Origin of the sequence: uncultured Sulfitobacter sp., from assembly GCF_947499945.1 — a bacterium.
Taxonomy (GTDB): domain Bacteria; phylum Pseudomonadota; class Alphaproteobacteria; order Rhodobacterales; family Rhodobacteraceae; genus Sulfitobacter.
Window position 1 is genome coordinate 970,663 of sequence record NZ_CANMQD010000001.1, and the last position, 221,679, is coordinate 1,192,341.

The window sequence follows — 221,679 nt, forward strand, 5'->3', positions numbered from 1 at the left end:
TCACGTTCTGTTGCTGTCGGCTCATAAATTTCAACCATCGTGCGGCACAACTCGGCCAGATCAACATGCTTGAATTGCCCTTTGAGCGTGCCATTCTCGACCTGTGCCAGTTGCAACAGCGACGCGAAAACCGCCGATATTCCATCGACCTCCTCACGAGTCCGTGCCACAAGGTCGGCCCCCGCCCCCTCATCAACAACGTCGGCCAATGCCTCGAGTTGCAATGAGACACGCTGCACGGGTGTTTTCAGATCGTGGGCAATGTCAGAGGAGACTTGCCGCAAGGTCGCGACATTGCGCTCTTGCGCGACTGCCATCACATTCACGGCCTCGCCAATATTGCTCAGGTCATCCGACCAGCGTGGCGTTCGTACCACACGCGCCCCCAGATCACCGCCCGTCAATCGCTCAAGTGCTGCACGTATCACCTCTACATGCCTTTGGGAGCGCCGTGCAAGAATGAGCCCTCCCGACAGCGCAATGAGAACAGTGGGCAGCAAGCTAATCCACAAAATATTCAGAAACACAGGTTGCAAGGCTTCGATCTCGGCGCGGCTGCGTGCGATGGTCAGACGCCCACCATAAAGCCGCTCACTCAGCGCGAGGTATTCACCGTCCAATTCGGCCCGCCCTTCTTCAAGAGAGATGATGTGGAACCCCTCATCATCTCGGGCCACTGCACCGTTACCGTAAATCCGCCCCGTGCGCGTTATATAGCTCAGGACAAGGCGATCTGGGTCAGTCTCTTGAGATTCGGCCTGTACCAAAAGAGCAACCGCACGGGCCGAAGGAGCAGCGCGAAACCCTGCCAAATCTTGGGCCAGATCATCGCGGATGGACTGCTCAAACGCCGCACGGGTCACCGCATAACTCGCGGCCAGGCTCAGCAGGCTGACCGAGCCGAAGAGCACAACCAGCACCAGCGCCAGTCGCAGCGGCATGGAGCGCCACAGCTGTTTCATCCGTCTATCCGATAACCTGCACCGCGCACAGTTTTGATCAGTTCGGTCTCGAACGGTTTATCGACTTTGGCCCGCAGGCGGCTCACGTGGGTCTCGACCACGTTTGTCATGGGGTCAAAGGACAAATCCCACACACCCTCAAGTAGCATCGTACGGGTCTGCACACGCCCTTTGCGGCGCAGCAAAAACTCCAGCAGCGCGAATTCGCGCGGCAGCAGATCAATCTCCTGACCGCTCCGCATCACTTTGCGCGTAAGCAAATCCATCGTCAGATCGCCAACCTGAAGCACTGTTTCCTGCTCAACTGCTTGCGGCCTGCGGCCAAGGGCGGCGACCCGCGCGGACAACTCACCAAAGGCGAAGGGTTTGACCAGATAATCATCGCCCCCCGCGTTCAGCCCGCCAATACGGTCCTCCACAGACCCCATCGCCGTGAGGAAAAGCACAGGCGTTGTATTGCCCGCGCCGCGCAGGGTTTTGACAAGGGTGAGGCCATCCACATGCGGCAGCATACGGTCCACGATTAGCACATCATGCCCGCCGCCCGTTGCGGCAACCAGCCCCGCACGCCCGTCTGTTACCAGATCGACGACATGACCCTCCTCGCGCAACCCGCGTGCGATGTAGGTACCCGTTGTCGTGTCATCTTCAATCACAAGTATTTTCATAGCATCCATATAGCCGTTCGGGACCAGCTGTGCATCCCGCCTGCGTATTACAGTTTTGTATAGCTGCGCAGGGCTGTCCCGTAACCTTGGACCCCCATCTTTGCTGCAATCGAAAACGAATGCACGAGGAACAATTATGACATCTTTACTTACAAAATCCGCACCCCTTGCTCTGACCTTGGCGCTATCCCCTATAGCCGCTTTTGCTGTACCAGCTGGCGGTTATGGAGATCTCGTTGAACAGGTCGCCCCCGCCGTCGTCTACATTGAAGTCATCAGCGCGGCACAACCTGCCCACGCCTTGCCAGACAACATGCCAGACGCATTGCGCAAACGATTTGAACAACGAATGCCGCAAGCACGCCCGCAAGGCGGGTTGGGCTCCGGCTTTATCATCTCGGAGGAAGGCCAGATTGTCACCAACCATCACGTTGTTGCGGGTGCTACAACGGTGAAGGTCAAAATGGCTGACGGGCGCACATTCAATGCTGAGGTAATCGGCAGCGATCCCGCCACAGATATCGCACTGCTCTCGATCAAAGCCGATGTTGATCTGCCCTATGTCAGCTTTGGCACCTCAGAGGAGATGCGCGTGGGCGATGAAGTTGTCGCCGTTGGCAATCCCTTTGGCCTCAGTTCAACCGTGACCAGCGGGATCATTTCTGCCAAGTCGCGTAACATCAATGCAGGTCCCTATGACGCGTTCATCCAGACCGATGCCGCGATCAATCAAGGCAATTCTGGTGGGCCTCTGTTTAACAACGAAGGCGATGTGATCGGCGTGAACACAGCAATCATTTCACCGGGTGGCGGCTCTGTCGGGATCGGATTTGCCGTACCTTCCGATATCGTACGTGATGTTGTCGCAGATCTATCGGATGACGGGATAGTCACACGTGGCTGGCTCGGAGTGAGCATTCGCCCAATGAGCGAGGAAGTGGCAGAGGTTTTAGGATTCGATAACGCTACAGGTGCCGTGGTCGAAGCAGTAGCAAAAGACAGCCCTGCGTCCAATGCGGGATTGGAAAAAGGTGATATTATTCTCAGCTTTGACAGTTCCGATATCAAAGAGCTGGGCGATCTGACCCGTGCCGTAGCCGCGAAAAATCCGGACGACAGCGCAACAGTCACCGTATTGCGCCGAGGAAAGGAAAAGACCCTCACTGTCACGATCGGAACACTTGCCCCTCAAGAGGCCTAATCCCTCAATACGCGTGTCCCCACATGCGTAGCCCCCCTTGTGTCTACCACATCCCGGGGGGGCAGCCCCGATGCCCCCCGCATCGGGGCATTTTTATTTCAGGCGCAAATAAGCGCACAGCTGGATGTCGCAACCAAATGCGCTGGCCCAGCGCAGACGCGGAGTATATAGCGTTGTGCATGACACGCATTAGTCAAACATATCTGGGACGTTTGCTGCTTGCCGCTGTAACACTGGCATTGCTCAGTTTGCCCTTTGCACATCGGTCTAGCGCAGCACCTGCATCACCGGAAATGGTGCAGTTTCTTGCCATGGGCGGAAGCTTTGCCGATATCTGCGGGGACATTGACACAGCGACAACTGGAAATTGCGAAAGCTGCCGGGTCGTTGCCGCCATGCACCTTGCTCCGCCCGTTCAGGTGGCGCATCCTGTATTTATTGCGGTAGAGGTACAGGCAACTCCGAACCCGTATGTCTTTGTGTCGGGCCCTGCCCTTCACCGCTCCCCTCCTGTGCGTGCGCCCCCACGCGCCTGACGTTTGCCCAAATCCTACGTCACAGATATCTGCGGGCTCTTGCCTGCACAGCTTCACAGGAAAACAACATGAATATTTTTACAAAATCCGCCCTCGCGGTTCTTCTTTCTGCCGGCATTGCGCAGGCTGGCAACTATACGCTTGGTGATCTGAAAATCGAACACCCCAGAGCATTCGAGACCGCAAAAAATGCCAAAGTAGGCGGCGGCTACATGACACTTACAAACAATGGCGGTGTAGATGACACCCTCGTTGAAGTACGCGTTGCCGAAATCCCCCGCATTGAACTGCACCTCTCCGAGACGGACGCCAATGGCGTCGCAACCATGACCGAGCAAAAAGGCGGTATCCCTGTCCCCGCAGGTAAAACGGTTATGCTTATGCCTGGTGGTCTGCATGTCATGTTTATGGGACTGGGCGGCGATCCATTTGAGTTAGGCGAGCAGATCAACGCCACACTTGTTTTTGAGCAAGCAGGCGAAATTGACATTGCATTTGACGTTGTAGCGCGCACCGCGGGCGACCATGGCACCATGAAACATGGCGATCACGGTACAATGGATAACTCGGGCGAGACAAATTCCGACTAAGGCACAATGAACAGGCCGGAGCAATCCTTCGGCCTGTTCACAACTTTGATATCTTTTCGAGACAGCGGTTCAAAATCTCCCGCTCCTGCGCTGTGAAATGCGCCGACAGCTTTGCATCGTAGGATTTTGCCGCCTCAAACAGATCACTATAGACCACCTGACCCTGACGGGTGAGCGCCAGCGTCTCGTGGCGGCGGTCCTGCTCTTGCGGTGTCCGAACCAGAAACCGCTTCTGCTCAAGTGCGTATACAGCGCGGCTCACCTTGGTTTTGTGCAGGCTTGCGCGGTCACAAATGCCCTTGGCCGTCATTGCACCATACCGCCCTAGATGGAACAGGACCCGCCATTCGGTACGCAGCATGCCATAGCGTTGGCGGTAGTACTTCTGAAACCCGATACTTGTCGCCTCCGCCGCCTGATTGAGGGCGTAGGGCAAAAAGCGGCTTAGATCGAAATCATCATCAGTCATTTTGTAAAGTTATCTGTTGTTAGTTACAAATCAAACTAATATCTCATGTCTGATCGTAAAGGGGGAAATCCGATGAACAAAGAGCAGTCGCCACATGGTTTGCAAACTGCCGCGACGCCCGTGGGCACCACGGATGGATACATGCCCGGATTTGGCAATGATTTCGAGACGGAAGCCCTTCCCGGTGCGCTGCCGCAGGGAATGAACTCCCCGCAAAAGGTCAACTATGGCCTTTATGGAGAGCAGCTAAGCGGGACTGCCTTTACAGCGCCGTCGCACCAGAACGAGCGGACATGGTGCTACCGCATCCGCCCTTCGGTGAAACACACTCATCGATTCACGAAAATCGACCTGCCCTACTGGAAATCCGCGCCCCATGTTGATCCTGATGTTGTGTCCCTCGGCCAGTATCGCTGGGATCCTGTACCCCATTCCGATCAGCCGCTCACATGGCTAACAGGCATGCGCACCATGACCACGGCAGGTGATGTGAATACCCAAGTGGGCATGGCAAGCCACATCTACCTTGTCACCGAGAGTATGAAAGACGCCTATTTCTACTCGGCTGATTCCGAGTTGTTGGTGGTCCCCCAAGAAGGCCGCCTGCGTTTCGCCACCGAGTTGGGCGTGATCGACATCGAGCCGCAGGAAATCGCGATCATCCCGCGCGGGCTGGTCTACCGTGTCGAGGTGCTGGAAGGGCCTGCGCGCGGGTTTGTTTGCGAAAACTATGGCCAAAAATTCCACCTGCCCGGTCGTGGCCCGATTGGGGCGAATTGCATGGCAAATCCCCGTGATTTTAAAACGCCCGTGGCGGCGTTCGAGGATCGCGATGCGCCCTCCACCGTGACGATCAAATGGGCTGGCCAGTTCCACGAGACCAAGATCGGACATTCGCCCTTGGACGTAGTCGCATGGCACGGCAACTACGCGCCATGCAAATACGATCTGCGGACCTATTGCCCTGTCGGTGCGATCCTGTTTGACCATCCCGATCCATCTATATTTACCGTCCTGACAGCCGATTCCGGCGTGGAAGGCACCGCCAACATCGACTTTGTACTGTTCCGCGACCGTTGGATGGTGGCTGAGGATACGTTCCGTCCGCCGTGGTATCATAAAAATGTAATGTCAGAACTGATGGGCAATATCTTTGGCATCTATGACGCCAAGCCAAAGGGCTTCATCCCTGGCGGCATGAGCCTGCACAACATGATGCTGCCGCACGGCCCTGACAAAAACGCATTTGAAGGTGCATCGAATGCTGACCTCAATGCGGAAAAGCTAAGCAGCACTATGTCCTTCATGTTCGAGACCCGCTTTCCGCAGCACCTCACGGCATTTGCTGTAAATGAAGCGCCTTTGCAGGATGACTACATCGATTGCTGGACCGATCTTGAAAAGAAGTTCGACGGCACACCGGGTAAGAAATAATGGAAATTGTTCTCTCCATCATCTTCTTTATCTTCATCTGCGGTCTGCTTATGTTTTTTGATATGCGTCGTGGTGCACGCCCACCGCGTAAGCATGGCGGCCGCTCGGACGGCTCGGTTGGCGGAAGCAGCGATAGCGGATGGTTCGGCGGCGATTGCGGCGGCGGCGGTGGCGATTAAAAATTGGTGCAGCACCTCTGCACCCAATCTAAGGAAGTAGAATGACATTGATGAAATCATGGGTCGAAAGCGCGAACAGCGCCGACACCCAATTCCCGCTCAACAACCTGCCCTACGGCGTATTCACGACCAACGCGCTTGAGCCTCGGTGTGGTGTAGCGATCGGTGATATGATCCTCGACATGCTGGCCGCAGAAGAAGCAGGATTGATCGAGCTTGCCGATGATCCTGTGTTCGACGTCCCTTACTGGAACGATGTGATGGAGCTTGGCCCAGAAGGCTGGGCCGCGCTGCGCGAGCGTTTAACACAACTGCTAGCGGATGGATCGCCCGAACAGGCGACTGTGGCTCCCATGCTCGTCCCGATGGCGGATGCCCGCATGGAAATGCCATTTGTTGTTGCCGAGTTTACCGATTTTTACGCAGGCAAACACCATGCCACGAATGTGGGCACAATGTTCCGTGGTGCTGAAAATGCCCTGCCGCCCAACTGGTTGCACATTCCTATCGGATACAACGGGCGCGCGTCGTCAGTCATCGTGTCAGGCACAGACGTGATCCGCCCCAATGGCCAGACCAAAGCACCCGATGCGGATATGCCTTCTTTCGGACCCTGCAAGCGCCTCGATATAGAGCTTGAGATGGGCGCGATCGTGGGTACCGCCTCCGAGCTGGGCCATCCCGTTACAGTCGCTCAGGCGGACGAGATGATATTCGGCTACGTCCTGCTCAACGACTGGTCTGCACGCGATATCCAGGCGTGGGAATACCAGCCGCTTGGGCCGTTCCAAGCCAAAGCGTTTGCGACTTCGATCTCTCCGTGGATCGTTACGCGCGCGGCACTGGAGCCGTTCCGCACGTCCACGCCCGCGCGTGAAGTGACACTTCTGCCGCACCTCCAAGAGCCTAAGCCGATGCTCTATGACATTGACCTGAGGGTTACGATCAAGCCCGAAAGCGGCGAAGCTAAAACGATATGTGAAACAAATTTCAGCGAGATGTATTACTCAGCAGCACAGCAACTCACACATCATGCAAGCTCCGGCTGTGCGATGACACCGGGCGATCTCTTGGGCTCTGGCACCATTTCTGGCGCCGAGAAGCACCAGCGCGGTAGCCTGCTTGAGATGTCTTGGGGCGGTAAGGAGCCGATTGATATCGGTGGCGGCCAAACCCGCAGCTTCATCGAGGATGGCGACACCCTCACACTTCATGGCGCAGCGAAAGGCGACGGCTACCAGATCGGTTTCGGCATCTGTACCGCCACGATTAAACCCGCTGTCAAATTCGGTTGACCCGCCTTACCTAAAAGGACGCCCATCATGAATAGAATGATCAATGCCGCAGCCTTTGTGCTGCTTGCAACACCTCTATTTGCCCAAGACACACAAGAACTGGCCCTGCAATACAGCCAAATGCCGGAAATACAGAAGATGATGGATGAGATGTTCTCGCCAGCATCCATGAGCGCGCAACTTGCGGCAAGCCTGCCGCCCGGTACAAAAATGACGACCTCCCAGAAGACGCGGATCGGTGAAATAATGTCCAAGGCTTTGGGCGGGCTGCGGCCACGCCTTGAGGAAATTATGGTCGCCAGCAGTGCCGAGACTTTTAGTGCTGACGAACTCAAAGCCTTGATCGCGTTCTACAGCTCTGAACATGGCGCTTCTGTTATGACCAAGATGTCACCCTTTATGGCAAGCGTGATGGGCAGTCTGGCCCCCGAAATGCAAGCTGCGCAGGCCAAGATGGCCCCGCAAATCATTGAAATTATGCAGGAGTAATCACTATGGCCAAGGCATTTGCCTCACAAGGCGACATGACTGAGAAGAAAATCACCTTTGACGAAATCGGCCGCGATCTATGGGCCTTTACCGCCGAAGGTGACCCGAACTCTGGCGTGATCATCGGCGACGAGAGCGTGATGATCGTGGAGGCGCAGGCCACCCCGCGTCTGGCGAAAAAGGTCATAGAGCAGGTCCGCAAAGTCACCGACAAACCGATTAGCCACGTGGTGCTGACCCACTACCACGCTGTGCGCGTGCTCGGTGCGTCCGCTTATTGCGCGGACCAGATCATTATGGGCGAAGCCGCGCGCGGCATGGTGATGGAGCGGGGACAGGAGGATTGGGATAGTGAATTCCAACGCTTCCCGCGTCTGTTTGAAGGGTATGAAAGCATTCCAGGGCTGACCTTCCCCACCACAACCTTCAACGACCGCATGACAGTGCATTTGGGCAAGCGTCGCGTTGACCTCATGCACCTCGGCCGTGCGCATACGGCGGGTGATATCGTGATACACGTGCCCGACGAGAACGTGATGTTTACTGGCGACATCGTCGAGGACCACTCCGCATGCTATTGCGGTGACGGACATTTCGCCGAATGGGGCACCACACTGGATGCAATCAAAGCTTACGATGTGAACTCCATTGCACCCGGTCGTGGTGGTGCGCTTATCGGCAAAGAGGCCGTGAACCGTGCGATTGAGTCAACGCGTGATTTTGTCAACTCCACCTACGCTCCCGCCGCCCGTGTCGCGGCGCAAGGTGGCACACTTAAACAGGCATGGGACGCTGTGCGCGCCGAATGTGACCCCAAGTTCGCCGATTACGCAATCTATGAGCACTGCCTGCCCTTCAACGTCGCCCGCGCCTATGACGAGGCCCGCGGCATTACGCATCCGCGCATCTGGACCGCCGAGCGTGATCTGGAGATGTGGGCAGCTTTGCAGGGCTAAAGCCAAAAGAGAGAATCGGGCGCATTCAGCGAGGATCGCCCGGTCGCATGAAATTGGGGGAATGAAATATGGTCGCCACACGGTACAAAACTGCCTTTCAGCTTTATCCTTACGCAAAAGTTCCAGCACAGGATAATGCGCCCATGCGTCATCCTGTTGTGATTGTGGGGGGAGGTCCTATTGGCCTGTCTCTTGCACTTGATCTGGGGCTCAAGGGCACTCCGGCGTTGGTGCTTGATGATCATGATGGCGCAGGACTGGGGTCCAAGGCGATCTGTTTTGCCAAACGAACTCTGGATATCGCCAACCGCTTGGGCGCGAGCCAAGCGATGGTGGATAAGGGTATCGTCTGGAATGTCGGCAAAGTATTTCATGACGATCACAAGATATTCGACTTCAATCTGCAACCCGAAGCAGGCCACCGCAATCCTGCCTTTATAAACCTGCAACAGCCCTATTTCGAGAAATACCTCGTTGATGCAATCAACACCGCCAAAGCAAATGGTGCGCCAATTGAAATTCGTGGCCGTAACTGTGTAACCGCGCTGGAAAACCATGGCAGCTACAGCACACTGACGGTTGAGACGCCCGATGGTCCTTACCAGCTTGAGGCCGACTACCTCATCGCCTGTGATGGCGCGCGTTCACCGCTGCGCGACATGATGGGGCTAAGCTTTGACGGGCGTGTGTTCGAGGACAACTTCCTCATCGCCGACGTGCATATGAAGGCCGATTTCCCGACCGAGCGCTGGTTCTGGTTCGAGCCGCCCTTCAAGAACAGCGGCCAATCAGCGCTGCTGCACAAACAACCCGACGACATCTGGCGCATCGACTTCCAGCTGGGCTGGGACATTGACCGCGAAAAGGAACTCGACCCAGACCGCATCCGCGCCCGCGTTGATGCGATGCTCTCAAGCCAAGCTGGCCATGTGCCTGAATATGAGTTGGAATGGACATCGATCTACACCTTCCAATGCCGCCGGATGCAGAAGTTCCGCCATGGCAATGTGATCTTCGCAGGTGACAGCGCACATCAGGTCTCGCCGTTTGGCGCACGCGGGGCGAACTCTGGCGTGCAAGACGCCGATAACCTCGCGTGGAAGCTGGATCTGGTGCTCAAGGGGCTGGCCGATGACAGCCTGCTCGACACCTACGCCACAGAGCGCGAGCACGGGGCGGATGAAAACATCTTGAACTCCTCGCGCGCGACAGACTTCATGACACCCAAATCGGAGGTGTCCAAAATATTCCGGAACGCCGTGCTGGAGCTTGCGAATAAACATGAGTTCGCCCGCCCATTGGTGAACTCTGGCCGCTTGTCAGTACCTTGCAACTATGTAGGTTTTGCCTTGTTCGGGGAAGATACGGTTGGCGGTCCTGAAACCACCCGCCCCGGCATGACTTGCCCCGATGCGCCCTTGGGAGACGCGTTTTTGCTTGATCAACTCGGCGGCGGCTTTACTGTTCTTGCGATTGGCACAGATGCGCAGGATATTTCAGCCCACGGCATCGACGCAAAAGCGATCACGATTGCCGCGCCCTGCCATACAATTAAGGTGCGCTATCTGGGCGATGCCGAGCAAGCGGTCTATCTCATACGCCCCGACCAACATATTGTCGCCCGTTGGGCCAACTTCGACGAGACCGCAGTCAAAGCAGCCCTTGGCACCGCAATCGGAAAGGCATGAACATGTTAATTCTTACCCCCAATCTGCCCGATCCGGACGGTTTCTATAACGAACTCATCCAAGCACATGAGGGTCTGACCAAAGAGCAAAGCGATGCGTTTAACGCGCGTCTCATTCTGACTTTGGCAAATCACATTGGTGACCGCACCGTTCTGACCACTGCACTGGAGGCCGCAAAATGAGCGATGTCGTCTTGTGGGATTATCCGAAATCTTCTGCCAGCTACCGTGTGCGCATCGCGCTCAACCTCGCGGAAATCGACTACCGTATCGAAACGGTTGACCTATTGGCAAAACACCACATCAGCGCCGACCACCTTACCCGCAATCCGCAAGGCTTCGTTCCGGTGTTGGATATCGATGGACACAGACTGACACAGTCCTTGGCGATTCTCGACTATCTCGACACCACGCGTGGCCTTGGCCTTCTGCCTGCCGAACCTGCAGCGCGCGCCCGCCAGACTGCACTGGCTCATGCCATTGCTGTTGATCTGCATCCTGTGTGCAACCTTTCCGTTGCAGGCTACGCCACCAAAGGCGAAGAGCCTGCACGCACGGAATGGATGCGCCACTTCATTTCACCACGTATGGCAGCGTTTGAGACAATGTTGGCAGGCTTTATCCAGTCGCCTTACTGCTGCGGAGATGCACCAAGCCTTCCCGACGTCGTGTTGATGCCGCAGATTTACAACGCGCTACGCTGGGGCGCGGATTATGCTGGATGTACTCGCATAAAAGCCGTTGCTGATGCCTGTGCAGAACATCCAGCTTTTAAGCAGGCACATCCCGACCGCTAATGAGACCTGTTACATAGGCAAAAATGAAAATCTATGATGAGCCAGAGGCACAACTGCATTCATCGCAAATAATGCGCTGATCATAAATGAAAAAGTGATGTTGGTGCACCCAGAGCGATTCGAACGCCCGACCCTCTGATTCGTAGTCAGATACTCTATCCAGCTGAGCTATGGGTGCACTAAGGGCGGTTTAATATTAGCGACGGAGTAATGCAAGCCCTCTAAGGGCGCAAAATTAGCTCTATCTGAAATTTCCCTAAATCGCGCCATCACCCTTGGGCAAAGTGATCAAAAATTCGGTTCCCTTGTCGTCCGTATGCACCAACTTGATATCACCACCATGACCGCGCACCAACTCCGCCGAAATAGTGAGGCCAAGACCCGACCCACCCTTCCGCACAGATCCTTGAAAGGCCGAAAACAGATGTTCCTGCGCTTTGGCAGCCAATCCAGGGCCTGTATCGCGCAGCCGGATCAACCATGCAGCATCCGTTTGCGTGGCTTCGACCGTGATCTCGCCTGCGCGCCCCGTTGCCATAATCGACTGGCGCGCATTACGCACAAGGTTGCCGAGCACACGGTGCATTTGTTCGGGGTCGGCCCTAATCCGCAATCCATCAGGTATATCAGACGACAAGGTCACATCAGCATCCGCAGCCGCTAGTCGCTCGGCATAAAGCACATCGTCCACAACATCCGCCAACAGCATTTGCGTCAAGGTCGGTCCAGGCTCTTCCGCCTTTCCGAAAGCCAACGTCGACTCGCACAAATGTACCGCGCGAGTGATAGAGCCCACCAACTTAGGCGCCAGACGCGTGACAACAGGGTCTTCGGACATTTCGATTCGGTCGGTGAAAAGTTGCGCAGACGTTAGGATATTGCGCAAATCGTGACTGATCTTGCTTACTGCAGACCCCAATTGTGCCAGCCGTTCTTTTTGTCGCAAGGCGCTTGTCAGCTCTGTCTGCAGGGATTTCAAAGCTTCTTCCGCTTCGCGCAACTCTGTCACACCCGCCGAAGGCTGAATGATCCGCCGCGCATCTTCGGGGGCGGCTGCATATCGTTGCATATGACCCACTACACCCTTGATTGGCTTAACCAGAAATACCCGAAGCGCCACAAAAAGTAACAGCGCTGTAATAACAGAAATGACTGCCGATAGGACGAGAATACGCAAGCCATAGTCAATCATCGCCGCCCGCATTGGTGCTGTTTCCATCGTTACCTCGATGAGCAAGCCCGCGTCTCGCACAGGCGCACCAATGACGCGGATCACTTCGTTTTGCGGAGAAATCAGGCGTCGCATTGCATCACCGATCAACAGCAGCGCTGAGTTATTTCTAAGATCGACAGTACTTGTAATGACCTGTGGCATAGGAGAAGACAGTACCAGTTGCCGTACTTCATCACGTCTCAAAACGACGTTGAACACTTCAGCATTGCGCAACAACTCTGCCTCAAGCTCGGCATCGATCATATCATCAGCCAAAAGCGTCAGGGATGCAATCTGCGCCCGCTCCAACCTATCCAGCATGTAATCCTCGCGAAACCGCGCAATCGACGGCACAAAGATCAGAATTTCCGCAATCATTACAAAGATTGTCGTCAGGATCAGCAATCGGCCGGAAAGGGAATTGATCATACTATTGACCCGACTTCTTACGGGATGGCGGGTGGGGCGTCGTCGCAGACGCGCGCCATACCATCACGGCACAAACCGCTGCACAAATCCGACCACCCGCTTCACCAGATCACTCTCAAACAGGCGCGGGCTGAAATACGCACCTGCCGCACGTTTGTTAATTTCACCAATCGTCGGATAAGGCGCTATCATAGCGGCAATCTGACTCATTTTCATTTTATTTGCCAGCGCCAGCGCCCAAAGGTTAATCAACTCCCCCGCCTGATAGCCGACAATAGAGGCCCCCACGGGCCGCCCTTTAACTACCATAACTTTGATAAAGCCTTTGGTCTTACGCTCTGCAATTGCACGGTCATTATGGGAAAAGTGGAACCGGACAACTTCCAAAGCGATGCCATGCTTTTTCTTGGCCTCTGCTTCGGTCAGGCCCACCTGCGCCAGCTCTGGATCGGTATAAGTCGCCCACGGAATATGCGCCGTCTTGGCCTTCGACGGCAGGCCAAATAGCATGGAACGAATGATCACACCCGCATGATATCCCGCCACATGGGTAAATTGCAGACCACCTGCAACATCCCCAATTGCATAGACGCGTTTATTGCTCGTACGCAGGCTATCATTCACCTTTATCCCATTACGGGTTGGCTCAACTCCACCAGCTTCAAGGTCAAGCTTGTCGATATTGGCCCTGCGCCCCACCGCCATCAGCAGATGCGAACCTTTGAAGATGCGGCCATCCTTGGTCTCGACCTCAATAGCTCCTGCTTTGCCGCGTATTTCGGCAGCAAGCGCATCTTCGGCAATCTCGACACCTTCTTCTTTGAGCGATGACAGCACGACTTCGGCTAGCTCAGGGTCATCTTTGCCCAGCGCCTTTGCCCCTTCGATCACTGTCACCATACAGCCCATGCGAATATGCGCCTGCGCCATCTCCATCCCGATTGGACCCCCACCGATGATCAGCAAATGCTCGGGCGTCTCTCGCAGATCGAACAAGGTCTCATTTGTCTCGTACGGAACATTCTCCAACCCCGGAATCGGCGGCACCAAAGGCGACGATCCTGTGGCAATGACAACGCGCCTCGCTTTTATCACAGTGTCACCTGCCTGCACTTCGGTAGGTGAAATGAATTTTCCGAATTCACGGATGACATTGATGCCAAACCCCTCGAACCGCTCCTGACTGTCCACAGGGGCGATGGTGGCGATGACATCATGCACATGATCCTTGGCCGCAGCGTAATCCACCGCACCCGCTGCATTCGCCACGCCAAATTGCGCGCTGTGCTGCTGGCCGTAAGCAGCTTTGCCCGTAGCGATCAACGCTTTGGACGGGACACAGCCATAGTTCAGGCAATCGCCGCCCATCTTGTGCCCCTCAAGCAGGACAACATCAGCACCCATCTGGGAAGCCCCCGCCGCAACGGACAACCCTCCAGAGCCAGCACCGATAATCAGGATATCTGTTTTGATATGTTTCATTTCAGGATTTCCTTTTTGCCAGTAACGGCCTTGATAATCACGGGAAGGACGGACAACACACACAGCCCCAAAATCGGCAGCAGAATATGCGGCTCGAATATAATGCCAAGGTTTGGCGTCTCACCGCGGGCAAACACCTCGCCAAGGCCTGCGCCCACTGAGGTATAGACCAGCGATCCGGGAATGATTCCAACAAAGGTCGAGATCATGAAGCGCCGCAAAGGAACGCTAAGAAACGCAGGGATCAGATTTGCGACAAAGAACGGCACGGCAGGGACCAACCGTATGAAAAACAACATCGACCACTGATTCTCATCCAGCCCCTTCTTGATCTTTGCTACCATTCCATCAGAAGCATCCATCCGCGCCTTTAGCTTGTCACCCAGCCCCATCCGCGCAGCTGAGAAGATCAACGTGGCCCCGATCGTCGCTGCTGTGACATTCACTGCAGCGCCGAACAACGTTCCGAACAAAAAGCCGCCGGTCAGCGTCGCAATCAGCGCCCCTGGCAAGGAGAACGTCACGATCAACACGTAACACAGCACAAAACCCAGCACTGTGAGCACAAAGTTTCCGTCCCGAAACGCGATCAACGCCTCTCGGTTCTCGCGCAATGCATCAAAGCTGAGGTAATCGCGAAGTGCAAAAGCCCCGACAAGAGCTACCACTCCGATCAATGCCAGCGGCGCATATCGCACTAAGGGCGATTTATTGCTCGTGTCTTTTGCCATATCTGTCATGTCCTGCGCCTCAATCTGTGTTCGGTTTCTCTCTAAATGCGCCTTTACAGAACGCAGCGACAGTCACCTCACGCGCGATTGATCAACCGTGTGAGAATTTGAGTCTGTTTGCGCCCTATTGAGGCTGATTGAAACATATCAGCGTCTTCCATGTGAGATTTATTGCACATCAGGGGTGTTTGGGGCATTGCAGGGTTTGACTTGGGCGCTGCAGCGCTTTAGGGGACAAGTCTGAATTGACGCGCATCTGCGAATCCGCTGTGCGCAAACTATACTAGATGGAGACGGAGCGATGAAACGCACCTTTCAACCCTCGAACCTCGTCCGCAAGCGCCGCCACGGTTTCCGTGCACGCATGGCAACAAAAGCTGGTCGCAAGATCATCAACGCACGCCGCGCCCAAGGCCGGAAAGAGCTGAGCGCGTAATACGCGTCTTAGGCTTAATACTATGACACCGCCGAAGACCGACCTGATTGGCACAACTGCCATCGGGGCAAAGTCTCCGGCGGTTTTGTCGTGTTCACCCCCCATCGTTTTAACCCAACGTCGCGACTTTCAACGGGCGTCACGGGGAAAACGGGTGGCCATGGCTGGGTTCATCCTCCAAATGGTGAAGCGCCCTGAAGGCGAAGTTGGCGGGATTCGCGTCGGCTATACCTGCTCCAAAAAAGTCGGCAATGCAGTCGCCCGCAACCGTGCCAAGCGCCGTTTGCGCGAAATTGCACGCGCGGTATTACCAGTAACGGGCAAACAGGGCCACGACTATGTCCTTGTGGGACGCAATACCGCCACGGCAACCATTCCCTTCGCCCAACTGCTGAATGACATGGAAAAAGCGCTCGGCATCCTGCACGGCACGCGCACGTGAGCCTGCTCGCCAAAATCGTCGCCCTGCCCGTTCACGCCTACCGCCTTGTGTTCAGCCCATGGGTCGGTTTCAACTGTCGGTATCAACCGACGTGCTCGGCGTACGCGCTCGAAGCACTGGAACGTCACGGCGCCATCAAGGGCAGCCTTTTGGCCGCGCGGCGGATTGGACGCTGTCACCCCTTTGGTGGTGATGGCTATGATCCGGTGCCTGAAAAGGAATGAATGATAGACACGGGATTTTTCAAATGGGTATGGCGATTTAACGCATTGGTGATCGCCGCCGCCGTGACGCTCATGCTCTGCATTGTTATCTGGGAGATGACCTCATCCCTGCGCCGCAGTCTCTTTCAACCGCAAACCACGAATACACTTATCGCACCCATCATTCAGACAGATCAAAGCGAGGAAGACGGTCAGACTGACCCCGCTGAAGTCCGCCGCTACTTTGGCGCACCGCTCGAATACTCTGCGGGGTCGCCTTATGCCCTGCCCCTTCGGGTTGAGCAGGAATACGACAATCGCGGCATCAGCAAATCATCCGTCGGTAATACCATCAACTACAGGATTATCGATACAGTAACACAGACCAGTAAATGGCTTTTTCCAAAAGGGAATCGCCTGATCCTTGACACCATGCCTGTCCGTTTTTTCAAACGCGGCCAGCCCGAGCAGAACCTCGGCATGATTTTGAGCGTTGTCGAGAGCGATACCAACGGCGACGAACGGCTTTCAACCCGCGATAAGATGAGCCTTTATCTGGTGGACACAGATTGGACCGAAGCGACGAAAATCACCGAAGGTGTGAGATCGGTCTTGAGGATACACACCGTGAGCCCAAGCCAGATTGACCTGATTTTCAACACTGATGATGGCACCCATGCAGCTCGGATCGACGCGGTCTCAGGTTTGATCCAGAACGAACAGGTAGTCAACGCGCAGGAATAATCGCTATTTCTGAAAGGTGATCAGCACTTCGCCAATATCGACACCGTATTTCTTCATGTAGGCACGGTTCAGCACTTGGCCGTCGCCCATATCCCACATCCAATCGTCAAAATTCACCCGCAGAGTGCCGTCCGGCACAGGCAAATCTATGCGATATTTCCAGTTGAACGTGTCGCCGCGCTCCTCCCCCGTGGCCACGCCCAGCACACCATCAGCAAAACCTGTCCACATTTGGTCCGCCACAATCGGACCTGTCTTATTCAGCTGCCAGATGCGCTGCTCCTTGGTGCCGTCCTCATAGTCGAAATCCTCAACTAGTCTGAGCGTTTCGCCATCCCACGTACCGGTCACAACAACGTCAAACCGTCGCCGCACCGTGCCAAACACGTCCTGAAATTGCCCCTTCGCTAAAACTCTACCGTCAAAAAACTCTTCAAGATTAAAGTTCTCCCCAGAGAGTTTTTCATCGTCAAGCGCAGGCTTGCCGACACACGCGCCGAGCGCCATCACAACCGCAAATATCGCTAACCGCATCGTAAACCTCCTAATTATAATACTGGAACTAAAGCAATTCAGGCAAAATCAACCATTACATCGCACAAGGTAAAATCCTGAGCAGTTCAAACCTTTGTTTTTGCGAGGGTTGCGGCACATTTATTGAAAATTCGAGGGCGTATCCGTGATACCAACAATTTAACGCAATCTCAGCCGAGTTATTTGAGGCGCGTTAACCTCCAGTTTGGCTGTTGTCCCCTAGGGTCTCCATACCGGATCAATTTTGTGTTCCGGATCGGAGGATTGCCAGTGCCGCACGATAACGAAAAAAAGAGTGTTCTGAAAATCTTGGCGTATCGTCAACGCGCACTGGATTTGCTCACAGGGCCGCCCGCTCTGGCGTTTGTTCCCGCAATCTCGCTTGCTGCATTCTGGTTTGGCGGCGAAGGGGCACTCCTTGTCATGGCCGCTTTGGTGCCTGCCGCCTATCTGCTGTCAGGCGGAATTGGTGCTGCCGTTGAACAGTTACAAAGCGCAAGTTTGAACAGCAATGGCATTCTGGCGAGAGCGCCGATGACTGCCAAATGTGAGGATATTTTTGCAAAGACTTCTGCCGCAGAATTGGCCGCCTGCATCCATGTCATAGAGATTGAAGGTTTTTCTGATCTGATAGACCGTTTTGGCCCCGCTGCGGGCGACACAATTGTCCAACGGATGGGCGAGCGTTTGATCGGCATCATGCGCGATGGCGATTCTATTGGACAAATCGGGGATGCGCGGTTTGCAGTCTGTACCAGTCCCGTGCGCCAACTCCCTCTCGAATTGTGTATCCAGCTAGCAGGCAGGGTACAGGCCGCTGCTGAGGAGCCGTTCTCCATCGACGGGACCGTCATTTATACAGACGTCTGCATCGGATTTTGCCAACATTCTCGCGCCCCCGACAAAAAAGCAACGGCGTGGCTTGAGGCAGCTTGTATTGCGCTGCGCAGCGCCCAAGCAAACGGAGCATCCAGCATCCGCGCCTACTCCGACCAGATGCATCAAGAGCGCAAAACGCGCCGCGCCCTGCATGAAGATGTTGTCGCAGCTTTGGAAAGCGGCGAGATCACACCTTGGTTCCAGCCGCAGCTTTGCACGGACACTGGACGCATTACGGGATTTGAGGCCCTTGCACGGTGGACCCACCCGATACGTGGCGTCATTCCTCCGGCCCAGTTTCTGCCTGCCATTGAAGCCGCCAATCTTCTGGAGCGGCTCTCTGAAGTAATGATGTACCATAGCTTTCGAGCACTCAAGCAATGGGACGCAGCTGGAGCGGACATCCCTCAGGTAGGTGTCAACTTCACAGGCTCAGATCTTAGCAATCCAAGGCTTTTGGAGAAGGTGAAATGGGATTTGGACAGATTTGAACTTACAGCCGATCGGCTCGCTATTGAGGTTCTAGAAACAGTTGTCGCCAGCGCACCCGACGATATGATTACACGCAATATTAATGCCCTAGGCGATTTGGGGTGCCGTATTGACCTTGATGATTTTGGCACCGGGAACGCTTCTATCGCCTCCATTCGCCGATTTTCTGTCAGTCGCATCAAAATTGACCGTAGTTTTGTTATGAAAGCGGATCGCGACCCGGAGCAACAACGCATGATCAGCGCAATCCTGACGATGGCAGAGCGACTACAAGTTGAAACGCTTGCCGAGGGTGTCGAGACTGTGGGAGAACATGTTTTGCTTGCACAATTAGGCTGTCATCACGTTCAAGGATTTGGCATCGCCCGCCCGATGCCGTTTGACCAAACCCTTGATTGGATCAATTCACACAATGCCAAATTACAAGATGTTCCCAAGATAATGCAGGGGCGCGGAAAATAGCCCAGAACTGTTATAATAATATGACCTGAACAGACGTGAAAACCCGAATCCGCTTGACCTTTGACCGCCCCCGTTGTGTACCCACCCAACAGTTTTCAGACATCAGGTGGCCGTGCTCATGGACAACGATCAGAACAAAAACCTCATCATTGCAACAGCGCTAAGCTTTGTAGTGATCCTAGTTTGGTTTGTACTTTTTCCCCCACCAGAAGCGGAAACAGCAATAGACGGGACAACTGCATCTGAAACCACGCCAGTTGAAGGCTCGCTGAGTACCCCGACCGCCGATCTGGCGACTACCCCGCCACCAACAACCGCAAGCACGGAAACTGTCCCGAATGCGCTTGAAAGTGCTGGACGCGTTTCCATCGAAACCCCACGGGTCAGCGGTTCACTATCACTGCTTGGTGGTCGGATCGACCAGCTGTCCTTAAACGACTACAGGACAAGCTTGGAAGACGACGCCACAATTGTTGAAATCCTTTTCCCTGCTACAAAGTCAAATGCACAATATGCGTTGCATGGCTGGGCTGCCGATGCTGGCGTTGACGCAACTGGCGTTCCTGGCCCCAACACACCTTGGACACTATCAGGCGGTGAATTTCTGGGCGTCGACAGCCCTGTCACGCTGAGCTGGGACAACGGCGCTGGATTGCTCTTTACGAAGCAGATTGCGATTGATGACCAGTATATGTTTACGATCACCCAGTCAGTTGAAAACACCGGCACGGGTGCTGCGACAATGGCACCTTATGCCATTCTGGCCCGTCACGGTGTGCCCACTGACCTCAAGAACTTCTTTATTCTGCACGAGGGTGTAGTCGCCATGACAGACGGCGAATACTCCGAGACCGACTGGGACCAGATGCCCGATTTCGAGTTCAACCAACGCGCGGGTGCTCGCACGGATGAACGACAGATCACAGAGAACGGCTGGATCGGTTTTACCGATCACTATTGGATGAGCGTTTTGATTCCGACCCAAGGAACAGCCTTTAAATCCGTGGCGAAATACGACGAACGCCGCGATATCTACCAGACAGAGGCTTTAAGCCCCGTCCAAAGCGTTGGGCCCGGCCAGACCATCACAAACACAACACAGTTTTTTGCTGGTGCAAAAGAGTGGGATGTTTTGAAATCCTATGAAGACGCAGGTGTTTACAACTTTATCGACTCAATTGATTGGGGCTGGTTCGCCTTCCTGACAAAACCGATCTTTTGGCTTTTACACCAGTTCAACCTGCTCATCGGCAATATGGGTATTGCAATTATCGCGCTTACCCTCCTGATCAAAGCGCTCCTGTTCCCACTGGCGTATAAATCCTATGTATCGATGGCCAAAATGAAAGAGCTTCAGCCAAAAATGGAGAAGCTCAAGGAAGAGGCTGGCGACGATAAGCAAAAGATGCAGCAGGGCATGATGGCCCTCTACAAGAAAGAAAAGGTGAACCCCGCCGCAGGTTGTCTGCCGATCCTGATGCAGATCCCAATCTTCTTTTCCTTGTACAAAGTGATCTTTGTAACGATCGAGCTGCGCCATGCCCCCTTCTTTGGCCCGTTTCAAGACCTCAGCGCGCCTGATCCAACGTCGATCTTCAACTTCTATGGCCTCTTGCCGTGGGGCACACCTGACGCGGGCAGCATCATGGCGCTCGTCTTTATCGGTATCTTGCCTCTGTTGCTTGGTATTTCCATGTGGCTCCAGCAGAAACTGAACCCGGCACCCACTGATCCCACCCAGCAAATGATCTTTGCATGGATGCCATGGGTCTTTATGTTTATGCTTGGCAGCTTTGCTTCTGGTCTGGTTGTATACTGGATCGCGAACAACACGATCACCTTTACCCAGCAATATCTCATCATGCGGTCGCAGGGGTATAAGCCCGACCTGATGGGAAACATCAAAGGTGGCTTTGGCCGTAAGTCAAAGACCGAGCCGAAGAAGTGATGAAGGTTACGGCGCTATGGCGCCACCCGATAAAAAGCCATGGGCGTGAGGCGCTAACGCGTGTCACGCTGACCCGAGGCAAGTCTATGCCTTACGATCGCTTGTGGGCCATTGCTCATGATGCCGCCAAATCCGATGGAAGTGCATGGGCCGCCTGCCAGAACTTCAATCGAGGCGCTCAATCTCCCGCGTTAATGGCAATCACTGCCAAGCTGGATGAGCTGTCTGAAACAATCACACTTCGTCACCCTGCGCGGCCTGATTTGACAGTTCAGCCCGATACTGAAAGTGCTGCCCTATTAGCATGGATCGGTCCTCTAATTGACCCGACGCGCGCCCAGCCTGCACAGGTATTCCGCCTTGATGGGCGCAGTTTTACCGACACGCCTTTTGCCTCGGTTTCGCTCTGCAGTCATGCGTCACATGATGCAGTTGAGACCCTAATGCTACGCCCACTGCAAACAGAACGCTGGCGCGGAAATATCTGGTTTGAAGGTGCTGCACATTGGGAGGAATTTCAATGGTTGGGACATGAGTTGCGCATCGGGACTGTTCACCTCAAAGTGGAAGAGCGTATTCGCCGCTGCAAAGCCACTACTGCTAACACCGATACAGGTATTCGCGATGTGGATACGCTCAAGGCCTTGAACACACTTGGCCATCAGGATTTTGGCATATACGCCACCGTAACTCAGACCGGCACGATTGCAGCTGGCGACCAGTTGGAGCTTGTTTAATGCAACTACCTTTCCCACTCGCTGAAGAACCCGACGCACAGACGATGGAAAAAGGCCGTCTGCTGTTTGCAGGCCCGACCGAGTTTGTCAAAGGCGTGGTCGCTATGTCCGGCCTGCCTGAGGCGGACCGTCTTGAGGTCTGCTTTGCCGGTCGCTCGAATGTTGGGAAATCGACCTTGATCAACGCGCTCACAGGGATGAAGGCCCTTGCGCGCGCCTCGAACACGCCCGGACGAACTCAAGAGATCAACTATTTCACAGCGGGCGATGACCTCTACCTCGTTGACCTTCCGGGCTATGGCTATGCCAATGCACCATTGCCCGTAGTGGAAAAATGGCAGCGCCTGCTCAAACAGTTCTTGCAAGGACGGCAAACTCTACGCCGCGCGTTTGTCCTGATCGATGCCCGCCATGGCGTCAAAGCCGTTGATGATGAGATCATGAGCTTGCTCGATAGTGCTGCTGTTACGTTTCAGGCGATTCTCACCAAAGCTGACAAAGTCAAAGAGATTGAGCGTGAGAAAATCCTCGATCAGGTGCGCGGCGCACTTGCCAAACATCCCGCGGCCTACCCCGAAATTATTGTGACGTCTTCGGAAAAAGGTTGGGGAATTTCAACGCTACGCTCTGTTATTGCCACGCTTGAATAACCGCCTATGATCCCTACAGACATTGGGATCACTGATATGAGAAAACAGCAAATGAACCGCGATTGGGCCGCTACTGCCGCCACACTCTCACAGGCCCTGCCCTACATGCAGCGCTATAATGATGCGACGGTAGTGATCAAATTGGGCGGTCACGCCATGGGCAGTGACGAAGCGATGGTCGAGTTCGCCCGCGATGTTGTCCTGATGCGCCAAGTGGGGGTAAACCCTGTTATCGTGCATGGTGGCGGTCCCATGATTAACGACATGCTTAAGCGGCTAAACATCAAATCCGAGTTCCTGAACGGCAAACGCATCACCGATGCGGCCACAATGGAAGTGGTCGAGATGGTCCTTTCAGGCCTTGTGAACGCAAAGATCGTTCAAGCCATTTCCGAGCAAGGCGGCCGCGCCGTTGGTGTGTCTGGCAAAGACAGTGGACTGATTATCTGTGAAGCAGAAAACCCCGAATTGGGCCTTGTCGGCAAACCCGTCAAAGTGAACCCACGTCTGCTGCTGGATATGGCAGATAAGGAACTGATCCCTGTGATTGCCCCCCTTGGCATGGGTATGAAGGGCGAAACGTTTAACATCAACGGTGACACCGCTGCTGGGGCCATTGCGGCCGCACTAAAGGCTGATCGCCTTCTTTTACTCACAGATGTCTCAGGCGTAAAGAACGCCGCTGGCGAGGTGCTCACGGAACTGACGCCCGAACAAATTGCGAAAATGACTGCTGACGGCACAATTGCCGGAGGCATGATTCCCAAAACGCAGACAGCGCTCGACGCCCTTGCTGCGGGTGTTCGGGCGACTGTTATTTTGGATGGTCGTGCGCCTAATGCTTGCCTGCTAGAGTTGTTTACCGAGCATGGTGCAGGCTCAATAATCCGCAGTGCTTAACGTGATCACCTCCTACAAAAAGCCGCGCATATGAAACGTCTCATCCTCATGAGGCATGCGAAGTCGGGCTGGGATGATTTGTCAGCGACAGACCACCAACGGCACCTGAACGGGCGTGGCGTCAAAAGCGCTAAAGCCATGGGCCACTGGTTGCGTGACGAGGGCCTCAGGCCTGATCACATTCTATGCTCGGACGCAGCCCGGACGCAGGAAACGCTTTCTGGGCTGGGCCTCGCCGATATTCCAACAACGTTCACGCGTGATCTTTATCTGGCCGAGGACGCTGTGATGGTGCGCATACTCATGCGCCAAACCAGCAATTGCGTTTTGATGGTCGCCCATAACCCTGGGACGGCTCTCTTGGCTGCGCGCCTGCTCGGGACCGAGCCTGATCATCCTGATTTTGATACCTATCCCACCTGTGCCACATTGGTCGCAGACTTTGAGATAGAGACATGGCGTGACCTAAAGATGGGGACGGGCCGGTTAGTCCACTTTGCCGTTCCGCGCGATATAATAGAATAAGGGCGGAGATTTCCCCCCGCCCTCGAAATTCAAAGCAGTTTGAGACGCTTAGTGACCCAAAATTTGGCTCAAGAACAGCTGTGTGCGCGGGCTTTGTGGGTTGTTAAAGAACTCTTCCGGCTCGTTCTGCTCAACGATCTGGCCTTGGTCCATGAAGATAACGCGGTTGGCCACCTGACGGGCAAATCCCATCTCGTGCGTTACGCAGATCATTGTCATGCCTTCTTCAGCAAGCTCGATCATCGTATCCAGAACTTCCTTGATCATCTCGGGATCAAGGGCGGAGGTGGGCTCATCAAACAGCATGATGCGCGGCTTCATGCACAAGGACCGCGCAATTGCCACACGTTGCTGCTGACCGCCCGAAAGCTGTCCGGGGAACTTGTCCGCCTGATCCGGAATTTTCACCTTCTCAAGGTAGTGCATTGCGATCTCTTCGGCTTCCTTCTTGGGCGTTTTGCGGACCCAGATCGGCGCAAGCGTCAGGTTGTCGAGGATGCTCAGATGCGGAAATAAGTTAAAGTGTTGGAAGCACATGCCAACTTCGGAGCGTATTTTATCAATGTTCTTGAGATCCGAAGAGAGCAAAGTACCATCGACTTCGATAGAGCCCTTCTGGTGCTCCTCTAACGCATTGATGCAGCGAATGAGCGTCGACTTACCAGAACCTGACGGGCCACAGACGACGATACGCTCGCCCTGATAAACCGTCAGATCGATGTCGCGCAGCACGTGAAAGGTGCCATACCACTTGTTCATGTTTCGAATGGAAATTGCGACTTCGTCGGACACTTTAAGTTTTGTATCAGCCATGGTGATATTCCTTAACGATGATCTGTCGCGAGACGGCGTTCCAGCCACTGCGAATATTGTGAAATGCCGTAACACACGACAAAGAACAGAACGGCAGCAAAGCCCAATAGCTCCCAATACACCCCGTTCCAATCGGTGGAGGCGAGGATAGGACCGCGGATCATGCCCACGAGGTCGAACATTGAAATGACCGAAACGAGTGTGGTGTCTTTAAACAGACCCACCGCGATGTTCACGATGCCGGGGATAGATATCTTGAGCGCCTGTGGCAGGATAATCAGCCGCATTGCTTGGGCATAATCAAGGCCAAGGCTGTCAGCAGCTTCATACTGCCCCTTGGGCAAAGCAGCGAGACCACCGCGAACCACTTCGGCGATATAGGCAGCCGAGAAGATGGTGATCATGATCACAACACGCAAGAACAAGTCAACGGTCGCGTCAGGCGGGAAGAAATACGCCAGCATTACACTTGCCACGAAGAGCAGCGTAATAAGCGGCACACCGCGGATGAATTCGATGAAGACCACACACATCCATTTGATCAGCGGCATCGAGCTTTGACGACCCAAGGCAAGTGCAATCCCCAAGGGGATCGACAGCGACACGCACGTCAGGCCCAACATCATGTTGAGCATGAAACCACCAAGATCACGGGAAGGAACGGAAGCTAGCAGCGGTGATTCTGGTGCAAGCATGGACACAACGAACCCTGCAACATACCAAACGACGGCAGCAGCGGCGACACCTCCAAAAAAGCCAAGCGCAAAGTTTTGCGCAACGAAACGCGCATAAACAAAGTAACCAGCAATGAATCCGAGCAGCGCAAACACCGGAACCCAAATCGTGCCACCCCAGATCAACCAATAGGCTACAAAAGGATAGAGCAATGTCATGATCAAAAGCTTGCGCGGCAGGTCAAAGAACAAGACCGGTGCAAGAGCAAAAAACATCAAAACAAGGGCAAGAGTTGGCCGCCAGTAAAACTCCGACGGGTATTTAAAACCGAACAACAGCTGGTTCCATCTGTCCGTCAGGACCGAGAAGCACGCAGCAGATTTTCCCTGAAGGACTTCACGACATTCGGCGAGCGATGATGTGTTCCAAAGCCCCCCCAATATCCACGGCAAAGTTGCCGTGAGAATAAGGTAAATGACGTAGGCAGAAGCCACAGTCAAAAGCGCGTTCGGCCATGTGGCAAAAAGATTATCACGCATCCACTTTACCGGACCAGCAGCATTTGATGGCGCAGGCTGTTGTTCAATATCCGTGGTACGCACGAAGGCGACGGAGTGTTCATGTGTATCTGACATCTCAGCGCTCCTTCAATTTCATTGAGTTGTTGTAGACGTTCATCACAGCAGAGATTGACAGCGAGATGATCAGGTAAAAGGCCATGAGAAGGAGCACACACTCAATCGCGCGGCCCGTCTGGTTCAGCGTAATACCCCCCAAAGTAGCAGTCACATCGGCATACCCGACCGCAATTGCCAGCGACGAGTTTTTGGTGATGTTCAGATACTGTGAGATCAATGGAGGAATGATAACGCGCAACGCCTGAGGTAGGACAACAAGGCTCATCACACGGCGGGGGCGGATGCCCAACGCAGCAGCAGCTTCGGTCTGGCCTTTTGAAACAGCCTGAATACCGGCCCTCACATTCTCGGCGATGAATGCACCTGTGTAGACTGAAAGGGCGAGCCAAAGGGCGATAAGGGGCGCACCGATCTGGATGCCGCCACGCAAGTTAAATCGGTTGGCCAATGGATCAGGCATGTCCCATGAAAGCCCCAATAGGAATGCCAGAATAATCAGCGGCACAAACCAGATGGCGAGATTCACAAAGAAAGTGTTGGGTCGAACACCTGTTTCACCTTGGATTTTGTCGGCACGTGCGGTCATAAATCGTGTACCAAAGAAGGACGCCACCAGCGCAGCAATAACCAGCAGCCAGTTCAGTCCACTGCCTTCGGCGCCACCAAAGCCCGTCGTGAAAATTGGTGCGGGGGTGTATACGCCCCTGTTGGTGAACGCGAAAAGGCCACCAAGCAGACCGCGTTCAGGATCCTCGCCCAGATAAGCCCGCGCACCCGGCATCACCGCAGTCATGATGGTGAAGATAATGATAATCCAGATCAGGATCGGGATGTTGCGAAAGATTTCGACGTAGACGGCCATAAGCTTGCGCACAAGCCAGTTGTTCGAAAGGCGTAAAACACCGGCAAGAACTCCCAGAACGGTCGCCGTGATGCAGGCCAGAAAGGCAACCAGAAGAGTGTTGAGAATACCGACTATCGCCGCTCTGAAGTTTGAGGCCTGACTGTCATATTCAATCAACGTCTGGTTAATGTCATAGCCAGCAGAACTGCCCAAAAATGCGAATGAGATATTCAAACCGGCTGCTCTAAGGTTAGCCGCGAGGTTTGAATAAAGATAGGCCAAGGCCAAGGCGAGCAAGATCGCCGCGATAACCTGCAAGGTCATCGAACGGTACCTCGTGTCGTTCAACAGCATAGAAAGCTGGAACGAGCCCTTAGGTGGGTCCGAGAGTGTCGACATGTGTTGTATCCCCGTTGTCCCGGTTTTTTTCTTCATGCGTCTTTTGACGTCAGTACCGGGTCATTTATTTGGTCGTCAGGTCGTGGTCGTATCTTAGGATGCGCAAAGGGCGCGGAGATTTCCGCGCCCTTTGGCAATTGTATTTAGCGGAAGGGTGGGGAGTACAGCAGGCCGCCGTCTGTCCACTGTGCGTTCAAACCACGCGCCAGACCGATTGGTGTCTCTTCGCCGATGTTCTTGGCAAAGATTTCGCCATAGTTACCCTCGGATTCGATTGCGCGCTTGGCCCAATCTGCGTCAAGACCAATCATCCCGCCCAATTCACCTTCGGTGCCGAGCAAACGCGCGACTTCCGGGTTTGTCGTGGATGTCGCCATTTCAGCAACGTTTGTGGAGGACACGCCCAGCTCTTCAGCTGTGATCAGTGCGTTCAGTGTCCAACGGACAATGTCGCCCCATTCGTTGTCACCGTGACGTACCAGCGGGCCGAGTGGCTCTTTGGATACGATTTCTGGCAGCAGAACGTGGTCGCCCGGGTTCTCGAATGTGGCACGTGTAGATGCCAGACCGGATGCGTCTGTTGTGTATGTGTCGCATGCGCCGGCGAGGTACTGCTGTGTACCTTCTGCGTTTGTCTCGATTGGCACTGGCTCATAAGAGATGTTGTTGGCGCGGAAGAAGTCGGCCAAGTTCAGCTCTGTTGTTGTACCAGTCTGAATGCAAACAGTTGCACCATCGAGATCTTTTGCAGAAGATACGCCGAGTGCTTTGGGGACCAAGAAACCTTGACCGTCATAGTAGTTCACGCCAACGAAATCGAACTTCAGGTCCGTGTCGCGGGAGAATGTCCATGTGGTGTTACGCGCCAGCAGATCGATCTCGCCGGAGGAGAGAGCAGTGAAGCGTGTTTTACCGGTTGTTGGTACGAACTCTACAGCAGTAGCATCGCCCAGAACTGCGGCAGCAACTGCGCGACATACGGATACGTCAAAACCGACCCATTCGCCGTTTGCATCTGGTGCCGCAAAACCGACGAGGCCGGTTGTAACGCCACAGTTCAGCGTGCCGCGTGCTTTGACATCGTCCAGCGTACCGGCGGCTGCTGCACCAGCAGACAGACCCGCGATCGTGAGCGCGCCAAGAATAATTGATTTCTTCATTTTAACCTCTTCCTGATTTTCCACCACTTTCGGGTGGATAAAACCGGCACTTTGCACGCCGGCGGTGATACGTTGCAGGAATACCCGCATCGTGGCGGTGAGTGTGGGCGGATTCTCGCGTGAAGGTCAAGGGTTTCAGGGGCAAAATCGGGAGAGATATTCCCCTTGACCAAAGGTAAGGCAAAATGCCGTGCTAGTGCCTCTGCGCAAGATCGAACATGCGCTTGGCATGAAGGAACGCGTCACGCTTTATCAGTGCTAGCGCAGTTGCATCCTCATCCTTACCCCACTGTTCTTCCTGCCACAGCTCGTCCAATCGCGAAATGGTCCATAGTTCTTCAGCAGGTCGCGCATCAAGGGTTGCCGCAAACCCCAGAACAAGCGAGCCAGACAAGCTCACCAAATCATGAAATGCAGCAAGCTCGAACGCGTCAAGTGCATGTGTTCTCCAGGTCAAGGCGTCAACAGCCAAAGGATCTTGTGGGGCATGGATAACCCCAGTGCGTGGCTCAAGTCGCGCACCCAGCGCATCGGCGGCCCATTCCAGCATCGGGTTCCAATATTGGTTTTGCCGCTCGACAAGTTCTTCTGGCGCGTCCGCGCGGTAGCATAACAGGTCGCTGTCGCCATATGCCGCAAGCATCTCTGCCACTTCAGCGTGCTGTACTGTCACCTTATCAATCGCTGCATTTGCAGTCTTGGTTACAGGCATTGTGTTAGGATTAATGATGTCGATTTGCGCATCCCACTCCTGCGCAATCGCCGCCGCCATTGCATGCGTTGGAACGCGCATTGCCTGTTTTGCAGGCGTTTTGACACCGCGTCCATCCAACTCAATGGCAAAAAGGCCCTCGACTTCTACAACCGAGGCCGCTTTCCAGAACCGCTTTGCTTTCCATTCACTCACGACTTCATTTCTCCCAGATCGTACCCAGCAAGGCTGGTAAGGCATCAAACCTGTCCAGCGTATGCAGCGCTGCCGTCAATCTTTCCACAGGATGATACCCCCAGCCAACACCAATTCCCGTAATGCCGGCGGATTGTGCCATCTCCATATCAAAACTGGTATCGCCTACCATCACTGCGTTTGCCGCATCCACACCTGTCTCGCTGAGCGCCTCAAGCAGCATCGCTGGATGTGGTTTGGACGGGTGAAAATCTGCGACCTGCTGTGTTACAAACATACCCTTCAGTTTGTGCGCCTCAATCAGCTTGTCCAACCCGCGCCGCGACTTGCCAGTTGCAACCCCAAGCAGTGTTTCAGGCTGTGCATGCAGCGCTTCAAGCGTCTCACGTGCACCCGGATAGAACGGTGAAGAAATCTCACTTCCCTGCTCTGCGCGAAGGGTCATGTAGGCGTCCTTATACCCCTGAACCAACCGCGCGCGGGCTTTTGTGTCCACTTCGGGAGCCAATTCACACATAAGCACATCCAGCGACAAACCAACTACGCCCAAAACTGCCTCACGCGGCGGTGTCGGCAGCCCCTCAGTCGCAAAGGTGAGGTGCATTGCACCCAAAATATCGGCCTGACTGTCGACCAACGTGCCGTCGACATCAAAGATCACCAGCCTCAAGGGCGTCTCGGTCATCCCCAGTCATCCCCGAACGGATTATCAGGCGCAAACTTTGTATGCCAGTCGAATGTATCCCATGTGCGCTGCATATGCTCTGGCAGCGGCGCCACAAGATTTAGCATTGCCTTGGTCGCGGGGTGTTGGATCGTCAGACTACGCGCATGCAGGTGCAATTTTTTAGAGATGTCGCCCCCAAGTTGCGCACCCCAACCATCGCCCATGTTCTCTTGACCCGAGCCACCGTATTTACCGTCCCCGATTATCGGATGCCCGATCTCGGCCATATGTACGCGCAACTGGTGCGTGCGTCCTGTAACAGGGCTAAGCGCCATCCATGACGCACGTGTACCAACCTGCTCAAGCACTGAATAATCCGTTGTCGCACGCTTGGCGCCTTCGGTGTTATCCACGTCACGTGGATGCACGGCGATCATCTTTTCGCCTTCACCGCGAGGGCCGTGACCGCCAGCCTTGACCAAACCGAACTTGATCGTGCCGTTACGCGGATGCGGTGCTCCGGCGACGGCGGCCCAGTAGATCTTGCGCGTCTCGCGGTGGCGGAAATTCGCAGTGAGCGCCTTGGCCGCCTCACGTGTGCGCGCCAGAACCAGCACACCTGACGTGTCCTTGTCCAGACGGTGTACAAGGCGTGGCTTCTCGTCCAGATCAAACATCAGCGCTTCGGCGAGGGCATCCACGTGCCGCTCCCCCTGACCAGAGCCGCCTTGCACAGGCAGTCCCGGCGGCTTGTTCAATGCGATCACATGATCATCGCGGTAAATGACGCAGGCGCGGATCATCTTGGCCTCGGCCTCGGTCACTTTGGTCCGCTTTGGCGGTGGGGGGGCATCACCTGTAGGCAGTGGCGGAATGCGAATTTCCTGACCGACCTCAACACGAGTAGAACCCTTTACGCGGCCCCCATTTACACGGATCTCGCCCTTGCGGCACATCTTCTCGATGCGGCCCTGCGGGATCTGCGGAAAGACACGCTTGAACCAACGGTCAAGCCGCTGGTCTCCGTCACCTTCGGCGACTGTAATCATCTGTACTTGGCTCATGCGAATACCCCTCTGGCGATCCATAGCCCCAACATTAATCCACCGATGCTCAAGGCCACCGATAAGCCCACATATGCCCCTGCCGCCGCGATCTGACCACGTTCTATCAGAGTCACCGCCTCAAGCGAGAATGCCGAGAACGTGGTGAAGCCACCAAGGATGCCCGTCATCACAAACGGGCCTAGATGTGTCAGCCCCTTTTGTGCGGCAGCGACCACGAAAACGCCCATTAGGAACGAGCCGATAACGTTAACGGACAATACCGCGATGGGAAAATCAGCAGGGCCCGTCAAACGCATCATGCCAACGCCCATAAGGTAGCGGCACGCAGCGCCAATAGCACCGCCAAGGGCGACAAGGGAGACAGTTGAGATCATCGCTCCCCATCGCCCGCACAGGGGCCAGAGTCAACTGTGTGTCAGCTTTCCCGCTGTGCACGCAGCTTTGCAAAATACTCTAGCCGCTTCTTCAAATCCCGCTCGAAGCCGCGCTCGACAGGCTGGTAAAGCGCTGGCCGCTCCATCCCTTCGGGAAAGTAGTTTTGACCTGAAAATCCGTCTTCGGCATTATGATCATAGGCATAGTCTTTTCCGTAGCCCATATCTTTCATCATGCCCGTAGCCGCGTTCAGGATATGTTTCGGCGGCGGTGATGATCCAGTCGCCTTCGCCGCGTTACGTGCCCCTTTGTAGGCTACGTAATTCGCGTTGCTCTTGGGTGCGAGGGCCAGATAAATCACCGCCTGCGACAGGGCCAACTCCCCCTCGGGAGAGCCAAGGCGTTCATACGTGTCCCATGACTGCAAGCAAACCGCCTGCGCTTGGGGATCGGCCAGCCCGATATCCTCAACTGCCATGCGCACGATGCGACGGGCAAGGAAGCGCGGGTCTTCGCCTCCCTCCAACATCCGCGCAAACCAATAGAGTGCTGCGTCAGGGTCACTGCCCCGCACCGATTTATGCAACGCCGAGATCAGGTTGTAGTGCTCGTCCCCGCCCTTGTCATATTGCGCGGCACGCTTGCTCAGCCGCTTACCAAGCGCCGCAGTATCCAGCGGCGCGTCCACTTTCCACGCAGCAACCTGCTCGATCAGATTAAGCAACGCCCTCCCGTCGCCGTCCGCCATATCCAACAAAGCCTGCCGTGCGGAAGCATCCAGTGGCAATTCAACTTTCAATTCCTCTTCAGCGCGGGTCATCAGCTTTTTCAGATCATCCTGATCCAACCGCTCCAGCACCAGAACTTGAGAGCGGCTCAATACAGCGCGGTTCAACTCAAAGCTTGGATTCTCGGTTGTGGCCCCCACCAGCAGGATGGTTCCATCCTCCATATGCGGCAGAAACCCGTCCTGCTGTGCTTTGTTAAAGCGGTGGATTTCATCCACAAACAGCAGCGTGCCCTGCCCATTTTGGCGTCGGATCTTCGCGGCCTCAAAGACACGGCGCAATTCTGGCACACCGCTGAAAATCGCACTGATTTGGACAAAATGCAGATCAGTTTCATCAGCGAGCAGTCGTGCAATCGTCGTTTTGCCCACGCCCGGTGGTCCCCAGAAAATCAGCGATCCCAGCGTCCCAGACCCAAGCATAACAGTCAGCGGCGCGTCTGGTCCCAGAATTTGGGATTGCCCTATCACTTCGCCCAACGCCTTGGGTCGCAAGCGGTCTGCCAACGGACGATTACCGCTTTCCATTTTGACAGCCGATGCGCCAAACAGATCAGCCATTCTTATCTCCTGAACCGGATTGCAATGCGCCGCGCGCCGCGCTGGACCACCATCTCGATACCGCGGACACCACCTGCTAGGATCGCCAACGCCTCCTCCGGATGGGTCAGCGGCACACCATTCAACTCAGTGATTACATCCCCGGTCCGTAACCCCGTTCGGCCGGCAAAGCGCCCGACATCCATCACCGCGACACCTTCAATCTCAAGCGGTAGATTCAACTCCGAAAGAACGGCCGGATTGATCCGCGCCAGAGTCAATTCCGGCAAGAGACTGCCGCGGGGCAGCGTGGTCTGGTCACGTGTCGGAACTTCTGGCGCTGCGATCAATGCCACCTTTGTTCTTTGCTCAACACCGTTTGAGTTAAATGTCACATCAGCCCGCGCCCCGAGCCCTACAACGCTCATGCGGTAAATCATCTCTGACGGGGTGTTTACCTGCTGGCCTCCAACGCTCAGGATCACATCACCAACTTTCAGACTGGCCTCCAAGAATGGACTTACGGGATGCAGACCCGAAATGATGATCCCGCCCGAGCGGTCAAAACCCAAGGTCGCCGCCATATCTGAATCCAATGGTTGACCGTTAATGCCTGCCCAAGGTCGGCCAAACTCTGTCATCCCGTCTTGGGACTGCGCCACAAAGGCAGCTACAAGATCAGCGGGAATGGCAAAGCCGATACCGTTCGAGCCACCTGAACGCGTCAGGATTGACGTATTCACACCAATCAACTGTCCATTCATATCAACAAGCGCGCCACCCGAATTACCCGGATTAATCGGCGCATCGGTTTGAATAAAATACCCTCGCCCCCGACCGGCCGAGCCACCTGAACGCGCCAGCCCCGAGACAATTCCACTGCTTACTGTTTGACCTACTCCGAAAGGGTTCCCGATGGCCAAAGCCAGCTCTCCCACCTCAACTGTGTCGCTTGCGCGGAGCGGCAGATATGGCAACGGTTCTGGCGCATCAATCTTGAGGATTGCAAGATCGCTTTCTTCATCCCCCAGCAATACACGGGCGCTGAATTCCCGACGATCATTCAGGACGACGCGAATATCAGTGGCCATACCAACGACATGATAATTGCTCACGACAATGCCGTCCGTTGACAGGATCACCCCCGATCCAAGCGAGTTTTGCACACGCGGCTTGGGATCTGCGAGCGGGTCGCGAAAAAACCGCTCGAAAAACGGATCTGACTGCAAAGGCGTCTGCCGTACCTCCCGAACAATCTTGGCGTAGATGTTCACAACTGCAGGTGCAGCCTGTTTAACAACAGGGACAAAACTGAGCTGCACCTGCGCTTGGGATTGTGGAATCTGTTGGGCACTGGCAACACCAGCGACTAACATAGCGATAAGAATGAGTGTTTTCATCCTCTAGATATGCGGGGCTGCCTTGCCGCTTGCAACCCCGTGCCTGAACCAAATTGATATCAAACATGGACGATCCTTATAGCTCTTATGCGATACATAACTGTGCAAAGAGAAAGTCTCGAAATAAGAAACCCTCCTAGAAATATATCATTAGCCGCATGCTTCGGCCTACTGGCAGCCTGTGTCAGTGAGACGGCTTTTGCGGACGTGGCGAAATACGGGGTTCTTGACGGGCCTCGTTTTGTGCATCGCGTGACAATTCAAAACTGTATCCTGACCGAGACGCAATGGGAGAAACAAAATGATGGATCGCGAGTATTACGGGAAGAAACTAGAATCCCTTTTGCGCGGGGCTTCGTTGTTTGATGTTACCGCACTTTACCCACTAAGCGACGGCGCGAAGCGCACGTCAACCATGCTGGACGCAACCAATCATCCGGAAAAGCCGTCATCAAGCATCACGTTAACCGCACAAGAGGGCAAAACTCGGGTGGTTCAAGCGCTTGCAACGCATATGATTGCCCGCTCGAAGATCAAGCGGAAGAAAGCTACCCCATCGCTCCGCAATGGCGGCACCACACATGTGACCTTTCCCGCTCCTCAGGTTCTGATCCTTTGGCGAGGGCGAGATGTGGCACCACATCGAGGCAACTTAGAACAGTCAATAAGCAATGCCATTTCAGATTGTAATCCGACATCTTGAGCACACAAAAAAAGCCCCGCCAAATGGCAGGGCTTTATTCTTAGAAATGTAACAAAATTTATTCAGCGGCGTCTTCTGCTGCAACGCGGGCTTTGTCTGCGGCGCCTTTGGCGTCACGGTCGCGGTCCACAAATTCGATGATGGCCATTGGCGCCATGTCACCATAGCGGAAGCCAGCCTTGAGCACGCGCACATAACCACCTTGGCGGTCTTTGTAGCGGGGGCCGAGGATGTCGAACAATTTTGTGACATACTGGTCTTCTTTAAGGCGCGCGCGGGCCTGACGGCGGGCGTGCAAGTCGCCACGTTTGGCGAGCGTGATCATCTTTTCGATGATCGGACGCAATTCTTTTGCTTTTGGCAATGTTGTCTTGATCTGCTCATGCTCGATCAGCGAGCCGGCCATGTTGGCCCAGAGCGCCTTGCGGTGCTCATGTGTGCGATTAAGACGGCGGTATCCACGTGCGTGACGCATGTTAAGTCTCCAATAGATATGCCCTCTACGGGCGGTTTTACTTTGTCTGGCTGACGTGCGTAGCGCCAACTCTCCTTGGGGCAGTATGCCCAGTCGTTTATTTGGGCGGAACTTTCGCCCCGCCCGAATACTTTAGAAGTTGTCTTCAAACTTCTTGGCCAGATCTTCAATGTTCTCTGGTGGCCAGTCTTCGACGTCCATACCGAGGTGCAGACCCATGCCTGACAACACTTCCTTGATCTCGTTCAAGGATTTGCGGCCAAAGTTCGGAGTGCGAAGCATTTCGGCTTCGGTCTTCTGGATCAGATCGCCAATATATACGATATTGTCGTTCTTTAGACAGTTCGCGGAGCGTACAGACAGTTCCAGTTCGTCCACTTTCTTCAGCAGAAGCGGGTTGAACTCAAGGCCGTCATCGTCGTCCTGACGTGAAGCAGACTCTGGCTCGTCGAAGTTGACGAAGATGCCCAACTGGTCCTGCAAGATGCGTGCGGCAAACGCCACGGCATCATCGGGCGTCAGGGAGCCGTCGGTTTCGACCTTCATTGTCAACTTGTCATAGTCCAGCACTTGGCCCTCACGGGTCGGCTGTACGTCGTAGCTAACTTTTTTCACAGGCGAGTAGATCGCGTCGATCGGGATAAGACCGATTGGCGCATCTTCCGGCTTGTTCTTGTCGGCAGAAACGTAGCCTTTGCCCGTGTTGACCATCAGCTCCATGTAGATGTCTGCACCATCGTCGAGGTGGCAGATCACATGGTCGCGGTTCAGGATTTCGATGCCAGCGGATTCGCTGATATCGCCAGCCGTCACAACGCCGGGGCCTTTCGCGGAGATCGACAGGCGCTTTGGCCCTTCGACTTCCATGCGGATAGAGACACCTTTGAGGTTCAGGATGATGTCGGTGACATCTTCACGCACGCCTGCAACGGAGGAAAACTCGTGCAAAACATTGTCAATTTGTACAGATGTGATGGCAGCGCCCTGAAGCGAGCTCATCAATACACGACGCAGCGCGTTGCCCATTGTGAGACCAAAGCCGCGCTCGAGCGGTTCTGCAATCACTGTGGCCTGACGTGCAGGATCGTTGCCGGGTTTTACGTCAAGCTGTGTTGGCTTGATGAGTTCGGCCCAATTTTTGTGGATCATTAGTCCCTCCATTCTTGTTCGCGTCCGTATGTCCGTCCGGAGCAAACTCCCGAGGTTTCAGAAAGTCGAAAGAGGTCCGCGCCCAAAAGCGCGAACCCCGAGTAAAACAATCGTCGCTTAGACGCGGCGGCGCTTTGGTGGACGGCAGCCGTTGTGGGCCATCGGTGTCACGTCACGGATTGATGTGATGTTGAAACCGGCAGCGGCCAGAGCGCGCAATGCACTCTCACGGCCCGAACCTGCGCCCTGCACTTCAACTTCGAGCGTTTTCACGCCGTGGTCTTGTGCTTTTTTGCCTGCATCTTCGGCAGCCATCTGAGCAGCATAGGGCGTTGATTTACGCGACCCTTTGAAGCCCATAGTGCCTGCGGAGGACCATGCAATCGCATTGCCCTGCACATCGGAGATGAGGATTTTTGTGTTGTTGAAAGAAGAGTTCACATGCGCAACACCAGCTGCGATGTTTTTGGAGACCTTCTTTTTGGTGCGTTTTGCTTCGCGTGCCATTAGCTGAGCCCTCCCTTATTTCTTCTTACCGGCAATGGCCTTTGCAGGGCCTTTGCGCGTGCGTGCGTTGGTGTGTGTCCGCTGACCGCGTACAGGCAAGTTACGACGGTGGCGCAGGCCACGGTAGCAGCCCAGATCCATCAAACGTTTGATGTTCATCTGTGTGTCACGGCGCAGGTCACCTTCGACGGTAAAGTTTTCGTCGATATGCTCGCGGATTTTCAGGATTTCGGCGTCGGACAGCTCGTTGATACGGCGTGTGCGATCGATACCAACAGCTTCGCAGATCAATTCTGCAGAAGAGTTACCGATACCGGTGATATATGTGAGGGCGATTGGAACCCGCTTTGCAGTCGGGATGTTTACGCCGGCAATACGTGCCACGTGTGCAATTCCTTTTCGTTGCGGGTCCGTCATACCGGACCCTTTTTTCACAACGTAAGCCCGAGGCGATTAGGCCAACGGGCTACAGCTGATTAGGTAGCTTTGCAGTTCGGGAGCGACCCAGTTCCACAAAATGATTCTCTTGCGAGATAGCGCTGACTATGGCGTTTTTACCAGAGCGTCAAGGCAGCAGACCCCCGCAAAAGGCAATTAACAGGCGTGGATGCCTTGGCCGCTTTTTGAAAAAAAACGGACCGGAATTTTTAAAAATTCCGACCCGCGTTTAATATGCAGTTATAGCACGATTAGGCGTCGAGGACTGTTGCGATCTCGGATTGGACTGCTTCCATGCTGCCCAGCCCATCAACAGAGTTCAGCATACCCTTGGCGTAGTAATAACCAATCAGCGGGGAGGTCTGTTTGTAGTAGGCCATGAGACGAGTCTTCAGGCTTTCCTCATTGTCGTCTGCACGCGCGGTGCCACCAGCAGCGACGGCATCGGCCGCACGCCCGAGGATACGCTCCACAAGAATTTCATCATTCACTTGCAACTCAATCGCGCAGTCAAGAGACTGACCCATCTCTGTCAGAAGGTCACCAAGTGCGTCGGCCTGCGGCAGCGTACGAGGGAAGCCGTCAAAGATAAATCCGCCATGGTCTCCGCCCGCCTCAAGCTGTTCGCGGATCAGGCCGATCACAATCTCGTCTGTGACCAGATTGCCTGCATCCATAACAGCGGCAACTTTATTACCCATCTCGGTTCCGGATGTGCGTGCAGCGCGCAGCATGTCACCCGTGGACAACTGAATCATGTTGCGGTCCTCGACCAGCTTTTGCGCTTGTGTGCCTTTGCCTGCCCCTGGGGGTCCAAGAAGGATAATATTCATTTGCGTGCTGGGCTCCGTTTTTTGCGTCCTTTGCCAGATTTGCCGCGCAGCTGCGACTTCTCCAGCAGACCTTCATATTGATGTGCCAACAGGTGGCTTTGTACTTGTTGGATCGTATCCATTGTCACGGAAACCACAATCAGAACCGACGTGCCGCCGAAATAGAACGGGATCGCAAACTGACCGCGCAAAATTTCGGGCAGAATACAGACCGCCGCCAGATAGGCAGAACCCAAGACCAGCACACGGTTGACCACATACTCAAGGTATTCAGCGGTCTTTTTACCGGGGCGGATGCCAGGGACAAAGCCGTTCTGGTTCTTAAGATTGTCGGCAACGTCATCGGGTTTGAACGCAACGTTGAACGTATAGAAATACGCAAAAAAGACGATCATCGCAATAAAGAACAACAGATAGAGCGGCTGACCCGGTCCGAAGTTGGCGAGCAACCATGACATCACGGGATTTGTCGAGTTGCCAGAGAAGGTGCTGATCGTGACGGGCAACAGCAGCAAGGAGCTGGCGAAGATCGCGGGGATAACACCGGCTGGGTTTACTTTGATCGGCAAGTGGCTGGAGCCACCGTCATAGACCTTCATGCCGACCTGACGGCGCGGGTACTGAATGTGGAGCTTACGCAGGGCGCGCTCCATAAAGACCACAAACATGATGGTTGCGATCACCATTACCAATACGGCCACGATCACAGCGGGAGAGATTGCGCCCGAACGGCCTGAGGCAAAGAATTGTGCGATGGCCGCAGGAACTTCGGCGATGATGCCGACGAAGATGATGAGCGAGATGCCGTTACCAATGCCGCGTGCGGTGATTTGCTCACCGAGCCACATCAGGAACATTGTACCACCAACAAGCGTGATCATACAGGCAACGCGGAAATACCAGCCCGGATCAGCGGCGATATCGCCGGCCTCCAGCGAGACGGCCAGACCGTAAGACTGCACTGTGGCAAGGGCCACGGTGCCCCAGCGGGTGTACTGGTTGATCTTTTTGCGGCCCTGTTCACCCTCTTTTTTGAGCTGCTCCAGCGACGGCACCATGGACGTCAAAAGCTGCACAATAATCGAGGCCGAGATGTAGGGCATGATGCCCAGAGCGAAGATACCCATGCGGCCCAGAGCGCCACCTGTGAACATCGAGACCATGCCGCCGATGCCTTGGCCTGCCTGCTCCATAAATTCGCGCAGCGCGCCACCGTCGATACCAGGCACTGGAATAAACGTCCCCAGACGGTAAACGATGAGCAAACCAAGCGTAAACAGGATGCGGTGGCGCAAGTCGGTCGCCTTACCAAAGGCGGACCAGCTTGAATTGGCGGCCATATTCTCGACGGCAGATACCATGTGAGGGCTCTCTTTTTTTAAATCGAAACGCCGCCCGAACCGTTCTCCGGTGGGCGGCGTTTGGGAAAACTTAAAGCTTTATGTAAGCGGCTTGGCCGTCGCTCACAAGACCGAAGGCTTATTCGGAGGCTTCTGCCGCTACTGCCGCTGCTTTGATCTTCAGGCTACCGCCTGCTTTTTCAACAGCTTCGATGGCGGATTTGGATGCGCCAGTTACGTCGAGGTTCAGCTTGGATGTCACGTCACCTTTTGCAAGGATACGGATGCCATCGCGCTTGCGACGTACCACACCTGATGCGACCAGCAGATCTTCGGTGATCACTGCTTTGATGTCGATCTTGCCTGCGTCAACAAATTTCTGGATCAGACCGAGGTTGATCGCGGAATAGGATTTGCGGTTCGGCTTGGTAAAGCCGCGCTTTGGCAGACGTTGGTACAAAGGCATCTGGCCGCCTTCGTAACCCTTAATCGCCACACCCGAACGGGATTTTTGACCTTTGATACCACGGCCACCCATTTTACCGGTGCCGGAACCAGGACCACGGCCAACGCGCTTGCGTGGTTTCGTTGCGCCTGCATTATCAGAAAGTTCGTGAAGTTTCATGTCGCTTCTCCTTTTGCCGGAAATACCCCCCAGCGACGGGAGCGGGTAGACGCAGCGTTACGATTCTTATGCGCACAACCGTGCACACGTCGGGCGTATAGGCGATGGAAAGTGGTGAGGCAATAGGGATCACGGTGCTCGCGCATTGGATTAACGGGACGTGCAGTGCAGTATGGACACTTCCCGTAGGTTTGAGGCCATGGTACCTTGACGCATCGACCTGATCTAAATAGCATTTTTCCTCGTAAACAGGTGGCTTCAATGAAACAATACCTCGTCGGAACGGGCGTTGGACATTTCCTTCTTCAAGCAGCCAGCTTCTTTTCCCTGAAGTCCATTTCACGCAAGAACCCCGAAAATGCCTCTATGCGGGCCAATGCCGTACTTGCCGATACATTGATCGCGCGATTGTGTCCGTCCAAGGGTACGTTCGTTGATCTGGGGGCACATATCGGGTCGGTTTTGGCGGCAGTTCATCATTTGGACAAGAGTATCCGTATTATTGCTGTCGAAGCAGACCCAGCGAAGGCGATCAATCTATCCCGCCGCTTCCCCTATTGCACCCTGCATAGCTGTGCGATCGCGGAGACCCCCGGCCAGATCGAGTTTTATTTGAACCCCGAGGCCACGGGATATAACTCGCTTGTGAAAAAGGCCGACGGGAAACAGGAAGCGATTTCTGTTGAGGTCAAAACGCTGAACGGCCTGCTAAGGGACGAAAAGCCGGACCTGATCAAAATTGACATCGAAGGGGCGGAGCTGGGTGCGCTGCGCGGAGGTGCTGAGGTCATTCGCACGCATCGCCCCACCATTATGTTCGAGAGTACGGACAAAAACGTAAATTCTCTTGGTTATTCTCCAGAGATATTATGGGCATGGTTCGATGAGATGGGATACGGGATTTATGTGCCTGACAGGCTGGCCCATGATGCACGGCCCATGGATTTATCTACTTTTATCGACGGCCACGACTATCCCATGCGGACGCTGAATTATTTTGCGGTGCACGAGGCGAAACGGATAGAGGTGCGGGACCGCGCCCGCCGCATTCTCGATATCACGCCCGCCATGTGAAAAGGGCCACCCAATGGGCGGCCCTTTCAATCTTGTTAAGAAGATAGTCGGCTGATTTAGCCTTTTTCTTCGATGATCTCTACCATGTGGCTGATCTTACGAACCATGCCGCGCACGGAAGGTGTGTCTTCCAGCTCACGGGTTTTGTGCATTTTATTCAAACCCAGACCGATCAGCGTTGCACGCTGGTCTGCGGGGCGGCGGATAGGCGAACCTGTCTGCTTAACTACGATTGTCTTAGTCATGATTATGCTTCCTCAGCCACTTGGGTGGACGAGTCAGTTGCATCGTCACGCTTTGGCAGAATGTCAGCCACTTTCTTACCGCGACGCTGCGCGACGGAACGTGGTGACTGTTCTTTTTTCAATCCGTCCATGGTGGCGCGGATCATGTTGTATGGGTTTTGTGAACCGATCGACTTGGACACAACGTCTTTGATGCCGAGCATTTCGAACACGGCACGCATTGGACCACCAGCAATAATGCCGGTACCTTCCGGTGCGGTGCGCATCACAACTTTACCAGCGCCGTGACGGCCCTGCATGTCGTGGTGCAATGTGCGGCCTTCGCGCAGCTGAACGCGGATCATCTGGCGCTTGGCTTGCTCTGTGGCTTTGCGGATGGCTTCAGGTACTTCTTTTGCTTTACCTTTACCAAAGCCTACGCGGCCTTTTTGGTCGCCGACAACGACGAGTGCAGCAAAACCAAAGCGCTTACCGCCTTTTACAGTTTTGGATACGCGGTTGATCGCGACCAGGCGGTCAGCGAATTCGGGCGCTTCATCACGCTGGTTGCGACGGTTACCGCCACGGTTTTCATCTCTGGCCATGCTGGCCTCCTTAATCTGCGGGCTAATGCCCATGTGGTCCAACCAAAGTGCCGCGTGGCGGCCTCGGTCATCGACGGTGCGCAGTAAATGCACACCCTACAGTGTGGTGGGTAGGGTGCGCATTTACTGCGCACCGCTGTTCTTAGATCTTCAAACCACCTTCACGGGCTGCGTCGGCCAAGGCCTTCACTTTACCGTGGAAGAGGAAACCGCCGCGATCGAAGTAGGCTGTTTCAACACCGGCAGCTTTCGCACGTTCTGCGATTGCTACGCCCACTTTCGTGGCCGCTTCGACGTTGTTTTTGCCGACTACGCCAAGAGCTTTTTCAAGCGACGAAGCGGAGGCGAGTGTTACGCCGTTCACATCGTCGATCAGCTGTACGCTGATGTTCTTGTTGGAGCGGTGCACGGAGAGGCGCATGCGCCCACGGTTCGTGCGACGAAGTTTGTTCCGAACGCGCAAGCGGCGTTTGATGAACAGTTGTCTTTTGCTGTTTGCCATCTGTTGCGTTCCTTACTTCTTCTTGCCTTCTTTGCGGAAGACGAACTCACCCTTATAGCGGATGCCTTTGCCCTTATAGGGCTCGGGCTTACGCCATGCGCGAATGTTCGCAGCGACTTGACCAACAAGTTGTTCGTCAATGCCTTCCACAATGATTTCGGTCTGCTTTGGAGCCGTTACAGTCACGCCTTCTGGCGGTGTGTAATCGACGTCGTGAGACAGGCCGAGGTTCAGTTTCAATGTGTTGCCAGTCATGGCAGCACGGTAACCAACACCCTGAATTTCAAGCTCTTTCTTGAAACCTTCGGTGACGCCGGTGACCAAGTTCGCGATCATTGTGCGGCTCATGCCCCACTGCTGACGCGCGCGCTTGGACTTCCCGCGTGGTGTAACAGTGACGTCGTTGTCGCCAACAGTCATCGTTACATCATCAGTTGCTGAGAAGGTCCGGACCCCTTTGGGGCCTTTCACTTCGATGGTCTGGCCGCTGACAGAGGCAGTAACGCCGCTGGGCAGATCGACCGCTTTTTTACCAATACGAGACATCAAATTCTCCTTAGAATACGGTGCAGAGCACTTCGCCGCCAACATTGGCCGCCCGTGCGTTTGCGTCCGACATCACACCCTGTGGGGTGGAGACAATCGACACACCCAAGCCCTGACGGACTGCTGGGATGTCTTGTGAGCCCATGTACACACGGCGTCCGGGTTTTGAAATCCGTTTCAGCTCGCGAATAACAGGTTCGCCTTCGTAATACTTGAGGCTAATCTCGATTGCGGGGTGGCCGTCGGCGCCCGTCATCTTTTCATAGCCTCGGATGTAGCCCTCATCGGCGAGCACGTCCAACACCCATGCACGCAGCTTGGAAGCTGGGGTCATGACAGTGGATTTGCCGCGAAGTTGGCTGTTGCGGATGCGTGTCAGCATATCTGCGATAGGATCGGTCATCTAATATGCTCCCTTACCAGCTCGACTTGACCATGCCGGGGATCTGGCCTGCGGAGCCAAGATCCCGCAGCGCGATGCGCGAGATTTTCAATTTACGGTAATATGCGTGTGGACGGCCGGTCAGCTGGCAACGGTTGTGCAAACGCACAGCCGAAGAGTTGCGCGGCAGTTTTGCCAAGTCGAGGGTCGCGCGAAAACGCTCTTCCATCGGCTTTGTTTGGTCACTGATAATATCTTTCAGTGCCGCACGCTTGGAGGCGTATTTTTTGACCAATGCTTCGCGCTTCTTCTCGCGAGCGATCATGGATTTCTTAGCCATATCTAGGTTCCTTCCCGCTTACGAATTGAAGGGCATGTTGAAAAGCTTCAACATTGCCTTCGCTTCAGCGTCGGTTTTCGCTGTCGTAGCGATTACGATGTCCATGCCCCAGTTTTCATCGATTTTATCGAAATCGATTTCGGGGAACACGAGATGCTCTTTCAGGCCCATGGCATAGTTGCCGTTACCATCAAAAGATTTACCAGGTACGCCGCGGAAGTCACGGATACGGGGCATTGCAACTGTGATCAGACGATCAAGGAATTCATACATGCGGTCTGCACGAAGAGTTACTTTCGCACCCAGTGGCATTTCTTCCCGTACGCGGAAACCAGCGATGGATTTCTTGGCGATGGTGGTCAATGCTTTCTGGCCCGCGATCAGTGTCAGATCTTCCTGAGCGGATTTGGCTTTCTTGCTGTCACGGACAGCCGCTGCGCCACAACCGATGTTCAGAACAATCTTGTCCAGACGTGGGATTTGCATGTCGTTCTTGTAGCCGAACTCTTCTTTCATGGCCGCACGAATGCGGTCATTATAGTCGGCCTGAAGGCGGGGTGTATAAGCTGCAGTATCAAGCATCAGATTACGTCCCCTGTGGTTTTGGCAAAGCGCACTTTTTTGTCGCCGTCCATTTTAAAGCCTACGCGTGAAGCTTTGCCATTGGCATCTTTAAACGCGAGGTTGCTCAGGTCCATCGGCATCGACTTGGGGATGCGACCGCCCTGTGATTCTTGTGTCTGGCGTGTGGCACGAACGTAAACGTTGATGCCCTCAACGACGGCTTTGTTGGATTTTGGATCAACGGAGGCGATTTTGCCTTCTTTGCCTTTATCCTTACCGGTCAGAACGATGACAGTGTCACCTTTTTTCAGCTTAGCAGCCATGGTTACAGCACCTCCGGAGCGAGTGAGATGATTTTCATGAAGTTCTTGGCGCGCAGCTCACGAACAACTGGCCCGAAGATACGGGTACCAACTGGTTCGTTGTTGTTATTCAAGATAACAGCAGCGTTGCGGTCAAAACGGATGGCTGTGCCATCGTCACGACGAACTTCTTTTGCGGTGCGAACGACAACGGCCTTACGGACGTCACCCTTCTTTACACGGCCGCGTGGAATGGCTTCCTTGACCGAAACGACAATAATGTCGCCTACGGATGCGTACTTACGCTTGGAACCACCCAGGACCTTGATGCACTGAACACGGCGAGCGCCGCTGTTGTCAGCTACATCCAGGTTGGTCTGCATCTGGATCATTTGGTTTCTCCCGACCTGTAGGGGGCGATGCGTGCCTGATCCCTAGGGTTTCGATTAAGTTGTTATCCGGAATGGATAACGCACCGAACCGTGAGGTCCGATGCGTGAGTGCTTATGCTTCCGCAGTCAACACTTCCCAACGCTTGGTTTTGGAACGTGGTGCACATTCGATGATGCGAACTTGGTCGCCCACTTTGAATGTGTTTGCTTCATCGTGCGCCCGATATTTCTTGGACTTACGAATGGTCTTTTTCAGAACCGGGTGTGTAAAGCGGCGCTCTACGGATACGGTTACTGTTTGTTCGTTGGCGTCCGAGGTTACGGTGCCTGTCAGGATACGCTTTGGCATTACTCAGGCTCCTCTTACGCGTCTGTAGCTGCGGCTGCAGCTTTTTGATTCAGAATTGTTTTAACCCGTGCTGCGCCGCGCTTAACGTCACGCAGGCGCGCAGGGTTTTCCAGCTGGCCGGTAGCCTGTTGGAAACGCAAGTTGAACGCTTCTTTCTTCAAGTTAACAAGCTCGTCGCGGAGCTGGTCCGGCGTCTTGTCACGTAGTTCATTGGCTTTCATGCCGTCTTCCTTTCAACATCACCAGCTGGCCCCGGTAGGGTGACCATGATTCTGATGGAGTTCATGATGAAGGTGTCACTTAGGCCCAAAGTAGCTAATACGCAACCCTAAAGGCGGAGGAATACGAGGGTTCTACCTTGTGAAGCGCGCGAGTGCCATACCATCTACTGTGATGCTTGGTAACGCTCGGCTGCGGACGCCAAGGGAACACAACTTCGGGAACGATTGAAAACAATCCTGATGATGTTTGCGCTCTGTTTCCATAGGATCAACAATCCGCATTGATGACCCGTCATTTCAACACAATTTGAAATCATATCAGTGCTTTAGAATATAGATACTTGACCATTCAATAAGGGGGAGCAACCTTAGGGTGTAATTTCGGCAGGAGAGCATTGATGGAACTGGGTATTTTGTCACTTTTGATGGGTGTCGGGCTGTTGACCGCATTTTCGAGTGGAAGTGATGATGTGGAGGCAGAGCAGGAGCGTCCTGAGCCGCCTGATGTGGAGCCGCCTACCCCGCCCGCCTCCTCTACTGTTTTGGTCGGGTCCGATGCAGATGATCAATTGGAAGGGAACAATCTGGTTAACCGGCTTTTCGGGCTGGGCGGTGATGATGATTTGAGCTTTGATAATTACAGATTTCCGGATTTTATTTCTGACGAGTCAGGAAACTTCGTTCAGCCGGACGTTCCCCCCTTTGTGAGCGAGGCATATGGCGGAGAGGGCAATGACACGCTGTCTTCCGAGCTTGCGCTGGATGAGCGTGAAGATGGCACAGTACGTCTGTTTGGTGGCGCGGGCGATGATCATTTGCAGGCGAGCGACAGGTTGGGCCTACCCGATCGCTCCACCGTAGTCCAAGAACTAACAGGTGGGAGCGGTGAGGATGTTTTCGAAATCCGCCTTAGTACCGAAAGTTTTGATCGCGTGGGTTTAGATGCAGAACTAACCGACGTGCCGCGCATTTTCCTGACCGATTTCACGCCCGAACGCGATACGCTCGACATCGTTGCCAACGAATTCCCCACACCGCCGCTGGACACAGCAGAATTGACCCGCGACGACAGCGGCCTGACCTTACTGCATCTGCGATTTATGCCGTTGGGTGATGCCCCTGCCAGCACCAGTACGGTTGCTCTTGGCAATGCCGAGGGGATCACCCTTGATGATATCAACCTGCCCGGAGAGGGCAGCCTCTTGCCCAATGAGAACAACGAAGTTTTTGGCACACAGGGGGATGATGTTTTGAATGAGGGTATAGAGAGCGGGAACTATTGGGACATAAACCTTGGCGCGGGCGATGATCTGGCAGAAATACAATCCGCAGGTCCAACAGTCCGTGGCGGGGATGGCAACGATACAATACGCGGCGGTTTTCAGGGTTTCATTTATGGTGAAGCGGGCGATGATCTGCTTGAGGGTGCCCAATTCGCCGATGGCGGCACCGGCGACGATACGCTTAGGTCTACGAATGGGATGCGCGGCGGTGAAGGCAACGATGTTCTTGAGGGGCGTGCGGATAGTTATGCCGATCAATACGGAATATTCAAAAGAATGTCAGGCGATGCGGGGGATGACACCCTGATTGTGAACACAAGCACCTCGCAGAGCGGAAGCGGCGGCTTTTTTGTGATGGATGTTTTGGGGAATGAGGGCAGCGATACGTTCGACATTCAATTGCAACTGGCCAATACCGACATGAGTGCATCGGATGCCATGATCGCATTGCCCGACTTTGACCCGCGTGAAGACACGCTCCGCATCCAGATCAACCGCGCAGACGGAGACGGCCGCGTCATGACGGGTGCGCAAATTGTCACGCGCGACTTTGGGTTTGAAGAATTGCGGCAGACCGAAATCCTGCAAGGGCTGCAAATGGATTTTGCCGCGTCGGCGACCGCGCCCGCACATACAGCGTTTTTGCGCCTGAACTCCGACAATGTGATTACAATCGACGATGTGTTGTTTGTGCAAAACTAGTCTATCACTCGCGATAATGTGGCGATAAGAGAGGGCATGAGCCATATCAAATCCCTCTTCGTGACCCGCCTGTACCAAGCACCGCTTGGCAATATCGACGCTGCCGAGTTAGAGGCGTCATGCTATTCGATTGCCGAGGATGACGAGGCTGGACAGGCGTGGTGTGAAGAGAACGATTTTCCCGGATATACCTCCTATGCATCTCTTACAGATCTTGGCTGGCGCTTTCCGATCTTTGCCGACGTGATCAAGGCGCTGGATGCCCATATCTCTGCCTTCGCAGCCGATCTGGAATTCGATCTGGACGGGCGTGAGTTGAAGCTGGAAGATATATGGATCAACATCCTGCCCGAAGGTGGTACGCATTCGGGACATATCCATCCGCATTCAGTTATCAGTGGCACGACCTATGTCGCGATGCCCGAGGGGGCCTCTGCGATCAAGTTCGAGGACCCGCGACTGCCGATGATGATGGCGGCCCCTGCCCGTCGCAAGGACGCGCGCGAGGAATTGCGCACCTTTGCCTATGTCGCTCCTGCGGTGGGTGATGTCCTGCTGTGGGAGAGTTTCATCCGCCATGAAGTGCCGATGAATATGTCGGAAGAAGACCGCATTTCGGTGTCGTTCAACTATAGCTGGTCGTAACGGTCTATCGCGTGGCGAAGGGTTGTGCGCCTACGGCTTTGGATACTTCTTACGCGCCTCTTCCTGCTCCTTGACCAAGGCCTTCTCCTCCTTAGTCATCTTGTTGCCCCACTGGTTGTTGGACAGGCCAAGATCAGCGGGCATTGGCTTTGTCTTGCCCTTCTTGATGGAGCCGCCCTTGTTGAGGAACTCCTTGATGAGGTCGTCGTCGGTGGTGGGTTTGGGAACTTGTTTCATGGGAGGGGTTCCTTTGGTGTGGCTTAGTTTGGATATAGCCTTAACCCTAAAAGCAATTCTCCTAAATGAAAATGCACCCTGTACTTTTCTTATTACCTTGATTGGGTCATCTTGAACAAGATCAGCATGTTAAGGTGACTTCAATGGAACTGTTCTTTCTATTCCTCATCCTTGCTGTGGCCATTTTTTTCATCTATGGCGCGAATAGCCAGGGCCATGATAACGAAAAAGGTAGAACTCGGCCTGTTCAAAAGCGCCGTTCCCAATCTCAGCGTCGACCACGTCAAAAGCCTCAAAGCGCGGGCGATTACAATGACGAGGATCATCTGACACGCACTAATGGCATTGATCACGCGGCACCACCTCACTTCCCCCTCTCGATGCTGCTTGAAGGACCTGCTCATGTCATTGATGGAGACACCATTGTTGTAAGAAAGATCAAGATACGCCTGGCTGGAATCGATGCTCCCGAGCTCGACCGCCCTTGGGGCCAGAAATCAAAATGGAATATGGTCAGGATTTGCAAAGGGCATTCTGTCCGTGTCGAATTGACGGGAGACACTTCCTATGACCGTTTGGTCGGCACCTGTTATTTGCCTGATGGGACTGACATCGGTGCGGAGATTATTAAGGCAGGTTTAGCGCTTGATGGAGGTTATTATTCTGAGGGAAAATATCGTCATCTTGAGCCTGCTGGTATCCGCAGGAAGCTAAAGCCATACGGTAATCAAATTAGACGTTGAGCCTTGAGCAAAAAGCCCCCGCTGTTTATCACAGCGGGGGCTTTTCTATCTCGATAGGTCGGTCAAGGAAGGTGCGCAGCAAGTGCGCACCCTACGTAGGGTGCGCATTCATGCGCACCGCTTACCAATCTTCCCGAACAACTACGCGCGTTTTGATCGGCAGCTTCATCGCTGCGAGGCGCAGGGCTTCGCGGGCGATGTCGTCGTTAACGCCGTCGATTTCGAACATCACGCGACCAGGTTTGACCTTGCATGCCCAAAAGTCCACGGAACCTTTACCTTTACCCATACGAACTTCGACAGGCTTGGAGGTGACAGGTACGTCTGGGAAAATACGGATCCAGACGCGGCCTTGACGTTTCATGTGACGCGTCATGGCACGACGTGCAGCTTCGATCTGGCGCGCAGTTACGCGCTCAGGCTCGATTGCTTTGAGACCGTAAGTACCGAAGTTCAGGTCAGACCCGCCCTTCGCAAGGCCCTTGATGGACCCTTTGAACTGCTTACGGAATTTCGTACGTTTTGGCTGTAGCATCTATTCTACTCCTTAACGCCGACCGCCGGCACCGCGAGGTGCTGGGCCGTCTTGCATTTCTTGTAACTTACGATCGTGCGCAGCTGGATCATGTTCCATGATCTCGCCTTTGAATATCCACGTCTTGATGCCGATGATGCCATAGGCAGTCATTGCTTCAACATGTGCATAATCGATGTCCGCACGCAGTGTGTGCAACGGAACGCGACCTTCACGGTACCATTCTGTACGCGCGATCTCGGCACCGCCGAGGCGACCCGCGAGGTTCACACGGATACCAAGGGCACCCATACGCATGGCGTTCTGTACCGCACGCTTCATGGCGCGGCGGAAAGAAACCCGACGCTCAAGCTGCTGTGCAATGCTCTCACCAACAAGGGCTGCATCCAGCTCTGGCTTGCGAACTTCAACAATGTTGAGGTGCAATTCAGAGTCGGTGAACGCGGCAAGTTTCTTGCGCAGACCCTCAATGTCTGCACCTTTCTTGCCGATGATCACACCGGGACGGGCTGTGTGGATCGTAACGCGGCACTTTTTGTGCGGACGCTCGATGATCACACGAGAGATACCCGCCTGAGCACATTCAGTCTTGATGAACTTGCGGATCGCGAGATCTTCCAGAAGAAGGTTCCCGAAGTCCTTTGTGTCGGCATACCAGCGGCTATCCCATGTACGGTTAACCTGAAGGCGCATGCCGATTGGATTGACTTTATTACCCATTATGCTTGCTCCTCAACCTGACGCACGACGATGGTGATTTCCGCAAACGGCTTTAGAATCTTGCCGAAACGGCCACGCGCACGTGGACGACCACGCTTGAGTGTCATGTTCTTGCCTACATAGGCTTCGGCTACGATCAGCTCATCCACGTCGAGGTTGTGGTTGTTCTCGCCATTGGCAATCGCGGACTGAAGGCATTTCTTCACGTCAACGGCGATACGCTTCTTGGAGAAGGTCAGGTCCGTCAATGCACGGTCGACCTTCTTGCCGCGGATCATTGCGGCAACGAGGTTAAGTTTCTGCGGCGACGTTTTCAGCATGCGCAGTTTTGCACGTGCCTCATTGTCTGCCACGCGGCGGGGATTTTTATCCTTGCTCATGGCTTATTTCCGCTTCGCTTTTTTGTCGGCTGCGTGGCCATAATAGGTCCGCGTTGGTGAATACTCACCAAACTTCTGACCAATCATGTCCTCAGTGACGTTTACTGGGATATGCTTGTGACCGTTATAGACGCCGAACGTCAGGCCAACAAACTGTGGGAGAATCGTGGAACGGCGCGACCAGATCTTGATCACTTCGCTGCGACCGCTCTCGCGGGAGGCTTCGGCCTTTTTGAGGACATAAGAGTCAACAAAAGGACCTTTCCATACTGAACGAGACATTCTTAGCGTCCCTTCTTCTTGGCGTGGCGCGATCTGATGATCAGAGCACTTGACGCTTTTTTCTTGTTACGAGTCTTGGCACCTTTGGTCGGCTTGCCCCAAGGGGTAACCGGGTGACGACCACCGGACGTACGACCTTCACCACCACCGTGTGGGTGGTCGATCGGGTTCATGACAACACCACGAACACTTGGGCGGATGCCCTTGTGACGCATGCGGCCCGCTTTACCGTAGTTCTGGTTGGAGTTGTCGGGGTTGGACACGGCACCAACGGTGGCCATGCATTCCTGACGGACCAGACGCAGTTCGCCCGAAGACAAACGGATCTGGGCGTAACCACCATCACGGCCAACAAACTGAGCGTATGTACCAGCAGCACGGGCGATCTGGCCGCCTTTGCCTGGCTTCATCTCGATGTTGTGGATGATTGTACCGATAGGCATGCCGGAGAATGGCATTGCGTTGCCTGGCTTGATGTCTGCCTTGGCGGAAGCCACGACCTGATCACCAATGGCGATACGCTGGGGGGCAAGGATGTAGGCCTGCTCACCGTCTTCATATTTCACGAGCGCGATAAACGCGGTCCGGTTCGGGTCATATTCAATGCGCATGATCGTCGCAGTGACGTCCATTTTGTTACGCTTGAAATCGACGATGCGGTAGAGGCGCTTTGCACCACCACCCTTGCGACGCATTGTGATCCGTCCGGTGTTGTTCCGTCCGCCGTGCTTGCTAAGTCCCTCAGTGAGGGCCTTTACAGGGCGACCTTTCCAAAGCTCCGAACGGTCAATCAGTACCAGCCCACGCTGGCCTGGCGTCGTCGGTTTGTACGACTTGAGTGCCATGTTCTCTGTCTTCCGTTTTGCTTGTATGCGCCCCCGTAGGTGCGCTGTGGTTAGAGGCCCCCGTAGGTGCCAGTAGATATGTCCTTACAGACAACAACGAAGCCCCAGACGAATCTGGGGCTGTGCCGATGGTGTCTGTTAGGGTGTGGCGGGTGTGGGGTCAAGGTGACGGCGCAATTTAGATGTGATAGTCGCCAACAATCCATGCAAGAGTCAGCCCCGCCTTCATCGGCCTACGTCAAGCCTGTTCAGCGGCCAGCCTTGTTGTGAGATTTTGGACCGAACTGTCGGACGCTTTGGGAACGATCCGATATGCCGCGTTTACAAAACACACGAGGCTGAAGGCAATCAATCCCAGACACAGTGCAACAACAAGGAAACGACCATAAGCCTGATTGTGCAACCACTCGAACGCAGCGCCCAGCCCTCCTGCCTTTGATGCGTCAATGGTCAGCGCAGCATAGAGGATCAAGCCACCGATGATGCCCAAGCTTATCCCCTGCGCCGCTAGACCGATACGCAGAACAGGGTTCCAATGGACGGTAAAATGGTTCGCCTGAAGGCTGTCACGATAGCTGCCAGAGATGCTTTTATAAAGATAGATGAGTCCTGCAATCATCGTGGAAATACCTACACAGCCGACAATCCACGGCCCGATTGACGACTGCATTAAGTCCGACATGCTATACTCGCTCTGCCCCTCCGACCTCACAACACCCAGTGCTGCAATAGCAATTGCACCAAGTCCCAAGTGGACCACACCAATAACTAACAGCCCTGCGCGTACAACAAGGCCCTTTGCGTCTGTGCCGTACTCCTCAAGATCCCAAAAGCACGAAATGAACCGCCAAGCTGCAAAGGAGAAAAGACCTACTGCAATGGTCGCAACCAAAATGCTGCCAGCGATACCGTTAAGCGATTCTAGCGCAGACTTGGTTCCTTCAGCCTCACCGCCCCACCATAAGGACCAGAACGAAACGCAGGCGATAACAGCGTAAACCAGCCCTCGACCACTATATCCAATGCTCATGATGGAGAGAGCCCAGACATAATCCTCGAAATCGCTCGAAGACTTCACGTCGCCTTGGCTCTTCGACGTTGAACTGGATGATTTTTCAAAATTCGACATGGACCGCCCTTACCAAGCTCGTCACCTTCAACCGACACAAATTCCGGATTGGCGCTGACACCTCTCCCTTTTGAAATAGAGCAGTAAACCCGATTTACGAGAGAGCATAACAGCTTTGCCGCCCCGCTCCTTTTCTGGATCTATATCTTTACGGGCGCATTCATATCTCAGGGTAGGCGACTGCGATGCAGGTTTTAACCCAAATCAAACGTCATCTGGTCTTCGCGCTCGCCGTTGGCCTGCATACGGGCCCGCATGAACATCACACCCACCTGCCCCCCTATCGTGCATAGGATGAACCAGCCTGCTGCGGCGGGGAGGAGGACTTCCCAAGGGGCGGTTTTGAGATAAGTGCTGGCGCCGAGCATCATGCCTGAGGACCAGCCGAACAATGAGGCTGCGGCGATGGTTGTGGCGATGCACATTTCTTTGGGAGCGATTTCGAGCATAGAGCGGCCGAGGTTGCGGCGCAGCATCGGCAGCACGTAGAGGCCGATCAGAACTGCGTTCCCGCTCATCAGGGCCATCAGGCTGACCTTTGTCCAAAGCTTGGGGGAAAAATTGACAAGGTCGAACGATGTGCGCACGTAGATGAGGATGAGGCCCGTGACCCAAAGGCCTGCAAATGCAAATCTGATCCAGTTGTGGAGGGTTTCGATGGAGGTGATCTCGGATTTGGTGATCGGGTCAGCCATGCTGCGGAAGGTCAGGAAATCGTGAAACAGGCAAGTTCCCATTCCGGCGGCAAAAAGGGTGAGGTGGCTTATGCGCAGCATATCGAGGAGGATCGGATCGAGCACCATTCGGGGGCTCCTTTACAAATACAGGTCGTGTCGCGAAGGACTGACCTCATCCTAGGGAGCGGATGGCATGCGCAACAAGGCGATGTGTCGGGATAACCTTAGGTTGAGACTTTGGGGGCACAGCCTTCCCATACGTTAACGAATTGTTGAGAATTTTGGGAATGGCGCACTATCCCTTGGTCAAGAGATTTTCCAACCAAGGCTCAAAATAGTTCACAGGTTAGGTATCAGCTTCCGTTTCCGAATTGAAAACAATGAGAATCGAATCTCCACATGCACAAAGGGCGCACCCTTTCGGATACGCCCTCTGATAAATTTCTGATCACTCCCCTAGGGGAGAGCTGGCTTATGCCAGTGCGATGTTTGTCGCAGATTCGCGACCGTCACGGCCGGCTTCGATGTCGAAAGTAACTTTCTGATCATCGGACAGACCTGTAAGGCCTGCCTGCTCAACGGCGGAGATGTGTACGAAAACATCTTTGCTGCCGCCATCGGGAGCGATAAAGCCGAAGCCTTTAGTTGTGTTGAACCATTTTACTGTACCAGTGGCCATTAGAGTATTCCTTATTTTAACTGCCCACGAAATGCGGCAGGTCGGCTAAGTCGTTTAAAGATCGTAAGACTGAGCCGTAAGGAGCAGTAATTCCGATAGATATAGTAACGTCGCACCTGCTATGTGCGCTTTTGACATCCCAATAGCAAGTGGTTTTCGTCGTTGCATCCGAACAGGCGGTTTCCCGTAACCTTATGCCTCGAGCCAGTCGATAAATCAGGTGCATCTAACGCCAAACGGATTACCTGACTGAACAGGGCCATTTTAGCCACTCTGGGTTTTGCAATGCGTCATTTTCAAGGTTCCTATGTCTACATGCGGGCAGGAACGGATCCCTGTTTCCTACGTACAGCAGGCCAGGTCCGATCATCGCATCAAAATATCCGTTGCAAGATCCCTTTTCCTTCCAAAGCCCAGCCTCTTCAAGTGTTTCGCGGTTACTTGACAGGGTCAGCAAGCGGCCCTCCTGCTCCGCGTAGTTGAGGTTCTCGCCATCAATATAAGAAATGACGCGGATATGGGTATCGTTGAAGCAGACGAACTCGATATCCTTGGCAATGACCGTCTTGCCGTCGGGCGCAAGCAAGTTGCCCAGATGACGCCGCTTTAGATCAAGTTGCTGCTTGATGATCATTCCGTTGGGCAGCGTCGCCTGATCGCGCTGCACCGCGATCAAGGAAAGACCGGCAACTGATACGCAAAGCGCAAGTAACACGGAAATGAACTTCATCAAACTGCCTCCCCTCATAAGCTTTCATTCTCAACATTACCTAATCTGGTTAAAATCCACCACTTCAACGAAAAAGGCCCCCGCGTTAAGCGAGGGCCTTCTCAGTGTCTGCGTCAATCGGACTTACAGACCGGTAGACACGTCGATGGTGTTGCCTTCTTCCAAGGTCACATAGGCTTTTTTCACGTCTTTGCGTGTACCCAACTGACCGCGGAAGCGCTTTACCTTACCTTTGGTGATGGACGTGTTCACGGCCTTCATCTTGACACCAAAGAGAGCTTCAACAGCTTCTTTGATCATTGGCTTGTTCGCAGCGATGGCCACTTCGAAAACAACGGCATTGGCTTCAGAAGCCATTGTTGCTTTTTCCGTGATCAGCGGCTTGCGGATGATATCGTAATGTTCTGGCTTCGCGCTCATTTCAAACGGGCCTCCAGTGCTTCGAGTCCTGCCTTTGTGATGACAAGAGTATCACGCTTCAGGATGTCGTATACGTTAGCGCCCATTGTTGGCAGGATATCCAGACCTTCAATGTTGCGCGCGGCTTGCAAGAAGTTCTCATTCACGGTTGCACCGTCAATGATCAACGCGCGCTTCCAACCCAATGCAGATACCTGCTTGGCCAGTGCGGATGTTTTACCGTCAGACTGAGCATCGTCGATGATGACCAACGCGCCGGCTTTTGCCTTTGCGGAGAGCGCCATGCGCAGACCCAGTTTACGGAACTTCTTTGTCAGCTCGTGGCCGTGGCTACGAGGAGTTGGACCCTTGTAGATACCGCCCCCACGAAAGATCGGTGCCGAGCGTGCGCCGTGGCGTGCGCCACCGGTGCCTTTTTGGCGGTAGATCTTCTTGGTGGAATAGCTGACTTCGCGACGTGTCTTTACCTTGTGGGTACCGGCCTGTGCGTTGTTACGCTGCCAGCGGACCACACGGTGCAGGATGTCGGCACGTGGCTCAAGGCCGAACAGAGCCTCGTCCAGGTCGATCGATCCAGCATTGCCGCCGTCGAGTTTGATGACATCTAGTTTCATGCGTCACCTTCTTTCTTGGTTTCATCAAGCGTTTCGCTTTGATCACCAGCTTCTGCTTTATCCGCTGCGATATCGGCTTCGGCTGCTTTCAGCGCTTCGGCTTCTGCTGCGGCTGCTTCTTCAGCAAGACGCTTTGCTTCTGCTTCTGCTTCGGCGGCTGCGGCTGCGGCTGCTTCTTCGGCTGCTTTTGCAGCTTCACGAGCGGCGGATGCCAAGGCACCGGGAACGATTGCGTTCTCGGGGAACGGTTTCTTAACCGCGTCCTTAACAGTAACCCATCCACCTTTGGAGCCTGGTACAGCGCCTTTGACCATAATCAGACCGCGAGCGGTGTCAGTTTTGACAACTTCGAGGTTCTGAGTGGTTACACGAGCGGAACCCATGTGACCGGCCATTTTCTTGCCTTTAAAAACCTTACCGGGATCCTGACACTGGCCCGTGGAGCCGTGTGAGCGGTGAGACACGGAAACACCGTGTGTCGCACGCAGACCGCCAAAGTTGTGACGCTTCATCGCGCCCTGAAAGCCCTTACCGATGGATGTACCCGCCACGTCAACGTACTGACCTGCAAAGTAGTGATCGGCAATGATCTCTTCGCCAACTGGAAGCATCGCTTCCGCGTCAACGCGGAATTCAGCAACCTTGCGCTTTGGTTCAACCTTTGCTGCTGCAAAGTGGCCGCGCATCGCTTGTGACGTGCGTTTCACTTTTGCTGTACCTGCACCGAGCTGAACAGCAACATAGCCGTCCTTTTCGATGGTACGCTGTGCAACAACCTGAAGGTTATCGAGCTGAAGAACGGTTACAGGAATCTGCTTACCGTCTTCCATGAACAGACGGGTCATGCCCATCTTTTTTGCAATAACGCCTGAGCGCAACATACTATTACCCTCCTACGCTTATGACTGCAGCTTGATCTCGACGTCCACACCAGCGGCGAGGTCGAGCTTCATCAGCGCGTCAACGGTCTGGGGGGTCGGATCAACGATATCCAGCAGGCGCTTGTGCGTGCGGATTTCGAACTGGTCACGGGATTTCTTGTCAACGTGGGGGCCACGCAAAACAGTGAATTTTTCGATTTTGTTCGGCAGCGGAATGGGGCCGCGAACGGAAGCGCCTGTGCGCTTGGCGGTGTTGACGATTTCCTGAGTGGAGGCATCAAGCACCCGATAGTCAAACGCCTTGAGGCGGATGCGGATGTTCTGGCTAGCAGCCATAATACAAATCCCTTATCTTCGGGATGAAGTCGGAGAGGAGGACGCATGCTCATCATGAGCCCTCATCGCGCTGTTGTCTAACGAAAGCAGGGCGCGCTTAAGGCACACCCCGTTCAATAGGGGGCGTATAGGTGGAGTCGCATTGTCTGGCAAGGGCCGAATGGCGGTTTCTCAAGCAATCGAACAGGCCTGTAAATCGTGCGGATATTGAGTACAATGCTCCGCTTTTGAGCCGCCAATCGGCCCCAGCGTTAAAGACCTACCCGAAACACCCTGAAACCAAACAGATTTAGCTTGGGGTGGTGATATGCCGCAGAGGCCCGTAAGAGCGTTTATTGACCATCTTTCGGCGCTAAAACACCCAAAATCACACCAGAAACTCCCGAAAAGGCGCGGTATTTCACGCAGTCATAAAATCTTAGGGAACATAGCTTCATTATGTGTTGTTCAGCGGGGGCATTGGTTTATCAAGGCGACATTACTTACGAGAGCAGACGTATGAACCAGTATTCCGCCCACTTTGATCCCCTTGTGGACAAAACCATCGAACCAGCCCGTGCACGCGATTGGATCAAGTTACTTTCCAACTACCGCGAACCAAGCACATCGCGCAGCTTTTACGAGCTTGGCGTGACGCTTGGACCCTTCATCGCCCTCTGGGCGCTGGCTTGGTGGTCCCTTTCAATTAGCGCGTGGCTTACATTGGCCATCTCGCTGGTGAACGGCGCATTCATCTTGCGCCTTTTCGCGATCCAGCATGACTGTGGCCATGCATCGTTCTTCAAGAACCGCACGCTGAGCGATTGGGTCGGCCGAGTGATCGGCGTCCTGACACTAACGCCTTATGACGTCTGGCGCCGTGCCCATGCGATCCACCACAGCTCCTCTGGGAACCTGTCGCGCCGCGGTATTGGTGATGTGGATACCCTAACTGTTGCCGAATACGAAAAGCTGTCGCCTTATCGCCGCTTTCGCTATCGCCTGTATCGCCATCCTATCGTCCTGTTCGGTTTGGGACCTGGATACCTCTTCTTTCTCGATAACCGTCTGCCGTTTGGCATGATGGCGAAAGCGCGGTACTGGGTCAGCGCAATGGGCACCAATATCGCTATCATCGCAGCTCTATCGGTCATCTGGTATTTCGGTGGTCTGATGCCGATCCTGTTGATTTTTGTGCCGTCTACACTGCTTGCTGCAACGGCGGGTGTCTGGCTGTTCTATGTGCAGCACCAGTTCGAAACGACGCATTGGGAAGAAGAACCTGAGTGGGATATGCATGACGCGGCCCTGCAAGGCAGCTCGCACTATGTGATGCCTTCCGTGTTGCAATGGCTGACAGCAAACATAGGTATCCATCACATTCACCACCTTTATAGTCGCATCCCTTTTTACCGCCTGCCACAGGTCTTGAAGGATCATGAAGGTCTCGCAAAAATAAACCGTATGACAATTCGCGAAAGCATCGTAAACGCGCGATTACATCTGTGGGATGAGGACAGCAAGCGACTGCTGTCATTCGCAGAGGCAGAGGCTGCCATCGCTGCACGCTAACCCTACAAAAAAGGGAGCCACGGCACAAAAAAGGCTACACCCCGTAAAGGGTGCAGCCCTTTTGCATGGTGGACAGACCTTGTCACAGGCCAAATATAACATTCATTCTTGGGGAGCTGGTAAACGGGGGGTTAAAGCAAATAGCTTGGGATCGATGGACCATCCTAATCCGCGAACGCATCAAATTCTACCGTACGGCTGAAAGGATCGACACTTGCGCAGTTAAATTGAAAAGCACCGTCAGAATAGGTTTGAAGGCCCGACAACATCGCCAAAACTGACTGCGGCTGACGACATGTGCACCTTATGGGCATACCGTCTGTGTAAACGACAATGGAATGCTGAGCTGCTTTGGATTGTCTAAAGCTGTCTTGCCTAGTTGATCACATAATTGGCGCTTTCGGCCTCAAAGGAATCTGGGAGCGAAGCTGTTCTTATCTTTTCCCCCGCAAAAAAGCATCACATCGCCAGAATACAGAATACCGTCGCTATATTAATAATAGCGGTTAGAACTGCTGCTTTGGAATGACAAAGGCCCCTCCTTTCGGAGAGGCCTTTGCATTAACAGGTTCGCGTATTAGCCTTGCGGCCGATAGGCTTAGTCTGTGATTTTCGATACAACGCCCGCGCCAACGGTGCGGCCGCCTTCGCGGATCGCGAAGCGCAGACCCTGCTCCATCGCGATTGGGGCGATCAGCTCTACGTCGAACTTCAGGTTGTCACCTGGCATTACCATTTCCGTACCCTCGGGCAGGTTAACAGTGCCGGTCACATCCGTTGTACGGAAGTAGAACTGTGGACGGTAGTTCGCGAAAAATGGCGTGTGACGGCCACCTTCCTCTTTGGTGAGGATGTACGCTTCGGCTTCGAACTTGGTGTGTGGCAGGACGGACTTAGGTGCGCAAAGCACCTGACCGCGCTCAACACCTTCACGGTCGATACCGCGCAGCAATGCGCCGATGTTGTCGCCTGCCTCACCACGGTCCAGCAGCTTGCGGAACATTTCAACGCCTGTGCAGGTCGTTGTTTTGGTGTCGCGCAGACCAACGATTTCAATGCTGTCGCCAACGTTGATCACGCCACGCTCAACACGGCCCGTTACAACAGTACCACGACCAGAGATCGAGAATACGTCTTCCACAGGCATCAGGAACGGCTGATCTACAGCGCGTGCTGGTGTCGGGATATACTCGTCCACGGCTGCCATCAGCTTCTTGATGGACTCTTCGCCGATTTCGGGCTGTGTCCCGTTCATCGCGTGCAGAGCGGAACCAGGGATGATCGGGATATCATCGCCAGGGTACTCGTACTTGGAAAGCAACTCACGGATTTCCATCTCAACCAGCTCGAGCAGCTCTTCGTCGTCGACCTGGTCAACTTTGTTCATGTAAACAACCATGTACGGGATGCCAACCTGACGGCCGAGCAGGATGTGCTCACGCGTCTGTGGCATTGGGCCGTCTGCTGCGTTCACAACCAGGATCGCGCCGTCCATCTGTGCCGCACCGGTGATCATGTTCTTCACATAGTCAGCGTGGCCCGGGCAATCGACGTGCGCGTAGTGGCGTGCTTCGGTTTCGTACTCAACGTGCGCTGTGGAGATTGTGATACCGCGTGCTTTTTCCTCAGGCGCGCCGTCAATCTGGTCATAGGCTTTGAAGTCACCAAAATACTTGGTGATCGCAGCTGTCAGTGTCGTCTTACCGTGGTCAACGTGGCCGATTGTGCCGATGTTGACGTGCGGTTTGTTACGTTCAAACTTTTCCTTTGCCATGGTGTTGGCTCCTTAATGTTCAATGTGAGTTTGGCAGGCCCGCAGTGCTGCGGGCCGCCGTTGTTATGCGAATTTGGCTTGGATCTCGTCGGAGATGTTCTGTGGAACAGCCTCATAGTGGTCGAACTGCATGGAGAAGTTCGCACGACCAGAGGACATGGAACGCAGCGTGTTGATGTAGCCGAACATGTTCGCGAGAGGTACGAAACAGTCGATGGCAATCGCGTTACCGCGAGTGTCCTGCCCCTGTACCTGACCGCGACGCGATGTCAGATCGCCGATGATGCCGCCAGTGTATTCTTCTGGTGTGACAACTTCGACCTTCATGATCGGCTCAAGCATCTTGGCGCCCGCCTTTTTCATGCCTTCGCGCATACCCATACGAGCAGCGATTTCGAACGCCAGAACGGAGGAGTCAACATCGTGGAATTTACCGTCGATCAAGGCAACCTTGAAGTCGATGACGGGGAAGCCCGCGAGCGGACCGGAGTCCAGAACAGATTTGATGCCTTTTTCAACGCCCGGGATGTATTCCTTTGGAACAGCGCCACCGACGATGCGGGACTCAAACGAATACCCTTCGCCTGGCTCGGTCGGCATCAGAATCATCTTCACTTCGGCAAACTGACCGGAACCGCCGGACTGCTTCTTGTGGGTGTAGGTGATTTCTGCTTCGCGTGAGATGGTCTCACGGTAGGCAACCTGAGGCGCACCAATGTTGGCTTCGACTTTGAATTCACGCTTGAGACGGTCCACGAGGATGTCGAGGTGAAGTTCGCCCATGCCCTTCATGATCGTCTGACCGGATTCGAGGTCAGTCTCAACAGTGAAGGATGGATCCTCAGCAGCCAAACGCGCCAGACCTGTAGACATCTTCTCTTGGTCGGCCTTGGTCTTAGGCTCAACCGCAATCTCGATGACCGGTGTCGGGAAGGTCATAGTTTCCAGAACCACAGGATCAGCAACGGAACACAATGTGTCACCTGTTGTGGTGTCTTTCAGACCTGCAAGCGCAATGATGTCGCCCGCAAATGCTTCGGTGATTTCTTCACGGTCGATAGCGTGCATCATCATCATACGGCCAACACGCTCTTTTTTACCTTTGGTAGAGTTCAAGAGCGTGTCGCCCTTGTTCAACGTACCAGAGTAAATGCGTGTGAACGTCAACGAGCCCACGAAAGGGTCGTTCATGATTTTAAAGGCAAGACCAGAGAATGCCATGGCATCGTCCGCACGGCGCGGGATGTCACGTACTTCTTCTTCATCACCAGGTTTAAAGCCCATATAATCAACAACGTCCATCGGGGATGGCAGATAGTCGATTACAGCGTTGAGCAGAGGCTGAACGCCTTTGTTCTTGAACGCGGAGCCGCAGAGTACGGGGATGAACTTAATCGCCAGTGTGCCCTTACGGATCAGCTTGCGGAGAGTAGCGACGTCAGGCTCGGCGCCGTCCATCAAGTAGTTCTCCATGGCTTCATCGTCCATCTCAACCGCATTTTCGATCAAGTGCGCACGCCAGTGGTCGGCTTTCTCTTTTAGGCTTTCGCGGATCGGCTTTTTAACCCAGCTCGCGCCCAGATCTTCACCTTCCCAAACCCACTCTTCCATGGTGACGAGGTCAACCATGCCTTCCAGCTCGGTCTCGGAACCGATTGGAATTTGGATAGGAGCAGGTGTAGCGCCTGTACGGTCCTGAATCATCTTGACGCAGTTGTAGAAATCCGCGCCGATCTTATCCATTTTGTTCACGAACACGATACGCGGAACTTTATAACGGTCGGCCTGACGCCAGACTGTTTCTGTCTGCGGCTCAACTCCGGCGTTGGCGTCGAGAACGGTTACCGCGCCGTCAAGAACAGCCAAGGAACGCTCAACTTCAATGGTGAAGTCAACGTGACCGGGTGTGTCGATGATATTCATGCGGTGCTTGGCAGAATCGGCTTCTGTGCCGGTCTCCGTACGCTCCCAGAATGTCGTGGTCGCAGCGGAAGTAATTGTAATACCCCGTTCCTGCTCCTGCTCCATCCAGTCCATTGTCGCGGCGCCGTCATGCACTTCGCCAATGTTGTGGGATTTACCTGTATAGAACAGGATACGTTCGGAACATGTGGTCTTACCCGCATCGATATGCGCGATGATACCAAAGTTGCGGTACAGTTCGAGGGGATAGTCGCGTGCCATTTGAAAGCTTCCTCAGGAGTGTGCTTTGAAAAAGTTCAGGGGCCACGCGTATCGCGGCCCCGATCTTGAAAATCTTACCAGCGGTAGTGGCTGAATGCTTTGTTCGCGTCGGCCATTTTATGCGTGTCTTCACGCTTTTTAACGGCAGTACCACGGGACTGAACTGCGTCCATCAGCTCACCTGCGAGGCGCTCTTCCATGGTGTTTTCGTTGCGCGAACGTGCGGCTTTGATCAACCAGCGGATTGCCAATGCGACGCGACGCTCGGGGCGCACTTCAACTGGAACCTGATAGGTTGCACCACCGACGCGGCGCGAGCGCACTTCGACGGAGGGCTGGATATTCTCAAGCGCTTCGTGGAACACTTCGACAGGTGCGCGTTTGATCTTGGCTTCAACGCGGTCGAATGCGTTGTAAACAATCCGCTCGGCGACGGCTTTTTTGCCATCAACCATCAGGTTGTTCATGAATTTTGTCAGAACCAGATCACCGTATTTGGCGTCTGGCAGTACTTCGCGTTTTTCAGCGGCGTGGCGGCGTGACATCTAGTTGTCTTCCTCTTGGCGGGGTGCAGCGCGTGAGCGTGCATAGTGTCAGATTAGAGTGACCGGATGCGTACATCCGGCCAGATACGGGGCTTACTTCGGACGCTTGGCACCATACTTGGAGCGGCGCTGCTTACGATCTTTAACGCCTTGCGTATCGAGAACACCGCGAACGATGTGGTAGCGAACACCTGGAAGGTCTTTTACGCGGCCGCCACGGATCAGAACCACGGAGTGCTCCTGAAGGTTGTGGGACTCACCACCGATGTAGGAGATCACTTCGAAACCGTTGGTCAGGCGAACCTTCGCAACTTTCCGCATCGCGGAGTTCGGCTTCTTTGGTGTGGTTGTGTAAACGCGCGTACAAACGCCACGCTTCTGCGGGCATTCCTGCAGGTGCATGGACTTCGAGATTTTGCGTTTTGGCTGGCGCGGTTTGCGGATCAGCTGCTGAATTGTTGGCATTCCGGTTTTTTCCCCGTGTTGCGATCTTTTATGCAAAGGGGCGGACCCCCGTGCGGTGAATGGTATGCGGCATTCGTCATGCCGCGTTGTAAGAGCAGTTGGTCCAAAGCAATATGGCCGCAACGCTTCCGTACCGAGGTAAGCGAGGCGGCTATGCTAACAGAGGATCGGGCCAATTAAGGCGGCCTGGATCGTGACCACATGCGTTATGATATGCGCGGCAGGGGCGACCCCCATTAGCGAGATAACGGGCGTATACGCAGAGTCGCATGAGGTGTCAACAGGCCGGCATTTACCCACGCCCCTGCCCTTGCCAAAACCCCATCCTCTCCCGCATAGTTCGCCAAAAGCGTGTGAGGATAGCAGTGACACTCCAAGTACTCGGCCTGTGCCGATTTTCCTACCCTGCTATTGGCGGGTTTCAGGTGGATCACGAAACCATCCAGGAGCGCATCGCCTACCTCTATGATGATACACGGATAGAGGAGCGGTTCCAGCTGTTCGAGGCGGTGGCCCTACCCTCGCTTCGCGCGCAGACCGATCCCGATTTTGAGCTGATTATTGTGGTGGGCGACCAGATGCCTGCGCACAACCTTGCACGGCTCACTGCACTGATCGCGGATATGCCGCAAGCGCGTATCCATGCGGAGCCACCGCGCCCGCAGCGCGAAGTGATGAAGCAAATCCTCAACGCGGCTCGCCGCGATTTCTCACAGCCGTGTCTCCAGTTCCGTTTTGACGATGATGATGCCGTTGCTGTGGATTTTGTTGAGCGGTTGCGTAAGGCCGCCGCCGATTGCGAGGGTCTGACGAAGCAGCACAAGAGCGTCGCGTTTGATTGGAACAAGGGCTACATCGCGGAGTATGGTCCCAAGGGCGTCGCCGCGACCGAGATTTTCCGCCCCTTTGATGTGGCGGCCCTTGGCATGTGGGTCAAAGGGGACTGCCACCTCACCATCATGAATTTCGCCCACAACAAGATAAACCGCTTTATGCCCTCGGTAAGCTTTGACGAGCCGCGGATGTTTGTGCGCGGGCATAATGCGTCGAACGACAGCCGTCAGAAGCCTGTGAAGGTGGTCCCTGTTAAACCGCTGACCTATGAAGAGGCCGAGAAGTTTCGCAAACGCTTTGCCATTGATATCGACCATGTGCAGCGCGTGTTTAAAGGTGCCTGAATGAAGACTGTAGGGATCTGCCGTTTTTCATATCAGGGTAAGGGCGGCTTCAAGCTCGGCATTGATGACCCCCCTGCACTGGCAGCGTTCCTTTATGACGAGGCGCGGATGGAAGAGCGGTTCCGCCTGTTCGAAGCGATCACCCTGCCCTGCATTGCAGCCCAAACCGATCCTGATTTTACGTTTCTTATCGTGACGGGCAACTGGTTTCCCAAGCATTATCTGGAGCGGTTGAAAACTCTAACGGCAAGAATTTCGCAGTGCGTGATCAGGCAGTATCCCCCCCGGCCCCACCGTAAGATTATGGCGAAAGCAGTCAATGACTGGCGCGGGGCACCTGACAGCACCTGCCTCCAGTTCCGTCTTGATGATGATGACGCTATGGCGCTGAATTTTGTGGAGCGGTTCAAACAGACGGCCCATGACCTCAGCGCGATTACGGCGCAGCACAGCTCTGTCGCAGTGGATTTCAATCAGGGTTATGTCTTTACGGCGGGTGCGGCGGGCGTGAAACTCTGGCCTTACCACTATCCCTACTCCGCCATAGCGCTGGGAATGATCGTGCAGGCGGGCAGTGATGACACGATCATGAGCCATGGCCACCAAAACCTATGGAAGACCATGCCTACCCTCACGCTCACGGGCGAGGACATGATGATGCGGGGGCACAATGACTTCAATGACAGCCGCACGGAGGGGAAGGGCAACACCTTTGACTATCAGCCGATGGATGCCGAAAAAGCGGCCCACATCCGCGCCACCTTTGGCATTGATGACGCCCATGTGCGCGAGGTGTTTTCACGCCCTTGAGAGTTTACGCTCACGGTAGAAGGTGAAGAGGCCCGTACCCATCACGATGGCTGCTCCAAAAAAGGTGAGAGGTTTAGGCACTTCGTCGAAGATCAGAAAACCAATGATCATTGCGCCGATCAGCCCTGTGTACCTGAAGGGTGCGCTGAAAGAGACATCGCCCGTGCGCATAACCTGAATGCTGAAAAAATAACCAGTCAGGACAAAGACGGCAGAGCCGCAGATAAAGAGCGCTGACTGCCCGCTGACAGGTGCCCAGTCCTGCGTAAGAGAGGCGAGCCCTGCGGCGCACATCACAGCCACAGTTGTTCCAAGAGTCACGGTCATCCCCGGCACACCCGCAGAAAGGCGCCGTGTGATCAGATCGCGGGCAGTCACACATACCACAGCTGCCAATGCATAGAGCGACCAGACATTGAACCCCTCCGCACCTGGTCTGATGATGAGCATCACGCCAAAAAGCCCGATCCCGATGGCCAGCATCCTGCGCCAGCCCACAACCTCACGGTAGAACAGCGCGGACCCGAGAGTCACCGTAAGCGGAACCACCTGCATGATTGCATTGAGATTGCCTAAAGGCATGTTGAACAGGGCGCTGAGGAAAAAATAGGCCGTGATGATCTCGGTCAATCCCCGCAGGGCGATTAGCCCCTTGTCACGCCGCGCAACGGAAAACTGCAATGCTCCAAGCTGGTAAGCAAGAGCGAAAATCAGCAGCGTCGCCAGAATTCCACGTAAAAAGATAAGCTGGAACAAAGGGACAGCCCCACCTGTAAGCTTGAGAAACGTGTCGTTCATCACAAAGGCCGCCATAGAAGCCATCATCATCAGTGCGCCAGTGGTATTGGGAGACATGCCGGAAATTCCTCAAACTTCCACAACACTGTGCGATTGTTCGAGGGGGAGCAATCCATTGCAGTCACGCGCGGGCAAGAAATCACAGATTTCTTGGGCACAGACTTTTTGCAAAAGTCCGGCGTGCTCAAACAAAAGCCCCCGCAACCTGTTGGCTGCGGGGGCTTTTAGATTTCGCTTAGGTCAGCGCGCTATCAATCGCGGCTTTCCTCGTCAAAGCTTGGTGCTTGATCAAACACATCGCCACCGACAACATCATTCGCTGGAGCAACCGGTGCAGCAAGCGCTGCGGCCTTCTCCGCTTCAATCCGGCGCGCCTCAACGACAACGTTATCGCGGTCTGCTGCTACACGACGCATCTGTTGGGTTGCCCCACCAGTACCTGCAGGGATCAGACGACCCACGATCACGTTCTCTTTTAGACCAACCAATTTGTCGCGCTTACCTTGAACAGATGCCTCGGTGAGAACACGCGTAGTCTCTTGGAAGGACGCCGCAGAGATGAAGCTGCGGGTTTGCAGCGACGCTTTGGTGATGCCCAAGAGGATCGGCTCGCCTTTGGCGGGACGTCCACCTTTGGAGAGCGATTTCTCGTTGGCTGCGTCGAACTCTTGCTTGTCCACATGTTCGCCTTTGAGCAGCGTGGTGTCCCCAGATTCCTGGATTTCCCACTTTTGCAGCATCTGGCGCACGATGACTTCGATGTGTTTGTCGTTAATCTTCACACCTTGCAGACGGTAGACGTCCTGCACTTCGTCGATCATGTAATCCGCCAGCGCTTCAACACCCATAATGGCGAGAATATCATGCGGCGCAGGGTTGCCGTCCATGATGTAATCGCCCTTCTGCACGAAGTCGCCTTCGGCTACGGGGATGTGCTTACCTTTTGGCACCATGTATTCGACTTTGAAGTCCGGATCTTCCGAGCTCTCGATCGCGATGCGGCGCTTGTTCTTGTAGTCTTTGCCGTAGCGCACATAGCCGTCGATTTCCGCGATGATCGCGTGATCCTTGGGGCGACGTGCCTCAAAGAGTTCAGCAACCCGTGGCAAACCACCGGTAATGTCCTTGGTTTTGGAACCTTCGCGCGGAATACGGGCAATAACGTCACCCGCTTCAACTTCGGTACCATCCTCGACGGACATAACGGCGTCCACAGACATCGGATAGGTGATCGGGTTGCCAGCTGTATTGCGCAGTGGTTCGCCGTCTTTATCCTGCAGAATGATCTCTGGCTTAAGCTCGTTACCCTTCGCAGCAGAACGCCAGTCGATGACGATCTTCTGGGTCATACCAGTCGCATCATCGGTCTCGTCTTTGACAGAAATGCCAGAGATAAGGTCGACATGCTTGATCGTACCGGAAGCTTCGGCAATCATTGGCAGTGTGTAGGGGTCCCATTCGTACAGTTTGTCGCCGCGAACGATATCTTGCCCCTCTTTGACAAACAGCTTGGTACCGTAGCCCACTTTGTGGCTTGCGCGCTCATCACCATTTTCGTCGATGATGAGCATCTTCATGTTACGGCCCATGACCATGGTTTCATCAGACGAGTTTTGCAGCGTGTTGCTGTTCTCGAAGCGGATTTTACCGGACTGACCCGCTTCCTGGAACGACTGCTGGCCACCTTGGGCAACGCCGCCGATGTGGAACGTCCGCATCGTCAGCTGTGTACCCGGCTCGCCGATGGATTGTGCCGCGATGATGCCGACGGCCTCACCTTGGTTCACCAGTGTACCGCGTGCGAGGTCACGACCGTAGCACTGAGCACAAACGCCCTCTTCCGCTTCACATGTAAGCGGTGAGCGGATGCGTGCAGATGCAACGCCAGCTTCGTCGATGATGTCAGCCAAACGCTCGTCGATGATCGTACCATTTGTGACCAGCACTTCGTCTGTGCCCGGACGCATCAGGTCTTCTGCAACCACACGACCCAACAGACGCTCGGCAAGTGAGGAGACAACTTCACCATCGTTCACAGCCGCAGTCGCAGTGATCGCAACATCAGTACCGCAATCATGCATGCGCACGATACAATCCTGTGCCACGTCCACCAGACGGCGTGTCAGATAGCCCGAGTTCGCAGTCTTCAAAGCCGTATCCGACAGACCCTTACGGGCACCGTGGGTAGAGTTGAAGTACTCAAGTACGGTCAGACCTTCCTTAAAGTTCGAGATGATCGGTGTCTCGATGATGTCGCCGTTCGGCTTGGCCATCAGGCCGCGCATGCCGCCCAACTGTTTCATCTGGGTAACCGAGCCACGCGCACCCGAGTGCGCCATCATGTACACGGAGTTCGGCTCATTCTCGGAACCGTTCTCAGCGTATGTGGTGTCGGAAATCGAACCCATCATCGCGTCGGTGACTTTGTCGTTACACTTTGACCAAGCATCGACAACTTTGTTGTACTTTTCACCCTGAGTGATCAGGCCGTCCATGTACTGCTGTTCAAAGTCTTTCACTTGGTCGCGTGTTTCTTCAACCAGTGGCCACTTGCTGTCAGGGATCAGCATGTCGTCTTTACCAAACGAGATGCCTGCCTTGAATGCTTCGCGGAAACCCATTGTCATGATCTGGTCACAGAAGATGACGGATTCTTTTTGGCCACAGTAACGGTAAACCGTATCGATGACCTGCTGCACTTCTTTCTTGCGCAGCAAACGGTTGACGAGGTCAAACGGTGCTTTTGCATTCAGCGGCAGAAGCGCGCCCAACAGTACACGACCCGGAGTGGTGTCAAAGCGAACGTCGATCTCGTTGCCTTCGGCATCGATCTGTTTGATCCGCGATTTGATCTTGGCGTGCAGGTGCACTTCGCCAGAGTCCAGCGCATGCTGTACTTCGTTAACGTTGCCAAAGACTTTACCCTGACCAACCATGCCTTCACGCTCGAGGGTCACATAGTAGAGACCCAAGATCATATCCTGTGATGGAACAATGATCGGTGCGCCGTTTGCAGGCGACAGAACGTTGTTGGTGGACATCATCAGAACACGTGCTTCAAGCTGGGCTTCCAGCGAGAGGGGCACGTGAACAGCCATTTGGTCGCCGTCAAAGTCAGCGTTGAAGGCGGAACAGACGAGCGGGTGCAGCTGGATGGCTTTACCTTCAATCAACACCGGCTCGAACGCCTGAATGCCAAGACGGTGCAATGTAGGCGCACGGTTCAGCATGACTGGGTGCTCGCGGATAACTTCGTCGAGGATGTCCCACACTTCGGGACGCTCTTTTTCAACGAGCTTCTTGGCTTGCTTGACCGTCGAGGAAAGGCCTTTGGCTTCAAGACGCGAGTAGATGAACGGCTTGAACAGTTCCAAGGCCATCTTTTTCGGCAAACCACACTGGTGCAGCTTGAGCTCTGGACCTGTCACAATTACGGAACGGCCCGAGAAGTCGACGCGCTTACCCAAAAGGTTCTGACGGAAGCGGCCTTGCTTACCCTTGAGCATATCGGAGAGTGATTTCAACGGACGCTTGTTGGCACCCGTGATCACACGCCCACGACGGCCGTTGTCGAACAGCGCATCCACAGATTCCTGCAACATCCGCTTTTCGTTACGCACGATGATATCGGGCGCACGCAGCTCGATCAGACGCTTGAGACGGTTGTTACGGTTGATCACGCGGCGATACAGATCGTTGAGGTCGGAAGTCGCAAAGCGGCCACCATCGAGTGGAACCAGTGGGCGCAGTTCTGGCGGGATCACGGGGATCACTGTCAGAACCATCCACTCGGGGCGGTTGCCGGACTCGAGGAAGGACTCAACAACCTTAAGGCGCTTGATGATCTTCTTCGGCTTCAATTCACCTGTGGCTTCTTTGAGCTCTTCGCGCAGCTGGTCAGCTTCTGCTTCGAGGTCAATTGCGGCCAGCATTTCGCGGATCGCTTCGGCACCGATGTTCGCAGTAAATGCGTCCATGCCATAGGCGTCTTGGGCGTCCATAAACTCTTCTTCGGTCATCATCTGACCGTAGGTGAGATCTGTCAGGCCCGGCTCGATCACAACGTAGTTCTCGAAGTAGAGAACCCGCTCAAGATCGCGCAGCGTCATGTCGAGCATGAGGCCGATCCGGCTTGGCAGTGATTTCAGGAACCAGATGTGCGCAACTGGGGAGGCCAGCTCGATGTGGCCCATCCGCTCACGGCGGACTTTTTGCAGCGTAACTTCCACACCGCATTTTTCGCAGACAACACCGCGATATTTCATACGCTTGTATTTGCCGCACAGACATTCGTAGTCTTTGATCGGGCCAAAGATACGCGCACAGAACAGACCGTCACGCTCAGGCTTGAACGTGCGGTAGTTGATGGTTTCGGGCTTCTTGATCTCACCGAAGGACCACGACAGGATACGCTCTGGCGAGGCCAGAGATACCTTGATTTCGTCAAACGTCTTGGTAGGCGCGACGGGATTAAACGGGTTGTTTGTAAGTTCTTGGTTCATTGGATGTCCTTAGATTTATTCTCGAAAGCGGGGGAGAGAGGGTCCGGCAACCGCCAAGGCCGCCGGACTGGAATATCTAAATTCCAGCGTTGCCCTACTCTTCATCCTCCGCATCCAGGAGTTCCATGTTGAGACCCAGTCCGCGGACCTCTTTGACCAGAACGTTGAACGATTCAGGGATACCTGCCTCGAAGTTGTCCTCGCCTTTGACGATGCTCTCGTACACTTTTGTACGGCCAGCGACGTCATCCGATTTTACAGTCAGCATTTCCTGCAAGGTGTATGCAGCGCCGTAGGCTTCAAGTGCCCAGACCTCCATCTCACCAAAGCGCTGACCACCGAACTGTGCTTTACCGCCCAATGGCTGCTGGGTGACCAGCGAATATGGACCGGTAGAGCGCGCGTGGATTTTGTCGTCCACAAGGTGGTGCAGCTTGAGCAGGTATTTCACGCCAACAGTAACCTTGCGGCTGAACTGCTCGCCTGTGCGACCATCAAACAGGACCGACTGACCAGATGTGTCAAAGCCCGCACGTGCAAGGCTGTCGTTCACATCCGCTTCCTTCGCGCCGTCAAAGACGGGCGTCGCAATCGGCACACCACTGGTGACGTTCCCTGCTGCTTCCAGCAGATCATCCTCGTCCATGCCTGCGATGCCTTCGTCGTAGACATCGTCGCCATAAGCCAGCTTCATCGCTTCACGCACAGGGGTCATATCGCCGGAGCGCTTATACTCTTGCAGCGCCTCGTCGATGTTGATGCCCAGACCGCGTGCGGCCCAGCCCATGTGTGTCTCGAGGATCTGACCAACGTTCATACGCGACGGAACGCCAAGCGGGTTCAGACAGAAGTCGACAGGTGTACCATCCTCAAGGAACGGCATGTCTTCCATCGGTACAACCTTGGAAATAACGCCCTTGTTACCGTGACGACCAGCCATTTTATCACCAGGCTGAAGCTTACGCTTAACCGCGACGAATACTTTGACCATCTTCATCACGCCTGGGGGCAGATCATCGCCACGGCGTACTTTCTCGACTTTGTCCTCAAAGCGCGCATCCAAGGTCCGTTTCTGGATCTCGTACTGCTCGTTCAAGGCTTCGACGATCTTGGCGTCATCCTCGTCTTCGAGGGCCAACTGCCACCACTGACCGCGTGTCAGAACTTCGTCCAGTGTCTCTTCTGTGATCTGGCTTCCGGGCTTTACGCCTTTGGGGCCTTTAACAGCCGTCTTACCAAGGATCATCTCACGCAGACGGGCATAGATGTTGCGATCCAGAATGCCGAGCTCATCGTCGCGGTCACGGGCCAGACGTTCGACCTCTTCACGCTCAATCTGCAGGGCACGTTCATCTTTTTCAACGCCATGGCGGTTGAAAACACGAACTTCGACAACTGTACCAAAATCACCCGGCTTTACGCGCAAGGAGGTGTCACGCACGTCAGAAGCTTTCTCACCAAAGATAGCGCGGAGGAGTTTCTCTTCCGGCGTCATCGGGCTTTCGCCTTTTGGTGTGATCTTACCGACCAGAATGTCACCCGGCTCTACGTCCGCGCCGATATACACGATGCCAGCCTCGTCGAGATTGCGCAGTGCTTCTTCGCCAACGTTTGGAATATCGCGTGTGATTTCCTCTGGGCCAAGCTTTGTATCACGGGCGGCGACTTCGAATTCTTCGATGTGGATCGAAGTGAAGACGTCGTCACGCGAGACGCGCTCGGAGATCAGGATGGAGTCCTCATAGTTGTAACCGTTCCAAGGCATAAACGCGACGACTACGTTTTTACCAAGGGCCAGCTCACCCATGTCTGTGGACGGACCGTCCGCGATGACCTGACCTTTGATAACCGTCTCGCCTACTTGAACCAGTGGACGCTGGTTGATGCAGGTATTCTGGTTGGACCGCTGGAATTTGCGCATGCGGTAGATGTCTACGCCTGCATCGCCCAGCTCAAGGTCTTCGGTCGCGCGGATAACGATACGTGTTGCGTCCACTTGGTCGATCACGCCTGCGCGTTTCGCCATGTAAGCCGCACCAGAGTCGCGTGCCACAACTTCTTCAATGCCCGTACCAACAAGTGGTGCCTCCGCTTGCAGAAGTGGAACCGCCTGACGTTGCATGTTCGAGCCCATCAAGGCTCTGTTCGCATCGTCATTCTCAAGGAACGGGATCAAGGAGGCCGCTACGGACACCAACTGCTTTGGTGAGACGTCGATCAGGTCCACGTTCATGGAAGGCGACAGTGTGTAGTCGCCCGATTTCCGTGTGGAGACCAGATCATTCACGAACTTCATATTCTCGTCGAGGTTCGCGTTAGCCTGAGCTACGGTGTGACGCATCTCTTCGGTCGCTGACATGTACTGGACTTCGTCCGATACAATACCGTCCTTCACCTTGCGGTACGGCGTTTCGATAAAGCCGTATTTGTTCACGCGAGCAAAAGTTGCCAGCGAGTTGATAAGACCAATGTTCGGACCTTCGGGCGTTTCAATCGGACACATCCGGCCATAGTGAGTCGGGTGGACGTCACGTACTTCGAAACCGGCACGCTCACGCGTCAAACCACCTGGTCCAAGCGCTGAAAGGCGACGCTTGTGCGTGACCTCGGACAGCGGGTTGGTTTGGTCCATAAACTGCGACAGCTGCGAGGAGCCGAAGAATTCGCGCACCGCAGCAGCCGCTGGTTTCGCGTTGATCAGGTCTTGTGGCATGACAGTGTCGATCTCGACGGAGGACATCCGCTCCTTGATCGCGCGCTCCATGCGGAGCAGGCCAACGCGGTACTGGTTTTCCATCAATTCACCGACAGAACGCACACGGCGGTTGCCGAGGTGGTCAATGTCGTCGATGTCGCCACGGCCATCACGCAGATCGACCAATGCTTTGATACATTTTACGATATCGTCACGGTCCAGCGTACGCTGGGTGTCTACTTTGTCGAGTGCGAGACGCATGTTCATCTTCACGCGACCAACAGCGGACAGGTCATAGCGCTCGCCATCAAAGAAGAGCGTGTCGAACAGGTTCGAAGCGGCCTCGACTGTGGGTGGCTCACCCGGACGCATCACGCGGTAGATGTCCATGAGCGCGGTGTCGCGGTTCATGTTCTTGTCAGCCGCCATGGTGTTGCGCATGTAGGGCCCAACATTGACGTTATCGATGTCCAAGAGTGGGATCTCGGTAATGCCCGCATCGACCAGCTCTTTTGCAGTGCCGCCGATGAGCGTGCCGTCTTTGTCATACTCCAGCGTCATCTCGTCACCGGCTTCGACGTAAATCGCGCCAGTTTCTTCGTTGATGATGTCTTTGGAGACGAACTTGCCTTCGATGTGGTCAAATGGGACCAACAATTCGGTCACTTCGCCTGCGTCTATCAACTGCTTGACCGCGCGTGGAGTGACTTTCTTGCCTTGCTCGAACAGCACTTCGCCGCTTGTTGCATCGACGATGTCATAGGTCGGGCGGGTGCCCCGAACCCGCTCGGGGAAGAACGGTGCGATCCAGCCTTTGCCAGCCTCGAGACGGTAGGTCACTGTGTTGTAATAGGCATCCATGATCGCTTCTTGATCAAGGCCCAAGGAATACAGCAGCGTGGTCACAGGCAACTTACGACGACGGTCGATGCGTGCGAATACGATGTCCTTTGCGTCGAATTCAAAGTCGAGCCATGAGCCACGGTACGGGATAATACGGCAAGCAAAAAGAAGCTTACCGGAGGAGTGCGTCTTGCCCTTGTCGTGGTCAAAGAACACACCGGGTGAGCGGTGCATCTGGGACACGATTACTCGCTCGGTACCGTTCACAACAAACGTTCCGTTCGGTGTCATCAGGGGCATGTCGCCCATGAACACATCCTGCTCTTTGATATCCTTAACAGACTTGGCGCCTGTATCCTCATCAATATCAAACACGATAAGACGGAGCGTTACCTTGAGCGGCGCGGAGTAGGTCATGTCGCGCTGCTGGCATTCCTCAACGTCATATTTCGGCTTCTCAAGCTCGTATTTCACGTACTCGAGAATGGATGTCTCGTTGAAATCCTTGATCGGGAAAACCGACTGGAACACACCCTGGATGCCATCACCATCGGTGGGCGTCTCGGCATCGCCGGAATTCAGGAACAGATCGTAGGAAGATTTTTGAACCTCGATGAGGTTCGGCATTTCCAGCACTTCGCGGATTTTGCCATAATATTTACGTAGACGCTTCTGGCCAAGGAAGGATTGTGCCATATGTCGTGTCACCTTTCGTGTCTCTTGCCGACTGCGCCATCACCGGGGACGTGATGCACAGCCATAAGAGCGGCTAAGTCCGGTCTATGCTGGAGCGCGTCCCACCGCACCCCTTCCGACCTGTGGACCTCTCCAAAAAGACGCTTTGGTTCAACAAGCGCCTGTTAAGACAGGTTTTTCGCAATATCTGACCTGCCCCCTCCGCGTGACGTAGATATGTCAAAAGGGGTGTGCAGGTCTCCTGATGGTGCGACAGAAAAAACGGGTCTCGAATCATCGAAGCCCGTGTGAAAGGTTCAAATAGGATGGAGCGGGTCGGAAGGCAAGGGGTTCGCGTGTCTGAAAGATCACCATGCAGACCAAGACGCGGTAAAAGCCTGCTTGCAACACCCCAGCTGCCCAAGCCCTCTTATGCTTCTAGCCAGCCACGCAATTCCGAAGGCGCTTTGAGCTATTCCCAGTCCGAGGCCCCCACTCAGATATGATCATAATCGTCAAAGCATCACTTGACCCACTCCGCTGCCTGGACCCTTTGAGCAAAATTCGGCGATCGCCACTAGAGAGATTAGGTCCAGACCGGCGTGAATATGACCAACCTCGACGCTCAAATCCTGCCCGAGTCTGAGCGAAATGAGATTTATATCCGCCACCCAGCTTTAAGTTATAGATCCTGCATATGCAGTTCGCTTTAAAAGAAACTGAGGTCCTTGGCTGGCTCGACCCGTTTAACGCAAATTTAGCTGAAAGAGTTCCTGCCGAACCTTCGGGGAAAGTACGCACGAAACCACTACCTACTTTTTTGAGACCCCCACCTGCCCGTGGCCGTTTACCAGCCAAAAAATCAATGCAAACCCCGACAGCGGCGTCAATTGCAGCTGGCAATGATTGGGGCATGTTTTCGCGCGCATCAAGATCACGAGGAAAGCAAAGCGCCGACGCCAAAACAACAATGATCACCGTTCGAAGCATATTGATAACCCTCTCAAGAAAACTAGAATTGCCGTCGCTGAAAGCATAACCGTTCTGGTTTCACGTGGGAAAGCAAACTTGGACTTAAAGCGGCCTTCGCCAGAATAGATGATCCCGCTCAACAGACTCGACGGCTACCGTTCAGCTCTGCACAGGGTAGAGGCGCAACAGCGCGTGCATCCCTCGTTTACGATTACCCACGTCTTTGACGTCCCGCAAAATCGCGCGACCAGAGCACGTACGCAACAATCGCTTGCCTACGAACGGTCCGCAATCGGCCCAATCTCGTCAATCGGACCCTGAAGCAACTTACCGCCGACCGTTGCTGTAACACGTGCCGTTCCCGTAACTTTGTTCCGGGTAAATCCGGCAGTTCCTTCGGCGAAACGATTGCCTGCGGCACAAGTCGCATTGAAAGTAGTTCTGCCTTCAGAGCCGGGCGCCTCCTGAAACGCACCCAAACGTCCGCCTTTGCAGGCATCGCGTCCCACCGTAGTACGGACTTCCCCTGCACTATAACTGGCAGAGTGATAACGGCCATTTATGCCTGTATCTTTGGCTACAAAGCCCAAAAGCCCCGGTGACGCAGGCGCATCCGAACCACCACCGCCGCATGCAGACAAAACGAGACCTGCTGCAATCAGCAGCCCCAATTTAGGGAACGAAACAACCATGCCAATACTCCTATGCGCAATGTCACCTTTGTTACGAGAAAGAGACACGCGTTTCAATGTGTCAAAACATGACTAACAGCGGTTTTCACTCGACTACAAAACAAAAACGGCGACCCGTTTTAGGGCCGCCGTTTCTATACACCACAGAACGGGAGTTCATCCCGTCATTGGCAAAAGGCTTACGCCAGTTCGACTTCTGCGCCAGCTGCTTCCAGCTTGGCTTTGACGTCTTCGGCTTCGGCTTTGTCGACGCCTTCTTTGATTTTGCCACCGGCCTCAACGAGGTCTTTGGCTTCTTTCAGGCCAAGGCCCGTGATGCCGCGAACTTCTTTGATCACGTTGATTTTGGATGCGCCGGCGTTCTTCAGAACGACGTCGAATTCAGTCTTCTCCTCAGCAGCAGCTGCACCGTCTGCAGGGCCCGCCATCATGACTGCGCCACCGGCTGCAGGCTCGATGCCGTACTCGTCTTTGAGGATTGTTTTCAGTTCTTGTGCTTCAAGCAGTGTCAGACCTACGATGTCTTCTGCCAGTTTTTTCAGATCAGCCATGTTTTAGCTCTTTCCGTTAACGATATGTGTGTTCCAACGTGTAGTTTCAACTAGCACGCCGATTTGACGATATTGTCGCTTACGCAGCCTTGTCTTCGATTGTTGACAAGATAGATGCGATGTTGCTTGCAGGTGCGCCAATGGCGCCAGCGATGTTGGAAGCAGGTGCGCCCAGCATGCCCGCGATCGTGGAGATAAGCTCCTCGCGCGAAGGCATTTTGGACACGGCTTCTACACCGGCGACGTCCAACGCATTCTCACCCATGGCGCCGCCGAGAATAACCAACTTGGGGTTCTCTTTGGCAAATTCCTGAGCAACCTTAGCCGCAGCTACTGGATCCTCAGAATAGGTCAGAACGGTCATACCCGTCAGAAGGTTAGCAATGCTTGCACATGGCTTGCCCTCAAGGGCGATCTTGGCGAGCCTGTTTTTGGCAACACGCACAGACCCACCCGCAGCGGTTGCCCGCGCACGTAGATCCTGCATTTCAGCAACTGTCAGACCGACGTAATGGCTTACCACTACAACGCCAGAGCTTTCAAAGATTTCGCCGAGTTCATCGACGAGCTGTTCTTTTTGTGCTCTATCCACAGTTTCTCTCCAATTTATTCGGAGGGGTGACCCACCGAGGCTCATTTAGCTGGGCAGTTTGCCCAACGTCGGGTCCTTACGGGTCCTTCCCAAGATCATCCGAGAGCGTGCTCACGAAATCTCACAGTCATTCCCCATCTCAGGCAGGAATTATGGACCGAATTCCCAGTCCACCCGCCATCTCGGACGAAGCGCAAAAAGCGCACGACGAATCGTGCGCTGTGATGCAAGTGTTCAATTAGTCCTAATGCAGAGGAAAGCCAAGGGTGAAACTTGGCTTCGCACAATTGTCGCACAAGTGCCCTTGCGGCCTTTTTGGTCCCATTCAGGGAATCAGCATGTCTGAACGGTCAATAGTCACCGATTTCACCGTAAGATCGTCCAGCAGAATATCCATGCGTACTGACTGCACGCTTCCCAACTCATAACGCCGGAAAGCCAACAGCGGCTCGTCATCAATCAGCACATTTGGCTGTTGAAACTTCATGTGACACTCGGGCATCTGCAAAACCTGAAGCGGCTCACCGTTTATCGAGAACTTCGCTGCAATCAACCCGCACCGCCAGCTCAGGATATGGGAAAAATACACCAGATCCTGCCCGTCATATTCCCGAACTGCCAGCCAATTGGCTTTGGTCATCTCAAGAATGGGACCTACCTCAGCAGCAGTTGTGAACTTTCCCAATGGGGTTTGATCCTCTGGCGATAGGCCCACCAGATCAAAGCTGTCGGCGGCAGGCATTTCTGAACTGCTTTGTGCCAAAACGCTGCTTGCGCTCAAAAACACTGAAAGGATGAGAAATTTCGCCTTCATATTATATCTCCAGACTACCAACCGCTAAAAATACCTTCTCACCAGTATATCATTAACGGTGGTTTCTTGAGACCCCAACTTATCAAATGTCGTACTTTCCGCATAAGCGAACGTTCTAAAACGAAAAAGGGCGCTCCATTGAAGCGCCCTTCCTCAAATCTAACATTCCGATCTTACTCGGAAACAGCCTTATCTACTGATACAGTCACGCCCGGGCCCATGGAGGAGCTGAGTGCGATCTTCTGCATGTAGGAGCCTTTGGCGCCCGCTGGCTTGGCTTTTGCAACGGCACCGATGAAGGCGCGGATGTTTTCAACCAATTTGGCTTCGTCAAAGGATGCTTTGCCAACGCCTGCATGGACGACACCGCCCTTTTCAGCTTTGAACTGCACTTCGCCGCCTTTGGCTGCTTTTACAGCTGCGGCTACGTCCATTGTCACTGTACCGACTTTTGGGTTCGGCATCAGATTACGTGGACCAAGTACTTTACCAAGACGACCAACGACGGGCATCATGTCAGGTGTGGCGATGCAACGGTCAAAGTCGATCTTGCCGCCTTGAACGATTTCCATCAGGTCCTCGGCGCCAACGATATCGGCACCAGCTTCTTTTGCTTCATCGGCTTTCGGGCCGCGTGCGAATACCGCCACGCGAACGTCTTTGCCTGTACCGTTTGGCAGGCCCACAACGCCGCGAACCATCTGGTCAGCGTGACGTGGATCGATGCCGAGGTTCATGGCGATTTCAACGGTCTCGTCAAACTTTGTGTTCGAATTGCCTTTGATCAGCGCCACAGCTTCTTCAATTGTGAGGTTCTCTTTGCCAGCGAATGCTTCGCGTGCGGCGCGGATACGTTTTCCAAGCTTAGCCATATTACTTAACCTCGATGCCCATGGACTTTGCGGAGCCCAAAATGATTTTCATTGCTGCTTCCACGTCGTTCGCGGAGAGGTCGACCATCTTGGCTTCTGCGATCTCGCGCAGTTGCTTTGGAGTGATGGAACCAACAGTTTCACGTGACGGCGTTTTCGCGCCGGAGTTCACTTTGGCAGCTTTCTTCAGGAAGTAAGACGCAGGTGGCGTCTTGATGTCCATGGTAAAGGACTTGTCCTGATAGTAGCTGATGACGGTCGGGCATGGTGCGCCCGGCTCGAGGTCTGCTGTCTTGGCGTTGAACGCTTTACAGAATTCCATGATGTTAATGCCGCGCTGACCCAATGCTGGACCGACTGGCGGGGACGGGTTTGCTTGACCCGCTTTAACTTGCAACTTCATCGTGCCGACGAGTTTCTTGGCCATTGGCCTTCTCCTTTTTCAACACCCTCGGGACGCGACCCTCGGGATATGTGTTGCGTGGTAATGGTCCGGATGCCGCGGCACCCTCGCCTCCCACGTGAATGAGTCGCCCCTTGGGGCAACTCCGGTCGCATAGCGCATGTCGGTCAGACAATGCAAGCAATGCTTAGGGCAACGCTGGAAATATGGCGTCTTCGCCCACTGCACCGAACTGCAGGAATGTCCTGTATCGAGTCAAAGGGCCCGTAGTATCAATGCGCGGTCTGTTTCGTCCGTCTCAATTGAAGCACCAAGATTGGCACCATAAGCACGAGACCAATAGCCATCGTGAGCAACCCCGGTGCGATGAATAAGAAAGATACCACAGCGACCCACCACCGCTCCCACGTTTTAAGCGTCGCGAGCAGGTATCCTGAAAAGGCAACGCCGAGGCTGGCGATCCCAAGCATTGCGCCAGCGAGAGTGATGGTAAACGCCATCCAGGTGAAGCCGTTTGCAACCAAAAGCAGCGCTGGCGAATAGACAAAAACAAACGGCACGAGCGCCTTTGCGATCCCCAAACGGAAGGCCGTATTCCCCGTCTCGAACGGGTTTGATCCTGCGATGCCTGCGGCAGCGTAGGCAGCAAGGGCCACTGGTGGTGTGATGTCAGCCAGCACACCGTAATAGAACACAAAGAAATGCGCGACAATTGGCTCTACTTGAAGCTGCGCCAAGGCAGGTGCCGCAACGGCGACGAGGATGATGTAGGTGGCGGTCGTCGGGATACCCGCGCCCATGATGATACACGACACCGCAATCAGGATGAGCGAGACGAACAAGGCCCATTGGGTCACCGTGAAGAAGCTCAGAACTGGGAGGGTGCTGAGGAACGTACCGATGTCCGTGGCCGTTTGCACCACAACATATCCAAGGCGGAAACCGACCCCTGTCAGCGTCACAACACCAACCACAATGCCGACAGTTGCAGCAGCAGCGCCAACCGCAAGGGTGTTTCGTGCGCCGACAGCGAGACTCTCCCACAGCCCTTTGATGGTGAGGCGGTGGTTAGGATTCAGAAAGCCGACAACAACACAAGCGATGATCCCGTAAACAGCAGCAAAGTCAGGAGTCTTACCCGACAGGATCAGGTAAACCAGAATGACCAGAGGAATGATGCTCAACCATTGGTCTTTGAGAACGACACCCAGCTTGGGCAGCTCCTCTTTCGTCAGTCCGCGCAGCCCCAGTTTCTTCGCCTCGAGGTGCACCATAATGAAAATACCAAAGTAGTGCAGCAAGGCAGGGAACAAAGCCGCCGCCAGCACATCGCGTAACGGGATCTCCAGATACTCGACCATGATAAAGGCGGCCGCCCCCAAGATCGGCGGCGTGATCTGACCGCCCGTTGAAGCTGTCGCCTCAACCGCCGCGGCGAATTTGGCAGGGTACCCCACGCGCTTCATCGTGGGAATCGTCAGCGCACCTGTGGTCACCGTATTAGCAATGGACGAGCCGGATATCGTCCCCATAAACGCGCTGGAAAAAATCGAAACCTTGGCAGGCCCGCCCGCATAGCGCCCCGCTATCACCATCGAGAGATCAATGAACAGCTGCCCCAAACCCACGCGCATCGCCAGCGCACCGAACAACACGAACAGGAACACATATTGCGCCATAACGCCCAGCGCGATGCCGTAGATGCCTTGATTCGTCATATAAAGGTGGTTGATAATGCCAAGCCAGCTTGACCCGCCATGCTTGAGCGCGCCGGGCATGTAGGGCCCAAAATAGGCGAAGGCGATGAAGCACAGGCCAATGATGGGCAGCGTCGGCCCAACCGAGCGGCGCGTGGCCTCCAGCACCAGCAGCAGCAGCGCCGTTCCCATAAAGATGTCGGACCCCGCAGGATTTCCCACACGTTGTGAGACGATCTCGGGCGGCAGCAGCGGCAGATACATCGCGGCGGCAACACCCAGCAGGGCAAGCGCCATGTCGATCAGCGGCACACCGTCAAAACGGTACCATGCACGCGGCGGCAGAACGGGGTCGGTCTTGCGCAGGCCAAACAGCAAAAACACAAGGCCCAGCACAAAGGACAGGTGGATACCGCGGTGCAAAAGCTCGCGGATCAGGCCAAAGCCAGAGGCGTAAAAATGATAGATGGACATGGCGACCAAGAAGCCTGAGATCGCAAAACCCAACGTCTTACCCGTCGGGCGAAACGCGGTTTCGGGGTCATACTTCCGCTCGATCTCGGCCAGCTGTTCAGGAGTCAATTTGGGTATGCTGTTAGCGGCCATGAGGATCGTCCATGTGTTGGAGAAATAGAAATGTCGGGCGCAAATGCAGCGCCCGACATCGTATCAAAGACCGGAATTAGTCAAGCAAACCTGCTTCTTTATAGAAACGCTCTGCACCTGCGTGCAAAGGAACACCAATACCGTTGAGTGCAGTCTCTGGTGTGACGTCTTTGCCTTTGGCGTGACCCACATCGAGCAGCTTGCGGGAGTTCTCGTTCCACAGTGCTTTTGTGATGTTATAGATCAGCTCTTCGTCTTCCTTGGCGCTGGTGAACCACTGTGCGCCAACAGCAACTGTGTCTACGCCTGCAACACCTTCATAGGCATCATCAGGGATCGCGGACTGGGCGAAAAAGCCATACTTGTCGGTCAGTGCTTTTGCACCTTCGCCGTCGATTGGCACCAACTTGATATCGGCAGAAGAGGCCAGTTCAACAATCGCACCCGTCGGGTAGCCTGTGACGACAAAGAAGGCGTCGATCTTGCCGTTACGCAGCGCCTCAGATGCGGCGTTACCTTTGAGAGCTTCTGGCGTCAGGTCGCTCTCGGACAAGCCGTTCGCTTCCATAATCAACAGCGCGTCTACGCGTGTACCCGAACCCGGCTCGTCAAGGGAAACCCGCTTGCCTTTGAGGTCAGCTACGGAGTTGATGCCGCTGTCAGCGAGGGCAACAAGGTGGATGTGCTCCTCAAACAACGCAGCAATCGTGCGCAGGTCTGTTGCAGGTGGGCTGCCTTCCATCGTGCCAGTGCCGGTGTAGGCCCAATAGGCCACATCGGATTGTGCAAAGCCGGAGTTGCGCAGGCCGGAAATGATCGCGTTCACGTTATCGACCGAGCCGCGTGAGGAAACCGCCGAGGCGATCAGGCCTTCAACACCACAAGAGCCGCCCTCGTCGCATTCGCGCGAGCCGGGTGGTTTGGAAATCGCGTTCGCGATCACACCGCCCATTGGATAATAGGTGAAGGCCGTGCCGCCTGTACCGATAGTAAAAAACTTGATGTCCTGAGCCACAGCCGTACCAGCCAAGCCCAAAGCCAAGACCGCGCCTACCGCGGCCGTTTTGATAGATTTGATCATTCGATCCTCCCAGTTGTTTCAGCCTCGCCCACGTCTCCGCGCGCAATGCCACTTGTATGAACGTACTTTGTACCTTCAATTCTCCCGCGATGCCCTCACATTGAGGGGCGCATCGCGCATCTTGTCGTGTCACAGACCTCTCACGTTCCGGCCTTACAGGCTGTTACGGGTGTGGACTGACAATCTCCCTTATCACATCCAACGCCTGAGCTACCTCATCCAGCGTGTTATAGTGGCACATCGAAATGCGAACGCAATCTGGTAAATCCAGAGGTCCGAGAATATTGCCACTATAGTGGTCTGCGGTGCGTGTATGAGTGCGGATACCATGCGCGTTCAACGCAGCTACAATGTCGGGCGACGCAACCCCCTCGACCGCAAAGGAGACAGTCCCCTCACGTGACGGATTATCCGCGCCGGACAGAATGGTCAGCTTCTCAATGTCGCGCAGACCTGCAAGATTGCCTGTCCCGTTTATCAACGCATCGGTCAGCCCCGCTTCATAGGATTTGATCGCTCTGCCCGCCGCTTCAATCCGCGCGCGGGGCGCTGTCTCGTCAGAAACCTCGCCGCCCAACCAGTCAAAATATGCCACTACATCGGACATCGCGGCATAGGCGCCCGTATCACGTGTGCCAAGTTCCCAGTTATGGACTGGCCCCCCGCTCAACGCCTCATGGGGCAGCGCAGTCAGCCTGTCAGACAGCCACGCCACACCATACCCGTGGCGCGAAAAGACTTTGTAGGGCGAGATGGCATAGCCATCTACATCGTAGGCATCTAAATCAACATGCCCGTGGGCGGCATGCTGGATACCGTCAACGATAATCAAACATTCAGGGGCCACCGCGCGAATAGCCTGTGAGATTGCAGCGATATCCATGCCAATTCCGGTAACGGGCGAGGCATGCAAGATCGTCGCAACTGCCACATCAGGCGTCATCTGTGCCGCATAATCGGCTGCTGTCACACAGCCTTGCGCTGCGTCGAAGGGCACATCTACATACCCCATTCCCGCGACTTCCGCCCAATGCCGCGCCGCACTTCTGGAGGAAGGGTGTTCAATCGAGCTGCCAATGATCTTTGCCCCCTTCGGCGCATTCAGACAGGCGTTACGCACCATACGGAAAAGAAGCTCGGTCCCCGTCTCGCCAACAATGAACTGCCCCGAACCTGCATTCATGAACAACGCCAGATCAGCCTTCGCCTTTCCAATCGTCAGGCTCAACGCGGCCGCTGCAGGATTGTCCCGCCCTTGGTTGTCAGGAACTGCCGCATACTTGGCTGACGTCTCAATCACAGATTTCAACGTCAACGCGCCGCCGCCATTCTCAAAATAGATTCGCGGGCCCTGAAACGGACAGCTGTCCACATGGGCAAAACGGTCTCTAATGGAGGCGATAAGCGCGGAGTTGTCTTGAATCATCTCGTATTCAAATCCTCGAAATATGGGCAAACCTTGCCCCATTTAATTGTTTATTTATAGTGATAAATTATAATCATAAATCATCGAAAAAGTGAATAATATGAGCATCACCCACAACCAGCTTATCGCGATGTTAGCGGTAATTGACTGCGGCACATTCGATCGTGCCGCAGTCAGGTTGAATTTGAGCCAGTCAACCGTCACCAAAAGGATACAGGAACTTGAGGCTTCTATGGGCTTTTTGGTTTTCGATCGCTCAAAGAGGCAGGCGATCCTGACCCATCAGGGTGAACAGTTTGCCGCCTTGTCCCGCGAAACAGTCGCCAGCTTCGCAAACTTGTCATCATTTAATTCGGGCATGAAGGCGCGTTCAACTAAGGTGAGTCTCGGCGTAACTGAAATATCCAGTCTTACTTGGTTGCCGAGATTTCTGGAGATTTCATTTGAGAATGATCCAGCCATCCAGTTCGACCTCACGATCGATATGAGCAGAAATTTACATAGCAGTCTCGAAGACGGCGACCTCGACCTGATTGTTGTCCCCGAAATGCCGTTTCAATCCAACGCAAATGTAGAGCGGCTCACTGGCGTTGAACTTACGTTGGTTGGCAGGTCAGGCCTTGTTCCCGAAGGCGAGATTGTTGAGTTGTCGCAACTCCAGTCCTTCGAGTTCATCACCCAAGGCAAATCATCAGGCTATTCAAAAAGCATCCGCGACTGGTTTGCCAACAACGGGTTGAACCTCCGAAACAGTGTTAGTGTGGACAGCCTACATGCAATGGTCGGCCTTGCCCTCGCAGGCCGAGGCGTGTGCATTGCCCCCAGAGATTACCTTATCCCGATGATTAGGCGTGGGCGAATTGCTGAAATTCTAACGGAACCAAAGCTGCCGACGATGAATTACTGCGTTGTCCATCACCCCTCGCCCCATGCCACGCTCTTTAAACGTATCGCCTACGATATTCAGAATGTGGCTGACTTCCAATCTCCCTATTTCGTTTGAATATGCCCATTCGCCTAGGTGGCTGCCCATTGGTCAAGATGGAGTTTGTCCGCAATAGGCAGCGCCACTCCAAGAGCCGGCAAATGCATTTTTCCTATATACTATTAAAAATGGCGCCCCCTTCTAAAAGGAGACGCCATCGAAATTCTTTCGTTCGCAAAATTCCGATACGATCAGATCTGCTTGTTGACCTGAGTAAAGTCCAGCTCGACCGGAGTTTCGCGACCAAAGATCGACACCATAACCTTGAGCTTCTGGTTGTCCTCATCGACCTCTTCAACCATGCCGTCGAAATCTTCAAACGGACCATCACCAACTTTGACGCGCTCACCGATTTCAAAGTGAATGAGAGTGCGGGGTGCTTCTTCACCCTCTTGGACACGGCCAAGGATCGCAGTCACTTCCGCATCGCGCATTGGCATCGGACGCCCCTGTGGACCCAAGAAACCTGTGACGCGATTGATCGAGTTGATCAAGTGATAGCCGCGGTCGGACATTTCCATATGTACAAGCACGTAGCCGGGCATAAATCGACGCTCGGTCGTGACTTTCTTGCCGCGACGGACCTCGATCACTTCTTCGGTGGGGACCAGTACTTCGTCAATCTGGTCGGACATTTCCTGCTCTTCAGCAGTGTTACGGATCTGCTCTGCGATCTTTTTCTCAAAGTTCGACAGGACGCTGACCGAATACCATCTTTTTGCCATTTGATCTTTCCGTCCTTGTCCAAAGCGGCTTGCGCTTGCGAATTCCTAAAACCTATCAGGGCTTACCCCGTTCCGCCTGCAACATATTCGGGCGCGCAACTCGAATCAATGCGCGCGTGCCACAGGACAGACCTGCGGACTAGCCCACACGCAGTGGGGATTCAAGTGTTGGAAGAGATATTTGCGACCTTATGGGTCGCCAATTCTGTATGGGGCGGTCTTAGCCAAACATGTTCAGCACGTACTGAAGCCCGCCACGGATAACGATATCAACAAGTGCAAAGAAAACCGCCGTCAGAGCCGCAAGGATAAACACCATCACAGTGGTGAGCATGACCTCACGACGCGTGGGCCAAACGACCTTTGCCACTTCGGCGCGAACTTGCTGAATGAACTGAAGCGGGTTGGTGGTGGCCATGGAATACATCCTGAATTATCACGTAAGACGCATCTAACGGCTGCGGGTCGGTGTTTCAAGGCTGCAATTTGGGCGCATTCAGGCACCTTTCCCCTGCAACCCAGCCAAGCGACGTTCAAGCGCTTCTTCGTGCCGCGCATCTGCAGTCGCAAGTTCGGCAAAATCAGGCAGATATAATCCATCGACTGTCCCCTCAGGAAAGCGGTCAAGAACAGCGTCCCAGCGCACGGCGAAACGGTCCATTCGATCATGCAGGATGGCCGCGCGGGAGGGTCGGCGTTTGGCATACCAACGGCTTGCCTTGATAATACCTTGCCAGAATCCGTCATATCCAGCGATCAGAAATACACCGACCAATACCAAAACGAAGATGAATAGCAGACCAAAGACAAGCCAAGGGCGCATCAGCACCAACAGGGCAATCAGCGCGAATGCTATATGCGCCGGCGTCGGACGGTACGCACGCACATGGTACATTAGCCCCTCGCCCTGTCCTGCCCGTTGCGGTTTCCCAGCATGTGAAGGGAAAGGCACATCCCTATTCTTTGGTGCGTCACGTCTCTTTCGACGCAGGGAGAATACACGTTTTACTTTTTTCTGCGCAGCGCCGTGGGAACCACCATCCTCTTGCGCATCCTCCAAGGGCACAAATGCATCTGCTTTGCGGCGCTTGGCTGCGACCTTAGGTTCAATATCGTCTTGCTGCCGCTTTACGCGTCCCAAAATGCTGCGCGGTACCGGCTCTGCTTCTTCCGTCAAAATCGATCGGATCGCGCTGAGAGAAGTTTCATCGAGTTCCGCCTCGGAAACGAGGGTATTTGCGGGTGAAGATTTGGGGTCCAAAGTCATCTGTCCATACCATTTGCAGTGAATTGTTCACCGTCAAATGCCAATGATTTGTGGCTCTAGGATGGAGTAGGTATGTCAGGAAAGTGTCAGAGTTTCTGCTAACGCAATAATGCGCATTCAGTCACGGCTATCGGCCGAAATTGGAAACAATTCCGCCACATCACCAAAATGTATTGAAAAAATTGGCAGGGGCTGAGGGACTCGAACCCACGACCCTCGGTTTTGGAGACCGATGCTCTACCAACTGAGCTAAACCCCTATGCCTTCGATGTGGGTAGTCTGGATTACGCGCAGGATCAAGAGGGATCATGCGCGTAACTCTGGAAATTGATGTCAAAGCTGCCAATCGGCCAGCACAGGCTGTTTTCTAATTATGCAGCAGTCCTCGGGCGGGCAAACGCGGGACTTTGCACAATACCCTTGTCGAACAATTTTCCAATCTCGCCATCGGTCATACCAACCACATCGCCTAAGACTTCCTCGGTGTGTTGCCCCAACACCGGTGCTACTTGCGGCGGCTTTCGCGGGCCGCTTGAAAAGGTCATCGGTGCGCCCGGCACTGGGAACTTGCCCAAGCCGGGCTGGTCCAGTATTTCGAACATCGGGTTATCTGTACTAAGGTCGCGGTCCTGTGCCACGGCTTCTTTGATGGTGCGAAAGGTCGACCATGTCAGCTTCATCGCGTCAAACATCGGGCCAATCTCGGAGACAGCGCGCGCCGCAAACCATGGCTCAAGAATCGCTGTGATCTGGTGGCGCAAGGTCCAGCGGTTGCCTTCGTCCCGCAAACACAGCCCCGTGCGGACCTCAAGCACTGCGAGCGCATCAGCGCTGTCGGTTGCTTTTACAAGGCCCGACCACTGCCGACCCGTCAAACCAATCACCATGACCCGCGCCCCGTCGGCACAGATAAAATCCTGACCATATGCACCATAAAGCGCGTTGCCCGACTTTGCCCGCGCTTCCTCATTCATCACAGCATCACCGATCAGGCCAAGGTGGCCCATCGCAGCAGCAGCAACGTCTTTGAGCGACAACTCAACCTCTTGGCCTTTCCCGCGGCGCAGGCGGTAACGCTCCGCCGCAAGCAAGGCACTGACGCAGAGGTTCCCCGCCAGCAAATCCCATGCTGGCACTGCATTAGCAACAGGTCCGTCATGACCTTCGGGACCAGTGATATCAGGCACGCCCAAAGCAGGGTTAACAGTGTAGTCAACTTGCGGGCGGCCATGGCGGTCCCCCATCAAGGTCACAGTGATGAGATCCTCGCGGTGCTGACGCAGCGTATCGTAATCCATCCAGCCGCGCACGCGCAGGTTAGTCAGAAACAGACCTGCATCATCGCCGGGCGCAGTTACAATTCGTGTCACCAGCTCGCGCCCCTCTTCCGACTTCATATCAACAGCAACTGATCGTTTGCCCTTGTTCAACCCTGCCCAAAACAGGCTTTGCCCAGAAGGGGCTAGCGGCAGACGGCCTGCGTCCAAGCCTCCTTCGATGCGATCAAAGCGGATCACATCCGCGCCCATCTGGGCCAGTGTCATACCCGCCAACGGAACGGCCACAAAGGCTGATCCCTCAACAACACGCATGCCTTGTAGAATATTGCTCATCTCATATCTCCCAAATGGCGCTGGCCTGCATGCCCTGATGGCTGCCTCCAGCGATTGTGCAGAGAAACCATTCCGCGTCTGATATTTTGGTCGCCGACAACTCAACCGCGTCAGAGGCAAAAACAGGATGCACCCCACGAAAGGAGAACATGCTGGGCGCACGACCACGGTTGCGCGTCGCCAAATCCATCAGCAGGTTCGCCTGAAGCGGGCCATGCACAACCAGATCGGGATAATGCTCCACTTGCTGTGTGTACGGCAGGTCATAGTGGATGCGGTGCGCGTTGAAGGTAATCGCGGAATAGCGGAACAACAGTGGCGTCGTGATGCTTACGGTTTCGCGCAGATCATCGTGCGGTGCGGGGATCGCCTTTGGCGCTCGGAAGCTATCGGGAATTTGCAAATATACTATGTCCTGTTGTTCCCGCACAGCGAGACCGTTCTCGCCGCTAATGTCGTGCTCAAGCGTGACAAAAACCATCTCACCGGCCGCGCCTGACTTCGCGATAACGTTTGCAATGCGGGTCTCACGGATTAAATGCTCACCAATATGTAGCGGCGCTATAAACTCTAACGCACCGCCCGCCCACATGCGGCGGTTGAGGTGGATGGGGGGCATAAAGCCGCCAAGCTTTGGATGACCGTCAGCACCAAGATGATCCATGGGCACAGTTGGCGGAAACCCGAACCAGTGCCACAGCGCAGGCAGTGAATCCCCCTCGCACGGCTCTTGGCTGCCGCAATTTCCCAGAACCGCATGTACGGTTTGTGCGGCTATGGCTGACACGCCACCCGTCGAAGTCTCGCTTCGGCTTATCCAAGCAGAAAGATTGATTTGATCCATTTCTCGGCTCCTCGTTGCCGACAACAAGGGCGCGCATTGGAGATAAAATCAAGTATTATTAATAGGTTAACTGTAGACCGTCGTATACAATGAGATCATGCTGCAAATGCAGCAGATGGGTCTGCTGTTGAATTTGCAGTAGCTTTTTCAAGAATTGATCAAATTGCCGCGATGCGGCGGATTGTAAGAAAAAGTGGCGTATTTCCGCTTGGCACCGGCGGAATGCAAGAATCAAATCCCACCCTAAGCGCGTCAAGGCCGCCGACCAGAGGATTTACTGGAAAGCTTTGGAATGACAAAGGCCCCTCCTTTCGGAGAGGCCTTTGCATTAACAGGTTCGCGTATTAGCCTTGCGGCCGATAGGCTTAGTCTGTGATTTTCGATACAACGCCCGCGCCAACGGTGCGGCCGCCTTCGCGGATCGCGAAGCGCAGACCCTGCTCCATCGCGATTGGGGCGATCAGCTCTACGTCGAACTTCAGGTTGTCACCTGGCATTACCATTTCCGTACCCTCGGGCAGGTTAACAGTGCCGGTCACATCCGTTGTACGGAAGTAGAACTGTGGACGGTAGTTCGCGAAAAATGGCGTGTGACGGCCACCTTCCTCTTTGGTGAGGATGTACGCTTCGGCTTCGAACTTGGTGTGTGGCAGGACGGACTTAGGTGCGCAAAGCACCTGACCGCGCTCAACACCTTCACGGTCGATACCGCGCAGCAATGCGCCGATGTTGTCGCCTGCCTCACCACGGTCCAGCAGCTTGCGGAACATTTCAACGCCTGTGCAGGTCGTTGTTTTGGTGTCGCGCAGACCAACGATTTCAATGCTGTCGCCAACGTTGATCACGCCACGCTCAACACGGCCCGTTACAACAGTACCACGACCAGAGATCGAGAATACGTCTTCCACAGGCATCAGGAACGGCTGATCTACAGCGCGTGCTGGTGTCGGGATATACTCGTCCACGGCTGCCATCAGCTTCTTGATGGACTCTTCGCCGATTTCGGGCTGTGTCCCGTTCATCGCGTGCAGAGCGGAACCAGGGATGATCGGGATATCATCGCCAGGGTACTCGTACTTGGAAAGCAACTCACGGATTTCCATCTCAACCAGCTCGAGCAGCTCTTCGTCGTCGACCTGGTCAACTTTGTTCATGTAAACAACCATGTACGGGATGCCAACCTGACGGCCGAGCAGGATGTGCTCACGCGTCTGTGGCATTGGGCCGTCTGCTGCGTTCACAACCAGGATCGCGCCGTCCATCTGTGCCGCACCGGTGATCATGTTCTTCACATAGTCAGCGTGGCCCGGGCAATCGACGTGCGCGTAGTGGCGTGCTTCGGTTTCGTACTCAACGTGCGCTGTGGAGATTGTGATACCGCGTGCTTTTTCCTCAGGCGCGCCGTCAATCTGGTCATAGGCTTTGAAGTCACCAAAATACTTGGTGATCGCAGCTGTCAGTGTCGTCTTACCGTGGTCAACGTGGCCGATTGTGCCGATGTTGACGTGCGGTTTGTTACGTTCAAACTTTTCCTTTGCCATGGTGGGCGCCTTTCCAAAAGTTCAAGGACCCAGAACGGGCCCGTATTGCATATGGCGCGCGGCATATTTGGTCTAGCAGATAAAATCAAGCAGGTCTTGCAAGGCTATCGCAGTTTCACGCCCAGCAATTTGTTACCGCCCGCCGCTGGCAGCCGTAGCCGTGACAGCAGCAGTCACAGCTACTGCATCATCAGCAACGGCATCATCCACAGAGACGGGTGTTTCGGGCTTGGTTGTTGTTCCTGACCCGTTGAACCAGCCCTTCGCGCGATTTTCTCGCACAAGAAAATTCTCGATCTGCTTCACAGCATTCTGGCTAAGGTTCTTGAACTGCTGTTCAGCGGTTTTGGTATAGCCTGACCCGACAAGCGGCCCTTGGTCCAATGATTCCAGAACTGTGATTTGGTGGGCCTTCGGTGTCAGCTTTTTGTTCTTGGCATCGTCCCAAACGGTGATGCGGATCACCATCGCCGATTTCGGCGCGGCAACGACCGGAATACCCGGAGGTGCAAGGCAATACCCTTCAATCGAGATGCCAAAGTGATACAAACGGTCGCCATCATATCGGCCGAACCTTTCTGCCACAGCTTCCTGAAGCATCGTTGTCATCACTTCAGTCTCCAATGCACGGCACAAAGGAACCTTCTGCACCTTTGGAGCCACAACAATATTGTGTTTGAGGTTAAAATCACCCAGCGGAACGGCACTCTTCCCCAGATCCGATGCACCGTTACAAGCAGCCAAAAAGCCTACCAGTATCAACATACCTACACTGCGCATCATTTTAGTGCTGTCCATCTGACGGTCCTCCCCATTTGCGCACAGCGATACCGCAACGCTGTGGGTGGCGCAATGCGGCCTCGTAATTTGCATTCAAGTTGGCAAAGTCGCACAGCAGACTTACTTGTCAAAGAGCAATAAGGAGGCTGCCACGATGCCTGCACCCGAGCTACCTGTCCGAGTCCCGTTAATCGACTTTGATCCCGGATTTTTCACATCCATCGCAAATATGCGCGACAATATCCTGCTCTCAATTCCGGCCCAAGCATTAGAGCAGCCTATCTTCTCTGGTCGCACCTTGATGCGCTGGCACATGATCATGGAACCTGTCGCGATTAAGCGTGTCTTGCTGGATGCTGTTGACGATTACCCCAAGTCGGATGTGACCAAAACACTCCTTAGCCCTGCGATTGGCGATTCTCTGTTTATCGCTGAGGGTGCCCATTGGCGGTGGCAACGCCGCGCCACCGCTCCAGCATTCGCCCACCGTTCTGTAACGGCGCTGGGGCCCGTGATGAGCCGCGCTGCGGAGCAAGCTTGCATGCGCATCGCCGCCGCAGGGCCAAGAGCGATTGATCTGGCCGAAGAAATGGTAAGTGCCACATTTGATGTCATCGCCGATGTGACTTTTTCCGGCGATGACATGATGGACCGCGCCGCCGTGCATGATGCGATTGATGGCTATATCACTCAGGCGGGGCGTATCAGCATGCTTGACCTGATGGGTGCACCATCATGGGTGCCACGGCCCGGTCGCCACGAAGCGATGAAACAACTGGAGGCCACCAAAACCACCGCTGATGGCGCGATTGAGCGAAGACAGGCGCGCGGGTCGTGCGACGTTCCAGACCTGCTCGATCTGTTGCTCTCCGCCGAAGATCCGAAATCGGGCCGCACCATGACCACCTCCGAGCTGCGCGATAATCTGCTTACCTTCATCGTCGCGGGCCACGAGACGACGGCTCAGACGCTGGCTTGGGCGCTTTATCTGATGGGCCATGACACCGGCGCACAGGACCACGCCCGCGCCGAGGCACAGGCCACCCTCAGCGGACGCGTGGCGGGTGCTGGCGATCTGGCATCTCTCCCCTACATCCGCCAGATTATTGACGAGACACTGCGCCTCTATCCCGCTGGTGGGTTGCTTTCGCGTACTGCACGCGCCGACGATACCCTCTGCGGGACCAAGATCAACAAAGGTGATACGGTCATGATCCCTGTTTATGCGCTGGGGCGGCACCGTAATCTTTGGGATGAACCCGACTCATTCCGCCCCGAGAGGTTCAAAGATCGCAAGGCAATTGATCGCTATGCCTACCTTCCCTTTGGCGACGGTCCGCGCGTCTGCATTGGCGCGTCTTTCGCGCTCCAAGAGGCCGTGATTATTCTCGCCACGCTGTTATCACGCTTTCGGTTCAGTGCCGTCAAAGGTCGCACACCTGATCCAAAAATGTTGATAACCCTAAGGCCAGAAGGCGGTGTCTGGATGACAGCAGAGCCGATTTAGGATTGTTAACTTAGTCACAGACAGCCTGCAGCGCGCTCCACTCACCATCTGTATTAATGTCATCATACGCGGCATCTTCACGCGCCGCCTCCCGCGAACGGACAATGCGGCTGCTCAAGGTGGGGTGGCTTACGAAATGCGCAAACACGCCTTCGGCATCGCCATATTTGTCACGCAAACGCTCGAACATATCGCCTAGCGCCGCTGGTGACACACCCGCCTCTTCGAGTGCGACGTAGGCAAATTCATCCGCACCTGTTTCGGCCCCTTGGCTGTAACTGGCGCTGATCAACTGTTCGGTCAGGAACAAGACGGCGGCACCGCCCGCAAAATCCCCAAACAATAGACCCAATATGCCGATGGAGCCCGCCGAGCGCAGCGCGTGGCGCGTGGGGTCGCGATTTTCCACATGACCTACTTCATGCGCCAGCACAGCGGCAATCTCGTTCGGGCTAAGGGCGGCATCAATCATCCCGCGAAAGAACACCACATACCCACCGGGCAAAGCGAAGGCATTGACCATCTCGTGGTCCAGCACAAAGACCTTAACCGCGTCGTCCGTGTCCCGCTCAGCGCCGATTGCCACCAGCATCGCCTCAAGCGCGGCAAGCCCGTCTTCATTGTCGCAAGTGGGCAAAGGCGGCAGACCAGTTCCCGCAAGTGCCTGCCTGATTTGCCCGAATGTCGCCTCACCCAGCGCACGTTCCCCCGCAGGCGGCACAAAAGTCGCCAAGCGGTCGGCAAGCAGCGGCACCAGAATACCAATCTGAATCGTAACAGCCGCCACAGCCGCAAACGCCCACGCCGCCAACCGTCCCCGCCCCTTTGGCGGCGCACTTGCCTGCAACCTATGCATATGACGCAACACGTTCACATTACGCAGATGCAACCGCGCCAACGGATCACCCGTCCAACGCAGGATCACTCCTTCGCGTCCTGCCGTGTCCTCAAGTTGTCGTATCTCGTCGAGCGGCCAGCGCACGCCCGCCATCTCCTGCGCGGGGAACCCGATTTCCAGCACACGAGTATTTGTATCCACCAAGAGCGTCACATCACGTGGAACAGGTGCATCACCATCGAAATAGGCACTGGAGCGTCCGTCATAGAGGCGCCCACCAAGCGTCGTTTGAGGGATGTCAGGGGGCATGGTCATATAGCTGCTCCCAAATCCAATGCCTCGGCAAAACCTTCGGCCTCAGCAAATTCATCACGCGCGCGCTGGCTCACCTGTGCCAGCCCCGCGATGTTCACAAGGCTCAGCGTGACAGACATATGGCGCATCAGCGGATAAGTGACAAAAGCGTGGTGCAGCACGCTCCAGAACAGGAACACCGACAGATACAGCACTGCAATAATCACAAGCGACATCCAGCGCGGCAAGTCCCCCAGCGGATCGGCCATGCCCATCTGCTCTTCAAAGAAGGCCTCAGGGCCAAGCAGGCCAATTGCGAGCCCGAGGATTGCGAGAACGCCAAACAGAAGAATGGTGTAGGCGATCGTTGTCCCTAACACGTAGATCATAGAAATTCGCAGACCGTTCAGTCTGGACCTCATCTGCACGCCTTCGCTGTGTTTGTGGTCTGTCAATATGCGTTTACTTACAAAGCGGTAGTGGACCGCGCCGTAGATCAGCAGCATGAAGATCGGAATAAATAAATATAACCGCCACACGCCAACCCAACCGCTTGGGATGTAGTTGAGCCTCAAAGCAGCCCCCGCAGTGTCCATCAAATCTTCCAACAGCTCTTCCGCACCGGGCATCATCGGCGCGAGATAAATCATCCAGACCAGTAGCCCACCCAGCGCAAGCACACCTGCCGCAAAGGGCATCGCAGCTGGGATCAAAATCTGCCAGCGCCCTCCCTGCACAAGCTTGGCCGAACCAAAGTAAGTTCGGTCGGTTTTATATTTCTCCAGCCAGAACGTCATGCGCGGCCACAGGACACCCAAGGTGCAAATCGTGATTACCCAGTGCACAAGCGCACGCCATGCATAGCCCCAAGCACCCTTTTCCAACCCAAAGCGCACACCCCGCCAGCGCGTGCGCCCCAACACATAACGCCGTGCGCGATACTGCGCGTAAAACCAGACGGGGATGACTCCCAGAAAGCTGGCGAAATAGCCAACGAACGAGCTTTGAAAAAACGAGAAACTTACAAACATCAGCAGCAGGTTCACGATGCCGATGTAGAAGGTCAGGATCACCACAGCGATGAAAAAACCGAGCAGCTTTTCCAGCGGGTCGCCCACATATTCCAGCGGATGACCACCGGGTCTGATCGACGACCAGTACCAGCGCCGCAGCCGTGTTTTCATCCAGAAACGGTAAAAGCCAAGCGTCAGGACAGTCCAGAACCCAGACTTGAGCGCAAGCCAAAAGAGCGCGGAGCGGTTGCCCACGAACCAAACGTCCATCCCCTGTTCAGGAACGGGCGGCGGCGTTGCCTCAGGTAAACTTGTTATCACGCGGGAATCCACGCGGCGCCATGCGGCCCGCACTTGCACGTTTGCCAGCCCATTCATCCAGCGCTATCTCAGTGCGCGTACGGCCCGCAGGGTCAAGCCAGCTTAGACCGTCAGCACGGGTGAAGGTCGTAGCATCCGACAGCCCGCCGTCTTTGTATTTTTGCAGACGCACGCCCTTGCCGCGGCCCATCTCGGGCAGTTCTTCAATATCGAACACCAGCACTTTGCGATTCTCACCCACGGTGGCGACGCAATCCCCATTCACAGGTTTACAGATCAGCGCACGCGTCTCACCGCGCACATTCAGCACCTGCTTGCCCGAGCGGGTCTGGGCGACAACATCCGCCTCTGGCACGATGAACCCATCCCCCGCAGATGAGGCCACCAGCAATTTACCATCTGGGCGGTGGATGAACAGGTCCACAATCTGCACATCATTGGGCAGGTCAACGATCAGACGCAGGGGTTCACCCATGCCGCGCCCACCGGGCAGATTTGCACCAGAGATTGTATAGAAGCGCCCGTTGCTGCCAAAGGCGAGCAAGCGGTCAGTCGTCTCGGCATGGAAGACGAAGCGCGAGGCATCGCCATCCTTAAACTTCAATTCGCGGGTCAAATCAATGTGGCCTGTCATGGCCCTGATCCAGCCCATCTGGGAGCAGACCACCGTGATCGGTTCGCGGTCAATCATCGCCTCAAGCGGCACATCCTCGATCTCGCCCGCTTCGGCAAAGGTCGAGCGACGCGCGCCGCCATCATACATCTTGCCAAACTGCTTTTTCGTCTCGCGCAACTGATCCGCGATACTGTTCCACTGGAGGCTTTCGTTCTCCAGCAAATCTTCTAGGCCTGCACGCTCTTCCATCAACTCGGACTGCTCGCGCAGCAACTCCAGCTCTTCCAGACGGCGCAAGCTACGCAGGCGCATGTTCAGGATTGCCTCGGCCTGGACTTCGGACAGCTCACCTTCTCCCGCGGCAGGTGAGACATAATCCTTCTCATCCATCGCGCGGACGTGATCCTTGCTCCAGTCCTCGCGCATAAGCGCAGCCTTAGGCTCATCATCATAGCGGATAATATCGATCACACGGTCAAGGTTGAGGAAAGCAACGATAAAGCCTTCCAAAACCTCCAGACGGTGGTCGATCTTCTCCATACGGTGACGCGAGCGGCGCTCCAGCACTTCGCGGCGATGGTCAAGGAAGGCGCGCAGCACTTCCTTCATCGAACAGACCTTCGGCGTCACGCCGTCGATCAAAACGTTCATGTTGAGCGAAAAGCGCACCTCAAGATCGGAATGACGGTACATCATCCCCATCAGCACTTCGGGATCCACGTTTTTGGAACGCGGCTCCAGAACCATACGCACGTCTTCGGCACTCTCGTCGCGGATGTCCGCAAGGATTGGTATTTTCTTGAGCTGGATCGCCTCTGCGATCTTCTCGATCAGCTTGGACTTTTGCACCTGATAGGGAATTTCAGTGACGACTATCTGCCACTGACCGCGCCCCATATCCTCAACTTCCCAGCGACAGCGCAGGCGGAAGCCGCCTTTGCCCGTGCGGTAGGCAGTCGCAATATTCTCGGGCGGCTCGACGATTACACCGCCCGTCGGAAAATCAGGACCAGGCACAAAGTTGAGCAACGTATCATCCCGTGCGTCAGGCGTTTTGATTAGGTGGATACAGGCATCACACAGCTCAGAGATATTATGCGGGGGAATGTTGGTAGCCATGCCCACGGCGATCCCTGAGGAGCCATTGGCGAGCAAGTTCGGGAATTGCGCAGGCAGCACCGATGGCTCGGTCAGGCGGCCATCATAGTTGTCGCGGAAATCCACAACATTCTCATTGAGGCCCTCAAGCATCGCTTCGGCCACAGCCGTCATGCGCGCTTCGGTATATCGACTTGCGGCGGGGTTATCGCCGTCGATGTTGCCAAAGTTCCCCTGCCCGTCGACCAGTGGATAGCGGACGTTGAAATCCTGCGCCAGACGCGCCATCGCATCATAGATCGCGGCATCACCGTGCGGGTGGAAATCCCCCATCGTGTCGCCACTGATCTTGGCCGATTTTAAAAACCCACCCGTTGAATTCAGCTTGAGCCGGCTCATCGCATACAGAATACGGCGGTGCACAGGCTTCAGACCGTCACGCGCATCCGGCAGGGCGCGGTGCATGATCGTGCTCAACGCATAGGTAAGGTAGCGATCCCCTAAGGCACGGCGCAAAGGTTCGGACGTTTCCTCATGACGAGGTGGCGCTGGTGGTTTTATATCTGACATGCGCGTTGTGTAGCGATGCTGCGAACAGCCGACAAGCGTCTGGTTTACGTTTCATCAACTCCGTATCGTTTCGACACAACTTTTGTTGCCGTGTTAATTTTCTTAATTTTTCCCCTAAAATAGAATCGTAAATACTGTTAGGGAACTTTTGGGGGAAGCCGCACGTTCGGTTCTCAAGATAAAGTTGGAGCCGCGACATGAAAACATTCATCCTTTTGACCTTTGGCTTTCTCGGCTTTGCTTTCTATGAAATGAGCGGTGGGTCCGATTTTGAACCAGCCAGCGCACGAATGGCGGACGCCGATGTAGAGACGCAAGAGGCCGAGCAAGTTGCGGAAGTTGTGACCAAGAAGCCGGCAGCGCCAGTGGCTTCGAACACAGCATCCATCAGTAAAATTGACAGCACACCTGACGTGACACGTGTGGCACTGAATCTAACTAACGTTACGGACGCTCAGGAAGCGGCAACAACAGAAATTGTTGTACCGACTGCTCGGATCATCGATAGCTCCGAAACACCTCAGATCATCCTGCCAAGCCTGATCGCCACCACAAGCGATAATGGCAACAGCTTGGACGGCGACGTGCGCAAAGTGTCCGGCAACCGCGTCAACGTACGCGGCGGTCCATCCACAAACTACGGCGTCGTAAGCAAGCTCACGCGCGGTGCTGAGGTGGTCATCCTTGAAGACAACGGAGACGGCTGGGTCAAGATGCGCCCCATTGATGGCGGCGAAGCAGGCTGGATGGCCGATTTCTTGCTCACTTCGGGCTGATAGTCTCAAGGGCGATTGCCTATTCCACCAAAACAGCGCATTTGAGGCCTCATTCACCGATGAGGCCTTTTTTTATGACCCAACAACGTTCCATTTTGATCACTGGCTGCTCTTCGGGCATCGGGTACGCTGCGGCATATGGAATGCGTGAACGGGGTTGGCACGTTTATGCCGCCTGCCGGCAGGAGCTTGATTGCGGACGCATGCGGGAAGAGGGTTTTGATAGCCCACGTATTGACTACACCGATCCCGACAGCATCATTACGGCCCTCGCAGATGTCCTTGAGGATACCGGCGGCACGCTGGATGCGGTGTTCAACAATGGTGCACATGCGACGCCCGGCGCGGTTGAGGATATCCCCACGGAGGCGTTGCGCGAGATATTCGAGGCTAACTTTTTTGGCTGGCACACGCTGACCACTGCCATCATTCCGATCATGCGTGCCCAAGGGCATGGCCGCATCGTGCAATGCTCTTCCATCCTTGGACATGTGGCGATGCCATGGCGCGGTGCCTATACCGCCACCAAATTCGCGCTCGAAGGGCTGACAGATACCCTGCGCCTTGAGATGCAGGGAACAAATGTACATCCCATCCTGATCGAGCCAGGCCCCATCACATCCAAAATCCGCGCCAATTCCATTCCGCATTTCGAGCGTTGGGTGGATTGGGAAAACTCAGCCCGCGCCGATGAATATGAAACGGTGCTTGCACAACGCCTATATGGCGAGAGCGGCCCTGACAAATACGAGCTGCCACCTGAAGCCGTAGTAAAAAAGCTGATCCATGCGCTGGAATCCCCCCGGCCCCGCGCACGATATTATGTGACAAAACCTGCACATTTGGGCGGTTTCATGCGCCGTATCCTGTCCACGCGCATGCTGGATCGCGTCCTTAGCCGTTAAAAGGGGTTGCAGCGGCGCATCTGGCCGCTACATCGCCTAGCAACACACGAAGGGAGACTACCTGTGGCCGATCCGTTTTTCATTCTTATTGTTATTGCCGTGCTTGCTGTGGTTGTTGTCTTGGTCATGGGTTTGGGTGGTTTTGCCAGTGGCGGCGCTTTTAACAAAGCGAACTCGAACAAGCTGATGCGCTGGCGCATCGGGCTACAGTTCATCGCTGTCATCCTCATCGTGATATACGTCTATTTCGTCAAAGGATAAGCACATGGTCGTTCTGAACAAAATCTACACACGTACGGGCGACAAAGGCGACACAGCCTTGGGCAATGGCGCCCGCGTTGCCAAACATGATGTGCGCGTTGAGGCCTATGGCACCTCGGACGAGCTTAACTGCTTTGTCGGTGTCGCGCGCCTTACGGCCACCGGCGAGACGGACGAAGCACTCTCGCGCATCCAAAACGACCTGTTTGATCTGGGCGCTGATCTCTGCCGCCCCGACATGGAAAAAGACGCAACCGCTGAATACCCGCCCCTGCGTATGGCCCCCGCCCAAGTGGACCGCCTCGAGGCCGAGATCGACGTGATGAATGCTAATCTGGAACCCCTGCGCAGCTTTATCCTGCCCGGTGGTACTCCTCTGGCTGCCAACCTGCACGTCTGCCGCACAGTCGCGCGCCGCGCAGAGCGTTTGGCGACCGAACTGGCGACCCAAGAACCCGTGAACGAAGCCGCTGTGCGATACCTCAACCGTCTCAGTGACTGGTTCTTTGTCGCGGCACGTGTCGCAAATAATAGCGGTAAGGATGACGTCCTCTGGATACCCGGTGCAAACCGCTGATCCAGCGAGTTTACTGAAACACCCGCGTAACATTCTTGCGCTAGTTAGCCGTAAAAACATGTAACGTGACGTGCCTCTTGTACCATGCGGCGATTTTGCCCTGTTTTACGCGGGTACGCTTCGTTAGACATGTCACAGATTTACTGACTGGCCCACACAGGGTCTGAGTCGCAACTAGGGAGATAATCGCTCATGAAGGTGCTCGTACCTGTAAAACGCGTGATCGACTATAACGTAAAAGTGCGCGTAAAAGCGGACGGTTCCGGTGTCGATCTTGCCAACGTCAAAATGTCCATGAATCCGTTTGACGAGATTTCCGTCGAACAGGCGATCCGCCTGAAAGAAGCAGGTCAGGCCGACGAAATCGTCGTGGTATCTGTCGGCGTCAAGCAAGCGCAGGAAACACTGCGCACGGCTCTTGCGATGGGCGCGGACCGCGCGATCCTCGTGATCGCCTCCGAGGATGTGCACCACGACATCGAGCCACTGACTGTTGCGAAAATCCTCAAAGGAATCATCGACGAAGAACAGCCGGGCCTTGTGCTCTGCGGCAAGCAGGCGATTGATAACGACATGAACGCAACGGGCCAGATGCTCGCAGCGCTCATGGGTTGGTCCCAAGCGACATTCGCTTCCGAAGTAGCGATTGAAGGCGATAAGGCCGTGGTCACACGCGAAGTTGACGGCGGCCTGCAAACGATCAAAGTCAACATGCCGACAGTGATCACAGTTGACCTGCGCCTCAACGAGCCGCGCTATGCATCTTTGCCCAACATCATGAAGGCAAAAAAGAAGCCACTGAATGAAAAGACCCCTGCTGATTACGGCGTCGAGGTTAAAAATCGTCTGGAAATCGTAAAGACAGTTGAGCCTGCCGCACGTGCCGCAGGGATCAAAGTGGGCTCGGTCGACGAGCTGGTAGCGAAACTCAAAGAAGCGGGGGCCGTATAATGGCTGTTCTACTCCTTGCAGAAGTTAACAATGGCGAGTTGGCCATGGACGCAACGGCAAAAGCCGTCACAGCCGCCGCTCAACTGGGTGATGTCGTTGTGCTGGCTTGTGGTAGCTCAGCTGCCGCAGCTGGCGATGCTGCTTCCAAAATCACAGGTGTTTCAAAAGTTCTCGTTGCCGAAGACGAGAGCCTTGGCCACCGTATGGCGGAAACCACCGCAGCGCTCATCGTATCGCTGGCAGGTGACTATGACCATATCGTAGCGCCTTCTACGACAGACGCAAAGAACGTGATGGCGCGTGTTGCGGGTCTGCTCGACGTGATGATCATCTCTGACGCCACTGCCGTAATCGACTCCGACACATTTGAGCGTCCGATCTATGCCGGCAACGCCATGCAGACAGTCAAATCTTCTGACGCGAAGAAAGTCATTACTTTCCGCACATCGACCTTCGATGCGGCGGCTGAGGGTGGCTCTGCTTCTGTTGAAACCATTTCTGCCGTAGCCAATCCTGGCCTCTCGGAATGGGTAGAAGACAAAGTCGCGGCAAGCGACCGTCCAGAACTCACCTCCGCTGGTGTGGTTGTATCAGGTGGTCGCGGTGTCGGTTCAGAAGAGCAGTTCAAACTGATCGAAAACCTCGCGGACAAGCTCGGCGCCGCCGTTGGTGCATCCCGCGCTGCGGTCGACTCTGGTTATGCACCGAACGACTGGCAGGTTGGACAAACGGGCAAGGTAGTTGCACCTGACCTCTATGTTGCCATCGGTATCTCTGGTGCGATCCAGCACCTTGCTGGTATGAAAGACAGCAAGATCATCGTTGCGATCAACAAAGACGAAGAAGCGCCTATCTTTCAGGTTGCTGACTTTGGCCTTGTTGCCGACCTCTTTGAAGCTGTACCCGATCTGATCGAAAAGCTCTAATTCAGGCAGGCGCTTTGCGCCGACTGACAGATTTGAAAGGCCCGCTGTTAAAAGCGGGCCTTTTTTTAGGACTACATCAAACGATCCAATACCGGGCATAATGCCTGCGCAATTGCAGCGTGGACATGTGGCTGTGGCACAGCTTTTGCCGCTTCTTCTTCCAAAAGGTTAAACGCCATTCCGATAGGTATCCCCTCCTCCACGCACCGGGTACTGGGGATGTCGACGACTGCACTGGGCAAAGAACCCAAGCGGTCAATCATGTCATCCACTACCATCACAGGACTGTCGTTTTGCAGGCCAACCCGCAACAAGACTACCTCCCGAGAGAGCTGTGGAAGCAAGCGGCGCATGCGGCGGACCCACGTCCGCTGTAACACATGCCGCACTTCGGCAAAGCGCAGCGGGTCCTTTTTTTTCAAATGCTGCAACATATGGTGTGTGAACGAGAACTGCGTGAAGTCCACATCGTAATAGAGTTGTCGCAAGTCCGGCATGGGATGCAGGAACCTGTCATTGCGGCGGGGATGCACGCTGTAGAAGCGGTTGCTCACGTTCGCCGCCCCCGTGACTTCCATCACTGTCACATGCGCTTGCGCTGCAGCTTCCAGAACACATGCGTCTTTGGCGAACACGTCCAACCCTGCGTTTACCTGCCCGAAGTTGACCGAAGTGACACCTGTCAGATGTTCTACTCGCAGCGGAAAGGGTTGCTCGATGAACTTTCCAAACGTCACAGTCCCCCCCAAGAAGGCCACGTAGGGCGCCTCCAAAACGCGCCGTGGTCCCCGAAATGTAAGTTTTGACGTACCATAACGACATGGCAAATAGTCTAGGGCCCCCGGCCCCAGTATATCATAGGTCATAATGCCCACCCTTTTTTCTCACCCACAGCGACTATGAATGGGCTGATCTTACGATTCGTTTAAAGATTGGATTTGCCTCAGGTTTTAGGCAGCAACGGCTCTTGCGACGGGACAAGACTCCGCCGTAAGCTGCCCACAACACATACAAAGGAATACACCATGCAGATCCAGACAATTGGCATCGTTGGCGCAGGACAAATGGGCAATGGCATCGCCCACGTCATGTCATTGGCTGGATACGACGTGATGCTCAACGATATAACCGAAGACGCGCTGAACAGTGCTATGGAAATACTGCACGGCAACATGAGCCGTCAGGTAGGGCGCGGCAAGATCGCGGAGGCTGATATGGAAGCGGCACTCGCACGGATCAAAACCACAACAGCCCTCAAGGATTTGGGCCCATCCGATCTGATCATCGAGGCCGCGACCGAGCGAGAAACAGTCAAGCAGGCGATATTCGAGGATTTGTTGCCGCACCTCAAGCCTACAACGATCCTGACGTCCAACACCTCCTCCATTTCCATCACCCGTCTGGCAAGCCGCACAGACCGCCCCGAAAAGTTCATGGGCTTTCACTTCATGAACCCAGTTCCGGTGATGCAACTGGTTGAGTTGATTCGCGGTATCGCCACCGACGAAGAGACATTCGCCGCCTGCAAAGAGGTCGTTGACCGCCTCGACAAAACTGCCGCCTCGGCCGAGGATTTTCCCGCCTTTATCGTTAACCGCATCCTGATGCCGATGATCAACGAAGCCGTCTACACTCTGTATGAAGGCGTGGGGAACGTGCAATCCATCGACAGCTCACTTAAGCTGGGCGCGAACCACCCCATGGGGCCGCTAGAACTGGCTGATTTTATCGGACTGGATACATGTCTGGCCATTATGAACGTACTGCACGACGGGCTGGCAGATACAAAATACCGTCCTTGTCCCTTGCTTACAAAATACGTTGAGGCGGGGTGGTTGGGCCGCAAGTCACAGCGCGGCTTTTATGACTACCGTGGCGACGTACCCGTTCCCACACGCTAGAGCCTAGTCGCCCAACGCAAGCGTCTGCTCCCGCAGCCACTCCATAAATCTGCGCGGGTCGTCTGCGCGGGCATCAATCTCAGACTGCGCAATAGGCTCGCCCACAATGGGTGCTTGCGGCTTGTTACAGCTGTGCACAATCTCATGCAGCAGCAAACCCTGCCGCAGCATCGGCGACAGCTTATTTGCAATCTGATAGGCGCGGCTGTTTTGTCCCGGGAATTTCATCGGCACCACACGCGCACCAGAGCGGCGGATCATCTTGGCGGTAAATACGTTCCATTCCGCCTCAATCGCAGGGCCCCACCATGTCTCAGATGCAGCAACCACACCAGACGGGAACAGCGCAACAACGCCACCCTCCTTTAGATGCTTCATCGCATCTGCCCGCATCTGCACGCCTTTGCGCTGTGCGTCAGGGTCATGCGGAAACGGCACAGGGATCATATAACTGCCCGCAACTTCATCAATCGAGGTGAGCAGCGAGCGTGTGAGAATGCGATAATCAGGGCGCACACGACCGATAAGGTCCGCAAAAATCATGCCGTCAACCATTCCATGCGGATGGTTCGCGACCACAATCACAGGCCCCTCTTTGGGGATAAGGTCAAGTTGGGCTTGCGGTGTTCTGAGCTCGATACCCATCGTATCCAAAGCAGCACGCCAAAATTGCTGGCCGCTCGGTGCGCCTCGCTTCTCGAACTTTCGGATCATCTGCAAAATGCGCAACTTTCCAGTGAACAGCTCCATCACCGAAATCATCCGCGATTTCCATGGATCATCAAACGTCGACGCATATGACAGGCTGCGCCTGTCGTATTTTGCAAAATTCACCTGCCCGCGCTCTACTTCGGCGGTATCGTGAGCACCAATAGATTGGGTTTTCTCTGCCACGTGGACAACCTCACTGAAACTTCTTAGCTGCGGAGTAAGCTACATACCCTCGCCAAATTTATCGGCGACCAAGGCGGTCAGAGCACTGGCAAGTGCATCCGCGTCAGGGCCGGACGTTTCAACGTCAATAAAGCTTCCCTTAGCTGCTGCCAACATCAAAAGCCCCATGATGCTGTCTCCCGAGGCATTCATACCGTCTTTGCTTACTTCGGCACTGGCATCGAACCCCTCGACAACTTCGACCAGCTTGGCAGAGGCGCGTGCATGCAGGCCCTTCTCGTTCACGATCTCAAGAGTAATATTGGTCATGGGTTGGCCTTGTTATTCAGTGCTGATGTTTTGGGCATCAATGTATTTCTTACCAGCCTCAAGGGCGGCGCGAACTGCATCAGGGACGGACTTGTGACGGCTTTTGGCCAATTTGATCAACATTGGAAGGTTTGCCCCATAGACGATGCGCCTGCCTGCAGGCTGACATGCCATCATGCTCAAATTGGAAGGCGACCCTCCAAAAAGGTCCGTCACGACGATAACACCCTGCCCCGTATCTACCGCATCAGCAGCTTGGCAGATTTCGGCCTGCTTGGCTTTCCGATCATGATCAGGACGAATTTCAATAGCCATTACACCACTTTGCGATCCGACAACATGCTCGATCGCAGCGAGGTATTCGCCCGCCAATCCACCATGTGCTACGATCACAATACCAATCACTTATTCTGCGTCCCTATGGGTTGCCGCGCGTTGAGCTCTCTGTGCCTAATTGACACTTGCCAGCCCTTTTCCGCAAGCTGCAAAGCATGACTTTCTGCCAGTGTAACTGAGCGGTGTTGCCCCCCCGTACACCCGAACGCGATGGAAAAGTGGCTCTTGCCTTCTTCCCGACAGGCAGGAAGGATCAACTCACTTAACCCTAAAACCCTCTGGGCAAATTCCCCATATCGTGGATCGGTGGCAACATATGCAGCAACTCGGGGATCCGTACCATTCAGTTCCTTCAACGGCGGTTCCCAATAAGGATTTTTAAGGAAGCGGCAGTCATAAACCATATCTACTGACCGTGGCAAACCGCGTTTATAAGAGAACGATTGCACAGTTACAGCCAAGTGACGTTTACCTCCGGGAGCGAACCAGTGCTCTACCTCGGCGCGTAATTCATGCACATTAAGATCACTTGTATCGATCAGAACATCCGCGCGTGCCCGCAGGGGGGCAAGCAGGTCTTGCTCAGCTTGAATACCTTCTGCAGGACGATCTTCGGGCGCCATGGGGTGGCGGCGGCGCGTCTCCGAGAAACGGCGCAGCAGGACATCGGTACTGCAATCAACAAAAAGAAGTTCCGCCACGACACCAGGCCGAGTGGCCAAGCGCCCCAACAGATCGATCACGGTATTGGTCGAGAAATCGCGATTGCGGGCATCAATACCAAGCGCCAGCGGCCGCGTTTGCTCGGGCTCCTCAAAAAGCAACGGCAACAGGCGCATAGGCAAATTGTCGATGACTTCAAAACCCGCGTCCTCCATCACATTCAACGCAGAAGAACGTCCTGCCCCCGAAGGACCAGTAACAAAAACGATACGACGAAGCGGCAGGGCAGGAGTGCTCATGAAGTCTCTTTTCGGATAGCCGCAACATAAGCATGAACTGCTGCAGGAAAATAGGGTGCGTCAACTTTGTGCAGACAGGGTAGCACTAAGTCCAGCACCGTAATGCTATGACGCTGTGGCAACCGCTCAATCTCAAGCATCGCCATATTAACTACGACAGCAACTTTTATACGATGCAGATGACCTACTGATAAAATGCCAACGCCCCGCGCTTCGATCATTCCCGCAATCGTCTTCGGCGGCGCAGCGATCAGCGAATTGCCGTCACGGTGCAAAATCGTTCGATCATCTGCAACCAAAATCCCACCAAACGCCAAAAGCTGAAGCGCCAGCGCAGATTTCCCACTCCCCGAAGGGCCCGTGATCAAGATGCCAGCATCACCCACGGCCACACAGGTCGCATGCAAGGTCACGTTGCCATCACTCATGATTTAGATCGGGAGACCCACTACAAAACGTGCACCTAGGGGGTCAGAGGTGATATCTGCTTCGGTTGGGCGAATGTTCTCGGCCCAGATAACGCCACCGTGCGCCTCTACAATCTGCTTGGAGATAGCAAGACCGAGGCCGGAATTGTTGCCAAAGTGCTCGTCAGGGCGTTGAGAATAGAACCGTTTGAAAATCTTTGACAGTGCCTGATCAGGAATACCGGGGCCAGTATCCTCTATAACAATCAGTACACGGTTTTCACGCTTGCGTGCCCAAACGCGGATTGCGTCTCCGTCTTCACAAAACGAAATTGCGTTGGTGATCAGGTTCACAAATACCTGCGCCAGACGCGCTTCGAGACCCTGGACCGTAATCGGCCCTTCAGGCAGGTCCACGATAAAGTCGATGCCCTTGCTCTTGGCATCCTCGCCCAAGTACTGCCCCAGATTGCCGAGCATGTTCATCAGGTTGAACGGCTCTTCCTCTTCCTTCACCAGCTCACTATCGAGCCTTGAGGCGTTGGAAATATCACTGACCAGACGGTCCAGACGGCGCACGTCATGGTCGATCACATCCAGAAGTTTGTCGCGCTGATCCTCTCGCTTGATCATCCGCAGGGTGCCTACAGCAGAGCGCAGCGATGCAAGCGGGTTCTTGATTTCATGGGCCACATCCGCAGCAAACTGCTCGTTCCCTTCGATCCGGTTATAAAGCGCAGATACCATACCCCGCAGCGCACCAGACAATCGCCCGATCTCGTCAGGGCGGGCGGTCAAATCAGGAATACGAATGCGACCCGGATTCATTTTACGCGCATCCTTGTCTCGGCCCAGCTCGGCCGCGGCGGCCAGATCGGCCAGCGGATTGGCGATGGTAGAGGCCAAAACAAGGCTGAGACCGATAGAAACAAGCGTCGCAATGATAAACATCTGCAACACACGCTCACGCTCACCGCGCACAAGGCGGTCTATCTCGCCGCTGGCACTCGCAATCGCAACAACGCCCACGGCGGTTCCCCCTTGCTCAATCGGGGTCGCAACGGCCAATAGGGTCGAACCCTTTTCGTCGCGGTCTTCCTTGATCTGCGCACCATTTCTCAGGGTATCGGCGATGACCGGCTTCAGCCGATCTTCCATCGACATCATCTCGCTGTTTGGCTGAAAGGGCGAAGACACCGCAGTCCAGAGCCAGTTCAGCCCATCCGTAAGGATTGTCTTATGTTCTGTTCCATCTGCGCGGCCTGCAACCATGGCATCACGGTTACCTTCAAACTGCGAGATCAGAATGCCGTCGGTGTCAAAAACAAACACCTGAATGCCACTCCGCAGGTCCAAACCTGACAAAGTTTTTTGGACATCGACGCCTTCGCCCACCGACAGATCAACAATTTGACCATCGGGCAATTGCGCCTCGACTACGTCCGCGATCAGTTCTGCCTCCGAGACGAGCGATGCCGCACGCTGTACGGCAAGGCTCTCACGCGACGAGTTTAGATAGAGGATACCAGCGACCAGCACATTCAAAGCAATAAGGTTGAACGTGATGATTTTGCGCGTAAGCGGCGACGCACGCAACGAGAACAGGCCACGCCGCTCACGGCGCGCCCTGATTTCATTGGGTGCAGCACTGTCCGGTGTGACCCAATCGTCACCCAGAACAACATCACCATCGCTTTTTGCGGGGGTCAGGTCGCGCACAAAGTTCCTCTCAACAATCGCCATTCTGACAGATTACTCTTCGTTATACCTGTAACCGATACCGTAGAGTGTCTCAATCGCGGAGAATTCATCGTCCGCTGTGCGCATTTTTTTGCGCAGACGCTTGATGTGGCTGTCGATGGTGCGATCGTCGACGTATACCTGATCGTCATAGGCAACATCCATCAGCTGATCGCGGGATTTCACGAACCCGGGGCGCTGTGCGAGGGCTTGCAGCAACAAGAACTCGGTTACTGTCAGGGAAACGTCATTGCCTTTCCAGCTCACGGCGTGGCGCAGCGGATCCATCCGCAAATCACCGCGCTCGATTACTTTGGTTTCTTCGGTATCGCCCACTTCGTCTGTGGCGACTGCATCCTGACGGCGCAGCAATGCGCGGATACGCTCGACCAGAAGCCGTTGGGAAAACGGCTTTTTCACGTAGTCGTCGGCGCCCATTCGCAGGCCCAGCACTTCGTCGATCTCGTCGTCCTTGGACGTAAGAAAGATCACGGGCATCGCCGTTTTCTGGCGCAGACGCTGGAGTAGGTCCATCCCGTCCATACGCGGCATCTTGATATCAAGAACCGCCATGTCCGGCATCCGCTTGTTAAAAGCGTCCAGTGCGGCCTGACCGTCGTTATATGTTTCCACCTCGAAACCCTCGGCTTCAAGAGTCATAGAGACGGACGTCAGGATATTCCTGTCGTCGTCCACCAATGCAATTTTTGACACTGCCTGTTTCCTTATGCTGCTCAATGTATTTTTATTTTTTCTAACACTGATCACTCCTTTTGCTGTCGAATCAATACCTAAGTGCGAATCAGACGATCCTGTGGCCTTATTTCAGCCAAAATTTGTTTCGGAATGGCTAAATTGCCTCACATTTGGCGATATGACCCAATTTTTACGGCTATTCATGTCCGCTCCAAAGGCTCTCAAAAAGGACGGTGGAGTGCCTTTCAAGCGACGGATGGCCCAATTCACAATGTGGTGGCGCTAACTATGCAAACGCGCCTGTTCAATTAGCAAATCATCATGCTATGAGGCCATCATTCCACTTATGCCCGCGCGCTTTTGGTACCGGGCATCCCCCAATACGCTGTGCCATATGCGCAGTTCCAAAGGAGAAATACATGCAAACTGGACGGGTGAACCCGAACTTCAGCCTCGACGATCAAGGGATCAAAGGGCTCGGCAATGTATATTATAACCTCATGGAGCCCGCGTTGATCGAGACCGCGCTCAAACGCGGCGAAGGATCGCTCGGTAAAGGTGGCGCGTTCCTGTGCACCACCGGCAAGTTCACCGGCCGCTCACCGAAAGACAAGCATGTCGTGATGAGCGAAAGCGTAAAGGACACCATTTGGTGGGAAAACAACGCCGAGATGTCCGAAGCGGGCTTTGACGTGCTCTACACCGATATGCTGGCCCACATGGAGGGAGGGGATTACTTCGTTCAGGACCTTGTAGGTGGTGCGGATCCCAAGCATGCAATCAATGTCCGCTTCGTGACCGAGCTTGCGTGGCACAATCTTTTCATCCGCCACATGATGCGCCGTCCTGATCGTGACCAGCTGGACGACTACACGGCGGATTTCACAGTCATCAACTGCCCCAGCTTCTCTGCTGATCCAAAAAAGCATGATTGCCGCTCCGAGACAGTCATCGCGATGAACTTCGACCGCAAGCTGATCCTAATCGGTGGCACGGAATATGCAGGCGAGAACAAGAAGTCTGTCTTCTCGCTGCTGAACTACCTGCTCCCCGACAGCGGCGTGATGCCGATGCACTGCTCTGCCAACCATGCGATTGGCAACCCTGTGGATACGGCGATCTTCTTTGGCCTCTCCGGCACGGGCAAGACGACGCTTTCTGCTGATCCCTCCCGCACGCTTATTGGCGATGATGAACATGGTTGGTCCGACACAGGTACGTTCAACTTTGAGGGTGGTTGTTATGCCAAAACGATCAACCTAAGCGCCGAGGCAGAGCCAGAGATTTACGCCACTACCGAGAAATTTGGCACCGTAATCGAGAACATGGTTTACGATGAAGAGACCAAGGACCTCGATTTTGACGACGATAGCCTGACAGCAAACATGCGCTGTGCCTACCCGCTCCACTATATCTCGAACGCGTCCAAAAAGGCCGTGGGCGGACATCCGAAGAACATCATCATGCTTACCTGCGATGCGTTTGGCACCCTGCCCCCCATTGCACGTCTGACGCCTGCACAGGCCATGTATCACTTCCTCTCGGGCTTCACCTCCAAGGTTGCCGGTACAGAGCGTGGCGTGACCGAGCCTGAACCGACATTCTCAACCTGCTTTGGTGCGCCCTTTATGCCGCGCCGTCCCGAAGTTTATGGCAACCTGCTGCGCGAAAAGATCGCCGAGCACGGCGCGACCTGCTGGCTGGTGAACACAGGCTGGACTGGTGGCGCCTATGGCACAGGCTCGCGCATGCCGATCCGCGCCACACGCGCTCTTCTGACCGCAGCGCTCGACGGTTCGCTCACAGCAGGTAAATTCCGCACGGACGAAAACTTCGGCTTCGAGGTACCTGTCTCCGTTGAAGGAGTCGCTGACATCCTTCTCGACCCGCGCCGTACATGGAGCGATGCGGAAGCCTATGATGAGCAAGTCCGCAAACTGGTTGCCATGTTTGCCGAAAACTTTGAGCAATACATGCCGCACATCGACGAAGATGTGAAAGCTGCTGCAATCCGCTAAGTGCGCTGGTATTGAAATAAGAAAGGGCCGCTGCACTCATGTGCAGCGGCCCTCGCTATTGTGTAACTCTTAAAAGCCTTCTACGCGGCAAGCGACCCAAGTTCGGCACTTGGGATATCCATGATATACCGCATGTCCTCCTCGCCCATGTATGCGAAAACGCCCTCCAGCGGTTCTGGATTGTCACGCATATACCAGCGCAGAGCCAGTGGATCGACATGCATATAGCCAAAGCGCAACGAGGCGCCCTTGTAGGCCACAGGTCGTGCGATGAAGCCCACCATGTAATCCCCTGACAAGACGTTCATGGCTGTCAGCATTGCGTACCGCATGAGGTAGCTGATCACCCCTGTACCGCGGAACTGCCCAGGTTCGCCTCCGATCCAGACCTCTCCCGAGTAGACAACCCGTCCCTTCATGCGTTGCACATCAGGACAGGCGCGGAACCGGGAACGCTCAAAATCGATATCAAGTTCTGGCGGTGAAAACCCGTGAAAGTTGTTGCGGAAATACTCACCCGCAGACTGCCCGTTTAAAGGAAGCAGGCGCAGCGCGTGCAGATGCACAATGGTGCCCTCCGCGTCCCTTCCGACAATCCAGCATGCGTTCTCGGGTGTCAGCTCATGCATTTCAGGATTGAATGGGTCGCCAATAGGATGATCAGGACGCGCCTCTCGAATGTATGCTTCGAATTCTCGGAAGTCTGTTCCGATCTCCAAAGTAATGCCAAGTCGATTAAAGATATCCCCCGCTATCGCTTGGAATCGCTCTTCAATTTTCAGTCCATACAACGCCATAAGGCCCCTCCTGCATTCTGCATTCAAGGCCAGTGTAATCATAATATTTTTTTGCTGCAACAAACGTGCAGCCGATACTCTTAAATCCTACATCAGATATCTCTCCGGCATCAGACGCAGCATCTCGTCGGTGACACCTTCTATTTCTATGTCATATGTGCGTCTAACGGTCGAAACCATGGCAAAGCTACCGTCCGCAAACCTCGACCCGAGCAGTAGCCTTTCATAGCAGATCGGCACTGGCTCACCTTTCTCCTCATTGAAAAGCTTTGTGTAACAGTGATCGAGTCGCACAGACTGGGATGTTTCAACATCGACGTAGGCCAAGTTGACCAGATGATCGAATATCGTCCCCCCCGGCAACTGACCAAGTGAACGACCGATAGTAGACTGCGCCATAGTCCAGCCGAACCACGAGCGGAAAGAGCTTTCCTCGCCGACCTCGGTAAAGATCCAGTTCGCCTCAGAGCGGCGGAAAGTCATACATTTTGGCCGTATTGCTTTCATCGCCGGGTGCTCGATATCGCCACGCGCTTCTGCCCACGCGTTCACACATGCAGGCAACATACTACTCGTGGAGGAGAAGGCTTTTCCGATAGGTTGCTGCTGTTGGAAATACATCCAACCTTCGTCCGTCGTTTTGCTGAGATACTGCAATCCATTTAGCTGCGAAGCCGCGCCCACGACCCATCCTTCAGCTTGGGCGAGCAAGTGTTCCGCTTCGGGCAGAATTCTCAATCCAAGCTCGGTGAGCTCATAGCGTCTCTCCGACACACTGAACAAAGGGCCACCCTTGATCTCTTCGAGCGCAGAGACGTGTCGGCGCAGTGTCTGACGCGTACTGCCCAGTTCCTTGACCGCATGGCTCAGGTTTAGTGTTCGCGCCAACGTCACAAAAGATCGCATGATTTCAAAAAGCAGTGCAGGCGGTGACGTTACCGCTGACTGAGATTCTTCTAAAGAGAGGGCAATAGACTGGCTCATGGTTCCAATGGTAAATAAATCATACATTCATGTAATATTTATCATCCACTTACGTAATTAGATCAACCCTTGATTGAAGGTATTTTTACCAAAAAGAAAAGAAACTATCCAATTGATCCAAAGGGTAAATATTCAGAAGCTTCAAGAACACAGCCAAAGGTATTTAGATAGTGACTCATCCTGTTGACGTTCATGTAGGGCGCAAGCTCAAAGAAATTCGGACTATACGACGCTATTCGCAAACTGATGTTGCACAGCGGCTCGGCTTGTCTTTTCAGCAAATTCAAAAGTACGAAATCGGATCAAACCGTATAGCGGCAAGTCGCCTTTTCGAACTGACCCAAATATTTGATGTCTCGCCATCCTATTTCTTTGAAGGTCTGAGCGACGGGGACAATGCCAACAAGGCGCCCCGCGATCCCGCACTAGAGATCATAAATGCCTTGGCAGCCATAAAGGACGACACGGTAAAATCTCGCATTGTGACATTCATTGAAGACATCTCAGGTGTCACAGTCGCTCGCCAAGGCTGATATCAGCCCATCACCGCGCGCCGCATGAGGTTAAGCCCTGCGACCAATAGAACGAAAAGCGTCGCGCGGCGAAAGACGACCTGATCAATCCGGTCCATAACTGACAACCCCATCCGCACCCCCAAATACGCGGGCGGCACCATTGCCACCGAAAACACAATGGTCTCCGCCCGCAGCACACCCGACATCACATGCGCCACCAAAAGCGCCACAGCGCCAAGGCCGTATATCACACCCTGCACCCGCATCTGATCCTGCTTGGGTGTGTTGAGCGCGGTCAGATAAGCCACTGTCGGCGGCCCCCAAATTCCTGAGATGCCGCCCAGCCCCCCTGCAACGGCACCCGCAGCCACTTCAACCGCTCTGCTGCGCTGCGGCAGACTGATCTGATACCCAGCAAGCTGCAGTGACGCAAAGAACGTTACAGGCACACCAATCACTGCCATCATGATCTGATCGGGAAAGACCCGAACAAGCTGCGCCGACGCCAAAAGGGCCAGACATCCGACCCCTAAAAACACCCTGAACGACACTGTTGATTGCACCGCTGCCTGCACCCCTTGACGCAAGGCCTGCTGGACGTTGGTGATCAAAGTTGGCAATATCAGACCCGCAAGTGCGAGTTCGGCGGACATAAACGTTGTCAAACCTGATACAAAGACCAAAGGCATCGCGAATCCCACCACGCCTTTGACAAATCCAGCAAGGACAGCAATCAAAGCGGCGATGATCAATTCGGATGGTGATAAAAGTGGGAAAAGTGCGTCCATGACCCTACATACCAAAGGGGTCAGCGGGTGTCAGGAAAATCAGTGGCGAAATTTTCGTCCAAATTGCCGCAGTAAAACGTATCTTTGTTGCGCTGCACCTGCAAAGTGATTAAGCCGAGCGCTAAGATAAAAAGGATGATGATAGATGGCACATGACGGACAATTGAATATGGAGGCACCTGTCCTCCTTGATGACCTCCTTGCACTGACTGCCGCAGCCGTCGGCCCTGTCGAGGCGATACTCGCCCGCGCGACCGAAACCGTGCGCACAATGGTCACGGACGGAGGCCGCGTCTCCAACGCCCTTGTCGAGCAGAATCAGACAGCCTCCCACGGGCTTGCATGGCTTGCCACTTACGCTCAGTCCCTTCGCCAAATGCAATCTTGGGCTGAGCGGATGAAATCCGAGGGCAAATTCGGCGAGACCGAAGCCCTCATCCACCAGATCGCATTTGGCGAATACCTCTGGCAGATCTACGGTGGCATACAGATGAACCAAGGCGAGATTGTTCGCCTCCAAGATCTAGGTTTGAGTCAGGACGACCAGCGCGGCCTGATGGAGCCTGCAATCCAAACGCTCACCCAAGGCGGTAACACGCAAGCGGCCCGCAGCCGTCTGGTCGAGTTGATGCAAGAGCACTCCGCCAATGTCACCGTCGGCGCCTCCGGTCTCGACGACGAGCTTGAGATGATCCGAGAGCAGTTCCGCCGCTATGCCGTCGAAAAGGTTGAGCCTTTCGCCCACGAATGGCACCTGAAGGATGAATTGATCCCGATGGAGGTCATCAACGAGTTGGCAGAGATGGGTGTATTCGGCCTCACCATCCCAGAGGAATACGGCGGCTTCGGTCTTAGCAAAGCATCCATGTGCGTTGTCTCTGAAGAACTCTCACGCGGCTACATTGGAGTCGGCTCCCTCGCGACTCGCTCCGAGATCGCGGCGGAGCTGATCATCGCAGGCGGCACTGAGGAACAAAAACAGAAATGGCTTCCGCGCCTCTCCTCCGCCGAAACGCTGCCGACGGCCGTCTTCACCGAGCCGAACACAGGCTCCGACCTCGGTAGCTTGCGCACCCGTGCAGTCAAAGACGACAACGGCGACTACAAGGTGACGGGCAACAAGACTTGGATCACGCACGCCTCACGCACGCAGATCATGACCCTGATGGCCCGCACCGATCCTGCGACAGACAATTACAAAGGCCTGTCCATGTTCATCGCCGAAAAGACCCCGGGCGATTGCGCAGACCCCTTCCCCACAGAAGGCATGTCCGGCGGTGAGATTGAAGTCCTCGGCTATCGCGGCATGAAGGAATACGAGATCGCGTTTGATAACTTCCACGTCAAAGGCGAAAACCTCCTTGGCGGCGAAGAGGGCAAAGGCTTCAAACAGCTGATGGAGACCTTTGAGAGCGCGCGCATCCAGACTGCCGCTCGCGCCATTGGCGTCGCCCAGTCGGCCATGGATATTTCCATGCAATACGCCATCGACCGCAAACAGTTCGGAAAATCCCTGATCGAATTCCCCCGCGTCTCCAGCAAGCTGGCGATGATGGCGGTTGAAATTATGGTCGCCCGTCAGCTCACCTACTTCTCGGCGTTTGAGAAGGACGAGGGCCGCCGCTGTGACGTAGAGGCTGGCATGGCGAAACTGCTCGGCGCGCGCGTTGCATGGGCTGCCGCTGACAATGGCTTGCAAATCCACGGCGGCAACGGCTTCGCTCTGGAATATAAAATCTCCCGCGTGCTTTGCGATGCCCGTATCCTCAATATCTTTGAAGGTGCCGCCGAAATTCAGGCCCAAGTCATCGCGCGCCGCCTTTTGGGCTAAGCGTTTGCGCTAAACCTTGCCGATATGCTGAAGGGCGCACTCTTGCAGTGCGCCCTTTTGCCCTCTACCTCCCTAAGGATGAGCAACACACGCCTTTCCCCCGAAAAATGGATCACCGCAGGCTTTGACGCCCTGATTGCCGATGGTCCGATTGCCCTTGCGGCTGAACCAATGGCCCGCAGACTTAAAACGACCAAGGGATCGTTTTATTGGCACTTCAAAGACGTACCTGCCTACCACGCCGCACTTGTGCGTCACTGGCACGCAGCTGCCTTGGCCGATGTAATGTCCCGCCTCGAAATCAAAGATGCTGCCGAGAAACGCCTACGCGCCTTCGGCCGCCATATTCTAAACACGAAATCCGAGGCTGCTCTACGCGTCTGGGCGCAAACCGATACAATCGTCGCCGCCAGTATGGCCGAAGTTGACGCAGAGCGCCTGACCTATCTCCAACACCTGCTCAACCATTTCGGCCTGCGTAATCCCGCCTTCGCCCAAGCGATCCTCGCCACGCTCATCGGACTTCCCGAAATAAAAGCACCCTCGGACCCCGCCGCCGCTTTCGACGCGATGGTGGATACGATTCTGGCGCTCTCATGAAAACGCTCCTGATCCTCACCATATTCGTCACTGCGCTCACAGCCTGCCGCCAAGACGAAACAGTCCGCGCATATGGTGGTGGCGATCGCACATGGGCGCTCAAAATTCTCAACGACGCACCCTTCCCTGCTACCGCGACCCTCACCTTTCCCAAGACCGGCGAGATCGCAGGCCACGGCCCCTGCAACCGCTACTTCGGCGCAATGACGGCCCCCTATCCGTGGTTTGACACAGGCCCTATCGGCAGCACGCGCATGGCCTGCCCCGATCTGGAGGTCGAGACCGTTTTCCTTCAAGCGCTAGAGGCCGCCACGCTGTCCGAAGTCCTCGGCGACGTGATGATTCTGTCTAACACCGAAGGGCTGGAAATGGTCTTCAACGCGACCGATTGAATGCCTCCACAAATCTCGCCCGCGCTTGCGGCAACGGCTTGCCCCCCAGATCAGCAGCCAGATGCTCCGACAAAAAATAGCCGCTGGTCCGAAACGCCTCCGCAATCTCCGCGTCAGGGGCCTCACCCAAACCGCGCAGTACGTCAGGTAACGGCAGCAAACGGTCGGCCCATTCCCCCGCGCCAGCTTGCGATACCGCACGCCCCGACTTGGGGCTCACATAAGCCAACCCTTCCGTCGCCCCCGTCACCGCGCAGGTGCTTAAATCAAGGCCATAGCCCAACTCCTCGAGCAAGCTTACCTCCCAACGCAAATAGGCCAGCGGCCAAACTTCCCCCTGACCAAGCAAGTCCAACAAAGCTTCCGTCCGCTGATACAGCGGCAGATGCACCTCGCGCTCAGGGAGGCAAAAGCTGACAAGCGCCGTCACCGCGTTCAATCCCGCCAACGCAAGGCGATCCCCCATCGCAACTGCTGCACGGCTGCGCACAGGCTCCACCGTGAACGCCCCGATATGATCCTCCAACCGCGCCCGCCACGTCAGGTCCAACTGCGCACCTGGTTGCAATATGGGCGCGATCTTGCGGCTGGTTCCGCCGCGCACAACTCCCGCGTGCCGGCCTTGGCTCGGCGTAAACACTTCGATAATTGCCGAAGTTTCTCCATGGCGGCGCGAGCTGAGCAATATTCCCTGATCGCGCCATTCCATTATGCCAGACCCTCCTGATCCAGCAGATGGCGCCCCGCACGGTCCTCGACCTCAATCACCCACAGGTCGGGATCAAATCCACGCTGCTTTGCCACCGCATCATCCACATCACGCTCTGCCCCCTTAGACAGCTCTACCCAAACCCGATCCCCGCTCATCAAATCAAACGATCGTTGAAACAGAACCGCATTGCCGTCCAAGGTCGCCAGCTTCACCAAAACAGCTCCGCCCGTGTCATCCCCGTGCGCAACGACAAACGCAGGAATGTCAAACATCCGCAGCCGTGCGAGATATGCATCAACCCAAAATCGCGCCGTTAGTCGGGGCACAAATCTGCCCTCTTCATTTTGCTATTGAACTGAATTCCGCAGAAGCAAAGCATACAACAGATAGTCACTGATTGCCGTCCTTGAACTCCAGCCCCATCTCGGAATACCGCTCGGACTCCTCCAGCCAGTTTGGCCGCACCTTTACCTGCAAGAACAGATGGATCTTGCGCCCCAGAAACTCTTCCATTTCCTTACGCGCTTCCTTGCCTACCGCTTTGATTGTCTCACCTTTATGGCCCAGCACGATGCCCTTATGCCCGTCACGGATAACATAAATCAGCTGGTCAATCTTGGCAGAACCATCTTTGCGCTCTTCCCAGTTCTCCGTCTCGACGGTCATCTGATAAGGCAGCTCTTGATGCAGACGCAGCGTCAGCTTCTCGCGCGTCATCTCCGCCGCGATCATTCGCATCGGCAAATCGGCAATCTGGTCTTCGGGATAGAGCCACGGGCCGAGCGGCACTTCGCCAGCCAGCCATGTCTTGAGGACATCCACCCCATGCCCGCGCTCCGCCGAGATCATGAATGTCTCTTTAAACGGATAGGCATCGTTCAACTTCTGGCTTAATCCAAGCAATACAGGCGCATCCACACGGTCAATCTTGTTAATCGCCAACGCCACACGGCCGCCACCACCAAGCTCGTTTAAACGGTCAAGGATACGCTGCACACCGGGCGTAATCCCACGGTTCGCCTCAACCAAAAGCACAACAAGATCGGCATCCGCCGCTCCGCCCCACGCAGCAGCCACCATCGCACGGTCCAAACGGCGCTTTGGCTCGAACAGGCCCGGTGTATCGACAAATACGATCTGGCTTTGCCCCGCCATTGCAACGCCGCGAATACGCGCGCGGGTCGTCTGCACTTTATGTGTCACAATCGACACCTTCGCCCCCACCATACGGTTCAGCAACGTTGATTTACCCGCGTTCGGCTCCCCGATCAGCGCCACAAATCCCGCGCGTGTCGGCCCCGTCACAGCGTCGTCCTGTGTCTGTGTATCGCTCATGTGTCTTGCTCCAGTTGCGCAAGCAGCGATGCTGCGGCGTCTTGTTCTGCGGAGCGTTTCGCACCCGCTGTGGCGCTGGCTGTCTGTCCGGTCGACAGCTTGGCCGCGATTGTGAATATCGGCGCGTGGTCCGGCCCACTCCGCTTGGTCAGAATATAGGCTGGCGGCTCAAGGCCTCGCGCTTGCGCCCATTCTTGCAACGATGTCTTGGCATCACGTGCATCATCTTTAACAGAAGTGGTCCGGTTTCCCCACAGCCGCAAAATCATCGCGCGCGCGGCGTCAAAACCACCATCAATATAGACCGCAGCAATCACGGCCTCCATTGCATCGCCGAGCAGTGCCTGTTTGCGGCGACCACCTGACAACATCTCAGACCGTCCCAGCCGCAACACTTCACCGATGTCGATCTCACGTGCTACATCGGCACAGGCTTCCTTACGCACCAGCGCGTTAAAGCGCGGAGCAAGCTGACCCTCAGAGGCATGGGTATCAAGGTTCAACAAAGCCTCGGCCATCACCAGCCCCAACACACGGTCACCGAGAAACTCCAACCTTTGGTTATCATCACGGTTGGGCGTAGACATTGACGCGTGCGTCACAGCCTCGTTGAGCAGCTTGGGCGACTGGAACGTATAGCCCAATCGCTTCTCAAAAGCGCGGAGTTCAGCCGAAAGCTTCACTTGATCCCTTTGAAAAAGCGGTCACTGCGCCAAGTCCAGAAGAACAACATCGAGCGCCCGCCAGAACTGAATACGATACGATCTGCGCGGCCAATCAAGTTCTCGTAAGGAACAAAACCAACGCCACCTGCTGTCTGCGCCAGACGGCTATCGGCAGAGTTGTCGCGGTTATCCCCCATAAAGAAGTAGTGGCCTGCGGGAACGGTATAGATACCAGTGTTGTCCGATGCTTGGTCACTGATATTGAGAACAGCATAGGACTTGCCATTGGGCAATGTCTCAATCGCACGTTCCTTAATACAAATCCCGCCCTGTCCAACGGCACCATTGGCACAGCGCGGACGCAGGCCCTGCGGACCTTGCAGCTCCATTAATTCTTCAAAATCGCCATCTGGCACCTGTGGCACAGCTTTACCGTTGATTTGCACAACACCACGGGTGATCTGAATCTTATCACCCGGCAAACCCATTAGGCGTTTGATGTAATCGCGCCCTGTTGTGGGGTGGCGGAACACCACAACATCACCGCGCTCGGGATCGCCACCCCAGAACCGCGTGTTGTCCCCGTCGAAGACACCACACAGTTTTTGCGCATCAATGTTGAGGCCAACACTTGGCACAATCACACTGGGGCAGGACGCAAAGGAATAGCCATAAGCCATTTTGTTCACAAAAAGAAAATCGCCAATCAAAAGCGTCTGCTTCATTGAGCCTGACGGAATCCAGAACGGCTGAAAGAACAAGGTGCGGAATACACCAGCAATCAGCAGGGCATAAACAACTGTCTTGACTGTCTCAAGAATTGCGTTGCCCGTTGTTTCCGTCTTGGCCATGCGGCGCTCCTATTGGTTTCCCTGCGGTACATGCGCAGGGGCGCGGCCCGTGTCAAGGTCACAGGGCTAGTGTCAGCTTACAGGACGCGCTTCGATTACCACAAAGGCCTGCGCCCACGGGTGATCATCCGTCAATGTTACATGAATGATCGCCTCATGCCCCGCTGGGGTCATGGCGGCCAGCCGCTCGGCCGCCCAGCCTGTCACTTCCATTATAGGTTGGCCGGTCTTGAGGTTGCTCACAGCCATATCACGCCAGCTGATGCCCATGCGCAGGCCAGTGCCCAGCGCCTTGGAACACGCCTCCTTAGCGGCCCAGCGTTTAGCATAGGTCCCCGCCACATCCTTGCGCCGCGCGGCCTTCGCCTGTTCGACATCGGTGAAAACACGGTTGCGAAAACGGTCGCCAAAACGGTTTAGTGTCCTCTCGATACGCTCGATATTCGCCAGATCGGTACCAATGCCAATGATCATGGCTCAGGTCCGAGCCGCATCCATCAGGCGGCGCATCTCTGCCATGGCAGGTGCCAGACCAAGAAAGATCGCTTCGCCTATCAGGAAGTGCCCGATGTTCAACTCAACCACTTCGGGAAATGCCGCAACAGGCGAAACCGTATCATAAGTCAGCCCGTGACCCACGTGCATCTCAAGACCCAAGGAATGGCCAAATGCTGCCATCTCACGCATCTTGGCCAGCTCCATATCCGCAACGTCATAACGCCCCTCGTGATAGGCATCGCAATAAGCCCCGGAATGAAGTTCGACCACCTGTGCACCTATACGGTGCGCGGCCTCCACCTGACGCATGTCCGCCGCAATAAAGATCGACACACGGCATCCTGCCTCCCGTAGAGGGGCGATGAAATGCGCCAGCCTGTTTTCTTCACGCGCAACTTCCAAACCGCCCTCAGTCGTCCGCTCCTCGCGCTTTTCAGGAACAATGCAGACCGCATGCGGCTTGTGACGCAGCGCAATCGCCTGCATCTCGTCCGTGGCCGCCATCTCGAAGTTGAGCGGCACTGTCAGGATTTCCATCAATCCTTCGATATCAGCGTCCGAGATATGGCGACGATCTTCGCGTAAATGCGCGGTGATGCCATCGGCGCCTGCCTCTTGCGCAATCCGCGCAGCACGCAACGGGTCAGGCGTATCACCGCCCCGCGCATTCCGCACTGTTGCCACGTGGTCGATGTTCACACCCAACCGCAACTTGCCCAGCTCACCCATTTGCATTTTCCTTTTTCTCTTTCGCCGCCAGCTTCTTTTCTTCAGCTTTCGCTGCTGTCTTGGCCTTAAGTGCTTCAAACTTTTGCTTGATCAAGCCTCTGCGACGCTTTTGATAGGCACGCAGTACTGGCACCGCCATATAATAAGCGATGGTCGCAAAGAAGGTACCCGCCACGATCCCGCCCATCAGATAGGGATAGAACACATCCCGTGAAAAAATGGCTAGCCCCGACCAATCCATCTTCTCGGGGGTGAAAATCGAAATAAAGTTGTGCCACAGATCACTACCCGCATCCGCGAACTTGCGGCTAAGTGCACGCAACTCACCCTCTTGCAACTCGGTGCCCAGCATCCAATGGCCGGTTTTGAGCGAGGCCAGCGTGATAAACACGAACGTCAGGGGATTGCCTACAAAGGTCGCCATAAGCGAGGCAAGGATATTGCCCTTCATGATCTTGGCAATGAGAACCGCAAAGAAGAAATGAAACCCAAAAAGTGGCGTGAATGTGATGAAAACCCCCGCCCAGATGCCCCGTGCAATCCGCTCAGGGCTGTCGGGCAAGCGGCGCACACGATGCTTGACGTAGTGAAACGCACGCGCCCACCCCCCGCGCGGCCACAACATTTCGGCGGTGGCACGCATCCATGTTTTCGGATCACGGCGCTTGAAAATCACGCGGGCTCCTCCGCCGCTGCATTTATCTCCAACTGCGCCCCCGAAGCCCGGTATCGGCTGATCGCAGCGACATTGCTCTCCGCCTCAAGCGTGAGCATAAGCGAATGAAGCTGGGCCACATCACGCATCTCCGCATGGACCAGAACCCGGAAAAAGTCAGGCTTGCGATCAACGAAATTCAGGTCCGCGATATTTGCGCCGGCTTCCCCGATCAGCGTGCAAATGCGCCCCAGAACGCCACGGTCATTTGCCACCGTCAGGTCAATCGTCGCACCATATGCAGCAGGATGGCTACCGTCATGCCAGCGCAGATCAAGCCACCGTTCAGGCTGTTCTTCGTATGCACTCAACCGATCGCAATCAATGGCGTGCAAAGTAACACCCCGTCCCCGAAACGTGATCCCCACAATCCGTTCACCCGGCAACGGTTCACAGCAAGGGGCGCGGTCAAAGGACTGGCCGGGCTCAAGCCCGATAATAGCGCGTTTACGGTCTACCAATTCGCCTGTGATCTCGGCCAGTTCGGGATAGACAGCACGCACAGCTTCGCGTCCCGTCATCTCGGCACTGCCCAATCTCTCCAACAGATCGTTAGTGTTCTTGAGGCGCAACGTCCGCGCCGCAGTCGCCAGAACCTTATCCGTCGCACTTTTTCCCACATGCTCAAATGCCGAGCGGGCCAATTCATGTCCCAGCTTCACAAAACGCGCACGATCCACTTCGCGCAGACTGCGTCTGATTGCAGTTTTCGCCTTTCCTGTGGTCGCAATTTCCAACCATGTAACCTGCGGTGTCTGCCCTTCAGCAGTGATAATTTCGACTGACTGACCATTCTTGACCCGCGTCCACAAAGGCACGCGGATGCCGTCAATCTTGGCTCCCACACAGGCCGACCCGATCCGTGTGTGAATGGCATAGGCAAAATCAATCGGCGTCGCCCCGCGCGGTAGCTTGATCACCTCACCTTTGGGGGTGAAACAAAACACCTTGTCCGTGTACATTTCCAGCTTCACAGCTTCGAGGAAATCTTCGTGATCGTCCTCACCGTCAAATTGCTCGGTGAGTTGGGCAATCCACTTGGCAGGGTCCACAGCAAACGGGTTCTTTGAGCGTACACCGTCGCGGTAGGACCAGTGTGCTGCCACTCCTGTTTCCGCCACATCATGCATTTGCCGCGTGCGGATTTGCACTTCTACCCGCTTACCGTCACGTCCAGAGACGGTTGTGTGAATCGAGCGATAGCCGTTGGTCTTGGGTTGGCTGATATAATCTTTAAACCGTCCGGGCACCGCACGCCAACGTTGGTGGATCGCACCCAGCGCGCGGTAGCAATCCTCCTCGCTGTCTACAATAATCCGAAACCCGTAGATGTCCGACAGCCGTGAGAAAGACTGCTCTTTCTCCTCCATCTTGCGCCAGATCGAATAGGGCTTTTTCGCCCGACCAATAACCTCGGCTTCAACATCTGCATCCGCCAGCTCTTTGCGCATGTCAGCCGTGATCCGCGTAATCACGTCACCACTCTCGTTTTGCAGAGTGATAAAGCGCCGCATGATGGACGTACGTGCATCAGGGTTGAGCACCTGAAACGCCAGATCCTCCAGCTCCTCACGCATCCACTGCATACCCATGCGGCCCGCCAACGGGGCAAAGATGTCCATTGTCTCGCGGGCTTTTTGCGACTGTTTGTCGGGGCGCATCGCCTTGATCGTGCGCATATTGTGCAAACGGTCCGACAGCTTGACCAAAATCACCCGCAGGTCCTTGGACATTGCCATAAACAGCTTGCGGAAATTTTCGGCCTGCTTTGTCTCGGAGGAATTAAGCTGCAAGTTCGTGAGCTTTGTCACCCCATCCACCAGTTCGGCGACGTCTTTGCCAAACAGCTCCAACACCTCAGAATAGGACGCAGGCGTGTCCTCGATCGTGTCGTGCAGCAATGCGGTGATTATGGTGGCATCATCGAGCTGCTGTTCCGCCAAAATGGCAGCAACAGCAACAGGATGCGTAAAATAGGGCTCGCCGGAGTGGCGCAGCTGCCCTTCATGCATCCGCTCGCCGTAAGCATAGGCGTCGCGGATCAGCGCTTCATTTGTTTTGGGGTTAAACCCTCGAACCAATGTGACAAGGTCATCGGCAGTCGTCGTCATTCTCTGCCTGCGTCCCCATTCGGGTCGGATCGTCCCGACAAATTAGCCTTGCCCTTGTGCCGCCATCAGCTGCCGCAAAAGCATTTCTTCGGACATGCTATCTTCTTCGGGCTTGTCCTGCTCGGCACCCATGAGAATCGCCATGGCGTCCTCTTCGGGCTCGTCAACTTCGATCTGTGTCTGATTGCTTTCGATCAGACGCTCGCGCAGATCATCGGCACTCTGGGTCTCGTCTGCAATCTCGCGCAGGGACACAACGGGGTTTTTATCGTTGTCACGGTCCACAGTTACAGCAGAACCTGCAGAAATCTCACGCGCACGGTGCGCGGCCAACATGACCAGTTCAAACCGGTTTGGGACTTTATCAACACAATCTTCGACGGTAACGCGGGCCATTGGACGCTCCAATAAATTTTCTGCTAGAAAGCGGTATCTAGGCCTCTTCGCCCTGATTTACAAGCAGGTATTATAGCGGCACTACCTCTGCTCGAGCACTATCAGACAGTGCGTCATGCATCTCCCGCACACTTCGCCCCGTTACGGGATGACACCAATCTGGCGCCACATCCATCAGCGGCACCAGCACAAAGGCCCGCTCGCACAACCGCGGGTGCGGCACAATCAACACCTCAGGAACAGCCGTTTTTTGCGCCCCAAGCGGCAGATCACACCAGTATTTGTGCGTTTTTGCGTCTGGAAGCACACTATCCCCAGCCGCGATCAGATCAAGGTCAAGCGTTCGGGCACCCCAGCGGACCGCGCGTGCGCGACCCATCTCCTCCTCGACTGCGTGCATCTGCGCCAGTGCCTCCGCCGCTGTTCCCACATATTCCACTTCCGCCGCAGCGTTCACAAACTCCGGACCAGCGCCCGCAGGATAGGCGGGTGTGTTGAAATAACGGCTACACGCGCGAATCACAAAACCGCGATCTTCCAGCGCCACCAGCGCCCCAACCAGCACATCAGACGGATTATTCCCCGAAAAATTAAGGTTTGATCCCAATGCGATCAGATAGACACAGCCGTGTTCAGGCGATTCTACGCTGATTTTTCCCCGTTTCTCCATTTCAGACATGCGGCAACTTCCCTTTGGCGAAACCAAGTCTATATAGCAGCTGGCAGAGCCATTATAAGATAATGAATTTTCTTAGCACTAAACGCGTTTTTTGAGAGGTATATTATGTTTTACAAAGATGAACGTCTTGCATTGTTTATTGACGGGTCAAACCTCTATGCAGCAGGAAAAACACTCGGATTTGACATAGATTACAAGCTGTTACGCTCTGAATTTATGCGCCGCGGCAAATTGCTACGCGCTTTCTACTACACTGCGTTGTTGGAAAATGACGAATACTCTCCCATTCGCCCACTGGTCGACTGGCTGAACTACAACGGCTTTACCATGGTGACAAAGCCCGCAAAAGAATACACTGACAGCATGGGCCGCCGTAAGGTCAAGGGCAACATGGACATCGAACTGGCCGTTGATGCGATGGAGCTTGCACCGCGCGTGGATCACATCGTTATCTTTTCCGGCGATGGTGACTTCACCCCGCTCGTGGCCAGTTTGCAGCGCCAAGGGGTGCGTGTGTCGGTTGTCTCCACCATCCGCAGCCAGCCGCCGATGATTTCGGATGATCTGCGCCGTCAAGCAGACAACTTTATCGAACTTGACGATCTGCGCGAAGTGATTGGCCGACCCGCACGTGAGCCTGTACCTGCCGCTGCTAACTGATAAATAGCATGCCGCCCGCCCAGGGTAGGACCGACGGCATGCAACCTGTTAAAATGTCAGGGCCTAAAATAGAACGCAAACATTGCATGCGCTGCCCCTCTTGCTATTATAATCGTTGAATTTATATTTTATGCCCCCCGAAAAAGGGGGGAGTGGAAGGTGCACCTCGTTGTTCATCAAGCATGCGGCCAATCTGGAAAAATGCGCGACGGTGGACACGCTATGGGACGGCGCGTGCACGGTATTCGCCAGTCTAGGGTTTCATCAGGCGGTGTATCTCAGCGTCGATTCTGCCTTTGAAAGCTTGTTTGTCCGCAGCACCATGCCCGACCTCTACCGCGAGACACCGCCCAAAGAAGACCCGTTCCTGATCCATGCCTGCAACCGATATGAAATCTTGAAAATCGGCGTTGAGTTTATGGCGCAGCATCCCTACATTTCCGACAGTGAACGCGCCTTTATCACCCGCGCAGCGGATCACGGTCTCCGCGCAGGCATCGCCATGCCAATGCGCCTCAAAGGAGCGGAACGGTTCGGCGGCTTTGTCATTGGCAACGCGATGGATGGTCCGCAGTTCTTGAGAACGATGATGCCCCGCGCCGAGGACATGCGGATGTTTTGCATGGTCATTCACCGCCGCATCGAGGAACTCATCGCAACGGCCCCTGCCTCAAACCAGCAGCCAGAACGCCGCGCACTCATTCCAAATGCACTCCCCGAACCCTTTGACGTGCTCACCCCGCGCGAAACCGAAGTGCTCTTGCACTTGGCTCAAGGTCGCACCCGCAAAGCCACCGCACATCTCTTCGGCCTGTCCGTCCATACGGTCTCCGATTATGCTAAAATCGGGTACAGAAAGCTCGGCGTGCGCAACAGGGCCGAAGTTGCCGCACTCCTCTATGGCGGGTCGCGCGTCAAAGGGGCTGGACCTTAAGGCACGCCCCCCCTACCTGTAAGGGACGAGCGGAGATACAAACATGAGCAAACAACCCCTTATCCTCTATCTCGCCGCCCCGCGCGGCTTTTGCGCAGGCGTAGACCGCGCGATCAAGATTGTCGAAATGGCGATCGAGAAATGGGGCGCCCCCGTTTATGTCCGCCACGAGATTGTGCACAATAAATTCGTCGTCGATGGTTTGCGCGACCTTGGTGCTGTCTTTGTCGAAGAACTGTCGGAGTGCCCCGATGACCGCCCAGTGATCTTCTCCGCCCACGGCGTGCCCAAATCCGTGCCAAACGCGGCCCAAGCCCGCAACATGGTCTATGTCGATGCCACCTGCCCCTTGGTGAGCAAAGTCCACATCGAGGCCCAGCGCCACGCCGATGCTGGTCTGCAAATGATCATGATCGGCCATGAGGGCCATCCCGAAACTGTCGGCACCATGGGCCAGTTGCCCGAGGGCGAAGTTATCCTTGTCGAAGTCCCCGAAGACGTGGCAACCGTGCAGGTCCGCGACGAGAGCAAGCTCGCCTACGTCACCCAAACCACGCTGAGCATTGACGACACTGCCGACATCGTGGCCGCCTTGCAAAAACGCTTTCCCCAAATCGTAGGCCCACACAAAGAAGACATCTGCTACGCCACTACCAACCGCCAAGAAGCGGTAAAGGCCATGGCCCCCAAATGCGACGCCATGCTTGTGGTCGGCGCCCCGAACTCCTCCAACTCCAAACGCCTGGTCGAAGTAGGCTCCCGCGCGGGCTGCAACTATGCCCAGCTGGTGCAACGCGCTGACGACATCGACTGGCGCGCACTGGACGGCATCTCCAGCATCGGCATCACCGCTGGCGCATCGGCTCCCGAAATCCTCATCAACGAAGTCATCGACGTTTTCAAATCCCGCTATGACGTGACCGAGGAGTTGGTGGAGACGGCGGTAGAGAACGTAGAATTCAAAGTGCCAAGAGTGTTGCGGGAGCCAGCCTGAATTTCAAGCGCAGCGAAGGTCGGCTTTGAGCCCTTATTGCTGATTTTCTGCTATGCAGCGAATGTCTGCACTTGCGATCTAGCTAGAGGCATGACGTTCAGCGATATATTGACCGTGACTCTCAAAGTTGCAGATATCTCTGATAATATCGACGATGTTCTTTAGAGAAGATGACAGTTCACTTTTGCGGCCGTAGATTCTGTACAGGACATTGCAAATGTTCTCTTCAAATTTGATCTCTGTCAGCTGACCGGATGCAATGAGCGTCGATACGCTGGCTTTCGGTAAAACCGCGAGCCCCATGCCTGCCCTCGCCATCTCGATCTGGGCGACCAAGCTATCGACTTGGACCACTTCGTAGGGACTCCAACCAATATCAGCGATCCAAGTATCAACGGCACCGATCGTGCCTATAGAACCATGGGTTAGAAAACTGTATCTGGCTAAATCTTGCCCCTGATACATTTGATCTGATGAAAAGTAGCGAGGGCTTCCAACCATTGCAAATTTTATCTCTTGAGCCTGCTGGGAAGAAATATCCGCATCATGGGTGTAACTGGGGCAAACAATCAGATCCAAATCACCGCGAACCAGTTTATCGCGAAGAATACCGCAGTGTTCGATCGAGATTTGCGGGACGAAGTGCGGCAATTCTGATCTAATCTGCTCCACCAAATCAACGACCCAAGTATGCGCAGCGAACTCGGTGACACCGATTGAAATACGCCGCTCAACCGGAGTTTCATCGTTCTTCAAATCTTCTACTTGTGAAGCAAGCGCAAAGATTTTTTCAGCCAAAACGTTCAGGTTTTTGCCTTTTTCGGTCAAATATAGTTTGCGACCGCGTTTCTCGAAGATCTCGAAACCGCACGCCGTTTCAAGTTCCTGAAGACGCTTTGAAATTGTTGGCTGCGCTGCGTTCAAGCGTTGTGCAGCACGTGAAAGGGTTCCCAATCGGACTGTCCAAACCAGCGCCTCAACCTGTCGAATAGTGATCATCTAATTACCTTTAGTGATGTTAATGTATCATAAAATATCGCTTGTTTTGATGCATTCATAGCCCTAATTTTTGAACAGAACGAGATTTGAGGCGCATTGCCGACGGCGCGTTCCGCTACGTTCAACGGCACTTTGACCAGTGCCGATCAGGCAAACGACGACCCCAATTTAATGAATGAGGTATCGGCAATGTCCGCAACGATTGAACAACTCGACAGGCTAAAGGTACTCGGTGCTGCGACAGTGTATGAAGCGCAGGGTGCTTTTGGCGCGTTTGACAACGGGATCAAACCGTTAGATCCTAAATCGCGCATTGCAGGGCCTGCTTTCACGGTTGACATGCGGCCCGCTGATAACCTGACGATCCACATCGCACTCGAAACTGCAAAGCCCGGAGATATCTTAATTATTGACGCCAAGGGCTTCATGGAAGCTGGCCCTTGGGGGGATATCCTCACGCTTCAAGCGATGGAAATGGGCTTGGGTGGCCTTGTGATTGATGGTTGTGTCCGGGACGGAAACGACGTGGTCGAAAGCGGCTTTCCTGTCTTTTGTCGTGGTCTGTCCATCAAGGGTACTGAAAAGAAGGCACTGGGAAAAATAGAGGTTCCAATTGTGATTGGTGGTGTAAGTGTCTGTCCCGGAGATATAATTGTCGGGGATCGCGATGGTCTCGTTTCCATCCCCAAAGATTCAGTAGTCTCAGCCATTGCAGCCAGCGAAGTCCGAATGCAGCAAGAAGAGGAAATGCGTCGTGCAATCCGTGCGGGGAGCACAACTTCGCAGTTGTTGGGCGTGTCGGGTAAACACACCTAAAAGCACAGATTACATTACCTTTATTGATGTTAATACATCAGAAAATATCGCTTGTTTTGATGTAATTGCTCTCATAGCTTTTTGAATACAAGTGGAGCTGAACACAGCCGTGCAGGGTTCCGTAGGCACTTCTATGAGCGCTCTAAGCCATAAAAGAGCACATGCTCCTGTGGTCCAGACGCGCTGTCCAAGCAAAGCGGGAAAAACGCATATGATCAGCCAGGACCCGTTGCATGCCAAGCTCTTTGCGAGACGGATGGCGAATATCAAGCCATCAGCAAGCATGGCTGCGGCCGTCGAGGTCTCAAAGCTAAGGCGGAAAGGTGTCTCCATCCTCTCACTGGCAATTGGAGAGCCTGATTTCGCCCCACCAGACGCAGCTATCACTGCGATGCTGGACGCGGTAAGCCGCAATGACACAGGGTATCTCATCGAAAACCAGCCGCTTATGGCGGCGATCGCTGAGCGTTTCGAGAAAAACAACGGTTTGAAGTTTGCTGAAAATGAAATCGCCCTTGGGGCAGGTTTGAAGCAGATCATTTTCGCTGCATTTTGTGCCACCATTAACGAAGGTGACGAAGTCGTTGTTCCTGCGCCTTACTGGGTATCATACCCCGATATTGCGCAGCTTTTCGGTGCAAAAATAGTCGAGGTTCAATGCGCAGCGGATGCCGGTTTCAAAGTAACGCCCGAACAGTTGAAATCTGCCCTCACGCCACAAACAAAGTGGGTCGTTCTAAACAGTCCGAATAACCCGACTGGGGCCGTCTACTCCCGCGACGAAATGGCAGCATTAGGAACCGTGATTTCGCAGCACCCCTCGTGCCTTGTGCTATCAGACGAGATTTATGAGCATTTTGTCTTTGATGGTGCCAATTTCAGTACGTTCTTGGGCGCAAACCAAAACCTGCGTGACCGTGTACTGACGGCCAACGGGATATCCAAAGCATATGCCTTGACGGGGATGAGGATCGGATACGCGGGTGGTTCAAAAGACCTGATCGTGCAGATCAAAACCATCATTTCGCAGGATACAAGCTGCACCTCTTCTATCAGCCAGGCCGCAGCGCTCGCCGCGTTGTCGGATGATCAATCTGATATTCCGTTGAACAGAGCCGCATACCAACTTCGGCGCGATTGCTTGGTACAAGGCCTGAGCACTATTCCTGGGTTGGAATGTCGTGAGCCAGAGGGGGCGTTTTATGCGTTTGTTGGCGTGGCGGGCCTTCTGGGGGCGACAACCGAAGACGGCGAAACGCTGAATGATGACAGCGACGTGGCCAGATATTTCGTTCGCGCAGCACATGTCGCGACGATTGCCGGGGCCGCGTATGGGATGTCGCCCTACCTGCGCATGTCCTTTGCAACATCTGAAGAAATTATCACTGAAGCCTGCGCGAATATTGCAAATGCAGTATCGCGCTTAAAAATACCAAAAAACTAAGGGAGAACAGACCAATGAGAAACTTAACATTGAAAATTGCGGCACTTGCCGCTGGTGCGTTTATTGCGGTCAGCCCCGCACAAGCGGACAAATTGGACGACGTCATGACCGCCGGAAAGCTACGTTGCGGCGTCATTTCAGCAGCAAAGCCATTCGGATTTCTGGATGCGACGACCCGCGAAGTCGTCGGCTATGATATCGATTTCTGTAAGGCCGTCGCAAAAAAAATGGAGATCGAAGTCGAGATTGTTCCTATCTCTGTCGAAGGGCGCATCCCAGAACTGCAGCAAGGCAGCATTGATATTCTGGCCGCCGCACTGGGCTATTCCGCAGCGCGCGACGAGCAGGTGGATTACACTCTCTCCTACTATGTTGGCGTTCAGATGGTGATGGGCCATGCAGATGCAGGCTTTACAGATTTGGCAAGCTTGGCTGGTAAATCAATCGGCACAGCAAAGGGTTCCAGCACTGAACAGTATATCCGCGACATCATCCCGACAGCTGAAGTTGCAAGCTATCAAGATATTCCCGCGGCTTTTCTAGCGCTTGTACAGGGTAAGATTGATGCCGTGGCGATGACAGATGTGATCGCGGCTGAATTGAAGGCAAAATCACCCAAGCCTATGGAGTTTGTGCCTGAGCCACTGAAGTTCGAGCCTTGGGGTATTGGTGTTGCCGAAGGTGAAACACGTCTTGTAGCAAAAGTGGACGAAGCGCTTGCGGCTATGGAAGCAGACGGTGAAGCGGAAGCCATCTACCATACGTGGTTTGGCGAAGACAAACAGCGGAACTTCAAGATCGTGCCAATTGCTGACTATCTGAAGTAAACGGATACCAAAGCGCAGAGGTCAGAGATGAGTTTTGAATCAATAGCGGTTCTTCAGGAGCCCTACTTATCTTGGCTCTTACAAGGCCTGTCACTGACCTTTGCGCTTTTTATATTTTCGTGGACGATCGCATTCGTCTTAGGTTTCCTGCTCCTGCTTATGCGGATGTCACCGATCAAAGTGATTGCCTGGATACCTGCAGCATATATTGAGCTTGCGCGAAATATACCTCTGCTCGTGCAGATCATGTTCTGGTATTTTGCAGTCCCAATGTTGCTCCCCGACTTTCTACAAAAAGCTCTCAATCGCTGGGATAGTGGCTTTATTCTTGCGGGCCTCGCCTTGGGGTTCTGCATGGCCGCCTATTTCTCGGAGTCGTTTCGAAGCGGCGTGAGATCGATCAACAACACGCAGGTGGAAGCAAGTCGGGCACTCGGGTTCAGCTTCCTCCGAACAATGCAATACATCGTATTTCCGCAGGCTTTGCGTGCGACCATTCCGCTGATCATGAACAATACATTGCTGCTCTTTAAGAACACCTCGATTGCAATGGCGATTGGCGTTCATGAGCTCATGTATCAGGTGCTGTCTATCAATAATGATACATTCAGAACGTTTGAAATCTTCTTTGTCGCCACAATAGTTTATCTCTTCTTTTCGATCCTAATCATGATCGCAGGGGAGTTTGCGGAGCGGTGGGCAAAAAAGAGCAGGAGGGCCAGCAATGCTTGAGATCATTAATGACTATTGGCTGTTTTTCCTCATCGGGCAATATCCGCATGGCCCCCTTGGCGGTCTTGCCGGAACCCTACTGCTTGCCACGATTTGCCTGATCCTCGCGCTACCCTGTTCCATTCTGATTGCCATTGGTAGGACCGGAAAGAACCGGTTTTGGCGCGGTGTGACGTTTGTAATTGTCTATGTGATGCGCGGCACGCCTTTCCTGATGATCATCTTCTGGGCACACTTCCTTGGCCCAATCATCTTTGGAACGTCGATTGGCGCATTTTGGGTCATGGTCATTGCCCTGGTCCTGTATGAGAGCGCCTACCTCGCCGAAGTTATTCGGGCAGGCATTGAGTCTCTGCCTTACGGCCAGACGGAAGCGGCCAAAGCTATGGGATTTTCGCGCACCAAGACTATGATATTAATCGTACTTCCTCAGGTGATGTATAACTCGTTCCCTGCATTGCTGAGCCAGTTTGTCTCCATCATAAAAGAGACCTCTCTGGGATTTGTCATCGGGGTGCATGAGTTCACTTTTGCCGCCTCGCAAGTGAATTCCATACTTCTGGTAAAGCCGGTCGAAATCTACCTCATTCTAGGTCTGACATTTTTCATCGTTTGCTTCACCTTCACATCCGCAGCGCGATGGCTTGAGCGAAGAATAGGCAAGTCACAGGGAGTTCTACCAGCATGATTACTGTAGAAAACGTAAACAAATCTTTCGGTAAACTTCGCGCCTTACAAGACATCTCGGGTAACTTCCCAAAAGGCACTGTGACAGTTGTTTGCGGTCCCTCAGGGTCTGGTAAAAGCACTCTCATTCGAACGCTTAACCGACTTGAAGAGATCGACTCCGGCCGAATTACCATCGACGGTCGTGATATTTACGAGCCAAACATAAACCTTGATCAATTCCGGATGAGCTTGGGGTTCGTCTTCCAGCAGTTCAACCTGTTCCCGCATCTGAGCGTCTTAGACAACATCACTCTGGCGCCGCGCAGACTGAAGGGGATCGCCAGGGATGAAGCAGAACAGATGGCATCCGATCTTCTCCGGCGGGTCAAGTTGTCGGGTAAGGAACATGAGTATCCAGAGAGCTTATCAGGCGGTCAAGCGCAGCGAGTAGCGATTGTCAGATGCCTGGCCATGCAACCCAAAATAATGCTTTTTGATGAGCCTACCAGCGCCTTGGATCCTGAGATGATTTCAGAAGTTTTGGACGTCATGGGAGACCTTGCTTCAGAAGGGATGACCATGGTTTGCGTGACACATGAGATGGGCTTTGCCCGAAGTGTCGCCAACTCAATTTGGTTTCTGGAAGACGGCCAAAAGCATGGTGAGTTTCCTGTTGATGACTTCTTTCAAGGGACAACTGATCCTAGAATTTCTCTGTTCTTGAGCCATCTCAACCGCGAATAGGGCGCCCCAATTAAAGCAGTCCGCTTCCACTTGGGAATCGGGCTTTGCCTTTCCTGCCAAGGCCGCCCAAATGCACCCTTCAGAATCGATCAATGCCGGCGCTGGAATTATCGAACGGGAGACTGCGTCGTCGTTGTCCGAAACCGCTTATCGATTTCGACCTCGTATTTCTAGAAGCTGACCTTCGGGCGTGCGCAGCGAAAGCACACTTTGTTCCGCCGAGGGAACACTGAACTGGCTGAATAATTTTCCGATTCAACCCTTCACATCCCCAACACCCACAGCGTAGCCTTAAGGAACTCCAAAACCAAAGGCCGCTCCCCATGATTACCCTCCAATTCCTCCTCACCGCACTGGTCGTCGTCATCATCCCCGGCACTGGCGTAGTTTACACCCTCGCACTCGGCCTTGGCCAAGGACGCCGCGCCGCACTCTGGGCTGCATTGGGTTGCACCTTCGGCATCGTCCCCCACCTCGCCGCCGCCACGCTGGGATTAGCCGCAGTTCTGCACACCTCGGCACTCCTCTTTACAGCCGTGAAATGGGCGGGCGTCGCCTATTTGCTCTACCTCGCATACCAAGCGCTCAAAGACGGCGGCGCACTCAACGTCCAAGCCTCCGAAACGCGGCAAAGCGGTTGGCGCATCGCACGGCGCGGCGCATTGATCAACATTCTTAACCCCAAACTCTCGATCTTCTTTCTCGCCCTGCTGCCGCCGTTTCTGTCGGGCACACCCGCCACAGCCACAGCGGAAATGGCCCTGCTCGGTGCTGTCTTCATGGCCCTCACCTTCGCGGTTTTCGTCCTATACGGCATCTTCGCCGCCGCCGCGCGCACCCAACTCTTGGGCTCCCCCCGCGTCATGGCATGGCTTTCGCGCTCCTTCGCCGCAATCTTCACCGCCCTCGCCGCCCGCCTCGCATTCGAGCGCGCATGATACATCCTATCCCCCGCTCCCCTCTCCTTCTCGGACTCGCAGGTCTGCTGCCCTTTCTCTGGGGTGCCGCAACTGTCCTCAGCCCCGCGCTCAGCGACCTCAGCACCAGCACCCTCGGCGCACGCTTTACTGGCCCTTATGTCCAGCTTTTCTACGGCGCGATCATCCTGTCCTTCATGTCGGGCGTGCTCTGGGGCTTTGCCACAAAAGCGGACAGCACACGCGCCACAACGGGCTACTTCCTTTCGGTCCTACCCGCTCTCTGGGCCTTCTTCATGACAGGCTTCGGTCCCAGCAACGCCAGCCTCAATCTGATGATCGGCTTCGCAGGCCTGCTCATCCTCGACACAACATTCTCCCGCTGGGGGCTGACACCAATCTGGTGGATGTCCCTGCGCCTTCTGCTCACATCAATCGTCCTCATCTGCCTCGCCATCACGGCCTTCGTATGAGCGATCCCGAAACCCTCAAGGTCTACGCCGCCCAGTCGCAGAAATACGCGACCCTCACCGATGCCGACCTGAGCGCCGACCCCCTGCTCACCGCCTTCATCGCCGCACTCCCCCGCGGCGGGACCGCCCTCGACCTCGGCTGCGGCCCTGGCACAGCGGCATGCGTCATGGCAAACGCGGGGCTACAGGTCCACGCCACCGATGCGGTTTCGGAAATGATCGCCCTTGCGGCACAGCACCCCCTCGTCCATGCCGAAGTCAAAACCTTTGACCAGATCAGCGGCACAAACCTCTACGATGGCATCTGGGCGAATTTCAGCCTGCTGCACGCCGACCGCACGGCCCTGCCCACAATCCTGCTTGCACTGCACACCGCGCTGAAACCAAACGGCACTTTCCACATCGCTATGAAGCTGGGCACAGACACCGCCCGCGATAGCATCGGCCGCCAATACACCTATGTCATCGAGGACGAATTGCGCGACCTTCTGACAACGGCGGGCTTTACCATCACAAAAAAGCACACAGGCAGCGGTAAAGGGCTGGACGGCACCTATGCCGATTGGATAGCACTCGCCGCATATGGCTAAACTTTACGCATACACAGACGGCGCCTGTTCGGGCAATCCCGGCCCCGGAGGCTGGGGGGCTCTCTTGCAGGCGATGGAAGGTGACAAAGTCGTAAAAGAGCGCGAACTCAAAGGCGGCGAAGCCAACACCACCAACAATCGCATGGAGTTGCTCGCCGCAATCCACGCCCTCGAAGCGCTGGACCGCGACACCGAGATCACAATCGTCACCGACAGCAACTATGTGAAAAACGGCATCACAGGCTGGATCTTTGGCTGGAAGAAAAACGGCTGGAAGAACGCTGCGAAAAAGCCCGTGAAAAACGTTGAACTCTGGCAACGCCTTGATGCCGCCAACGCGCGCCACCGCGTCACATGGGAATGGGTAAAAGGGCACGCAGGCCACCCCGAAAACGAGCGTGCAGACGCCCTTGCCCGCGCAGGCATGGCCCCGTTCAAATCCAAATGACCATTATCGCCTGTCCCGTGGCACTGAACCCAGACGGGGCGACGCGCCGCATCGCTGTCTATCAAACTCCCGACGGCACGCAGCACCTCGTAAAAACTATCGTCCCGACAGCAGATAAGGCGACGCGCGCTGCTGCCCAAGCACTTTACACCGTGAGCACGCTGGAAACGCGCGCCGCCCTCCCCATCGGGACTTCATCCGAAATTACCGCAGATGAAGTCTGGCATTTCACCCTATGCCGTATCGCGCCGCCGATCCGCGAGCAGTGGAAACACGTCTGCGCCGACACGTCTGCACTCCTTCAGTTTTCATGGATGACACTCGATATCCCCCTTAATGGGTTTACCGAGACAGACAAACGCGCTCTCGACTGGATCAAAGCCACCTTATGACTCTGATCACCTTCCTCGATTATGCCGCTGTGATCGTCTTCGCGATTACAGGTGCACTTGTAGCCAGCCGCGCCCAGCTTGATCTTGTAGGTTTTGCTTTCATCGCCTGCCTCACGGCGGTCGGTGGCGGCACCATCCGCGACCTCCTGCTGGACCGCAATCCGATCTTCTGGATTGCGGAGCCCACTTATCTGGCCGCCGCCGCCACCGCAGCCCTAGTAATCTTCTTCACTGCCCACCTGCTCGAATCCCGCCTGCGCGCCATAATCTGGCTCGACAGCCTCGCACTCGCTGTCGCCGTCGCTGCTGGTGCTGCCGTCGCCATAAGCCTCGATCAAGGCCCAGCCATTACGATCCTAATGAGCATCGTCACGGGTTGCATGGGCGGTCTGATGCGCGATGTTGTGGTGGGCGATGTCCCCGTCGTTCTCAAACAGGGTGAGCTCTATGTCACCGCCGCCTTTGCAGGTGCTACGACGACAGTTCTGCTCAACGCATATCTGCCCGAAGTGCCCTACAGTCTGATTATTGGTGCAACGGTAACTTGGGTTCTCCGCGCCGGATCGATCTTCTTTGGATGGAATCTTCCCGTTTACAAAAGCGCTCCGCCAAAGGAATGACGCCCACTATTTTCGCCAGTGAAACGGAACGATAATAAGTGCGCCGATAGACGAGACAATCGCGTTCACTCCCGGCGATGAAAATCCGAACCCGAACATCAGCCGCACAAAGTAGAACACAAACGCGCCACCAATACAGATGATGATCGACTGCAAAATCCCGTTATGTGTGAATTCGGTCTTCTCGGCGAGGTAGCCAACGATCCCCGCAATCACAACTGTACCGATCATCGTGGGAAACATAGGGCTATCCTTTGTTCAAATCCGCGCCAACAGCGATCTGCATACCGCGCTGGAACACATCCACATCCTGCGCTCCCTTGCCCGCCTTTTGCAAGCGGGTGAGGGCAACTGCCCCCTCCCCACAAGCTATGTGCAGCGCCTCATCAATCACCTCACCCGCAGGCCCAGCACCCTCAACCAAACGCGATTCAAGCACTTTCACCCGCACGCCGTCCATCTCAAACCACGCGCCTGGAAATGGCGACAACCCACGTATAAGCCGATCAACCTCATCCGCAGGCCGCGTCCAGTCGATCCGCGCCTCCGCCTTGTCGATCTTCTCGGCATAGATCACACCCTCTTCAGGCTGCACCTCCGCCACCAAATCATCCAAACGTTCCAGCGCCTCAACGATCAGCCCTGCACCCATTATCGCCAAACGGTCATGCAACTGCGCCGTTGTCTCCTCGGCCCCGATGTCCAAGGCATCGCGCAACAGCACAGGACCAGTGTCCAACCCCGCTTCCATCTGCATGATGCACACACCGGTCTGTGCATCACCTGCCATAATCGCACGGTGAATGGGCGCGGCTCCGCGCCAACGCGGCAACAGACTGGCGTGAATGTTCAAACACCCGCGCTCAGGCGCGTCCAGAATGGTCTGCGGCAGGATCAGCCCATAGGCCACAACCACAGCAACATCCGCCTCTAACGCTGCGAAATCCGCCTGCGCCTCCGCCGTCTTCAACGAGACAGGCGTGCGCACCTCCAGCCCCAAGGCCTCCGCCCGCGCATGCACTGGTGAGGGACGGTCCTTCTTGCCCCGACCCGCTGGGCGCGGCGGCTGGGAATAGACAGCAGCAATCTCGTGCCCCGCCTCAACCAGCGCATCCAGAACAGATACCGAAAACTCTGGCGTGCCCATAAAAACAATGCGCATCAGATCACCCGTTCATCTTGCGCGCACGGCGGATCAACATATCGCGCTTCATTTTGCTCAGGCGGTCAAAATACATCTTCCCGTCCAAATGGTCGATCTGATGCTGCACGCTGGTCGCGTCCAACCCCACAAAATCACGTTCCACCACCGCACCCGTCTCGTCCGTGTACCGTACCTTCACCCCGCGCGGACGCGAGATTTTGGCCGACACGCCCGACAAACAAGGGGAGGCTTCCTCATGCACATTTAGTATCGCCGAAGCATCGATCACTTCAGGGTTCGCAAGCCGTATCCGCTTGTTCCGCGCCTCCGATGTGTCCACCACAGCCAACCGTTGCATCACGCCAATCTGTGGCGCGCCAAGGCCGACACCGGGCATGGCGTCCATCGTCTCGATCATATCATCCCAAATGCGGCGCACTTCTTCCGTGATTTCCGTGACCTCTGCGCACGCCGTGCGCAGCCGCTTGTCAGGCCACGTCAGAATTGTTCGTACCGTCATGCCGCATACTCCGCTTCCACCGTGGCACGCGTTTCCGCGTCCAGATGGTCAAAGGTTATAATTCCGTCAAGGTGGTCAATCTCGTGCTGCACACAGGCCGCAGCAAAACCTGTAAAGCTCTGCACATAACGCCCGCCATTCAGCCCCGTCCAAACCATCTGCACCTGCGCAGGACGCGAAATCTCCGCGCTCACACCGGGAATACTCAAACAGCCCTCAGAGTTGCTCGCCCGCTCCTCACTGACTTCCATCAACATCGGGTTGATACAAACCAGCGGATCGGACTTGCCCTCTTTCCACCCAGCATCCATCACAAACACCCGCACCATGGCACCAACCTGCGGACCTGCCAAACCACGACCGGGGGCCGCATACATCGTCTCCAACATATCCGCCGCCAGTGTTTCAATCTCGGGTGTAATTCCCTCAACAGGCGTACAAGTCTCGGTCAGCCGCGCATCAGGCCACTGCACAACCTCCAGCACACTCATCCTCGCGCCAACTCGCGCTTAAACTTAACCATCTTGCGCGTCATCATCTGACGGCGTAGCGGTTTGAGGTAATCGATAAACAGCTTGCCCTCTAAGTGGTCAATCTCGTGCTGCACACACGTCGCCCACAATCCGTTCATCCCCTCGCGCTGCTCGTTCCCGTCGCGGTCAATCCACGTGACTTCAACCTCGGCAGGGCGCGTCACATCGGCAAACTGCTCGGGCAGGCTCAAACATCCTTCTTCATAGGTGTTCAATTCCTCGGACGAGGCAACAATCTGCGGGTTAAACATGATCAGGGGGCGCGGCTTCTCGCCCTCCTCCTTCACACAGTCCAGCACAACCAAACGGGTCAGCACACCAACCTGCGGTGCTGCCAACCCCACACCAGGGGCGTCATACATCGTCGCCAGCATATCATCAGCCAGCGTGCGCAGATCATCCGTCAGATCATCAACAGCGGCACAATGCTTTTTAAGGCGCGGATCGGGGTGGTATATAATAGGGCGTTTCATGCAAGTTCATGTAGGGCATGACCCCTGTTCCCGCAAGCAGGGCTTGCACATCAATCTGGCACAGCTAGGGTTTGGCGCAAATCTACAGGAGAGATCACATGAGCTTTGACACCCCGATTGAACGCCGCGGCACGCACTGTGTGAAGTGGGACGGCATGGAGAGTATCTACGGTGTGCCTGCCGACACGGGCATTTCCATGTGGGTTGCCGATATGGACTTTGCCACCGCCCCAGTTGTCCAAGACGCTGTGCAGGCGATGGTCAATCACGGCGTCTATGGCTATTTCGGCGATGACAGCGAATACCGCGCCGCGATCCAGTGGTGGATGAAGGAGCGGCACGGCTGGGACCTTGATCCCGCCCATATCTTCACCACCCACGGTCTCGTAAACGGCACCGCCATGTGCGTCGATGCCTTTACCGAAAAGGGCGAAGGCGTCGTCCTCTTCACCCCCGTCTATCACGCTTTTGCAAAGGTCATCAAAGCCGCTGACCGCCAAGTCGTTGAGTGCGAGATGGTGCAGGAGAACGGCCGCTACCGCATGGACTTCGACGCCTATGACGGGCAGATGACAGGCAACGAAAAGATGCTTATGCTCTGCTCGCCGCACAATCCCGGCGGCACCGTCTGGACCCGTGCCGAGCTTGAGCAGGTAGCTGCCTTCGCCAAGCGTCACGACCTGATCCTCGTCTCGGACGAAATCCACCACGATCTGGTCATGCCTGGTCACAAACACACCGCTATGGCCCTGATCGATGGAATCGAGGACCGCCTCGTGATGATGACCGCCACGACCAAGACCTTCAACATCGCAGGCAGTCACGCTGGCAACGTCATCATCGCAGATCCGGTCCTGCGTGAGAAATTCAGCGCCCGCATGATGGCACTCGGCCTGTCCCCCAACAGCTTTGGCCTCTTCATGGCCACTGCCGCCTACTCCCCCGAAGGGGCAGCATGGGTGGACGATCTAATCGCCTACCTCGACGGCAACCGCCAACTTTTTGACGATGCCATCAACGCAATCCCCGGCCTCAAATCCATGCCGCTGGAGGCCACCTACCTCGCGTGGGTCGATTTCACGGACACAGGGATGAGCCGCGAAGAATTCACCAAACGTGTCGAGCAAGGCGCCAGCATCGCTGCCAATCACGGCCCCACCTTCGGCACAGGCGGCGAGAGCTTTTTGCGGTTCAACATTGCGACCCCCCGCGCACGCGTACAAGAGGCCTGCGACCGCCTCGCAGAAGCCTTCAAAGACTTGCAATAGACCGCCGCTCGAAAACGACAAAAGGGCGCTCTGGTCAGAACGCCCTTTTTATATCCAAAAATCCAAAAGCCCGGATGGTCACGCGCTCCGTGCGTCTGCCTCGACGTCAGGCCCCGAAGCATAATCCACACCGCAACTCCGTTTGACAACAAACACAATCTCGCCGTTGGCCGTATCCTTGCCCGTGATCAAATACTGGCTCAAATGCTCGGCACCGTCATACAAATCCACAACGCCACTGAGCTCAGGCACCACCCCCGCCCGCACGGCAAATCCCGTGGCCCAGCGCCGCAATACTGGATAATACACACCGCCCGCTTCAACAGACAGTTGAGCTGCACGCAAAGGATGGCTCATTCGAGGCCGCGCTATGCCAGGCTCAAACCCTTTGGGTAGAAATATATCCATGATTCTTCTCCCATTTTGCATGACCAGAGTTGTTCCGAAAGTTTCGCAAAGCAACTCATTTTTGAAACTTAGTTTCTCACTGTGTATTTTCGCACGCTTTCTGCGCGGCAGCGTCCCTTAGAAACTTAGCCCCTACAGGTTACATTTCTATGAAGGTTCAAAAGGGAGACAGGTATGGGCTTGCTCATCGACGGCCAATGGCATGATAGCTGGTATGATACAAAAGAGAGCAGCGGCGCATTCAAGCGGCAGGAGGCAAATTTCCGCAACTGGATTACGCCCGATGGCGGCGCTGGCTCCAGCGGCAGAGATGGCTTTAAAGCCGAAGCAGACAGGTATCATCTCTACGTCAGCCACGCATGTCCATGGGCGCATCGCGCCCTGATCTTCCGAACGCTCAAAGGGCTCGACAACCTGATCGAAATCTCTGTCGTTCACCCCGACATGCTCGGTAACGGCTGGACGTTTGAAACAGATTTTAACGGCGCCACAGGCGACACCCTGTTCAACTTATCCTATGCACGCGACATCTACACCCGCGCTGTGCCCGACTTCACAGGCCGTGTGACCGTTCCGATCCTCTGGGACAAAGCCCAAAATACCATCGTCTCCAACGAATCGTCCGAAATCATCCGCATGCTAAACAGCGCTTTCGATGCCATCACAGGCAACACTGACGACTATTGGCCTACAGAGTTGCACCAGAAGATCGACGTCGTGAACGCCCGAATTTACGACACGCTCAACAACGGCGTCTATAAATCCGGCTTCGCCACAACCCAAACGGCCTATGACGACGCCGTGCATCCGCTCTTCGATACACTCGACTGGCTTGAGGAAATTCTTACAGCGAACCGCTACCTGACAGGGGACCGCGTGACCGAGGCCGACTGGCGGCTGTTCACCACGCTTGTGCGGTTTGATCTCGTCTACCACCAGCATTTCAAATGCAATCGCGCGCGGATCGTGGATTACCCCAACTTATGGGCCTACTCCCGCGAACTCTATCAATGGGAAGGGGTGGCGCAGACGGTCAAATTTGATCACATCATCCGCCACTATCACTACAGCCATGAGACGATTAACCCCAACCGGATCATCCCGATCAATCCCGTTATTGACTGGCACGCGCCGCATGATCGCGGTTAACTGACCTGCAACTCCGCACCGTAATGCGCCACCATGGCCACGAGGTCCTCTGGTGGCGTACTGCTTTGCACAAAGGCCCGTGCATTGGCCGAATGGGCAAAAATCGATCCGTCAGAGAAAAAGCTGGTGTTGGTCACAAAAATCACTCGCGCATCGGGCTGGCGATAGTTGGCATAATCCGAAATCGCGAGGGCACAGCCTTCCTCGATCACCAAATCCAGAATGATAATATCAGTATCATTTTCTGAAAGATGCGCGATAGCCAGATCCTGACCTGCGACACTTGTCACTTTCATACCCTGCCGCAGCAGATGCCGCTGCCAGACATTTGCCAGTTCCGGCACGCTCTCTACAATCAGGACACGTGTTATTTGAGGTCGGCTGGCACTCATACCAAAGCCCTCCATGGCGCTTAAAGAAACGATTTAATTAAAAATAAGAACAGCAGAATCAACGCAACTGCCCAGAGCATAACCTTCTCTTGAATGTTATTCCAAACTCCGCTTTGTCGAACGGGGAAAACTGGCTGATTTCGGCCTGTAATTTTAACAATGAGTAAAATACTTGGGCAAAAATCTACGAGATCACGGCGGAGGCATTGACGAAGCGGCAGAAAAATTTGGCGGCTTACGTAGCCAATGGGTTGATTTATCGACAGGAATCAATCCCATAGCCTACAAATTAGGCACATTCACCGATGACGCGTGGACAGCCCTGCCTGACCGCGTTGCAACATCGGCCCTCCTTGATGCCGCGCGACAATTTTGGAAGGTTCCAAAAGGGGCGGCCATCCTCGCCACACCCGGCGCTTCGGCCTCCATCGCGATGATTCCCCGGCTGCGTCCAACTGCGACGGTCCATATTGCGACCCCTACATACAACGAACACGCCGCCGCTTTTGCCGCAGCAGGATGGAATCAAACAGACACCCCGCAAAAGGCGGCGGCCCAAGTCATTGTGCACCCCAACAACCCCGATGGCCGTATATTTGATGCCTCTGATCTCCATGCCCCCCTGCGCATCATCGACGAGAGTTTTGCCGACGTCATCCCCAACGCCTCCCTCATTGCCGAAGCAGCAACACCAAACACTGTCGTCCTCAAAAGCTTCGGCAAGTTCTGGGGCCTCGCAGGTCTGCGCCTCGGCTTCGCCATCGGTGATCCCGAATTAATCAATCAACTCGCCACAATGCTTGGCCCTTGGCCCGTCGCAGGTCCCGCCCTGCAAATCGGCGCACGCGCCCTGAGCGATCACGATTGGGCCGACCAAACCCGCGAGCGTCTACTTACCGATACCACCCGCATTGACTCCCTGCTTACAAACGCAGGTGCCAAACCCATTGGCGGAACCACCCTCTTCCGTCTCTACGAGGTTGACGACGCCGCTAAGTGGCAAGACCGCCTCGCCAGTCGCCACATCTGGAGTCGCGTATTCCCCTACAATTCCCGCTGGCTTCGCCTCGGCCTGCCTGCACCTGACCAATGGTCTCGTCTCGAGAAGGCCCTCGCATGAGCACGCCCATAATCCTCATTCTCGCCCTCCTCCTCGATGCGGCCTTAGGCGAGCCAAAGTGGCTGTGGGACCGCCTGCCCCATCCCGCAGTTCTCATGGGACGGGCGGTTAGTGCTTTGGATCGCATGCTCAACCCCAAGCGCGGCGGCATCATGGCAGGTGCGTTGACAATGGCCTTGCTGATCGGCGGAGCCTACCTCATCGGATGGGCGCTTTCGCTGCTCGGCCCTGTGGTTGAGATCATCGTTTGTGCAATCCTGCTTGCCCAACATTCCCTCGTGCAACATGTGGCCGCTGTCGCGGATGGCTTGCGAGTCTCGCTGGGCGATGGCCGCCGCGCCGTGGCCATGATCGTCAGCCGCGATACTGCTGGAATGGATCAATCCGCCGTCGCCCGCTCCGCAATCGAGAGCGCCGCCGAGAACCTCTCGGATGGCATCATCGCGCCCGCCTTCTGGTTCCTTATCGGCGGCCTGCCTGCGCTTTTAGTCTATAAAATCATCAACACTGCCGACAGCATGATTGCCTACCGCACGCCCCGCTATGAATACTTCGGAAAAGCGGCAGCTTATGTCGATGATATCATGAATCTCATCCCCTCCCGTGTCACCTGCTGGCTTATCGCAATCCCCGCAGGCCTCATCGGCCAATGGCGCGAAATTGGCCGCGATGCGCGGAAACACCGCTCCCCCAACGCAGGCTGGCCGGAGGCCGCAATGTCCCGCGCCATAGGTGTGGCATTGGCTGGCCCCCGCACCTATAATGGCAAAATGCAGGAATTTCCTTGGGTGGGGGACAGCGGTAATCAGAATCCCGATCCCAGCGATATTGATGCAGCCATAGGTCAGCTTTGGCGGGCTTGGGGCATGCTACTGGGGCTCACGGTTCTGCTCGCCCTGTTCGGTTATACTTAGATCAAAGGTCATTCATGCGCTCCACATTCCTCGCAGCTCTCATCGCCCTCGCACCCGCCACTGCTATGGCCGCCACCTGCGGCGGCAACTTCAACAGCTTTAAGAACGGCTTGATCGCAGAGGCCCCCAAATACCGCGTCTCGTCAGATACCGCCAAACGCTTCCTCGCAGGTGTGCGCCAAGATCAATCCGTACTGCGTGCAGACCGCTCCCAAGGGGTCTTCCAACGCCCCTTCGTCGACTTTTCCCGCCGCCTCATCTCCAACGATCGCATCAACCGCGGCGTCAGCAATGGCCGCAAATATGGCCGCGTCTTTGACCGCGTCGAGCAGCGATACGGTGTCAGCCGCTCGGTCCTGCTCGCCTTTTGGGCGTTCGAGACGGACTACGGCAACATCCAAGGTAACTTTAACACGGCCAACGCCCTCGTTACGCTGGCCCACGATTGCCGCCGCCCGCAACTCTTCCGCCCGCAGGTCTTTGCCGCGATGGAATTATTTGCGCGCGGTGAACTCGACCCCGCCAAGACCACAGGCGCATGGGCAGGCGAAATCGGCATGGTGCAAATGCTCCCCCGCGACATCATCGAAAACGGCACCGACGGCGACGGCGATGGCCGCGTCTCGCTCAAAACCTCCGCCGCCGATGCCCTCATGTCGGGAGGCAAAATGCTCAAATCACTCGGTTGGCGGAAAGGTCAGCCATGGATCGACGAAGTCATCGTGCCTGCCAATTTCGACTGGTCCCTCACAGGGTTGGAAACCACAAAATCCACCTCACAATGGGCAAAACTCGGCGTAAAACCCCGCGATGGCCGCATGGCAAAACTACCCGCCTCGCTGATCCTGCCCCAAGGGCGCAAAGGGCCGGCCTTCATCGCCTACCCCAACTTCAACGTCTTCTTCGAATGGAACCAAAGCTTCACCTACGTGCTCACCGCCGCCTATTTCGCTACCCGACTCAGCGGCGCGCCCGTCTATAATGCAGGTCGCCCCGAGCAGGGCCTCAGCGGCAACCAGATGAAACGCCTGCAACGCGCCTTGCAAAAACGCGGCTATAACGTGGGCAATGTCGACGGCATCCTCGGTTCGAATACACGCAAAGCTGTGCAAAAAGAGCAGATCCGCCTCAAATTGCCCGCCGACGCATGGCCCACACCTGCATTGCTGTCCAAACTGGAAGGCGCTTCACGATGACCCTGAAAATCTCCGCCGCCACAATGGTCGCCAACGCCCGCGCCCGCATCGAGGAGATCGAGACACCGGACGCCATCGCCATGGTCGGCAACCCCGACGTCCAAATCGTCGATCTACGTGACCCGCGCGAGCGGGAACGCACAGGCTTCATCCCCGGCAGCTTTCACTGCCCGCGCGGCATGCTCGAATTTTGGGTCGACCCCGACAGCCCGTACTTCAAAGACGTTTTCGCGCAGGATAAGAAGTTCGTCTTCCACTGCGCCTCAGGCTGGCGCTCCGCCATTTCCGTGGCCACGTTACAAGACATGGGCTTTGACGCCGCACACATCAAAGAAGGCTTCGGCGCGTGGGAAAAAGCAGGCGGGCCCGTCGAACAGGTCAAACCAAAGGCCTAACTCACGCGACCATCTGGCTCGCTTTTTTCAGATCGACCGAGACAAGCTGGCTCACGCCCTGCTCCGCCATGGTCACACCAAACAGACGGTCCATCCGCGCCATCGTCACCGCATGGTGCGTGATGATGAGGAACCGCGTATCGGTCTGGCGGCACATCTCGTCCAGCAGGTCACAAAACCGCGTCACGTTGGCATCATCCAGCGGTGCATCAACCTCGTCCAGCACACAGATCGGAGCAGGGTTGGCAAGGAAGACAGCAAAGATCAGCGCCATCGCCGTCAGCGTCTGCTCGCCCCCCGAAAGCAAGCTCAAAGTCGACAGCTTCTTACCCGGCGGCTGACACATGATCTCCAACCCCGCCTCAAGCGGATCATCAGATTCCACCATCACAAGGCTCGCCTCACCGCCCCCGAAAAGATGCGAAAACAGCGTGCCAAAATTGCTGTTCACCTGTTCAAAAGCCGTCAGCAACCGCTCGCGCCCTTCCTTATTCAGGCTCGCAATGCCCGAGCGCAGCGTTTTGATCGCCTCTTCGAGATCATTCTTCTCGTTAATCAGCGTATCGTGCTCTTCCTGCACTTCCTTGGCGTCTTCCTCCGCCCGCAGGTTCACCGCGCCCAAAGCATCACGCTGACGCTTGAGACGGTTCACATCCGCCTCCAGCACATCCGCCGCGGGCATCTGGTCAGGGTTCACATCCAACTGGGTGAGCAACTGGTTCGGGGTGAGCTGTTGATCCTCCGCTATCCGCTCCGCCGCTGCTGCAACCGTTTCCTTGGTTGCATCACTCCGCGCCTCCGACCGCGCCCGCGCTTCGCGTGCCTCTGAGGCCGCGCGCTCCGCTTCACGCTCCGCCAATGTCGTCTCGCGTAGCGTCGCCTCAGCCACCGACAGCTTATCCACAGCCTCGGCGCGCCGCGCTTCAGATTTGGTAATCTCACTGCTCAACTGATAACGCTTGGCCGCGATCTCCGCTGGTGCCGCGCCCGCTTCTTTGAGTTCGGCCTCGGATGCTTCCTTACGCTCAACCAATTCCGTACTGCGCTTCTCCGCAGTTTCCAAACGGTGCCGCCAGCCGCTTAACTCCTTCGTCACTTCCTGCGCTCGCTTGGTCCGCGCATCGCCCTCACGGCGCAATTCATCATGGTTAGAACGGCGTGACATCATCGTGATCCGCGCCGCTTCCACAGCCATGCGGATATCCTCCACCGCCGCCCGCGCCTCACTCAAATCACCCAGATCCGCCAGCGCCCGCTCCGCCTCCAGAACCCGCGCCCGCGCGCCCATCGCCTCATCCTCGTGGCGCGTCACGGCCAGCCCAAGGCTCTCCAACCGCCCCGCAGCCAAGTTGCGATCCGCCTCAACACGGCTCAACGCACGCCCCGCATCCGCAACCATCCTGTCCGCATCGCGCCGCGCTTCCCGCGCACGCTTATCAGCCTCCGACTGCGCGGCCAGTTGCGCCGTCAGGCTCTCATGCGCTGCCCGTGCACCTTCCGCCCGCTGGCTCGCCTGCTCCAAGGATTGTTTGAGAACTTCCAAACGGTTGAGTTGTTGTAACCGCAATGCCGCTGCTGATGGCGCGTCCTCCGCCCATGCGCGAAACCCGTCCCAGCGCCACAAATCACCCTCAAGCGATACCAGCCGCTGTCCAGGCTGCAATGCGGCCTGCAACCGCGGCCCCTCATCCGCATCCACAAGCCCTATCTGACCCATGCGACGCCCCAAAACATCTGGGCAGGACACATGATTGGTAAGCGGCGTCACCCCCGCAGGCAACGCCTGAACCTGTGCATACGCCGCCAAAGCAGACCAGCCCGACGGTCCATCCGCATCCACTTCAGGCGCACGTAAATCATCGGCGAGGGCCGCACCAAGCGCCTTCTCGAACCCATGCTCCACCTGCAAGCGGTCCAAAATCTGGCCACCCTCTGCCGTGTCGCGCTCCACCAACTTGGCCAATGCGCCCGCCTCGGCGCGCAACGCATTCATCTCGCCCTCGGCCTCCGACCGCTCACCACGCGCTTCCGCCTCGCGCGCTTGCGTTGTCGCCCGCGCCTCCTCCGCCGCAATCAACCCGTCCTCAGCCGCCTGTGCAGCCGTCTGTGCCGCAGCCTCTGCTGCTGTCGCCGTCTCAAAATCACCCGCTGCCTTTGCCAGCGAAGCCTCGCTCGCCGCAACAGCCTCCCGCGCGCGCACTGCTTCTGCCTCCGACTTGGATTGTGTCTTGCGATTGTCCTCCAACAACCGCTCAGCCGAGCCATACCGCGCCGCAAGCCGTGCCACGTCCTCGGTTTGCTGGCCTAACTCACCCTCACGCGCCTGCAAAATCGCCGCCGATTCCCGCGCCACTTCCACCGCATTCTCCAAAGCAACATCGTGCCCCTCGCCCGCCTTAGCAAGCTCACGCTGCTCCCATTCCAGCCGCTCAATCGTATCGCCCGCATCACGGTTCAACCCGCCTTCGCGCTCGATATCCCGCGCCAGTTGGTCAATCCGCCCCTGCAACGTCTCGATCAGCGCACTCGCCCGCGCCTCTTGATCGCTCAGCGTATCGCGCTGTACGATCAAGCGTTGCACAACAGCCGCCGCAATCGCATCCTCCTCACGCAACGCAGGCAGCGCTTCCTCTGCCTCTTGCCGCGCCTTGGCTGACGTCCGCACCAGCCCCTCGGCCTGCGCCGCCGCCGTCACGCGCTGGCGCAACTCATCCTCGGACTTCGCCCGCGCATCATCCGCTTCGCGCCAGCGGCGATACAGCAACGTCCCCTCCGTCCGACGCAACTGATCGCCAATCTCGCGGTACCGCGCGGCCTGACGTGCCTGCCGCGCCAGCTGCGCCAATTGCGCCGCCAACTGCTCAACCACATCATCAACCCGCGCCAGATTGGTCTCCGCCCCGTTCAGCTTCAGCTCCGCCTCATGACGCCGCGCATAGAGCCCCGAAATCCCGGCCGCTTCCTCTAGAATACGGCGACGGTTTTTGGGCTTGGCGTTGATCAGCTCACTAATCTGCCCCTGCCGCACCAATGCAGGGCTGTGCGACCCCGTCGAGGCATCGGCAAACAGCATCTGCACATCGCGCGCGCGCACATCCTTACCCGCCGCCTTATACGCACTGCCCACATCCCGCGTGATCCGCCGCACAATATCGAGGCTGTCATTCTCGTTGAACCCCGCAGGGGCCAACCGCTCACTATTATCAATCTGCAGAGATACTTCGGCAAAGTTGCGCGCAGGTCGCGTCGCCGCTCCCGCAAAAATCACATCTTCCATCCCACCACCGCGCATCGCGGTCGGGCGGTTCTCCCCCATGACCCAGCGCAGCGCCTCCAACAAATTGGATTTCCCACAGCCGTTCGGCCCCACAACACCCGTCAGACCATCCGCGATGATCAGATCGGTGGGGTCAACAAAGCTTTTGAAGCCCGTCAGCCTAAGTTTGGAAAAGCGCATATACCGCCTGCATGGTGATTCCGGATCGTGCAGTAGGGTGACGGAGTTGACCGACCCGAGTCAACCACTCCACACAACCATCAGCGGTATCAGGCGACTTATCCACAAGATATTGCGCCAATCAGGCAGGGGCGCAGTCGATCTCCACGGCTACACCGCCCAGCTGCTTAACTTTGGTCCCGCGCACAGGCACACATTCCACGTCAACAGGCAGCATAGGGACGACCCGCTTACCGCCCTTGCCACAGCGCAATATCCCCGTCGACTGCGCCTGATCCCCGCGCACTTCCTTTACCTCACAACCACTGACCATCGCCATCGCCCGCCCCGCCCGCTCACGGATCGGACCAAAGCGCGGCGCATATTCACTGTTGGTGCGGATCGCTTCCGCCAACTCGCCCCGCACCCGCACATCAAAAGTGGAGCCATCGACAGTCACAGTCGTTGCTTCCAGCCCGCGAAAATGCGGACCAGCCGTGTTGCAGCCCATCAGGAACAGCACAAAAAGGAGGACTATAAGTTTCATCCCTCACTGATGGATCTTTATGCTTAACAATTAGTAAACGCTGACCCGATTCTTAAAAGCCAAAATCAAATCAAACCGCTAACCTGCTATAACGATGTTATTTAGGCACAATCTGATTTTCTCATATGGGGTTAGACCCAATTTAACCCCGCAGTCTTAAACCAGCGGCTAAAAGAGCGAAACTCCAGATTAGAAAGAGATTCTATGCGTTTCGTCCCAATCGTCGCCCTTCTATCCGCCGCAGCTCTTGCAGCATGCACGCCCGCAGAAATCACAACACCGCCCATCTCTGTCACACCCAAAAATGCGGCAAACGCTGTGGGCCTCGACGTCTATGCAGGACCGCGACGCCGAGGCAATCCCGTGCCGTCCTTCCGCGGTCAGGAAACACTGCCGATCCGCTCTGCTGGTGTTGCGAGCGATGGCCAGCGCAAAGAGATTTCGGGAGTGCCCTGCACCCTTGATGCTGGCGTCTATTCGGCGAAGTTCACCACTCCTGCAAACCTGATTGTCCCCGATTATGGGCCGAACTCACCCGCAATCTTCATTCGCTGCGCCTATGAGGATCAAAGCGGCTCAGTAACGGTGAATGCGTTTAATGCCACGACCCAACAACGCATGAGCAACGCTGCCGCTGGTGGTATTATCGGCGTAATCATCGTGGGGGCGGTCACCGCGGCAAAAGTCGACAATGAAAAGGACGAGTTCAAATATCCGGCCGTCACAGTCCAGATGCGCAAGCAAAAGAACTAGGTACAACAAATCGGCACGCCTTGCCCCTTCCTTTGATTGGTCATATATTTTGACCAATCAAAGGATGTCCACATGCCATTTCGCCCCGTCAGTCCTGAAAAACTTTCCTCTGCGGTGGTGCGACAGGTTGAAGAATTGATCCTGCGTGGCATCCTCCAACCCGGAAAGCGCCTCCCGCCAGAACGGGAACTGGCCGAACGCCTCGGCGTCTCCCGCCCCTCCCTACGAGATGCGATTGCACAACTTCAGGCGGCTGGGCTTCTCGCTTCCAAACCCGGCGCGGGGGTATTTGTCGCCGACGTTCTTGGCTCCGCCTTCTCCCCCGCACTCACTGCCCTCTTCGCCCGCCACGACGAGGCCACAATGGACTACCTCTCCTTCCGCCGCGACATGGAGGGGCTTGCGGCAGAACGCGCCGCCCGTCTTGGCTCCGACACTGACCTTGCTGTAATCAGCGCTATCTTTGCCAAAATGGAAGCCGCCCACGACAGCCGTAGCGCCGAGGATGAGGCCGCTCTCGACGCGCAGTTCCACATGGCAATCATCGAAGCGAGCCATAATGTCGTGATGCTCCACATGATGCGCTCCATGTACGAGTTGCTGCGCGGCGGTGTCTTCTACAACCGTCAGGTCATGTTCAAACAGCAGACTAAGCGCGCTGTCTTGCTCGACCAACACCGTACTATCCACGACGCCCTGATCGCCCGCGATGCCGCGGGTGCACGAGAGGCCGTAGAGGCGCACCTGAACTACGTCGAACGCGCCCTCATGGACCAACAAAAGGCCGAGCGGCACGAGGATGTTGCACAGCAGCGGTTAGATCATGAATTGGGCGGATGAATCGCCGGTTTCCGGACAAAGCAGCCGCTCAGTCTGTTGCCATCGTTAGATATTGATCCGAGCAAGTAACGCTAAATTTCGAGTCACAAGTCTATTCCATGTAAGCTCAACCAGTCAGACAAAAGACGATGCTTTGCCAAAGAAGCAATCGTTCTGAGACATGTTCGCCTATCTCGGGGGTCACTTCGAGCAATTTCGGCACGGAGAAATTGGTACAGCTTTAGGTCAACTTAGCCTGCTCCCACCTGGTGGCACATTCGATCCGGCCGCAAGGGATGATTGGGTAAAAATGTTCAGAAGGCAAACTTTCGTGAAATCGACGCCAGATTTGGCTTTGAAATAAAATGGGAAAAGCCCCAAATTTAGATGATTGAAACGCACTTATTCTTGCCATGCCCTGAAACCGACACAGGCATTCGCGTTAGGGTTTGGAAAACAGTTCAAGACGTCAACCTACTCTGGACTAAGTACGGCAATTAAGCCCTCATCATGCACACGCCCGACGCGATCTCCTGACGATGCCTAAACCGCTGACCAACTGAACCAGCCCAAAAGGATAGTTCATCCCCAACTTTAAGTGACGATTTTCAACTGCTTCAAAAGGGAAGGAATTTCCTTTTTCATTTTGAAAAATCCCTTAGTGGCATGAGGCCAAGCTGTCGTATCGAACGCGCGGCGCACTTGGTAAAGAGTTATACCCGCTGCATGCAAATCAGGCGATGCTGAAGACAGGGCCGACGCGACGGGGCCAACTGGCGCGTAACTTGTCACGATAGTTTTTACCCCCGCAGTCTTACAGGCCGAGATCAGCGCATCAGCCCACGCATCTGTCTCAATAATCTGTGCGCCTGCGCAAGTATTCCGCATAGCATCCCGAGCAAAGCCGCGCGCGATTTTTCCCAGAGGTAAAGGGGAGCGGGCCTCAGTTGCCAATGCACCCAAAGTTACGACCGACGGATGCGGCAAGGTATCGGCGATCTGCATGTCCTCTTCGGTAATTAGCAAAAGGTAATCGCCCGTAACGTCATCAGCGCGTATGGCTTGAGGCAAAACCACGCGCTGATGCTCAGCATCCTCGGTCAGCGTTGTTACATCGGTATTCAGCTGGTGAAGTGGCGAATACCGCCCGTCCGTAAACTTGGAAATATTGGAGACCCGCGCGATGTAGGGGCGCCCCTTGGTTTGCAAGCCTCCAACCCATCGCCACGCCAATGTGTTGGAGGCAGGATCACCATCCATTAGGTGGCGCAGAAAGAAGTCCGCCCCCAACTCCCACGGCAAGCGCAGGGTGAAAATCCAGATCGACGCAAACCACATGCGTGCATGATTGTGCAAATAGCCTGTATTTACCAACTCTTCCGCCCAAGAATCAAAGCAGTCGATCCCTGTTTGTGCATCTACTGCATCGGCGTAATTAGCAGCCAATCGGCGGTCCTTATCGAGGCTATTAAGCTGACTGCGAAGGCCCGTTTGATAGTAAGCCCAAGCGCTGGGGTGCTGCTCCAGCCACCCTTTGAAATAGGTCCGCCAGAATACCTCATGCACAAACCGTTCGGCCGTTTCAAACGTGTGACGCTCCAAAACAGCATGCAGAACTTCGGTTTCGGAAATGAGGCGATGCCTGATCCACGGTGACAGCGCCGAGACATTTGTGCGCTGCTCTGGACCCAGATCGTAATTGCGGCAACGGTCGCACATCCCCCCTGCCCGCTCGGCGAACAGATCGAGCCGCGCAAGGCCTGCGGTCCGGCTCGGTGTAAAATCTGGACACTCCGATTTCTTCGCCAAGTCCCTGATGATATCTTTGGTTTTCATCTTAATTCCTCAGAGGTCTGAACGTGGCAAACGTGGGATGGCATAAGGGACATCGCGCTTGTATCCCTCAAATCGGTCTCCATAGCGCCGCGCAAATCGACGCTCTTTCAAACGCGGCGCAAGCAGGCAATAGGCAGTCAATGCTACTGCAAGAAACAGTTGATCAGGCGTCCAGACGGGCACAGTCCAGGTTGTTAGCGCGAAGGACACATAGATCGGTTGACGGATAATACTAAACAGGCCCGCCGTGGGCATATCGGGAAACACTGGCTTGATGTCTTGCGCCAGTGACATCCAGCCCAATGCGCCTGATTGCACCTCTGCACCGGCGTCATAGCTGGCCCAGATCAACAGGAGCCAGGAGACAGCGTAACAGCCGCAGATAAGGGCAAAGGTGATCCCCTCTGCCTGCCACCAAATGACGCCGCTGGGTGTCCATAGAGCGAACAAAGCCAGCAATTGCGCGGAGGCGATGATGGCATAAGTCGTGGTGGAGAGAGTTCGTGCAAAAGCACGCGGTGCGAGTTTTGCCAAGATGCGGCTGCCACGAGGAGACAGCAAAAGCGAATGGATCAGAGGAAACTGCACAATCAAGGCAGCGTTTGCAACCACAGCCCAAAGACCAGGAACCCTGCCAAAGCTCTGCGACATCCCAAAGAACATTGCGATCATCATCGCCAGCACTGCAGCTGCAAAGGTCAGATGGCAAACGATGCCATAGACAATAGCCACCGATATGCGCCATCCCCCCGCAGGCGGGCGTAGCACACCAAAGGCGAGCGTGAGTAAACGCCACAATGGCTGTGTATCAGTATACTTCATAGGCTATGACCTAGCAGTGATGCCCCGCCCGTCGAGAGCATTTGCCTGCGACCATTGCTCCTTTGACTAATATTCTCGCATGCTACTTTTTAGCCGTGAATAGGGGATCACAATGACACAGACGAATCTGCGCACCGCTGACCTCGTGTCGCGCTATATGACACTGACAAAAGAGATCATGCCCGACCTTGCACGAACAACCCACCGCCATTGGCCCGTGGGCAACGATCACTGTTTCCAACGTATTGTATTGGATACGCTATGCTGCGGCGTCTGGTACGATCATATTCCGCGCCCTGCCTACAAGCACCTGACGCGCGAGCAGGCTGCACAGGCCGTTCACTTGTGCGATCAGATTATCTCGGGAGAGGTCGACCTGGCTTTTATAAACGATCAATCCCTGATCTGGCGTGGCAAAGAAAAGGCCATGACCCAACGCCTCTAAAACGAACAGAAATGCGTATCCCCGTCCTCAGTCGGGGCATCCTCAAAATCCCCAGCTTCGGGAATACGACCAAAAGCAATCTTACCACCGACAAAACCACCCGGCACTTTTTCATGTTGCCCAAGCGATAGCGCCTTACCCCCAAAGCGGCTGCGCAGATCGTCCATCATATTGCTCACGTTTTCCCATCGCGCCTGATCGCGCGTGTCGCCTGATTGCGCAGCAAACAAATCACCTGTGATGTCACCCTCGGCTTCCAACCCGTGCAGCATGACAGACACCGAGGCTGGCGCGAAACGCATCTGCGCCCGCGCAGCGCCAAGCCCCTTTGACAGGGCACGCCCAAAGCTGAGGTCATCCCGCGAGGGCTGGAACTGCCCCTCCCATGTCCAACGCTGTGCTTGGGCGCTCTTTTCGCGGGTTGACCTCAACCGCTGGCTGCGCATCGCCAATGTCAGCTTGGACGCGCGTAGATCGGTACGGCGCAACCGCCGCGCGGCACTTGCCAACAGCTGTCTGGCACAATCCTCAACCCTGTCGGGACTACGCCAGTCGTTCGGCAGGACTCTGCTGTGGCCAAACATCCGTTTTTGTGTCTGATCTCGCGGCGCATGAGTGCCGTGAAGCTCTTGCAAGAAACGCTCACCCTCAACGCTACCCCAAATGGCGCGGGCCTGCTTGGGTGCCAAATCCCATAATCCTGAAAAATCATACACACCAGCAGCCTTCAACCGAACCAACATCCCCTCCCCGATCCCCGGCAGTTTGCCAAGCTTCAGATCGGCCAGAAACGAAGGCAGCATCCTGGTCTCCAGCAAAACCGCCCCATCGGGCTTATGACGCTCTGCCGCCAGCTTTGCCAAAAGCTCCGTCGCGGCGATGCCGATGGAGCAAGTCAGGACAGGGCTGAACTCCAACAACAATGCTTTTTTGATCCGCGCGGCCAAAGCCAAACCCTGACGGGCCTCACTCGGCAAAAGCGCACAGACGACCTCGTCTATCGAGCGGACGTGCTGGATCGGAACCACCGTTTCAATCACTTCGAGAATGCGTTTGTGCAACCTGACATAGACATCAGGGCGCGCCACAACAAAGGTCATATCAGGAAGTATGGTCCGCGCCTCGCGTGCGGGCATATTCGTCTTCACACCCCGCACTTTGGCTTCACGGCTCACCGCAATGCAGCCCGTATGCGGTGAATCAAGCGCGACCACGCCAACTGGTTTACCGCGCAAAGTTGGGTTGAAGTGTTGTTCCGCCGAGGCGAAAAAACTATCGAAATCCAGATAAAGGCGTTCAGGCAGGTGGGCAAATTCAGCCATAATCAACTTCCTGCAAAACGTGGCACTCCGATATACCAAAAATAAGGGCCGTGATTACGCTCACGAAACACCCACAGCCGCAAAGTCATGTGCGCCAAAATTCAACAGCACTCTCAAACTCGGCAGCATAAAAAGCTACCGCTTCTGGTCCCGAAGGCTCCCCATAAAATCGCCCGACACGGTTTGCACTCTCGAAAAAGCCGAGGGCTGGCAAGCCTTCCCTCCCCTTGCTGATCACCAACGCTGCCATCAATGGATGACCGGCAGCAGCATCTTCCTCAATCAAAATTTCAAGAGCGTCTGTTACCTGCCGGATGATGTTCGGTGGTGAAATATCAAGGGCTTTGGCAAGCTCAAGATACGTCACAGGCACTGCTTTCGCTGCAATTTCGCAAAGATGTGTTCTTACACGTTGGTTCAGCATTCTTTGGCTCTTTCAAAAGCTCACACCGAGAGAGACAGGCGCAATACCTCAAAGCAATTTTTCAGGTTGGAGCCGAGGATAAACTGCCTTAGCCGCGCACAATCTGTATGTTCAGCGGAGCCGCTCCGCCCGCAATCTTCAGCAACAAATCAATATTCGGATGTGCGCCAGGGCGGTTTCTTGCATCAATCGTGTGCTCGGCAAAAACATCAAGCCCGTGCTCCGCCGCATCGTCTGACACAGCACCAAAGCTTTCTTGGAGATAGCGATACACAGCCAGTGACCCTTGTTTGCCAGCCTGATTTTCGATGCAGGCAACAACCGTACCAGTTGGATCAATTAGATCGATGCGTGATATCCCTTCGATAGAAGGCAGAAGCTGCAGATTTTGTTTAAACGAAGCTGTGGGTTGGATCATTTCTCGATACCTTCTTGTAAGTTCCCTTTTTCATAATGCCTTTGGAGGCCTGCCGCCAGATATCGCGCGAAATTCAAGCAGGACACCATCTGCTGGGTCCCTCGGCAAAAACTGCGGAAATCACGAATTTCGATTTTCCAGCCGTCGAAACAGCATCGATAGTCCAAAGCACAAAATGAAATAGAAGGCCGCCGTGGTTAGCCATGCCTCGAAGATCAAACGGGTCGATGCGACCAGTTCGACGGTTTTATAGGTCAACTCCTGAACCGAAATAAGCGAGATGATCGAGCTGTCTTTGATCAGGCTGATAAACTGGTTTGCCATAGGCGGAACAACTTTGCGCATGGCTTGGGGCATCACAATATAGCGGAGTTCCTGAAAACGGGTCATGCCGATAGCACGTGCCGCTTCGCGCTGGCCTTTTGGAACGGATTGTATGCCGGCACGAACGATTTCCCCGACGAAGGCCGCCTCGAACATCGCCAGCACAATCACACCAGACACAAGCGATGGAAACCGGCGCATATCGCCGAAAAAGAATTCCCAGATATGGGCGTTGTCCCCACGGGCAATCCCGCGCGCCCATGAATTGAGGTTCAGCGCGTCAATCAACTGCTGGGACAGGAAAAAGAAGAAGATGAAGATGATGACGACAGGGGGGATGTTGCGCAGCAATTCAAGATAGGTGCGCGCCAGCAACCGCGTCGTCAGGTTCTCGGAGCAGCGGGCAACGCCCAAGCCTACCCCGATGATCAGCGCCAGAATACTGGCATAGATGCTGATGCGGATGGTTGCGAACAGGCCTTGGAGTAGTAGATTAGCGAACCACTCCTGACGGTCTTCGCGGTAGCGCAGGATATAGTCGGGGATAAGCTCCCACCGCCAGCTGTAGTTCAGCGCGCCCTGCATGCGCAGGCCGATATAGGCCGTGACCCCCGCCAATATGGCGAGGATCAGCCAGTCAAGCCAGCGCAATCGTTTGATAAATAAGGGCACGCCGAGGGGTCCTTACTGGGAAACTTGGTCGGACCAGTCTTCGCCTTTGAACCAATAGTCGTTACGCTCTTTCAACCATCCGTTTGCCTGTTTCACAGCGATCCAGTTGTTGAAGAAGTTGAGCGCGTCGCTGTCGCCCTTGCGCACTGCAAAACCTTCACCGGTGGCCAAAAACGGCGTGTCAAATGGGACGACAAGCTGGTCAGGATAGCGGCGTGCTTCGATGGAAGGCGTAGGCTCTGCTTGCATATTGGCGTGGGCATTGCCGTTCAACACTTCTTGGGTCGCGGCACCGTCTTCGTCAAACAGCAGCAATGTCGCCTCTGGAAACAGCTGTGCGATGGTGGAGGCAGGCGTGCCACCACGGCGTGCCGCAAATGTCACTTCGGAAGAGTTGTAATCCTCCAGCGTGAAGCCATCGGTCATTTCCTTGTTGGCCAGAATGGTAAGGCCGGAATAGGCATACGGCTGGGTGAAATTCACAGTCAGGTTACGCGCTGGCGTAATCGACATGCCCGAGATGATGACGTCAAAATTGCCTGCGACCAGCTGCGGAATGATACCATCCCATGCGGTCGGCACGAATTCCACGTCCACACCCATATCTTTAGCCAATTCGCGGCCTACGTCGAGCTCGAAGCCGATCAGCTCACCGTTTACATCCCGCATGGACCACGGCGTAAAAATTGACAGACCGATGCGAATGACGCCTTCTTCCTTGATCGTTTCAATCACAGATTCAGACGACAGGTTTTGTGTCGCTGATTGTGCAAATGCGGGTGCAGCGAACACGGTACTGGTGAGTGCCGCGAAGGCCAGCCCCAGCGCGTTCGACATGGTTTTTCTACGTGTCATGGACATGATTAGTTCCTTTGGAGTTAAGTTGCAGGTTGAAACCGTCGCTCAATGGCAGAGACGCCGAACGACAGGACGAGAGTGAGCGCCAGATAAACGGCGGCAATGGTGAACCAAATCTCGAAGCTCATGTAGGTATCCGAGATGATGTTGCGCCCCACAGTGGTCAGTTCGGCCACCGCAATGACGCTGACGATGGCGGAGGATTTGATGAGGTGGACAACTTCGCCAAAGAGTGGCGGGATCATGAAGCGCACCGATTGCGGAAGGATGATGTAGCGGTAAGCCTGCCCCCGTGACATCCCGATAGAGGCCGCAGCCTCCCACTGGCCTTGCGCCACCGAATTGATGCCTGCGCGGAAAATCTCGGAGATCAGGGCCGAGTGAAACACCCCGAGCGTGAGCACAGCAGCGGTCCAGCGGTCAAACCCGAACACGGGACCAAGCACGTAGTAAAACAGATACAACAGCACCAGCAGCGGGATATTACGGATAAACTCAAGATACCCAATTGCCACACCCGTCCCCACTACCAGCCCCGACAGCCGCAAAAGTGCGATGCCGAGGCCAAGTACAGTTGCCAGCGCGAAAGACGCAGCCGACAGAACAATCGTAGCCCACAGCCCGTGCAGGATTTCCCCTGGCTGAAACCCATCATCGGTAAAGGTGTAGATGTATTTGGGGATTTGGTACCATTGCCAGTTATACCCCATCTGTTGCGCACCGGTGTAGGCGACCCAAACAATGACACCCACGATGACCAGATAAAGCCCTACACCAACAGGCAGGTTATTCATCACGCGTTTAAGGGTCACAGGACGGGTATTCGACATGGTTTAATGTTCCAAGATCTGATCAAGGAATAACCGCGCACGCGCCGATTTCGGATTGGTGAAAAATGTCTCTGGTGGGGAGACCTCGACGATCTTGCCTGCCTCCATAAACACCATCGTATCGGCCACCTTACGCGCAAACCCCATCTCATGCGTGACGACGACCATGGTCATGCCTGTCTCGGCCAGTTCAACCATAACATCGAGCACTTCGCCGATCATCTCAGGGTCCAGCGACGATGTCGGCTCGTCAAACAACATTACACGCGGCTCCATACACAGCGCGCGCGCAATCGCCACCCGCTGCTGTTGGCCCCCTGACAATTGCGCGGGGCGCTTGTCTGCCTGCTCGGGTATGCGCACCCGTTCAAGATATTTGCGCGCTGTCTCTTCCGCCTGTTTGCGACTGAGGTTACGCACTTTCATCGGGCCGATTGTCAGGTTCTCCAAGATGGTCAGGTGGGGGAACAGATTGAACTGTTGAAACACCATTCCAACATCCTGACGAAGTTGCCGTATCTGAGGCGCGTCCGCGTACAACTCAATGTCGTCAACTTGCAGTGTGCCAGCGTCGTGGTTCTCAAGCCCGTTAAAGCACCTGATCAGCGTCGACTTACCAGAGCCGGACGGACCACAGATCACAACCCGCTCCCCCTGATGCACTTCTAGGCTGATATCCGTCAGCGCCTGAAAGTCACCAAAGAACTTATCGATTTTCTTGGCAACAATGATCGGTTTTCGTGTCATCTTGTGCGTCTGGCCCCCGCCGTGTTGACCAATAGATAGACTGCGACAGGACAGTGGCAACCTAACATGCAGAATAGTCGGTGAATTTTACAGACAGGGCCGACGCGATTGCGAGGAAAGGCGCGCTACCCTACTTCCCAGCCGTCATGCAAGACGATCCTCGCTTCCCTTCCCCGCCACCGAGTGCCAAAAACAGACCATGTCAAAAAAGACTCTTAACACCACAAACCTAGAAGCCTTGGGTGCAGAAACGCTCGCGGCCCTTTTGATCGAAGTGAGCGCTGGCAGTGCCGACATCAAGCGCAGGCTACGGCTCGAGCTGAGCCATAACCTTGGGGTGTCCGAATTGGCCCATGACGTGCGTAAGCGGCTTGCCTCGCTGCGCAAATCAACCAGCTATGTCGGCTGGCGCAAACGCAAGGCGCTGATCAAGGACCTTGAGACCCAAGAGGCGATGATCGTCGACAAAATCGCCGCCGATGACCCGACAACTGCCTTTGATCTTCTTTGGCAGTTCATCGAGATGGCCCCCTCGATCTTTGGCCGCGTAGACGACAGCAAAGGGGACGTGAGTGACGTATTCCGCGCAGCGCTTCTACAGTTTGCGGGGATCGCGCCGCTTGCGCAGCTTGAGCCTCATGCGCTGGCAGACCGCGTATGGGAGGCAGTGCTTAATAACGCCTATGGTGAATGGGACGGTGTCATAACGCTGATGGTCCCCGCACTTGGCGCGTCGGGTCTTGAAGCACTCAAGGCTCAAGTCGAAGCCCATGCAGGCAAGCCTGATGCAGAGCAAACCAACGACCACGATGCCATCGTGTTCCTGCGTGAGTTACGCGGCGGCATCAATCATGCGGCGAAGCGTAAGGCACGCTTTGTCCAGTCCTGCCTGCAGGAGATCGCAGAGGCCACGGGCGACACGGCGTCTTATATCTCCCAGTTTTCTGCCCGTGATCTGGAACGCAAAGAAATCGCTGCCGAGGTGGCAATGCTTTTGCTGGCGGACGACGAAAAGGAGGATGCGCTTAGTGTGCTCATGGCTGCAGAGACAACGGAAAATACGCACGGACAGCAAGCGTGGGACGATGCCTATATCGCTGTTTTGCTGGCTTTGGGCCACAATGAGGACGCGCAGACGCACCGCTGGACCTGCTTTTGCGAGACCCTCAACGCAAAACATCTGCGCGGTTATTTGAGCCTGCTTCCGGATTTCGATGATGTTGAGGCTGAGGACGATGCGAAACGCCACGTCCTGACCTATCATCCTCTGTCAACCGCTCTCGAATTCTGTCTGCGGTGGCCCGACCTGCTAACAGCTGCCCGTCTGATTGAAGAACGCGCAGATGAAGTGAACGGCGATCACTATAGTCTGCTCACACCCGCAGCCGAGGCGTTACGCGAGCGCCACCCCCTCGCCGCCGTACTTCTCTGGCGCAGCATGATTGATCACGCGCTGGAGCAAGGGCGCGCGACAATGTACAGCCACGCCGCTGATCATTTGTCTGATTGCACATCCCTGGATGTCGATATTACAGACTACCAGCGTTTCCCAACCCACGCGCAATACCTTGAGACATTGCAAGTACGGCATGGCATGAAATCATCATTTTGGTCCAAGGTAAGAACCAACTGATACGGGTCATTGGAACAAAATACCGTGTATTCGATGTTCTTTCAGTCCGATACGCAAAGAGCATGGTTTCCACAAAACTTATTCTCACAGGCAGCTATGCAGTTGCCGGCACGTAGCACCTTACAAGCCCACTGCAATGCGGCGACCCCAAGACCGTCAATTACTATTTACACAACATTCATCAGGGCAAAGGGTCTGCCATGTAGACAAAGTCAACGCTCGCTAAAAACGCAGGGACTTAAGTCGATGTATCTGAAAAAGGCTCTGCTACGATTTGGTATTCATCTTCGTAAACCCCGTATCCGAGCCTTTTCTCTTTCAGGATATCAACGCTAAAACCGTTTTGCTCCAGAATTGAAGCTAACTCGAACGCTCTTGCTATATGCTCAGTAGCGGACGGTTTAAACCAACTTATCCCTCGTGCGTAACGCTCATATCTTCCTTTTGAATTCGACTTAGAAAACCTATCCGGGATGGCGAGGTTCTCAGTGAACCAAATCATGAGACTACGTACATAGTTCGCTGTGTACGTGGCCGTGCTGGGATCGTTAACCAAAACAGACGCCGCGCGAAAGAATCCTTCACGTGCATCCATGCCGCTAACATTCGCTGAGCAAACAAACCTCAAATACATTCGATGATCTTAGCAGTTCTTACCATCTCATAGTCAAGCAGGAGTAATTGAGGCCAATACGGGCTCAAAGAAAATCCTAATATTTTTAAAATTAGCCCAATCTTAACAACGTCCCAACCGCCGCAGCATCGCCCAAACAATTAGCTTATGCGCAGGGCGCACAGGCAGCATATAAAACCAGCCAAAGCGATTATGCACTTTCACAGACGACGTAATCGTTAGCGTATTTTCAACGCTCGTCACGCAGGTCAGCACATCCAGATGATTGTCCCGTGCCGAAAGGGTCAGCACCTCGTCATTCACCGTCTCCACCAAGAAAAAGTCTAGCCTGTCGCCCTCTTGGACAAAGCTGCGCACCTCACCAGAGAACCCGCCAATTCGCTGAACGCCGAACCTTGCCGAAACAGCATCACGTACTCGAAAAGCCAGCCCCAACAGCGGCAGCGGCTCGGCCATAAGGCGCGTCCATGCCTCCAGCGGCGTGAGAGGCTGGGACAAGCGGACAGATTGTTGGTCAAAAAAATCCAACTCCCCACGCGGTGCTACCAACTCGATCTGTGCTGTCTGAATCTTCATAGCTGTCCCCAAAACGCAAAAAGCCCCGCCAATCCGGCAGGGCTTTTCAACCAAATAACAAACCGCTTAGTGCAGTTTCGCATCCACTTGCGCGATGCCATCTTCGATCAGCTTGTTGCCGTCTGCCGCAGTCATCTGCTTTCCGATGATGTCGCGGGACGCAGCAATCGCAATCAGCACAGCTTGGTCACGAACTTCCTTGATCGCTGAAGCTTGAGCGGATTCAATCTGCTCTTCGGCAGCGGCCAAACGGCGCTGAACGGAGATTTCCAGATCAGCACGCGCTTGCTCAGCGGCAGCGTTCGCTTCCTGCTTGGCAGCAGCTACGATACGATCCGCCTGCTCTTTAACTTCCTTGTGCTTCCGCTCGTAAGAGGCCAGCAGCGTCTGCGCATCTTCGCGCAGCTTGCGGGCTTCTTCGATCTCAGTGCTGATACCTTTTGCGCGGCTGTCCAGCATCCCGCCGATCAAAGAGGGCACTTTGAAATAAATCAGGATGCCGATAAAAACAGCCAGACCAAGGGCGACAACAAAGTCGGTGTTTTCAAGTGAAAAACCTTTGCCCGCAGCAAACGCTGGCGTCGCGGCAAGCAAGGCAAATACGGATGTTAGTGTGATACGCATGACGTTATCCTTTCATCCGTGAGGTCACAGCGGCGGTAATGGTCTTGGCATCGGCCTTGCCACCCATCGCTGCAACAATTTCTTTGACCGTATCTTTGGCAACTGCTTTCACGTTCTCCAAAGCACCGGCACGAATTTCCGAGATCGCCTTCTCGGACTCGGCTGACTTTGCGGCGATTTGATCGTCGGCCTTAGCAATGGCCTTGTCCAGATCGGCCTGCATGTCGGCCTTTGATTTCGCGATGATATTTTGTGCCTCTGCACGCGCGTCGACCAATGCCTTGTCATAGGCGGCCTCTGCTTCTGCTGCTTTGGACTTAAGATCCTCGGCGGCAGCGATATCATTACTGATTGTTCCCTGACGCTCGGCCAGAATTGCTGCAATACGCGGCAGCGCTACGCGTGACAGGATCATGTAGATCGCGATGAGTGCAAGAACCAGCCAGAAAATCTGGTTACCCCAAGTGGAGAAATCCAGTTGTGGCATGCCTCCGCTGGATGCTTCCGCAGCGCCTGTAGTGGTTTCAGTTGCCATGTCGGCCTCCTGTCAAAACATCTCCCCCAAAGGGGCGTAGTAAATCCTGTGTTCAGAGGGCGGCACAGTGTGCAGCGCCGCCCCCAGCATAGGAAGTGTCGTCAGTTCTTAAACAGCGAACATCAGCAGAAGTGCTACGAGGAACGCGAAGATCCCCAGAGCTTCTGCAAAGGCGATGCCGATGAAGAGTGTTGCAGTCTGCGAAGCAGCTGCGGATGGGTTGCGCAATGCGCCTGCGAGGTAGTTACCTGCAACGTTACCAACCCCGATTGCGGCTGCGCCGGAACCGATTGCTGCCAAGCCTGCGCCGATGTGTGCGAGTTCGCCTTCCATGATATTCTCCTATGCGTTGGAAGTTTAGATAGTGCGGGGACAGGTGCCCCCAAGTCGTAAGTTAAACCAGTCTTAGTGGTGTGGGTGCAGTGCGTCCCTGAGGTACACACATGTCAAGATCGTAAAGACGTAAGCCTGAATAAAGGACACAAGGACCTCCAGACCGTACATCGCCGTGATCCCGAGGATCGCGATGGGCGACACAGCAACCAGTGCTGCGAAACCCGCGAATACTTTGATAACCGCATGGCCCGCCATGACGTTACCAGCCAAACGAATAGAATGGCTCACGGGGCGTACGAAGTAAGAGATAAGCTCGATCACGGCCAGCACAGGGCGCAAGGCCAGCGGTGCGGAAGCAACCCAGAACAAGCTCAGGAACCCTGCGCCGTTTTTGACAAATCCCAGAACCGTCACAACAATGAACACCGCCGCAGCCAGTACAACCGTCACAGCAAAGTGCGACGTTGGTGTAAATGCTGTTGGGATCAGGCCAAGAAAGTTGGCGCAAACAATAAACATGAACAATGTCATGATGTAGGGGAAATACTTTACGCCCTCTTTGCCGCAGATGTCTTCGACCATCTTATAGACAAAACCGTAGGCCAACTCAGCAACCGATTGCATCCGACCCGGAACAACCGAGCGCTTGGACGTTGATACAACAAGTAGCAGGAAAACTGCCAGAACGGCCAAGCAGGTCCAAAGCGCTGCGTTGGTGAAGGTAAACAGACCCACCGGACCATCGCCCATCAGGGGAGATACGATAAACTGGTCCATCGGGTGAAAGACCAAACCGCCTTCTTCCGCGCCTGTAGCTTCTGTTGCCATTGTCTCGGCCCCTTACTCTTCATCGCTCTTAGCGAGCGGTTTCTTTCTCATCCCATTCGGGACGTATTCAACTCCGGCTTCCTCAGCCATCTTGCGGTCCTGCATTTCCTGCGCAGAGCGGAGCATCGTCTTAACTCCAGCCGCGAGGCCCAACATGACAAACAGCACCATAAATATGGGCAGCGTTCCAAAGAACAGATCCAACCCGTATCCGATGCCGAAACCGATCCCAAGACCGGCCACAAGCTCGATCACCATTCTCCACGCCATCTGGGCGCCTGAATAATGCTCGTCCATCCGCGCTTTGGGTTCTTGCAAACCTTTAGCCGCTGCAATCCGCGCCTCAATCGCTGCCATCTCTGCTTTACGATCTTGGTCGTCCACACGCAGGCTCCTGCTTGGATATCTTGGGAGGTAGGTACTTTGAGCAGCATCCCGAGTCAACGACATCTGACACCCCGACAACCCATTGAAATAAAATAGTATTGCATTTTTCGCGCATCATTGTCGCAGTCCAAAATCACCAAATTCACGGGAATCTCCACCCAAATGTTATTCAACCATTCAGTTGATCTTTCGCAGCGCTGCGCACTATGAACAGCTATGGCCCAAACTCTGGACACCACATTCGCCGCATTGGCCGATCCCACCCGCCGCACCATCCTCGCGATGCTGCTGGAGGATGATATGGCAGTGACCGACGTGGCAGAACCGTTTGATATGTCCCTCGCCGCCATATCCAAACACCTTACCGTGCTCACCGCAGCAGGCCTGATTACCCAAGAAAAACGCGGTCGGGTAAAATGGTGTAAGCTTGAGCCGGACGCCCTGCGCAATGCCTCCGTCTGGATGCAAGGCTTCGGTCAGTTCGAGCCTGTAAATCTCGACGCGTTCGAACGGTTCCTAAAAGCAGAGTTGCCCCAAACCGACAGCGATCTCTAGTCACAAAAAAGGGAGCCGCTGCGGCTCCCTTTCTCATTAGATCTTTGATGTCCTCAGAGGACGAATTGCACGATCGCCAATACGATCACTACAAGGCCGACAAGATAAATAATGTTTCGCATGGTTTAATCCTTCATCAATATAACAGGCGCATAATTGCGTGTTTTGGTTCGTTGATGACATAACGTCGCATGTATTGATCCAGTTCCACTCAGGACGCAGATTTCTCAATAAGCTGTCCGCGTGGCACTTCGTCGTCACGCAACAACATCCACAGCGCCACCACCGTCATGGCAATCCCTCCGGCCACCATAACAGGCGGTAGACTATTGCCCAGCGCCGCCTCCCAGCAGATCACCCAACTCGGCACGAGATAGGTGTAAGCCATGACTTTGGCCGACGGCAGCCGCAGCGCCGCAAACTGCACAAGTACAAAAGTGATCGAACTGGCGAACACCGAAACGTACAGGATCGTCACCCAGACCATCCCACGCAAACCACCCCAATCCGTCGCTACAATATCACGCCCACCGATGATCAACAGCAGCACCGCTCCCGCCACCAGCGTACCAAAGGCAAAGACAACCGCACTTTCCCCACGGTTCATTACCCGCACTAAAGGCGTATAAATCGCATGCGCAATGCAACCGAAGAAAAAGATCACCTCGCCCCGCCCGACATCAAACGCAAGCAGTGCGACCACGTCAGCGCGGAAAATTACCCAAAGTGCCCCCACGCCCCCAATGCACAGCGCCAGCGCCATGCGCGGCGTCATCCGCTGACGTAACATCACCCATGCAAACACGCCCGCCATCGCAGGGACCAGCGTGAACACCGCCGCCGAACTGACAGGCGGCGACGTCTTGAGCCCTTCGAACATCAGCACAAAATATATCATGAACAAACCACCCAGCAGCGCGTACCGCCAAGGGGCCACAAAATCGCTCCGCCGGATGCCCGTCGTGAGCAGTGCAACAATTCCCACCACAACCGCCGCAATCACAAACCGCACCGCATTAAGCCCCAGTGGCGTAATCTCGTTCGCCACCATCCCCCCAAGGGAGAAAGACCCCGCAACCAAAGCCGAAAAAGCCAGCATCGCCAGATGCCCTTGCGCCTGCGGTGTCATTATATCGTTTCGCTGTCGTTAAAATGTGCCTTTAGAAACTGCACCAGCGCCTGCACCTTGCTAGTACGGTGCAAATCCATATGCGTCAGCAGCCATAAAGGAGCGGACCATTCGGGCCGTGGTCCCGCAACCTGCACCATATCGGGCCGTGCCTCCGCTTCTTGCGGCGTGAGAAACCCGATCCCCGCCCCCGCCATCACTCCCAGCGACAGGGCCTGTGTGTCATTGCTGCGAAACATGACATTCTCGCGCGGCACGGCTTTGGACAGCCATTGATAAAACGGGGCACGCATGTCTTCCTCTTCATGCCCCACAAAACGGTGCAGATGGTATTCCTCCGGCCCCGAGGGCAACCCATTTGCGGCCACGTAAGCAGGCGAAGCATAAAGCCCCATGGTATGATTGGTCAGCGCTTGGACGACGTTGTCAGGCTGGTCCGGGGCACGCCCTGCCCGAATGGCCACGTGCGCCTCCCCGTATTCAAGGCGAAATAACCGCTCGCCCGTCAGATACCGCACAACCACATTGGGATACTCCTCTTGAAACGCCGCCAGCAGCGGCGCCATACGCGGCGCAAGCGCCACAAGCGAAGTCACCACCAGATCACCCGCGACCCCCGCACCGCTCCCCTTGATACGACTCGCAAGTTGGCTGAACTGGTCCTCCGTCGCCTGCGCCACACGCAACAGGTCTTCGCCAGCCTCCGTCGGGGTGTAGCCCCGCGCATGTCGTTGAAATAGCTTGATCCCCAACCGCGCTTCCAAGGCATCAATATGGCGGATTACCGTGGCATGATGCACTCCCAGCTTTTCCGCAGCACCACTCACTGTGCGCACCCGCGCGACCTGATAGGCCGTCTTGATTTCGTCCCAGTTTTCCATCCGCCGCCCGCCATCACTTTGTGCATCTATGAACAGTAGACCGTCAATCTTCCCCGCCACGTGCATGAATACAAGAAAAATCACTACCCGCACGCGGCACCCACACACAGGTTGACTCGTAGCGCCTCCCCGCGTAAATCACACGAAACCTCCGGAAGCACACACTTCCGGTCCTGACCCCGTATCAGGATCGCCCCCAGTCAGCGCGTTGCGCCCACTGGGGTAAACGCCATTGCTCCTCATGCATCCGGAGCATTTGTTAATTTCTGCGGCCGCCCCTAAATAAAGAGGCATCCGCAACCGACCGAGAAAGGGCACCCGCCCATGTTTGAGAATCTCAGTGAACGCCTCTCTGGTGTCTTTGACCGCCTGACCAAACAGGGCGCACTCAGCGATGAGGATGTCAAAACCGCCCTGCGCGAAGTGCGCGTTGCCCTGCTTGAGGCCGATGTATCGCTTCCCGTAGCGCGTGATTTTGTCAACGCCGTGCAGGAAAAAGCCACAGGCCAAGCCGTCACAAAATCCATCACGCCGGGTCAGCAGGTCGTCAAGATCGTGCACGATGCCCTGATCGACGTGCTGCGCGGCGAGGGCGAACCGGGCCACCTCAAGATCGACAATGCCCCTGCCCCCATCCTGATGGTCGGCCTGCAAGGCTCGGGTAAAACCACCACAACCGCCAAGCTCGCCAAACGCCTCAAAGAAAAAGAGGGCAAGCGCGTGCTCATGGCTTCGCTCGACGTTAACCGCCCCGCCGCGATGGAACAGCTTGCGATCCTCGGCGTGCAAATCGGCGTCGACACCCTCCCGATTGTCAAAGGCGAGACACCCGTCCAGATCGCCAAACGCACCAAGACCCAAGCAGCCTTGGGCGGCTATGACGTCTACATGCTCGACACCGCTGGTCGCCTCTCGATTGACGAAGAGCTGATGGCGCAGGTCGAACAAGTCCGCGATATCGTGACCCCGCGCGAAACCCTGCTGGTTGTCGATGGACTCACAGGTCAGGACGCCGTGCAAACCGCCGAGAATTTCAACACCCGCATCGGCATTTCCGGTGTGGTCCTCACCCGTATGGACGGCGACGGTCGCGGCGGTGCGGCCTTGTCCATGCGCGCCGTCACTGGCAGCCCGATCAAATTTGTAGGCCTCGGCGAAAAGATGGACGCGCTCGAGACGTTCGAACCTGAGCGTGTTGCGGGCCGTATTCTCGGCATGGGCGACATCGTTGCTCTCGTGGAAAAAGCCCAAGAAACCATCGAGGCTGAGCAAGCCGAAAAGATGATGAAGCGCATGGCCAAGGGGATGTTCAATATGAACGACCTCAAAATGCAGCTTGAACAGATGCTCAAAATGGGCGGCATGCAGGGTATGATGGGCATGATGCCGGGCATGGGCAAAATGGCCAAACAGATCGAGGACGCAGGCCTTGATGACAAAATCCTCAAACAGCAAATCGCCCTCATCAACTCCATGACGAAAAAAGAGCGCGCCAACCCCGCGATCCTTCAGGCCAGCCGCAAAAAGCGGATCGCCAAAGGTGCAGGCATGGAGGTCTCCGACCTGAACAAGCTGATGAAAATGCAGCGCCAGATGTCCGATATGATGAAGAAGATGGGCAAAGGAAAAGGCGGCATGATGAAAGCCGCGATGAAGCAGATGATGGGCGGAAAAGGTGGCATGGACCCCGCCGCAATGGCCCAAGGCATGGACCCAAAAGCCCTTGAAGCAGCCGCCAAACAAATGGGCGGAAAACTCCCCGGCATGGGCGGCGGCATGGGCCTGCCCGCAGGTCTTTCAGGCTTCGGGAAGAAAAAGTGAGCCACACCACCATCCATATCCCCACGCTAGAGACAGAGCGTCTGATCCTGCGCGCCCCGAGCAGGCAGGACATCCAGTTCTATGTGGCCTTCAAAACATCTCAGCGCTCCGCCTTTACAGACGGTCCCCACGATCCAGCGACCGCAACGGCACTCTTTAGCGAAGTTGCAGGCCAATGGATTATGCGCGGCTATGGCCTGTTCATGGCCACGACAAAAGCGGACCCCGACACTGTCGTAGGGGGCTTTGGCGTGTTCCACCCCGAAGGTCAGGAAGAGCCGGAATTCGGCTGGTCCCTCTACGCGGCAGAGCATGAAGGCAAAGGGTATGTAACCGAAGCCATGCGCGGAGTAATTCCGTGGGCTTGGACAGTTCTGGGCGTGAACACCGCACAATCCCATGTGCATGCTGGCAACGATGCATCCGTGATCGTGGCAGAGCGTCTTGGCGCAGCTTTCGACCCGGAGCAGACGCGCATTGCCAGCGCAGAGGGCGGTCAATTCTACGATCCTGCACGCCCCATAGATAAACCAAAAGTACACATCTGGCGTCACACCAAAGGGCAGTTGAAATGAACATCTGTCGTTTGAAAATGCCGCGCTGCGGCGGTGTACAGGGGGTGTACGGGTGCTGTACCCATAACACTCCCCTGCTGAACACCATATCGGAGGCTCCATGACCGACGCTGTAAAACTCGCCGCAGAGGTCCTCAAGGACCACCGCGCCAGCATCGATCGCCTCGATGCGATCCTCGTCTATACATTAGGCGAGCGGTTCAAACACACTCAGGCTGTGGGGAAACTCAAAGCCTGTCACGACCTTCCCCCGTCCGATCCGGCCCGTGAAGCGGCCCAGATCGAGCGGCTAGAAGATTTGGCGAAACGGGCCGATCTTGACCCCGAATTCGCCAAGAAGTTTCTCAACTTCATCATCGCTGAAGTCATTCAGCACCACGAAGAACATCAATCGTAGGGTGCGCATTCACTGCGCACCACCCAACAAAACAAGGACTTAAATACCATGGCCATGAAAATTCGCCTCGCCCGCGGTGGCTCCAAAAAGCGCCCCTTCTACCGTATCGTAGCAGCAGACAGCCGCATGCCACGTGATGGCCGCTTTATTGAAAAGCTCGGCACATATGCGCCACTGCTGCCAAAAGACAGCGAAGATCGCGTTAAAATGAACGTTGAGCGCATCGAGTACTGGTTGGGTCAAGGCGCACAGCCAACAGACCGTATCCAGCGTATGCTCGAAGCAGCTGGCGTGCGCCCAAAGACAGAGCGCAACAACCCGAAAAAGGGCACACCGGGCAAGAAAGCAACTGCACGCGTGGAAGAGAAAGCAGCCAAGGCCGCAGCCGCAGCGGAAGCCGCCGCAGCACCTGCCGAGGAAACACCCACAGAAGAAGCGGCCACCGAGTAAACAAGGAAAATCCGGCATGGAAACATTCTCTGATGAATTCCGTGCCGGGCTGACCGACCTGATGCGCTGGCGCCGCGATGTGCGCCAGTTTTGCACCGATCCCGTGGAGGAGGCACTTGTCCAAGAGTGCCTCTCCACGCTTTCCCTCGCCCCCTCCGTTGGCCTGTCAGAGCCTTGGCGCGTAATCCGCGTCCGCTCCGATACTGCCCGCGCTGCGGCGCTTGAGAACTTCCAGACCGCCAATGCAAAAGCGCTTGAAGGCTATGACGGCGACAAGGCTGCGCTTTATGCCTCGCTCAAGCTGTCTGGAATGCAGGAAGCCCCTGAACACATTGCCATTTTTTGTGACGACGCCACGCCTAAGGGTGCAGGCCTCGGTGCGGCTTCCATGCCGGAAATGCGCCGCTATTCCGTTGTGGGAGCCATCACTCTGATGTGGCTGCACGCCCGCACACTGGGCCTCGGCGTCGGTTGGGTCTCTGTCATTGATCCGCAACGCATGTGCCGTGATCTGGATGCACCACCCGACTGGTCGCTTGTCGCTTACCTTTGCCTTGGCTGGCCGCGCGATGTATCCCTAACCCCAGAGCTTGAAACAAAAGGCTGGGAGGCCCGCGCCGCCGCCCTGCACATCGAGGAACGCTGATGTTTGGACTACTGAAATTCGCTGCCACATTGTGCATTGGCGCCGTGCTGGGCTTTCACTTGAACGGCATGCTGATGAAGGCAGAATGCAGCGCAGGCGCGGGACAATGGACCGGCACGATCTGCGTTGATTCGGATTTGGAACAATGAGCGTGAGCCGCATTTGCGTGGGCACAATCTCGGGGTCCTATGGTGTGCAAGGCGAGCTGCGCATCAAAAGCTTTTGTGCCGTACCCGAAGACATCGAAACTTATAGCCCGCTGACCGACGAAAGCGGCGAGCTTGAGTTCAACCTCGCCATTTTACGGCCTATCAAAAACGGATTTTCCGCGCGCATGCCAAACGTCGCGAACAAGGAAGATGCCGACGCCTACCGCGGCACCAAGCTGTTCGCCCGCCGCGAGCAGATGCCCTCCCTCCCCGATGACGAGTTCTACCATGCCGATCTGATCGGGCTTGATGTCTATGACACTGGCGGCGTCCTGCTGGGCAAGGTCAAAACCGTTCAAAACCACGGCGCGGATGATCTGCTGGAGCTTCAACTTACCGGCACTTCCACCACTACGTTTCTCCCCTTCACCAAGGCAGCAGTGCCAACAGTTGATCTGGCCTCTGGTCGCATAGTCGCCAACCCGCCCGAAGGCATCCTGCCCACACCAAAAGACGCCCCCAAAACCGCGCAGCAGGACTGAACATGCGGCGGGTTATTATCCACGCCGGATTTCACAAAACGGGCACGACCAGCCTGCAACAAACTCTGCGCGCCAACCGTGCCGCCTTGCGTCCTGAAATACGTCTGGTCCTGCGTCCGGGCATGACCGCGCTGTGCGAATGCGCCCGTGCCTACAGTCGATCGCGCGAAGATTACGATCTGGGGCTGGTCAAATATGAGGCTGCGATGCTGGTGGAGCGGTTGGCCGAAGAGGAGGCGACCACGATCGTTATCAGTTCCGAAGACCTTAGCGGTCACATGCCGGGCCGCCACGGCCTGCACGGTTATGGCGCGGCACCGCATCTGATGCGCGCCTTGGCTGTGGCGTTCAAAGCGGCAGCACCTGATGACGAGCTGTCGTTCTTTTTCACCACGCGGAGTGCAGCACCTTGGCTACGCAGCTGCTATGGTCAACATCTGCGCGCCTCCCGTATGGTTTGGGATGAGGCAGACTATGTCAAACGGCTCAAATCATCGGCCGAGCATGGCAAAATCATCGATCTTATCCGCAAGGAAGTCATTGAGCACAGTGTGATAGACGCTGCCCTAGAGGACTATGCTGACCAGTCCCTTGGCATGGCGGAGGCGTTGCTGGATCATCTCGAATTCAGCAAGGAGCGTCGCGCGACCTTCGGGACTGCCGCCCCGCGAAATGCGGCTCTTTCTGCGGATATGCTGGCCGAATTGCTCACGCTCAACCGCTCTGATTTAGACGACACAGCCCTGCGAAAAGCCAAACGGGCACTGATCGAAGGAGCCGCCTGATGCCGCGTAGAATCGTTGTGCATGCAGGATTTCACAAAACAGGCACCTCAACGGTTCAGGCCGTCTTGCGCGCCAATCGCAAGACGCTGATGCCTGCGCTTGCCATTCGCCTCAAAGGGCAGATGAAAGAGTTGGTGAGTGCGACGCGCGGCTATTCCACCTATGGCACCGCCGATGCGCTGGAGAAAGTTAGCAGCCGGTTTGACGCCCTGCTCGATGATCTTCCAGGTATGCCGCGCCGCACACTTTTGCTCAGTGCGGAAGAGTTGTCGGGCCATATGCCGGGCCGTGGCCCCTTGGCAGAATATAGCGCGGCACCCATCCTGATGTACCAATTCTGGCAGCGCGCTCAGGCGAAGTTTCCAAAAACCCCGATCGTCTTCTGCTTTGCTACCCGTGAGCCTGACACTTGGCTGCGCTCGGCATGGGCCGAGCATGTGAAGTCGTCGGGCATGACACTCGATTTTACCGAATATGCAGTGCGGTATTCGCAGGCTTCCAATCTGGCTGCGATTGTGGGCGAGGTGCGCCGCCGTGTCCCTGCCCCCGTGCACAGTTATGCATTGGAGGACTGTGCAAACCTGCCACTTGGCCCAGCGGACCCTGTGTTGGACCTGTGTGATCTCCCTGACGACATCCGCAGCACGCTGGCCCCACAGCCACCCCAGAATACACGGCTAAGTGAGGAGATGCTTGACGCCTTGCTCGCGATCAATAGGGCGCATAGTGACACAGATGCCCGCAACGCCGCCAAGGCGAAACTTTTGGGCAAAGGAGCCGATACATGACCCCGCCCAACCGCTCTCACGGGAAGCAACGCGTGATGCAGGCACTCAAACCGCGTGAGTTGATGCAAGACACCCCCGACTATGTCCACGTCTGGCAAGCGCATGTGCTAACCCTGTTCCCAGAACTGTTTCCCGGTGTCTTAGGGGCAAGTCTGACGGGCCGTGCGCTCAAAGAAAGCCAATGGCAGTTACACGCACATGACCTGCGCGAATACGGCCTGACCAAGCACCGCAATGTCGATGATACCCCTGCAGGTGGCGGTGCGGGGATGGTCCTGCGGGCCGATGTGGTTGGACCCGCGATTGAGGCTGTTCAGGCCCGTGCTATGGGGCGTTGGCCCATTTTGTACATGTCCCCGCGCGGTAAGCGATTTGATCAGGCGATGGCACGTGATCTGGCCTCTTGTGCAGGTGTAACCATGCTCTGTGGGCGCTTTGAGGGCGTGGATGAGCGCGTGATTGAGCATTACGGCATTACCGAAGTCTCGCTGGGTGACTTTGTCATGACGGGCGGTGAACTTGCTGCCCAAGCGATGATTGACGCCACTGTCCGTCTGCTGCCCGGTGTGCTTGGCAATGCCGAGAGCACGGTCGAGGAGAGCCACTCCGACGGTCTGTTGGAGCACCCGCAATACACCAAACCCGCCGAGTGGAATGACCGCGCAATCCCGCCCGTACTTATGTCTGGCAACCATGCCGAGATCGCCAAATGGCGACGCGAGATGTCGCATAAGCTCACGGCTGAACGGCGCCCCGACCTTTGGGCGGCACATCAGGCCCGTAAGGATGACTGAATGGGCGGTCCTTGACGCTGAGTTGTCTGCTTGGGCGCAGAACGGTCTGACGCCGCGCTTTTGGTGGCGTGATGATGATGCGCGAGAAGTCACACCCGCGCTTGAGACGTTGCTGGGCTTGTCCGATACCTATGCGGTTCCTACACATCTGTCCGTGATCCCTGACGGGCTGCAACGCGACCTTGCTCCACGATTGCGCGATGCGGGGTATGCGTATGTTCTGCAACACGGGCTAAGCCATATCAATCATGAGCCGAAAGGTGCCCCTGCATCGGAGGTCGGCAACCTGCGAAATCTGGCACTGCAAGAAGCCGATTTGCGCTGCGGCTGGGAGATTTTGCAGACCGCTGACCTGCCCCGCCTTCTGCACGGATTTGTCCCGCCGTGGAACCGTATCGGTGATATTACACGCCGCCACCTGCCCGATTGGGGATACAGCTTTCTATCCGCCTATGAGGGACGTGGAGAGGATGCAGATATCGTGGGCTTGACGCAAATAGACGCCCACCTTGATCCGATCCGGTGGAAATACGACCGCATATTTCGTGGTGAGGATAAGATGCTAGCGATGCTGATCGAACATCTGCAAGAGCGGCGCAGCACAGATTCCAGACGACCCATCGGCTATGTCACGCATCACCTGCAAACTGATGATGCAATATGGGATTTCACCGATAAACTGTTTCAGCGCACGCGCGGCATGTGGCGCACTGTGCCCGAGATGCAAAAGGAGGCCTGAGACATGGTCACCGTCAGATTTGCAACGCCCTCACAGCGCGACGAAGTCGAAGCATTTATGCACGCGGCATTTCCCCGCGCCAAATGGGGGTTGGAGGGTTGGACCCGTTTGCTCGCCAATCGTTGGGGCGGGGCGCAGGGTGAGTTTGCTGTTGTTGCGATGGATGGTGATCAACTGATCGGTGTGATGGGGATGAACGATAGCCTTCGCCATACCCCGCGCGGACCTCGCAGATATCGGAATTTGACGTCGTGGTATGTCCTGAAATCGCATCGCGGCATGGGCCTTGGCGAGACTTTGATGCACACGGCGATGAATGATCCCGAAGTGACCTCTACCAATCTCACCAGTGCCAAAGCAGCTCTGCCACTCGTTGATCGGATCGGGTTTAAAGTGCTGGATGCCAAGCGGCTGGTTTGGCGGCCAAGTGGCGGGAAAACTCTGAACCTCACCCTTGATCCACTACGCGATGCGTCCCTCAATCCTGTGGACGCTCAAGTGTTGGGGGATCACGCTGACCTCAATCTTAAACCCGTCACGATTGAAACGCCGGGCGGGCCGTGTACTTTGGTCCTGTCGGTCAAACAGAAGGTCGATGAATACGTCACTCATGAGGCCGTCTATGTCGGCCAGCCTGATCTAGTGGCGCGGTATGGTCGCAGCATTGCAGATACGCTGCTGCCCGAAGAGGGCGCGGTTTTCAGCGTCGACAGCCGTCTGGTAACGGGTGCAGAACCCGACGCCATTGAGCAGATCGAAGTGCCCCGCTTTTACAAAGGGGACAGCATGCTGCCCGCCGAAATCGATCACATGTATTCGGAAATCGTCTTGATGGACATGAAGCTATATTAGCGCTTCATGGTAGTGCCCCACCCCCAGTGTGAAGGGGCGGGGTTTTCCAAATTTGCTTAGGCTTTCTCGCGCAGATATGCGGCGATCTCGTCCTTCAACGCCAACCGTTCGCGCCGCATCTTCTGCATATTGTCATCGCTTGTTGGCTCTACATCGGTTTCTGCGCGGTGAATGGCGCGATTCACGGTGTGATAGCTATCTGAAAGCTTTGCGAAATGGTTGTCCGACTGGCGCAGCGTGGCCATTTGCTCTGCCTGCTCCGGGAATTCTTCGGCCAGTTCGTGTGGAGTATGTGTCATGTATTTTCCTTTTTACGCGTTACGGTGTTTGGGGTGAAGCGAGGACGCCAGAATGTGCTGGGATTTCTCCAGTATTGCCTCTGCCTGATGGAATATCTTTGGATCAGGCGGCAGGGCCACTTCGGGGTCTTTTTCGGGGTAATCCAGCTGGGACAAGAAGTGCCGCATGCAGGTGAGCCGCGCGCGCTTTTTGTCGTTGGAGCGGATGACGGTCCATGGCGCATCAGCGGTATCGGTATAGAAAAACATCGCCTCCTTCGCCTCGGTGTAGTCGTCCCATTTATCAAGGCTGGCACGGTCAATAGGCGATAGCTTCCACCGCTTGAGCGGGTCGGTCTCACGCGATGCAAACCGCTGCTTTTGCTCTTCTTGCGTGACAGAGAACCAGTATTTGAACAGGCGAATACCGCTGCGCGTCAACATCCGTTCAAACTCTGGCGTCTGGCGCATAAATTCGAGATATTCGGCGGGTGAACAGAAATCCATAACACGCTCAACACCCGCGCGGTTATACCATGAGCGGTCATAGAGAACCATTTCACCCGCAGTGGGTAGGTGCTTGATATAGCGCTGAAAATACCACTGCCCTCGCTCTTCTTCCGTTGGTTTGTTGAGGGCGACAACCCGCACGGCACGCGGATTGAGGTGTTCCGTGAACCGCTTGATCGTCCCCCCTTTGCCAGCGGCATCGCGACCCTCGAACAACAGGACAAACTTTTGCCCCGTCTCCTGCACCCAATGCTGCACCTTGAGGAGTTCAACCTGCAAGGCGGCTTTCTCTGCCTCATAAGCGCGGCGCGAAAGCTTGGTCTTGTAGGGATATTCGCCCTGATCAAAACCGATAATCGCTGTCTTATCGCCCTCTTTGATATTACTGGCTTTCGCTGTCGTCATTAACGTCTCCCTCACTGCCTTAGTGCCGACTCATGATTGGACTATTACGGCTGTCGACGCATTGACTTGGATCAATCTATTCCGGTGACTGAGCCCTTGATCTGACTGCCTATCAGGCCTATACGCGCACCAACTCGGAATCGCTAAAGACGCGACTCGGGCTATGGCGCTATGGCGCGACGCATAAGCAAACGATGATGCTACCTTCGGTGGACCGCTACGGCAGGTTCAACAGGACAGACCGAAGCTCTTGGATCGGCAAAACAACTTCGTGGCATACCACGAGCATTTATAGGAGCATCAGATGAACCTGATCGCACAAATCGAGGCGGAACACATCGCCGAACTCGGCAAGGAGATCCCAGATTTCCGCGCTGGTGATACGATCCGCGTAGGCTTTCGTGTAACCGAAGGCACACGGACACGTGTCCAGAACTATGAAGGTGTTTGCATCTCCCGCAAGCACGGCAAAGGCATCGCCGGCGCATTCACTGTTCGCAAAATCTCATTCGGTGAGGGCGTGGAACGTGTGTTCCCCCTGCACTCCACCAACATCGACAGCATCACCGTGGTTCGCCGTGGCCGTGTCCGTCGCGCAAAACTTTACTATCTGCGCTCGCGCCGTGGTAAGTCCGCACGGATCATCGAGAACACTCACTACAAAGCACCGAAGGCGTAAACGAGATGAAATCAGATACACATCCCGAATATCACACGATCAACGTCAAAATGACCGACGGTACGATCCTGGAAATGAAATCAACTTGGGGCAAAGAGGGCGACCAGTTGTCGCTTGATATCGACCCAACCGTTCACCCCGCGTGGACAGGCAGCTCCGGCCGCCTGCTCGACACCGGTGGCCGCGTGTCCAAGTTCAAGAACAAGTACGCTGGTCTCGGCTTCTAAGCCATTCCTCCGTGAACAGATCGAAAGGCGCATCTTCGCAGGAGGGTGCGCCTTTTGCGTTTTAGTTGCGTATTCTGTCTTGGCCTGCGGTAGTGGACAGAGTGAACTTTGCAATTCATGATTATATTCGTAACGGGCTTTGATCTTGATTTTTACTGTTTCGCTCCAGTTTACCTAAAATCGTTCCCGATCCAGTAAGACTGAGCCGTCTACGATTTGGCCAATGTACCCACAGGGATCTTTTCGTTGCGACAAATGCCCCCATACCTTTTGAGAGAATAGATGTGGTGCCATGAACAGAATAATGGCGCTAAGTTCATCAGAGGAAATTGATCTGTCCAATCCGGACCGATCCTCGAATATCGACTGTGCTTCCGAACTCAACGACATGACCTGCATGGCATAGGCGATGTATTCATGCGCAGTTACGCATTCTTCAAAAGGACAAGGAATACCATAGGTCGCAGCATGCGAAAGCTCGTGTATCACGACGCTTTGAAAATACTCGTCAATTCCTAAGTGTATAAACGCCCCGTCGGGATCGCGTAATTCCTGCATATTTGGTGGCGATAGCACCTCGATCCTGCCCTCGCCACAATGGTACAAAGCAACACATCCTGGTTTAAGTTGGTCGACAACGCTGATGTGAACAGGGCTGGACAGCGCAGGCACGTTGCATTGATCAAAGAGCACCGCCGCCTGTTCGACCGCGCTGCAAACCAGTTCACCATGTTCTGCTTGCTGAACGGATGTTGTCACAACCGAGTTGCTACATGAAAGAGAATCCGCCCAAGATGGAATTGCTGCAAGAAAAGCCAGGCTGCAAATGATTGAGGCTCTCAATTTCTCCATCGATTTTTCCCTCCTCAGAGGTGCTTTGAATATGCCATTTGTGCAGTACCAGAGTTGATTTGAGTCAATCGATAAGTGTTCAGTGTGATCTCAAAGTAGTCCTGCGCTGCGAATGGGTTGCCAATAAAGTTTTGAGCCATGACCAGCCCTACCCCAACAACTCCGCCAGCAGCGGGTGTGGAAAGTTGCGGGGGGCAGTGATCGCGTAGAACGTCTCGGTCAACTCCAAATCAAAGGGCGCTGTGGCCAGCCTGCCGCTTGCGATCTCGTCCGCCAGCACCACGTCAGGGGCGAGCGCTACGCCTGCGTCTTCGCGGGCAAGCAGGCGCACCATCGCCATATCATCGGCCTCTGCCACGATGTTGGGCGTCACACCAAGACGCGCGAGAAGACCGTCGAACAGCGTGCGGATCACCCCTGTGGGCAAGATTAGCGGCTCGCGGGTAAGCAGTTCGGTAAGGGTGTTGTGCTGTAAGCGGTGCGCTGCGCCATGCAGTCCGACGCTTTGCGCCGAGATGCGATGGGTGGTGAAGGATGCGGCTTGCGTGCTCAATGGTGGCTCTGTGGTCAGCACCACATCGAGGCCCAACGCGCGCAGAGTGTCGAGCAACTCCGCCCCACCCGAGCGTAGAATTACCTCGTACCCGCCGCGTGCCAGTACAGGGCGCAGGAACTGCATCTGGAAGTTCCGCGACAGCGTCGATAGCGCCCCGATGCGGAACGGCGGCAAAATAGTGGAGGTCTGCGCCAGCGTCGCCTCAAGCTCGGCCCCTGTGGCAAAGATGCGGTCGGCGTGGTCCAGCGTGATGCGCCCCACCTCGGTCAGGACCAACTGCCGCCCCACACGGTCAAACAGGTCTTGGCCCAGCCGCGCCTCCAACGCCTTAATCTGCGTGGACAGGGCCGACTGGGACAGGTTCAACCGCTCCGCTGCGCGGGTCAGATTCCCCTCGTGCGCTACCGCCTGAAAATAGCGCAAGTGATGGTAATTGAGCACATCCGCCCCCTATTCGTTCGTTTTTATAGAACGATTGGGCGCAAAAGATATATTTTTATTCTAATCCTTCCGCCGTCATACCGACCCGAACACAATCACCTCAAAGGGTCTGACCATGGATATTATCTTCGACATCAGCGGCACGGTTATCAGCCAGCTTCAGAAACCCACGCTGGCCTTCCTACTGGGTGGCATGATGCTGGCCGCTTTGGGCAGTAAACTCGCCGTGCCTGAGCCGGTGTATAAATTCGTGGTGATGGTCCTGCTGCTCAAAGTGGGCCTCGGCGCGGGTATCTCGATCCGTGAGGCCGATCTCGCTTCGCTCATCGTGCCTGCGATCTGTGCCATTCTTACAGGGATTGGTATCGTCCTGCTGGGCAGCAACACACTGGCGCGGTGGAAAGGTGTCTCGAAGATGGATGCCTATGCCACAGCAGGTCTGTTTGGGGCGGTATCCGCCTCAACGTTGGCTGCCGCCATGGCGATGCTGGAGGAAGAACGGATCGTGTATGAGGGCTTTATCGGCGCACTTTATCCTTTCATGGATGTCGCCGCCCTCGTCACTGCGATCCTGCTGGCAAAACTGTCAGCAGCGCAGCCCGCGAAGGCGACACTGCCAGAAGACGCGGTGGCGACGATGACCATGGACGGCCTCGCCTCTGGCCTGCCCAAGCGCCCGCGGCCGAGTGACAAAGAGCCTGCACCGCACGGCCTCGTCGGGACAATTCTGACGGACACAATGCAAAGTGCGGCAATCTCTGCTCTGCTCCTTGGCATCGCCATCGGGGTGCTCGGACGGCCCGAAACAGTCTATGCCAGCTTTTACGAGCCTCTATTCCGCGGGCTGCTGTCGATCCTGATGCTGGTCATGGGGATGGAGGCATGGGCGCGGTTGTCAGAACTGCGCAAAGTGGCACACGCCTATGTGCTGTACGGGCTAACAGCGCCGATCATTCATGGATTCATCGGTTTTGCGCTTGGTATTGTGGCACATCAGCTCACCGATTTTTCTGCTGGCGGCGTTGTCCTGCTTGCCGTGATGGCGGCGTCCAGCTCTGACATCTCTGGACCGCCTACCATGCGCGGCGCTCTGCCAGAGGCAAACGCCTCCGCTTATGTCGGGGCGTCCACGGGCCTTGGCACTCCTGTCGCAATCCTGAGTATTCCGCTGTGGATCTGGCTCGCCGATATGTTCATCGGGCTGTGAGTGTCCTATGCGCCCCAGTGCAAGAGCATTGGGGCGTTCCCACCTTTCCAAAGGCTCTAACCCTACATATAGTGCGAAAAACATGAACCTGCACGGGACGCAGGACGGGTAAAAAGGGCAGCTTGGTATGGCGCATATTATCGTCGTCGGTAACGAAAAAGGCGGCGCAGGAAAATCCACAGTTTCCATGCATGTGGCAACTGCTCTGGCACGAATGGGGCATAAGGTCAGCGCACTTGATCTGGACCTGCGCCAACGCACATTTGGACGCTATTGCGAGAACCGCCAGTCGTTTCTCAAGGATTCCGGTCTCGATTTGCCAAGCCCTAGGTGCCATGATCTACCCGACGTAGATCCCGCTGATCTAAAGCCAGGTGAGAATGTCTATGACCACCGCCTATCTGCCGCTGTGGCCGATTTAGAGCCAAACAATGATTTCATCCTCATCGACTGCCCCGGCTCACACACACGGCTGAGCCAAGTTGCGCATTCGTTGGCCGATACGCTTGTCACGCCGCTCAACGACAGCTTCATCGACTTTGACCTGCTGGCCCATACCGACGCCAATGGCGACAAGATCACAGGCCCGTCAGTTTACTCCGAGATGGTCTGGAACGCGCGCCAGCTGCGCTCTCAAGCTGGCTTGCCGCCTATCGATTGGGTTGTGGTGCGCAACCGCATGGGCGCTCAGCGTATGGTCAACAAAGACAAGATGGAGCGGGTGATCCAAAGCTTAAGCAAGCGCATCGGCTTTCGCATCGCGCCCGGATTTAACGAGCGTGTGATTTTCCGTGAATTATTTCCCCGCGGGCTGACCCTGCTTGATCTCAAGGATATCGGGATTAAACAGCTCAACATCTCCAATATCGCCGCACGCCAAGAGCTGCGCGATTTGATCAAGGCGCTGAACCTGCCTGGTGTAGACGCGGATTTTTAAGCTCGGCTGCTGTTAGAACTGCAACAGAAATCTGCTTATGGCAGCAAATTGGAATCGGAACATGTCTGCCCGATCAGTCTAAAACTGTTCCTCGCTTAAAACCTGACAAAATAGACGGCTTTATGCATGCAAAGCCCGGCAACCAAACGCATATGGGCCGCTAACACAATCACGACACCCAAGAAGCGCATGTGTCGGTAATGATCCAATTATCGGCCAGGGGTCCAATTATCGGCCAGGGGTTGGAATGGCGCTTGCGTGTCCTTACTTGAACTAGAGACGCGGACAGCGTCTGGCTGTGCAGTTTTGTGCCGCAGGGTTGACGGCAGCAGCTTATGCGCTGATCATCGGCCCACTCCAACGGGTTTCGCATATGTGCGCGGAATTGTTGGCAACCAAAGCAGGAAAAACCTGCAAACACCAAACCCGCAAAATCGGGTCTTACGTGGCAGAGCTCTTAACCGGCGCCGCCGCTTGTACAACAGAGAGGAAGAATATGACATTCACCACACGCACCGGAAAGCCGCTGCCGCAGTCCATTTTGGACCATGCCGAGCACGCGAAAGCCGATCCGGTCAACCGTCGCGAGTTTTTCTCGATGGCCACCGCATTTGGTGCCACGACAGCAACCGCTTATGCCATGATCGGCATGGCCGCACCAGCGCATGCCGACGCGCACGCCAACAAGAAGATGGGCGGCACCGTCCGCATGCAAATGGAAGTTCGCGCCCTCAAAGATCCACGTACCTACGACTGGTCACAGATCGCTAACTTCTCACGCGGCTGGCTGGAATATCTCGCTATCTGGGAGAACGACGGCTCCTTCACCCCTGCCCTGCTTGAGAGCTGGGAAATCAACGATGACGCGACTGAGTACGTTCTGAACGTACGCAAAGGCGTAAAGTGGAACAATGGTGACGACTTCACCGCCGAAGACGTTGCACGAAACATTACGGGCTGGTGTGATAAATCGCTCGAGGGTAACTCCATGGCGGGCCGTTTCGCTACGCTGATCGATGCGACCACAGAAAAAGCCGGCGAAGGCTTTATCGAAGTTGTGGACAGCCACACTGTCAAACTGAACCTGCCAGCGCCAGACATCACGCTGATCGCAGGCATGGCCGACTATCCAGCTGCGATTGTGCACAGCACGTTTACAGCAGACTCCATGCTCGACAATCCTATCGGTACTGGCCCTTACCTACCAGAGATGCTCGAAGTGGGCGTCAAAGGTGTGCTGGTCAAAAATGCTGATCACACATGGTGGGGCACAGAAGTCACAGGCGGACCCTACATCGACCGTCTGGAATACATCGACTATGGCACAGACCCGTCTGCGTGGATTGCAGCCGCCGAGGCCGAAGAAGTCGACGCATTCTACTCCATGGAAGGCGATTTCATCGATATCCTCTCCGGCCTTGACGGCTGGAATGAGCATTCTATCGCGACAGCATCTACCATCGTAATTCGCCCAAACCAATTGGCCGAAGTCGACGGCAAAAAGCCCTATGCAGACGTTCGTGTACGCAAAGCGCTTGCCATGGCTGTTGATAATGCTGTTTTGCTTGAGCTTGGCTATGCTGGCAAAGGTTTGGTTGCAGACAACCACCATGTTGGTCCGATGCACCCCGAGTTTGCTGAAATCCCGCCACGTGTCGTTGATCCAGCAGCTGCGCTTGCCCTGATGGAAGAAGCAGGTATGGCCGATTTCGAACACGAGCTGTTCTCGATCGATGATGCATGGCGCAAAGATACCACCGACGCCGTAGCAGCACAGTTGCGTGACGCTGGTATCAAAGTGAAGCGGACAATCCTGCCTGGTTCCACCTTCTGGAATGACTGGGTAAACTACTCGTTCTCCTCCACAAACTGGAACCCACGCCCGCTTGGCGTGCAGATCTGGGCACTCGCCTATCGCTCAGGCGAAGCATGGAACGAGGCAGGTTGGTCCAACGAGGAGTTCGACGCACTGTTGACCAAAGCACTGGCAACGCCAGATGTGGAAGCACGCCGCGAATTGATGGCCGTAGGTCAGAAGATGATGCAGGACGAAGGTGTGACGATCCAGCCGTATTGGCGTTCGCTCTACAACCACACAAAAGAAGGCCTGACAGGTGCAGCGCATCACATCAGCTTCGAATACCACCCTGCACGGATGGCTTGGAGCTAAACCTCTTCGCTATAAATCGCAAAAAATAAGAAGGGCCGCGAAAACGCGGCCCTTTTTTGTGGTGAAATAGGAAAGCATTTCATCCGAAGTTATACCAGTCTGAGACAGACGGGCCACGAAGCTAGATTGGCAAAAATTGCTTTTCCGCAATCAAAGCGACAAGATCGCGTACCGACTGCTGCGCAGGACGCGCACCCGTATCCAACTGCGCTTGAGCACGGGCATAAAGCGGTTCACGCGTATTCATCAAAGATGTGATCTGAGCCAGTGCCTGTGTTTCGTCTCTCACAGGCTGCATCGCGCCCTGCGCCCTCACACGGGCCACATGCTCAGCAGGAGACGTTCTGAGCCATATGGTATGGAACTGCGCCAAGAGGCGTGTGTACGGTGTCTCCTGCTCGACCAAACCACCAGAAACAGAGAGGATCAACGGACCGCTCATCTTGATTACTTTTTCGAGGGCATCCGCCTCCAAGCGGCGGTAGCCATTGGCGCCATAGAGCGACAGCACTTCTGACAGAGGCATGCCTGTCTCATCTTCAATCATGCTGCTGAGTTCGATAAAAGGTATGCGCAGCGCCTCCGCAGCACGGCGGCCCAACGTAGTCTTGCCTGCACCGCGCAACCCCATCAGGCAAATGCGCCCCGGACGCGGGCCGACAGGCTTGTGGGCATTCAACAATGCCTTGACAGATTCGCGAACATTGTCTGGCGCACGCTCAAATAGCTGCGCAATCCGTCGCGCTTCGGGGTCAACTGAAATTTGCTGTGCAATCAAGGCCTCGATTGGCATCTCAAGCGCCCGTGCAACACGTTCCAACAGCGCAATAGAGATATTACCCTCACCCGCTTCCAACTGCGCCAGATAGCGCGGAGAAACGCCTGAAAGCTCGGAAACAACGCGACGCGGCATGCCTTTTTGCTTGCGCACTTCACGCACACGACCCGCCACCCTGCTGATGAGCGCGTGGCGGTCCAGATCATTCTGCTGTGGCGTGTCAGGATTATTCATAATCTACACATAGCGCAGGTTAGAAAAACACCAAACTGTTTTATACTCTGCACGATTCAAGTTACCGGAGGGAGTACATCGACCATCGTGATGCCTCAATTGATAGGCTTCAGTCACTGGATTTCCAAGAACGGCCGCGCTCAATCGTAGTATGTTATGAGGGGATTGTGGTGGCGTTACCTGGATTTGAACCAGGGACCTAACGATTATGAGTCGTTCGCTCTAACCAACTGAGCTATAACGCCGCCGTGCGGGTGAACTATGATAGCCACCCGCCTGCGTCAAGCCAGAAACAACATCCAAGGTGACGCTTAAACCCACTTCGCCAGTGGCGGCAGGCTCATCAGCACTGCATTGGCGTCATGTCCTGTCTCAAGACCAAATTTAGTGCCCCGGTCATAAACCAGATTATACTCGGCATAGAGGCCACGGTGGATCAGCTGCGCATCCTTATCCGCTTCGGTCCAGTCCTGCGATTTACGCTTTTCCACCAGAGGCACATAAGCAGGCAGGAAGGCACGGCCAATGTCTTGCGTCAGAGCGAAATCCGCCTCCCAGTCCCCTGTATTACGGTCGTCCATAAAGATGCCGCCAACGCCACGTGCGCGGTTGCGGTGCGGGATATAAAAATACTCGTCCGCCCATTCCTTGAGCATAGGGTAAATCTCTGTGCCGTGGGGGTCGAGGTGCTCTTTCTGCGTGGCGTGAAAATGTGCTGTGTCCTCGGCGTATTCGATACATGGGTTGAGGTCGGAGCCACCTCCGAACCACCACGCACCCGGTGTCCAGAACATCCGCGTATTCATATGAACCGCAGGCGCATGAGGGTTTTGCATATGCGCCACAAGACTGATGCCAGCCGCCCAAAACCGTGGGTCATCCGTCATACCGGGCACCCCGCGTGCGGCCATCGCCTTCTGTGCACGCTCGCCCAGAGTTCCATAGACGGTCGAGATGTTCACGCCAACCTTCTCGAATACGCGACCGCCGCGCATCACACTCATCAAACCGCCCCCCGCGTCAGAGCCATCGTCAGAAGTACGTGTTGTCTCGCTCACGTCAAAGCGACCGGGTGCCATGTCGGTGAGCGGCCCCTCGACGTGGGTATCTTCAAGATTTTCAAATGACGCGACAATCTCGTCGCGTAGGGTACGAAACCACGCGGCTGCGCGGGCTTTTTCAGTCTCGAAGGGTGCAGTCATAGCATGGCTCTCTGTCAGAAATTTCTGACACTCTTACACCATACTTATTTAAACGTGAACAGAAGCAACATGATGCACATTAATGCGCAGGAGCAGACACCGCATCCAATAAAGAACGACCGCCATCCACGACCATGACCTCTCCCGTCATAAAGCTGGAACTGTCAGCAGCCAGGAATTGCACCGCCTGCACCAGCTCTTGAGGCGACGCGATGCGGCCCAGCGGCGTATGGTTGCGAATATCATCGCGCCACTCGCGATTCTCGGCGACCGAGGCCTTGAGTGAGGCAGACATGACCGAGCCAAACGCCACTGCGTTCACACGAATTCGGTGTGGTGCAAGTGCAAGCGCCAAGGAGCGGGTCATCTGGTCGAGTGCTGCTGAAGCGATGGAATAGCCCATCAACTCTGGTGTTGTGTGGTGGGCGGCAGTCGAGCTCAGATTGATGATCGAGCCGACTTGCCCCTCTGGCTGGTCTTCTGCCTGTTTCATCATCCGCTTTGCCACTTGTTGGGACAGGCGCAGGGAGGTCATCAGGTTCTGCTCCAACAGCAATTCGACCGATGTATCATCTACATCAAGCGCTTCGGTCGGGATCACCTGCCGCGATGCATTTACAAGAATATCCACCTGATCAAAGGCGTCAATTGTCGCAGACACAAGATTGGCAATGGTCAAGCGCTGGCGTAGATCGCCTGCGAAAAAGCGGATGTTGCCCTCGTCCCGCGCCTCGCCCAGTTCTTCCTTGAGCTTCTTCTCGTCCATATCAGCGCACATGACATTGGCGCCCTTGTCCGCAAACTCCCTTGCAATTGCGAGGCCGATGCCGTTGGCGGCACCTGTAACAATCGCGGTTTTACCAGAGATAGAAAATGACATGACGTGTCCTTATTCGCGGCGTTTGCGCAGGGGGCGTGAAGCATGAAACAGCTTGAACCGCGCATCACTGCCGATCTCGTCCACCTGAATGAAACGTGTTTTCAACTCTGCTTCGTAAGGCAAATGGCGGTTTGCCACCATCCACAGATGCCCTTGGGGTGTCAGCAGTCGCGCGGCCGAGGCGACAAATGCCTGTCCGATCTGCGGCTCGGCGGCCCGGCCTACATGGAACGGCGGGTTCATTACAACTGTATCGATCTTATGCGCAGGCGACCAATCTGTGCCATCAGCCCAATGAAACTCGGCGCGCGGGTCGGTGACATTGCGGCGCGCGCATTCAAGTGCTGCGTAATTGGCCTCAACCAGATGCACAGCCTCAACTCCTTCGCGCTGCAACACATGCGCCGAGAGGAAACCCCATCCCGCCCCCAGATCGCAGACCTGTTTGCCAATCTTGGCAGGCAGTGCATCAGCCAGCAACGCAGAGGCCAGATCAACCCCGTCAGCGGAGAACACCCCCGGAGCCGTCCAGAAACCGCCATCGGTCAACGTGGGACCAGCGACCCAATCCGCGAACTGGTCCGCTGCGGGCTCTGTAATCCAGAACAGCTTTCCATGGGCTTTGGTCACAGGGCCCTGCACCGTAACACGACTGCGCATCACTTTGAGGATACCCTCAACGCCATCGGTTTTTTGACCGTCAATTACCACGAAACCGTCGCTCAATGCACAGGCCATCGCGATCATCGCACGCGCCTCGACTTTAGCACGGGGCAGGCACACAACCACAGCGCTGTAGCGCCCTTCGGCTGTCACAGCAACGGTATAATCCCGCGCTTTCCATGCGGCATAGGCAGGGTAAAAGTCGTGGATAATCTCCGCACGGTCTTTGGGAATACCATCCAGATCAAGGTCGGCCGAAGGACCAAACACAGCAATACGGCCCTCAGCGGGCCATTCAAGGCCGCCACCATTCAGGGCCAGCGGCAAACGCGAATCGAGCATCGCTTATTCTTCTTTTTCCATAGTACATTGCAGCGGGTGCTGGTGACGGCGGGCGAAGTCCATGACTTGCGCCACTTTCGTCTCTGCGATCTCGTGACTGAAGACACCCACAACGGCCAGCCCTTTTTTGTGCACGGTCAACATAATCTCAAAGGCTTGGGCGTGGTTGAGGCCAAAAAAACGTTCTAAAACATGCACAACGAATTCCATCGGCGTGAAATCATCATTCAGCAGCATCACCTTATAAAGCGGTGGCCGCTTCGTCTTAGGCTTCACTTTGGTCAGCAGTTCGGTATCGTCATCGTCCTGCGGGCCAGCCATGGTAATCGGATCAAGGTGCATTGCTGCTCCTGCGTGAGGTGAATGTGCATCGGGATGTTATCTCGTCTATATAACGTGAAGCCCCGTTTAGAAAAGAGGCATGGCGCCAATATGTCCCAAACCCTAACGACAATCGGTTTCGATGCCGACGATACGCTGTGGCACAACGAGCGTTTCTTTGCGCTGACCCAAGGGTATTTTGCCGATCTTCTGGTCGATCACACCGATCGTGACACCCTGATGGCGCGGCTGCTGGAAGCAGAGCGGCGCAACCTGCCGCACTACGGCTTCGGGATCAAAGGGTTCACCTTATCGATGATCGAAACAGCCATCGAAGTGACCGATGGTCGTGTTCCCGCATCAGTGATCTCCGAACTGCTGGACGCAGGCCGCGATATGCTCAGTCACGCGGTGGAACTTCTCCCCCATGCCGCCGACACCGTCGAGTATTTGCGCCACAAATATAAAGTCGTCGTGATCACAAAGGGCGACTTACTGGACCAAGAACGCAAACTGGCGCAATCAGGGCTGCGCGCGCTGTTTGACGGGGTCGAAATTGTCTCGGCCAAGACGCCAGAGGTCTACTCCCGTATTTTCGCCACCCATGGCACAGGGGCCGATCAGGGGATGATGGTTGGCAATGCCATGGCCTCTGACGTGGTGCCAATGATTGCGGCGGGAGGTTGGGGTGTGCATGTACCCCACGGCCTTACATGGGAGATTGAACATGCGGAAACACCACAGCATGATCGCTTTCATGAAATCGCCGATCTGGCACACCTGCCCCCGCTGATCGACGCACTGTCTCAAGGAGAGCACTATGCCCCAAGCTGACCTAAGTTATTCGACCACCGTGAAATTTGACGTGCCCGCTGTCTTGGCGAAGATCGAGGAGGTGATCGGGACACATGACACCTCGTCAGGGGCGTGTAAGGGACGCGCACATGCTCTCGACATCACACATCACGATCATGTTCTGCTGCGTCTGCGGATGCTCGACAAACCGCACCGCGACGTTGCATTCATGCAAGGGTTGCTCACCGCGCTGCAAGAAGCGCTGCGCGAGATGATCTCCGCGCCTTGCATCATTGGCGTAGAGATCGGATTTCTGGAGCGGCATTATGCCTCCCAAACCTTCACCTGAATCACCTGTCTGAAATGAGGCAGAATGCGCCCAAATGCTGCCACATTGTCGCCACAATGGCGGGTGTTGTGTCTGAACGGTGAAACCTGTCCATATGTGCTATGCTGCAGCGCGGAAAATTGCCTAAATCCTTTCAATCAATGGGTTATCAGGATGCCTTTTCCATGCTACATTTTCCTCAATAAATAATATGGCCACTCGAAAAATCGGGGGTCTGAGGCAGATTAAGGCAGGTTATCATGAAGGTGCGGCGCATGCAGCCGGCCCGTTTTGGGCTATTGATTTTGGCGGCCATTTGGTTTTTCGTCCTCGTCCCGATGAGTGCGAAAGCGGCTCCCTACGCAGCTTATGTTATTGACGCGCGAACGGGCGAGGTTTTGCACGCGCGCAATGCCGAGACGCGCTTACACCCTGCGTCCCTGACAAAAATGATGACCCTCTATATCGCGTTCCAAGCAATCGAGCGGGGCGAGATTTCCCTAGACACCAAAGTACGGATTTCAAAGACAGCCGCAGCAGAGCCCCCCAGCAAGCTTGGCCTGAAGGCAGGACAAAGCATCGCGTTGCGCTACCTCATCCGTGGCGCGGCTGTTAAATCCGCTAACGATGCCGCGACAGCCATTGGTGAAGCGATCTCGGGCTCGGAAGCACGGTTTGCCCGCCGTATGAACCGCACCGCCAAACAACTCGGCATGACCCGTACGACGTTCAAGAATGCACATGGCCTCACCGAATCAGGTCACCAGTCGACTGCCCGGGACATGACGGTAATGGGCCGCCATCTGCTTTATGACTTCCCACAATACTATAACCTCTTCTCGCGCATCACGGCCGATGCTGGCGTGCGCAAGGTGAGCCATACAAACCGCCGCTTTCTTAATGAGTACAAAGGCGCAGACGGTATTAAAACGGGCTACACTCGCGCCGCAGGATTTAACCTTACTGCATCGGCGGAACGCGGCAGAGAACGCATTATCGTGACGGTATTCGGTGGGAAATCGACAACATCGCGCAATGCGAAGGTGGCCGAATTGATGGATCTTGGATTTCGGCGCGCCCCGTCTCGAGCACGGGTAAAAAAGCCCGAGGCGCCGGCCTATATCGCGGAAGCAAAGCCAGAAAACGTAGCGCCGAAATCGAACGATACGCCTGCCCCCGGTGCAAAAGGTAAAACCATACGTCTTATCCGTGCGGTCAAAACTTCACATAGACCCAAACTGCGCCCGGGTTTTGAAGCACCAGTCGTGGTAGCGGAGGCCGTAAACACGGATCCAATTAGCGACGTTCTAAGCTCTGCGATTGAAGCAGCCGTCGCCCAAGCTGTAGAACCCGTTGCCGTGCCCCAAGCAAAGCCAGCACCAGAGCCAGAAGCGCTACCAATAATCCAAAATGCCTCGCTTGTTCTCGCAGCAGCAACAGAATCTATCCGGCCGGCATTGCGGCCAAAAGGTTTGGTTGTGATCGGTGCAAAACCTACTGCTAAGAAAGAGGCCGCGCCTCAAGAAGTTGTCACACGCGTGTCGACATCAGGGGGACGCCATTGGGGCGTAAACGTTGGTCGCTTTGGCAGTCGCTATGCCGCCGAAAAGGTCCTGATCAAAACAGCACTTGCTGAGATGGCCACCCTCGATGGTTCGTTGCGAAAAGTTATCCGCAAGCCGCAAGGATTTGACGCAAACTTCCTTGGGATGACGCGGGAAACTGCTGATCTGGCTTGTCGGCGACTCAAAGCCCGCAATGTCAGCTGCTTTATGATCGGGCCAGGCTAAGGGGCGCGTGCCTCCCGCTTGAGCCACGTCACAAATGCCTTGAGCGGGGCGCGAAGTACACCGCCCCTCGTCACCATGTGGTATCCTGTTGCTGCATCTTGTTCCTCGTGAAGCACCCTTAGCCGCCCCGCCTCGATGTCGCGTTCGACAAAGCGGCGGACAGTCACTGCAACCCCCTGCCCGTCCCGCGCACCATCAACCAGCAGGTTGCCGGGCACCCGCATGAGCCCAGCCGCGCGTTCCGTGACCCCGTGCTTCTCGAGCCAGCTTGTCGATTCTGAATTTCCGAACTCTTCAATCCAAGGAAACTGCGCCAAGGCTTCCAGATCACAACACTCCAAGTCACCAATCAAGCTCGGCGCACCAACGACAACCATCGTGCTCTCCCACAACAGAGTTGCATCCACATCAGGCCAACTTCCTTTGCCAAAGCGGATAGCAAGATCTATGCCATCAGGGCTAAGTGTGACAACATCAGCTGTGGGATCAATCATCAGATCAATTTCCGGATGCGCTGAACGAAATCCGACCAATCGTGGCATCAACCACCGCGCGGCAAATGTCGGCGTTGCGGAGATATGAAGAGGCCGCGCATCGCGGGCACCCGTAACCGTGGCCACCCCTTCGCCCATTTGCTCAAACGCACGGCCAAGGCTTTGCGCCAGCTGCTCCCCTTTCGAGGTGAGTTTGAGCGCACGGCCTGAGCGGTCCAGCAGGGCGACATTCAAATGCGCTTCCAACACCCGTAACTGCTGACTAATCGCTGCGTGGGACACCCCCAGCGCATCCCCTGCGCCAACAACATTCCCGTTTTGTGCAAAAGCCGAAAAGGCGCGCAACGCAGACAAGGGAGGGAGGTCACGCCAATTCATATGTCATATTTCCTTACATATAGAAATGATCCATGAGTCGCATTCACGCCCCGTTCCGTCAACTATGGAAGCATACATAAGGAGAAAGACCATGATCAACATTTACGCTCAAACCTTCATGCACGCAACGCGGACCAGCGAAATCTGTGTGCAAGACGTCCCATCCGTTCCTGAGGCAAAGCGCCATCGCTGGTTCACACGCCGCAAGACGCGCTGCATCAATCCGATGAAATTGTAAGGATTTCAAACATGAAAACTGCACTTATTATTGTAGATATTCAGAACGATTACTTCACCGGCGGTCTGTGGCCGGTGGAGCAGATGGATGATGTCGCCAATGTTGCCGCTGAAATTCTAGCAAAATCCCGTGCGGCGCAGAATGTCATCATTCATATTCGCCATGAGGCGCTTTCAGAAACCGCGCCCTTCTTTCGGCCAGGGACATGGGGCGCTGAAATACACCCCACGGTCGCGCCAATTCCACAAGAACAGGTCATCCTCAAACACCGTCCGAACAGTTTTCATGAAACCAATTTACACAGGCAGCTTCAGTTGCAGGGCGTCACTCATGTTAAAATCATTGGCGCTATGAGCCAGATGTGCATTGATGCCACTGCGCGTGCCGCACGCGATCTAGGCTATGACGTGACTGTCGTGGCAGACGCCTGCGGTGCAAAATCCACCAGCTTTGGCGGCGTCAAACTGACCGCTCCTCAGGTACAAGCGGCGTTCATGTCGGGACTAAAACAGGCATATGCCACAGTGATCTAGGTCGCGGCCTGTAGGAGAGTGCGGGTGTATTCCGTCTGTGGGTTGTCATATAGCGCGTCAACATCGCCGTATTCCATCACATCACCGCGCTTCATCACCATAACCTTGTGCGACATGGCCCGCACAACGCGCAGGTCATGGCTGATAAACAGGTAGGCCAGACCGTACTTGACCTGCAAATCGCGCAAAAGATCAACGATTTGAACTTGGACCGTCATATCAAGCGCTGAGGTCGGCTCATCCAGTACAAGTAAGCGGGGGCGCAAGACCATTGCACGGGCAATAGCGATACGCTGGCGTTGACCGCCCGAGAACTCATGCGGGTAGCGGTCCATCGTGGCAGGGTCGAGGCCAACTTCGACCATGACGTCATGCACCAACTCACGTTTGTCACGGTCAGGGTCCACTTTATGAATACTCAGACCCTCCGCAATGATCTGCATACAAGTCATACGTGGCGAAAGGCTGCCGAAGGGGTCCTGAAACACGATCTGCATGTCCTTGCGCAGGCGCCGAAGTTCCTTGGTAGACCACTTACGCACATCGTCTCCCATGAAGGTGATGCCCCCCTTTGACGCGATCAGGCGCATCACGGCCAGCGCTAGCGTAGTTTTACCCGACCCGCTCTCGCCCACGATGCCAATCGTCTCACCCGCCCGGACGGAAAAGGAGGCGTCATTGACGGCCTTCACATATCCCACAGTGCGGCGCAGCAATCCTTGTTGTATCGGGAACCAGATTTTGAGGTTCTTGGTTTCGGCAATCACTTCTGCGCCTTCAGGCACCGGTGCAGGACTGCCCGTCGGCTCCGCCCCCAACAGCTTTTGGGTATAGGGATGCTGCGGGCTGTCAAAAATTTCTGCAGTTGGCCCCTGCTCAACTATTTCGCCGTGCTGCATGACGCACACACGATCGGCAATGCGCCGTACCACGCCTAGGTCATGAGTGATGAATAAAAGGCCCATGCCTTCGCTGTCTTTCAGCTCTTTCAGCAGGTTAAGAATTTGCGCTTGAATGGTCACATCAAGTGCCGTTGTCGGCTCATCCGCAATCAGCACGTCAGGCTTGTTCGCAAGCGCCATTGCGATCATCACACGCTGGCGCTGTCCGCCCGACAACTGGTGTGGATACGAGCCCAACCTGCTTTCAGCGTCGTGGATACCCACCTTGAGCAGTAGGTCCAGAATACGCCGGTGTAACGCAGCACCAGTCAGCCCTTGGTGCAGGGTCAAGCTCTCCGCCAGTTGTTTGTCAATCGTGTGAAGCGGGTTGAGCGAGGTCATCGGCTCTTGGAAAATGAAACTAATATCATTGCCGCGCACTTTGCGCAGCAGCGCATCATTGGCGCCGATCATCTGCTGCCCATCATAGGTGACGGACCCTTCAACATGCGCTGTATCGCCAAGCAGACTCACAGTACTCAGCGCCGATACCGACTTACCCGAGCCGCTCTCGCCTACGAGCGCCACCGTCTCGCCGCGCTCCACATGGAAAGAGATCCCCTTAACCGCAGGCGTTAGCTTCCCATCCTGCCGAAACGACACGCGCAGGTCTTTTACATCCAAGAGCGGGCTCATCAGCTAAACGTCTTTCTGGGGTCAAACGCGTCGCGGATACCCTCAAATATGAACACCAACAACGACAACATGATCGCAAAGGTGAAGAAGGCGGTGAAGGCAAGCCAAGGCGCTTGCAGGTTCTGCTTGGCCTGCAAGGTCAACTCCCCGAGCGAGGGTGCAGAGGATGGCAAGCCGAAGCCCAAGAAGTCGAGCACAGCCAGAGAGGAAATCGTGCCCGTGATCAGAAAGGGCAGCATCGTAAGCGTGGCAACCATCGCATTCGGCAGCATGTGACGGAACATAATCGTGACGTTGCCCACACCCAATGCTCGCGCAGCACGCACGTACTCAAGGTTTCGCGCCCGCAAGAACTCCGCACGTACAACACCGACCAGTGATGTCCAACTAAACAGCACAAGCAAGAACACAAGGAGCCAAAAACTTCTCCCCAGTATCGCGAACATGATGATGATCACATAAAGGGACGGTGTGGACGTCCATATCTCGATCACCCGCTGGAAAATCAGATCAAGCCAGCCGCCAAAGAACCCCTGCACCGCACCCGCCGCAATGCCGATGATGGTGCTGAGGCCAGTAACCAGAAGCGTGAACACGATGCTCAGGCGGAAGCCGTGAATGACCCGCGCCAGCACATCCCGCTTGGTCCCATCCGTGCCGAGCAGGTTCTCACCGTTGGGCGGCAGAGGGGCCGCACCGGGGCGGTCTACGGCAGTGTCAAAGCTGTAGGGAATCGGCGGCCAGATGGCCCAGCCCTTCTGGAAACCCTCGGTGCTGGTGTCAAAAGACCCGGCGTCAATCTGATCCACAATCCCTTCCGGATCGTCAAAACAGTCCTCCAGACCACCGCTGGCTATCAGGCACTTCACCTCTGGATCGCGGTAGGCCGCTTCGGTTTGGAAATCTCCACCAAATTCAGTCTCGGCATAGAATTTGAAGATCGGCATATACATTTCGCCGCGGTAGTTCACGAGGATAGGTTTATCATTCGCCAAAAACTCGGCGAACAGCGACAGAGTGAACACCACTGCAAAAACCCAAAGTGACCAATAGGCACGGCGGTTGCGTGTGAAATTACGCCAGCGGCGTTGATTGAGCGGAGAAAGTGCCATCAGCCTTCCCTCTTCTCAAAATCAATGCGCGGATCAACCAACACATACATCAGGTCAGAGATAATACCGACCACAAGGCCGATCAGGCCAAAGATGAACAGCGTCCCAAAGACGATGGGATAGTCCCGCGCGACGGCCGCTTCAAAACCCAACCGTCCCAAACCATCAAGCGAGAAGATCGTTTCGATGATCAGTGAAGAGCCAAAGAACACCCCGATAAATACCGCCGGAAAGCCTGCAATCACGATCAACATCGCGTTGCGGAAAACGTGACCATAAAGAACCTTGCTCTCGGACAACCCCTTGGCACGGGCAGTCATCACATAGTGTTTTTTAATCTCGTCAAGAAAGCTGTTCTTGGTCAGCAGCGTCAGCGTCGCAAAGGCGGAAATCGTCGAGGCCAATACGGGAAGCGTAATGTGCCAAGCATAGTCCTTTACCTTGCCCCATGCGCTCAACTGATCAAAATTATCAGACGTCAGGCCCCGCAGCGGAAACAGCTCGTAACATGTCGGGTTGAATGTCGCGCCACTGGGCCACGCATCCGCAAGACCGGGAATACGGAAACAGTTTGCAGGAACAAACAGAACCAGCAGCAGGATCGCAAACAGGAAACCGGGAATGGCATAGGCCGCAATAATCGCTCCCGATGTCCATGTATCAAAGCGTGATCCATCGCGCACAGCCTTCTTGATCCCAAGCGGGATAGATATCAGATATGCAATCAGCGTAGACCACAGCCCAAGCGTGATCGACACGGGCAGTTTCTCTTTAATCAGATCAATAACAGAGATCGAGCGGAAGTAACTCTCTCCAAAATCGAACTGCATATAATTCCAGAGCATGTTGAAAAAGCGCTGCACTGGCGGCTTGTCAAAGCCGAACTCTTTCTCCAGCTCTGCAATGAACTCGGGCGGCAGGCCACGTGCACCGACATATTCGCTGTCGGAGCCGCGCTGAAAATCAGCACCTCCGCCGCCATCATTGCTGCCCCCTGCAAAACCGCCAAAGACGTCGCCGCCTCCTTGAATACGTGCGATCGCTTGCTCAACAGGGCCACCGGGAACAAACTGTACCAGCGCAAAGTTTACCAGCATGATCCCGAACAAAGTGACAGGGATCAGCAAAAGCCGTCGAAGAATATACGCGCCCATAAATGGCTACCTCAGCACACCAGCATCACGCAATTTTTGCGCTTTGTCGGCGTTGTACCACCAGAAATCAAGATGTCCCAGCGCATAGGGCGGCATGTTTTCAGGATGCTCGAACATGTCATAATAGGCCACCCAATAACTGTCATTATACCAAACCGGAATCATAAACAGCTCGTAACGCAGCGCCCGATCAAGTGCCGTAATGGCTGTATTCTCTTCTTCCGCAGTTTTTGCGTTGAGAGAGATATCAATGATCGCATCTACCAGCGGGCTTGCAAGGCCCGCGGGGTTAAACAGTGAAAATGCCGCCGCTTCTGAGCCATAGTATTGCAGCAAACCAGTCCCGGTTCCGAGTATCGCGGCATACTGGTCAAATACCAGATCATAGTCACGATCCCGCTCACGGGCTGTGTATTGCGAGCTGTCGACCTTCTCCAGCTTAGCGTTAATGCCGATTGCTTGGAGGTTACTTACAAAGTTCTCAATGACCGCGGAAAGGGTTGGAGAACTTGAAGAGTTAAACAGGAAGTTGATCTCAAGAAGATCCCCAGTAGCATTGCGGCGCTTGCCATCAACAACGGACCAGCCTGCTTCATCCAGCAAATCACTCGCCGCGCGGCGGTTGTTGCGGTCCAGCAATCGTGTGGGCCGTGAGGTATGTGGCACGACAGCGTCTTCGGCGAGCATATCAGCGGGAACCAGATCTCCCAAAGACTGCAACAGGGCAAGCTCTGCACCTTGAGGTTTTCCCTGAGCCATTAACGGAGTGTCTTGGGAAAATGACGCGCGCTGCTTGAACAGTCCGTACTGCAAGCTCTCGTTTGTCCATTCAAAGTTGAACATCTGTGCAATCGCTTGACGGATGCGTTTATCCTTCAGAACCTCACTACCCAAGTTAAAGATGATGCCCGTCGGCACAGGGGGAGAGCCATCGGACAGTTCTTTTTTTATAATAAATCCGTTCTGGGCTTTAGGGAATTCATAGTCTGCTGCCCATTTACGGGAGTCAGTCTCTTGGCGGAAGGTGTAAAGGCCAGTCTTGAAACCTTGAAATGACGCGGTGTCATCGGTCATGATCTCTTGGCGAATGCGGTCAAAATTGTTGCGCCCTACATTAAAGGGCAGGTCCTTCCCCCAATAGTCTTCACGCCGCTCCAAAACGATCGACCGACTTAGGTCGGCGGAAACTATTTTGTAGGGGCCAGACCCGATGGGCAGTTTATCGCCGCGCCAGTCGTCAGACATTTTCACGCCCGTCTTCTCGAACCATGCTTTCGACCAGATCGGGCCGTTGCCCGCTGAGGCGATCAAACTACGGCGCGGAATACCGTCCGCAAACGAGAATTTGACGGTGTAGTCATCAAGCGCTTCAACTGACAGCACCCGCTTGCGAATCCCATCTGCAGCCGATTTCAAGCCGCCATCAAGATAGAAGTTATGAGAAAATACAACGTCATGCGCTGTAACGGGAGAACCATCCGAGAACTTTGCATTCTTGCGTATGTTGAAAATTACCCAAGATTTATCAACAGGATATTCAAGGGTTTCGCACAGGAGGCAGTAGTATTCGGCATAGACATCAGCGGGCGCGGGCTCATAACTTGGTGCGCGGCCCAATACGCCTTCGTAATGCATAACGGAGAATAGACCCGCACGCCCTTTGCCGTTGTAAGGATTCATTGAATCAACCGAGCTGGCACGCGCCACGGAAATTTCCCCGCCCTTAGGTGCATCAGGATTCACATACTCAAAGTGGGGGTAGTCGGCTGGATATTTCAAATCACCATAAAAGGAATATCCATGGCTCTTGATAATCTCGCCAGCTTCCTCCGCTTGCGCCATGCTTCCAAACACCACCGCAAATGCTGTTGCGATCACAGCAGACCACCGCTTTGCTTTGAAATTCTGGCGTGTTGAAGCGGGAACAATAGACGTCATGGGCGAGCTCCTGAGAACGGGTGGATTAATAATCTGTTCAGTTATGTAGGCTAAAGGCCGCATGCGCCAAGATACAAGTTGCAAGTCTGTGATCTGAACAAAATCTAGCGCAAAACAGCAAAAAGGCCGCCCTCGGGCGACCTTTTGTATCATCCTGCTCGAAAGGCTGAGATCAGTTATCGAGGCTATCGAGGTATGCGATCACATCCGCGCGATCCTCGGATTTGTTCAAGCCTGCAAAACCCATTGTTGTACCAGGTGCCCATGCGCTTGGCTTTTCAAGGAAGGCGTAAAGGTTTTCGGGGGTCCAGACATCGGCGACTGCTTCGAGCGCACCAGAATACTCAAACCCTTGTGCCGCATCGATTTCGCGACCAACAACGCCGTAAAGGTATGGGCCAGTTGCGTTCGCGCCCGCTTCAACTTTGTGACAGGCTGTGCACTTGCGGAATACTTTTGCACCATTGTCGATGGATGCAGCGGCCATACGCTCTTCAAACGGCACTTCTGGCTCAGCCTCCGCAGGCTCATCGCCTTCAACGGCGATCGCATAGGAAGGTTCGCCATGCAATGAGGCGTGATACATTTCTTCGCCAGCCCACTTGCCCAGCAAGAGAACCAGCCATGCGCCCAGCACACCAGCGGCAATTTTTGTGAATGTCGTTGAATCCATGGGTCCGTCCATCGCTTTGAATTGATCTATCGTTGGGGGGCTATCTATTGCTTTCCCTCTGCGCAAGCAAGGTATAGTTACCGCGACCAATCGACCATCTGTGTAGGTTTTTACAAAGGAACGATGTGATGACCACAAACAAGCCTGTGCGCATCGCCTTTCAAGGTGCATTGGGAGCTTATAGTCACGAGGCCTGTTTGCAGGCGCGGCCTGATGCCCTGCCTGTCCCCTGCACCACATTCGAGGGAGTGCTGCGGGCCGTGCGCGAGGGGCGTGCCGACCTCGCAATGCTTCCCGTCGAAAATACAACATACGGCCGTGTGGCCGATATTCATCGCCTTTTGCCAGAGAGCGGCATGCACATCATCGACGAGGCATTTGTCCGCGTCCGCATCGCCCTGATGGCAAAACCCGGCGTCACCCTTAACCAGATCAAGCATGTACGCGCCCATCTGGTCCTGCTGCCCCAAGCGCGCGCATACCTTGAGGCCAATGGCATTACGTCAGAACCAGCCGCCGACAGCGCAGGAGCTGCCGAAGAACTGGCCGCTGGCGGTCCTGCGCATGAAGGGGTGCTGGCCAGTGCAGTTGCCGCAAGAATCCACGGACTTGAGGTACTGATCGACGGCATCGAAGACCTTGAGCACAACACCACACGCTTTTTGCTCATGGCACCCGACATTGACCTGACGCGCCGCGGTGACAAGATGATGACCACTTTTGTTTTCGAGGTCCGCAACATTCCTGCCGCCCTCTACAAAGCAATGGGCGGCTTTGCCACCAACGGAGTCAACATGACAAAACTGGAGAGCTATATGGTCGGCGGTTCTTTTACCGCAACCCAATTCTATGCGGATATCGAAGGGCACCCTGACGATCCCGCCGTTCAGCGTGCGCTCGAAGAGCTGGGCTATTTTACCAATATGCTTGAAATTCTCGGGGTCTATCCTGCCCATCCGGGCCGATGGGATATTCCGGCTTAGGTTTGGCTATGCTCCGCGCTGATAACGCTCTTCCAGTGTTTTGGCGAATTCAGCCGCACGCAATTTGAATTTCTTGGTCAGTGACGTTTTGGCCAGTTTGAGCGATTGCACCAAAAGACGCGCGGACAGATTAAGCGGCTTGATGTCGAACGACAGCATAATGCGCGTCCGGTTTTTAGACAGCGCCACCAATTCGGTGGTCATCATCGTCATCAATCCAGGAGAGCGGCATTCGAAAACCATCTCGTTTGGCTTGTCGAATGTGACCATCTCAACCTCGACCTGACGGCGCTTGCCGCGCAAATTAAAGGTCGCACGCCATGACATGCCGATACCCGCAAACGTTTTTGTATCCGTCCGCTGCACCTCGGCCCCACGGCGCATCGCGGCACGCTCGAACGTTTCAAAATCGCACAACATATCAAAAACAGCGTCAATCGGTGCCTCAATGTCTTCCTTGGTCGAGAATTTCATGTCTGCCCTGTCTTCATTATTTTGTTGCCCGATACCCATATTCTAAGGCGGGGCTGTCATCGGTCAACCGTCACACTGCTGCAAATAGTAACAATAATTAATATGTCCTCAATCAAGGGTATCAGAAAGCCATCGCTCAATCAAAAAATGCGCAATCGCACCCTTGCGCGCTGGCATAATTTCGGGGTGATGCCCTTGGCTGACTGTCATCATTTCCTCACGGGTGACCCATCGCGCATCCTCAATCTCGACAGGATCGATGTTTATTTCGCTGCTGGTTGCATTACCCCAACATCCGAACATCAATGACGCTGGGAAAGGCCAAGGCTGACTGGCGAGATATCCCACCTCACCAACCCGCACACCTGCTTCTTCAAAAACCTCACGCCGTACCGCCGCTTCCAGCGTCTCACCCGGTTCCACAAATCCTGCAAGCAGCGAATACATGCCCTGCGGCCACCCCGGAGAGCGACCAACCAGCACAGAATTTCCATGTGTGATCAGCATGATAACAACGGGGTCTGTACGCGGAAAATGGGATGCACCACAAGAGCCGCAGGTCCTCTGCCAACCTCCATGGGTGATCTCGGATTCAGATCCGCATTTTGCGCAAAAACGGTGGATGTCATGCCAGCAGAACACCGCCCGTCCCGCCGCAGCAAGTTCCGCATCGCGCGGGTTTAGCCATGTCATCACGCGGCGCAGTTCGGCAAAGACCATCCAGTCGGGCAACGCAGGGTGGCGCTGCTCGCTAGGGTCTAGAAATCCACCCAAACTCCCCTCATCCAACCCCTCAGGTTCCCAGGCGGACAGATCGATAGCAAAGGTCGGGCCGCCCTCTTCACGCCCCAGGAGGATTGGCACGCGTGAGGCATCTTTGAGAGCTACATGATCCAATGGCAAACGGATCAGCCCCGCAGGCCGTTCTACTGACATCAACGGCTTTCCACGCCAAAATACAATCGCACGTGCCGTGGGATCAGCTGCCGCATCGGCCATAGCCTGCGGATTCCCACGCAACTCTCCTGCACGGTCAAGGCCGGAGCCACCAAATGTAACATGTTCTGCGTTTTTCACGTCTTAATCCTTCGTTTCTTTACAGGCCCGACCATCAACACCCTCGAATAAAGGGTTGCACACCCATAATTCCATTTACCACCTCAACCTACGATGGTAATTTGCCTTATGAGTGCGCCTGACACCCAAAAGAAGACATCTCCTCGCGTACGCATAAGGTTGTTGGCGACGACGGATTTGCACGGCCATCTCTTGCCCCATGACTACATCAAGGACCAGCCAACACAAGGCGGCGGCTTGGCAGGTTTGGCACGACTCATCACTGAGGCGCGAGACAGTGCGCGTATTGAAGGCATGCCTGTTATCCTTTTAGATAACGGTGACACCTTTCAGGGTACGCCGCTTGCAACCTATTTGGCAGATTGCGCCGTAGACGTGGACCACCCGATTGTTGCGGCACTCAACCATCTGAAATATGATGCGTTGGGTCTTGGCAATCACGACCTTGACCACGGCCTGCCCTACCTCAGGGCTGTCGCATCAAGACTGGACATGCCCATCCTCAATTCGAACCTGCGCAACATCGACATCAGCCCCTTGCAGCAAAGCACGCTGTTGCCGGTTTACCTTGACGCTGATGCACCAGCTCCGCTCACGCTTGGCGTCCTTTCCGTCCTCCCCCCTCAAAGCGCCGCATGGCAAAGCCACCATCTCGCGTGCAGAACTTCGCTTGAGCAGCCCGCCGCCGCAATCGCCACTGGCGCGGCGGCACTGCGGCGTAACGGTGCTGATCTGATTGTGGTTCTGGGCCATATGGGTGTGGGCAGAATCGACGGAAGCAATAATGATGCACGTGCCGCCCACAGCTTGGTTGAGACAGGGGAAATCGATGCCCTGATCCTTGGACATACCCACCGGCGACTTCCCTCCACCGATTATGCAAGCCGCGAAGGTGTCGATTTTCAGAAAAGCACAGTGGGCAATGTACCCACCATTATGGCGGGACATGCAGGGTCTGACTTGGGGATAATGGACCTAACCCTTGTTCATGATGAGAAAACCGGATGGCGCATACTGGATCACCATGCGTACCTGCGGCCCAACGGGGGTAACGTAAAGCCTGATCCGTTTGTGGTAGAAATCGCTCAAACAACACATGAAACAGTTAGATGCCACCTCACCGAACAGGTGGCGACCACACCGACACATCTTCACAGCTATTTCTCACTGATGCGCCCCGCCCCGACCCAACAACTTACAGCGCTTGCGCAATATCGCCAAGTCCGCGATGCTTTGCGCGATGGTCCCTTTGGGGATCTGCCCGTGCTCAGCTGCGCCGCAGCCCATGGCGCAGGGGGACGTGATGGGCCGGCAAATTATGTGAATATTCCCGCCGGACCAGTTCTGCGGCGTCACATTGCAGGTCTCAATCCTTTCGCAAACCAGACCGTTGGCCTTCGCATAACGGGTGCGCAGTTGAAAAACTGGTTGGAGCATGCAGCCCTGCTCTTCAATTTATTGCGCCCCGACGCGCCCGCCCAAATGCTGATTGATAGGGACATTCCCGCCTTTCAATTCGATACGATCTTTGGGCTTCACTACCAAATTGATCCCAGTGCATCCCCATTGAACCGCATTTCCCAGCTTGAATTTGGCGGCAACCCTCTGCAACCCGATCAAGAGTTCATCCTAGCAACCAACAGGTTTCGTGCATCAGGCGGCGGCGGGTTCCCGATACTGCCTGCCAGCCTGCTTGCTTGCCGCGTAGGCACGCAGCTTGGGGAAACGATGATCGAAGTGCTGAATTCAACGGATCCACAGCCATGGGATACAAACCCGCCATGGCGATTCGCCCCACTAGGCGGTGTGGAGGCCATTGTTCTCACCCATCCAGAAGCGCTTCATTCGATCTCAGAGATTTCCCATCTTAAACCAAAATCCCAAGGGACGACGCCAGAAGGCTTCATCCGACTTTCCGTTACGCTCTAGTCTTGCAGCCGAGCGCGTCATTGCCTATATGAAATTCTGAGAGGTTGGTGCGGGCAGGTGCCTCGCCAACCTGGTCAGAGCCGGAAGGCAGCAGCCACAACGAGTCCCACTTGGGTCGTTATCAATCTCTCACCTAGTCACATGCTGCAAAGCAGGATGTGACAGCCGGTAAGGGCATTCAGAGAATGCTCCCGAAAGGGTCAGTTTCAAATCAAATATACTGCCATCTTTGGGCAAAAGCGCACATTGCGAGCGATATTATCCCGCCGGCCTCACAACCGCGCCGCTGCAAACGTATCACATTGCCCGACATCACCACTGTCAAACCCGCGTCCGAACCATCCCGCACGCTGCGCGGAGGTGCCGTGCGTAAACGTATGCGGCTGCGGAACACGCCCCGCCTGACGTTGCAAATGATCATCCCCGATTTTTCGGGCCGCATTGAGCGCTTCTTCCAGATCGCCCCGCTCCATCAGTCCCTTAACATTCCGCGCCCAAATCCCCGACAGACAATCCGCCATCAGCTCCAATCGCACGGTCAGTGCATTTGCTTCCGCCTCGGAGGCCCGCTGCCGCGCCGCATTCACTTTGGGCAGAATACCCAACTCGTTTTGGACATGATGCGCCACTTCATGCGCGATGACATAAGCCGCCGCAAAATCGCCACCCGCGCCCATCTGGCGGTCCAGCGCCGTGAAAAATTCAGTGTCGAGATATGCTGTGTCATCGGCCGGACAATAGAAAGGGCCTGTAGCGCCGTTGGCGCCGCCACAAGGGCTTTGCGTTACGCCAGAGAAAATCAACAACTTGGGCGGGGCATAAGTGCGACCAAGTTGATCGCGAAATACTGCTGCCCAAACATCTTCGGTAGTGGCTAAAACCTGCGCGCTGAACTCAACAGATGCTTCGTCAGGCATGCTTCCAATACTCTGCTCTTGCTGGACATTGCCTCCTTGCAACAGCGGAGAGACATCAATGCCCGTGAAATAGCCGATGGCCAACACGGCAAGGACCCCCACAACCCCAAGGCCCCCTTTTGCACCCAAACTGCGCCGACCGCCGCCACGTACTTCTACATTCTTACTGCGCCGAATCCCTCTGAGCCGCATATCACCCATCCTTTGCCGATTATTCGGCACTACCATGGCATCATTGTGAGTGCAGTGCCATCACCCTGTGCCGTTGCGAAATAAGCAGCGCCATCGCGCCACAATATGATGTGCCCCGTTGCCCCCACCGCCTGCACCGCCTACCTTGGAAGCACTTCCCGAATCCAACTTCAGGACACTCATGTCAGACGCCACCGCCTACCGCGTACTCGCGCGCAAATACCGCCCCGAGACCTTCACCGATCTGGTGGGGCAAGAAGCGATGGTGCGCACGCTGAAAAACGCGTTTGAAGCAGACCGCATTGCCCAGGCCTTCATCATGACGGGCATCCGCGGCACAGGGAAAACCACCACTGCCCGCATTATCGCAAAAGGCATGAATTGCATTGGCACTGACGGCACTGCAGGCCCCACAACAGAGCCTTGCGGCCAATGCGAGCATTGCAGCGCAATCATGGAAGGCCGCCATGTCGACGTGATCGAAATGGACGCCGCATCGAATACAGGCGTGGCCAACATCCGCGAAATCATCGACTCTGTACACTACCGCGCGGCCTCGGCCCGTTACAAAGTATACATCATCGATGAGGTGCACATGCTCTCCACAGGGGCGTTCAACGCCCTGTTGAAGACCCTTGAAGAGCCGCCAGAACACGTAAAATTCATCTTCGCCACAACCGAGATTCGCAAAGTGCCCGTCACGGTCCTGTCCCGCTGCCAACGGTTCGATCTGCGCCGCATCGAGCCTGAAGTGATGATCGCCTTGCTGCAAAAGATCGCTGGCGCTGAGAATGCGGAAATTGCAGATGATGCCCTCGCCTTGATTACCCGCGCCGCCGAAGGCTCCGCCCGCGATGCGACCTCCCTGCTGGACCAAGCGATCAGCCACGGCGCAGGCGAGACAACAGCCCTTCAAGTCCGCGCCATGCTGGGGCTCGCCGACCGCGCGCGTGTGCTCGACTTGCTCGACATGATCTTGCGCGGCGATGCAGCAGGGGCATTGACCGAGATCGGCGCGCAATATGCCGAAGGGGCCGACCCGATGGCCGTCCTGCGCGATCTGGCCGAGATTACGCATTGGATCAGCGTGGTGAAAATCACGCCCGACGCCGCCGAAGACCCGACAATATCGCCTGAGGAGCGCGACCGTGGCCGCCAGATGGCAGATGCCCTGCCCATCCGTGTCCTCACCCGCCTGTGGCAAATGCTGCTCAAAGCGCTGGAGGAAGTCTCCGCCGCACCGAACGCAATGATGGCCGCCGAAATGGCGATCATCCGCCTGACCCATGTGGCCGATCTGCCGTCACCCGACGAGCTTGTGCGCACGCTGCAAAACACACCCGCCCCCACGGGTGGCAACACGCTGCCTACTGGTGCAGCCCCGCAAAGCAATGGTGCCCAAGCCGTAAGCCACGCCCAAACCCGCATGGCATCCCAGCCGAACGCGGCAGGCCAAACAACTGCACTGGCACGCGCCCCTGATGCCGCCCTCGCGCATTATCCAACCTTCGAACACGTGCTGGAACTCATCCGCCACAACCGTGATGTGAAACTGCTCGTCGAGGTTGAGACCTCCCTCCAACTCGCGGCTTACCAGCCAGGCCGGATTGAGTTTGTTCCAACCGATGCAGCCCCCCGCGACCTTGCGCAACATCTTGGAAACAAACTGCAACTGTGGACAGGCAACCGCTGGGCCGTTACAGTCGTCAACTCGGGCGGCGCCCCCACCATCGCCTCCTTGCGCGATGAAAAAGACAACGCATTGCGCGCTGACGCCACAGCACATCCATTGATGCAAGCCGTCCTCGCCCAATTCCCGCAGGCAAAGATCACCAGTATTCGCACCGCCCAAGATATCGCCGCCGCAGCAGTGAGCGAGGCCCTGCCCGAAGTCGAGGATGAATGGGATCCCTTCGAGGACAGCTGATGCGCCGCCTGTGGGTTTTCGTACTGATGTTTCCAACTGCCGCCTTTGCCGAAGTATGCGATAAAGAGCGCCCCTTGTGGACCGGCACCCCAACAACCGCATGGTCCGAAGCCATCATCCTGCTGACCTACCCCTCCCAGATTGTTCTGCTTACCGCGACCATGTTTGCAATGTGGTACGGCTGGCGGATTGCTTGCTTTATCTTCGCCCTGATATGGGTCGCCTTCATCCCTATTATGCTGACCCGCGATCTTGATGACATGACATGGGAAGCATCCCAAGAAGGATGTATTAGCTCGCCCATCTTGTTCATGGGCTTATGTGGTGCCATATCTGTGCTAAGCTTTTATGCCGCCTTCAGAAGGCGCAAAACCAAAAAGGATACGACATGCTCAAAGGACTAGCAGGCCTCGGCGATATGGCCGGAATGATGAAAAAAGCCCAAGAGATGCAGGGCAAGATGGCCGAGATGCAGGAAGAAATGCACAATATCATGGTCACAGGCGAATCTGGCGCTGGCCTTGTGAAAGCCACCTGCACCGCCAAGGGCGAGCTAAAAGGTCTCGACATAGATCCGTCCATCTTTAACGGCGACGACAAGGAAGTCGTCGAAGACCTAATCCTCGCCGCGATTAAAGACGCCCAAGGCAAAGCATCCGAGCGTGCCGCCGAAGAGATGGGCAAACTGACCGAAGGCATGGGCCTTCCCGCAGGCATGAAGCTACCATTTTAGCGCCAATTCAACGCATTGGTGACAGTGTTAACGCCCATTATATTTCTATGCGCGTTACCACTCCCCATTGTCGGAGCACGAAACCTTGAGCAGCACCCGCGACATCGACGCCCTGATCGAGCTGATGGCCAAACTCCCTGGCCTCGGCCCCCGTTCGGCGCGCCGTGCGGTGCTGCACCTCATCCGCAAACGTGCGCTATTGCTCACTCCATTGGCCGACACCATGCAGACAGTCGCGGCAACAGCACGGGAATGCCTCAACTGCGGTAATGTCGGCACGGCGGACATCTGCGACATCTGTGACAGCAACAAACGCGCCAACGGCGAGCTTTGTGTGGTCGAGGATGTGGCCGACCTCTGGGCGATGGAGCGCTCAGGCGTTTTCAAAGGGCGCTACCATGTTCTAGGTGGCACGCTCTCGGCCCTCGACGCGATAGGCCCGCAAGAGCTGCGGATCCCCCGCCTCATTGACCGCGTCCAAAGCGAAGGGATCACTGAAGTCATCCTCGCTCTCAACGCTACCATAGACGGCCAAACAACCGCTCATTACATCGCCGATCAGCTTGACGGACAGGTTCAACTGACCTCTCTGGCCCAAGGCGTGCCCATCGGCGGCGAACTCGATTATCTTGACGACGGGACAATCACCGCCGCCATGCGTGCACGCAAACAGATCTAGCCCAAACATACGAAAAGGGCGCTCCAAGCGGAACGCCCTCTACAAAAACCTGAATGTCAGACGCGCTTACTTTGCGTCGTCTTCCTCATCATCATCGCCATCAGGGATGTTGAAAAAGCTCTCCGCATCTGCGAAATCGCTGTCTTTCTTCTCGTCCTCCTCGTCGGACACATCTGTGGAAAGTGTGAATGTCTCCAGTCCTTCAATCGCTGACGGGATCTTAGGCTCTGTGTCCATGCCAAGGCTCTGCTCGGTGCTGACCAGCTTGCGACGCTCGTCATCAGACATAACGCCCCCCTCGGCTGCCTTCTTGGCAGCTGCTTTTTGCACCATTGCATCCAGCTCGGACTGCTTACACAGACCCAAAGCAACGGGATCAATCGGTTGGATGTTGGAGATGTTCCAGTGGGTGCGCTCACGGATCGCCTGAATGGTCGGCTTGGTTGTGCCAACCAGCTTGCTCACTTGCGCATCCGACAATTCGGGATGGAATTTCACCAGCCACAGGATGGAAGCAGGACGGTCCTGACGTTTGGACAATGGCGTATAACGCGGACCACGGCGCTTTTCTTCACCAGCAGCAGCAGCGTTGAACTTCAGCTCCAGCTTGTGCAGCGGATTGTCCTGCGCTTTGTTGATCTCTTCTTGCGTCAGCTGGTTGTTGGCAATCGGGTCAAAACCTTTGACGCCAGCAGCCACATCACCGTCCGCGATGCCCTGCACTTCCAACTCATGCATACCGACAAAATCGGCGATCTGCTTGAAATTGATGGTCGTGTTATCCACCAGCCATACTGCGGTGGCTTTCGCCATAATCGGTTTGCCCATGTCTCTCTCCTCTAAACGCACCTTCCCCGTCGCCTGACTTAGGCTGTCCTGGCAGGCCAGAACCGTTTCCAATTTGGGGGAACTTATGGCTTATATAGAGAATGGCACTCCATAAGGAAAGACCCCAGATGCGCCCCATTTTACTCAGCCTGATCCTGTTGCTCACAGCATTATCCGCCCGTGCAGAAGGAGAACGCGCAGGCGACTTCGATTATTACGTCATGGCACTCAGTTGGTCAGCAAACTGGTGCGCCCTTGAGGGTGATGCCCGCAATTCCCCGCAATGCGACACTTCCGAGGACCACGGTTGGATTCTCCATGGCCTCTGGCCGCAATTCCACCGCGGCTACCCCTCATTTTGCCAAACGGCAAAACGTCCCCCCTCACGCGGTATGACGGCTGATATGGCTGATATCATGGGCACGGGTGGCCTTGCATGGCACCAATGGAAAAAGCACGGCACCTGCACCGACCTGAGTGCGTCAGACTACTACGACCTGTCCCGCAAAGCCTATGCCACCATCACCCGCCCCGCGATCTTCCGCAAACTCGACCGCGCTGTGAAGCTCCCCGCCTCCGTGGTTGAGGACGCATTTCTTAAAGACAATCCAGACCTAACCCGCAACAGCATTACCATCACCTGCCGCCAAGGTTATATCCAAGAAGCACGCATCTGCCTGTCAAAAGAGCTTAGCCCCGTCCCCTGTGGCCGCGAGGTGATCAAAGATTGCTCTCTGAGAGACGCCATTTTCACCCCCCTGCGCTGACCTCGTCTCCACTTGGAAAATTAAACTCAAATCCCAAACGAAAAGCCGAACGCAGTCTCCCGCGTCCGGCCCTGACTAAAGGTTTAATCGCGCGAAAACCGCATCCTTTGGATCAGCCGCCGACCTTGAGCACAATCTTCCCGATGTGCTGGCTGGCCTCCATGTGCGCATGTGCTCCCGCCGCGTCCTCGAATGCAAACTCACTGTCCATCACGGGTGCAATGCGCCCTGCATCGAGCAACGGCCAGACTGCCTCGCGCAACTCGGTCGCAATGCCAGCCTTGGCCAGATCCGACTGCGGCCGCAAGGTCGAGCCTGTCATCGTCAGCCGCTTCATCATCAGAGGCGCAAAGTTAATTTCGGCTTTCGGTCCACCAAGGAACGCGATCTGCACCAGACGTCCCTCCATATCCAGCGCATCAATATTGCGCGCTATGTAAGAACCGCCAACCATATCAAGGATCACATCCGCGCCACCTTCGGCTTTCATCACTTCGACAAAATCCTCTTCGCGGTAGTTGATCGCACGCTCCGCGCCTAGTTCAACACAGGCCGCACATTTCTCGGCATTGCCCGCTGTCACAAATACTCGCGCACCAAAAGCATTCGCCAGCTGGATCGCCGTCGTCCCGATCCCGCTAGAGCCACCATGAATCAAAATCCGCTCACCCGCCTTGAGCCCACCACGCATGAACACGTTGGACCAGACGGTAAAGAAGGTCTCGGGCAGACAAGCCGCCTCCTTCATCCCCATGCCCTTTGGCACGGGCAGGCAATGGGCCGCTGGCGTCATGACATACTCGGCATAGCCACCACCCGGCAGCAAGGCACAGACATGATCTCCAATGGCCAGACCACTCACACCCTCCCCAATCGCCACAACTTCACCAGAGGCCTCCAGCCCTGGAAGATCACTGGCAGTAGGAGGCGGCGCATAGGCTCCAGCGCGTTGCAGCGCATCAGGACGGTTCACACCCGCCCACGCCACTTTGAGCACAACCTGCCCCTGCCCTGCCTGTGGCATCGGGCGCTGCGTTTCTTTCAGCACCTCTGGCCCACCGGGTTTGGTAATTTCGATGGCACGCATCATCTGGGTCATGGTCGGCTCCTCCAAACTATTTCAATCTTGCCCACACCATAAATACGCACCGACTAGTGTACAGCCCCATATGGCCAGCACGCCTTCGCTTTGCTACATCTCACCACAATCGCGTAACAAGGATGCCAACATGCCGCTGCCCCGTTTCCATTGGCATCCAGATGCACGCGTCTTTCTAGATGTGCATCAAGTAACGAAAGCCACCTCTCCCCCGCCTCTCGCAGCCTCCCCCGTGACACAGGCGCTCCAGGTGGTGGAGAAAGCCCTTACAAACCAAACCCCCTTCTGCGTGAGCGACACGGCACCGCCGCCTCTCGACCATCTCGATCCGGCATGGTTTGCGACCCTCACAGGCGGCACCTCCGGTCCGCCCAAAGTCATCGCCCGTAGCCAAGCATCTTGGATCGCCAGCTTTCACACCAACGCGTCACAGTTTGCATATTCCCCTACCGACAGCATAGCCGTGCTCGGCGCGCTCACCCATTCGCTTGCTCTTTATGGCCTCCTCGAAGGGCTGCACCTTGGTCACGATGTCCACATCCTCTCCGGCTCAAAGCCCACTGCGCAAAGCAACGCACTGCGCCAAAGCCACTGCACCATCCTCTACGCCACACCCACTCAACTTCACCTCCTGCCAATTGGCACGATTCTGCCCGACATCCGCCTCATCCTCTGCGGCGGCGGTACGCTAAACCGTGCAACCCGCAACCATATCCACACCATCTGTCCCAACGCGGCGCTGCATGTTTTCTATGGCGCAGCCGAGACAAGCTTTATCACGCTGAGCGATGCGCAGGCGCCCGAAGGGTCCGTAGGACGCGCCTATCCAGATGTCGAGATCGAAATCCGCACCGCCGACAGCATGGGAATAGGTCTCATCTGGGTACGCAGTCCCTATCTGTTTGAGGGATATCTGAAAGGCGAAAGCTCCCACACCCAGCGTGATGGCGACTGGCTCACCGTCGGGGAATATGGGACCATGGATGAGCAGGGGTATCTGTATTTGCGGGGTCGTGCGGGGCGCATGATCAATATCGCCGATACGGCCGTCTTCCCCGAAGAACTCGAAGCACAGATCGCAGCAATGCCCGAAATGCCAAATTGCGCCATTCTTGTCCGACTTGATGCAATGCGTGGGCGACATCTCGTTGCAGTGATTGAGGAATCTGACAACCCTCAACTCCGCGACAGGCTTATGACCTATTGCAAGCAACAGGGCCTGATCGCGCCACGCACTATCGAGTTTATGAAATCATTCCCACTGCTGCCCTCGGGCAAACCCGACCTCACCCGCATCGCAGCCCTCACAGGATGCGTTTTATGACCGCGCGGATCATCGCCGCCTGCCGCAGCGCCGTTGTCCCGCGCGGCGGTGCCTTTGCCGCTCTAACCCTCGATCAACTCGGCGCACCCATCCTCTGCGCTGCCCTGACCCATGCAGGCATCGATCCTGTACAAGTAGATGAAGTCATCGTTTCAAACGCCATCGGCGGTGGCGGCAATCCTGCACGCCTTATAACCCTCGCCGCAGGCCTCCCCGAACGCATCGCGGGCCTCAGCATCGACCGCCAATGCGCAGGCGGCCTCGACGCGCTGCTGCTCGCCAAAGCAATGGTGGAAAGTGGTGCCGCCGATGTTGTCGTCGCAGGCGGGGTTGAAAGCTATTCCCGCCGCCCCCAACGCCTTCAAACCTTTGCAGATGAACGCCCGCCCGCACCCTACGACCAGCCGCCCTTCGCCCCATGGCCCGACCGCGATCCTGACATGGCAGACGCCGCAGACGCCCTCGCCACCGCCTATGGCATCACCCGCGTGGACCAAGACGAATGGGCCATCCAAAGCCATGCAAAAGCCTGCACCGCCAAACCATCCCCCGATGGAATAATCCCCATCGAGGGCCAGCACACCGACCCCTTCACCCGCAACATGACTCAAGCACTAACCACCCGCGCCAAAGTCATCAGCGGCACCATCACCGCCGCCAATATGGCCGTTGCCGCCGATGCCGCTGCATTTTGTGTGGTAGTCTCAGCGCGGATGGCCAAGCAGCTTGGCACTCAAGGCATCACTCTGCTTGGTGGGGTAACCAAGGGCGACAAACCCGAACTCCCTGGCATCGCGCCTATCGCTGCAATAGAAGCGGCTTTCGCCAAAACGGGGCTTAGCGTGAACGACATCACCCATGCGGAAGTCATGGAAGCATTCGCCGTGCAAGCCATCGCCTGCGTGCACGGCGCGAACCTCGATCCCGCCTGCGTGAACATCAGTGGCGGCGCGCTCGCACGTGGCCACCCCATCGGCGCATCAGGCACCATCAACGCAGTATGCCTCTATCACGAATTGCTCAGAGAAGGCGGCACTGGTCTCGCCACCATCGCCGCAGCGGGCGGCATCGCAACGGCGTTGATCTTAACTGCGTGACAACACGCTATGGGGCCGCGCACGAAACAATGCCGCCGTAATCAACCCCGCAAAAACCGCCTTGATCAGATCACCTGGAATAAACGCCGTCACCAAAAGGGCGGCCTCAATCGCGGATCTGTCCAGCACAATCGCAAGTCCTGCAATCCCGAAGATATAGAGCGCAACGACACCGCCAAAAACTGACGCTATCCCTGCGGCCCAACCGACAGGCAACCCACGCAACCGCTCCATCACCAGACCCGTCACAAACGCCGCCACAGGAAAACCGATCAAAAATCCCGCCGTCGGTGCCGTAAACAGTCCCAAACCACCGCGTCCACCTGCCAACAACGGGAGCCCGATCGCAACCAGCCCGACAAAAAGCAGCGCAGCATAGCCGCCACGCTTTGCCCCCAGAACTGTGCCACACAACATCACCCCAAGGCTTTGCGCCGTAATCGGTACGCCAAAAGCCAGCGTCAGTTGCGGGATCAGACCCAGCGCTGCGATCAATGCCGTAAAAAGAGCGATCAGCGCTACGTTTCGTTCCATACTCATCAGTTCTTATCCACTTCAAAACCGCCACGTGCCCGCAACGCTTCGGCCACACGGTCAGCATCATCCAATGCCAGCACCATGAATGGCACAATTACCCGCCAGCCTGCACGCTTGGCCGACCGTGCCCGCCACGCAAGCGCTAATGCACTGCCCTTCTGCGCCAGAACGGGGGTAAAGCGGATCACCATCGCAGCCGCAAGCTCTATTGCGCGCAGATTAATACCAAAACGTGCAAAGGGCCGCAGCAGCCAGTTTACCACTGCCATCATGTCACCCAGCTTGGTCGTCATCGTCACCAAATTGGCGAGGCCAACAGCACTCAACATCCGAAGCGCGATCAGCGCCCCTTCATGCGGCACACCTGTCGCCACATGCCACGCGACCAACACCGCCACAAACGGCCAAAGCGGCCAGAGCCGCTGCATTCCATGCCAAAGAAATACCTGTCCAGGCAGCGTGTAAAGCAAAAGCACTCCAAAGGCTGCTCCGACCTGCACCCACAAATCACGCGCAGCAAAAAGCGCTAGGGACGCCACACAAAGCGCTAGCAACTTGCCCCCCGCAGGCCAGTCATGGGCGCAGGTCTTAACCGGAGAGGTCAGTGAAATCATCACGCGCTCCCAAGCCCCGCATCGCAGCTTCGAACGCAGGCGCAACCTCCGCCGCACCCCCCTGCATCTCGATCCTGCCGCCCTCAATCCACAGCACATGATCATATTCCGCGATCATGCGCGGATCGTGAGTGATATGAACCAGCGCAGCCTCGGCCCCGTCCAGCACTCGCGCCAAATGCATCGCCGTTGGAATATCCAATCCCGCAAACGGCTCATCTAGAATGATCATCTTCGGGTTCATCGCAAGGATCGCCATGAGGCAGATCAACTGCCGCTGTCCTTGGGACAAATGCTGCACCGCCACATCCAGCCACGCGCCCTTACCGAACCGCCCAAGCGTCTGCGCCACACGCTCCTGCACCTGCCGTTTGCTCAACCCCATCTGGGTCATACCAAACGCCAATTCTTCACCAACAGTGGGGAAAATAATCTGATGATCAGAGTTCTGGAACAAAATACCAACCGCCCCCAAAGCGCCCCGCCTGTCCCGCGCTACGTCCACACCAGCGATTCGCGCGGTACCACCGGAGGGCTTTTGTAGCCCTGCCATGATACGCGCCAATGTCGTCTTGCCCGAGCCATTGCGCCCCAATACCGCAACACGCCGCACATCCGTGCGCACAGAAATACCGCGCAAAATATCGCGCCCGTCAATCGAAAGATCAACATTATCCAAACGGATCAAGGGGGACGTATTAGGTGAGATGGTCATGAACCTTTGGCTTTTACATTGCCTGCGGCCTACCAGCACGAACCGCTCACGAAAAGATCGAAACTTGACCAAACCGAAATGCAGCACACCTCAATCAGCATGGTTTACATCTCACACGCCGCAAATGTCCTGATCCTGATTGCTGTCTGCACCGCCATGTGGCGTGCCGATGCAGGAATGGAAATCGCCTTTGGTCCCGACAGTCCCGCCCGCCGCATCCTTGCTTGCGTCTACTTTGCGATATTGTTGGCCAGCCTCTATGCTCTAATACGCGCAGGCTTTGGCGCACCACAGATCGCTGTGCAGATCGCTATGGTCCTCTTCCCCTTTCAGATCACCTACAAACTCGCAACAGCCTTTGCTGTCGGCATAGACAACCCTGTCGTAGTGACCAACCTCGCTGTGGTCGCTCTCCACACGGTCACATTGATCGTTATGCTGCGCAGCACCTAAGGTCGGGTCCACCGTCCGGGCAGTCCAGCTTGCGGCATCCGCTGCGGCGCTTTCACATGGCTCAGCAACCATTTCGGCCCCGCCATCAGCTTGCTCAACACAGGGCTATCGTTCACCTGTGCTTTGAGTTTTTCAATCTGCATTACATTCTCAATGCGCCGATCCAAAAATGCCCAAGTGTCAGCGTGACCCTCACTGCTATCGCCCAGCCAGAACAGGACAGTCGCGGAATACACCCCGCTCAATGTGGCCCGTTTGGTGTACCAATTCACATCCTCAGAGGTATCGCCCAAGGTGTTCCAGATCGCATCCGCCGTGCCCCAAATCGCCTTGGCACCGTCCCCCGCATACATCGGCAGAGCAAAAAGCGCGGTACCACGTCGCACAATTTCCTTATCCTCAACAGCTTCCAACCTGAACCGCACCGCCGCAGCAACGCACTCGCTATATTTCATCGCTCCCAGATCAGCCTCGCTCATCCGCGCCACCATCTCGGCATCGCCCTGCTGGTGATAGGCAATTGCCAGATCAACGGCCCCACGCGGACAAACACTCTCCGCCACCGTGCGCTCCACCCCCGAATCGAGGGTAGCTGCGTCAAACGTAGCCTGTGACCAGCCATCAAACGGTACATGCATGAGGGCCGCCTCCAAAAGCTGCTCTTTCGGGGATGTTTTCATGGCAGTCATGGCGATGCTCCGTTCGGGTCAAGACACTGGACAATATAGCACGGCTTTGCTAAAGCACCACTTCCTGCAAATCCTTGCAACTTCAAACTAGAAAGGTGGTGAAAACCACATGCAGGTTAGTGTTCGTGATAATAACGTCGATCAAGCGCTGCGCGCCCTGAAGAAAAAACTTCAGCGCGAGGGTGTGTTTCGTGAAATGAAGCTCAAGCAACATTTCGAGAAACCGTCCGAGAAAAAAGCACGCGAGAAAGCCGAAGCGATCCGCCGTTCCAGAAAATTGGCACGGAAAAAGCTCCAGCGCGAAGGTATGATGTAAGTCATACTTCTCCTGCTAAGCAAAAGAATAAATTACCCCGTGGCCCTCGTGGCTGCGGGGTTTTTTGTTGAAATACAGAAAAGTCACAAGTCCGCTGTGCGGACAGAGAAAGCTTTCGCTGCGCCTGCGCTAATGTCTAAATCTGAGTTTGATGGACGTGGAAAAAGAATGCGCCTCTTCACATTAGTTTCCAACAAGAACCCGTTGGTTT

250 protein-coding genes, 3 tRNA genes and 1 other RNA gene (1 of these 254 only partly in view) are annotated in these 221,679 nt (G+C 55.4%); 103 read left to right on the plus strand and 151 right to left on the minus strand.

What is annotated here, in order from left to right:
- Positions 1 to 962, minus strand: partial view of a HAMP domain-containing sensor histidine kinase gene (locus tag Q0775_RS04730; RefSeq protein WP_298858210.1) — the 5' portion only. It extends 370 nt beyond the left edge of the window; 962 of the gene's 1,332 nt are visible here — the first part of the coding sequence; the start codon lies at positions 960 to 962; the stop codon falls past the left edge of the window.
- Positions 959 to 1,630: a response regulator transcription factor gene (locus Q0775_RS04735; protein WP_298858211.1), complete on the minus strand. Its 672-nt coding sequence runs from the start codon at positions 1,628 to 1,630 to the stop codon at positions 959 to 961. Before Q0775_RS04735 ends, Q0775_RS04730 begins: the two co-directional genes overlap by 4 nt.
- A 136-nt stretch (positions 1,631 to 1,766) precedes the next feature.
- On the opposite strand from Q0775_RS04735, the gene Q0775_RS04740 reads away from it, so the two are divergent.
- From Q0775_RS04740 to Q0775_RS04750, 3 genes are all read left to right on the plus strand, one after another.
- Positions 1,767 to 2,831: a trypsin-like peptidase domain-containing protein gene (locus tag Q0775_RS04740; protein WP_298858212.1), complete on the plus strand. Its 1,065-nt coding sequence runs from the start codon at positions 1,767 to 1,769 to the stop codon at positions 2,829 to 2,831.
- Between the two features lie 179 nt (positions 2,832 to 3,010).
- The gene (locus Q0775_RS04745) at positions 3,011 to 3,367 is read left to right on the plus strand and encodes a hypothetical protein (protein WP_298858213.1); all 357 of its coding nucleotides are present in this window, start codon (positions 3,011 to 3,013) and stop codon (positions 3,365 to 3,367) included.
- 68 nt (positions 3,368 to 3,435) lie between these two features.
- Positions 3,436 to 3,957, plus strand: a complete 522-nt coding sequence (locus tag Q0775_RS04750; RefSeq protein WP_298858215.1) for a copper chaperone PCu(A)C — start codon at positions 3,436 to 3,438, stop codon at positions 3,955 to 3,957.
- A gap of 37 nt (positions 3,958 to 3,994) precedes the next feature.
- Here Q0775_RS04750 and Q0775_RS04755 read toward each other — a convergent pair whose 3' ends face one another.
- Complete coding sequence (locus Q0775_RS04755; RefSeq protein WP_298858216.1) at positions 3,995 to 4,426, minus strand: MarR family winged helix-turn-helix transcriptional regulator; 432 nt, start codon at positions 4,424 to 4,426, stop codon at positions 3,995 to 3,997.
- 72 nt (positions 4,427 to 4,498) lie between these two features.
- On the opposite strand from Q0775_RS04755, the gene hmgA reads away from it, so the two are divergent.
- From hmgA to maiA, 8 genes are all read left to right on the plus strand, one after another.
- Positions 4,499 to 5,860: a homogentisate 1,2-dioxygenase gene (gene hmgA, locus Q0775_RS04760; RefSeq protein ID WP_298858217.1), complete on the plus strand. Its 1,362-nt coding sequence runs from the start codon at positions 4,499 to 4,501 to the stop codon at positions 5,858 to 5,860.
- A complete protein-coding gene (locus Q0775_RS04765) occupies positions 5,860 to 6,039 on the plus strand; it encodes a hypothetical protein (RefSeq protein WP_298858218.1) in 180 nt (59 codons plus the stop codon). The genes hmgA and Q0775_RS04765 overlap by 1 nt, the downstream gene beginning before the upstream one ends.
- A gap of 41 nt (positions 6,040 to 6,080) precedes the next feature.
- A complete protein-coding gene (fahA, locus tag Q0775_RS04770; RefSeq protein WP_298858219.1) occupies positions 6,081 to 7,334 on the plus strand; it encodes a fumarylacetoacetase in 1,254 nt (417 codons plus the stop codon).
- Positions 7,335 to 7,361: 27 nt separating this feature from the next.
- Positions 7,362 to 7,823 (plus strand): DUF2059 domain-containing protein, encoded by a 462-nt coding sequence (locus Q0775_RS04775; RefSeq protein ID WP_298858220.1) that lies wholly within the window; start codon positions 7,362 to 7,364, stop codon positions 7,821 to 7,823.
- Between the two features lie 5 nt (positions 7,824 to 7,828).
- Positions 7,829 to 8,779, plus strand: a complete 951-nt coding sequence (locus Q0775_RS04780; protein ID WP_298858221.1) for an MBL fold metallo-hydrolase — start codon at positions 7,829 to 7,831, stop codon at positions 8,777 to 8,779.
- Positions 8,780 to 8,847: 68 nt separating this feature from the next.
- A complete protein-coding gene (locus tag Q0775_RS04785) occupies positions 8,848 to 10,467 on the plus strand; it encodes an FAD-dependent oxidoreductase (RefSeq protein WP_298858222.1) in 1,620 nt (539 codons plus the stop codon).
- Entirely contained in the window at positions 10,464 to 10,649 is a 186-nt protein-coding gene (locus Q0775_RS04790) for a DUF2783 domain-containing protein (protein ID WP_298858223.1), read from the plus strand. Before Q0775_RS04785 ends, Q0775_RS04790 begins: the two co-directional genes overlap by 4 nt.
- Positions 10,646 to 11,263 carry a maleylacetoacetate isomerase gene (gene maiA, locus Q0775_RS04795; RefSeq protein WP_298858224.1) on the plus strand — a complete coding sequence of 206 codons (618 nt, stop codon included), beginning with the start codon at positions 10,646 to 10,648 and terminating at the stop codon, positions 11,261 to 11,263. Before Q0775_RS04790 ends, maiA begins: the two co-directional genes overlap by 4 nt.
- Before the next feature lie 101 nt (positions 11,264 to 11,364).
- Here maiA and Q0775_RS04800 read toward each other — a convergent pair.
- The 4 genes from Q0775_RS04800 to Q0775_RS04815 all read right to left on the minus strand — a co-directional run bounded on the left by Q0775_RS04800 (position 11,365) and on the right by Q0775_RS04815 (position 15,127).
- A tRNA-Arg gene (locus tag Q0775_RS04800) sits at positions 11,365 to 11,441 on the minus strand.
- 78 nt (positions 11,442 to 11,519) lie between these two features.
- Positions 11,520 to 12,905, minus strand: a complete 1,386-nt coding sequence (locus Q0775_RS04805) for a HAMP domain-containing sensor histidine kinase (RefSeq protein WP_298858225.1) — start codon at positions 12,903 to 12,905, stop codon at positions 11,520 to 11,522.
- A gap of 63 nt (positions 12,906 to 12,968) precedes the next feature.
- Entirely contained in the window at positions 12,969 to 14,387 is a 1,419-nt protein-coding gene (locus Q0775_RS04810; protein ID WP_298858226.1) for an FAD-dependent oxidoreductase, read from the minus strand.
- Entirely contained in the window at positions 14,384 to 15,127 is a 744-nt protein-coding gene (locus Q0775_RS04815; RefSeq protein ID WP_298858227.1) for a VTT domain-containing protein, read from the minus strand. The genes Q0775_RS04810 and Q0775_RS04815 overlap by 4 nt, the downstream gene beginning before the upstream one ends.
- A gap of 292 nt (positions 15,128 to 15,419) precedes the next feature.
- Between Q0775_RS04815 and rpmH the strand changes: the two genes are divergently transcribed.
- Genes rpmH through Q0775_RS04835 form a run of 4 tightly spaced genes read left to right on the plus strand, consistent with a single transcriptional unit; the run spans position 15,420 to position 16,943 of the window.
- Positions 15,420 to 15,554, plus strand: coding sequence for a 50S ribosomal protein L34 (rpmH, locus tag Q0775_RS04820; protein WP_025063397.1), 135 nt, complete (start codon positions 15,420 to 15,422; stop codon positions 15,552 to 15,554).
- 22 nt (positions 15,555 to 15,576) lie between these two features.
- Positions 15,577 to 15,996, plus strand: coding sequence for a ribonuclease P protein component (gene rnpA, locus Q0775_RS04825; RefSeq protein WP_298858228.1), 420 nt, complete (start codon positions 15,577 to 15,579; stop codon positions 15,994 to 15,996).
- Positions 15,993 to 16,220, plus strand: coding sequence for a membrane protein insertion efficiency factor YidD (gene yidD / locus Q0775_RS04830; protein ID WP_298858229.1), 228 nt, complete (start codon positions 15,993 to 15,995; stop codon positions 16,218 to 16,220). The genes rnpA and yidD overlap by 4 nt, the downstream gene beginning before the upstream one ends.
- Positions 16,221 to 16,943 (plus strand): hypothetical protein, encoded by a 723-nt coding sequence (locus tag Q0775_RS04835; protein WP_298858230.1) that lies wholly within the window; start codon positions 16,221 to 16,223, stop codon positions 16,941 to 16,943.
- A 3-nt stretch (positions 16,944 to 16,946) separates the two neighbouring features.
- Here Q0775_RS04835 and Q0775_RS04840 read toward each other — a convergent pair whose 3' ends face one another.
- Positions 16,947 to 17,477 (minus strand): DUF3833 domain-containing protein, encoded by a 531-nt coding sequence (locus Q0775_RS04840; RefSeq protein WP_298858231.1) that lies wholly within the window; start codon positions 17,475 to 17,477, stop codon positions 16,947 to 16,949.
- Positions 17,478 to 17,786: 309 nt separating this feature from the next.
- Here Q0775_RS04840 and Q0775_RS04845 point away from each other — a divergent pair, with 309 nt between their 5' ends.
- The 6 genes from Q0775_RS04845 (at position 17,787) to Q0775_RS04870 (ending at position 24,070) form a co-directional block, all read left to right on the plus strand.
- Entirely contained in the window at positions 17,787 to 19,310 is a 1,524-nt protein-coding gene (locus Q0775_RS04845; protein WP_298858232.1) for a bifunctional diguanylate cyclase/phosphodiesterase, read from the plus strand.
- A gap of 118 nt (positions 19,311 to 19,428) precedes the next feature.
- Positions 19,429 to 21,258 carry a membrane protein insertase YidC gene (gene yidC / locus Q0775_RS04850; protein WP_298858233.1) on the plus strand — a complete coding sequence of 610 codons (1,830 nt, stop codon included), beginning with the start codon at positions 19,429 to 19,431 and terminating at the stop codon, positions 21,256 to 21,258.
- Positions 21,258 to 21,995: an MOSC domain-containing protein gene (locus tag Q0775_RS04855; RefSeq protein ID WP_298858234.1), complete on the plus strand. Its 738-nt coding sequence runs from the start codon at positions 21,258 to 21,260 to the stop codon at positions 21,993 to 21,995. Before yidC ends, Q0775_RS04855 begins: the two co-directional genes overlap by 1 nt.
- Complete coding sequence (gene yihA, locus Q0775_RS04860) at positions 21,995 to 22,645, plus strand: ribosome biogenesis GTP-binding protein YihA/YsxC (protein ID WP_298858235.1); 651 nt, start codon at positions 21,995 to 21,997, stop codon at positions 22,643 to 22,645. The genes Q0775_RS04855 and yihA overlap by 1 nt, the downstream gene beginning before the upstream one ends.
- Positions 22,646 to 22,681: 36 nt before the next feature.
- The gene (gene argB / locus Q0775_RS04865) at positions 22,682 to 23,545 is read left to right on the plus strand and encodes an acetylglutamate kinase (RefSeq protein WP_298858236.1); all 864 of its coding nucleotides are present in this window, start codon (positions 22,682 to 22,684) and stop codon (positions 23,543 to 23,545) included.
- Between the two features lie 30 nt (positions 23,546 to 23,575).
- Positions 23,576 to 24,070, plus strand: a complete 495-nt coding sequence (locus tag Q0775_RS04870; RefSeq protein ID WP_298858237.1) for a histidine phosphatase family protein — start codon at positions 23,576 to 23,578, stop codon at positions 24,068 to 24,070.
- A 48-nt stretch (positions 24,071 to 24,118) separates the two neighbouring features.
- Here Q0775_RS04870 and Q0775_RS04875 read toward each other — a convergent pair whose 3' ends face one another.
- The 10 genes from Q0775_RS04875 to Q0775_RS04920 form a co-directional block, all read right to left on the minus strand.
- A complete protein-coding gene (locus Q0775_RS04875) occupies positions 24,119 to 24,883 on the minus strand; it encodes an amino acid ABC transporter ATP-binding protein (protein ID WP_298858238.1) in 765 nt (254 codons plus the stop codon).
- 11 nt (positions 24,884 to 24,894) lie between these two features.
- Positions 24,895 to 26,193, minus strand: a complete 1,299-nt coding sequence (locus Q0775_RS04880; protein ID WP_298858239.1) for an amino acid ABC transporter permease — start codon at positions 26,191 to 26,193, stop codon at positions 24,895 to 24,897.
- A gap of 1 nt (position 26,194) precedes the next feature.
- Positions 26,195 to 27,439: an ABC transporter permease subunit gene (locus tag Q0775_RS04885; RefSeq protein ID WP_298858240.1), complete on the minus strand. Its 1,245-nt coding sequence runs from the start codon at positions 27,437 to 27,439 to the stop codon at positions 26,195 to 26,197.
- A 143-nt stretch (positions 27,440 to 27,582) separates the two neighbouring features.
- Positions 27,583 to 28,599: an amino acid ABC transporter substrate-binding protein gene (locus Q0775_RS04890; RefSeq protein ID WP_298858241.1), complete on the minus strand. Its 1,017-nt coding sequence runs from the start codon at positions 28,597 to 28,599 to the stop codon at positions 27,583 to 27,585.
- Positions 28,600 to 28,792: 193 nt separating this feature from the next.
- Positions 28,793 to 29,506, minus strand: a complete 714-nt coding sequence (locus tag Q0775_RS04895) for an ATP12 family protein (protein WP_298858242.1) — start codon at positions 29,504 to 29,506, stop codon at positions 28,793 to 28,795.
- A 4-nt stretch (positions 29,507 to 29,510) separates the two neighbouring features.
- A complete protein-coding gene (locus tag Q0775_RS04900) occupies positions 29,511 to 30,191 on the minus strand; it encodes an HAD-IA family hydrolase (RefSeq protein WP_298858243.1) in 681 nt (226 codons plus the stop codon).
- The gene (locus Q0775_RS04905) at positions 30,188 to 31,237 is read right to left on the minus strand and encodes an RluA family pseudouridine synthase (RefSeq protein WP_298858244.1); all 1,050 of its coding nucleotides are present in this window, start codon (positions 31,235 to 31,237) and stop codon (positions 30,188 to 30,190) included. The genes Q0775_RS04900 and Q0775_RS04905 overlap by 4 nt, the downstream gene beginning before the upstream one ends.
- Complete coding sequence (gene crcB, locus Q0775_RS04910) at positions 31,234 to 31,614, minus strand: fluoride efflux transporter CrcB (RefSeq protein WP_298858245.1); 381 nt, start codon at positions 31,612 to 31,614, stop codon at positions 31,234 to 31,236. Before crcB ends, Q0775_RS04905 begins: the two co-directional genes overlap by 4 nt.
- Before the next feature lie 41 nt (positions 31,615 to 31,655).
- Entirely contained in the window at positions 31,656 to 32,963 is a 1,308-nt protein-coding gene (locus Q0775_RS04915) for a replication-associated recombination protein A (protein ID WP_298858246.1), read from the minus strand.
- Between the two features lie 2 nt (positions 32,964 to 32,965).
- Positions 32,966 to 34,342, minus strand: coding sequence for a trypsin-like peptidase domain-containing protein (locus tag Q0775_RS04920; protein WP_298858247.1), 1,377 nt, complete (start codon positions 34,340 to 34,342; stop codon positions 32,966 to 32,968).
- Positions 34,343 to 34,643: 301 nt separating this feature from the next.
- On the opposite strand from Q0775_RS04920, the gene Q0775_RS04925 reads away from it, so the two are divergent.
- On the plus strand, positions 34,644 to 35,045 hold the full coding sequence (locus Q0775_RS04925; RefSeq protein ID WP_298858248.1) for a hypothetical protein: 402 nt from the start codon (positions 34,644 to 34,646) through the stop codon (positions 35,043 to 35,045).
- Positions 35,046 to 35,103: 58 nt separating this feature from the next.
- Here Q0775_RS04925 and rplQ read toward each other — a convergent pair whose 3' ends face one another.
- The 7 genes from rplQ to rplO form a co-directional block, all read right to left on the minus strand.
- Complete coding sequence (gene rplQ, locus Q0775_RS04930) at positions 35,104 to 35,520, minus strand: 50S ribosomal protein L17 (protein ID WP_298858249.1); 417 nt, start codon at positions 35,518 to 35,520, stop codon at positions 35,104 to 35,106.
- A gap of 132 nt (positions 35,521 to 35,652) precedes the next feature.
- Positions 35,653 to 36,669 carry a DNA-directed RNA polymerase subunit alpha gene (locus Q0775_RS04935; RefSeq protein WP_267167321.1) on the minus strand — a complete coding sequence of 339 codons (1,017 nt, stop codon included), beginning with the start codon at positions 36,667 to 36,669 and terminating at the stop codon, positions 35,653 to 35,655.
- Positions 36,670 to 36,786: 117 nt separating this feature from the next.
- Complete coding sequence (rpsK, locus tag Q0775_RS04940; protein ID WP_025063419.1) at positions 36,787 to 37,176, minus strand: 30S ribosomal protein S11; 390 nt, start codon at positions 37,174 to 37,176, stop codon at positions 36,787 to 36,789.
- 15 nt (positions 37,177 to 37,191) lie between these two features.
- Positions 37,192 to 37,560, minus strand: coding sequence for a 30S ribosomal protein S13 (gene rpsM, locus Q0775_RS04945; RefSeq protein WP_298858250.1), 369 nt, complete (start codon positions 37,558 to 37,560; stop codon positions 37,192 to 37,194).
- A 305-nt stretch (positions 37,561 to 37,865) separates the two neighbouring features.
- Positions 37,866 to 38,447, minus strand: a complete 582-nt coding sequence (locus tag Q0775_RS04950; RefSeq protein ID WP_298858251.1) for an adenylate kinase — start codon at positions 38,445 to 38,447, stop codon at positions 37,866 to 37,868.
- A complete protein-coding gene (gene secY / locus Q0775_RS04955) occupies positions 38,444 to 39,808 on the minus strand; it encodes a preprotein translocase subunit SecY (RefSeq protein WP_298858252.1) in 1,365 nt (454 codons plus the stop codon). Before secY ends, Q0775_RS04950 begins: the two co-directional genes overlap by 4 nt.
- 118 nt (positions 39,809 to 39,926) lie before the next feature.
- Positions 39,927 to 40,412: a 50S ribosomal protein L15 gene (gene rplO, locus Q0775_RS04960; RefSeq protein ID WP_298858253.1), complete on the minus strand. Its 486-nt coding sequence runs from the start codon at positions 40,410 to 40,412 to the stop codon at positions 39,927 to 39,929.
- A 261-nt stretch (positions 40,413 to 40,673) separates the two neighbouring features.
- Here rplO and Q0775_RS04965 point away from each other — a divergent pair, with 261 nt between their 5' ends.
- Positions 40,674 to 41,486, plus strand: coding sequence for an FkbM family methyltransferase (locus tag Q0775_RS04965; RefSeq protein WP_298858254.1), 813 nt, complete (start codon positions 40,674 to 40,676; stop codon positions 41,484 to 41,486).
- A 56-nt stretch (positions 41,487 to 41,542) separates the two neighbouring features.
- Here the strand turns inward: Q0775_RS04965 and rpmD are convergent, their stop codons facing one another.
- From rpmD to rpmC, 11 genes are all read right to left on the minus strand, one after another.
- The gene (gene rpmD / locus Q0775_RS04970; protein WP_298858255.1) at positions 41,543 to 41,731 is read right to left on the minus strand and encodes a 50S ribosomal protein L30; all 189 of its coding nucleotides are present in this window, start codon (positions 41,729 to 41,731) and stop codon (positions 41,543 to 41,545) included.
- 2 nt (positions 41,732 to 41,733) lie between these two features.
- Positions 41,734 to 42,315, minus strand: coding sequence for a 30S ribosomal protein S5 (rpsE, locus tag Q0775_RS04975; protein WP_298858256.1), 582 nt, complete (start codon positions 42,313 to 42,315; stop codon positions 41,734 to 41,736).
- 142 nt (positions 42,316 to 42,457) lie between these two features.
- Entirely contained in the window at positions 42,458 to 42,817 is a 360-nt protein-coding gene (gene rplR / locus Q0775_RS04980; protein WP_298858257.1) for a 50S ribosomal protein L18, read from the minus strand.
- A 12-nt stretch (positions 42,818 to 42,829) separates the two neighbouring features.
- Positions 42,830 to 43,363: a 50S ribosomal protein L6 gene (gene rplF, locus Q0775_RS04985; protein ID WP_298858258.1), complete on the minus strand. Its 534-nt coding sequence runs from the start codon at positions 43,361 to 43,363 to the stop codon at positions 42,830 to 42,832.
- A 10-nt stretch (positions 43,364 to 43,373) separates the two neighbouring features.
- Positions 43,374 to 43,766: a 30S ribosomal protein S8 gene (rpsH, locus tag Q0775_RS04990; protein WP_298858259.1), complete on the minus strand. Its 393-nt coding sequence runs from the start codon at positions 43,764 to 43,766 to the stop codon at positions 43,374 to 43,376.
- A gap of 13 nt (positions 43,767 to 43,779) precedes the next feature.
- A complete protein-coding gene (gene rpsN / locus Q0775_RS04995) occupies positions 43,780 to 44,085 on the minus strand; it encodes a 30S ribosomal protein S14 (RefSeq protein ID WP_298858260.1) in 306 nt (101 codons plus the stop codon).
- 18 nt (positions 44,086 to 44,103) lie between these two features.
- Positions 44,104 to 44,667, minus strand: a complete 564-nt coding sequence (gene rplE, locus Q0775_RS05000; protein WP_298858261.1) for a 50S ribosomal protein L5 — start codon at positions 44,665 to 44,667, stop codon at positions 44,104 to 44,106.
- Positions 44,667 to 44,972 (minus strand): 50S ribosomal protein L24, encoded by a 306-nt coding sequence (rplX, locus tag Q0775_RS05005; protein ID WP_298858262.1) that lies wholly within the window; start codon positions 44,970 to 44,972, stop codon positions 44,667 to 44,669. Before rplX ends, rplE begins: the two co-directional genes overlap by 1 nt.
- 2 nt (positions 44,973 to 44,974) lie before the next feature.
- The gene (rplN, locus tag Q0775_RS05010; protein ID WP_007118848.1) at positions 44,975 to 45,343 is read right to left on the minus strand and encodes a 50S ribosomal protein L14; all 369 of its coding nucleotides are present in this window, start codon (positions 45,341 to 45,343) and stop codon (positions 44,975 to 44,977) included.
- 112 nt (positions 45,344 to 45,455) lie between these two features.
- On the minus strand, positions 45,456 to 45,692 hold the full coding sequence (gene rpsQ / locus Q0775_RS05015) for a 30S ribosomal protein S17 (RefSeq protein WP_298858263.1): 237 nt from the start codon (positions 45,690 to 45,692) through the stop codon (positions 45,456 to 45,458).
- Between the two features lie 14 nt (positions 45,693 to 45,706).
- The gene (gene rpmC / locus Q0775_RS05020; protein WP_298858264.1) at positions 45,707 to 45,913 is read right to left on the minus strand and encodes a 50S ribosomal protein L29; all 207 of its coding nucleotides are present in this window, start codon (positions 45,911 to 45,913) and stop codon (positions 45,707 to 45,709) included.
- A gap of 398 nt (positions 45,914 to 46,311) precedes the next feature.
- Here rpmC and Q0775_RS05025 point away from each other — a divergent pair, with 398 nt between their 5' ends.
- Together Q0775_RS05025 and Q0775_RS05030 are read left to right on the plus strand one after the other, a co-directional pair.
- Positions 46,312 to 47,898 (plus strand): hypothetical protein, encoded by a 1,587-nt coding sequence (locus tag Q0775_RS05025; protein ID WP_298858265.1) that lies wholly within the window; start codon positions 46,312 to 46,314, stop codon positions 47,896 to 47,898.
- A 36-nt stretch (positions 47,899 to 47,934) separates the two neighbouring features.
- Positions 47,935 to 48,543, plus strand: coding sequence for a 2OG-Fe(II) oxygenase family protein (locus tag Q0775_RS05030; RefSeq protein ID WP_298858266.1), 609 nt, complete (start codon positions 47,935 to 47,937; stop codon positions 48,541 to 48,543).
- Positions 48,544 to 48,573: 30 nt separating this feature from the next.
- Here Q0775_RS05030 and Q0775_RS05035 read toward each other — a convergent pair whose 3' ends face one another.
- Positions 48,574 to 48,780 carry a hypothetical protein gene (locus Q0775_RS05035; protein ID WP_298858267.1) on the minus strand — a complete coding sequence of 69 codons (207 nt, stop codon included), beginning with the start codon at positions 48,778 to 48,780 and terminating at the stop codon, positions 48,574 to 48,576.
- Positions 48,781 to 48,923: 143 nt separating this feature from the next.
- Here Q0775_RS05035 and Q0775_RS05040 point away from each other — a divergent pair, with 143 nt between their 5' ends.
- Positions 48,924 to 49,523: a thermonuclease family protein gene (locus Q0775_RS05040; RefSeq protein ID WP_298858268.1), complete on the plus strand. Its 600-nt coding sequence runs from the start codon at positions 48,924 to 48,926 to the stop codon at positions 49,521 to 49,523.
- A 121-nt stretch (positions 49,524 to 49,644) separates the two neighbouring features.
- Here Q0775_RS05040 and rplP read toward each other — a convergent pair whose 3' ends face one another.
- From rplP to rpsJ, 13 genes are all read right to left on the minus strand, one after another.
- The gene (rplP, locus tag Q0775_RS05045; protein WP_025045935.1) at positions 49,645 to 50,058 is read right to left on the minus strand and encodes a 50S ribosomal protein L16; all 414 of its coding nucleotides are present in this window, start codon (positions 50,056 to 50,058) and stop codon (positions 49,645 to 49,647) included.
- Positions 50,059 to 50,070: 12 nt separating this feature from the next.
- Positions 50,071 to 50,778 (minus strand): 30S ribosomal protein S3, encoded by a 708-nt coding sequence (rpsC, locus tag Q0775_RS05050; protein ID WP_298858269.1) that lies wholly within the window; start codon positions 50,776 to 50,778, stop codon positions 50,071 to 50,073.
- The gene (rplV, locus tag Q0775_RS05055; protein WP_298858270.1) at positions 50,778 to 51,158 is read right to left on the minus strand and encodes a 50S ribosomal protein L22; all 381 of its coding nucleotides are present in this window, start codon (positions 51,156 to 51,158) and stop codon (positions 50,778 to 50,780) included. Before rplV ends, rpsC begins: the two co-directional genes overlap by 1 nt.
- A 3-nt stretch (positions 51,159 to 51,161) precedes the next feature.
- Positions 51,162 to 51,440 (minus strand): 30S ribosomal protein S19, encoded by a 279-nt coding sequence (rpsS, locus tag Q0775_RS05060; RefSeq protein WP_025063443.1) that lies wholly within the window; start codon positions 51,438 to 51,440, stop codon positions 51,162 to 51,164.
- A 2-nt stretch (positions 51,441 to 51,442) separates the two neighbouring features.
- On the minus strand, positions 51,443 to 52,285 hold the full coding sequence (rplB, locus tag Q0775_RS05065) for a 50S ribosomal protein L2 (RefSeq protein ID WP_298858271.1): 843 nt from the start codon (positions 52,283 to 52,285) through the stop codon (positions 51,443 to 51,445).
- A gap of 238 nt (positions 52,286 to 52,523) precedes the next feature.
- On the minus strand, positions 52,524 to 53,414 hold the full coding sequence (locus Q0775_RS05070; RefSeq protein WP_298858272.1) for a DUF1206 domain-containing protein: 891 nt from the start codon (positions 53,412 to 53,414) through the stop codon (positions 52,524 to 52,526).
- A 194-nt stretch (positions 53,415 to 53,608) separates the two neighbouring features.
- Positions 53,609 to 54,217 carry a hypothetical protein gene (locus Q0775_RS05075; protein ID WP_298858273.1) on the minus strand — a complete coding sequence of 203 codons (609 nt, stop codon included), beginning with the start codon at positions 54,215 to 54,217 and terminating at the stop codon, positions 53,609 to 53,611.
- Between the two features lie 346 nt (positions 54,218 to 54,563).
- Positions 54,564 to 54,770 (minus strand): cold-shock protein, encoded by a 207-nt coding sequence (locus Q0775_RS05080; protein WP_267167296.1) that lies wholly within the window; start codon positions 54,768 to 54,770, stop codon positions 54,564 to 54,566.
- 241 nt (positions 54,771 to 55,011) lie between these two features.
- The gene (locus Q0775_RS05085; protein WP_298858274.1) at positions 55,012 to 55,500 is read right to left on the minus strand and encodes a hypothetical protein; all 489 of its coding nucleotides are present in this window, start codon (positions 55,498 to 55,500) and stop codon (positions 55,012 to 55,014) included.
- 123 nt (positions 55,501 to 55,623) lie between these two features.
- A complete protein-coding gene (locus tag Q0775_RS05090; RefSeq protein ID WP_298858275.1) occupies positions 55,624 to 55,920 on the minus strand; it encodes a 50S ribosomal protein L23 in 297 nt (98 codons plus the stop codon).
- Complete coding sequence (gene rplD / locus Q0775_RS05095; RefSeq protein ID WP_298858276.1) at positions 55,917 to 56,534, minus strand: 50S ribosomal protein L4; 618 nt, start codon at positions 56,532 to 56,534, stop codon at positions 55,917 to 55,919. Before rplD ends, Q0775_RS05090 begins: the two co-directional genes overlap by 4 nt.
- Entirely contained in the window at positions 56,531 to 57,415 is an 885-nt protein-coding gene (gene rplC, locus Q0775_RS05100) for a 50S ribosomal protein L3 (protein ID WP_298858277.1), read from the minus strand. The genes rplD and rplC overlap by 4 nt, the downstream gene beginning before the upstream one ends.
- 18 nt (positions 57,416 to 57,433) lie before the next feature.
- Complete coding sequence (gene rpsJ / locus Q0775_RS05105) at positions 57,434 to 57,751, minus strand: 30S ribosomal protein S10 (protein ID WP_025063450.1); 318 nt, start codon at positions 57,749 to 57,751, stop codon at positions 57,434 to 57,436.
- 498 nt (positions 57,752 to 58,249) lie between these two features.
- Between rpsJ and Q0775_RS05110 the strand changes: the two genes are divergently transcribed.
- Positions 58,250 to 59,302, plus strand: a complete 1,053-nt coding sequence (locus Q0775_RS05110) for a fatty acid desaturase (protein ID WP_298858278.1) — start codon at positions 58,250 to 58,252, stop codon at positions 59,300 to 59,302.
- 598 nt (positions 59,303 to 59,900) lie between these two features.
- Here the strand turns inward: Q0775_RS05110 and tuf (Q0775_RS05115) are convergent.
- The 4 genes from tuf (Q0775_RS05115) to rpsL all read right to left on the minus strand — a co-directional run bounded on the left by tuf (Q0775_RS05115) (position 59,901) and on the right by rpsL (position 64,270).
- A complete protein-coding gene (gene tuf / locus Q0775_RS05115) occupies positions 59,901 to 61,076 on the minus strand; it encodes an elongation factor Tu (protein ID WP_298858279.1) in 1,176 nt (391 codons plus the stop codon).
- Between the two features lie 63 nt (positions 61,077 to 61,139).
- Positions 61,140 to 63,260 (minus strand): elongation factor G, encoded by a 2,121-nt coding sequence (gene fusA / locus Q0775_RS05120; RefSeq protein ID WP_298858280.1) that lies wholly within the window; start codon positions 63,258 to 63,260, stop codon positions 61,140 to 61,142.
- 74 nt (positions 63,261 to 63,334) lie between these two features.
- Positions 63,335 to 63,805 (minus strand): 30S ribosomal protein S7, encoded by a 471-nt coding sequence (gene rpsG / locus Q0775_RS05125; protein WP_298858281.1) that lies wholly within the window; start codon positions 63,803 to 63,805, stop codon positions 63,335 to 63,337.
- A 93-nt stretch (positions 63,806 to 63,898) separates the two neighbouring features.
- Positions 63,899 to 64,270, minus strand: a complete 372-nt coding sequence (gene rpsL, locus Q0775_RS05130) for a 30S ribosomal protein S12 (protein ID WP_298858282.1) — start codon at positions 64,268 to 64,270, stop codon at positions 63,899 to 63,901.
- Positions 64,271 to 64,635: 365 nt separating this feature from the next.
- On the opposite strand from rpsL, the gene Q0775_RS05135 reads away from it, so the two are divergent.
- Both Q0775_RS05135 and Q0775_RS05140 read left to right on the plus strand, forming a co-directional pair.
- Positions 64,636 to 65,448, plus strand: a complete 813-nt coding sequence (locus tag Q0775_RS05135) for a putative rhamnosyl transferase (protein ID WP_298858283.1) — start codon at positions 64,636 to 64,638, stop codon at positions 65,446 to 65,448.
- On the plus strand, positions 65,449 to 66,258 hold the full coding sequence (locus Q0775_RS05140) for a putative rhamnosyl transferase (RefSeq protein ID WP_298858284.1): 810 nt from the start codon (positions 65,449 to 65,451) through the stop codon (positions 66,256 to 66,258). It begins immediately after the preceding gene.
- Here the strand turns inward: Q0775_RS05140 and Q0775_RS05145 are convergent.
- The 12 genes from Q0775_RS05145 to Q0775_RS05200 all read right to left on the minus strand — a co-directional run bounded on the left by Q0775_RS05145 (position 66,247) and on the right by Q0775_RS05200 (position 85,477).
- Complete coding sequence (locus Q0775_RS05145; RefSeq protein WP_298858285.1) at positions 66,247 to 67,113, minus strand: DMT family transporter; 867 nt, start codon at positions 67,111 to 67,113, stop codon at positions 66,247 to 66,249. The genes Q0775_RS05140 and Q0775_RS05145 overlap by 12 nt on opposite strands.
- Positions 67,114 to 67,307: 194 nt before the next feature.
- On the minus strand, positions 67,308 to 71,558 hold the full coding sequence (rpoC, locus tag Q0775_RS05150) for a DNA-directed RNA polymerase subunit beta' (RefSeq protein ID WP_298858286.1): 4,251 nt from the start codon (positions 71,556 to 71,558) through the stop codon (positions 67,308 to 67,310).
- 94 nt (positions 71,559 to 71,652) lie between these two features.
- A complete protein-coding gene (gene rpoB, locus Q0775_RS05155; protein ID WP_298858287.1) occupies positions 71,653 to 75,792 on the minus strand; it encodes a DNA-directed RNA polymerase subunit beta in 4,140 nt (1,379 codons plus the stop codon).
- A 1,226-nt stretch (positions 75,793 to 77,018) separates the two neighbouring features.
- A complete protein-coding gene (locus tag Q0775_RS05160; RefSeq protein ID WP_298858288.1) occupies positions 77,019 to 77,435 on the minus strand; it encodes a hypothetical protein in 417 nt (138 codons plus the stop codon).
- Between the two features lie 179 nt (positions 77,436 to 77,614).
- Positions 77,615 to 77,986, minus strand: a complete 372-nt coding sequence (gene rplL / locus Q0775_RS05165; RefSeq protein WP_298858289.1) for a 50S ribosomal protein L7/L12 — start codon at positions 77,984 to 77,986, stop codon at positions 77,615 to 77,617.
- 79 nt (positions 77,987 to 78,065) lie between these two features.
- A complete protein-coding gene (gene rplJ / locus Q0775_RS05170; RefSeq protein ID WP_298858290.1) occupies positions 78,066 to 78,578 on the minus strand; it encodes a 50S ribosomal protein L10 in 513 nt (170 codons plus the stop codon).
- 325 nt (positions 78,579 to 78,903) lie between these two features.
- Positions 78,904 to 79,392, minus strand: a complete 489-nt coding sequence (locus tag Q0775_RS05175) for a hypothetical protein (protein WP_298858291.1) — start codon at positions 79,390 to 79,392, stop codon at positions 78,904 to 78,906.
- A gap of 173 nt (positions 79,393 to 79,565) precedes the next feature.
- Positions 79,566 to 80,264, minus strand: coding sequence for a 50S ribosomal protein L1 (rplA, locus tag Q0775_RS05180; RefSeq protein ID WP_298858292.1), 699 nt, complete (start codon positions 80,262 to 80,264; stop codon positions 79,566 to 79,568).
- A gap of 1 nt (position 80,265) precedes the next feature.
- Positions 80,266 to 80,691: a 50S ribosomal protein L11 gene (rplK, locus tag Q0775_RS05185; RefSeq protein WP_298858293.1), complete on the minus strand. Its 426-nt coding sequence runs from the start codon at positions 80,689 to 80,691 to the stop codon at positions 80,266 to 80,268.
- 248 nt (positions 80,692 to 80,939) lie between these two features.
- Entirely contained in the window at positions 80,940 to 82,970 is a 2,031-nt protein-coding gene (locus tag Q0775_RS05190) for a TRAP transporter permease (RefSeq protein ID WP_298858294.1), read from the minus strand.
- 76 nt (positions 82,971 to 83,046) lie between these two features.
- Complete coding sequence (locus tag Q0775_RS05195; RefSeq protein ID WP_298858295.1) at positions 83,047 to 84,051, minus strand: TAXI family TRAP transporter solute-binding subunit; 1,005 nt, start codon at positions 84,049 to 84,051, stop codon at positions 83,047 to 83,049.
- 163 nt (positions 84,052 to 84,214) lie between these two features.
- Entirely contained in the window at positions 84,215 to 85,477 is a 1,263-nt protein-coding gene (locus tag Q0775_RS05200; RefSeq protein WP_298859949.1) for an aminotransferase class V-fold PLP-dependent enzyme, read from the minus strand.
- Positions 85,478 to 85,577: 100 nt separating this feature from the next.
- Between Q0775_RS05200 and Q0775_RS05205 the strand changes: the two genes are divergently transcribed.
- Positions 85,578 to 86,480: a LysR family transcriptional regulator gene (locus tag Q0775_RS05205; protein WP_298858296.1), complete on the plus strand. Its 903-nt coding sequence runs from the start codon at positions 85,578 to 85,580 to the stop codon at positions 86,478 to 86,480.
- A gap of 173 nt (positions 86,481 to 86,653) precedes the next feature.
- On the opposite strand, the gene nusG is transcribed toward Q0775_RS05205, so the two are convergent.
- From nusG to Q0775_RS05245, 8 genes are all read right to left on the minus strand, one after another.
- Complete coding sequence (nusG, locus tag Q0775_RS05210) at positions 86,654 to 87,187, minus strand: transcription termination/antitermination protein NusG (protein ID WP_298858297.1); 534 nt, start codon at positions 87,185 to 87,187, stop codon at positions 86,654 to 86,656.
- A 220-nt stretch (positions 87,188 to 87,407) separates the two neighbouring features.
- Positions 87,408 to 87,605: a preprotein translocase subunit SecE gene (gene secE / locus Q0775_RS05215; RefSeq protein WP_298858298.1), complete on the minus strand. Its 198-nt coding sequence runs from the start codon at positions 87,603 to 87,605 to the stop codon at positions 87,408 to 87,410.
- A 78-nt stretch (positions 87,606 to 87,683) separates the two neighbouring features.
- Complete coding sequence (locus tag Q0775_RS05220) at positions 87,684 to 88,454, minus strand: hypothetical protein (protein ID WP_298858299.1); 771 nt, start codon at positions 88,452 to 88,454, stop codon at positions 87,684 to 87,686.
- A gap of 183 nt (positions 88,455 to 88,637) precedes the next feature.
- A tRNA-Trp gene (locus tag Q0775_RS05225) sits at positions 88,638 to 88,713 on the minus strand.
- A gap of 112 nt (positions 88,714 to 88,825) precedes the next feature.
- The gene (locus Q0775_RS05230; RefSeq protein WP_298858300.1) at positions 88,826 to 90,067 is read right to left on the minus strand and encodes a CoA transferase; all 1,242 of its coding nucleotides are present in this window, start codon (positions 90,065 to 90,067) and stop codon (positions 88,826 to 88,828) included.
- 1 nt (position 90,068) lies between these two features.
- Positions 90,069 to 90,911, minus strand: coding sequence for a MaoC family dehydratase N-terminal domain-containing protein (locus tag Q0775_RS05235; RefSeq protein WP_298858301.1), 843 nt, complete (start codon positions 90,909 to 90,911; stop codon positions 90,069 to 90,071).
- Between the two features lie 365 nt (positions 90,912 to 91,276).
- A complete protein-coding gene (gene tuf / locus Q0775_RS05240; RefSeq protein ID WP_298858279.1) occupies positions 91,277 to 92,452 on the minus strand; it encodes an elongation factor Tu in 1,176 nt (391 codons plus the stop codon).
- A gap of 132 nt (positions 92,453 to 92,584) precedes the next feature.
- The gene (locus Q0775_RS05245) at positions 92,585 to 93,250 is read right to left on the minus strand and encodes a hypothetical protein (RefSeq protein WP_298858302.1); all 666 of its coding nucleotides are present in this window, start codon (positions 93,248 to 93,250) and stop codon (positions 92,585 to 92,587) included.
- 136 nt (positions 93,251 to 93,386) lie between these two features.
- Between Q0775_RS05245 and Q0775_RS05250 the strand changes: the two genes are divergently transcribed.
- A complete protein-coding gene (locus tag Q0775_RS05250) occupies positions 93,387 to 94,739 on the plus strand; it encodes a cytochrome P450 (protein ID WP_298858303.1) in 1,353 nt (450 codons plus the stop codon).
- A gap of 10 nt (positions 94,740 to 94,749) precedes the next feature.
- Here Q0775_RS05250 and Q0775_RS05255 read toward each other — a convergent pair whose 3' ends face one another.
- The 3 genes from Q0775_RS05255 to parC are packed head-to-tail and all read right to left on the minus strand — an operon-like array spanning position 94,750 to position 99,489.
- Positions 94,750 to 95,892 carry a M48 family metallopeptidase gene (locus Q0775_RS05255; RefSeq protein ID WP_298858304.1) on the minus strand — a complete coding sequence of 381 codons (1,143 nt, stop codon included), beginning with the start codon at positions 95,890 to 95,892 and terminating at the stop codon, positions 94,750 to 94,752.
- Complete coding sequence (locus tag Q0775_RS05260) at positions 95,889 to 97,205, minus strand: DUF898 family protein (RefSeq protein ID WP_298858305.1); 1,317 nt, start codon at positions 97,203 to 97,205, stop codon at positions 95,889 to 95,891. The genes Q0775_RS05255 and Q0775_RS05260 overlap by 4 nt, the downstream gene beginning before the upstream one ends.
- Positions 97,186 to 99,489, minus strand: a complete 2,304-nt coding sequence (gene parC, locus Q0775_RS05265; protein ID WP_298858306.1) for a DNA topoisomerase IV subunit A — start codon at positions 99,487 to 99,489, stop codon at positions 97,186 to 97,188. Before parC ends, Q0775_RS05260 begins: the two co-directional genes overlap by 20 nt.
- A gap of 197 nt (positions 99,490 to 99,686) precedes the next feature.
- Here parC and Q0775_RS05270 point away from each other — a divergent pair, with 197 nt between their 5' ends.
- The 6 genes from Q0775_RS05270 (at position 99,687) to Q0775_RS05295 (ending at position 103,885) form a co-directional block, all read left to right on the plus strand.
- The gene (locus Q0775_RS05270; RefSeq protein ID WP_298858307.1) at positions 99,687 to 100,265 is read left to right on the plus strand and encodes an SH3 domain-containing protein; all 579 of its coding nucleotides are present in this window, start codon (positions 99,687 to 99,689) and stop codon (positions 100,263 to 100,265) included.
- 74 nt (positions 100,266 to 100,339) lie between these two features.
- Entirely contained in the window at positions 100,340 to 101,170 is an 831-nt protein-coding gene (locus tag Q0775_RS05275) for an SDR family NAD(P)-dependent oxidoreductase (protein ID WP_298858308.1), read from the plus strand.
- A 63-nt stretch (positions 101,171 to 101,233) separates the two neighbouring features.
- Positions 101,234 to 101,431 (plus strand): twin transmembrane helix small protein, encoded by a 198-nt coding sequence (locus Q0775_RS05280; protein ID WP_298858309.1) that lies wholly within the window; start codon positions 101,234 to 101,236, stop codon positions 101,429 to 101,431.
- 4 nt (positions 101,432 to 101,435) lie between these two features.
- Positions 101,436 to 102,008, plus strand: coding sequence for a cob(I)yrinic acid a,c-diamide adenosyltransferase (locus Q0775_RS05285; protein ID WP_298858310.1), 573 nt, complete (start codon positions 101,436 to 101,438; stop codon positions 102,006 to 102,008).
- Positions 102,009 to 102,200: 192 nt separating this feature from the next.
- Positions 102,201 to 102,959, plus strand: coding sequence for an electron transfer flavoprotein subunit beta/FixA family protein (locus Q0775_RS05290; protein ID WP_298858311.1), 759 nt, complete (start codon positions 102,201 to 102,203; stop codon positions 102,957 to 102,959).
- Positions 102,959 to 103,885, plus strand: coding sequence for an FAD-binding protein (locus Q0775_RS05295; protein WP_298858312.1), 927 nt, complete (start codon positions 102,959 to 102,961; stop codon positions 103,883 to 103,885). Before Q0775_RS05290 ends, Q0775_RS05295 begins: the two co-directional genes overlap by 1 nt.
- A 71-nt stretch (positions 103,886 to 103,956) precedes the next feature.
- Here the strand turns inward: Q0775_RS05295 and Q0775_RS05300 are convergent, their stop codons facing one another.
- Positions 103,957 to 104,751, minus strand: coding sequence for a DUF6473 family protein (locus Q0775_RS05300; RefSeq protein WP_298858313.1), 795 nt, complete (start codon positions 104,749 to 104,751; stop codon positions 103,957 to 103,959).
- A gap of 159 nt (positions 104,752 to 104,910) precedes the next feature.
- Here Q0775_RS05300 and Q0775_RS05305 point away from each other — a divergent pair, with 159 nt between their 5' ends.
- Entirely contained in the window at positions 104,911 to 105,786 is an 876-nt protein-coding gene (locus tag Q0775_RS05305) for a 3-hydroxybutyryl-CoA dehydrogenase (protein WP_298858314.1), read from the plus strand.
- A gap of 3 nt (positions 105,787 to 105,789) precedes the next feature.
- Here the strand turns inward: Q0775_RS05305 and Q0775_RS05310 are convergent, their stop codons facing one another.
- From Q0775_RS05310 to Q0775_RS05340, 7 genes are read right to left on the minus strand one after another with little or no spacing between them, the layout of a single operon-like run.
- Entirely contained in the window at positions 105,790 to 106,659 is an 870-nt protein-coding gene (locus Q0775_RS05310; protein ID WP_298859951.1) for a lysophospholipid acyltransferase family protein, read from the minus strand.
- A 60-nt stretch (positions 106,660 to 106,719) separates the two neighbouring features.
- Positions 106,720 to 106,989: an HPr family phosphocarrier protein gene (locus tag Q0775_RS05315; protein WP_298858315.1), complete on the minus strand. Its 270-nt coding sequence runs from the start codon at positions 106,987 to 106,989 to the stop codon at positions 106,720 to 106,722.
- A gap of 12 nt (positions 106,990 to 107,001) precedes the next feature.
- A complete protein-coding gene (locus Q0775_RS05320) occupies positions 107,002 to 107,394 on the minus strand; it encodes a PTS fructose transporter subunit IIA (protein WP_298858316.1) in 393 nt (130 codons plus the stop codon).
- The gene (gene rapZ, locus Q0775_RS05325; RefSeq protein ID WP_298858317.1) at positions 107,391 to 108,287 is read right to left on the minus strand and encodes an RNase adapter RapZ; all 897 of its coding nucleotides are present in this window, start codon (positions 108,285 to 108,287) and stop codon (positions 107,391 to 107,393) included. The genes Q0775_RS05320 and rapZ overlap by 4 nt, the downstream gene beginning before the upstream one ends.
- Positions 108,284 to 108,715, minus strand: coding sequence for an HPr kinase/phosphorylase (locus Q0775_RS05330; RefSeq protein WP_298858319.1), 432 nt, complete (start codon positions 108,713 to 108,715; stop codon positions 108,284 to 108,286). Before Q0775_RS05330 ends, rapZ begins: the two co-directional genes overlap by 4 nt.
- A gap of 3 nt (positions 108,716 to 108,718) precedes the next feature.
- The gene (locus tag Q0775_RS05335) at positions 108,719 to 110,437 is read right to left on the minus strand and encodes a sensor histidine kinase (RefSeq protein ID WP_298858320.1); all 1,719 of its coding nucleotides are present in this window, start codon (positions 110,435 to 110,437) and stop codon (positions 108,719 to 108,721) included.
- Positions 110,438 to 110,446: 9 nt separating this feature from the next.
- Positions 110,447 to 111,148: a response regulator transcription factor gene (locus Q0775_RS05340; RefSeq protein WP_298858321.1), complete on the minus strand. Its 702-nt coding sequence runs from the start codon at positions 111,146 to 111,148 to the stop codon at positions 110,447 to 110,449.
- A 401-nt stretch (positions 111,149 to 111,549) separates the two neighbouring features.
- Between Q0775_RS05340 and Q0775_RS05345 the strand changes: the two genes are divergently transcribed.
- On the plus strand, positions 111,550 to 113,148 hold the full coding sequence (locus tag Q0775_RS05345; protein WP_298858322.1) for a phosphoenolpyruvate carboxykinase: 1,599 nt from the start codon (positions 111,550 to 111,552) through the stop codon (positions 113,146 to 113,148).
- A gap of 80 nt (positions 113,149 to 113,228) precedes the next feature.
- Here the strand turns inward: Q0775_RS05345 and Q0775_RS05350 are convergent, their stop codons facing one another.
- Together Q0775_RS05350 and Q0775_RS05355 are read right to left on the minus strand one after the other, a co-directional pair.
- Positions 113,229 to 113,945, minus strand: a complete 717-nt coding sequence (locus Q0775_RS05350) for a hypothetical protein (RefSeq protein WP_298858323.1) — start codon at positions 113,943 to 113,945, stop codon at positions 113,229 to 113,231.
- 87 nt (positions 113,946 to 114,032) lie between these two features.
- On the minus strand, positions 114,033 to 114,956 hold the full coding sequence (locus Q0775_RS05355; protein ID WP_298858324.1) for a LysR family transcriptional regulator: 924 nt from the start codon (positions 114,954 to 114,956) through the stop codon (positions 114,033 to 114,035).
- A gap of 143 nt (positions 114,957 to 115,099) precedes the next feature.
- Between Q0775_RS05355 and Q0775_RS05360 the strand changes: the two genes are divergently transcribed.
- The gene (locus tag Q0775_RS05360; protein WP_298858325.1) at positions 115,100 to 115,462 is read left to right on the plus strand and encodes a helix-turn-helix transcriptional regulator; all 363 of its coding nucleotides are present in this window, start codon (positions 115,100 to 115,102) and stop codon (positions 115,460 to 115,462) included.
- 2 nt (positions 115,463 to 115,464) lie between these two features.
- Here the strand turns inward: Q0775_RS05360 and Q0775_RS05365 are convergent, their stop codons facing one another.
- Complete coding sequence (locus Q0775_RS05365; RefSeq protein ID WP_298858326.1) at positions 115,465 to 116,232, minus strand: sulfite exporter TauE/SafE family protein; 768 nt, start codon at positions 116,230 to 116,232, stop codon at positions 115,465 to 115,467.
- A 145-nt stretch (positions 116,233 to 116,377) separates the two neighbouring features.
- Here Q0775_RS05365 and Q0775_RS05370 point away from each other — a divergent pair, with 145 nt between their 5' ends.
- Genes Q0775_RS05370 through Q0775_RS05380 form a run of 3 tightly spaced genes read left to right on the plus strand, consistent with a single transcriptional unit; the run spans position 116,378 to position 119,055 of the window.
- Positions 116,378 to 118,063, plus strand: coding sequence for an acyl-CoA dehydrogenase family protein (locus tag Q0775_RS05370; protein ID WP_298858327.1), 1,686 nt, complete (start codon positions 116,378 to 116,380; stop codon positions 118,061 to 118,063).
- Positions 118,064 to 118,105: 42 nt separating this feature from the next.
- On the plus strand, positions 118,106 to 118,663 hold the full coding sequence (locus Q0775_RS05375; RefSeq protein ID WP_298858328.1) for a TetR/AcrR family transcriptional regulator: 558 nt from the start codon (positions 118,106 to 118,108) through the stop codon (positions 118,661 to 118,663).
- A complete protein-coding gene (locus Q0775_RS05380) occupies positions 118,660 to 119,055 on the plus strand; it encodes an META domain-containing protein (protein WP_298858329.1) in 396 nt (131 codons plus the stop codon). The genes Q0775_RS05375 and Q0775_RS05380 overlap by 4 nt, the downstream gene beginning before the upstream one ends.
- Here Q0775_RS05380 and recO read toward each other — a convergent pair.
- The 11 genes from recO to folK all read right to left on the minus strand — a co-directional run bounded on the left by recO (position 119,039) and on the right by folK (position 127,746).
- Entirely contained in the window at positions 119,039 to 119,764 is a 726-nt protein-coding gene (recO, locus tag Q0775_RS05385; RefSeq protein WP_298858330.1) for a DNA repair protein RecO, read from the minus strand. The genes Q0775_RS05380 and recO overlap by 17 nt on opposite strands.
- Positions 119,764 to 120,093, minus strand: a complete 330-nt coding sequence (locus tag Q0775_RS05390) for a DUF1491 family protein (RefSeq protein ID WP_298858331.1) — start codon at positions 120,091 to 120,093, stop codon at positions 119,764 to 119,766. Before Q0775_RS05390 ends, recO begins: the two co-directional genes overlap by 1 nt.
- Positions 120,094 to 120,157: 64 nt before the next feature.
- On the minus strand, positions 120,158 to 121,102 hold the full coding sequence (gene era / locus Q0775_RS05395) for a GTPase Era (protein WP_298858332.1): 945 nt from the start codon (positions 121,100 to 121,102) through the stop codon (positions 120,158 to 120,160).
- Positions 121,099 to 121,785, minus strand: a complete 687-nt coding sequence (gene rnc, locus Q0775_RS05400) for a ribonuclease III (protein WP_298858333.1) — start codon at positions 121,783 to 121,785, stop codon at positions 121,099 to 121,101. Before rnc ends, era begins: the two co-directional genes overlap by 4 nt.
- Entirely contained in the window at positions 121,782 to 122,618 is an 837-nt protein-coding gene (lepB, locus tag Q0775_RS05405; RefSeq protein WP_298858334.1) for a signal peptidase I, read from the minus strand. Before lepB ends, rnc begins: the two co-directional genes overlap by 4 nt.
- A 72-nt stretch (positions 122,619 to 122,690) precedes the next feature.
- The gene (acpS, locus tag Q0775_RS05410) at positions 122,691 to 123,092 is read right to left on the minus strand and encodes a holo-ACP synthase (protein ID WP_298858335.1); all 402 of its coding nucleotides are present in this window, start codon (positions 123,090 to 123,092) and stop codon (positions 122,691 to 122,693) included.
- Between the two features lie 3 nt (positions 123,093 to 123,095).
- Complete coding sequence (locus tag Q0775_RS05415) at positions 123,096 to 123,845, minus strand: pyridoxine 5'-phosphate synthase (protein WP_298858337.1); 750 nt, start codon at positions 123,843 to 123,845, stop codon at positions 123,096 to 123,098.
- The gene (locus tag Q0775_RS05420) at positions 123,838 to 124,521 is read right to left on the minus strand and encodes a DUF2062 domain-containing protein (protein ID WP_298858338.1); all 684 of its coding nucleotides are present in this window, start codon (positions 124,519 to 124,521) and stop codon (positions 123,838 to 123,840) included. Before Q0775_RS05420 ends, Q0775_RS05415 begins: the two co-directional genes overlap by 8 nt.
- Positions 124,518 to 126,671, minus strand: a complete 2,154-nt coding sequence (locus Q0775_RS05425) for a bifunctional (p)ppGpp synthetase/guanosine-3',5'-bis(diphosphate) 3'-pyrophosphohydrolase (protein ID WP_298858339.1) — start codon at positions 126,669 to 126,671, stop codon at positions 124,518 to 124,520. Before Q0775_RS05425 ends, Q0775_RS05420 begins: the two co-directional genes overlap by 4 nt.
- Positions 126,672 to 126,713: 42 nt before the next feature.
- Positions 126,714 to 127,067: a DNA-directed RNA polymerase subunit omega gene (gene rpoZ / locus Q0775_RS05430; protein ID WP_298858340.1), complete on the minus strand. Its 354-nt coding sequence runs from the start codon at positions 127,065 to 127,067 to the stop codon at positions 126,714 to 126,716.
- Positions 127,068 to 127,137: 70 nt separating this feature from the next.
- Positions 127,138 to 127,746, minus strand: coding sequence for a 2-amino-4-hydroxy-6-hydroxymethyldihydropteridine diphosphokinase (gene folK / locus Q0775_RS05435; protein WP_366863153.1), 609 nt, complete (start codon positions 127,744 to 127,746; stop codon positions 127,138 to 127,140).
- 105 nt (positions 127,747 to 127,851) lie between these two features.
- Here folK and Q0775_RS05440 point away from each other — a divergent pair, with 105 nt between their 5' ends.
- The 3 genes from Q0775_RS05440 (at position 127,852) to ispH (ending at position 130,334) form a co-directional block, all read left to right on the plus strand.
- Positions 127,852 to 128,406, plus strand: coding sequence for an NYN domain-containing protein (locus Q0775_RS05440; RefSeq protein ID WP_298858341.1), 555 nt, complete (start codon positions 127,852 to 127,854; stop codon positions 128,404 to 128,406).
- Positions 128,407 to 128,575: 169 nt separating this feature from the next.
- Positions 128,576 to 129,340, plus strand: coding sequence for a LuxR family transcriptional regulator (locus Q0775_RS05445; RefSeq protein WP_298858342.1), 765 nt, complete (start codon positions 128,576 to 128,578; stop codon positions 129,338 to 129,340).
- 43 nt (positions 129,341 to 129,383) lie between these two features.
- A complete protein-coding gene (gene ispH, locus Q0775_RS05450) occupies positions 129,384 to 130,334 on the plus strand; it encodes a 4-hydroxy-3-methylbut-2-enyl diphosphate reductase (RefSeq protein WP_298858343.1) in 951 nt (316 codons plus the stop codon).
- Positions 130,335 to 130,412: 78 nt separating this feature from the next.
- Here ispH and Q0775_RS05455 read toward each other — a convergent pair whose 3' ends face one another.
- On the minus strand, positions 130,413 to 131,333 hold the full coding sequence (locus Q0775_RS05455; protein ID WP_298858344.1) for a LysR family transcriptional regulator: 921 nt from the start codon (positions 131,331 to 131,333) through the stop codon (positions 130,413 to 130,415).
- A gap of 189 nt (positions 131,334 to 131,522) precedes the next feature.
- Between Q0775_RS05455 and Q0775_RS05460 the strand changes: the two genes are divergently transcribed.
- The 12 genes from Q0775_RS05460 (at position 131,523) to Q0775_RS05515 (ending at position 140,005) form a co-directional block, all read left to right on the plus strand.
- Positions 131,523 to 132,149, plus strand: a complete 627-nt coding sequence (locus tag Q0775_RS05460; RefSeq protein WP_298858345.1) for an RraA family protein — start codon at positions 131,523 to 131,525, stop codon at positions 132,147 to 132,149.
- A gap of 211 nt (positions 132,150 to 132,360) precedes the next feature.
- Complete coding sequence (locus Q0775_RS05465; protein ID WP_298858346.1) at positions 132,361 to 133,593, plus strand: aminotransferase class I/II-fold pyridoxal phosphate-dependent enzyme; 1,233 nt, start codon at positions 132,361 to 132,363, stop codon at positions 133,591 to 133,593.
- A 14-nt stretch (positions 133,594 to 133,607) separates the two neighbouring features.
- Positions 133,608 to 134,420 (plus strand): ABC transporter substrate-binding protein, encoded by an 813-nt coding sequence (locus tag Q0775_RS05470; protein ID WP_298858347.1) that lies wholly within the window; start codon positions 133,608 to 133,610, stop codon positions 134,418 to 134,420.
- Between the two features lie 27 nt (positions 134,421 to 134,447).
- Positions 134,448 to 135,152, plus strand: coding sequence for an amino acid ABC transporter permease (locus Q0775_RS05475; protein ID WP_298858348.1), 705 nt, complete (start codon positions 134,448 to 134,450; stop codon positions 135,150 to 135,152).
- The gene (locus Q0775_RS05480) at positions 135,145 to 135,840 is read left to right on the plus strand and encodes an amino acid ABC transporter permease (protein ID WP_298858349.1); all 696 of its coding nucleotides are present in this window, start codon (positions 135,145 to 135,147) and stop codon (positions 135,838 to 135,840) included. The genes Q0775_RS05475 and Q0775_RS05480 overlap by 8 nt, the downstream gene beginning before the upstream one ends.
- On the plus strand, positions 135,837 to 136,565 hold the full coding sequence (locus Q0775_RS05485) for an amino acid ABC transporter ATP-binding protein (protein WP_298858350.1): 729 nt from the start codon (positions 135,837 to 135,839) through the stop codon (positions 136,563 to 136,565). Before Q0775_RS05480 ends, Q0775_RS05485 begins: the two co-directional genes overlap by 4 nt.
- A gap of 323 nt (positions 136,566 to 136,888) precedes the next feature.
- On the plus strand, positions 136,889 to 137,503 hold the full coding sequence (locus Q0775_RS05490) for a LysE family translocator (RefSeq protein ID WP_298858351.1): 615 nt from the start codon (positions 136,889 to 136,891) through the stop codon (positions 137,501 to 137,503).
- Positions 137,500 to 137,955: a DUF3429 domain-containing protein gene (locus Q0775_RS05495; RefSeq protein ID WP_298858352.1), complete on the plus strand. Its 456-nt coding sequence runs from the start codon at positions 137,500 to 137,502 to the stop codon at positions 137,953 to 137,955. Before Q0775_RS05490 ends, Q0775_RS05495 begins: the two co-directional genes overlap by 4 nt.
- The gene (locus tag Q0775_RS05500; RefSeq protein WP_298858353.1) at positions 137,952 to 138,545 is read left to right on the plus strand and encodes a class I SAM-dependent methyltransferase; all 594 of its coding nucleotides are present in this window, start codon (positions 137,952 to 137,954) and stop codon (positions 138,543 to 138,545) included. The genes Q0775_RS05495 and Q0775_RS05500 overlap by 4 nt, the downstream gene beginning before the upstream one ends.
- A complete protein-coding gene (gene rnhA / locus Q0775_RS05505; protein ID WP_298858354.1) occupies positions 138,538 to 138,993 on the plus strand; it encodes a ribonuclease HI in 456 nt (151 codons plus the stop codon). The genes Q0775_RS05500 and rnhA overlap by 8 nt, the downstream gene beginning before the upstream one ends.
- A complete protein-coding gene (locus Q0775_RS05510) occupies positions 138,990 to 139,385 on the plus strand; it encodes a hypothetical protein (protein ID WP_298858355.1) in 396 nt (131 codons plus the stop codon). The genes rnhA and Q0775_RS05510 overlap by 4 nt, the downstream gene beginning before the upstream one ends.
- Positions 139,382 to 140,005, plus strand: a complete 624-nt coding sequence (locus Q0775_RS05515) for a TRIC cation channel family protein (RefSeq protein ID WP_298858356.1) — start codon at positions 139,382 to 139,384, stop codon at positions 140,003 to 140,005. Before Q0775_RS05510 ends, Q0775_RS05515 begins: the two co-directional genes overlap by 4 nt.
- Positions 140,006 to 140,011: 6 nt before the next feature.
- Here the strand turns inward: Q0775_RS05515 and Q0775_RS05520 are convergent, their stop codons facing one another.
- The 5 genes from Q0775_RS05520 to def (Q0775_RS05540) are packed head-to-tail and all read right to left on the minus strand — an operon-like array spanning position 140,012 to position 142,675.
- Positions 140,012 to 140,248 carry a hypothetical protein gene (locus Q0775_RS05520; protein WP_298858357.1) on the minus strand — a complete coding sequence of 79 codons (237 nt, stop codon included), beginning with the start codon at positions 140,246 to 140,248 and terminating at the stop codon, positions 140,012 to 140,014.
- Positions 140,249 to 140,252: 4 nt separating this feature from the next.
- The gene (gene fmt / locus Q0775_RS05525; RefSeq protein WP_298858358.1) at positions 140,253 to 141,167 is read right to left on the minus strand and encodes a methionyl-tRNA formyltransferase; all 915 of its coding nucleotides are present in this window, start codon (positions 141,165 to 141,167) and stop codon (positions 140,253 to 140,255) included.
- 4 nt (positions 141,168 to 141,171) lie between these two features.
- Positions 141,172 to 141,669 (minus strand): peptide deformylase, encoded by a 498-nt coding sequence (def, locus tag Q0775_RS05530; protein WP_298858359.1) that lies wholly within the window; start codon positions 141,667 to 141,669, stop codon positions 141,172 to 141,174.
- Positions 141,666 to 142,160 (minus strand): peptide deformylase, encoded by a 495-nt coding sequence (gene def, locus Q0775_RS05535; RefSeq protein ID WP_298858360.1) that lies wholly within the window; start codon positions 142,158 to 142,160, stop codon positions 141,666 to 141,668. The genes def (Q0775_RS05530) and def (Q0775_RS05535) overlap by 4 nt, the downstream gene beginning before the upstream one ends.
- Positions 142,157 to 142,675 (minus strand): peptide deformylase, encoded by a 519-nt coding sequence (gene def, locus Q0775_RS05540; protein ID WP_298858361.1) that lies wholly within the window; start codon positions 142,673 to 142,675, stop codon positions 142,157 to 142,159. The genes def (Q0775_RS05535) and def (Q0775_RS05540) overlap by 4 nt, the downstream gene beginning before the upstream one ends.
- A gap of 98 nt (positions 142,676 to 142,773) precedes the next feature.
- Between def (Q0775_RS05540) and Q0775_RS05545 the strand changes: the two genes are divergently transcribed.
- Complete coding sequence (locus tag Q0775_RS05545) at positions 142,774 to 143,943, plus strand: MalY/PatB family protein (protein ID WP_298858362.1); 1,170 nt, start codon at positions 142,774 to 142,776, stop codon at positions 143,941 to 143,943.
- A gap of 78 nt (positions 143,944 to 144,021) precedes the next feature.
- Here the strand turns inward: Q0775_RS05545 and Q0775_RS05550 are convergent, their stop codons facing one another.
- On the minus strand, positions 144,022 to 144,351 hold the full coding sequence (locus tag Q0775_RS05550; RefSeq protein ID WP_298858363.1) for a hypothetical protein: 330 nt from the start codon (positions 144,349 to 144,351) through the stop codon (positions 144,022 to 144,024).
- Between the two features lie 174 nt (positions 144,352 to 144,525).
- Between Q0775_RS05550 and Q0775_RS05555 the strand changes: the two genes are divergently transcribed.
- Complete coding sequence (locus Q0775_RS05555; RefSeq protein ID WP_298858364.1) at positions 144,526 to 145,500, plus strand: glutathione S-transferase family protein; 975 nt, start codon at positions 144,526 to 144,528, stop codon at positions 145,498 to 145,500.
- Here the strand turns inward: Q0775_RS05555 and Q0775_RS05560 are convergent.
- Complete coding sequence (locus tag Q0775_RS05560) at positions 145,497 to 145,892, minus strand: response regulator (RefSeq protein WP_298858365.1); 396 nt, start codon at positions 145,890 to 145,892, stop codon at positions 145,497 to 145,499. The two genes, Q0775_RS05555 and Q0775_RS05560, sit on opposite strands and share 4 nt — an antisense overlap.
- A 172-nt stretch (positions 145,893 to 146,064) precedes the next feature.
- Here Q0775_RS05560 and Q0775_RS05565 point away from each other — a divergent pair, with 172 nt between their 5' ends.
- Genes Q0775_RS05565 through Q0775_RS05580 form a run of 4 tightly spaced genes read left to right on the plus strand, consistent with a single transcriptional unit; the run spans position 146,065 to position 149,517 of the window.
- Positions 146,065 to 147,012 carry a threonine-phosphate decarboxylase gene (locus Q0775_RS05565; protein ID WP_298858366.1) on the plus strand — a complete coding sequence of 316 codons (948 nt, stop codon included), beginning with the start codon at positions 146,065 to 146,067 and terminating at the stop codon, positions 147,010 to 147,012.
- Entirely contained in the window at positions 147,009 to 147,926 is a 918-nt protein-coding gene (gene cbiB, locus Q0775_RS05570) for an adenosylcobinamide-phosphate synthase CbiB (protein ID WP_298858367.1), read from the plus strand. Before Q0775_RS05565 ends, cbiB begins: the two co-directional genes overlap by 4 nt.
- Positions 147,927 to 147,940: 14 nt before the next feature.
- Positions 147,941 to 149,122, plus strand: coding sequence for a lytic murein transglycosylase (locus Q0775_RS05575; RefSeq protein WP_298858368.1), 1,182 nt, complete (start codon positions 147,941 to 147,943; stop codon positions 149,120 to 149,122).
- Positions 149,119 to 149,517 (plus strand): rhodanese-like domain-containing protein, encoded by a 399-nt coding sequence (locus tag Q0775_RS05580; protein WP_298858369.1) that lies wholly within the window; start codon positions 149,119 to 149,121, stop codon positions 149,515 to 149,517. The genes Q0775_RS05575 and Q0775_RS05580 overlap by 4 nt, the downstream gene beginning before the upstream one ends.
- Position 149,518: 1 nt before the next feature.
- Here Q0775_RS05580 and smc read toward each other — a convergent pair whose 3' ends face one another.
- Both smc and Q0775_RS05590 read right to left on the minus strand, forming a co-directional pair.
- Positions 149,519 to 152,974 (minus strand): chromosome segregation protein SMC, encoded by a 3,456-nt coding sequence (gene smc, locus Q0775_RS05585; protein WP_298858370.1) that lies wholly within the window; start codon positions 152,972 to 152,974, stop codon positions 149,519 to 149,521.
- A 121-nt stretch (positions 152,975 to 153,095) separates the two neighbouring features.
- A complete protein-coding gene (locus Q0775_RS05590) occupies positions 153,096 to 153,500 on the minus strand; it encodes a hypothetical protein (protein WP_298858371.1) in 405 nt (134 codons plus the stop codon).
- A gap of 204 nt (positions 153,501 to 153,704) precedes the next feature.
- On the opposite strand from Q0775_RS05590, the gene Q0775_RS05595 reads away from it, so the two are divergent.
- Both Q0775_RS05595 and Q0775_RS05600 read left to right on the plus strand, forming a co-directional pair.
- Positions 153,705 to 154,253, plus strand: coding sequence for a hypothetical protein (locus tag Q0775_RS05595; RefSeq protein WP_298858372.1), 549 nt, complete (start codon positions 153,705 to 153,707; stop codon positions 154,251 to 154,253).
- A 72-nt stretch (positions 154,254 to 154,325) separates the two neighbouring features.
- Positions 154,326 to 155,093, plus strand: coding sequence for an FCD domain-containing protein (locus tag Q0775_RS05600; protein WP_298858373.1), 768 nt, complete (start codon positions 154,326 to 154,328; stop codon positions 155,091 to 155,093).
- Between the two features lie 573 nt (positions 155,094 to 155,666).
- On the opposite strand, the gene Q0775_RS05605 is transcribed toward Q0775_RS05600, so the two are convergent.
- Both Q0775_RS05605 and Q0775_RS05610 read right to left on the minus strand, forming a co-directional pair.
- On the minus strand, positions 155,667 to 156,908 hold the full coding sequence (locus tag Q0775_RS05605) for an FAD-binding domain-containing protein (protein ID WP_298858374.1): 1,242 nt from the start codon (positions 156,906 to 156,908) through the stop codon (positions 155,667 to 155,669).
- Positions 156,909 to 156,917: 9 nt separating this feature from the next.
- Entirely contained in the window at positions 156,918 to 157,730 is an 813-nt protein-coding gene (locus tag Q0775_RS05610; protein ID WP_298858375.1) for an isoprenylcysteine carboxylmethyltransferase family protein, read from the minus strand.
- 157 nt (positions 157,731 to 157,887) lie between these two features.
- On the opposite strand from Q0775_RS05610, the gene Q0775_RS05615 reads away from it, so the two are divergent.
- Positions 157,888 to 158,175: a hypothetical protein gene (locus Q0775_RS05615; protein WP_298859955.1), complete on the plus strand. Its 288-nt coding sequence runs from the start codon at positions 157,888 to 157,890 to the stop codon at positions 158,173 to 158,175.
- Here the strand turns inward: Q0775_RS05615 and Q0775_RS05620 are convergent.
- The 7 genes from Q0775_RS05620 to Q0775_RS05650 form a co-directional block, all read right to left on the minus strand.
- Positions 158,172 to 159,497: a type VI secretion protein ImpB gene (locus tag Q0775_RS05620; protein WP_298858376.1), complete on the minus strand. Its 1,326-nt coding sequence runs from the start codon at positions 159,495 to 159,497 to the stop codon at positions 158,172 to 158,174. The two genes, Q0775_RS05615 and Q0775_RS05620, sit on opposite strands and share 4 nt — an antisense overlap.
- Positions 159,498 to 159,582: 85 nt before the next feature.
- Positions 159,583 to 159,921, minus strand: coding sequence for a hypothetical protein (locus Q0775_RS05625; RefSeq protein WP_298858377.1), 339 nt, complete (start codon positions 159,919 to 159,921; stop codon positions 159,583 to 159,585).
- 88 nt (positions 159,922 to 160,009) lie between these two features.
- On the minus strand, positions 160,010 to 160,339 hold the full coding sequence (locus tag Q0775_RS05630; RefSeq protein WP_298858378.1) for a DUF2322 family protein: 330 nt from the start codon (positions 160,337 to 160,339) through the stop codon (positions 160,010 to 160,012).
- Positions 160,340 to 160,459: 120 nt separating this feature from the next.
- Positions 160,460 to 161,335 (minus strand): amino acid ABC transporter permease, encoded by an 876-nt coding sequence (locus Q0775_RS05635; protein WP_298858379.1) that lies wholly within the window; start codon positions 161,333 to 161,335, stop codon positions 160,460 to 160,462.
- Positions 161,336 to 161,347: 12 nt separating this feature from the next.
- Positions 161,348 to 162,196, minus strand: coding sequence for a transporter substrate-binding domain-containing protein (locus Q0775_RS05640; RefSeq protein WP_298858380.1), 849 nt, complete (start codon positions 162,194 to 162,196; stop codon positions 161,348 to 161,350).
- Positions 162,197 to 162,213: 17 nt separating this feature from the next.
- Positions 162,214 to 163,023, minus strand: a complete 810-nt coding sequence (locus Q0775_RS05645) for an amino acid ABC transporter permease (protein ID WP_298858381.1) — start codon at positions 163,021 to 163,023, stop codon at positions 162,214 to 162,216.
- Between the two features lie 3 nt (positions 163,024 to 163,026).
- Positions 163,027 to 163,770, minus strand: coding sequence for an amino acid ABC transporter ATP-binding protein (locus tag Q0775_RS05650; protein WP_298858382.1), 744 nt, complete (start codon positions 163,768 to 163,770; stop codon positions 163,027 to 163,029).
- A gap of 199 nt (positions 163,771 to 163,969) precedes the next feature.
- Here Q0775_RS05650 and Q0775_RS05655 point away from each other — a divergent pair, with 199 nt between their 5' ends.
- Complete coding sequence (locus Q0775_RS05655; protein ID WP_298858383.1) at positions 163,970 to 165,403, plus strand: DUF6880 family protein; 1,434 nt, start codon at positions 163,970 to 163,972, stop codon at positions 165,401 to 165,403.
- Positions 165,404 to 166,139: 736 nt separating this feature from the next.
- On the opposite strand, the gene Q0775_RS05660 is transcribed toward Q0775_RS05655, so the two are convergent.
- The 6 genes from Q0775_RS05660 to Q0775_RS05685 form a co-directional block, all read right to left on the minus strand.
- Positions 166,140 to 166,613, minus strand: coding sequence for a DUF2867 domain-containing protein (locus tag Q0775_RS05660; RefSeq protein ID WP_298858384.1), 474 nt, complete (start codon positions 166,611 to 166,613; stop codon positions 166,140 to 166,142).
- Positions 166,614 to 166,679: 66 nt separating this feature from the next.
- Positions 166,680 to 167,237, minus strand: coding sequence for a F0F1 ATP synthase subunit B (locus Q0775_RS05665; RefSeq protein ID WP_298858385.1), 558 nt, complete (start codon positions 167,235 to 167,237; stop codon positions 166,680 to 166,682).
- Between the two features lie 4 nt (positions 167,238 to 167,241).
- Positions 167,242 to 167,772 carry a F0F1 ATP synthase subunit B' gene (locus Q0775_RS05670; protein WP_298858386.1) on the minus strand — a complete coding sequence of 177 codons (531 nt, stop codon included), beginning with the start codon at positions 167,770 to 167,772 and terminating at the stop codon, positions 167,242 to 167,244.
- A 108-nt stretch (positions 167,773 to 167,880) separates the two neighbouring features.
- Entirely contained in the window at positions 167,881 to 168,105 is a 225-nt protein-coding gene (locus tag Q0775_RS05675) for a F0F1 ATP synthase subunit C (protein WP_011567586.1), read from the minus strand.
- A 72-nt stretch (positions 168,106 to 168,177) separates the two neighbouring features.
- Positions 168,178 to 168,936 (minus strand): F0F1 ATP synthase subunit A, encoded by a 759-nt coding sequence (locus Q0775_RS05680; RefSeq protein WP_298858387.1) that lies wholly within the window; start codon positions 168,934 to 168,936, stop codon positions 168,178 to 168,180.
- Positions 168,937 to 168,948: 12 nt separating this feature from the next.
- Positions 168,949 to 169,320 (minus strand): AtpZ/AtpI family protein, encoded by a 372-nt coding sequence (locus Q0775_RS05685; RefSeq protein WP_298858388.1) that lies wholly within the window; start codon positions 169,318 to 169,320, stop codon positions 168,949 to 168,951.
- A gap of 219 nt (positions 169,321 to 169,539) precedes the next feature.
- Here Q0775_RS05685 and Q0775_RS05690 point away from each other — a divergent pair, with 219 nt between their 5' ends.
- Complete coding sequence (locus Q0775_RS05690) at positions 169,540 to 169,878, plus strand: metalloregulator ArsR/SmtB family transcription factor (RefSeq protein WP_298858389.1); 339 nt, start codon at positions 169,540 to 169,542, stop codon at positions 169,876 to 169,878.
- A 211-nt stretch (positions 169,879 to 170,089) separates the two neighbouring features.
- Here the strand turns inward: Q0775_RS05690 and Q0775_RS05695 are convergent, their stop codons facing one another.
- Together Q0775_RS05695 and Q0775_RS05700 are read right to left on the minus strand one after the other, a co-directional pair.
- Positions 170,090 to 171,007 carry a DMT family transporter gene (locus Q0775_RS05695; protein ID WP_298858390.1) on the minus strand — a complete coding sequence of 306 codons (918 nt, stop codon included), beginning with the start codon at positions 171,005 to 171,007 and terminating at the stop codon, positions 170,090 to 170,092.
- Positions 171,007 to 171,888: a LysR family transcriptional regulator gene (locus Q0775_RS05700; protein WP_298859958.1), complete on the minus strand. Its 882-nt coding sequence runs from the start codon at positions 171,886 to 171,888 to the stop codon at positions 171,007 to 171,009. Before Q0775_RS05700 ends, Q0775_RS05695 begins: the two co-directional genes overlap by 1 nt.
- Before the next feature lie 324 nt (positions 171,889 to 172,212).
- On the opposite strand from Q0775_RS05700, the gene ffh reads away from it, so the two are divergent.
- From ffh to Q0775_RS05760, 12 genes are all read left to right on the plus strand, one after another.
- Entirely contained in the window at positions 172,213 to 173,709 is a 1,497-nt protein-coding gene (gene ffh / locus Q0775_RS05705) for a signal recognition particle protein (RefSeq protein ID WP_298858391.1), read from the plus strand.
- Complete coding sequence (locus Q0775_RS05710) at positions 173,706 to 174,284, plus strand: GNAT family N-acetyltransferase (RefSeq protein ID WP_298858392.1); 579 nt, start codon at positions 173,706 to 173,708, stop codon at positions 174,282 to 174,284. Before ffh ends, Q0775_RS05710 begins: the two co-directional genes overlap by 4 nt.
- Positions 174,285 to 174,384: 100 nt before the next feature.
- Positions 174,385 to 174,681, plus strand: a complete 297-nt coding sequence (locus Q0775_RS05715) for a chorismate mutase (protein ID WP_298858393.1) — start codon at positions 174,385 to 174,387, stop codon at positions 174,679 to 174,681.
- A 48-nt stretch (positions 174,682 to 174,729) separates the two neighbouring features.
- Complete coding sequence (rpsP, locus tag Q0775_RS05720; RefSeq protein WP_298858394.1) at positions 174,730 to 175,131, plus strand: 30S ribosomal protein S16; 402 nt, start codon at positions 174,730 to 174,732, stop codon at positions 175,129 to 175,131.
- 16 nt (positions 175,132 to 175,147) lie between these two features.
- On the plus strand, positions 175,148 to 175,777 hold the full coding sequence (gene bluB / locus Q0775_RS05725) for a 5,6-dimethylbenzimidazole synthase (RefSeq protein WP_298858396.1): 630 nt from the start codon (positions 175,148 to 175,150) through the stop codon (positions 175,775 to 175,777).
- Positions 175,777 to 175,926, plus strand: a complete 150-nt coding sequence (locus Q0775_RS05730; RefSeq protein ID WP_298858397.1) for a hypothetical protein — start codon at positions 175,777 to 175,779, stop codon at positions 175,924 to 175,926. The genes bluB and Q0775_RS05730 overlap by 1 nt, the downstream gene beginning before the upstream one ends.
- Positions 175,923 to 176,468 (plus strand): ribosome maturation factor RimM, encoded by a 546-nt coding sequence (gene rimM / locus Q0775_RS05735; RefSeq protein WP_298858398.1) that lies wholly within the window; start codon positions 175,923 to 175,925, stop codon positions 176,466 to 176,468. Before Q0775_RS05730 ends, rimM begins: the two co-directional genes overlap by 4 nt.
- Positions 176,469 to 176,470: 2 nt before the next feature.
- Entirely contained in the window at positions 176,471 to 177,253 is a 783-nt protein-coding gene (locus Q0775_RS05740; RefSeq protein WP_298858399.1) for a hypothetical protein, read from the plus strand.
- A complete protein-coding gene (locus Q0775_RS05745; RefSeq protein WP_298858400.1) occupies positions 177,253 to 178,041 on the plus strand; it encodes a hypothetical protein in 789 nt (262 codons plus the stop codon). The genes Q0775_RS05740 and Q0775_RS05745 overlap by 1 nt, the downstream gene beginning before the upstream one ends.
- Positions 178,038 to 178,835 (plus strand): tRNA (guanosine(37)-N1)-methyltransferase TrmD, encoded by a 798-nt coding sequence (trmD, locus tag Q0775_RS05750; RefSeq protein ID WP_298858401.1) that lies wholly within the window; start codon positions 178,038 to 178,040, stop codon positions 178,833 to 178,835. Before Q0775_RS05745 ends, trmD begins: the two co-directional genes overlap by 4 nt.
- On the plus strand, positions 178,828 to 179,574 hold the full coding sequence (locus tag Q0775_RS05755; protein ID WP_298858402.1) for a polysaccharide deacetylase family protein: 747 nt from the start codon (positions 178,828 to 178,830) through the stop codon (positions 179,572 to 179,574). Before trmD ends, Q0775_RS05755 begins: the two co-directional genes overlap by 8 nt.
- A 3-nt stretch (positions 179,575 to 179,577) precedes the next feature.
- A complete protein-coding gene (locus tag Q0775_RS05760) occupies positions 179,578 to 180,426 on the plus strand; it encodes a GNAT family N-acetyltransferase (RefSeq protein WP_298858403.1) in 849 nt (282 codons plus the stop codon).
- 56 nt (positions 180,427 to 180,482) lie between these two features.
- Here the strand turns inward: Q0775_RS05760 and Q0775_RS05765 are convergent, their stop codons facing one another.
- The gene (locus Q0775_RS05765; protein ID WP_298858404.1) at positions 180,483 to 180,725 is read right to left on the minus strand and encodes a DUF465 domain-containing protein; all 243 of its coding nucleotides are present in this window, start codon (positions 180,723 to 180,725) and stop codon (positions 180,483 to 180,485) included.
- 12 nt (positions 180,726 to 180,737) lie between these two features.
- Positions 180,738 to 181,619 carry a polyphosphate kinase 2 gene (gene ppk2, locus Q0775_RS05770; RefSeq protein ID WP_298858405.1) on the minus strand — a complete coding sequence of 294 codons (882 nt, stop codon included), beginning with the start codon at positions 181,617 to 181,619 and terminating at the stop codon, positions 180,738 to 180,740.
- Positions 181,620 to 181,923: 304 nt separating this feature from the next.
- On the opposite strand from ppk2, the gene rplS reads away from it, so the two are divergent.
- Both rplS and rpmE read left to right on the plus strand, forming a co-directional pair.
- The gene (gene rplS, locus Q0775_RS05775) at positions 181,924 to 182,298 is read left to right on the plus strand and encodes a 50S ribosomal protein L19 (protein WP_298858406.1); all 375 of its coding nucleotides are present in this window, start codon (positions 181,924 to 181,926) and stop codon (positions 182,296 to 182,298) included.
- 5 nt (positions 182,299 to 182,303) lie between these two features.
- Positions 182,304 to 182,525, plus strand: a complete 222-nt coding sequence (rpmE, locus tag Q0775_RS05780; RefSeq protein ID WP_298858407.1) for a 50S ribosomal protein L31 — start codon at positions 182,304 to 182,306, stop codon at positions 182,523 to 182,525.
- A gap of 174 nt (positions 182,526 to 182,699) precedes the next feature.
- Here rpmE and Q0775_RS05785 read toward each other — a convergent pair whose 3' ends face one another.
- Positions 182,700 to 183,377 carry a hypothetical protein gene (locus Q0775_RS05785; RefSeq protein ID WP_298858408.1) on the minus strand — a complete coding sequence of 226 codons (678 nt, stop codon included), beginning with the start codon at positions 183,375 to 183,377 and terminating at the stop codon, positions 182,700 to 182,702.
- 148 nt (positions 183,378 to 183,525) lie between these two features.
- Complete coding sequence (locus tag Q0775_RS05790; protein WP_298858409.1) at positions 183,526 to 184,374, minus strand: LysR family transcriptional regulator; 849 nt, start codon at positions 184,372 to 184,374, stop codon at positions 183,526 to 183,528.
- A 115-nt stretch (positions 184,375 to 184,489) separates the two neighbouring features.
- On the opposite strand from Q0775_RS05790, the gene Q0775_RS05795 reads away from it, so the two are divergent.
- The 3 genes from Q0775_RS05795 (at position 184,490) to Q0775_RS05805 (ending at position 188,688) form a co-directional block, all read left to right on the plus strand.
- Positions 184,490 to 185,581: a sodium-dependent bicarbonate transport family permease gene (locus Q0775_RS05795; RefSeq protein WP_298858410.1), complete on the plus strand. Its 1,092-nt coding sequence runs from the start codon at positions 184,490 to 184,492 to the stop codon at positions 185,579 to 185,581.
- Positions 185,582 to 185,708: 127 nt separating this feature from the next.
- The gene (locus Q0775_RS05800; protein ID WP_298858411.1) at positions 185,709 to 186,518 is read left to right on the plus strand and encodes a division plane positioning ATPase MipZ; all 810 of its coding nucleotides are present in this window, start codon (positions 185,709 to 185,711) and stop codon (positions 186,516 to 186,518) included.
- A 496-nt stretch (positions 186,519 to 187,014) separates the two neighbouring features.
- Positions 187,015 to 188,688, plus strand: coding sequence for an ABC transporter substrate-binding protein (locus Q0775_RS05805; protein ID WP_298858412.1), 1,674 nt, complete (start codon positions 187,015 to 187,017; stop codon positions 188,686 to 188,688).
- A gap of 121 nt (positions 188,689 to 188,809) precedes the next feature.
- Here Q0775_RS05805 and Q0775_RS05810 read toward each other — a convergent pair whose 3' ends face one another.
- The 6 genes from Q0775_RS05810 to clpS all read right to left on the minus strand — a co-directional run bounded on the left by Q0775_RS05810 (position 188,810) and on the right by clpS (position 193,129).
- Entirely contained in the window at positions 188,810 to 189,700 is an 891-nt protein-coding gene (locus tag Q0775_RS05810; protein WP_298858413.1) for a helix-turn-helix transcriptional regulator, read from the minus strand.
- Positions 189,701 to 189,868: 168 nt separating this feature from the next.
- Positions 189,869 to 189,945 (minus strand) — tRNA-Met (locus tag Q0775_RS05815).
- A gap of 66 nt (positions 189,946 to 190,011) precedes the next feature.
- Positions 190,012 to 190,902, minus strand: coding sequence for an oxygen-dependent coproporphyrinogen oxidase (gene hemF, locus Q0775_RS05820; protein ID WP_298858414.1), 891 nt, complete (start codon positions 190,900 to 190,902; stop codon positions 190,012 to 190,014).
- 79 nt (positions 190,903 to 190,981) lie between these two features.
- The gene (locus tag Q0775_RS05825; protein WP_298858415.1) at positions 190,982 to 191,782 is read right to left on the minus strand and encodes an SDR family oxidoreductase; all 801 of its coding nucleotides are present in this window, start codon (positions 191,780 to 191,782) and stop codon (positions 190,982 to 190,984) included.
- Positions 191,783 to 191,791: 9 nt separating this feature from the next.
- Positions 191,792 to 192,787: a methyltransferase gene (locus Q0775_RS05830; protein ID WP_298858416.1), complete on the minus strand. Its 996-nt coding sequence runs from the start codon at positions 192,785 to 192,787 to the stop codon at positions 191,792 to 191,794.
- A gap of 3 nt (positions 192,788 to 192,790) precedes the next feature.
- A complete protein-coding gene (gene clpS, locus Q0775_RS05835; RefSeq protein ID WP_298858417.1) occupies positions 192,791 to 193,129 on the minus strand; it encodes an ATP-dependent Clp protease adapter ClpS in 339 nt (112 codons plus the stop codon).
- A gap of 90 nt (positions 193,130 to 193,219) precedes the next feature.
- Between clpS and Q0775_RS05840 the strand changes: the two genes are divergently transcribed.
- The 3 genes from Q0775_RS05840 to Q0775_RS05850 all read left to right on the plus strand — a co-directional run bounded on the left by Q0775_RS05840 (position 193,220) and on the right by Q0775_RS05850 (position 196,021).
- Positions 193,220 to 193,942 (plus strand): HAD family hydrolase, encoded by a 723-nt coding sequence (locus Q0775_RS05840; protein ID WP_298858418.1) that lies wholly within the window; start codon positions 193,220 to 193,222, stop codon positions 193,940 to 193,942.
- Positions 193,929 to 194,252: a hypothetical protein gene (locus Q0775_RS05845; RefSeq protein WP_298858419.1), complete on the plus strand. Its 324-nt coding sequence runs from the start codon at positions 193,929 to 193,931 to the stop codon at positions 194,250 to 194,252. The genes Q0775_RS05840 and Q0775_RS05845 overlap by 14 nt, the downstream gene beginning before the upstream one ends.
- Before the next feature lie 239 nt (positions 194,253 to 194,491).
- On the plus strand, positions 194,492 to 196,021 hold the full coding sequence (locus Q0775_RS05850) for a serine hydrolase (RefSeq protein ID WP_298858420.1): 1,530 nt from the start codon (positions 194,492 to 194,494) through the stop codon (positions 196,019 to 196,021).
- On the opposite strand, the gene Q0775_RS05855 is transcribed toward Q0775_RS05850, so the two are convergent.
- Entirely contained in the window at positions 196,018 to 196,893 is an 876-nt protein-coding gene (locus tag Q0775_RS05855) for a LysR family transcriptional regulator (protein WP_298858421.1), read from the minus strand. The two genes, Q0775_RS05850 and Q0775_RS05855, sit on opposite strands and share 4 nt — an antisense overlap.
- 91 nt (positions 196,894 to 196,984) lie before the next feature.
- Here Q0775_RS05855 and Q0775_RS05860 point away from each other — a divergent pair, with 91 nt between their 5' ends.
- Both Q0775_RS05860 and Q0775_RS05865 read left to right on the plus strand, forming a co-directional pair.
- The gene (locus Q0775_RS05860; RefSeq protein WP_298858422.1) at positions 196,985 to 197,131 is read left to right on the plus strand and encodes a hypothetical protein; all 147 of its coding nucleotides are present in this window, start codon (positions 196,985 to 196,987) and stop codon (positions 197,129 to 197,131) included.
- Positions 197,132 to 197,142: 11 nt separating this feature from the next.
- Positions 197,143 to 197,664 (plus strand): cysteine hydrolase family protein, encoded by a 522-nt coding sequence (locus Q0775_RS05865; RefSeq protein WP_298858423.1) that lies wholly within the window; start codon positions 197,143 to 197,145, stop codon positions 197,662 to 197,664.
- Here the strand turns inward: Q0775_RS05865 and Q0775_RS05870 are convergent.
- From Q0775_RS05870 to Q0775_RS05890, 5 genes are all read right to left on the minus strand, one after another.
- Complete coding sequence (locus Q0775_RS05870; protein WP_298858424.1) at positions 197,661 to 199,241, minus strand: ABC transporter ATP-binding protein; 1,581 nt, start codon at positions 199,239 to 199,241, stop codon at positions 197,661 to 197,663. The genes Q0775_RS05865 and Q0775_RS05870 overlap by 4 nt on opposite strands.
- Positions 199,241 to 200,353 carry an ABC transporter permease gene (locus Q0775_RS05875; RefSeq protein ID WP_298858425.1) on the minus strand — a complete coding sequence of 371 codons (1,113 nt, stop codon included), beginning with the start codon at positions 200,351 to 200,353 and terminating at the stop codon, positions 199,241 to 199,243. The genes Q0775_RS05870 and Q0775_RS05875 overlap by 1 nt, the downstream gene beginning before the upstream one ends.
- Positions 200,353 to 201,507 carry a microcin C ABC transporter permease YejB gene (locus tag Q0775_RS05880; RefSeq protein ID WP_298858426.1) on the minus strand — a complete coding sequence of 385 codons (1,155 nt, stop codon included), beginning with the start codon at positions 201,505 to 201,507 and terminating at the stop codon, positions 200,353 to 200,355. The genes Q0775_RS05875 and Q0775_RS05880 overlap by 1 nt, the downstream gene beginning before the upstream one ends.
- A 6-nt stretch (positions 201,508 to 201,513) precedes the next feature.
- The gene (locus Q0775_RS05885) at positions 201,514 to 203,349 is read right to left on the minus strand and encodes an ABC transporter substrate-binding protein (RefSeq protein ID WP_298859960.1); all 1,836 of its coding nucleotides are present in this window, start codon (positions 203,347 to 203,349) and stop codon (positions 201,514 to 201,516) included.
- Between the two features lie 268 nt (positions 203,350 to 203,617).
- Positions 203,618 to 204,118, minus strand: a complete 501-nt coding sequence (locus Q0775_RS05890) for a c-type cytochrome (RefSeq protein WP_298858427.1) — start codon at positions 204,116 to 204,118, stop codon at positions 203,618 to 203,620.
- Between the two features lie 128 nt (positions 204,119 to 204,246).
- Between Q0775_RS05890 and Q0775_RS05895 the strand changes: the two genes are divergently transcribed.
- Complete coding sequence (locus tag Q0775_RS05895) at positions 204,247 to 205,101, plus strand: prephenate dehydratase (protein WP_298858428.1); 855 nt, start codon at positions 204,247 to 204,249, stop codon at positions 205,099 to 205,101.
- Positions 205,102 to 205,107: 6 nt separating this feature from the next.
- Here the strand turns inward: Q0775_RS05895 and Q0775_RS05900 are convergent, their stop codons facing one another.
- Both Q0775_RS05900 and nudC read right to left on the minus strand, forming a co-directional pair.
- On the minus strand, positions 205,108 to 205,575 hold the full coding sequence (locus tag Q0775_RS05900) for an SRPBCC family protein (protein WP_298858429.1): 468 nt from the start codon (positions 205,573 to 205,575) through the stop codon (positions 205,108 to 205,110).
- A 108-nt stretch (positions 205,576 to 205,683) separates the two neighbouring features.
- On the minus strand, positions 205,684 to 206,652 hold the full coding sequence (gene nudC / locus Q0775_RS05905) for an NAD(+) diphosphatase (RefSeq protein WP_298858430.1): 969 nt from the start codon (positions 206,650 to 206,652) through the stop codon (positions 205,684 to 205,686).
- A gap of 108 nt (positions 206,653 to 206,760) precedes the next feature.
- Here nudC and Q0775_RS05910 point away from each other — a divergent pair, with 108 nt between their 5' ends.
- Both Q0775_RS05910 and ffs read left to right on the plus strand, forming a co-directional pair.
- Positions 206,761 to 208,581 (plus strand): 5'-nucleotidase C-terminal domain-containing protein, encoded by a 1,821-nt coding sequence (locus tag Q0775_RS05910; protein WP_298858431.1) that lies wholly within the window; start codon positions 206,761 to 206,763, stop codon positions 208,579 to 208,581.
- Between the two features lie 37 nt (positions 208,582 to 208,618).
- Positions 208,619 to 208,716, plus strand: an RNA gene (gene ffs, locus Q0775_RS05915) — signal recognition particle sRNA small type.
- A gap of 137 nt (positions 208,717 to 208,853) precedes the next feature.
- Here the strand turns inward: ffs and Q0775_RS05920 are convergent.
- Positions 208,854 to 209,690 carry a neutral zinc metallopeptidase gene (locus Q0775_RS05920; RefSeq protein ID WP_298858432.1) on the minus strand — a complete coding sequence of 279 codons (837 nt, stop codon included), beginning with the start codon at positions 209,688 to 209,690 and terminating at the stop codon, positions 208,854 to 208,856.
- 181 nt (positions 209,691 to 209,871) lie between these two features.
- Between Q0775_RS05920 and Q0775_RS05925 the strand changes: the two genes are divergently transcribed.
- From Q0775_RS05925 to recR, 4 genes are all read left to right on the plus strand, one after another.
- Positions 209,872 to 211,617, plus strand: a complete 1,746-nt coding sequence (locus tag Q0775_RS05925; protein WP_298858433.1) for a DNA polymerase III subunit gamma/tau — start codon at positions 209,872 to 209,874, stop codon at positions 211,615 to 211,617.
- Positions 211,617 to 212,021 carry a hypothetical protein gene (locus Q0775_RS05930; protein ID WP_298858434.1) on the plus strand — a complete coding sequence of 135 codons (405 nt, stop codon included), beginning with the start codon at positions 211,617 to 211,619 and terminating at the stop codon, positions 212,019 to 212,021. The genes Q0775_RS05925 and Q0775_RS05930 overlap by 1 nt, the downstream gene beginning before the upstream one ends.
- Positions 212,006 to 212,350 (plus strand): YbaB/EbfC family nucleoid-associated protein, encoded by a 345-nt coding sequence (locus tag Q0775_RS05935; protein ID WP_298858435.1) that lies wholly within the window; start codon positions 212,006 to 212,008, stop codon positions 212,348 to 212,350. The genes Q0775_RS05930 and Q0775_RS05935 overlap by 16 nt, the downstream gene beginning before the upstream one ends.
- A gap of 85 nt (positions 212,351 to 212,435) precedes the next feature.
- A complete protein-coding gene (gene recR / locus Q0775_RS05940) occupies positions 212,436 to 213,029 on the plus strand; it encodes a recombination mediator RecR (protein WP_298858436.1) in 594 nt (197 codons plus the stop codon).
- Positions 213,030 to 213,095: 66 nt separating this feature from the next.
- Here the strand turns inward: recR and Q0775_RS05945 are convergent, their stop codons facing one another.
- Positions 213,096 to 213,857: a DUF1013 domain-containing protein gene (locus Q0775_RS05945; protein WP_298858437.1), complete on the minus strand. Its 762-nt coding sequence runs from the start codon at positions 213,855 to 213,857 to the stop codon at positions 213,096 to 213,098.
- 128 nt (positions 213,858 to 213,985) lie between these two features.
- Here Q0775_RS05945 and Q0775_RS05950 point away from each other — a divergent pair, with 128 nt between their 5' ends.
- Complete coding sequence (locus Q0775_RS05950) at positions 213,986 to 214,624, plus strand: ribonuclease T2 (protein ID WP_298858438.1); 639 nt, start codon at positions 213,986 to 213,988, stop codon at positions 214,622 to 214,624.
- A gap of 112 nt (positions 214,625 to 214,736) precedes the next feature.
- On the opposite strand, the gene Q0775_RS05955 is transcribed toward Q0775_RS05950, so the two are convergent.
- Complete coding sequence (locus Q0775_RS05955) at positions 214,737 to 215,723, minus strand: NAD(P)H-quinone oxidoreductase (protein ID WP_298858439.1); 987 nt, start codon at positions 215,721 to 215,723, stop codon at positions 214,737 to 214,739.
- A 130-nt stretch (positions 215,724 to 215,853) separates the two neighbouring features.
- Between Q0775_RS05955 and Q0775_RS05960 the strand changes: the two genes are divergently transcribed.
- Positions 215,854 to 217,047 (plus strand): AMP-binding protein, encoded by a 1,194-nt coding sequence (locus Q0775_RS05960; protein ID WP_298858440.1) that lies wholly within the window; start codon positions 215,854 to 215,856, stop codon positions 217,045 to 217,047.
- Entirely contained in the window at positions 217,044 to 218,144 is a 1,101-nt protein-coding gene (locus Q0775_RS05965) for an acetyl-CoA C-acyltransferase (protein ID WP_298858441.1), read from the plus strand. The genes Q0775_RS05960 and Q0775_RS05965 overlap by 4 nt, the downstream gene beginning before the upstream one ends.
- On the opposite strand, the gene Q0775_RS05970 is transcribed toward Q0775_RS05965, so the two are convergent.
- From Q0775_RS05970 to Q0775_RS05980, 3 genes are read right to left on the minus strand one after another with little or no spacing between them, the layout of a single operon-like run.
- Positions 218,133 to 218,678 carry a biotin transporter BioY gene (locus tag Q0775_RS05970; RefSeq protein ID WP_298859962.1) on the minus strand — a complete coding sequence of 182 codons (546 nt, stop codon included), beginning with the start codon at positions 218,676 to 218,678 and terminating at the stop codon, positions 218,133 to 218,135. The genes Q0775_RS05965 and Q0775_RS05970 overlap by 12 nt on opposite strands.
- 5 nt (positions 218,679 to 218,683) lie before the next feature.
- The gene (locus tag Q0775_RS05975; RefSeq protein ID WP_298858442.1) at positions 218,684 to 219,295 is read right to left on the minus strand and encodes an energy-coupling factor transporter transmembrane protein EcfT; all 612 of its coding nucleotides are present in this window, start codon (positions 219,293 to 219,295) and stop codon (positions 218,684 to 218,686) included.
- On the minus strand, positions 219,270 to 220,010 hold the full coding sequence (locus Q0775_RS05980; RefSeq protein WP_298858443.1) for an ABC transporter ATP-binding protein: 741 nt from the start codon (positions 220,008 to 220,010) through the stop codon (positions 219,270 to 219,272). The genes Q0775_RS05975 and Q0775_RS05980 overlap by 26 nt, the downstream gene beginning before the upstream one ends.
- A gap of 6 nt (positions 220,011 to 220,016) precedes the next feature.
- Here Q0775_RS05980 and Q0775_RS05985 point away from each other — a divergent pair, with 6 nt between their 5' ends.
- Positions 220,017 to 220,463 (plus strand): hypothetical protein, encoded by a 447-nt coding sequence (locus tag Q0775_RS05985; RefSeq protein WP_298858444.1) that lies wholly within the window; start codon positions 220,017 to 220,019, stop codon positions 220,461 to 220,463.
- Here the strand turns inward: Q0775_RS05985 and Q0775_RS05990 are convergent.
- Positions 220,460 to 221,152: a COQ9 family protein gene (locus Q0775_RS05990; protein ID WP_298858445.1), complete on the minus strand. Its 693-nt coding sequence runs from the start codon at positions 221,150 to 221,152 to the stop codon at positions 220,460 to 220,462. The genes Q0775_RS05985 and Q0775_RS05990 overlap by 4 nt on opposite strands.
- A 109-nt stretch (positions 221,153 to 221,261) precedes the next feature.
- Between Q0775_RS05990 and rpsU the strand changes: the two genes are divergently transcribed.
- On the plus strand, positions 221,262 to 221,468 hold the full coding sequence (gene rpsU / locus Q0775_RS05995) for a 30S ribosomal protein S21 (RefSeq protein WP_005851231.1): 207 nt from the start codon (positions 221,262 to 221,264) through the stop codon (positions 221,466 to 221,468).
- Positions 221,469 to 221,679: the final 211 nt, after the last annotated feature.

Coding starts and splice junctions, on each gene's coding strand:
- Q0775_RS04735 (WP_298858211.1), bottom strand. CDS start 1,630: ATGAAAATACTTGTGATTGAAGATGACACGACAACGGGTACCTACATC.
- Q0775_RS04740 (WP_298858212.1), top strand. CDS start 1,767: ATGACATCTTTACTTACAAAATCCGCACCCCTTGCTCTGACCTTGGCG.
- Q0775_RS04745 (WP_298858213.1), top strand. CDS start 3,011: ATGACACGCATTAGTCAAACATATCTGGGACGTTTGCTGCTTGCCGCT.
- Q0775_RS04750 (WP_298858215.1), top strand. CDS start 3,436: ATGAATATTTTTACAAAATCCGCCCTCGCGGTTCTTCTTTCTGCCGGC.
- Q0775_RS04755 (WP_298858216.1), bottom strand. CDS start 4,426: ATGACTGATGATGATTTCGATCTAAGCCGCTTTTTGCCCTACGCCCTC.
- hmgA (WP_298858217.1), top strand. CDS start 4,499: ATGAACAAAGAGCAGTCGCCACATGGTTTGCAAACTGCCGCGACGCCC.
- Q0775_RS04765 (WP_298858218.1), top strand. CDS start 5,860: ATGGAAATTGTTCTCTCCATCATCTTCTTTATCTTCATCTGCGGTCTG.
- fahA (WP_298858219.1), top strand. CDS start 6,081: ATGACATTGATGAAATCATGGGTCGAAAGCGCGAACAGCGCCGACACC.
- Q0775_RS04775 (WP_298858220.1), top strand. CDS start 7,362: ATGAATAGAATGATCAATGCCGCAGCCTTTGTGCTGCTTGCAACACCT.
- Q0775_RS04780 (WP_298858221.1), top strand. CDS start 7,829: ATGGCCAAGGCATTTGCCTCACAAGGCGACATGACTGAGAAGAAAATC.
- Q0775_RS04785 (WP_298858222.1), top strand. CDS start 8,848: ATGGTCGCCACACGGTACAAAACTGCCTTTCAGCTTTATCCTTACGCA.
- Q0775_RS04790 (WP_298858223.1), top strand. CDS start 10,464: ATGAACATGTTAATTCTTACCCCCAATCTGCCCGATCCGGACGGTTTC.
- maiA (WP_298858224.1), top strand. CDS start 10,646: ATGAGCGATGTCGTCTTGTGGGATTATCCGAAATCTTCTGCCAGCTAC.
- Q0775_RS04805 (WP_298858225.1), bottom strand. CDS start 12,905: ATGATCAATTCCCTTTCCGGCCGATTGCTGATCCTGACGACAATCTTT.
- Q0775_RS04810 (WP_298858226.1), bottom strand. CDS start 14,387: ATGAAACATATCAAAACAGATATCCTGATTATCGGTGCTGGCTCTGGA.
- Q0775_RS04815 (WP_298858227.1), bottom strand. CDS start 15,127: ATGACAGATATGGCAAAAGACACGAGCAATAAATCGCCCTTAGTGCGA.
- rpmH (WP_025063397.1), top strand. CDS start 15,420: ATGAAACGCACCTTTCAACCCTCGAACCTCGTCCGCAAGCGCCGCCAC.
- rnpA (WP_298858228.1), top strand. CDS start 15,577: ATGACACCGCCGAAGACCGACCTGATTGGCACAACTGCCATCGGGGCA.
- Q0775_RS04835 (WP_298858230.1), top strand. CDS start 16,221: ATGATAGACACGGGATTTTTCAAATGGGTATGGCGATTTAACGCATTG.
- Q0775_RS04840 (WP_298858231.1), bottom strand. CDS start 17,477: ATGCGGTTAGCGATATTTGCGGTTGTGATGGCGCTCGGCGCGTGTGTC.
- yidC (WP_298858233.1), top strand. CDS start 19,429: ATGGACAACGATCAGAACAAAAACCTCATCATTGCAACAGCGCTAAGC.
- Q0775_RS04855 (WP_298858234.1), top strand. CDS start 21,258: ATGAAGGTTACGGCGCTATGGCGCCACCCGATAAAAAGCCATGGGCGT.
- yihA (WP_298858235.1), top strand. CDS start 21,995: ATGCAACTACCTTTCCCACTCGCTGAAGAACCCGACGCACAGACGATG.
- argB (WP_298858236.1), top strand. CDS start 22,682: ATGAGAAAACAGCAAATGAACCGCGATTGGGCCGCTACTGCCGCCACA.
- Q0775_RS04870 (WP_298858237.1), top strand. CDS start 23,576: ATGAAACGTCTCATCCTCATGAGGCATGCGAAGTCGGGCTGGGATGAT.
- Q0775_RS04875 (WP_298858238.1), bottom strand. CDS start 24,883: ATGGCTGATACAAAACTTAAAGTGTCCGACGAAGTCGCAATTTCCATT.
- Q0775_RS04880 (WP_298858239.1), bottom strand. CDS start 26,193: ATGTCAGATACACATGAACACTCCGTCGCCTTCGTGCGTACCACGGAT.
- Q0775_RS04885 (WP_298858240.1), bottom strand. CDS start 27,439: ATGTCGACACTCTCGGACCCACCTAAGGGCTCGTTCCAGCTTTCTATG.
- Q0775_RS04890 (WP_298858241.1), bottom strand. CDS start 28,599: ATGAAGAAATCAATTATTCTTGGCGCGCTCACGATCGCGGGTCTGTCT.
- Q0775_RS04900 (WP_298858243.1), bottom strand. CDS start 30,191: ATGACCGAGACGCCCTTGAGGCTGGTGATCTTTGATGTCGACGGCACG.
- Q0775_RS04905 (WP_298858244.1), bottom strand. CDS start 31,237: ATGAGCCAAGTACAGATGATTACAGTCGCCGAAGGTGACGGAGACCAG.
- crcB (WP_298858245.1), bottom strand. CDS start 31,614: ATGATCTCAACTGTCTCCCTTGTCGCCCTTGGCGGTGCTATTGGCGCT.
- Q0775_RS04915 (WP_298858246.1), bottom strand. CDS start 32,963: ATGGCTGATCTGTTTGGCGCATCGGCTGTCAAAATGGAAAGCGGTAAT.
- Q0775_RS04920 (WP_298858247.1), bottom strand. CDS start 34,342: ATGAAAACACTCATTCTTATCGCTATGTTAGTCGCTGGTGTTGCCAGT.
- Q0775_RS04925 (WP_298858248.1), top strand. CDS start 34,644: ATGATGGATCGCGAGTATTACGGGAAGAAACTAGAATCCCTTTTGCGC.
- rplQ (WP_298858249.1), bottom strand. CDS start 35,520: ATGCGTCACGCACGTGGATACCGCCGTCTTAATCGCACACATGAGCAC.
- Q0775_RS04935 (WP_267167321.1), bottom strand. CDS start 36,669: ATGATCCACAAAAATTGGGCCGAACTCATCAAGCCAACACAGCTTGAC.
- rpsK (WP_025063419.1), bottom strand. CDS start 37,176: ATGGCACGCGAAGCAAAACGCACCAAAAAGAAGGTCTCCAAAAACATC.
- Q0775_RS04950 (WP_298858251.1), bottom strand. CDS start 38,447: ATGAATATTATCCTTCTTGGACCCCCAGGGGCAGGCAAAGGCACACAA.
- secY (WP_298858252.1), bottom strand. CDS start 39,808: ATGGTATCTGCCGTCGAGAATATGGCCGCCAATTCAAGCTGGTCCGCC.
- rplO (WP_298858253.1), bottom strand. CDS start 40,412: ATGAAACTTCACGAACTTTCTGATAATGCAGGCGCAACGAAACCACGC.
- Q0775_RS04965 (WP_298858254.1), top strand. CDS start 40,674: ATGAAACAATACCTCGTCGGAACGGGCGTTGGACATTTCCTTCTTCAA.
- rpmD (WP_298858255.1), bottom strand. CDS start 41,731: ATGACTAAGACAATCGTAGTTAAGCAGACAGGTTCGCCTATCCGCCGC.
- rpsE (WP_298858256.1), bottom strand. CDS start 42,315: ATGGCCAGAGATGAAAACCGTGGCGGTAACCGTCGCAACCAGCGTGAT.
- rplR (WP_298858257.1), bottom strand. CDS start 42,817: ATGGCAAACAGCAAAAGACAACTGTTCATCAAACGCCGCTTGCGCGTT.
- rplF (WP_298858258.1), bottom strand. CDS start 43,363: ATGTCTCGTATTGGTAAAAAAGCGGTCGATCTGCCCAGCGGCGTTACT.
- rpsH (WP_298858259.1), bottom strand. CDS start 43,766: ATGACCGATCCTATCGCAGATATGCTGACACGCATCCGCAACAGCCAA.
- rpsN (WP_298858260.1), bottom strand. CDS start 44,085: ATGGCTAAGAAATCCATGATCGCTCGCGAGAAGAAGCGCGAAGCATTG.
- rplE (WP_298858261.1), bottom strand. CDS start 44,667: ATGCTTGATACTGCAGCTTATACACCCCGCCTTCAGGCCGACTATAAT.
- rplX (WP_298858262.1), bottom strand. CDS start 44,972: ATGGCTGCTAAGCTGAAAAAAGGTGACACTGTCATCGTTCTGACCGGT.
- rplN (WP_007118848.1), bottom strand. CDS start 45,343: ATGATCCAGATGCAGACCAACCTGGATGTAGCTGACAACAGCGGCGCT.
- rpsQ (WP_298858263.1), bottom strand. CDS start 45,692: ATGCCAAAGCGTATCCTGACAGGCACCGTAACCTCGGACGCCAACGAA.
- rpmC (WP_298858264.1), bottom strand. CDS start 45,913: ATGAAAGCCAATGAACTACGTGACAAGACGCCGGACCAGCTCCGCGAC.
- Q0775_RS05025 (WP_298858265.1), top strand. CDS start 46,312: ATGGAACTGGGTATTTTGTCACTTTTGATGGGTGTCGGGCTGTTGACC.
- Q0775_RS05030 (WP_298858266.1), top strand. CDS start 47,935: ATGAGCCATATCAAATCCCTCTTCGTGACCCGCCTGTACCAAGCACCG.
- Q0775_RS05035 (WP_298858267.1), bottom strand. CDS start 48,780: ATGAAACAAGTTCCCAAACCCACCACCGACGACGACCTCATCAAGGAG.
- Q0775_RS05040 (WP_298858268.1), top strand. CDS start 48,924: ATGGAACTGTTCTTTCTATTCCTCATCCTTGCTGTGGCCATTTTTTTC.
- rplP (WP_025045935.1), bottom strand. CDS start 50,058: ATGCTACAGCCAAAACGTACGAAATTCCGTAAGCAGTTCAAAGGGTCC.
- rpsC (WP_298858269.1), bottom strand. CDS start 50,778: ATGGGTAATAAAGTCAATCCAATCGGCATGCGCCTTCAGGTTAACCGT.
- rplV (WP_298858270.1), bottom strand. CDS start 51,158: ATGAGCAAGGATAAAAATCCCCGCCGCGTGGCAGACAATGAGGCACGT.
- rpsS (WP_025063443.1), bottom strand. CDS start 51,440: ATGTCTCGTTCAGTATGGAAAGGTCCTTTTGTTGACTCTTATGTCCTC.
- rplB (WP_298858271.1), bottom strand. CDS start 52,285: ATGGCACTCAAGTCGTACAAACCGACGACGCCAGGCCAGCGTGGGCTG.
- Q0775_RS05070 (WP_298858272.1), bottom strand. CDS start 53,414: ATGTCGAATTTTGAAAAATCATCCAGTTCAACGTCGAAGAGCCAAGGC.
- Q0775_RS05075 (WP_298858273.1), bottom strand. CDS start 54,217: ATGGTGCTCGATCCGATCCTCCTCGATATGCTGCGCATAAGCCACCTC.
- Q0775_RS05080 (WP_267167296.1), bottom strand. CDS start 54,770: ATGGCCACTGGTACAGTAAAATGGTTCAACACAACTAAAGGCTTCGGC.
- Q0775_RS05085 (WP_298858274.1), bottom strand. CDS start 55,500: ATGAAGTTCATTTCCGTGTTACTTGCGCTTTGCGTATCAGTTGCCGGT.
- Q0775_RS05090 (WP_298858275.1), bottom strand. CDS start 55,920: ATGAGCGCGAAGCCAGAACATTACGATATCATCCGCAAGCCGCTGATC.
- rplD (WP_298858276.1), bottom strand. CDS start 56,534: ATGAAACTAGATGTCATCAAACTCGACGGCGGCAATGCTGGATCGATC.
- rplC (WP_298858277.1), bottom strand. CDS start 57,415: ATGTTGCGCTCAGGCGTTATTGCAAAAAAGATGGGCATGACCCGTCTG.
- rpsJ (WP_025063450.1), bottom strand. CDS start 57,751: ATGGCTGCTAGCCAGAACATCCGCATCCGCCTCAAGGCGTTTGACTAT.
- Q0775_RS05110 (WP_298858278.1), top strand. CDS start 58,250: ATGAACCAGTATTCCGCCCACTTTGATCCCCTTGTGGACAAAACCATC.
- tuf (WP_298858279.1), bottom strand. CDS start 61,076: ATGGCAAAGGAAAAGTTTGAACGTAACAAACCGCACGTCAACATCGGC.
- fusA (WP_298858280.1), bottom strand. CDS start 63,260: ATGGCACGCGACTATCCCCTCGAACTGTACCGCAACTTTGGTATCATC.
- rpsG (WP_298858281.1), bottom strand. CDS start 63,805: ATGTCACGCCGCCACGCCGCTGAAAAACGCGAAGTACTGCCAGACGCC.
- rpsL (WP_298858282.1), bottom strand. CDS start 64,270: ATGCCAACAATTCAGCAGCTGATCCGCAAACCGCGCCAGCCAAAACGC.
- Q0775_RS05140 (WP_298858284.1), top strand. CDS start 65,449: ATGAAGACTGTAGGGATCTGCCGTTTTTCATATCAGGGTAAGGGCGGC.
- Q0775_RS05145 (WP_298858285.1), bottom strand. CDS start 67,113: ATGTCTCCCAATACCACTGGCGCACTGATGATGATGGCTTCTATGGCG.
- rpoC (WP_298858286.1), bottom strand. CDS start 71,558: ATGAACCAAGAACTTACAAACAACCCGTTTAATCCCGTCGCGCCTACC.
- rpoB (WP_298858287.1), bottom strand. CDS start 75,792: ATGGCACAATCCTTCCTTGGCCAGAAGCGTCTACGTAAATATTATGGC.
- Q0775_RS05160 (WP_298858288.1), bottom strand. CDS start 77,435: ATGGTTGTTTCGTTCCCTAAATTGGGGCTGCTGATTGCAGCAGGTCTC.
- rplL (WP_298858289.1), bottom strand. CDS start 77,986: ATGGCTGATCTGAAAAAACTGGCAGAAGACATCGTAGGTCTGACACTG.
- Q0775_RS05175 (WP_298858291.1), bottom strand. CDS start 79,392: ATGAAGGCGAAATTTCTCATCCTTTCAGTGTTTTTGAGCGCAAGCAGC.
- rplA (WP_298858292.1), bottom strand. CDS start 80,264: ATGGCTAAGCTTGGAAAACGTATCCGCGCCGCACGCGAAGCATTCGCT.
- rplK (WP_298858293.1), bottom strand. CDS start 80,691: ATGGCCAAGAAACTCGTCGGCACGATGAAGTTGCAAGTTAAAGCGGGT.
- Q0775_RS05190 (WP_298858294.1), bottom strand. CDS start 82,970: ATGGCCGCTAACAGCATACCCAAATTGACTCCTGAACAGCTGGCCGAG.
- Q0775_RS05195 (WP_298858295.1), bottom strand. CDS start 84,051: ATGATCAAATCTATCAAAACGGCCGCGGTAGGCGCGGTCTTGGCTTTG.
- Q0775_RS05200 (WP_298859949.1), bottom strand. CDS start 85,477: ATGATTCAAGACAACTCCGCGCTTATCGCCTCCATTAGAGACCGTTTT.
- Q0775_RS05205 (WP_298858296.1), top strand. CDS start 85,578: ATGAGCATCACCCACAACCAGCTTATCGCGATGTTAGCGGTAATTGAC.
- nusG (WP_298858297.1), bottom strand. CDS start 87,187: ATGGCAAAAAGATGGTATTCGGTCAGCGTCCTGTCGAACTTTGAGAAA.
- secE (WP_298858298.1), bottom strand. CDS start 87,605: ATGGCCACCACCAACCCGCTTCAGTTCATTCAGCAAGTTCGCGCCGAA.
- Q0775_RS05220 (WP_298858299.1), bottom strand. CDS start 88,454: ATGACTTTGGACCCCAAATCTTCACCCGCAAATACCCTCGTTTCCGAG.
- Q0775_RS05230 (WP_298858300.1), bottom strand. CDS start 90,067: ATGAGCAATATTCTACAAGGCATGCGTGTTGTTGAGGGATCAGCCTTT.
- Q0775_RS05235 (WP_298858301.1), bottom strand. CDS start 90,911: ATGGATCAAATCAATCTTTCTGCTTGGATAAGCCGAAGCGAGACTTCG.
- tuf (WP_298858279.1), bottom strand. CDS start 92,452: ATGGCAAAGGAAAAGTTTGAACGTAACAAACCGCACGTCAACATCGGC.
- Q0775_RS05245 (WP_298858302.1), bottom strand. CDS start 93,250: ATGGACAGCACTAAAATGATGCGCAGTGTAGGTATGTTGATACTGGTA.
- Q0775_RS05250 (WP_298858303.1), top strand. CDS start 93,387: ATGCCTGCACCCGAGCTACCTGTCCGAGTCCCGTTAATCGACTTTGAT.
- Q0775_RS05255 (WP_298858304.1), bottom strand. CDS start 95,892: ATGACCATGCCCCCTGACATCCCTCAAACGACGCTTGGTGGGCGCCTC.
- parC (WP_298858306.1), bottom strand. CDS start 99,489: ATGTCAGATATAAAACCACCAGCGCCACCTCGTCATGAGGAAACGTCC.
- Q0775_RS05270 (WP_298858307.1), top strand. CDS start 99,687: ATGAAAACATTCATCCTTTTGACCTTTGGCTTTCTCGGCTTTGCTTTC.
- Q0775_RS05275 (WP_298858308.1), top strand. CDS start 100,340: ATGACCCAACAACGTTCCATTTTGATCACTGGCTGCTCTTCGGGCATC.
- Q0775_RS05285 (WP_298858310.1), top strand. CDS start 101,436: ATGGTCGTTCTGAACAAAATCTACACACGTACGGGCGACAAAGGCGAC.
- Q0775_RS05290 (WP_298858311.1), top strand. CDS start 102,201: ATGAAGGTGCTCGTACCTGTAAAACGCGTGATCGACTATAACGTAAAA.
- Q0775_RS05295 (WP_298858312.1), top strand. CDS start 102,959: ATGGCTGTTCTACTCCTTGCAGAAGTTAACAATGGCGAGTTGGCCATG.
- Q0775_RS05300 (WP_298858313.1), bottom strand. CDS start 104,751: ATGACCTATGATATACTGGGGCCGGGGGCCCTAGACTATTTGCCATGT.
- Q0775_RS05305 (WP_298858314.1), top strand. CDS start 104,911: ATGCAGATCCAGACAATTGGCATCGTTGGCGCAGGACAAATGGGCAAT.
- Q0775_RS05315 (WP_298858315.1), bottom strand. CDS start 106,989: ATGACCAATATTACTCTTGAGATCGTGAACGAGAAGGGCCTGCATGCA.
- rapZ (WP_298858317.1), bottom strand. CDS start 108,287: ATGAGCACTCCTGCCCTGCCGCTTCGTCGTATCGTTTTTGTTACTGGT.
- Q0775_RS05330 (WP_298858319.1), bottom strand. CDS start 108,715: ATGAGTGATGGCAACGTGACCTTGCATGCGACCTGTGTGGCCGTGGGT.
- Q0775_RS05335 (WP_298858320.1), bottom strand. CDS start 110,437: ATGGCGATTGTTGAGAGGAACTTTGTGCGCGACCTGACCCCCGCAAAA.
- Q0775_RS05345 (WP_298858322.1), top strand. CDS start 111,550: ATGCAAACTGGACGGGTGAACCCGAACTTCAGCCTCGACGATCAAGGG.
- Q0775_RS05350 (WP_298858323.1), bottom strand. CDS start 113,945: ATGGCGTTGTATGGACTGAAAATTGAAGAGCGATTCCAAGCGATAGCG.
- Q0775_RS05355 (WP_298858324.1), bottom strand. CDS start 114,956: ATGTATGATTTATTTACCATTGGAACCATGAGCCAGTCTATTGCCCTC.
- Q0775_RS05365 (WP_298858326.1), bottom strand. CDS start 116,232: ATGGACGCACTTTTCCCACTTTTATCACCATCCGAATTGATCATCGCC.
- Q0775_RS05370 (WP_298858327.1), top strand. CDS start 116,378: ATGGCACATGACGGACAATTGAATATGGAGGCACCTGTCCTCCTTGAT.
- Q0775_RS05380 (WP_298858329.1), top strand. CDS start 118,660: ATGAAAACGCTCCTGATCCTCACCATATTCGTCACTGCGCTCACAGCC.
- recO (WP_298858330.1), bottom strand. CDS start 119,764: ATGGAATGGCGCGATCAGGGAATATTGCTCAGCTCGCGCCGCCATGGA.
- era (WP_298858332.1), bottom strand. CDS start 121,102: ATGAGCGATACACAGACACAGGACGACGCTGTGACGGGGCCGACACGC.
- lepB (WP_298858334.1), bottom strand. CDS start 122,618: ATGGCCAAGACGGAAACAACGGGCAACGCAATTCTTGAGACAGTCAAG.
- acpS (WP_298858335.1), bottom strand. CDS start 123,092: ATGATCATTGGCATTGGTACCGATCTGGCGAATATCGAGCGTATCGAG.
- Q0775_RS05415 (WP_298858337.1), bottom strand. CDS start 123,845: ATGGGTGAGCTGGGCAAGTTGCGGTTGGGTGTGAACATCGACCACGTG.
- Q0775_RS05425 (WP_298858339.1), bottom strand. CDS start 126,671: ATGACGACGACTGCCGATGACCTTGTCACATTGGTTCGAGGGTTTAAC.
- rpoZ (WP_298858340.1), bottom strand. CDS start 127,067: ATGGCCCGCGTTACCGTCGAAGATTGTGTTGATAAAGTCCCAAACCGG.
- folK (WP_366863153.1), bottom strand. CDS start 127,746: ATGTCTGAAATGGAGAAACGGGGAAAAATCAGCGTAGAATCGCCTGAA.
- Q0775_RS05440 (WP_298858341.1), top strand. CDS start 127,852: ATGTTTTACAAAGATGAACGTCTTGCATTGTTTATTGACGGGTCAAAC.
- ispH (WP_298858343.1), top strand. CDS start 129,384: ATGAGCAAACAACCCCTTATCCTCTATCTCGCCGCCCCGCGCGGCTTT.
- Q0775_RS05455 (WP_298858344.1), bottom strand. CDS start 131,333: ATGATCACTATTCGACAGGTTGAGGCGCTGGTTTGGACAGTCCGATTG.
- Q0775_RS05460 (WP_298858345.1), top strand. CDS start 131,523: ATGTCCGCAACGATTGAACAACTCGACAGGCTAAAGGTACTCGGTGCT.
- Q0775_RS05465 (WP_298858346.1), top strand. CDS start 132,361: ATGATCAGCCAGGACCCGTTGCATGCCAAGCTCTTTGCGAGACGGATG.
- Q0775_RS05470 (WP_298858347.1), top strand. CDS start 133,608: ATGAGAAACTTAACATTGAAAATTGCGGCACTTGCCGCTGGTGCGTTT.
- Q0775_RS05475 (WP_298858348.1), top strand. CDS start 134,448: ATGAGTTTTGAATCAATAGCGGTTCTTCAGGAGCCCTACTTATCTTGG.
- Q0775_RS05480 (WP_298858349.1), top strand. CDS start 135,145: ATGCTTGAGATCATTAATGACTATTGGCTGTTTTTCCTCATCGGGCAA.
- Q0775_RS05485 (WP_298858350.1), top strand. CDS start 135,837: ATGATTACTGTAGAAAACGTAAACAAATCTTTCGGTAAACTTCGCGCC.
- Q0775_RS05490 (WP_298858351.1), top strand. CDS start 136,889: ATGATTACCCTCCAATTCCTCCTCACCGCACTGGTCGTCGTCATCATC.
- Q0775_RS05495 (WP_298858352.1), top strand. CDS start 137,500: ATGATACATCCTATCCCCCGCTCCCCTCTCCTTCTCGGACTCGCAGGT.
- Q0775_RS05500 (WP_298858353.1), top strand. CDS start 137,952: ATGAGCGATCCCGAAACCCTCAAGGTCTACGCCGCCCAGTCGCAGAAA.
- rnhA (WP_298858354.1), top strand. CDS start 138,538: ATGGCTAAACTTTACGCATACACAGACGGCGCCTGTTCGGGCAATCCC.
- Q0775_RS05510 (WP_298858355.1), top strand. CDS start 138,990: ATGACCATTATCGCCTGTCCCGTGGCACTGAACCCAGACGGGGCGACG.
- Q0775_RS05515 (WP_298858356.1), top strand. CDS start 139,382: ATGACTCTGATCACCTTCCTCGATTATGCCGCTGTGATCGTCTTCGCG.
- Q0775_RS05520 (WP_298858357.1), bottom strand. CDS start 140,248: ATGTTTCCCACGATGATCGGTACAGTTGTGATTGCGGGGATCGTTGGC.
- fmt (WP_298858358.1), bottom strand. CDS start 141,167: ATGCGCATTGTTTTTATGGGCACGCCAGAGTTTTCGGTATCTGTTCTG.
- def (WP_298858359.1), bottom strand. CDS start 141,669: ATGACGGTACGAACAATTCTGACGTGGCCTGACAAGCGGCTGCGCACG.
- def (WP_298858360.1), bottom strand. CDS start 142,160: ATGAGTGTGCTGGAGGTTGTGCAGTGGCCTGATGCGCGGCTGACCGAG.
- def (WP_298858361.1), bottom strand. CDS start 142,675: ATGAAACGCCCTATTATATACCACCCCGATCCGCGCCTTAAAAAGCAT.
- Q0775_RS05545 (WP_298858362.1), top strand. CDS start 142,774: ATGAGCTTTGACACCCCGATTGAACGCCGCGGCACGCACTGTGTGAAG.
- Q0775_RS05550 (WP_298858363.1), bottom strand. CDS start 144,351: ATGGATATATTTCTACCCAAAGGGTTTGAGCCTGGCATAGCGCGGCCT.
- Q0775_RS05555 (WP_298858364.1), top strand. CDS start 144,526: ATGGGCTTGCTCATCGACGGCCAATGGCATGATAGCTGGTATGATACA.
- Q0775_RS05560 (WP_298858365.1), bottom strand. CDS start 145,892: ATGAGTGCCAGCCGACCTCAAATAACACGTGTCCTGATTGTAGAGAGC.
- cbiB (WP_298858367.1), top strand. CDS start 147,009: ATGAGCACGCCCATAATCCTCATTCTCGCCCTCCTCCTCGATGCGGCC.
- Q0775_RS05575 (WP_298858368.1), top strand. CDS start 147,941: ATGCGCTCCACATTCCTCGCAGCTCTCATCGCCCTCGCACCCGCCACT.
- Q0775_RS05580 (WP_298858369.1), top strand. CDS start 149,119: ATGACCCTGAAAATCTCCGCCGCCACAATGGTCGCCAACGCCCGCGCC.
- smc (WP_298858370.1), bottom strand. CDS start 152,974: ATGCGCTTTTCCAAACTTAGGCTGACGGGCTTCAAAAGCTTTGTTGAC.
- Q0775_RS05590 (WP_298858371.1), bottom strand. CDS start 153,500: ATGAAACTTATAGTCCTCCTTTTTGTGCTGTTCCTGATGGGCTGCAAC.
- Q0775_RS05595 (WP_298858372.1), top strand. CDS start 153,705: ATGCGTTTCGTCCCAATCGTCGCCCTTCTATCCGCCGCAGCTCTTGCA.
- Q0775_RS05600 (WP_298858373.1), top strand. CDS start 154,326: ATGCCATTTCGCCCCGTCAGTCCTGAAAAACTTTCCTCTGCGGTGGTG.
- Q0775_RS05605 (WP_298858374.1), bottom strand. CDS start 156,908: ATGAAAACCAAAGATATCATCAGGGACTTGGCGAAGAAATCGGAGTGT.
- Q0775_RS05610 (WP_298858375.1), bottom strand. CDS start 157,730: ATGAAGTATACTGATACACAGCCATTGTGGCGTTTACTCACGCTCGCC.
- Q0775_RS05615 (WP_298859955.1), top strand. CDS start 157,888: ATGACACTGACAAAAGAGATCATGCCCGACCTTGCACGAACAACCCAC.
- Q0775_RS05620 (WP_298858376.1), bottom strand. CDS start 159,497: ATGGCTGAATTTGCCCACCTGCCTGAACGCCTTTATCTGGATTTCGAT.
- Q0775_RS05625 (WP_298858377.1), bottom strand. CDS start 159,921: ATGCTGAACCAACGTGTAAGAACACATCTTTGCGAAATTGCAGCGAAA.
- Q0775_RS05630 (WP_298858378.1), bottom strand. CDS start 160,339: ATGATCCAACCCACAGCTTCGTTTAAACAAAATCTGCAGCTTCTGCCT.
- Q0775_RS05640 (WP_298858380.1), bottom strand. CDS start 162,196: ATGTCCATGACACGTAGAAAAACCATGTCGAACGCGCTGGGGCTGGCC.
- Q0775_RS05645 (WP_298858381.1), bottom strand. CDS start 163,023: ATGTCGAATACCCGTCCTGTGACCCTTAAACGCGTGATGAATAACCTG.
- Q0775_RS05650 (WP_298858382.1), bottom strand. CDS start 163,770: ATGACACGAAAACCGATCATTGTTGCCAAGAAAATCGATAAGTTCTTT.
- Q0775_RS05655 (WP_298858383.1), top strand. CDS start 163,970: ATGTCAAAAAAGACTCTTAACACCACAAACCTAGAAGCCTTGGGTGCA.
- Q0775_RS05660 (WP_298858384.1), bottom strand. CDS start 166,613: ATGAAGATTCAGACAGCACAGATCGAGTTGGTAGCACCGCGTGGGGAG.
- Q0775_RS05665 (WP_298858385.1), bottom strand. CDS start 167,237: ATGCGTATCACACTAACATCCGTATTTGCCTTGCTTGCCGCGACGCCA.
- Q0775_RS05670 (WP_298858386.1), bottom strand. CDS start 167,772: ATGGCAACTGAAACCACTACAGGCGCTGCGGAAGCATCCAGCGGAGGC.
- Q0775_RS05675 (WP_011567586.1), bottom strand. CDS start 168,105: ATGGAAGGCGAACTCGCACACATCGGCGCAGGCTTGGCAGCAATCGGT.
- Q0775_RS05680 (WP_298858387.1), bottom strand. CDS start 168,936: ATGGCAACAGAAGCTACAGGCGCGGAAGAAGGCGGTTTGGTCTTTCAC.
- Q0775_RS05690 (WP_298858389.1), top strand. CDS start 169,540: ATGGCCCAAACTCTGGACACCACATTCGCCGCATTGGCCGATCCCACC.
- Q0775_RS05695 (WP_298858390.1), bottom strand. CDS start 171,007: ATGACACCGCAGGCGCAAGGGCATCTGGCGATGCTGGCTTTTTCGGCT.
- Q0775_RS05700 (WP_298859958.1), bottom strand. CDS start 171,888: ATGGAAAACTGGGACGAAATCAAGACGGCCTATCAGGTCGCGCGGGTG.
- ffh (WP_298858391.1), top strand. CDS start 172,213: ATGTTTGAGAATCTCAGTGAACGCCTCTCTGGTGTCTTTGACCGCCTG.
- Q0775_RS05715 (WP_298858393.1), top strand. CDS start 174,385: ATGACCGACGCTGTAAAACTCGCCGCAGAGGTCCTCAAGGACCACCGC.
- rpsP (WP_298858394.1), top strand. CDS start 174,730: ATGGCCATGAAAATTCGCCTCGCCCGCGGTGGCTCCAAAAAGCGCCCC.
- bluB (WP_298858396.1), top strand. CDS start 175,148: ATGGAAACATTCTCTGATGAATTCCGTGCCGGGCTGACCGACCTGATG.
- Q0775_RS05730 (WP_298858397.1), top strand. CDS start 175,777: ATGTTTGGACTACTGAAATTCGCTGCCACATTGTGCATTGGCGCCGTG.
- rimM (WP_298858398.1), top strand. CDS start 175,923: ATGAGCGTGAGCCGCATTTGCGTGGGCACAATCTCGGGGTCCTATGGT.
- Q0775_RS05740 (WP_298858399.1), top strand. CDS start 176,471: ATGCGGCGGGTTATTATCCACGCCGGATTTCACAAAACGGGCACGACC.
- Q0775_RS05745 (WP_298858400.1), top strand. CDS start 177,253: ATGCCGCGTAGAATCGTTGTGCATGCAGGATTTCACAAAACAGGCACC.
- trmD (WP_298858401.1), top strand. CDS start 178,038: ATGACCCCGCCCAACCGCTCTCACGGGAAGCAACGCGTGATGCAGGCA.
- Q0775_RS05755 (WP_298858402.1), top strand. CDS start 178,828: ATGACTGAATGGGCGGTCCTTGACGCTGAGTTGTCTGCTTGGGCGCAG.
- Q0775_RS05760 (WP_298858403.1), top strand. CDS start 179,578: ATGGTCACCGTCAGATTTGCAACGCCCTCACAGCGCGACGAAGTCGAA.
- Q0775_RS05765 (WP_298858404.1), bottom strand. CDS start 180,725: ATGACACATACTCCACACGAACTGGCCGAAGAATTCCCGGAGCAGGCA.
- ppk2 (WP_298858405.1), bottom strand. CDS start 181,619: ATGACGACAGCGAAAGCCAGTAATATCAAAGAGGGCGATAAGACAGCG.
- rplS (WP_298858406.1), top strand. CDS start 181,924: ATGAACCTGATCGCACAAATCGAGGCGGAACACATCGCCGAACTCGGC.
- rpmE (WP_298858407.1), top strand. CDS start 182,304: ATGAAATCAGATACACATCCCGAATATCACACGATCAACGTCAAAATG.
- Q0775_RS05785 (WP_298858408.1), bottom strand. CDS start 183,377: ATGGAGAAATTGAGAGCCTCAATCATTTGCAGCCTGGCTTTTCTTGCA.
- Q0775_RS05795 (WP_298858410.1), top strand. CDS start 184,490: ATGGATATTATCTTCGACATCAGCGGCACGGTTATCAGCCAGCTTCAG.
- Q0775_RS05800 (WP_298858411.1), top strand. CDS start 185,709: ATGGCGCATATTATCGTCGTCGGTAACGAAAAAGGCGGCGCAGGAAAA.
- Q0775_RS05805 (WP_298858412.1), top strand. CDS start 187,015: ATGACATTCACCACACGCACCGGAAAGCCGCTGCCGCAGTCCATTTTG.
- Q0775_RS05810 (WP_298858413.1), bottom strand. CDS start 189,700: ATGAATAATCCTGACACGCCACAGCAGAATGATCTGGACCGCCACGCG.
- hemF (WP_298858414.1), bottom strand. CDS start 190,902: ATGACTGCACCCTTCGAGACTGAAAAAGCCCGCGCAGCCGCGTGGTTT.
- Q0775_RS05825 (WP_298858415.1), bottom strand. CDS start 191,782: ATGTCATTTTCTATCTCTGGTAAAACCGCGATTGTTACAGGTGCCGCC.
- Q0775_RS05830 (WP_298858416.1), bottom strand. CDS start 192,787: ATGCTCGATTCGCGTTTGCCGCTGGCCCTGAATGGTGGCGGCCTTGAA.
- clpS (WP_298858417.1), bottom strand. CDS start 193,129: ATGCACCTTGATCCGATTACCATGGCTGGCCCGCAGGACGATGACGAT.
- Q0775_RS05840 (WP_298858418.1), top strand. CDS start 193,220: ATGTCCCAAACCCTAACGACAATCGGTTTCGATGCCGACGATACGCTG.
- Q0775_RS05845 (WP_298858419.1), top strand. CDS start 193,929: ATGCCCCAAGCTGACCTAAGTTATTCGACCACCGTGAAATTTGACGTG.
- Q0775_RS05850 (WP_298858420.1), top strand. CDS start 194,492: ATGAAGGTGCGGCGCATGCAGCCGGCCCGTTTTGGGCTATTGATTTTG.
- Q0775_RS05855 (WP_298858421.1), bottom strand. CDS start 196,893: ATGAATTGGCGTGACCTCCCTCCCTTGTCTGCGTTGCGCGCCTTTTCG.
- Q0775_RS05860 (WP_298858422.1), top strand. CDS start 196,985: ATGATCAACATTTACGCTCAAACCTTCATGCACGCAACGCGGACCAGC.
- Q0775_RS05865 (WP_298858423.1), top strand. CDS start 197,143: ATGAAAACTGCACTTATTATTGTAGATATTCAGAACGATTACTTCACC.
- Q0775_RS05870 (WP_298858424.1), bottom strand. CDS start 199,241: ATGAGCCCGCTCTTGGATGTAAAAGACCTGCGCGTGTCGTTTCGGCAG.
- Q0775_RS05875 (WP_298858425.1), bottom strand. CDS start 200,353: ATGGCACTTTCTCCGCTCAATCAACGCCGCTGGCGTAATTTCACACGC.
- Q0775_RS05880 (WP_298858426.1), bottom strand. CDS start 201,507: ATGGGCGCGTATATTCTTCGACGGCTTTTGCTGATCCCTGTCACTTTG.
- Q0775_RS05885 (WP_298859960.1), bottom strand. CDS start 203,349: ATGGCGCAAGCGGAGGAAGCTGGCGAGATTATCAAGAGCCATGGATAT.
- Q0775_RS05890 (WP_298858427.1), bottom strand. CDS start 204,118: ATGGATTCAACGACATTCACAAAAATTGCCGCTGGTGTGCTGGGCGCA.
- Q0775_RS05895 (WP_298858428.1), top strand. CDS start 204,247: ATGACCACAAACAAGCCTGTGCGCATCGCCTTTCAAGGTGCATTGGGA.
- Q0775_RS05900 (WP_298858429.1), bottom strand. CDS start 205,575: ATGAAATTCTCGACCAAGGAAGACATTGAGGCACCGATTGACGCTGTT.
- Q0775_RS05910 (WP_298858431.1), top strand. CDS start 206,761: ATGAGTGCGCCTGACACCCAAAAGAAGACATCTCCTCGCGTACGCATA.
- Q0775_RS05920 (WP_298858432.1), bottom strand. CDS start 209,690: ATGCGGCTCAGAGGGATTCGGCGCAGTAAGAATGTAGAAGTACGTGGC.
- Q0775_RS05925 (WP_298858433.1), top strand. CDS start 209,872: ATGTCAGACGCCACCGCCTACCGCGTACTCGCGCGCAAATACCGCCCC.
- Q0775_RS05930 (WP_298858434.1), top strand. CDS start 211,617: ATGCGCCGCCTGTGGGTTTTCGTACTGATGTTTCCAACTGCCGCCTTT.
- Q0775_RS05935 (WP_298858435.1), top strand. CDS start 212,006: ATGCTCAAAGGACTAGCAGGCCTCGGCGATATGGCCGGAATGATGAAA.
- Q0775_RS05945 (WP_298858437.1), bottom strand. CDS start 213,857: ATGGGCAAACCGATTATGGCGAAAGCCACCGCAGTATGGCTGGTGGAT.
- Q0775_RS05950 (WP_298858438.1), top strand. CDS start 213,986: ATGCGCCCCATTTTACTCAGCCTGATCCTGTTGCTCACAGCATTATCC.
- Q0775_RS05955 (WP_298858439.1), bottom strand. CDS start 215,723: ATGACCCAGATGATGCGTGCCATCGAAATTACCAAACCCGGTGGGCCA.
- Q0775_RS05960 (WP_298858440.1), top strand. CDS start 215,854: ATGCCGCTGCCCCGTTTCCATTGGCATCCAGATGCACGCGTCTTTCTA.
- Q0775_RS05965 (WP_298858441.1), top strand. CDS start 217,044: ATGACCGCGCGGATCATCGCCGCCTGCCGCAGCGCCGTTGTCCCGCGC.
- Q0775_RS05970 (WP_298859962.1), bottom strand. CDS start 218,678: ATGGAACGAAACGTAGCGCTGATCGCTCTTTTTACGGCATTGATCGCA.
- Q0775_RS05975 (WP_298858442.1), bottom strand. CDS start 219,295: ATGATTTCACTGACCTCTCCGGTTAAGACCTGCGCCCATGACTGGCCT.
- Q0775_RS05980 (WP_298858443.1), bottom strand. CDS start 220,010: ATGACCATCTCACCTAATACGTCCCCCTTGATCCGTTTGGATAATGTT.
- Q0775_RS05990 (WP_298858445.1), bottom strand. CDS start 221,152: ATGACTGCCATGAAAACATCCCCGAAAGAGCAGCTTTTGGAGGCGGCC.
- rpsU (WP_005851231.1), top strand. CDS start 221,262: ATGCAGGTTAGTGTTCGTGATAATAACGTCGATCAAGCGCTGCGCGCC.